Consider the following 227,215-nt stretch of genomic DNA (forward strand, 5'->3'; position numbering starts at 1 on the left):
CGATGACCCCTAAATGACGAAAAAATATCCATATTATTAATTTCAATAAAATCAATCAGTTACAAACCTTTCCTTCACAAATCAAGCGGTTACGGGTGCTTGCTAAAAGTGAAATGAGCAATCGCCGTCCGCTGTGCAAAACTCCCAGCCACGGAATGCCCTTTCACGGCGCTGTCACAGGCTGCTGGCGCCGTTTTGGTGCGAAATCGCTGACGGGCCGTGCGTCGCTCACGGACGCACCAGACGGGCGTTAACCACCCCTTCCAGGGCACGGATTCTGGCCATCGCCGCCTCGGTGGGTTCTTCCTCCAGGTCCAGCAGGTTATAGGCCAGCTCGTCGCGGCTTTTATTGAGCATGTCGATCACGTTGATGTCGGCGTCCGCCAGCACCGACAGCACCTGGCCGAGCATCTTGGGGATGTTGCGGTTGGTCACCGCCAGACGTACGCCCGGGCCCGGCTCCAGAATCAGGTCGGGGAAGTTCACCGAGTGGCGGATGTTGCCGTTTTCCAGGAAGTCGGTGAGTGCCTCGGCGGCCATCACCGCGCAGTTCTCCTCGGATTCGCCGGTGCTGGCGCCCAAATGGGGCAGCGCCAGCACGCCGGGAACGCCGGTCAGCGCCAGGCTGGGGAAATCGGTGACGAAGCCGCGCAGCTTGCCGGCGCGCAGCGCCTCGGCCACCGCCGCGTCGTCGACGATGCCCTGGCGGGCGAAGTTGAGCAGCACCGCGTCTTCCTTCATGGGCGCCAGCTGGGCGGCGCCGATCAGATTCCGGGTGGCGTCCAGCAGCGGCAGATGCAGGGTGACGTAATCCGCCCGCGCGAGCAGCGCTTCCAGGCTGGCCATGGGGGCGACCTGGCTGGGCAGCCGCCAGGCGGCGTCCACGCTCAGCGCCGGGTCATAGCCGATCACGTTCATGTCCAGGGACAGGGCGGTGTGCGCCACCCGCGAACCGATCGCGCCCAGCCCCACCACGCCCAGGGTGCGGCCGCGCAGCTCGCGGCCCTGGAAGTGCTTCTTGCCCTCTTCCACCTGGCGGTGCAGGTCCGCTTCGCTGTCCGCGCGCAGCCCGGCCACCCAGTCCAGCCCCTCGCGCAGGTGGCGCGAGGCCAGCAGCAGGCCGGCCACCACCAGCTCCTTGACCGCGTTGGCGTTGGCGCCGGGAGTGTTGAACACCGGAATGCCCCGCGCACTGCAGTGGGCCACGTCGATGTTATTGACGCCGGCGCCGGCGCGGGCCACGGCTTTCACCGTCGGAGGGATGTCGGCGCCGCCGAGGGGGTGGCTGCGCAGTAACAGGGCGTCCGGTTCGGACAATTCGCTGGCGACCTCGAAACGGTCGCGGGGGAAACGCTCCAGGCCGCGCAGGGCGATCTGGTTGTAGGTGCGAATGCGGAACATGGCGGTCCTCCGAAGGGCTGCTGGATCACCACAGCCTCTCCGTAAACCGCCCTGATTTCCAGAGTTATTGCTGGAAGGTCATGCCCAGGCGGCGCCCTACTTCCTCGTAGGCTTCGATCACGTTGCCCAGGTCCTGGCGGAAGCGGTCCTTGTCCATCTTCTCGCGGGTGTCCTTGTCCCACAGCCGGCAACCGTCCGGGGAGAACTCGTCACCGAGCACCACCTCGCCGTGGAACAGGCCGAATTCCAACTTGTAGTCCACCAGCAGCATGTTGGCGTCCAGGAAGCGTTTCTTGAGCACGTCGTTGACCTTGAAGGTCAGCTCTTTCATTTTTTCGATGTGCTCGGGCTCGGCCCAGCCGAAGCTGCGCACATGGTATTCGTTGATCATCGGATCGCCCAGGGCGTCGTCCTTGAGGAACAGCTCGAAGGTGGGCGGATTCAGCTCCTTGCCCTCCTCGACGCCCAGGCGGCGCACGATGGAGCCGGCGGCGATGTTGCGCACCACGCACTCCACCGGAATCATGTCCAGCTTCTTGACCAGCGACTCGTTGGCGCTGAGCAGTTTTTCGAAGTGGGTGGGAATGCCCGCCTCGTGGAGCATCTCCATGATCGCCGCGTTGAACTGGTTGTTCACCGCGCCCTTGCGATCCAGCGCTTCTTTCTTCTTGCCGTCGAAGGCGGAAGTGTCGTTGCGGAACACGATCACCAGCCGCTCCGGATCGTCGGTGGTGAATACGGACTTGGCTTTACCCGCGTAGAGTTCGTCGCGCTTTTCCATGACCTACCTGCGTTAAGTTTGAGAACCCCGCGCGCTCGCCGCCGGGGCGTCTTAGTGAATGTCGAGCCAGCCGAAGCCCTGCTCCTGGCTGGCCACGCGGATACGCTCCCGGCCCGCCTCCACCGCCTGGTGGATCCAGCCCAGGGCGTGGTCCGGCGTATTGTTCTGCTCACTCAGGTGCGACAGCACCAGGTGCTGCAGCCGGTCCACGTTGCAGTGGCCCAGCAGCGTGGCCGCCTGCTGATTGCTCAGGTGGCCCAGATTACCACCCACCCGCCGTTTCAGGGACGCCGGATAGGGGCCCGCGGCGAGCAGCTCCGGCTCGTGGTTGCACTCCAACACCAGGGCGTCGCATTCGCGATAGGCGTCCACCACATGGGGGGTCAGCGAGCCCAGGTCGGTGAGCACACCCAGCTCCCGTTGCCGCCAGCTGAAGCGGTACTGGCAGGGCTCCAGGGCGTCGTGGGGCACGGTCACCGGCGTCACCGTCATGTCCGCCAGCTCGAAGGTCCGGCCAGGGCGCACTTCGCGCCAGTCGGCGCCGTGGAAACCGGCGGCCTTGCCGGTTACCGCGCGAGCGGTGCCGAAGGTGCTGTAAAGAGGGGTCTTGTACTTGCGCGCCAGGGCGCCGGCGCCGCGCACGTGATCGCCGTGCTCGTGGGTCACCAGCAACGCGGCCAGATCCGTGGCGCTCAGCCCCAGCGCCGCCAGCCGGCGTTCCGTTTCACGCAGGGAAAAACCGCAATCCACCAGCACCAGCAGATCGCCGGCGCACACCAGGGTGCCATTGCCTTTACTGCCACTGCCCAGGGACGCCAGCCGCAAGAATGCTCTCCCCCTAAACGGCCCGGCCGGCGGCCGGAGCCCGGTTCACAATTCGCCGTGGATGCTTTCCAGGATAGCCAGGCCGGAGGTCTTTCCGGCCAGCGCCGTGCCTTCCTCGTTGAGCACCGCCACCTGGATACCATTGGTGGTGTGGCTCAATTTGAGGCGCGCCTGGGGCGGCTGCAGCTGGTAACGCTCGGGCACGGTCAGGAAGAACACCCCCTGGTCCCGGTTGCGGTCGGTGACGCGCAGATCGGTCTGGGTCAGCGCCTCGCTGACCTTCTCCCAGGCCCAGGCGAAGCTGGTGGGCATCATGATGATCGGATAGCCGCTGCCGTCTTTCGCCAGCACCGCCTGGCCGGTGTTGTCGGCCGGCGCCGCCGGGGTCTCCTCTTCCTCGTCATCGGCTTCGCCGGGCGCCGCCACCAGCTGCGGCGGACGGGGCGCTTCGAATTTGTCCTCGCCCTCGCCCTTGCCCTGCAGGCGGCGCTCCATCTGCGGCACCGCGTAGAGCGGGTCCGCGCCGATGAACACCATATCCCCGGGTACCGTGATCGGCTCCAGCACTTGCGCTTCGCGGTAGCGCAGGCTGTTATCCGGAATCAGGCCGCAACCGGCCACGCTCAGCGCCACGGCGCCGGCAACAATCAAACTACGATGCATTATCCCTCCAGGAGACCGCAGCTACGCAGCGTTTCGCGCAAGCGTGGCTGGGCGGCCTCCGACAAATGAACCAGCGGCAAACGAATGCCGCTGTCGATCAGACCCATTTCGTACAGGGCCCATTTCACCGGAATCGGGTTGGCTTCCAGGAATAGATCACGGTGGAGGGGTTCCAGTTCCGCGTTCAGGGCGCGGGCACGGTCCACGTCGCCGTCCACCGCCGCCTGACACATGGCGGCCATCTTCGCCGGCGCCACATTGGCGGTCACCGAGATGTCGCCGTCGCCGCCGGCCAGAATCAGCTCCAGGGCGGTGGCGTCGTCGCCGGAATAGATCAGAAAATCGTCGCCGCAGCGCTCACGGATTTCCCGCGCGCGCTCCAGGTTGCCGGTGGCTTCCTTGATGCCGACGATGTTCGGCACCTTGGCAAGACGCTCCACGGTTTCCGGCAGCAGGTCGCAGGCGGTGCGGCCGGGCACGTTGTAGAGAATCTGCGGGATGTCCACCGCCCGGGCCACGGCCAGGAAATGCTGATAGAGGCCTTCCTGGGGCGGCTTGTTGTAGTACGGCGTCACCAGCAGGCAGGCGTCGGCGCCGTCGCGCTTGGCGTCACGGGTAAGGCGAATGGCTTCCTCGGTGCTGTTGGCGCCGGTACCGGCGATCACCGGAATCCGTTTGTCGGCCACCGCCACGATCTCGCGGACCACGCTGTCGTGTTCCTCGAAGCCCAGGGTGGCGGATTCACCGGTGGTGCCCACCGCCACGATCCCATGGGTGCCCTGCTCCACATGCCAGTTGACCAGACCGCGCAGACGTTCCCAGTCCACCGATCCGTCTTCGCGCATGGGGGTTACCATTGCCACGATGCTGCCGCGAATCATGCCGCTTCCTCTTAAACGCTTTCGACGCCTTGATTAATGGAGCGCTATGGTAAACCCCGCCTGAAGGGCGGACAAGCGTTGCCCGGCCCGGTAAGCTGTGCCGCTGGCGGCCCCGAGGCCGCGATCAGGCAGTAGCAGGAGACAACCATGACGATCAAAGAAGGACAGCCGGCGCCGGACTTCACCGCCCCGGCCACCAGCGACACCACCATCACCCTGTCGGCCCTGAAGGGCAAGAAAGTGGTGCTCTATTTCTACCCCAAGGACAGCACCCCGGGCTGCACCACGGAAGGCCAGAACTTCCGCGACCTGTACCCCAACTTCCAGGAAGCCAACTGCGAAATCCTCGGTGTGTCCAAGGACTCCCTGCGCCGCCACGAGAACTTCAAGGCGAAGCAAGAGTTCCCGTTCGAGCTGATCAGCGACGAGGACGAAACCGTCTGCCGCCTGTTCGACGTGATCAAGCTGAAGAAGATGTACGGCAAGGAATTCGAGGGCATCGAGCGCAGCACCTTCCTGATCGACGAAGAAGGCGTGGTGCGTGACATCTGGCGCAAGGTCAAGGTCAAAGGCCACGCCGAGGACGTCCTCGACGCCGTCCACGGCCTCTAAACGTTGTGCGAGCGGGCCCAGCCCGCGAAAGGGCGGCCCCAAAGGCCGCCCGGCAGGATCCCAGAGCCCCCTCTTATTCCCCGGCCGGCAACCGCCAGTCCTCCCCCCGCCTCGGCCACGCATTGATCACCGCCTTCAGCAAGGTCGCCAGCGGAATCGCGAAGAAAATCCCCCAGAAGCCCCACACGCCGCCGAAGAACAGAATCGCGGTGATGATTGCCACCGGGTGCAGATTGACCGCCTCGGAGAACAGCAGCGGCACCAGGATGTTGCCGTCGATGAACTGAATCACCCCGTAGATCACCATCACCAGCGCGAAGTCGCCGCCCCAGCCGAACTGCAGGTAGGCCACCGCCGCCACCGGCACGGTGACGATGGTGGCGCCGATATAGGGAATCAGCACCGACAGCCCCACCAGCACCGCCAGCAGCACCGCGTAGTTCAGGCCCAGCAGCAGGAACGCCAGGAAGGTCACCGACCCCACCAGCAGGATTTCCACCGCCTTGCCGCGCACATAGTTGGCGATCTGCTGGTCCATTTCCTGCCACACGTGGGACAGAATACGCCGCCGCTCCGGCAGAAAGCCCAGCACCCAGCCCACCAGCTTCTCGCGGTCCTTGAGGAAGAAGAACACCAGCAGCGGCAGCAGCACCAGGAACACCAGGATTTCCAGCATGTTGGGAATCGAGGACAGCGACAGGGTGAGCACCGACTGACCCAGCTGGGCCAGCTCCCGCTGGGCGATGGTGACCAGGGTGTTCACCTGCTCCATGGAGATCATTTCCGGATAGCGCTCCGGCAGGCTGCGCAGCCAGGTCTCGGTGGTGCGCAGAATATCCGGCAGCTGGTCGCGCACCAGCAGCACGGTCTGGCGCCACAGCAGCGGCATCAGCACCACCAGCACCGCCACCAGGGCGGTCAGGAACACCAGGAACACCAGATTCACGGAAAGCACCGGCGGCACCCGGTAACGGTTCAGGGCGGTGACCAGCCCCTGCATCAGGTAGGCCACCACCAGCGCCGCCAGCACCGGCGCCAGAATGCCGCCGAACAACAGCACCACGGCGAAGCCCGCCAGCAACAGAAACAGCAGGTACACCGCCTCCTCGTCGGAGAACCAGGCATTGAACCAGCCTTTAAGCACATTCAGCATCGGAGAACCTCGGGCCTAGTCGCCACAACGAATGAGAAAGCGGAATTCCCGCCCGTCCTGCTCGTGGCGAACCAGCTCATGGGAAGACTGTCGAAGATATTCAGGGATGTCCCGGGCCGACCCGGCGTCGGTGGCCGTCACTTCCAGCAAGGCACCGGCCTGCAGGGCGCGCAACGCCTGCCGGGTCTTGAGCAGCGGCAGCGGGCAATTCAGACCGCGGGCATCCAGATATTTGATATCCATGGTGTGATCCGTTCGCAGGGGCGGTCATTATAGGGCACATGACGGCATTATCAGAGACACCTCGTCGCGACAGAATCATGGTGACACGAAAAATGCGGATCGCTAAGGAGAGTCCATTTTGATCGCTGCCGCGCGCTTCGCTCTTGTGGCCTTGCTGTGCCTGGGCGCGGGCCTGGGCCAGGCCCAACAACAGGATCTGCCGGAACTGGGCGACCCCACCGTGGCGATCATTTCCGCCGAGCAGGAATACCGGCTCGGGCGCGGCTGGCTGCGCGACCTGCGGGGCCAGACGTCGATCATGGAAGACCCGCTGGTCCAGGAATACGCGGAACATCTGGTCTACCGGCTGGCGTCCTTCAGCGAGCTGAACGAACCGGACCTGGCGATCGTGGTGATCAACAGCGCCGCCATCAACGCCTTCGCCGTGCCCGGCGGGGTGATCGGCCTAAACGCCGGCCTGTTTCTGAACGCCGCCAGCGAGGACGAGGTGGCCAGCGTGGTCGCCCACGAAATCGCCCACGTCAGCCAGCGGCACTTCACACGCCGCTACATGGACTCGAAACGGCGCGGCCCGGCGGTGCTGGCCGCCATGCTGGCGAGCATCGCCCTGGCCATCGCCGGCAGCGGCGACGCCGGCATGGCGGGCATCGCCGCCACCCAGGCGGCGTCGATCCAGGCGCAACTGGCCTACTCCCGCCACAACGAATACGAGGCGGACCGGGTGGGCATGCAGATTCTCGCCGCCGCCGGCATGGACCCCAGCGCCATGCCGCGCTTCTTTGAGCGCATGCTGGAGCAGCAGCGCTATTCCGGCGACCCGCCGGAGTTCCTGCTCACCCACCCGCTCACCGCCGAGCGGGTCGCCGACTCCCGCGCCCGGGCGCGCTCGCTGAGCGCGCCGCCGGCCAATCCGTCAGCGTCCTTCGAGCTGGTGCGCGCGCGCATCCAGGCCCGTTACTTCGACGGCCAGGAACGGGCCCGGGATTACTTCGGGCGGCGCCTGGAGAGCAACGACCGCGTTCAGAAGCAGGCGGCGCGCTACGGGCTCGCCCTCACCGACCTGAAAGAGGACCGCTACGACGCGGCGCGCCGCGCGCTCACCGAGCTGGTGGAGGCGCACCCGGACCAGATCTGGTTCCAGCTGGGTCTGATGGAAGTGGATATGGATCAGGGCCGCTACGCCGACGTGATCGAGCGCGGCAAGGAGGTGCTCACCATCAATCCCAAGGACTACGCCGCCTCGGTGATGACCGCCCGCGCCTACCTGCTGAGCAAAAAGCCGGAACAGGCGGCGCCGCTGCTGGAGCCGCTGCTGCTGCAGCGCCCCAACGATCCGATGCTGTGGTCGCTGGCCGCCGACGCCTGGGGCAACAGCGACCAGAACGCCCGCGCCCACCGGGCCCGGGCGGAAGTGCTGTTTCTTCGCGGTCAGGATCAGGCCGCCCTGCGGCAGATGCGTTTCGCCCTGGACGAGGCCGACGGCCAGTTCGCCCTGCGCAGCAAACTGAGCGCACGCATGAGCGAAATGGAGCGGCTGTCCTCGGAGGAATTCTAGGGGCGCCCGGAACGGCGCCCCGATGGATCAGGGTTTAAGGCGGGCGCCGAACTCGAGCATGCGGTCCAGCGGCTTCATGGCCTTGGCCGCCAGGGCCGGGTCGACGAAGATTTCCTGGCCGCAGCCGTTGTCGTCTTCCAGCACCGCCAGGGTGTTTTCCAGGCCGTTCATGGCCATCCACGGGCAGTGGGCGCAGCTGCGGCACGCCGCGCCGCTGCCGGCGGTGGGCGCTTCCACGAAGGTTTTGTGCGGCGCCAGCTGCTGCATCTTGTAGAAGATGCCCTTGTCGGTGGCGACGATAAAGGTCTGGTTGTCCATCTCCTGGGCGGCCTTGATCAGCTGCGACGTGGAGCCGACCACATCCGCCATTTCCACCACCGACGACGGGGACTCCGGGTGCACCAGCACCGCCGAGCCCGGATAAGCCGCCTTCAGATCTTCCAGCCCCTGGGCCTTGAACTCTTCGTGGACGATGCAGGCACCGTCCCAGCACAGCACGTCGGCGCCGGTTTTACTGCGCACATAGTTGCCCAGGTGCTTGTCCGGCGCCCACAGAATTTTCTCGTTGCGCTGATCCAGGTATTCGATCAGTTCCACCGCGATGGAGGACGTCACCACCCAGTCGGCGCGCGCCTTCACCGCCGCCGAGGTGTTGGCGTACACCACCACGGTGCGGTCCGGATGCTGGTCGCAGAACGCCGCGAACTCGTCTTCCGGGCAGCCGATGTCCAGGGAACAGGTGGCTTCCAGGGTCGGCATGAAGACCCGCTTTTCCGGGCTCAGAATCTTGGCGGTCTCGCCCATGAAGCGCACGCCGGCCACGATCAGGGTGCTGGCCGGGTGGTCGCGGCCGAAACGCGCCATTTCCAGGGAATCGGCCACGCAACCGCCGGTCTCCTCGGCCAGGGCCTGGATCTCGGGGTCGGTGTAATAGTGGGCCACCATCACGGCGTCACGGGCCTGTAACCGTTCTTTAATGCGCTGACGGTACAGTGAACGCTGATCGTCGGTGAGTTCGGTCTGCTCGTTAACGCCCGCCAAATGGGCGCGCACGATCTCTTGGGCCTGTGCTGTCATACGGCATCACCACCCCAGGGTAAGGGGACTATCAATCGCTTGAGGCACCTGCTGTCCAGGATACCACTTTGGTCTCGGTGTCGGGATCATACCATATTGGTCTTAGCAGGACGCTGACCATGACCAAAAGCGACAGCCTCATCGTCTTATATGGACGCCGCGCCGCCCGGATTCAAGCCCTCGCCACCCCGGTAATCCGGGCCGGCGGCGAGCAGATGCACGGTGCTGATGGCCCGCTCCATGAAGGCGCCCTGGCAGTAACACAGGTAGTAATCCCACATTCTGCAGAAGCGTTCGTCGAAGCCCAGTTCACGGATGCGCGGCAGCGCGCTGATAAATCGGGCCCGCCAGTCCTCGATGGTTTTGCCGTAATGGGCGCCGATGTCTTCCAGCCCCACCGGCATCAGCCTGGTGTTCTTGCGCAGCGCCTGGCACATCACCGTCACTGACGGCAAAAAGCCGCCGGGGAAGATGTAGCGCTTGATGAAGTCCACGTTGTCGCGGGCGTATTCGTAGCGCTGGTCCGGCACCGTGATCGCCTGCAGCAGCAGCAGCCCTTCCGGCTTGAGGCGCTGGTTGAGCACGCGGAAGTATTCGTCCAGGAACTGGTGGCCCACCGCCTCGATCATTTCCACGGAAACGATGCGGTCGTAGCGGCCCTGCAGCTCCCGGTAATCCTGCTCGAGCACCTGGATACGGTCGGACAGGCCGGCTTCGCGGACCTGTTCGCGGGCGAACCTGGCCTGCTCCCGGGAGATGGTGGTGGTGGTCACGCGCACCCCGTAGTGGCGGGCGGCGTGCAGCGCCAGACCGCCCCAGCCGGTGCCGATTTCCAGCACTTCCATGCCCGGGGCCAGGCGCAGGCGCTGGCAGATCAGATCCAGCTTGTGGGTGGCGGCGGTTTCCAGGTCCGCTTCCGGGCTCGGATAGATGGCGCTGGAATACATCATGTGCCGGTCCAGGAACAGGGCAAAGAAATCATTACCCAGGTCGTAGTGGGCGGCGATGTTGCGGCGCGATCCGTTCAGGGAGTTGCGGTTCATGGCGTGCAGGGCCTTGAGCGCCGGCTTGGCCAGCCAGGCGGCGGCGCCTTCCAGCGCCCGCATGGCGTCCACGTTGGCGGCGAAGAAGCGCACCACCGCGACCAGATCCGGGCTGTCCCAGGCACCGTCCATGTAGGCTTCGGCGGCGCCCAGGGCGCCCCCGGTCATCATCTGCCGGTAGCTGTCCCAATCATGGATACGGATCTCGGCGGCGCCTTCGGCCGCCGTGTCGCCAATGGACACGGTCTCGCCGTCGGGCTCATGCAACACCACGCCGCCCTTGGGCATCTTCGCCATGTGTCCCTGCACCAGCCGTCGGGCCAGACTTTGCGCCCAGGACGGGCGCTGACCCACCAGCGCCTTATCACCGTCCATCATGAGTGTTCTCCCCATTACCTTGCTTATCTTTACCCGGGTGGGCGTGGAACCGGGCGCCCTTGCGCCAAAGCTTCCAGGCCTGCCAATAGATGCCCGCCACTGTTTTCACGCTCTGCGCGCCGAAGCGGCGTATCACCCGCGCCATGGCGGGTGCGTCGGCCTCCGCCATGTGCATTTTCAGGCCGGCGGCGAAAACCAGCTGGTCGCCGTCCCGGTCCTCCAACGTTAGGCGCAGATCGGGAAATAAGGCGTGAAGATGCCAGTGATAGCGCAGCCCCAGCGGCAGGAAGGGCGACACATGGAAGGTCTTTTCATGCGCCACCGTTTGCGGCCCCGGCCCCTGGCTCAGGGTCAGGGCGTAGATATGGCGTTCATGCCAGGGGGTGTTGCGCACCTCGGCCAGCATCGACGCCGGCCGTTCGGCGCCGTCCGGAAAGTGGAAGTACAGCACCAGGGGGTTGAACAGCATGCCGAAGGTGCGCCACTGGCCGAGCATGAACACCCGGCCGGCGCGCCAGTCCAGACCGGCCTCGGCGGCCCGGTCGCGCACCTTGTCGCCCAGCGGCCGGCGGTCGGCGTCGATGAAGTCCCGGTCGCGGAACGTCACCGGACGCCAGCGGCGGCCCCACAAACGCTGGCGGGCCAGCATCCGGTCCGGCGCGTCCACATCGCACCACACCAGCCACAGCGGATAGCGGAAGGCGTGCCGCATGGGGGTATGGCGCTGATGCCACACCTGGCCGGTGGCGAGCGCGAAGCGGGGAATCACAGCGCCGCTCCCCGGCCGCCGCCCTGGCCGCGGGCGGCGATGCCTTCCACCACATCCAGCGCCGACACCACGCCGTCTTCATGGAAGCCGTTGCGGCACCAGGCGCCGCAGAACCAGGTGCGGTTATCGCCGTTGGCGGCCAGCAGGCGTTCGCGGGCAAGCAGCCCCTCGGTGGTGAACAGCGGGTGGTGGAACACCTCCCGGCGGATCACCGTTTCCGGGCGGATCCGGTCACCGGCATTGAGGGTCACGCAGAAGGTCTCCGGCGCTTGAAAGCCCTGCAGAATGTTCATGTTGTAGGTCACCTGTACCGGCTCCGCGTCATCGGTGCGCCCCAGCAGGGCGTTCCAGCTCGACCACACCCGGCGGCGCTTGGGCAGCATGGCGGTGTCGGTGTGCAGCACCACGTCGTTGGGCTGGTAGCGCAGGTCCGCCAGGCAGTCCCGCTCACGCGGGCCCGCGTCGTCCAAAAGCGCCAGGGTCTGGTCGCTGTGGCAGGCCATCACCACCTGATCGAAACGGTGGCTGTCGCCGCCGGCTTGCACCGTGACGCCCTCGCCGTCCCGGCGCACACCGGTGACCGGCGTGGCGGTGTGGAAGCGGGCGCCGCAGGCGGCGCGCAGGGCTTCCACATAGCGGCTGGAACCGCCGGGCACCACGTACCACTGGGGCCGGTTCCGCAACGCCAGCAACCCGTGGTTGATAAAAAACCGCACGAAGAACTTGGCCGGAAACGCTTCCATCTGCGCCAGGGAGCAGGACCAGATGGCGCCGCCCATGGGCAGAATATAATGCCGCCGGAAGCGCTCGCCATAGCCCTGTTCGTTCAGATAAGCGCCCAGGGGCTGCTCGCCGGCGTCGCTGTCCAGCAGCGCCGGCGCCTCCCGGTTGAAGCGCAGAATATCGCGCAGCAACGCCCAGTGACCGGGGTCCAGCAGATTACGGCGCCGCCCGAAAAAGCCGCCCAGGCCGTCACCGCAGTATTCCACGCCGGTTTCCGCGTCGGTGACCGCGAAGCCCATGGCGGTGGGCTGGCGGCCGATGCCGAGCTCCGCCAGCAGCGCCTCGAAGCGCGGATAGGTGCGGTCGTTGAACACGATAAAGCCCATGTCCACGGCGTAGTCGCCGTGCTCGCGCTGCACGTCCACGGTGAAGGTGTGGCCGCCCAGGCGGGGCTCGGCTTCGAACAGCGTCACCTGGTGGTCGCGGCTCAGATACCAGGCGGCGGTCAGGCCGGCGATGCCGCCGCCGACAATGGCGATGCGCTGGCTCAAGAGGCGTCTCCGTTCTGCTGGTTCCAGGCGTCGCGGGCGGCGCGGAAGGCGCTCTCCACCCGCTGCTTGACGCCCTGGTGGGCGACGATCGTGGTGGGGTAATCCGGGGTCATCAAAGGCTGCTTCCAGGGTTCATGGATGGTCTTGTCGTCGGCGGTGGCCAGCTCCGGCACATAGCGGGCGATAAAGCGGCCCTGCGGATCGAAGCGGTGGCTCTGGCGCACCGGACTGAATACACGGAAATACGGCGCGGCGTCGGTGCCGGTGGAGGCGCTCCACTGCCAGCCGCCGTTGTTGGCGGCGAAATCACCGTCCACCAAGTGCGCCATGAAAAAGCGCTCCCCTTTGCGCCAGTCGATAAACAGATGCTTGGTCAGGAACATGGCGGTGAGCATGCGCAGGCGGTTGTGCATCCAGCCGGTCTGCACCAGCTGGCGCATGGCGGCGTCCACCAGCGGGTAGCCGGTGCGGCCTTCGCACCAGGCCTGGAAGTGCTCTTCGTTATCGCTCCATTGCAGCAGCGCGGTCTCCGGCCGGAACGGCGCGCCGGTGGCCAGCGACGGAAAGCGGTGCATGATCTGCCGGTAGAAATCCCGCCAGGCCAGCTCACCGATCCAGGTGGCCGCGCCCTCCCGGGCCTTGGCGTCCTGCAGCGCCGGCCGCGCCGCCAGGTAGGCGTCCAGCGGCGCCAGCGTGCCCGCCGACAGCGCCGCGGACAGGCCGCTGGTGCCCGGCTCGGCGGGAAAGTCCCGCCGCGCTTTGTAGTCGCCCAGATGCTGCTCGACGAAATCCTTCAGCTGGCCGCGCGCGGCGTCCTCGCCGGGGTGCCACAAGGCGGTCACCGAGTCCGGCACGGACAGCGCCTCCAGCGCCCGCTCCACCCGCTCGCGACCGACAAAGCGGCCCTGCCCGCCGGGCCAGTCCGGCGCCGGCACCGCCTCGGGCTGAAGGTCGTCCATCCAAACGTCCCAGCGCTTCTTATAGGCGGTAAAGACGGTATAGGGCGTGCCCTTGCCGGTGTGCAGCGCCCTCGGCGGCACCAGCACGCCGTCGTCGAAACCGTGGATGCGCACGCCCTGCGCTTCCAGGTGGCGCGCCACCGCCCGGTCCCGGTTCAGTTCGTTGAGCGGGTACTCCCGGTTGCAGAACACCTCGGTGACGCCCTGCTCGGCCACGAAGTTTTCCAGGGCGGTGACGCTGCCGTCGAAATCGCCGCCGTCGAGCACATGCAGATCCACGCCCCGCGCCGCCAGGGACTCGCCCAGCTCCAGCAGGCTGTGCAGCACGAACCAGCGGCGCGCCGGCGCCACGCCGTGGGCGTCCCACTGGTCCGGGCACAGAATGTGCAGCGCCGTGACCGCGTCGCCGCCGGCCAGCGCTTGCGTCAGCGGGGTGTGCCCGTGACAGCGCAGATCATTTCGAAACCAGACCAGTCGCACCCTGTTCTCCTTGCTGTTGAGTGATTGATTCGGCGTCGTCCATTCGCTTCGCCACCGCCTGATAGTCGCCCGGCTCACACGGCAGCCAGGCCGGCGTCGGCGGGTCCCCGGCCAGGGCCGGGCCCGCGCAAAGAAAGGCGCCTTCGGGCTGTTGCTCCGGCCACAGCTGACCGATCTGCCGGCGGGCCGGGCGCTCGCCGAGCATCCACACCACGCCGGTCAGACGCGGCTCCGCCAGCCAGGGGGTCAGCGCCGGCCAGGCCACCGGCGTTTCCAGACACCACACCGGCCGGTCCGCCACCGCCGCCTGGATCAGCGCCGGCAGCGGGTCGCCCACCGCCATCACCAGCCAGGCCCGCTCGCGTCGGCCCGGCGCCCGGGCCAGCAACCGCCCGGCCAGCTTTTGCCGCAGAAAACTGTCCAGCAGCGCCTGCGACGCGCCGTGGCCCGGCAGCGCGCGCAGATGATCGCGCAACGGGTCGCAAAATCCCGTGACCACCCGGCCCAGCGGATAGTCCGCGGTGAGCCGCTGGAACAACTGCTCCAGCCGGCGCAGGTTGTGCCCTTCCAGCGCCTGCAGGGCGTCTTCCATGGCGTCCCGCCAGGGGCCGGCCACCGCGGTCACCGGGCTGCCGCCCTGCTCCAGCACCGGGCGCACCTGGCTGATCGGCAGACCCCGGTCCAGCCAGGAAAGAATCTGCTCGATCACCGCCAGATCCTGGTCGCTGTAGCGGCGGTGGCCGCGCTCGGTGCGCGCCGGGCGGATCAGCCCGTAACGGCGTTCCCAGGCGCGCAGCGTCACCGGGTGCACGCCGCTTTGCCGGCTCACCGCCTGGATGCTGTAACCGTCGTCGAAAGCTTTCATGGCTGTCTCATACCCGGTTGCGCAGCCCCAGCGCGTCCGGGTAGGGACGCAGGTACTGCTGGGTGGCCAGGTAGGGCTGCTCCACCTTGCTCTGGGCGGCGCGCAGCATGGTCATCGGCACCACCAGCGGCACCTCGCCGCGCAAGTAGGCGTCGATCTGTTCGTGGATCGCGGCGCGGTCCTGCTCGCCCAGCTCGTCGCGCAGAAAGCCCATCAAATGCAGCATGGTGTTGACGTGGGCGCCCGGCGAGATGCGCTTGGCCATGGCCGGCATAAAGGCGTGGATATAGTCGTCGGCGATGTCCGCCAACGGTCGCTTCTTAAGGTCGGCGAGCAGCGGCCCCAGGCGCCGATAGGTGGCCTGGCAATGGGCCAGAAGCTGGAATTTATGGCGGCTGTGGAAGTCGATCAATCCCTTGGCGGTCAGGCCGCCCTCGCGCTCGTTCAACCGGCGCCAGTCGTCGTAGACGAACACCCGCTCGACGAAGTTTTCGCGCAGGCGGTCGTCGTTGAGACGGCCCTCCTCTTCCACCGGCATCAACGGGAAACGGGCCATCAGCGCGGCCGCGAACAGGCCGCTGGCATCACGCCGGGCCACCTCGCCGTCCTCGCGGTAAACGCGGATGCGCTCCATGCTGCAGCTCGGCGACTTGGCCATCAGCACGAAGCCGCGCAGATCCCCCAGCCGCTCCACGGTGTCGGTGACGAAGCCGTCCATCAGGGCGGTAAAATCCCGGTCGCCACGAGTCGCCTTGAGACGCACGCCGTCGTCGGTATCCACCAAGTGCATGGCCGGCCGCGGCGTGGACAGCCCGGCGCCCATTTCCGGGCACAGGGAGCGGAACCGGAAATAGCGCGCCAGCACCCCGGTGCAATAGCGGGAATGCTTATGGCCGCCGTCGTGGCGCACCTCGCGGCCCATCAGGCAGGCACTGATGCCCACCGGAATCCGCTGATCGTCGCTGTCTGAATGCCGCCCCATGGTTGCCTCCGTCCGGTGCGCTTGAAGCTGTACAAACCGTTATAGTTGTACAAGTCTCGGGCGTCACCCATGAAGGCTTTGTGAAGCAGGTCTCAAGGTGAAACGATGAAGGCGGGAAAGCAGGGACATTTAAAGCTGTTTTACACACGGCGGCGCGGGATCGTGGCACAGTGAATTCGCGTTGCTGGCCACGGACGGTCAACGTCTCCCCCAGGACGTCACGCAACGCGCATCCCCCCTTCCTTCAGGCATTTGAAGGAACCCCAGGCCGCCTCCCCCCAGGCGGCCTTTTTTATGCCCGCAAGAAAGTGGTTCTCATGGTGTTTGGTGCTCCGTATCCGAGACGCGGGGCAATGGTGGTGCCTTCCGCGATCGCTCAAGCCTTCCCTGGGCGCTCTCATTTGGCCATCCATGGCCAAATAGGTCCCTCCAGGCACCACCATTGCCCCGCTTACTTAGCAGCGGAACCGCCACGGGACATAACACCGCCTGGACCTTTCTACGAAGCTGGGTTTGTGGGAGCGGGCCTAGCCCGCGAAAGGGAGCGAAGCTCCCGGCAGGATGCCAGAGAGATTTCTAACGGCAGCAACATCAGCGTCTCTGGGATCCTGCCGGCCGGCACAGCCGGCCTTTCGCTTGCAAGGCAAGCTCCCACAAACCCAACTCTTCGTAGAAAGGTTCGGCGCCAGCGATAACCCGGGGGCGGTGACGCTAGCTAAGGAGCGGGTCTGTGTTATGCCCTTCCGGGACCCTGGAGGACAGGACGTCCGACAGGGAGCCCCCAGGGACGGGTTCACGGCGTTCCCGGAAGGGCATAACACAGACCCGCGCCCCCAGCTGGAGGGTTCCAGCCCCCAGAAGACACCACCGTCGCACCGCGTCCCGAATACTGAGCACCAATCTCTAAAACTCCGTAAGCAACGACACCGCCGACGCTTTGAAGAGCAGCACCACCCGGCTGCCTGCCCGCAATCCGAGGCGGGCCTGGCTGCGCGCGGTAATGCGCGCCTGGATCGACTGCCGCTCGCAGAGGCACTCCACCAGCACCCCGGAGTCCTGCGCCGTGAGAGCGGTGATGCGCGCGGGAAGTTGATTCATAAGGCTGACGCCGTCGAGTTCGGCGGCGCCCAGGGCCACGTCGTCGGCGTGCACCAGCAGACGTACCGGCGTGCCCGCCGGCGGCAAACGCGGGGTGCGCACCCAGAGGGTGCGCTCGCCGAGGGCCACCGGCAGCAGGCCGGCTTCCGCCTCGGCGGGCAGCGCCTCGCCCAGCAACACCGAGCACGGCGACGCCTGCCCCTGGTAGCGGCGCAGGCCCGGCTGCAGCGCGCCGCAGTAGGTGACGCCGCCGGGCTCGAGAATCGCCACCTGATCGCAGAGCCGGACGATGTCCTCGATCTGGTGGGCTACCAGCACCACGTCGCAGCCCAGGCGCCGGGTGAGGGCCTGCAGCTTGGGATAGAGGCGGTGCCGGCTGTCGTCGTCGAGCGCGGAAAACGGCTCATCCAGCAGCAGCAGGCGTGGCCGGCGCAGTAACGCCAGCGCCAGCGACACCCGGCGGCGCTGGCCGCCGCTTAACTGCGGGGGACAGAGAGGGCGCAAACCGTCGATGTCGAGATCCCGGATCAGCTCGCCGGTCAGGTCACCGGTTTGATGGTGGCGCGCCACCCGCCGCAGGTGCCGGGCCACGGTCCAGTGATCAATCAGCGCCGGGGTTTGCGACACCAGCGACACCCGGCGGGCCAGCGCCGCCGGCGTCACCGCCCGGTCTTCGACACGCAAACGGTGAGCCGCCGGGTTGAGGCCGGCCAGCGCCCGCAGCAGCGTGCTCTTGCCCACCCCGGAGTGCCCCAGCAGGCCGAGCCATCCGCTTTGCGCCCGCACCCGGGCGCGCAGGGCCACCGGCGCCGCGAGGGCGACATCAAAATCGATCATGGCGGCGGCCGCTCCATTGCGACAGCAACACCGTGGCCACGGCGATCGCCATCATGGTCAGCGCCAGCCGGTTGGCGGCCTGGTAGTTCATTTGCTCGACATGCTCAAACAAGGCCACCGACAGCACCCGGGTTTCGCCGGGAATATTGCCGCCGATCATCAGCACCACACCGAACTCACCCAGGGTGTGGGCGAAGCAGAGCAAGGCGGCGCTCACCAGCGCCGGCCGGATACCGGGGATAACGATAAACAGAAACCGGTACCCGCCCGGGAAGCCGAGCACCCTGCCCGCTTCATCCAGGGCCGGGCCGCTTTGCTGCAAGGCCGCTTCCAGGGGACGAAACGCGAACGGCAGGCTGTAGATCAGAGAGCCGATCAGAATGCCGGTAAAGCTGAACGCCAGTTGCTGGTCGAACAGGCGCGCCAGCAAGGAGCCGGGCGGATGCGCCGGGGAAAACGCCACCAACAGGTAGTAGCCGAGCACGGTAGGCGGCAACACCAGCGGCAGCATCACCAGGGATTGGATCAGGCTCCGCCCGCGCGAGTCGCGGCGCACCAGCAACCAGGCCAGCGGCAGGCACACAGCCACCAGAATAACGGTAGTGGTGGCGGCCAGTTTGACCGTCAGCAACAGGGCCTGGGCGTCACCGCTAGCGAGCCAGGGCATCGGTGCCTCCTGGTAAGGCGTAGCCGGCGGCGCGAATCAGCCGGCCCGCCCGCTCGGAGAACAGAAACGCCATAAAGGCTTCGGCCAGCGGATCGCCGGGGTTCACCACCACGCCCTGCTGCACCAGCGGCCGGTGCCAGTCGGCGGGCAGCACACGGTATTCACCCCGCCGCGCTTGAATCAGGCTCAGCGCCACCAGCCCCAGGTCGGCGTTGCCGCCGTCCACCAACTGGGTGGCTTGGCTGACATTGGCGGCGACCACGATTCGCCAGCGCGGCGCCGGCCGCGCATCGCGGTAGCGGGCGATGGCCGCTTCGGCGGCGCGGCCGTAGGGCGCGGTGGCCGGGTTGGCGATGGCCAGGGTGTATTGGCGCTCGCCGTTCAAACCCAGACCACGTGGGTCCCAGATCGCCAGCCGCCCCAGCGCGTAGGTGCGCGGCACGCTACTGCCGTTGTTCCGGTGCAGCGCCGCCGGGTAGGCGCTGTCGGCGGACAGGAACAGCTGGTATGGGGCGCCGTGGCGAATCTGCTGGTAAAGGTGGCCGGACGCGCCGCTGATCAAATCCAGCGCCACCTGGGGATGATCTTCGTTGAACAGAACGGCCAGCTTTTTCAGGGTGGGATAGAAATTGCTGGCGCAGGCAATGCGTAATTCGCCCTCTTCCCGCGCCTCAACCGGGGGCGCGAGACAGAACGCCACCAACATTAGCAGCCCGACTGCTTGCCGGCCGATTCGCTTCCCGGCGCGGCTCATCTCACAGCGCCACGGCGTCAGCGTACCAGCGCCCGGCGGCGCGGACGTCGTTGGCAGCGGCATCAAGCCAGCGGGCGCCGTCGGGGCAATGCTCTTTTTTCCAGAACGGGGCCCGGGTTTTGAGCTGGTCGATCAGGAAATGGGCCGCCTGAAACGCCTCGGCGCGGTGGCGGGTGGCCACCGCCACGAACACGATCTGCTCGCCGGCGGCGAGCCGGCCGACCCGGTGCACCAGACGCACCGCGCGGCAATCCCAGCGGCGGCGGGCTTCGTCCACGAAGCCCTGCAACTGGCGCTCGCACATGCCGGGGTAATGCTCCAGCTCCAGCGCCTGCACGGCGCCGTCGCCGCCGCGCACCCGGCCGACGAAGAACACCACCGCGCCGGCCTCCCCGGCCTGCTCGCAAAGCCGCCGGTACTGGTCACCCACATCGAAGTCGTGTTGCTGCACCGAGATCATCTAGCCTCCGGTCACCGGGGGAAAGAACGCCACTTCGTCGCCGTCGCGCACCGGCGTCTGGCCGTTGGCCATTTCCTGATTCACCGCGCTCAGCAAGCGGCCGTCCAGGTGCACCGCCCAGTGCGGGTATTCGTGAATCAGATGCCGGCGCAGCGCCGCCACCGACAGCGGCGACGGCGGGCACAGGTCGAGGAAGTCGCAGTCCAGCGCTTCCCGCAGGCGGGCGAAAAAGCGTATCCGGATCATGCCTGCGCCCCCCGGTGCCAGTCGCCGCCGGCGCCGCCGCTCTTGGTCTCCAGGCGGACCGTGTCGATCGACATGCCCCGATCCACCGCCTTGCACATGTCGTAGAGCGTCAGGCCCGCCACCGACACGGCGGTGAGCGCTTCCATCTCCACCCCGGTGGGCGCGGTGGTTTTGCACTGGGCCTGGATATGGATGATGCCGTTGTCGTGGTCCAACTCGAACTCAACCGTGACACCGCTGAGCGGAATCTGGTGGCAGAGCGGGATCAGCTCCCAGCACTTCTTCGCCGCCTGGATCGCGGCGATACGCGCCACCGCCAGCACATCGCCTTTTTTCAGACCGTTATCGCGGATCAGGGCCAGGGTGGCCGGCGCCGCCCGCACCCGGCCGCTGGCTCGGGCCACCCGGGCGCTGTCGGTCTTGGCGGACACATCCACCATGTGCGCGTGGCCGTTCTGGTCAGTGTGCGTCAGCGACATGGGCCGGCCCTCCGTTGTCGGTTTCGCGGCTGTCGCAGGCGCGGTCCGCGCCCTTCAGATGCGACACGAAATTGCACGGCCGGTGGGCGGCGTCCAGCTGCTCCACCAGGATGCGGTCCCAGGCCAGCCGACAGGCGTTGGTGCTGCCCGGCAGGCACACCACCAGGGTGCCGTTGGCCAGCCCGGCCACGCAGCGGGACTGCAGGGTGGAGGTGCCGATCTCCTCCAGTGAGAGCGCCCGGAACAGTTCGCCGAAGCCGTCCACGGTTTTGTCGAACAGCACGCTGACCGCTTCCGGGGTGCTGTCGCGCCCACTGAAACCGGTGCCGCCGGTGATCAGCACCACCTGCACAGCGGGATCGGCGATCCAGCGGGACACCTCGGCGCGGATCAGATAGATGTCATCCACCACCAGCCGCCGGTCGGCGTTGCGGTGGCCCTGCTCAAGCAGCCGGGAACGCAACAGATCGCCGGAGCTGTCCTCGGCCAGGGAGCGGCTGTCCGACACGGTCAGCACGGCAATGTCCAGCGGCCGGGCGCAACGCGGTGCGGCCCGGGTCACGGGGGAAAGGGTCATGATCCGATCTCCTTGCAGAGGGTGTGCGGGGCAGCGTCCAGGGCGGTCGCCCGGCGCCAGGCCTCCGGCGTATTGGTATTGAGAAAGGCGGCGGCGTCACCGCCGTCCAGTGCCCGGGCACGGAGCGCGCGCAGAAAGCCGCCCAGCGCCAGATCACCGCGCCGCAGGCGTTGCGCCAGCCGGTCCGGCAGGGCCGGATCGCCGCTCAGATAGCAGGGCAAGAACGAGTGCCGGTAATAGCAGTGGCCATGATCGCGGCCGGCGTCGATCAGCCGGCGCAGCAACGCCACCGACAGCAGCGGCATGTCCACCGGCACCACCAGGTAACCGGCCGCCGGACGGCTTCGCAGCACCGCATGAATGCCGCCCAGCGGCCCACGGTCCGGATAAAGGTCGGCGATGCAGCCGGGGGCGGCACGGCTGGTCACCACCGCCTGGCAACCGGCCGCCCAGAGCCGCGCCCGCAGGTGGTCGAGCAGCGGCTGCCCGCGCCATTCCAGCAACGCCTTGTCACGGCCCATGCGCCGCGAGCCGCCGCCGGCCAGTACCACGCCGATCACACCGGGAGTGTCCTGCATGTCAGCCTCCGATCATGGCCAGGTGGCGGGTGGCGCCCGGGTCATGCCGATGCAGCCCGTGGCTGGCTTTCTTGCCCAGCACCAGGCGGTGCAAACGCCGCGATAACTGTTCCGGGGTGTCGTGTCGCAGAGCGTCGCGGAGCGAAATACCGCCCTGGGAGAACAGACACAGCTGCAGGTCGCCCAGGGACGACACGCGCAGCCGGTTGCAGTCGTCGCAGAAACCTTGTTTATAGGGGCGGATCAGCCCCACCCGGCCGGCATGGCCGGGGTGGTCGAATTCCCGCGCCGGGCCGTCGTCCTCGCCACGGGCCCGGGGGCGCCAGCCGTTCGTGGCCAGCCAGTTTTCGAGAAGGTGGGCGGGGCGGTGCTGCTGGCGGAAAAACTCGCGGTTGTCGCCGGTTTCCATCAGTTCGATAAAGCGGGCGGTCACCGGACGGCGGCGCAGGTAGTCGGTGAACCGCGCCAGTTCGTCGCCGTTGTAGTGGCGCATCAACACCGCGTTGAGTTTCACCGGCATACCCAGTGCCAGGGCTTCATCCACCGCGTCGAGCACATCGCCCAGCCGGTCATGGCCGGTGATCATTTCGAACACCGCCGGCGTCAGGCTGTCGACGCTGAGGTTGATGCGGTCCAGGCCGGCTTTTTTCAGCGTCGCCAGCTTTGGCGCCAGCCGGTAGCCGTTGCTGGTCATCACCACCTCGCGGATCCCCGGCGTCTGTTTGCACAGTGCGATGATCTCCGGCAGGTCCTTGCGCAGGGTCGGCTCGCCGCCGGTGATGCGAATCTTGCGGGTGCCGCTGAGCGCGAAGGCGCGCACCAGGGTGCCGATCTCCTCCAGGCTGAGGGGCGCCGGCACGTTGTCGCCGCGTTGATAGCCGCGCGGCAGGCAATACTCGCAGCGGTAGTTGCAGACCTCGGTAATGGAGAGGCGCAAATAGGTGAAGCGTCGGTTGAACTGATCGGTGAGCATGGTTTCTCTCCTGCCTTGGGGCCCGGTCAACCGGCCAGAATGTGTTTCAACTCGGGGATGCAGGAACCGCAGTTGGTCCCGCACCGAAGCGACTTACCCAACGCCTCGACGCTGCGGTCGCCGGCTTCGATGCGCGCGCGAATGGCCGGCTCGCCGACCTGGAAGCAGGCGCACACCACCGGCCCGCTTTCGGCGGCGCCGTCCGGCGCTTCGCCGCTGAGCAGCGCCCGCCGCTCCCTGTCTTCCAGCGCGTCCCGTTGCAGCATCTCGATCAGCCAGTCGCGGCCGGGCAAATCGCCTTTCGGGTGGATAAACAACGCGCCCATCAGCCGGCCGTCGCGTACCGCTGCCTGGCGGAAATGGCCGATGTACGGGTCCTGCATGTCCAGCCAGTGCAGGTCGTCGGCGTCGCCGGGGCCGCTGATCAGGGCGGCCAGACGCCGGCGGGCGCGGTCCGGATCGTCGCGGCCGGCCAGTTCGAACAGGTGCCCCCGGGGTAAGGGGCTGTAGCTCCAGTAAAAGCAGCGCGGATCGCCGCGCCGCTGGCGGGTGATCAAAAAGCCCTGCCAGCGCACCGCGCAAAGCGCCACCCGGACCCGGGAAACTTTTGATTCCGGCTGACCGGACAGCGGATCGGTGGTGGCCTGCACCAGGGCGCCCATGCGCGCGCGGGCGCTGAACGGGCTGCTCCAGTGCATCGGCACGAACAGCTCGCCGGGACGCTGGTCGGCAGTGACACGCGCACGCATCACGATGGCGCCGTGGCGGTTTTCCACGCTGGCCAGTTGGCCGTCGCCGATACGATGGCGGCGCGCGTCCTCGGGGTGCAGGGCGACAAAGGGTTCGCCGATATGCTGAAGCAGCCGCCGCGCCTTACCGGTGCGCGTCATGGTGTGCCACTGGTCGCGGATACGGCCGGTGTTCATGATCATCTCACCGGGACCGGGCCGGCCTTCCGGTAGCCTGGCGGTGACCGCCACGAAGCGGGCGCGGCCGTCGTCGGTGGTGAAACGGCCGTCGCCGAACAGCCGCCGGCGCCCTTGCGGCCATTGCCGGTTCACCGGCCAGCGCACCGGCGCCATGGCGTCGTAGCCGGCCTGATCCAGCGTCGCCAGCCCGCTGATATCGAACGCCCGGCGACCGTCGTTTTCGAACCCGGACAGGGCCGCGTGTTCGGCGAACACCTGGGCCGGATGCCGCCAGCCGAACGCCTCGGCGTAACCGAGCCGCCGGCCCACCTGGGCCAGCGCCCACCAGTCCGAGCGCGCCTCGCCGGGCGCTTCCAGGAAGGGCCGCTGGCGGGAAATGCAGCGTTCGGAGTTGGTCACGGTGCCGTTCTTCTCGCCCCAGGTACGCGCCGGCAGTTTGATGTCGGCGAGCCGCACCGTGTCGGTGTCGGCCATGCACTCCGACACCACCACGGTGGGGCAGCGGCGCAGGGCGTCGCGCACCCGATCCGCCTCGGGCAGGCTGACCACCGGATTGGTGGAAAGAATCCAGATAAATTTGATCCGCCCGGAGGCCACCGCCTGGAACAGCTCCACCGCCTTGAGGCCGGGCTCGCTGACCATGTTGGCGGCGTTCCAGAAGCGCTTTACCCGGTCCACGTCATCCGGCGCGAAATCCATGTGCGCGGCCAGCTGATTGGCCAGCCCGCCCACTTCGCGGCCGCCCATGGCGTTGGGCTGGCCGGTGATGGAAAACGGCGAGGCGCCGGGCTTGCCGACGCGGCCGGTGGCCAGATGGCAGTTGATAATGGCGTTGCACTTGTCGGTGCCGGTGGCGCTCTGGTTGATGCCCTGGGAGTAGAACGTCACCGTGCGCGGGCGGCTGGCGAACCAGCGGAAGAAGGTCTCAATATCTTCCTCGGGCAGATCACAGCGCTGCGCCAGGTCCGACAGCGAACCGCCATCCGCTTCGGCCCGGGCCAGGGCGTCATCAAAGCCGCGGGTGTGTTCGCGAATATAGTCCCGGTCCAGATGGCCGTGCCGGTCCAGCCAGGCCAGCAGGCCGTTGAACAGCAGGCCATCGGCGCCGGGCCGTAACGGCAGATGCAGATCGGCCAGATCACAGGTGGCGGTGCGGCGGGGATCGATGACCACCACTCTGGTGTCCGGGCGCGCTTTTTTCGCGGCGACCATGCGCTGGTACAGCACCGGATGGGTCCAGGCGGCGTTGGAGCCCACCAGCACCAGCAGCTCGGCGCTGTCCAGATCCTCATAGCAGCCGGGCACGCTGTCGCCGCCGAAAGCGCGCTTGTAGCCGGCCACCGCCGACGCCATGCAGAGCCGGCTGTTGGTATCCATGTGGGCGCTGCCGACAAAGCCTTTCATCAGCTTATTGGCGACGTAATAGTCCTCGGTGAGCAGTTGCCCGGAGCCGTAGCAGGCCACGCTGTCGGGGCCGTATTCGGCCACGGTGTCGCGCAGCCGACGCGTCACTTCATCCAGCGCGCTGTCCCAATCCACCACCGCGCCGTCCACTTCCGGGTACAGCAGCCGGTTGCGGTGATCGAGGGTTTCGTGGAGCGCCGCGCCCTTGACGCAAAGACGCCCCTGGTTGGCCGGGTGGTTCGCCATTCCGGTAACGCTGTCGCCGGCGCCGTTCACGGACACACCGCAACCCACGCCGCAGTACGGGCAGGTGGTGTCGGTGGTGTGAATGCGCTCGGCCATGGCTCAGGTACCGGTCCGGTTTAGCGCCGCCGGCAGCGGACGCAGCAGCACCTTGTCACCGTCCAGCTTCACCTCCCAGACCGGCACCGAAACGTGGTCCTGCTCCAGGCAGGCACCGGTGAGCAGGCTGAAGTGCTGCTTATACAGCGGCGAGGCCACCACCAGCTCGCCGTTGACGTCGCCGACGATGCCCCGCGACAGCACGTTGGCGCCGCCGATCGGGTCGTGGTTGCCGATCGCGTAAAGCGGCGGCGACTGATCCGGCAGGTAGAACAACGCCACCTGCTCGCCGTTGATCAGCGCGGCCACGCCGCTGCCGGCCACCAGATCCTCCCGGGTACAAATATGTTGCCATTGCATGGTTGCTCTCCTTCCCTTCGCCGGTTGTTTCAGACGCTGACGGTTTCAATCAGATCGCTGCGCTCTTCCTCGGTGGCGGGCCGGGGCTGGCCCCGCTCGCGCACGAAGCGGATGTCCTGGTCGGGCGTCTCCGCATTGACGAAGCTGCGAAAGCGTTTGAGCTTTTGCGGGTCGTCGATGGTGGTGCGCCACTCGCACTGATAGCGCTCGCGGACCACTTCCATCTGCGCTTCCAGTTCGGCGGCGATGCCCAGGGTGTCGTCGATCACCACCTGGCGCAGGTAGTCCAGACCGCCTTCCAGGTTTTCCAGCCACACCGAAGTGCGTTGCAGGCGGTCCGCGGTGCGCACGTAGAACATCAGCACCCGGTCCACCAGTTGCACCAGTTGCTGATCCGAGAGATCGGTGGCAAACAGATCCGCGTGGCGCGGCCGCATGCCGCCGTTGCCGCACACATACAGGTTCCAGCCGTTCTCGGTGGCGATCACGCCGATGTCCTTGCTTTGCGCTTCGGCGCATTCGCGGGTGCAGCCGGACACCGCGAACTTGAGCTTGTGCGGCGAGCGCAGGCCCTTGTAGCGATGCTCCAGGAAGATCGCCATGCCGACGCTGTCCTGCACGCCGTACCGGCACCAGGTGGAGCCGACGCAGGATTTCACCGTGCGCACCGACTTGCCGTAGGCGTGGCCGGTCTCGAAGCCGGCGTCGATCAGTTCTTCCCAGATCAGCGGCAGCTGTTCCAGACGGGCGCCGAACAGATCGATGCGCTGGCCGCCGGTGATCTTGGTGTAGAGATCGTATTTGCTCGCCACCCGGCCCAGGGTCATCAGCTTTTCCGGGGTGATTTCACCGGCGGGCACACGCGGCACCACGGAGTAGGTGCCGTCCTTCTGCATGTTGGCGAGGAACACGTCGTTGGTGTCCTGCAGGCCCACGTGCTCGGGTTCGAGGATGTAGTCGTTATGGATGCTGGCGAGAATCGAGGCCACCGCCGGCTTGCAGATTTCGCAGCCGAGCCCTTTGCCGTGGGTGTCGCGCACTTCGCGGAAACTCTTCAGGCCGCCCACCAGAATCAGGTGGTAGAGCTCCTGGCGAGAATATTCGAAGTGCTCGCAGAGGTGGTTGTTCACTTCCACGCCGCGCGCTTCCAGCCCGGCGTCGACCACGCTTTTCAACAGCGCGGCGCAACCGCCGCAGCCGGTGGACGCCTTGGTGGCGTCCTTGATATCGCCCAGCGAGCAGCAGCCGCCGTCCAGCGCGTCGTTGATGGCGCCCTTGGAAACGTTGTGGCAGGAGCAGATGGTGGCGCCGTCCGGCAGCGCGTCGGCGCCCAGCGCCGGCGCCGCGTCACCGGCGGGCAGAATCAACGACGCCGGGTTGTCCGGCAGCGGAATGCCGTTAAGCATGTACTGCAGCAGGGTGTCGTAGGCGTCGCAGTCGCCCACCAGCATGGCGCCGAGCACGTACTTCTGGTCTTCGCTGACCACCAGCTTGCGGTAGACGCCGGCCACTTCGTCCTGGAAACGGTAACAGCGGGCGCCGGCGGTGCGCGCCTGGGCATCGCCCACCGAGCCCACGTCCACGCCCATCAGTTTCAGCTTGGTGCTCATGTCGGCGCCGGTGAAATCGCCGGCTTGGTTGTTGAGCACCGCGGCCACGGTGCGCGCCATGGTGTAGCCCGGCGCCACCAGCCCGAAGATCTGATTGTTCCAGAGCGCGCATTCACCGATCGCGAAGATCGCCGGGTCCGAGGTGCGGCACTGGTTGTCCACCACGATGCCGCCGCGCTCGCCCAGCTCCAGACCGCTCTGGCGGCCCAGGCTGTCCTGCGGGCGGATGCCGGCGGAGAACACGATCATGTCGGTTTCCAGCGGCGCCTGGCCTTCGAAGTTCATGCGCAGGGTGTGCTGTTCGCCGGCGTCGATCAGCTCGGTTTTCATGCCGGTATGGATGTGCACGCCGAGCGCTTCCACTTCCTTGCGCAGCAGGGCGCCGCCGGTTTCGTCCAGTTGCACCGGCATCAGTTGCGGCGCGAATTCCACCACATGGGTTTCCAGCCCCAGCAGCCGCAGCGCGTTGGCGGCTTCCAGCCCGAGCAGGCCGCCGCCCACCACCACGCCGCGTTTGGCGTTGCCGGCGCAGCGTTTGATCGCGTCCAGGTCGTCCACGGTGCGGTACACCAGGCAGTTCTCGTGGTCGTGGCCGGGGATCGGCGGCACGAACGGATAGGAACCGGTGGCCAGCACCAGGGCGTCGTAGTCTTGCCGGACACCGCCGGCGGTGATCACGGTTTTATGGTCCCGGTCGATCTCCACCACCTCGTCGTTCAGGTGCAGCGTCACCCGGTTGTCCCGGTACCACTGCGCCGGGGACAGACAGAGATCCTCCGGGGTCTGGTCGTCGAACAGCGCGGACAGATGCACCCGGTCGTAGGCGGGCCGGTTCTCGCCGGCGAACACATGGATGGTCCAGGGGCTGGCGTCGCCCTGCTCGACCAGGGTCTTCACCAGGTGGTGACCGACCATGCCGTTGCCGATGATTACCAGGTTGCCCGAGGTGGGAAGTACGGTGTTGTCGTCCGTCATAGCCTTGCCTCCTGTTAAGCCACATCGACCGAAACATCGGCCGGGGTTGATTCGTCGTCGTCACGGCTGGGGTCCGTGAGCAGCACGTCGCGCAACGCACTGACGTCGCGGTCGCTTTGATGGGTTTGGAAATACCACTGGCTGTGGCGCACATCGCCGACCAGCAGCACGCCGCTCAGGCGGCCGTCTTCGATAATCAGTTTTTTATAGACCCCGGCTTGCGGGTCGCTGAGCCACAGGGTCTGCTGGCCGGCCACCGCCTCCACCTGCCCCATGCTGTGGATATCCAGGCCGCTGACCTTGAGGCGGGTGACCAGGGAAGGATCGCGATAGCGGGCGCGTTGGCCCTTGAGCACCCGGGCCAGCACGTCGGCCTGTTCCTGCACCGGCGCCACCAGGCCGTAGGTGTTGCCCTGGAATTCGCAGCATTCGCCCAGCGCGTGCACGTGCGGGTCGGAAGTACGCAGGGCGCTGTCGACGCGCACGCCGGCGCCACACTCCAGGCCGGCGTTTTGCGCCAGTTCCCGGTTGGGGGTGATGCCGGTGGCGAACACCACCAGATCGGCGGGCAGCGTTCGCGGCGCCCCGCCCTCTTCCACTGCCACAGCGCTCACCGAGGTGTCGCCGAGAAGACGCTTGGGGTCGCAGCCGGTGCGCACCCGGATACCACGGTCGGCCAGAGCCGCTTCCAACAGGGACGACGCGCTGGCGTCGAGCTGCCGGTTCATCAGTACCGGGCGGCGGTGCACCAGGGTCACGTCGGCGCCCAGACGGCGCAGGCCGACGGCGGCTTCCACGCCCAGCAGGCCGGCGCCGACCACCACCGCGCGGACGCCGAGGCGCGCCCGGCTCCAGCCGCGCAGACGCTCCACGTCGTGCAGGGAACGGAAGCCGCTGACACCGTCCAGCTCCGCGACACCGGGCAGCGGCGGCATGGAAGAACGGGCGCCGGTGGCGATCACCAGGGTGTCGTAGTCGACCCGTTCACCGTCGTCGCAGTACAGGCAGCGGCGCTGCCGGTCGAGGCGCGCCACCCGTTTGCCCAGGCTCACCGTCACCCGGCGCGCCCGGTACCAGGCGTCATCACGCGGCGTGATGGCATCCAGGTCGGTCTCCTCGCCGAGCAACGGAGAGAGCATGATGCGGTTGTAGTGACGCACCGGTTCCTCGCCGAGCACCCGCACCGACCAGCCATGGTCGGTGCCCAACCGGCTGATCAGGCTTTCCGTGGCCATGCCGTTGCCGACGATCACCAGCCGGCGCCGTGCCTCGGTGCGTTTCATGCGGGTGGCCCGAATCATCGCTGGCTCCCCTCAGGCCCGACGGCCGAGCCGGTCCACCAGGCCGGCCACCTTGCCCCGTGCCGGCGCCGCCTCGTGTTCGTCGACGGCCGGTTCGCGGGGGATCTCCACCACCTTGCGCTGCTTCTCGTAGAGGAAGCTGAGCACCTGCTGACGGAAGTGGTTGTAGTCGCTGTTCTCGGCCAGCGTGACGCGGTTGCGGGGGCGCGGCAGATCGATATTGAGCACCTCGCCGATGGTGGCGGCGGGGCCGTTGGTCATCATCACGATGCGGTCGGACAGCAATACCGCCTCGTCCACATCGTGGGTGATCATCACCACGGTGTTGTTCAGATCACGCTGAATCTCCATCAGCGAGTCCTGCATGTGCGCCCGGGTGAGCGCGTCCAGGGCGCCGAACGGCTCGTCCATCAGCAGCACCTTGGGGCGCATGGCCAGGGCGCGGGCGATACCGACACGCTGCTTCATGCCGCCGGACAGTTCGTCCGGGCGTTTGTGCATGGCGTGCTCCATGTGCACCAGTTTCAGGTTCTGCTGAATCCAGTCGCGCATTTCCGCTTTGCCCATGCTGTCGCGAAACACCTGGCGCACCGCCAGCTGCACGTTCTCGAAGGCGGTCAGCCAGGGCAGCAGCGAATGGTTCTGGAACACCACCGCCCGGTCCGGGCCCGGTTCGTTGACCTCCTTGCCGTCGAGGGCGACACCGCCTTCGGTGGCCTGAAGCAAACCGGCGAGAATGTTCAGCACCGTGGATTTGCCGCAGCCGGAGTGGCCGATCAGCGACACGAACTCGCCTTTTTTGATGCGCAGCGACAGCTCATCCAGGGCCCGGAACGGGCCTTCCGGAGTCGGGAAATCGATGCTGATCTTGGAGATGTCGAGATAATTGCTCATCACAGAATTCCTCTCTTAAAACCTGCCCGCAACGCGTTCAGCGCAGGTCCGCGGATTTGTCCCAGGACACCAGGCTCTGCACGGCCAGCATCAGACGGTCGAGCAGAAAGCCGATGGCACCGATGGTGATCACCGCCACCATGATGCGGCTCAGCGAATCGGAGCTGCCGTTCTGAAACTGGTCCCAGACGAACTTGCCCAGGCCCGGGCTCTGCGCCAGCATTTCCGCCGCGATCAGCACCATCCAGGCGATCCCCAGGGAGGTGCGCAGGCCGGCGAACATCATCGGCATCGCCGACGGCAACACGATGGTGCGCACATGGGTGAGCCAGCCCAGCCGCAGCACCCGGCTCACGTTGTTGAGGTCGCTGTCGACGCCGGCCACGCCCACGGCGGTGTTGATCACCGTCGGCCACAGACAGCACAGCATCACGGTGACCATGGAGGTGATGAACGACTTGGGGACCAGCGGGTCCTGGCTGACATAGACGGCGCTCACCACCATGGTGACCAACGGCAACCAGGCCAGCGGCGACACCGGCTTGAGCAGCTGAATCACCGGATTGAAGGCGCGGTACAGGGTGTGGCTGAGGCCGATCAGAATGCCCAGCGGAATCGCCAGCAGGGACGCCAGCACGAAGCCCGCCGTCACCGTCATCAGGCTGGTGAGGATCTGGTCGATAAAGGTGGCGCTGCCGGTGTAGGGAAAGATCCGCGGCTGATAGGACGGATCCACCGCCTGCCGCTGGGCGTTGCGCTCACGCTGACGCTCATAGAAGGCCTCCTCTTCGCGGCGCTCCGCGGCGTGCTCCTCGAGCAGCGCCCCACCCTGCTGCCACACGTCCAGGGGCCCGGGGAAGGCACCCAATGAGGTATTGATCTGCCCCGCCGCCACGGCCCACAACAGCAGGAAGGCGGCGATGCCGGCCAGCGGCACCAGCAGGGTTTTAGCCAGGGCGCGCAACTGCTCCGACGGCCGTTCGCCGCGCGCTAGCTTGATCCACGGTTGTAACCAGGTTTGCTGGCTGATCGAAATCATTTCATCACCCTCTTTTACCGGTGCGTTAAAGGCGCTGGTCGCCTTTCAGGCCGATGTCGAACTGCTTCAGGTAGGCGTTGGGCTCGCGGCCGTCGTAGGTCACGCCGTCGATGAACTCGGACTGCGGCGGTTTGAAGCCGTCCTCGCTGTCGAAGTCCGGGAAGTCCGAGGCTTTCATCTTTCCTTCCTGGATCAGCGCCCTGGCCGCCAGTGCGTAGACATCCGGGCGGTACACGTCGCGGGCGGTCTCCATGTACCAGTCGTCGCTCTTCTGCTCGGCGATCTGGCCCCAGCGGCGCATCTGGGTGAGGTACCAGATGGCGTCGGAGTAGTAGGGATAGGTGGCGTTGTGGCGGAAGAAAACGTTGAAATCCGGGATCGGCCTTTCGTCGCCCTTCTCGTATTCGAAGGTGCCGGTCATGGAGTTGGCGATGACCGCTTCGTCGGCGCCCACGTATTCGCTTTTGGCGAGAATCTTCACCGCCTCGGGGCGGTTGGCGTTGTCGTTCTCGTCCAGCCACTTGGCCGCGCGGATCAACGCCTTGACCACACGGACGTGGGTGTTGGGGTATTTCTCCGCCCAGGCTTCGCTGACGCCGAACACTTTTTCCGGATTGTTTTTCCAGATTTCGTAATCGGTGATCACCGGCACGCCCACGCCTTTGAACACCGCCTGCTGGTTCCAGGGTTCGCCGACGCAGTAGCCGTGGATGGTGCCGGCCTCCAGGGTGGCGGGCATCTGTGGCGGCGGCGTCACCGACAGCAGCGCTTCGGCCTGGAGCTGGCCGGAGGTATCGCCTCTATGGGGCGCGTAGTAGCCGGGGTGGATGCCGCCGGCGGCGAGCCAGTAGCGCAGCTCGTAGTTGTGCGTGGAGACCGGGAACACCATGCCCATCTTGAAACGCTCACCGCGATCCCGGTACGCCTTCACCACCGGTTTCAGGGCGCTGGCGCTGATCGGATGCACCGGCTTGCCGTCGCGGTGCTCGATGTTTTTCTTCATCTCCTCCCATACCGAATTGGCGACGGTGATGCCGTTGCCGTTCAGGTCCATGCTGAAAGCGGTGATGATGTGCGCCTTGGTGCCGAAGCCGATGGTGGCGGCCAGCGGCTGACCGGCCAGCATGTGGGCGCCGTCGAGCTGGCCGTCGACCACGCCGTCGAGCAGCACCTTCCAGTTGGCCTGGGCCTCCAGCGACACATACAGCCCTTCGTCCTCGAAGTAGCCTTTTTCGTAGGCGATCGCCAACGGCGCCATATCGGTGAGCTTGATAAAGCCGAACGTCAGCTCCGGCTTTTCCGGCCAGCCGACCAGCGGCTTGTCCGCCGCCTTCGCGACACCCGCGAACACGGTCAGCACGAAGGCCGCCAGCACGGCCAGCCGCCGTGCAGCGCCGGGGCCCGGGCGGGAAGAGATCGAATCGGCGTTGTTCATGGTGCTGCTCCTTTACTATCAACGACGGCGTTCGGGGTCGGCGACGCAAAAAAAAGCGCCCACCACTTTCCGTGGTGAGCGCCTTCGCTCAGATCAGTCGCATATTGTCCGGAGGGTCGGCACCGCCATTGGTTTCCGACCTGTTACCACCTGCTCTCAACTTTATACATTCAACTTCCATGCCACATCGGCATCGGCGCCCAAAGGCCGCCATCGCGGGCCCCGGGCGGCGGCGGCGACGCCGCGCCGTGCGCCAATCCGGTGATCAGGCACGGATCATGGCGCGGATTGGTGCAGAAAATTCATGGAACGCAGCTGCCACTCCTCACCGTCGATAAAGGTATCCGCGCCCATGCCGATTTCCCCCTGGCTGGTCTCCAGGCGCCAGGGCCCGGCGTGGATGCCCTCGCCTTTCCAGTCCTGGCCCGGCAACGGGGTGTCGGCCAGCGCCCGGCGGTAAAGATCCGGGCGGTAGCACGCCGCCGCCACGGCGGACAAGTCCTGGTCGCCGGGCAGCCAGCCCCAGCGGGCCATCTGGTTGAGAAACCAGTAGCCGTGGGAGACCCAGGGAAAATTGGCCAGATAGCGATGAAACACCAGCAGGTCCGGCTCCGGGGCGTCGCCACTGTCCGGCCGGTAACCGGTGTGGCCCAGTAACGCCGGCGCCAGCGCCCGGCGGTCCACCGGCAGGTATTCCGCCAACAACGACACCGCCTGCGCCCGGTTACCGTCCAGCCAGGCGCCCGCGCGGTACAAAGCGCGCAACAGCGCATCCAGGGTGTCCGGGTTGGTCCGCGCCCAGTGCTCGGTCACCCCCAGCACCTTGTTAGGTGCGTTCTGCCAGATGTCCCGGCCGGTGGCCACGCAGCAGCCGATGCCGCCCGCCGTGGCCACCGCGTTCCAGGGTTCGCCGGCGAAGAAACCATGGATGTGCCCGAGCCGCAGATGATCGACCATCTGTGACGGCGGCAGCACCACGGTGGTGACGTCACGGTCCGGGTCGATGCCGGCGCTGGCCAGCCAGTAGCGCAGCAACAGATTGTGGCTGGAATACGGAAACACCACCGCCAGAACCAGCGGCGGCTGCTTTTCCAGTTTCCGCTGCTCGATCAGTTGTTTCAGACTGGCGGGGCCCGGGCGGCCGCGCGTGGTGCTCTCAAGCTCCCGGTACAGGGACGCGGACAAGGTCATGCCGTTGCCGCCCAGGTTCAGCGAATACGGCGCGATCAAGGGTTTATTCAGGCCGCCCAGCCCCAGCGTCGAGGCCATCACCATGGGCGCCAACATGTGCGCGCCGTCGAACTGACCGACGATCACCTTGTCGCGGATATTGGCCCAGGACACCTCTTCCTGCAGGGTCACGTCCAGGCCCTGGTCCCGGAAAAAGCCCAGCTGAGCGGCGGCCAGCAGCGGCAGGCTGTCGGTGAGCGGCATATAGCCCAGGGTGAGATCGGTCTTCATTGATCACGGGTCCTCTGCGATTTCGGCGCCAGCAGCCCCAGCACAGACACAATGTCGTTGGCCACGTCCACCAGCTTCTGGCTGCGGTCCATGGCCAGCTTGCGCATGGCGTGGTAGGCCTCGTCCTCGTCCATCTGGCGGTGCTGGATCAGCAGCGCCTTGGCTTTGTCGATCACCTGCCGGTCGGCGAGCCGGGTGCGGGTTTGTTGCAGCTCATTGCGCAGCGCCTGGAATTCACGGAAGCGGGCCACCGCCACGTCGACGATGGAACGCACCCGCTCCGGATTAAGGCCGTCCACCACGTAAGCGCTGACCCCGGCGCGGATGGCGCGGTCGATGGTATTGCTGTCGCCCTGCTCGGCGAACATGATCACCGGCTTGGGAAGATGCTGGTTGAGCACCGTCATGTGCTCGAGCATGTCCCGGTCCGGCGACTCGATATCCACGATCACCACATCCGGCTGATGCTCGGCCACCTGTTTCATCAGGCCCTGGGCACTGGCCATGCGGCAGATCACCTGGAAACCGCAGTCGGTGAGCGCCTGCTCGAGCATGGCCGCCCGGGCCGGGGTATCGTCGACCAGCATCACGCGGGTGTGTTGCGGCTGCTCACTCACGGCTACATCAACCAGCGGTCGAAAGGCAGAACGGACACGGTATCGCCGGCGGCCACATCGCCGCGCTCCGCCTCCAGGCGGATAAAGGCGTTGGCCCGGGTCACCGACGACAACACCCCGGACCCCTGCGAGCCGGTGGTCGCCACCCGGTGTCCGCCGTCGCCGTCGGCGAACAGCACGGCGCGCTGGAAGTCGGCGCGCCCGGGCTTCTTGCGCAACGGCGCGTCGGCCCGCGCAGGCACCAGCAACGGCGACTCCTCGGAGCGCTCGCCGGCCAGATGGCGCAGGGCCGGCAGCGCCAGCTGATGAAAGGTCACGGTGGCGGACACCGGATTGCCCGGCAGGCCCAGGAACAGCGCTTCGCCCAGGGTCCCGAAAGTGAACGGCTTGCCCGGCTTCATGGCCACCTTATAGGCGTCCACCCGGCCGATGCGGTCCAGCACCCGGCGGGTGTGATCCGCCTCGCCCACCGACACGCCGCCGCTGGCGATCACCACATCATGACCACGCGCGGCGCTCTCCAGCACGGCCTGCAAGCGCTCCGGCGTATCCGCGCAAATCCCCAGGTCGGTGATCGCCACATCCAGCCGGCGCAGCATGGCGGTGAGCAGGTAACGGTTACTGTCGTAGATCTGGCCCTCGGCGAGCGGTTCGCCGGGCTCGCGCAATTCCGAACCGGTGGACAGCAACGCCACCCGGGGCCGGCGCAGCACCTCGACGGCGCTCAGCCCCAACGACGCCAGCAACCCCAGGTCCGCCGGCCGCAGCCGCCGCCCGGCGTCCAGCAGCCCGTCTCCCACGGCGATGTCCTCACCGGCGCGGCGGATGTTCTCGCCGGGGCGCGGCGCACGCCTGAGGTGCACCCTGGCAGTGCAGCCCTGCCCGCTCAGGTCACACTCCTCCTGCATGATCACCGCGTCGCACCCGTCGGGTACCAGGGCACCGGTCATGATGCGCACGCAGTGCCCCGCCGGCAGCGCCCCCTTGAAGGGCGCCCCCGCCGTGGCGGTGCCCGCCAGCGCCAGGCCGCCTTCCGCCGGCCAGTCGGCGCAGCGCAGCGCGTAGCCGTCCATGGCGGAATTGTCCGCCGGCGGCACCGCGCGGGCGGCGAGCAGGTCCTCAGCGAGAATCCGGTCCAGCCCGTCCCGCAGCGGCACCGTCTCGCGCTCCGTCACGGAGCGAACGGCGGCAAGCAGACGGTCGCGGGCCTCTTCAAGACTGAGCATAGGGTCGCCGGTTGATTGGGGAGATAACCGGACTTATGCATCAAGCATGCCACCGATTGGTGCGCGGACAGCGGCGGCACCACGGCGGGGCAGCGGGCAGGTGATGGCGGGCTTGTGAGAGCGGTGAAAAAGCGACAAAAAAAAGGGGCTGCCTTTTGGCAGCCCCTTTTCGGAATAGTGGTGGGTCGTGCTGGATTCGAACCAGCGACCAATTGGTTAAAAGCCAACTGCTCTACCAACTGAGCTAACGACCCGCCGAATGAGGCGCAAATAATACGGATTTATTTCGCCGTGACAAGGCCTGAGGGCCATTTTTTTCGTTAAGACTGGTAGATCGTGGGATCTTTGATCAAAGCCTGTTCAAAGCCCTCGCGGCGCAGCCGGCAGCTGTCGCAGCGGCCGCAGGCACGGCCTTCGGCGTCGGCCTGGTAGCAGGACACGGTGAGGCTGTAATCCAGGCCCAGCTCGGTGCCCCGGCGGATGATCTCCGCCTTGGAGAGCGCCATCAGGGGCGTGCTGATGCGCACCGGGTGCCCTTCCACGCCCGCCTTGGTGGCGAGCCCGGCGAGGTGCTGGAAGGCGTCGATGAATTCCGGGCGGCAGTCCGGGTAGCCGGAGTAGTCCACGGCGTTGACGCCGATAAAGATGGCGTCGGCGCCGACCACTTCCGCCAGGCCCAGGGCCAGGGACAGGAAGACGGTGTTGCGGGCCGGCACATAGGTGACCGGGATGCCCTCGCCGCCGTTCTCCGGCACGTCGATGGCGTGGTCGGTGAGCGCGGAGCCGCCGATGCCGCCCATGCCGAGCTCTATCACCCGGTGTGATTCGGCGCCCAGGGCGGCGGAGACGCGCTCCGCCGCTTGCAGCTCGGAGCGGGTGCGCTGGCCGTAATCGAAGGCGATGGTGTGGCACCGGAACCCTTCGGCGCGGGCCATCGCCAGGCAGGTGGCGGAATCGAGTCCGCCGGAGAGCAGTACCACCGCGGTTTCCATGGTGTCTCCTGTTTACCTCGGGTTGATGGGGGCCGGATCAACGCCCGCGGGCGTCGTTCCAGAGCAGTTTGTGCAGTTGCAGCTGGAAGCGCACCGGCAGGCGGTCGGCGAGGATCCAGTCGGCCAGTTCGCCGGGGGGCAGCTGCCCGTGCACCGGTGAGAACAGCACCTCGGAGACCCGCCCCGTCAGGTTGTGCTGGTCCAGCATAAAGCGGGCCCAGTCGTAGTCGCGGCGGTCGGCGAGCACGAACTTCACCTGGTGGTGCGGACGCAGGTGCGGGATGTTTTCCAGGCGGTTGTTGTGCTGTTCGCCGGAGCCCGGTGCCTTGAGGTCCATGACCACCGAGACGCGCTCGTCCACATCGGCGATATCCATGGCGCCGCCGGTTTCCAGGCTCACCTGGTAGCCCCGGTCGCACAGTTCGGTGAGCAGCGGCAGGCAGTTGGGCTGGGCCAGCGGTTCCCCGCCGGTCACCGTGACGTAGCGCGCGGAGAAGCCGTCCACCTGCTCGAGAATCGCGTCCAGGGACCGTTTTTCGCCGCCCTGGAAGGCGTACTCGGTGTCGCACCAGACACAGCGCTGCGGGCAGCCGGTGAGGCGCACGAATACGGTGGGCACGCCCACGCTGCGGGATTCCCCCTGCAGGGAATGGAAGATTTCGGTAATGCGCAGTTCCACGGTGGACGCTCTAAACGCTGAGGGGCTCAAGATGGCGCGGATTCTAACACCTTGACGGCGTCGGGTGGGAGCGGACCCGTGGGCCCGCCTGCAATCAGTCGCCGTTGAGCTGCTTGAGCATGCTCTTGGCCATTTCCGCCTCGGAGGCGTCGGGGAACTGCTTGATCAGCTTGTGCAGGGAGACTTCCGCTTCGCCGGTGTTGCCGGCCTGGGCCTGGAGGCTGGCCAGTTTGTACAGGCTGGTGGGGGCGCGGCTGTGGTTCGGGTAGTCGTCCACCACGGTCTGGAACTGCTTGCGGGCCTTGTCCAGCTGCGGAGTTTTCTGATTGCTGTAGACCTCGCCCAGCCAGAAGTGGGCGTGGGCCCGGAACTGCCCCTGCGGGAAGTCCTTCAGGTAGGCTTCGAAGGCGGTGGCCGCGGCGTCGAAATCACGCTCGAGCAGCTTGCCGCGGGCGGCGGAATAGGCCTCGCGGTCCGCTTCCGGGTCGGCGGGCGTGTCACTGTTGCCGCCGTCGTCGCCGGCTTCGGCGTCGGTCTTGGGGGCGCTGTTCACTTGTTCGACCAGCGCGTTAATCCGGGTGTCCAGGTCCAGGTAGCGTTCGCGCTCCGCGCCTTTAAGCTGCGTCAGCTCATGGCGAAGCTCTTCCACCTGACCCTGTAAATTCTGAACTTGCTTCTGGTACTGCTCCATTTCCTGCATCAGCAGGTAGATGCCCTCTTCGCCGCCACCGTTGCCGGTGGCGGACGACGAGGCCCGGCCGCCGCCGGAGCCACGCTCCTCGACGGCCAGGGGGCCGGTGCTCTGTGCCTGGGCACCGAGCACCGGCCCGCCAAGCAGGATAGCCAGTAAAAAGCGCTTAATTACCTGCTTGGACCGCATGGCTTACGGACGGCCGGCGGTGTAGTTCAGGACCACGCGACGGTTCTTCGCCCAGTCCATTTCGCTGTGGCCGAAAGCAGCCGGCTTCTCTTCACCGTAGGCGACCACTTCCACCTGGGAAGAGCTCACGCCCTGCACGCGCAGGAACTTCTGGACCGCTTCGGAACGACGCTCGGACAGAGCAACGTTGTACTCACGGGTGCCACGCTCGTCGGCGTGACCTTCCAGACGCACCTTGGCATTCGGGTTGTCTTTCAGGTAGCTGGCGTGGGCGCGCAGGGTTTCGAAGGCGGCCGCCGGCACGGTGTTGCTGTCGAAAGCGAAGTAAATCACTTTGGTGTCGGTGGTGCCGTCGTAGTTGGACGGGTGGTTGTGGAAGTTGTCCGCGGTCACCGGAATGCTGCTGGTGTCCGGCTTGGACGGCGCGGGACGCTCGACGGGCTCAGCCGGGCTGCTCTGGCTGTCGGTCGGTTGAGTATCGGTCGCGGAGGTGTCCTCCTCGGTGGGAGTACTGGAACACGCAGCCAGCAAGCCGGCCAGAAGCACGGCGAAAAGCGGGTTAATGAATGAACGCATACTAAAAACTCCTATTGATGTCCTGGATTGGAACTCTGAGATCCGTTCAGAGGAACGGCGACCAGGCCGGTTCCCTGACTTCCCCTTCCTTCGACGGGAGCTCTACTTTCACTCTCCCATCGATGGAGACGGCTTGCAGGACCCCTGTACCCCGGTGTTGCGTCCCGTAAATTATCATACTTCCATTGGGCGCAACACTGGGCGATTCATCCATATTGGTCTGTGTCACAATATCGAATGTCCCGCGCTGGAGGTCCTGCACACCGACGTTGAAACTGCCGTTACGCCGGTGTACGTAAACCAGATACCGACCGTCCGGGGTAACCTCCGGGCGGGCGTTGTAAGCCCCTTCGAACGACACCCGGCGCACCGATTTGTCGTCCACGTTCAGCTGGTAGATCTGCGGCCCACCGGAGCGGCTGGAGGTGAACACCAGATGGTCGCCATCGGGCATCCAGCGCGGCTCGGTGTCGATGCCGTAATGATCGGTCAGCTGCTCCAGATCCCCATTGTTGAGGTCCAGGCTGTAAATGTCCGGGTTGCCGCCCTTGGACAGGGTCAGCGCCAGCTTCTGGCCGTCCGGTGACCAGGAGGGGGCGCCGTTGATGCCCTTGAACTGGGCCACCACCCGCCGCTCGGCGCTGCTCAGATTGTGCACATAGATCTTGGGCAGCCCGTTCTTCTCGAAGGAAACATAAGCAATCTTAGTGCCATCCGGCGACCAGGACGGGCTCATGATCGGCTCGCGGCTGCGCAGGATGGTCTTCACCCGGGCGCCGTCGGCGTCCGCGTACTGCAGCTGGTAGGGCCGCTCGGCGCCCCGGTTGTGGGTGACGTAGAGAATCTTGGTGGAGAACGCCCCGGGGATGCCGGTGAGCTGCTCGTAGATGCGGTCGGAAATGGCGTGCGCCACGTCGCGCAATTGCGACTCCGGCGGCCGGTAGGTTTCGGAGATCAGTTCCTTGCCGCGGGCCACGTCGTGCAGCGCATAGCTCACCTCATAGGAGCCGGTACCGGTGGCCTTGAGCTTGCCGATCACCACGTACTCCTGATTGAGCACCCGGAAGTCCCGGTAGGACAGGCCTTCCTTGCTGGTGGGCCGGCTCAGCATGTCCTTGGGCGACAGGGTTTTGAACTGACCGCTTCGGTGCAGGTCGGCACGCACGATGTCGGACACGTTCTCCGGTGCGTCGCCGGCGCCGGCGAACGGCACCACCGAGATCGGCACCGCGTCCGTGCGGCCTTCGGTGATCTGAATCAGCAGCTCGGCGCGGGCGTTGACCGCCAGCAGCGAGAGCATCGCGACGATGAAGGGAAAGGCTAAAACTCGCATCATTTAACATCCGTGGGGCTGAATACGATTACAAAGGTCCGGAATTGCTCGAACAGCTTGCCGTCCGGCACCGGTAGCGGGCTGGCCAGTTCGACCGCGTTGACCAGCGACTCATCGAAATTCGGGTAGCCACTGGACTTGTCCACCTCGACACTGACCACTTCACCTCCCGGAATCACCCGGAGACGCACGCGCACGCTCAGATCGTTGCGGTTCCGGTAGTTGCCCGGAATACGCCAGCGCTGCGAAATAGCGTTGCGGATGGCGTCCGAGTAACTGGCCGTCTCTTCCTCAACGTCACTGTCGGAGGCGCCGCTGCCGGGCTTCTCGGCGACTTTTTCGCGCTCCTTGCGCGCCATCTCCAGCTCTTCCTCGGCCATCAACTCTTCCAGGCTCTGCTGCTCGAATTCCGGGGCCGGCGCCTTTTTCGGTTCCGGCTTGGGCTCGGGCTTAGGTTCCGGTTCGGGCTCGGGTTTCGGCTCGGGTTTGGGTTCGGGTTTCGGCTCAGGCTTGGGCTTCGGCTCGGGTTTGGGTTCCGGCTTCGGCTCAGGCTTGGGCTTCGGTTCCGGTTTGGGTTCCGGCTTCGGCTCAGGCTTGGGCTTCGGTTCCGGTTTGGGTTCCGGCTTCGGCTCAGGCTTGGGTTCCGGCTCGGGCTTGGGCTCCGGCTTCGGCGCCTCCTCCTGGGCCTGCTTTTGATCCTTTTCCTCGCGGGCCGGCGCGGTGTTGGCCTCCGGCGCGCGCCGTGTCTCTTCCATCACCGTGGCCATCACGTGGGGCGGGATTTCCGGCGGCCGCCGCAGCTCCGGCTCCGAGGACCAGGTAAACACCATCAGCCCCAGCACCAGCAGATGCAGAAACGCGGAAAACCCGACCGCAACGCCACGATCGCTCATGAACGCCCCGGCGGCTCCGTGACCAGCCCCAGGTTGGTGACGCCGGCCTGCTGCAGTTCGGACATCAGGACCACCACTTTGCCGTAGGGCACGTTCTGGTCACCTTCCACCAGGAACAGGGTCTCCGGTTTTTGTTTCCGGATCGTGAGCACATGGCCTTTCACCGTTTCCAGGCTCGCCGACGACTGGCCGTCGCCGCCCACGTTAATGTAGTAGCTGCCGTCCGGGCGCACCGTGATCATCACCGGCTCGTCGTTGTTGGTGATCGCCGCGCTGTCGGTCTGCGGCAGGTCCACGGACACGCCCTGGGTCATCATCGGCGCGGTGGCCATGAAGATCACCAGCAGCACCAGCATGACGTCGATGTAGGGCACTACGTTGATGTCGGCCATCGGCTTCTTGCGCAAACGGCGGCCGCGGATCGCACTCATGGACGCACTCCCTCGGCTCATGCGTCGCGTCCGTGGGCCTGGCGGTGCAGCACCGAGGAGAACTCCTCGGCGAACAGTTCACAATCGCCCACCAGGGATTCGGACAAGGACGCGTAGCGGTTGTAGGCCATCACCGCGGGGATCGCCGCGAACAGGCCCATGGCGGTGGCCACCAGCGCTTCGGCGATACCCGGCGCCACCACGCTCAGCGTCGCCTGGGTCACGTTGGCCAGGGCGCGGAACGAATTCATGATGCCCCAGACGGTACCGAACAGGCCGATATAGGGGCTGGTGGAGCCCACCGTGGCCAGGAACGGCAGATGCTTGGTGAGGCGGGATTCCTCGCGCTGCAGGGCCACGCGCATGGCGCGCTGGGCGCCTTCCATGATCGCTTCGGAGCCGCGCGTGCTCTTGGACAGCCGCACGAACTCCTGGAAACCGGCGCGAAAAATCGCCTCGCTGGCGGAATCCGGGTTGGGCTTCTTGCGCACCTGGTTATAGAGACTGGAGAGGTCCTCGCCGGACCAGAATTTCTCCTCGAAGGCATGATCGGCGCGCCGCGCACGGCCCAGTACCCGAAAGCGGGACACGATCATGTACCAGGAAATCATCGATGCCAGCAGCAGAACCAGCATCACCAGCTGGACCACCGGCCCGGCGTTGGTGACCAGCGAGAGGATCGACATGCTGGACGAAGCGTCTTCCATTTACCCCAACTCCTCGAATTCAGCCTTGAACTTGTCGTGGAGCGGCCCGGGCAAAGCCACCGGCTTGATGCCGTCGGCGCTGACACAGGCCACCTTGATAGTAGCTTCGCACAACACTTCCTGGTCACGGGTGACACGCTGCGCGAACACCAGGGTGGCACGTTTAAGCGCCACCAGTCGGGCACTGACCCGCAAATCGTCGTCGATCCGGCCGGGTTTGCGGTAGTTAATCTGGGCGGAATGCACCACGAACTGGAAGTTTTCCTCGGCCAGCGCATAGTGCTGGTAGCCCAGCGACCGCATGTACTCAGTGCGCGCCCGCTCCATGAACTTCAGGTAGTTCACGTAGTAGACGATGCCACCGGCGTCAGTGTCTTCGATGTAGACGCGAACCGGTAGGACAAATTCCGAACCTTGAGAAAATTTTTCACTCATTAAACAAATCCCCGTCCCGCGCGGGCTTGACCAGGCCGAAATGGCGCCAGGCGTGGTTGGTCACCTGGCGTCCCCGGGGGGTGCGCTGAATGAAGCCCTGCTGAATCAGGTAGGGCTCGACCACCTCTTCCAGGGTGCCGGCGTCCTCGTTGAGGGCGGCCGCCAGGGAATCCAGCCCCACCGGCCCGCCGTCGAATTTGTGCATCATCATGTTGAGCAGACGGCGGTCGGTGCCGTCCAGGCCCAGGCTGTCCACCTCCAGCATGTCCAGGGCGCTCTGCGCCACCGCGCCGGTGAGCCGGCCGTCGCCTTTCACCTGGGCGTAATCGCGCACGCGGCGCAGCAGCCGGTTGGCGATGCGCGGCGTGCCGCGGGCGCGGCGGGCCACTTCCCGGGCCCCCTCTTCATCGCCCGGGATCGCGAGGATCTCGCAGGATCGCGCTACGATACGCGCCAAATCGTCGACGTTATAAAACTCCAGCCGCTGCACGATACCGAAGCGGTCACGCAGGGGCGCGGTGAGCAGGCCGGCGCGGGTGGTGGCGCCGACCAGGGTGAAGGGCGGCAGGTCCAGCTTGATGGAGCGCGCCGCCGGCCCCTCGCCGATCATGATGTCGAGCTGGTAGTCCTCCATGGCCGGATAGAGGATCTCCTCGACCACCGGGGAAAGCCGGTGGATCTCGTCCACGAACAGCACATCGCCCTCCTCCAGGTTGGTGAGGATGGCGGCCAGATCGCCGGCCTTTTCCAGCACCGGCCCGGAAGTGGATTTCAGCTGTGAGCCCATTTCCCGGGCGATGATGTGCGCCAGGGTGGTCTTACCGAGCCCCGGCGGGCCGAAAATCAGGGTGTGATCGAGCGCCTCGTCGCGGCCACGGGCGGCGTCGATGAAGATTTCCAGCCGCTCGCGCACTTTCGGCTGGCCGTTGTAGTCGGCCAGGCTGGCCGGGCGGATGGCCCGGTCCTGCTGCACTTCGCCGGCGTCGGAAGGAAGCGGGGTGATCAAACGATCATTGTCCATGGCGTTTTACCTTGCCAGAGTTCGCAGGGCACGGCGAATCAGCTCTTCACTGCTGGGGTCGGCGCCGGCCTCTTCGGCGGCGCGGCCCACGGCGGCGGCGGCTTCCTTATTACGGTAGCCGAGCGATTCCAGCGCGGCGATGGCGTCGGCGCGGCCGTCCGGCGGGCCGTCCAGGGGCCGCGGCCCGGGCCGCGCGGCCGGCGCGCCTTCCAGCTTGTCGAGCCGGTCGGACATCTCGATCACCAGCCGCTCGGCGGTTTTCTTGCCGATGCCCGGCACCTTCACCAGCGAAGTGGTGTCCTGGTCGCGGATGCAGGCGGCCAGCCGGTCGGCCTCGATGCCGGAGAGGATCGCCAGCGCCATTTTCGGCCCCACGCCGTTCACCTTGATCAGGCTGCGGAACAGCTCGCGCTCGTAGCGGCCGGTGAAGCCGTACAGCAGCTGGGCGTCCTCGCGGACCACGAAATGGGTATAGAGCGTCAGCTCGGCGCCGCTTTCCGGCAGGTCGTAGAACACCGTCATCGGCGCTTCCACTTCATAGCCGACGCCGGCCACGTCCACCAGCAGCCGCGGCGGCTGCTTTTCCAACAGGGTGCCTCGTAATTGTCCGATCATCGTATCCGTCTTCTTCGTACCGAGGTGGCGCCGCCCATGCGCGCCAGGGAAACACGGGTGTGAGCATGACAGAGGGCGATCGCCAGCGCATCGGCGGCGTCTTCCTGGGGCCGCTTTTCCAGCCCCAGCAGGTGTTTGACCATCTCCGCCACCTGCACTTTTTCGGCGCCGCCGCGCCCCACCACCGCCTGCTTGACCTGACGGGCGGAATACTCGAACACCGGCACGCCGCTCTGCACCACGGCGGTGAGCGCGGCGCCGCGCGCCTGGCCGAGTTTGAGGGCGGAATCCGGGTTGCGGGCCATGAACACCTTCTCGATGCTCACTTCCTCCGGCCTGTGGGCGCTCATCACCTCACAGAGGCCGGCAAAAATGGTGCCCAGCCGGGGCGCCATCTCGGCGCCGCTGGTGCTGATGGTGCCGAACGCCAGGGCCCGGCTGCGGTTACCGACCTGCTCGATCACCCCATAACCGGTGTGGCGGGAGCCCGGATCGATCCCCAAAAGAATGGTCATAGTGTGCTTCCAGGGCCAGAGTCGCGCCCATATAAAAAAGGCAGGTTATATCTAACCTGCCTGCTGTTCATATGTCCAGTATAAGAGAGACCGTTCTTATTCTTCTGGCCACCGGGCGTTGGTGTAGACGTTCTGCACGTCGTCGAGATCTTCCAGCAGGTCGATCATCTTGCCCACCGTCTCGGCGGTCTCGGCGTCGATCTCCGCCTCCGTGGAGGGGCTCATGGTCACTTCCGCGTCGGCCGGTTCCAGCCCGGCTTCCTTGAGCCCGTCGACCACTTCGCCGAAGCTCTTGTCCGGGCGGGTGATCACCAGGAAGCTGCCGTCCTCGTTCTCTTCCACATCCTCGGCGCCGGCCTCCAGGGCCGCTTCCATCAGCTTCTCTTCTTCCACGCCCGGCTCGAAGAAGATCTCGCCGCGCTTGGTGAACAGAAACGCCACCGAGCCGCTGGTGCCCAGGTTGCCGCCGAACTTGGAGAAGGCATGGCGCACCTCGGACACGGTGCGGTTGACGTTGTCGGTCATGGTTTCCACCAGCACCGCCACGCCGTTCTTGCCGTAGCCCTCGTAGGTGATCTCCTCCATGTTGGCGCCGTCGTCATCGCCGGCGCCGCGCTTGATCGCCCGGTCGATGGTGTCCTTGGTCATGTTGTTGCTGAGCGCCTTGTCGACGGCGGCGCGCAGGCGCGGGTTGTCGGCGATCTCCGGGCCGCCCATGCGGGCCGCCACGGTGATTTCACGAATCAGCTTGGTGAAGATCTTGCCCCGCTTGGCATCCTGGGCCGCCTTGCGGTGCTTAATATTGGCCCATTTACTGTGACCCGCCATGGTGTCTCCTAACCTGTCCGCGTTATCTCATTGCTCTTCTTTGCGTACCGCCACGCCCACTTCGCGCAGCTGCTGATTATCCACCGGCGACGGCGCGTTGGTCATCAGGCAGGCGGCGGTCTGGGTTTTCGGGAAGGCGATCACATCGCGGATGGAATCGCCGCCGGTCATCAGCATCACCATCCGGTCGAGACCGAACGCCAGGCCGCCGTGCGGCGGCGCGCCGTACTTGAGGCCGTCCAGCAGGAAGCCGAATTTCTCGTCCGCTTCCTGGTCGCTGATCCCGAGCGCCTCGAACACGCTGCGCTGCATGTCCGGGCGGTGAATACGGATCGAGCCGCCGCCCAGTTCGGTGCCGTTGAGCACCATGTCGTAGGCCCGGGACAGGGCGCCTTCCGGGTTGCTCTTGAGCTCCTCGGGATTGCACTTGGGCATGGTGAACGGATGGTGCAGCGCGTAGTAACGGCCGTCCTCTTCCTCGAACATGGGGAAGTCCACCACCCACAGCGGTGCCCAGTCGCCCTGCGCCAGGCCGCGCTCGTGGCCCACCTTGACGCGCAGCGCGCCGATCGCCTCGTTGACCACCTTGGCCTTGTCGGCGCCGAAGAAGATCAGGTCGCCGGTGGCCGCCTCGGTGCGCTTGAGGATGCCCTGGATGGCGTCCTCGGTGAGGAACTTGAGGATCGGTGACTGCAGCCCCTCGGCGCCGGCGTCCAGGTCATTGACCTTGATATAGGCCAGGCCCTTGGCGCCGTAGATGCCCACGAACTTGGTGTACTCGTCGATTTCCTTGCGCGACAGATCGCCGCCGCCAGGCACCTTCATGGCCACCACGCGGCCTTTCGGGTCCTTGGCCGGGCCGGCGAACACCTTGAACTCCACGCCGTCCATCAGATCGGCGATGTCGATCAGCTCCAGCGGCACGCGCAGGTCCGGCTTGTCGGAGCCGTAGCGGCGCATGGCCTCTTCATAGGTCATGCGCGGGAAGGCGGGCAGGTCCACGTCGAGCATGTCCTTGAACACGCTTTTCACCATCGACTCGGTGATCGCCATGATGTCGTCCTCCTCCACGAAGGACGCCTCCAGGTCGATCTGGGTGAACTCCGGCTGACGGTCGGCGCGCAGGTCCTCGTCGCGGAAACACTTGGCAATCTGATAGTAGCGGTCGAAGCCGGCCACCATCAGCAGCTGCTTGAACAGCTGCGGCGACTGCGGCAGCGCGAAGAAGCTGCCCGGGTGGGTGCGGCTGGGCACCAGATAGTCGCGGGCGCCCTCCGGGGTGGCGCGGGTCAGGATCGGCGTTTCCACGTCCATGAACCCCTGGCCTTCCAGGTGGGCGCGCACCGCGTGGGTGAGCCGCGAGCGGAACTGGAAGCGCTTCAGGGCTTCCGGGCGGCGCAGGTCCAGGTAGCGGTACTTGAGCCGCACTTCCTCGCCGGCGGCGGAGTACTCGTCCAGCTCGAACGGCGGCGTCTGGGCTTCGTTGAGGATGGTCAGCGACAGGCCCAGCACCTCGATGTCGCCGGTGTCCATGCGCGGGTTGCGCACCGACTCGTCGCGCAGGCGCACCCGGCCCTCAAGCTGCAGCACGTATTCGCCGCGTACCTTGTCGGCCAGGGCAAAGGCCTCCTCGGTGTCCGGGTCGAACACCACCTGCACCAGGCCGGTGCGGTCGCGCAGGTCGAGGAAGATCACCCCGCCGTGGTCGCGGCGGCGGTGAACCCAACCGCACAACCGCACTGTTTCCCCGTCGTGGGAGGCTCGCAAATCACCGCAATAATGGCTTCGCATGTGTTCTGTCCGTTCCTGAATCCGATGAAGCCGCCGTCGGGACGGCCTGGGTGGCTGAAAAGGCGGCCTAGTATAGCGATTCGGGGTTGGGCCTGCTAACCCTTGCCGGCCTGACCGCCGAGAACGTCGATTCGGTGCCGAAACACACAAAAAATAGGGGCTGCACGCCTTGTACCGCGCATATCCATGGCATATAACTGGATGCGCACTGTATCAGTCGTGCCTCTGAGGCCGCAGTACAGGGGTGCCCTGACAGGGACACGCAGTTTCTTTATTCCAGGAAGTCACCAACAAAAGGGGTAAGCAATCCTATGGCTGCAAAGAAAAAAGCGGCAAAGAAGGCCGCCACGGCAACCACCACGCGTCGGGTGAAGGCCATCGCCGATCCGATGACCAAATCCCAAATCATCGCTCAGATCAGCGATTCCACCGGCCTCACCAAGAAAGACGTGAACAGCGTTTTCGATGAGCTGACCGATATCATGGAAGGTCATCTGAAGAAGCGCGGCGCCGGCCAGTTCACCCTTCCCGGTCTGTTCAAGGCAGTGACCCAGAAGAAGCCGGCCACCAAGGCTCGCAAGGGCATCAACCCGTTCACCGGCCAGGAAACCACCTTCGCCGCCAAACCCGCTCGCACCGTGGTCAAAGTACGGCCACTGAAAAAGCTCAAGGACATGGCTCAGTAAGTCCGCGTCCCGCCCTCCGGGCCGGCGCGGTCGCCGGTCCGGAGCGTCCCCGCCCCCCTGTTCACGCCCCTCCTCGCCCCCCGGAGCTTTAGACCCTATAATCCCCGCCCCTGGAAACCCGGCCGGTGACGCCGAGCCGCGCGCGCCGCGCAAGCAGACAACGTCAGAGGTGGTGAATGGCAGAGCGCAAAGACAAAAAGAAGGTAGTCGGCGAGCCGATGACCGACGAACAGATCAAGGTGTTCCTGGACTTCCCGCCGGAAGAAGGCGAGAACCCGGACTTCCACGTCCTGCTCAAGGCCTACCGCGCCCTGCGCGCGGAGGATTTCGAACGCTTCGTGGCGTTCTTCCAGGCGCAGAACCGCGATATCCGCGCCACCGACGACCGGGGGCGCACGCTGCTGGATATCGTCCGCGGCCACGGTAAAAGCGAACCCTTCGTCGCCATCCTGGAAAAAGCCGGCGGCTGACTGACCGTAGAGCCGCCCACCCCCGGCTGGTGAATTCTTGTTCGACCCGCTCTTCCCATGGCAAGGTTCGGCTTCCTTTTTGGTTTGCCCGAGCCATGCCGGCCCTGCCGGCGACGTCCAGATAAAAAAGAAGAGCATCGTCATGAAAGTGGAGTTTCACCGAGGCCGCGCGGGATGGCGCTGGCCCCTGCTGATCGTATTGTGCCTGACCAGCCTGGGACTGCAGGCACAGAAAACCCCGGATATCGACCCGGCCCTGCTGATCGACGAGGAAGAGCAGGTCACCCAGGAAGAGCTGGAGATGGAGAACATCCCGGTCGATGAGCGCATCTTCATCGAGCCCTGGAACGAGGTCCCCTACAACCGCGCCTACTTCACCTACACCGACGCCGAAATCCGCGAAAAATGGGACTACCTGATGCGCGGCTTGCGCATGCCCTACCCGTCCGCGGACTACCTGCGCCGGCAATTTGAAAAGTACCCCTTCCTGCGCGACGGCCTGGAGGATTTCGACGGCGACTTCCAGAGCCTGGAGGGCCGCTACGTCAACGTCTGGCGCCACTTCTTCGCCGGTAACTTCCAGACCGCCCGCCGCCTGGGCCTGGAACTGGGCCCCATCGGCGAGATCCCGGCGCTGTTCTCGCAGCTGCTTTACGCCATCTATCTGGCCGACCGGCAAAGCGTCAAATACATGATGCTGCAGGACATGGCCAACCGCACCGAGCGCTACTTCGACCTGATGGAGCCCGCCGAGGACGACCCGGAAATGGAGCCGGTGGTGGCCGTGGTGCGCCTCGGTTACGCCTACGCCATCGCCCGCATCGCCGAGGAATCGCCGGTGCCGATCATTGTCGCCCGCCGCTATATCAGCAAGATCAAGAACAACGCGGAACGGGTCCTGGAGATCATGCCCGACCACCCGCTCGGCCACGCCTTCCTGGCCGGCGTGGACGCCGGCATCATGCGCCGGGTGGGCAAGTTCACCGGCCGCATGACCTACGGCGCGCGCACCACCACGGTCCAGGACTCCTTCGACGAGGCGCTGACGCTGGCCCCGGACATTCCCATCGTCCACTACGAGTACGCCAACGCGCTGATCTACATGAACCGCAAGCGGGACCTCAACGAGGCGATCAGCCACCTGGAGACCGCCATGCAGCTCAAGCCGCAGTTCTCCATGGACGCGCTGGATGTGATGTACTCTTACCAGCGGCTGCGCGAAGTGCGCCTGTACGCGCTCAACTTCCGCAGCTTCCGGCTGTTCGAGAAGGCCCGGCGCACCTTCAGCAAGCACACCGACCGCAACCTGACCAGCGTGATCTCCGGGCCCCTGACCACCGACATGCTGGAAAACCCGGACGACTACGTACTGCCCGAGCGGCAATAGCCGCCACAACAAGGAGCCCCATGCGCTGGTACCAGGACCGTCTGTTCCCGAAGCTGCTGGACTGGGCCACCCGCCCGCTCTACCGCGACCGCCAGCGCCTCCTGCATGGCGCCCGCGGCCGCGTGCTGGAGCTGGGCATCGGCACCGGCGCCAATCTCGCCCTCTACGGCGACGCCGTCAGCGAGATCCACGGCCTGGAGCCGGAGGCGGCGATGCTGGCGCTGGCCCGCCGCCGCGCGCGGGAAGCCGGCATCCGCCAACCGCTGCACCTGCTACAGGGTGACGCCCGCCGGCTGCCCTACCCGGACGGCCACTTCGACACCGTGGTCGCCTGCCTGGTGTTCTGCACCATTCCAGAGCCCGAGCTGGCCGCCCGCGAGATGCACCGGGTGCTGGCCCCGGGCGGGCGTCTTCTGTTGCTGGAACACATCGCCAGCGGTCGCCCACGCACCTTGCGCTGGCAACGGCGGGTGGACCCGCTCTGGCATCATCTGGCCTGCGGCTGTCATCTCACCCGCCCCACCCCGGATACCCTGCGCGACGCCGGCTTCGACCTCAGCGACACGCGGGTTTTCCGCCACCGCAAACTGCCCGGGCTGATGGCCGAGCTGCTGCAAGGCAGCGCCCGGCGCGCCGACTGACCGGCGCGGCAAAACGCCACCTGCCGTTCCCCGCCCACCGGGGGTACAATCCGCGCCCATGAACTCAACCCTGCAACGCGTCTGGCGCCGCCGGCTGATCGGCCTGCGCAGCCTGCTGGTACTGTGCCTGGCGCTGGCCCTGCTGGTGCTGCAGCAAATCGCGCGCGCCCCCGCCAGCCTGGAGCCGCTGCTGTGGCTGGCGGCGCTGCTGCTGCCCAACCTGATCGCCCTGGCCAGCCTCAATACCCGCCGGCAGCAGCGCCTGCTGGCCCTGGAACTGACCCTGGACGTGGTGATCTTCGTCGGCCTGCTGCAGCAACTGGGCGGCGCCGGTAACCCGTTGTCGTTCTATCTGCTGGTGCCGCTGCTGCTCGGCGCCCTGACCCTGGGGCGCGGCGCCGCGCTCTGGCTGCTGGTGGTGACGCTGGGTGGATACCTGCTGGCCACCCTGTGGCACAGCGCCCCGCCGGCGCATTCCACCCTGCACGCCCTGACCCGGGAGCTGAGCCACACCCACGGTCTCGGCATGGGCGTGGTCTTCGTCGCCCTGGCGCTGTTGCTGACCGCCCTGGGCCAGGTGATCCAGAGCCTGGCCCGCCAGCAACAGCGTCAGCACGACCGGCTGCTGGAACTGGCCGGCCGCCGTGAACGGCTCTACCAGGTGGCGGCGACCCTGGCCCATCAGGCCCACGAACTGAACACCCCGCTCAGCAGCCTGGTGATGCTGGCCGACAACGCCGCCCGGGAACCGGGGCTTCCGCAAAGCACCCGCGACGATCTGGCGCAGATCGAGGCCCTGGCCCGGCGCGTCGCCGCCCGGCTGCGCAACGCGGACGCGGACAGCCTGCCGGAGCGGCCCGCCTACCGGACGCTGATGGAACGGGTGCGGGATCATCTGCGCCACCTGCACCCGACGCTGGCCCTGTCGGTGAGCGGCCCCGAAGGGCAGTGTTTCAATGACGGCGCGGCCTGGTTCCGGGTGCTGGCCAATCTCGGTTACAACGCCATCGACGCCGGCGCGGAACGCCTCGACGTGCGGCTGGCGGCGCTGCCCGGCGGCGGCTGGCTGCTGCAGGTGAGCGACGACGGCCCCGACCACCCGGAACGCCGCGAGGAAGAGGGCCTGGGCGTGGGCCTGGCGCTGGTGGAAAGCACCCTGGCGGCACTGGGCGCGACTCTGACCCTGCGTTTCGAGCGCCAGTGGAGCCAGGCGCGCATCGAATGGAGCGAGCATGACGCCTGAATTCCTGCTGCTGCTTGAAGACGACGCCCTGCTCGCCGAGCAGACCCGGCGCGCGTTCGCCCGCCACGGCATCGAGGTGCACCATGCCGCCGATCTGCAACAGGCGCACGCGCTGCTGGCCAGGCTCGCCACCCTGGACGCGGCGGTGCTCGACCAGAATCTCGGCAACGACAACGGCCTGGATCTGATCCAGCCGCTGCTGGCGCGCTTCCCGCACTGCCGGGTGCTGGTGCTGACCGGCTACGGCAGCATCCCGGCGGCGGTGGCCGCCACCCGGCGCGGCGCCCACAATTACCTCACCAAACCGGCCAGCGCCGGCGAAATCCTCGACGCCCTGGGCCGCGACCCCGCCGACACCGGCGATCTCCCCGAAGTGCCGCCGTCCCTGCAGCGTCTGGAATGGGAGCACATCCAACGGGTTCTTGACGCCCACGACGGCAATATATCCAGAGCGGCGGAGGCCCTCGGCATCCACCGCCGCACCCTGCAGCGCCGGTTGAAAAAGCGCCCCAGCCCGAGCCACTTCCAGCGCGATCGTTAACACCGTTATTACGCGAAACACTTCCCCCGGTGCACCAGGTTGACCACAATGCGGTGTCTTATTCCAGGAATCACAAGGGCGCCGATGAGCAGCCGTTACAGCCTCGCAACCCTGGCGGTCCTGGCCATCCTCACGGCCTCGGCGATGCCTGGCCGGGTCAGCGCCGACCCGGCCCCGGAACTGACCCTGAAGACCGCCGGCGACCGGGAATGGCCGGAAGGCGTCGAGGCCAACCTTCGCACCCTGATCGACCTGAGCCGTTACCCCTGCCGCCCCGGCCCCGGCCAGAAAGCCCTGATCCAGCGCCAGGTACGCGACAACAGCCGCGCCGCCCTGCAGGCACTGGGCTTTTACCAGCCGGTGTTAACGCCGCAATGGCGCGACGCCGATGATGAGCGCTGCTTCGCCCTCACCCTCACGGTCGACCCCGGCGAGCCCACCCGCATCAGCGCCCTGGACATCACCCTCAACGGCGACGCCGCCGGCGACCCGGCGTTCCAGCGCACCATCGACAACGCCGGCCTGGAACAGGGGCAGCGGCTGCGCCACGACCGCTACAGCCGCCTCAAGCAGTCGCTCCAGCAGTTATTGATCAACCGGGGTTACGCCGAGGGCAGCGTCACCCGCCACCGTCTGGAGGTGGACCGGGACCGCCGTGAAGCGCGGGTGGTGCTGCACGTGGACAGCGGCCCGCGCTATCGCTTCGGCGAGATCACCCTGACCGGCGACGACCAGATCAACGAACGGCTGCGCCGCGCCTATCTGCAGTTCGACAGCGGCGAGCCGTTCAGCAACGACAAGCTGCTCGCCACCCAGCAGGCCTACCTGGGCGCCGGCTATTTCAGCGCGGTGCGGCTGGACCGCGGCGAGCCGGACGCGGACAGCCGGACCATCGATGTGAGCATCCACTTCAACCCGCGCAACGAATGGGCGCTGCTGGCCGGCGTCGGTGTCAGCACCGACACCGGCCCGCGCCTGCGGCTGGGCGTGGAGAACCGCCGCGTCAACGCCGCCGGCCACACCGCGCGGGTGGAAACCGAGCTCTCCAGCGTGCGTCAGGGCGTGGGCGCCGGCTACACCATCCCGCTGCGCGACCCGATCAACGAAAAAATCGAGCTGCGCACCCGCTATGTGAATGAAGAGACCGACACCAGCGACAGCGAGATTTTCAGTACCAGCGCCGACTACATCATCAAACTCGACTCCGACTGGGTGGCCACCACCTCGCTGGAATACCTGCGCGAGACCTACACCGTGGCCGACCAGCTCGACCAGGTGGAGCTGGTGATCCCCGGCTTCCAGCTCAGCCGGGTGGAATACGACGACCCGATCTATCCGCGCTTCGGCTGGCGGCTGGGCGGCAAGGTCAGCGGCGCCCACAAGGCGCTGGCCTCGTCGGCGTCGTTCACCCAGTTCGACGGCTGGAGCAAGCTGATCTTTCCGCTGTTCGGCGGCCGGGTCATCACCCGCGGCGAAGTGGGCTACACCGAGGTTTCCGACGTCACCGAACTGCCCGCCTCGATCCGCTTCTTCGCCGGCGGCGACGCCAGCGTGCGCGGCTTCGCCTACGAATCCCTGGGCCCGGTGGACAACGACGGCGAAGTGATCGGCGGCCGCCACCTGCTGGTCGGCAGCCTGGAGTACGACCACCCGATCAGCGAACAGTGGAGCCTGGCGGTGTTCACCGACGCCGGTAACGCCTTCAACAATTTCGACGACTACGAAATCCGCCGCAGCGCCGGCTTCGGGGTGCGCTGGCGCTCGCCGCTGGGCCCGATCCGCGTGGACTTCGCGCGCGGCATCGAAGAAGGCCGGCAATGGCGGCTGCACCTGAGCATGGGGCCGGACCTGTGAAGCGCGCCCTGCTGATCGGCCTGCTGCTGATCCCGTTGCTGCTGATCGGCGCCCTGCTGGCGCTGCTCGGCACCCGGGCCGGCAATCTCTGGCTGCTGGACCGGGCCGGACCCTATCTGCCCGGCGAACTGAGCGTGGAGGAGTGGCGCGGCAACCTGCTCTCCGGTGTCGACGTGGGCGCACTCAACTACCGTCAGGGCGACGCCGAGCAAACCCTGGCCGTGGCGTTGAACGACCTGCACCTGGAACTGGCCCCCGGCGAGCTGCTCGGCGGCTGGCTGGTGATCCAGGCTGTGCGCGCCGAACAGGTGACCCTGACGCTGCCGGCGGGGGTGCCGGAGGAACCGGACGCGCCGCCCTTCGAGCTGCCGGACAACCTGACACTGCCCCTGGGCGTGCGCATCGAAACCCTGTCGGTGGGCCGCTTCACCCTGGCCGGCGAAGCACCGCTGCACATCGACCGCATCGAGGCCCGCGAGCTGGCCGCCTGGCGCAAGCTCAACCTGCCCCGCGTCGCCCTGAGCGTGGCCGACACCCGCCTGCACGCCAATCTCAGCGGCCCGTTAAGCGCCCCCTATGATCTGCGCGGCGAGCTGGACTGGCGGCGCCCGGCGGCGCCGGACGCGGTGCCGCAAACCGCCGGTCGGCTGCGGATCGAGGGCACACCGGAAAACCTCCGGGTGGAACACACACTCTCGGCGCCGGCGCAACTGATCACCGAGGGCGAGCTGGGCTACCGGGACGGTCAGGTGCACCTGGACCTGCGCCATCATTGGCCGGCGCAACCCCTGCCGGTGGAGACCCCGGTGCCGGCGCGCCTGGGCGAAGGCGAGCTCACCACCAAGGGCACCCTGGACCGCGTCCGTCTGCAGGGGCAAACCACCCTCACCGCTGACGGCCGGCCGCTGGCCGTGACCCTGCTCGGCGACGCCGGCCTCGACGGCCTGACCCTGGACACCCTGAGCCTGAAGAACGACGGCCAGAGCCTGACACTGAGCGGCCGCCTGGATTACCAGGACGGCCTGGCCTGGGACCTGGACGCCCAAGGGCAACACCTGAACCCGGCGACCCTGGCGCCGGCCTGGCCCGGCGATCTGACCCTGAAGGCGCGCACCCGGGGCCATTGGCGTGGCGCCGACGACTGGGCCCTGAACGCCGACCCGCTGTCGCTCACCGGCACCCTGCAGGGCGACCCGGTGGCCCTGAACGGCCAGGCCCGCCAGGACACCGGCGGCGATCTGACGGTCACCCTGGACGGCCGCTGGGGCGCGGACCGCCTCAGCGCCCGCGGGCAAGTGGGCGACAGCCTGAACCTGGACGGCACCCTCAACATCGAACGGCTGACACGCTGGTACGGCCCGGCGCGGGGCCGCCTGCGGGCGGACTGGCGCCTGCGCGGCCCGCTCGACGCGCCCCGGCTGAGCGGCACCGCCAACGGTGACGCCCTGGGCTACCAGGACTGGCGGCTGGACACCCTGAGCGCCCGCTTCCAGGACCTCAACGCCGGCGACACGCCCATGAGCCTGGCGCTGGAGGGGCGGGCGCTGAGCCAGAACGGCGAGACCCGGGTGGCGCGCCTGGACGCCGATGTGGAAGGCCGGCGCGGCGACCACCGCCTGCAGGTGGCGGTGGAGAACGACGGCGCCGCCACCGCGCTCACCGCCCAGGCCGGCCTCAACGGTGACCTGGTCTGGTCCGGGCGCCTGCTCGACTGGCGACTGCAGGAGCGACAACTGGGCGTCTGGACCCTGTCGGAGCCGGTGCCCTTTACCCTGGGCGCCGACCGCCAATCCCTGGACAACCTCTGCCTGCAGAGCCGCGACGACCCGGGCCGCTTATGCCTGGCGGGCGACCACGCCGCCAACGGCAGCATCGACGCTAATCTGGAAGTCCGCGACCTGCCCCTGGCGCTGGCCAACCCCTGGCTCGGCGACGGCGTCAAACTGGACGGCCGCCTGCGCGCCGACGCCACCTTCGGCGGCCGCGTCGACCGGCCCCGGGGCCAGTGGTCGCTGAGCCTGGAAGACGCCTCCACCCGCTTCGTCGGCGCCGAGCCGCCGCTGACCCTGGTGTTCCAGCAAGCGGCGCTCACCGGCAACCTGGACAACGACCGTCTCGATCAGCAGCTGGATCTGGTGGTGGCCGACCAGGGCGAAGTGCACGCCCGGGTGGAAAGCGGCCTGAGCCTGGACGCGCCGATGAGCGGCCGGCTGCGCCTGGACATCCCGCGCCTGGACGACCTGGCGCCGTTGCTGCCCCGGGTCGGTGAGCTGCAAGGCCGGGTGCAGGGCGATCTGAACCTGGGCGGTACTCCGGCCGGCCCCAGGCTGGACGGGGAGATCGCGCTGCTCGACGGCCGCGCCACGGTGCCCGACCTGGGCATCAGCGCGGAAAGCGTTCGCCTGGCGGTGACCGGCGACGCCTCCGGCACCCTCAATCTGGACGGCAGCGCCCGGCTGGGCGACGGCACCCTGGAACTGGGCGGCACCTGGACCCCCACCCGCTCACCGCTGGCGATGGACCTGTGGGCGCGCGGCGAGCGCCTGCGGGTCGCCGACCGCGCCGACGCCAAGGTCTACGTTTCGCCGGATCTCGCCCTCAAAGGCGACGGTGACGGCCTGAATCTGAGCGGCACCCTGAACGTGCCGGAGGCCGACCTGAAACCCCGCGAACTGCCCGAGAGCGCGGTCACCGTCAGCGAGGACCAGGTGCTGGTGGACGCCCGCGCCGAGGAGACCACGCCGCTGCCGTTCGCCATGGGCGTCACCGTCACCCTGGGCGACCAGGTGCGCTTCGAAGGGTTCGGGCTGCGCGCCACCCTCACCGGCGAGCTGCGTGTCAGCCAGCAGCCCGGCCAGCCGGCCCAGCTCAACGGCGAGCTGATCATCACCGAGGGCCGCTACCGCGCCTACGGCCAGAACCTGCTGATCGAAAACGGCCGCTTGCTGTTCCAGGGCCAGCCCGACAACCCGGGGCTGGATATCCGCGCGGTGCGCAAGATACCCAGCGAAAACCTGGTGGTGGGGGTGCAGCTGTCCGGCACCCTGCAGGAACCGGACGCGCGCGTCTTCTCCGACCCCAGCCTGGAAGAAAGCGAGGCCATGTCCTATCTGGTTACCGGCCGCTCCTTGAGCCGGGGCTCGCAAAGCGATTCCGCCCAGGTGGCCCAGGCGCTGGCGCTCTACGGTCTGCAAAAAGGCAGCGGCGTCACCGACAAGATCGGCGACACCCTGGGGCTGGACGAAATCTCCATCGGCAGCGACTGGGAAACCTCCGACGCCGCCCTGATGCTCGGCAAACAGATCTCCGACCGCCTCTACCTGACCTACGCGGTGGGCCTGTTCGACGCCATCTCCACCGTCATGCTGCGCTACACCCTGACCCGCCAGCTGCACCTGGAAGCGCAATCCAGCAGCAAATCCCAAGCCATCGACCTGATCTGGGAAAAAGAACTGGAATGAGCAGTTAATAGTGAATAGTTAACAGTTAATAGTTCGCGGGTTGGGGTGGGTGGGTCGTGTGGCGCCGAGGCCGCGCTCAAAGCCTAGTCGCGGCTTCCTGGCTTGAAGCTGCGCGAGCCTCCGCTCGCGCAGCTGTTCACTGTTCACTGTTCACTGTTAACTCTTAACTGTTAACTGCGCGGGATCGCGTACGTGCCGGTGACGTGCGCGACCATCACGTCGTTGCCGTCGCTGTAGAGGCGCACTTCGAGCATGGCGGAGCGGCGGCCCAGGCGGAGGATTTCGGCGTCGCCGATCAGGTCGGCCTGGCCGGGCTTGCTGAGGAAGTTGATGTTGAGGTTCTGGGTCACGGCCATTTCCTGGCCGTCCAGGTTGGCGAGAATGGCGGCGTACATGGCGGCGTCCGCCAGGCTCATCAGGGTGGGGCCGGACACGGTGCCGCCGGGGCGGATCATCGACTCCGTGAACCGGTAGCGCACCCGCGCCCGGTTCTCGCCCACGGACTCCACCACCACGCCCTGCTCCGCCGCCGCCGGCAGGCCGCCGCGGATCAGCGCTTCCACTTGTTTTGCTGTCAGCATGCATCTCTCCCCAAACGAAAGCGGAACATAAAGCGGCACGGCGCGGGCTGCAAGCCACCGGATCATGACACCGCCGCGCCCGGTAGCCCGTCCGCCCCAGTTTGACTAGAATGCCCGATTCGGCTTCCCTCCACTGACACGGAATAAGAAACGCCTCATGCGCACCTCCCAGTACCTGCTCGGCACCGTTAAACAAACCCCCGCGGACGCGGTGGTGGTCAGCCATCAGCTCATGCTGCGCGCCGGCATGGTCCGCAAGCTGGCCTCCGGCCTGTACACCTGGCTGCCATCCGGTCTGCGCGTGCTGCGCAAGGTGGAGCGTATTATCCGCGAGGAAATGGACCGCGCCGGCGCCCAGGAAGTGCTGATGCCGGTGGTGCAGCCCATGGAGCTGTGGGAAGAGTCCGGCCGGGCGCCCGCCTACGGCCCCGAGCTGCTGCGCTTCACCGATCGCCACGACAACCCTTTCTGCCTGGGCCCCACCCACGAGGAAGTGATCACCGATCTGGTGCGCAACGAGATCCACAGCTACAAGCAGCTGCCGGCCAATTTCTATCAGATCCAGACCAAGTTCCGTGATGAGATCCGGCCGCGCTTCGGCATCATGCGTGCCCGCGAATTCACCATGAAGGACGCCTACTCCTTCCACACCGACATGGACTCGCTGGCTCAAACCTACCAGGTGATGCACAACGCCTACTGCGCGATCTTCGACCGGCTGGGCCTGGATTACCGCCCGGTGGAAGCGGACACCGGCGCCATCGGCGGCGCCGCCAGCCATGAATTCCATGTGCTGGCCGAGTCCGGCGAGGACGACATCGCCTTCTCCGACCAGTCCGGCTACGCCGCCAACTTGGAGCTGGCGGAAGCCGTGGCCCCCGCCGGCGAGCGTGCCGCCCCCGGCGCGGACATGGCGCTCACCGACACGCCGGACGCCAGGACCATCGAGCAGTTGGTGCAGCAGTTCGATCTGCCCATCGAGAAGACCGTGAAAACCCTGGTGGTGAAAGGCAGCGAAGGCGGCCTGGTGGCGCTGCTGGTGCGCGGCGACCACGAGCTCAACGACATCAAGGCGGAGAAACTGGACGCCGTGGCCACGCCGATGGCGTTCGCCGAGGAAGAGGAAATCCGCGCCGCCATCGGCGCCGGCCCCGGCTCCCTCGGCCCGGTGAACCTGCCAATTCCCTGCGTGGTGGACCGCAGCGTGGCGCTGATGAGCGACTTCGCCGCCGGCGCCAACCAGGACGGCAAGCACTACTTCAACATCAACTGGGAGCGCGACGTGGCGCTGCCGGAAGTGGCCGACCTGCGCAACGTGGTGGAGGGCGACCCGAGCCCGGACGGCAAAGGCACCCTGACCATCAAGCGCGGCATCGAGGTGGGCCACATCTTCCAGCTCGGCACCAAGTACTCCGAGGCGCTCAACGCCACCGTGCTGGACGACAACGGCCGCTCCGTGGTGATGCCCATGGGCTGCTACGGCATCGGCGTCAGCCGGGTGGTGGCCGCCGCCATCGAACAGAACCACGACGACAACGGCATCGTCTGGCCGGAGGCCATCGCCCCCTTCCAGGTGTCGCTGATTCCGCTCAACATCAAGAAGAGCCCGCGCGAAAAAGAAGTGGCGGAAAAACTCTACGCGGACCTTACCGCCGCCGGCATTGAGGTGCTGTTCGACGACCGCGAAAAAGAGCGCGTGGGCGTGAAGTTCAGCGACGCGGAACTGATCGGCATCCCGCACCGTGTGCTGGTGGCCGAGCGCGGCCTGGACAACGGCGTGCTGGAATACAAGAGCCGGCGCGGCGGTGAAGCCGAAGAGGTTCCCGCGGACTCCATCGTCGACTTCCTCAAGAAGAAGCTGGGACTTTAGCCCTGTGGGAGCGGGCCCCGCCCGCGAAAGGGCGCGCAGCGCCCGGCAGGATTCCAGAGACGTCTTTAACTACCGCCGGCGGGCCATCACCTGGCTCATGGCGGTATCCCCTTGCGCGGTGAGCCGCCACAGCGGCATGCCGCGGCTGTCGTTGTCGGAGGTCTTGTTGATCAGCCCCAGCGCGCGCAGGTGCACCTTGATCTGGTTGAAGGCGTGGCCGGCCAGCACCACGTTGCGCACCGCATGGGCCTTGGGGAAATCCGCCAGCACGTCGTCCAGGGCCTTGCGGGCGATATAGTCTTCCAGCGCTTTCTGCATCACCGGTTCCGAGACCGGGTTCAGCATCAGCGGCGCCACACAGGCGAACACCCGGTTCCAGTCCAGCTCACAGGAAGCCATCGCCACCTTGCAGTCGCCGCCTTCGTACACGTTGCATGAGTAGTCCAGCGTCACCCGGTCCGAGCCCCGCGCCAGATGCCGCGCCGGCGTGCGCTGGCCGCTCAGCCATTCCTCGCGCTCCTTCTCCAGCTCGGCGACCCGGCGGCGCAGGCGTTCCGTTTCACCGCCGGCGCTTTTCTCGACGCTGCCCGACTTCACCCAGCCGGCGGCGGGATGCTGGCGCATCACATCGGGCATCACCTTGGCCACCTGCTCGCTCAGCTCGCGCTCGTCGCGCCAGCGGAACGCCAGGGTTTTGTTCTCCAGCAGCCGGGCGAAATCATCGCGCCGCACCTGCCCTTCACGGCTGTCCTCGCGGGCCTCGGCGGGCAGGCTGAACGGCTGGTCGTGAATAAAGGTGACGATCGGTTTGCGCTTGGTGGCGGCGAAAATGTATTCACGGTGGGTATAGCTGAGCCCCAGCGGTGACAGGGTGCCGTAGCGGCCGCCGAGCAGGATCACGAAATAGTCGCAATCGTCGATCATGCGCTGCACCACCGGCATCAGATTGTTGGTTTCGGCGCTGTGCAAATCCATGCTCATGGGTGCCATGCCGAGATCCAGCAACGGCAGCATCAAGGCCTGGCGCGCGGACTGCATGTCCGGGTAGGTGGTGCTGATGAACACCTGATAGCGTTTCTCGACTGTCACCCTGGTCGATCTCCGCGTTAAGAAGGTTGAAGGCCCGGCTATTAAAGCCGCTGGGCGCGCCGATCACAAGCCGGCGCCGGCCCCCCGGTGAGGATCCGCGCGTTTCATGCTAGCCTCCAAGTCCGACCGCTGAAACCGGAACCTGGATGCCATGAAGACCATCGCCTTTTACAACCTGAAAGGAGGGGTGGGTAAAACAGCCACGGCCGTGAACATGGCCTGGCACGCGGCCCGCTGGAAACACCGCACCCTGCTCTGGGATCTCGACCCGCAAGGCGCCGCCAGTTTTTACCTGGGCGTGGACCAGGACAACCCGGGCTATAAAGCCGGCAGCCTGTTGAAGGGCAAGCAACCGGTGGGCCGCCTCAAGCGCGAGACCCGCTGGCCGCACCTGGACGTGGTGCCCGCCGACATCAGCATGCGCAACGCGGACGTCAAACTGGCGGAAAGCGGCGGCGGCAAGAACCGCCTCAAGGAACTGATCGCGCCGTTCGGCGAATCCTACGAACTGACGCTGCTGGACTGCCCACCGACACTCAGCCCGCTGGCGGAAAGCGTGTTCGCCGCCGCCGACTACCTGTTCGTGCCGGTGATCCCCACCCACCTGTCCCTGCGCGCCTTCGAGCAAGTGCTCGACTGGATCGACGGCAAGAAGATCAAGAACCTGCAGGTGGTGCCGTTTTTCAACATGGTGGACCGCCGCCGGGACCTGCACGTGCAGATGCTGGTCAAGCGCCCGGCACTGATGAAAAACGGCCTCAAGACCTGGATTCCCTACTCCACCCATGTGGAGCAGATGGGCGACCACCGCGCCCCGGTGGGCGAGTTCGCCCCCTACACGCCGGCCGCCCAGGCGTTCCGCGCGCTCTGGTTCGAGGTGCTCGGCCGCCTCAAGCTGTAAGCGTCAGCTCTCCAGCGGATTGGCGCGCCGGATCAGCGTGTCGATGTCCAGGCCGCGCGGCAGGCTGCCGTAGTTGCGGGTGTGCCCGCCGCCCAGCCGCGCGGCGATAAACGCCTCGCTCACCGAGTCGTTACCCGCCTTCACCAGCAGCGCGCTCTGCATGGTCAACGCCATGCGGTCCACCAGATCGCGGGCGCGGAACTCAATCTGCTCCGGGTCGGCCAGCTCTTTCTTGAGGTCGTTGATAGCGTTGTCCAGGGTGGCGTTCCGGCCCTGGGCGCCGGCCAGCTCCTCGAACCAGGTGTCCACCACCGCCGGGCTCTTGTTCATGGCGCGCAGCACATCCAGCGCCTGCACATTGCCGGAGCCTTCCCAGATCGCGTTGATCGGCGCGTCCCGGTACAGCCGGGCGAGAATGAAATTCTCGGTGACGCCGTTGCCGCCCAGGCACTCCATCGCCTCGTAGGCGTGGTGTGGGGTGCGCTTGCAGATCCAGTATTTGCCCACGGCGGCGCCCAGCCGGGTGAACAGTTTCTCGTGCTCGTCGTCCAGGTTATCCAGGGCCCGCGCCATGCGCAGGGTCATCGCCACCGAGCCTTCCACCTCCAGCTGCAGGTCGGCGATCACATTGCGCATCAGCGGCTGGTCGAGCAGCGTCTCGCCGAAGGCGGCGCGGTTGGCGGCGTGGTGCACCGCCTGGGCCACCACCTGGCGCTGGCCGCCGGACGAGCCGATCATGCAATCGAAGCGGGTCATCGCCACCATCTCGATGATCGCCGGCACGCCGCGGCCCTCTTCGCCGACCATCCAGCCGTGGGCGCCGCGCAACTCCACCTCGGAGGAGGCGTTGGAGACATTGCCCATCTTGTTCTTGAGGCGCTGCACCTGCAGCGGGTTCTTGCTACCGTCCTCGCGCCAGCGCGGCACCAGGAAACAGCTCAGACCGCCCGGCGACTGGGCCAGCATCAGGAAGGCGTCGCACATCGGCGCGGACATGAACCACTTGTGGCCCACCAGTTCGTAGAGCTCACCGGAACCGCCGGCACCGACAGGATGGGCGCGGGTGGTGTTGGCGCGCACGTCCGAGCCGCCCTGCTTCTCGGTCATGCCCATGCCGATGGTCAGCGCCTGTTTGTCGTGATGGCTGACATTACGGCCATCGTAGCCGCGGGCGGTGACCTTGGGCAGCCAGCGCTCGGCGAGGGACGGCGTCAGCCGCAGGCTCGGCACCGACGCGAAGGTCATGGTGATCGGACAGCCGTGGCCGCCTTCCACCTGGGCGTGCATGTAGTACTTGGCGGCGCGCAGCACCTGGGCACCCGGCCCCGGATCGGTCCAGGGCGAGGAATGCAGGCCTTCCCGCGTCGCCATGTCCATCAGCTTGTGATAGGCCGGGTGGTAATTGACCTGGTCCACCCGGTGGCCGTAGCGGTCGTGGGTCTCGAACTCCGGCTTGTTGGCGTTGGCCTGGTAGCCCCACTCGATCACCTCCGGGCGGGTGGTCTCGAAACCGTAGCGGTCCAGCTCCTCGACGCCGCGCTCGCCGCCTTCGCGCAGCACCGCGTCGTAGAGCGCGGTGTCGCCCCGGAAGGCGTTGTAATCCTGCAGCGGCGTGGCCTGGTTGAACACCTCATGGGTGTTGGCCAACGCGTCCAATTGGGACGTGGTTTGTTCCGCGTTCATGGCTTTCTCTTGAGCGTTCATGACTTTCTCTTGAGCGTTCATGACTGTTTCTCCCCGGCTTTGCGCCGCACATAGAGGACTTTCTCCACCCGGGCCACGGCCTCGCCGGCGCCGTCGCGCACGGTGACCTCCCAGGTGGGCAGATACTTTTCGCCACCGGCGGTGGCGGCCTTTACCTCATCGATCATCGCCTGGGTCAGTTCGAACTCGGCGAACACCCGGCCCTTGCCCGGGCGCAGAAAATCGATCGTCGCGCTCTTATCCCAGACGATGTAATCGCGCCCCAGGTTGTTCATCAGCATCAGCATGTAGAACGGGTCCGTCATGCTGTACAGGCTGCCGCCGAAGTGGGTGCCCACATAGTTGCGGTTGTACCAGTGCATGCCCATGGACACGCGCACCCGGCGGAAATCCGCGCTCAGTTCCTCGACCCGCACGCCGGCGCCCAGGAAAGGCCCGTACAGCAACAGCCCCCGGCGCAGGCCGGCGGCCCCGGAAAACAGCTTTTTCAGTGGATTGCTCATGGCGCGCTCTCCGTATCGCCGGACCCGGGCACGGACGCGGCACCGGCCACGCCCACCGCCCGCAAACAAAACGCCGCCAGGTGATCGGCCAGGCCGGCATCATTCAGGGGCGCCGCCAGCGGCCCCACCAGCGCCTCGGCAATGGCGCCCACCAGGGCCGCCGCCGCCAGCGCCGTGGACTGCGGCGGCAGCTCACCGGCCGCCACGCCCTGGTCCAGCACCCGCTGGTACAGGGCCGCGTAGGCGGCGCGATAGCGCAACCGCTCGGCGTCCACCTCCGGCTCCACCGGCTCGGCGATCAGCGCCCAGGCCAGCCGCGGCGCCGCCAGCGCCCGGCGGGCGAACAGCCGCAACGCCCGCTCCAGCCGCGCCGAGGCATTGCCGCCGCCGGCCAGCGCCCGGTCCACCGCGTCCACTTCCCGCTGGGTGGCCACCGCGAACACCGCCGCCGCCAGGGTCGCCTTATTATCGAAATAGCGGTAAAGCGTGCCGACGCCCACGCCGGCGCGGTCCGCCACCGTCTGCATGGTCATGGCGGCGAAGCCACCGTCGCGCACCAGGGTCTCGGCGGTGCGCAGCAACGCCTCGCGCTGCGCCGCCTTGCGCGCCTTGACCTGCGCCGTCTCTCTATACGCCATTCGCGTTCGCCATGATCGGAATCCTGATTCCAGCCTTTCAAGGATTGAATCACGGTTCCGATCTTCAGGCAAGGGCGCTATCGGTGCTCCGTATCCGAGACGCGGTGCAGCGGAACCGCCACGGGGCATAACACCGCCGGGCCCTCCAGGTAGGGGGAGCTTGGAATCTTCCAAGGAGCGCCGGGATCGGGTGTGCCCGTCCAGGACCGTGTTTGGCCAGGGATGGCCAAACGCCGAGCCTACAGGGATGTACTCGTGGCGTGTCCTGGACGGGCACACCCTATCCCGGTGCGGGCTTTCTGGAGGGAGAAGCCTCTGGAATCCTGCCGGGTGGCTAAAGCCACCCTTTCGCGGGCAGGGCCCGCTCCCACAAGCCCGCTCCCACAAGGGTCAGCCTAGTGCAACACCAACCCGAGGGCGGCCATCGCCACCACCAGGACCAGCAACGGCACCCGCCCCGACCGCAAGGCCAGGAACCCGAGCACCACCAGGGCCAGGTCGCGGGGGCCGGCCACCGCCGACAGGAACACCGGCTGATACAGGGCCGCCAGCAGCAGACCGACCACCGCCGCGTTGATGCCGGCCACCGCGCCGGCCATGGCGGGCCGGGCCGCCAGGGCGCGCCAGGCGTCGCTGAGCGCCAGCACCAGCAGGAAGCCGGGCAGGAAGATGGCCAGGGTGGCCACGCCGGCCCCCAGCCACGGGCTGGCCGGCGCCAGCTGCGCGCCCAGATAGGCGGCCAGTGAGAACATCGGCCCGGGCACCGCCTGGGCGGTGGCGTAGCCGGTGAGGAACTGGTCCTGGCTCATGGCGTCGCCGACAAAGCCTTCCAGCAGCGGCAACACCACATGGCCGCCGCCGAACACCAGCGCCCCGGCGCTGTAGAAGTCCCGGGCCAGCCCGCCCAGGGTGCCGCCGCCGATCAGCCACAGCAGCAGCCAGACGGCGGCGAACAGGCCGAACGGCAGCCAGGCCACCCGGCTTTCGCCGGCGCCCGCGTCCTCCGGCGCCGCCGAGGGCTTCAGCCAGTGGCGGCCGATCAGCGCCGCCACCAGCAACGCCAGCAACTGCACACCGACGCCGGGGAACAGCCACAGCATCACCGCCGTGGCCAGGGCCACGCCACGGGTGAAGCGGTCGCGGCAGAATTTGCCGCCCAGGTTCAGCACCGCATCGGCCACCACCACCACCGCCAGCCATTTCAGGCCGCTGACCAGGCCGTTCAGCCAGGCCTCGGGCAGCCGGGTGGCGTACAGGGCCACCATCACCATGATCAGGAAAGACGGCAGGGTGAATCCCAGGAAAGCCGCAACGCCGCCGGCCAGCCCGCCCCGGTGACGGCCGATGGCGAAACCGAGCTGGCTGGACGCCGGCCCGGGCAGAAACTGTGTCAGGGCCAGCAGACGGGCGTAGGTGGCCTCGTCCAGCCAGCCCAGCCGCACCACGAAGCGGCGGTGGAAATAGCCCACATGGGCGGCGGGACCACCGAAGCTGATACAGCCCAGCCACAGGAATTCCCAGAATACCTTCCCGAATCTCATAGCCATTCTCTTAAACCGACGAAAGCCCGATCTTAAAACAGGGGGCGACAATAACGGAAAAGGGTGTCAGCCGGATGTCAGTGTGGCGGCGGGCGGGTATACTCGCCGCCATGCAACGCGACGCCCTCTCCGTTTTACAGCACGTCTTCGGTTATCACGACTTCCGTGGCGAACAACGCGCCATCATCGACAACCTGATCGACGGCGACGACGCCCTGGTGCTGATGCCCACCGGCGGCGGTAAATCCCTGTGCTACCAGATCCCGTCGCTGGTGCGCGACGGCGTGGGCGTGGTGGTGAGCCCGCTGATCGCGCTGATGCAGGATCAGGTCAGCGCGCTCAATGCGCTGGGGGTGCGCGCCGCCTTCCTGAATTCCACGCTCAGCGCCGAGCAGAGCCAGTCCCTGCAGCAGCAGGTACGCAACGGCGAGCTGGACCTTCTCTATGTGGCGCCGGAACGGCTGATCCAGCCGCGCACCCTGGAGCTGCTGCATCAGTCGCCGCTGGCGCTGTTCGCCATCGACGAGGCCCACTGCGTGTCGCAATGGGGCCACGACTTCCGCAGCGACTATCTGCAGCTCTCCCTGTTGCACCGTGAATTCCCCAAGGTGCCGCGCATCGCGCTCACCGCCACCGCGGACCCGCGCACCCGCACGGAAATCGCCGAGCGCCTGGACCTCACCGGCGCGCGCCACTATGTGTCCAGCTTCGACCGGCCCAATATCCAGTACCGCATCGAACGCAAGGACGGCGCCCGCAAACAACTGCTGCGCCTGCTGCGCGCCGAACACGCCGGCGAGGCGGGCATCGTCTACTGCCTGTCGCGCAACAAGGTGGACCAGACCGCCCAGTGGCTCACCGACCAGGGCATCCCCGCCCTGCCCTACCACGCCGGCCTGAGCGGCGCGATGCGCGCCGACCACCAACAGCGCTTTTTGCGCGAGGACGGCCTGGTGATGGTGGCCACGGTGGCGTTCGGCATGGGCATCGACAAACCGGACGTGCGCTTCGTCGCCCACCTGGATCTGCCGAAAAGCATCGAAGCCTACTACCAGGAGACCGGCCGCGCCGGCCGTGACGGCGAGCCCGCCACCGCCTGGATGGCCTACGGCCTGGAAGACGCCATCCGCCACAAGCAGATGCTGGCGCAGTCGGAAGGCAACGAGCAGTTCAAACGCCACGAACACCAGCGCCTGGAAGCGATGCTGGGGCTCTGCGAAGTCACCCACTGCCGCCGTCAGGCGCTGCTGCACTACTTCGGCGAAAACCTGGAGCAGCCGTGCGGCAACTGCGACACCTGCCTGAACCCGCCGCAGACCTTCGACGCCACCGAAGCGTCGCAAAAGGCGCTCAGCTGTGTGTTCCGCACCGGCCAGCGTTTCGGCGTCAACCATCTGGTGGACGTGCTCACCGGCAACCGCAGCGACAAAGTGGCCGCCGCCGGCCACGACCACGTCTCCACCTGGAACATCGGCGGCGAGTTCTCCGCCAGCCAGTGGCGCGCCATCTACCGGCAACTGGTGGCGCGCGGCCTGCTCGCCGTGGACGCGGACGGCTACGGCGCCCTCAAGCTCACCGAAACCTGCCGCCCCTACCTGCGCGGTGAAGTGCCGCTGCATCTGCGCAAGGACGCGGCCAAATCCGCCGAGCGCACCCGCCGCAGCAAGCCGCAGGTGGCGGAAGCGGACCGCCAGCTCTGGGAGGCGCTGCGCGCCCGCCGCAAGCAGCTGGCGGAGGAGGAAGGCGTGCCGCCCTATGTGATCTTCCACGACGCCACCCTGATGGACATGCTCGCCCTGCGTCCCCGCGACCGCTATGAGATGGCCGCCGTCAGCGGCGTCGGCGACCGCAAGCTGGAAGCCTACGGCGACGCCTTCCTGGCCGTCCTCGAAGAGCACACCGACGCCGCCTCCTGACCCGCTGGAAGAAAGGGTCATTGCGCCATCGAAAGTCCGGACTTACGGTAAATGCCTCCTTTTTCGACGCGAGCGGCACCATGGACTATCTGCGCACCCCGGACACCTGTTTCGAGAACCTGCCCGGCTATCCCTGGGCGCCCCACTACGCCCAGGTCGACGACGGCGAAGGCCACGAGATGCGCATGCATTACCTGGACGAAGGCGAGCGCGACGCTCCGGTGGTGTTGATGCTGCACGGCGAGCCGTCCTGGAGTTACCTTTACCGGCACATGATCGAGCCGGTGGTGGCCGCCGGCTACCGTGTGATCGCGCCGGACCTGATCGGCTTCGGCCGCTCGGACAAGCCGGTGAACCGCGAGGACTACACCTACAACCGGCACGTGGGCTGGGTGCGCAGCCTGCTGCTGGATCACCTGGACCTGCGCGACATCACCCTGATCTGCCAGGACTGGGGCGGCCTGATCGGGCTGCGCCTGGTGGGCAATCACCCCGAGCGCTTTGCCCGGGTGATCGCCGCCAATACCTTCCTGCCGGACGGCGAGCACGATCCCGGCGAGGCGTTCCGCAAGTGGCGGGACTTCTCGCAGACGGTGCCCGAGTTTCCGGTCAGCATGATCATCCAGGGCGCCACCACCACGGAGCTGCCGGCGGCGGTGCTGGCCGCCTACGACGCCCCCTTCCCGGAGGAGCGCTACAAGGCCGGTGCCCGCCAGTTCCCGGCGCTGGTGCCGGACCGCCCGGACGCGCCGGGCGCCGCCGAGAACCGTGAAGCCTGGCAATCGCTGATGGCGTTCGACAAGCCGTTCATCACCGCCTTCAGCGACAAGGACCCGATCACCGCCGGCGCCGACGCGGTGCTGCGCAAGCTGATTCCCGGTTGCCAGGGCCAGCCGCACACCACCATCGAGAACGGCGGCCACTTCCTGCAGGAAGACCAGGGCGAAGCCCTGGCCCGGGTGCTTACTGACCTCGCACGCGACGCTTGATCGGCGAGGCGAACTGCAGGATCAAAAAGTTGATCAGCGACAGCACGATGGCGATCTCGTAACGGTTGAACGCCACTGACACGCCAATGGCCCCGGTATTCCACATGCTGGCGGCCGTGGCGGTACCGGTGACATTGGCGCCTTCCTTGAGAATGGCGCCGCCGCCGATAAAGCCCATGCCGGTGATAATGCCGTACATCACCCGCGCCTGGGCGCCGTCGTCACCGCCGAACATCTGCAGCCCCACCAGCATGTAGCCGCAAGCGGCCACCGCCACCAGCGGGAAGGTGCGCAGCCCGGCCCCTTCGGCCCGGTGCTCCCGGTTCCAGGCCACCGGCAGCGCGATCAGGAACGCCATGCCGAGCTGTATCAGGTGAGTCAGTATCTGATGCCAATCGAGGGTGTCCATAGCCGTCCTTCAAAGTCGCCCTTCAAATAAAATTCACTATACCGTTATAAGCTTGACGCTTTCGTCACGCATGGTTTCCCCGGGTTTTATTTATTATTTATGGGGAAAAAACATGAAAAAAATGCCTTTCTCGCTGGCCACCGGCCTGCTGGCGGCGACGCTGGCCGGCTGTGGCGGCGATTCGTCCAGTTCCGACGGCACCTCCGGCGGCGGTAACGGCAACACCACGCCGCCCGCCACCGCCTCGACCCTGAAAATCGGCCTGCTGCCGGACACCCAGGGCGGCGGCGACAACGTCTCCATGCACCCGATGAAAGCGGTGCTCGACAAAGAGCAGGAGCTGGGCGTGGACATCGTGATCCCGGTGGGCGACCTCACCGACCACGGCACCACCCGGGAATTCGAGCAGTGGACCTCCGTGGCGGAGAGCTACCGCGACGCCGGCATCGAGTTCCTGCCGCTGATGGGCAACCACGAAGACAGCTACGCCTACTCGGTGGAGTGGATCGAGAACATGAAGCACTACATCCCCGAGGATGCGGTGCACATGGCCGGCGCCCAGTACCTGAACTACTACGTGATCCGCGACAACGTGATGATCATCCTGCTCAAGTACTACAACCTGCCGATCGCCTTCGAGTGGATCAAGCAGGAAGTGGCCGCCAATGAAGACAAATTCGACCACCTGGTGATCGCCAGCCACGACGGCCTGATCGGCGCCAAATACGGCGAAACCCGGGAAATGATCGTCGAGGGCACCAAGGGCGACAACGCCCTGATGGACATGTGGGACGACATCCGCGCCTTCTTCGCCCGTTACGACGTGCTCTGGGTGCAGGGCCACGAGCACATGTACCAGCGCTCCGTGGTGACCGCGCCGATCTGGGTCGATCCGTCGTCCTGGACCACCGCCGACGGCAACTACCGCCTGCCGCAGTACACCCAGATCATGTCCGGTAACGCCTCTTATAAAGGCTACGAGTTCCGCTACGGCGAACGGGAACTGGTGCAGCGCATCGTGCAGCAGAAGATGAACACCCGCAGCAACGGCTCACCGGCCTATGACGCCAATGCCTCGGTGCTCACCTTCCACGGCGACCGGGTGGATTACGAGTCCTGGTTCGTGGAGCACACCATCGGCAGCAACGAGGACGGCGTCAAGGAACTGGCCGACCCGCAATGGAAGCTGCTGGACCGCTTCACCCGCACCAAGAACCGCTGCGAGCGGCTGGTCTACCCCAACTCCATCCCCGAGGGCACCCGCCCGGTGATGTACCTGGACGCCAGCTACGTCAGCAACGACTGCACCGGCGACGACGGCAGCGTGGCGCGCATGGTGGCCGGCACCAACGACACCTTCAACCGGGTGGAAAGCCGCACCCGCGACATGGGCGTGACCCCCGGCTTCAGCCGCGCCGAGACGGTTACCGACCTGATGCGCCTGGGCTACCAGTTCCTGTTCCAGTACCACCAGCCCTGGACCCCCAACCTGAACGGTGAAAACCGTCTGGTACCGCTGAACGAAACGGAAGTGGAAATCCCGGAAACCACCATCGACCTGAAAGAGCTGGTCACCATGAGCTGGCAGCAGAGCGACGGGGAAACCGCTTCCGACATCCTCATCATCAGCGGCACCCAGAACCAGACCGGCACCTACTCGAGCGCCTATGGCGCGGTGAAGGACATCGAAACCATGGTCGGCCTGCCCGGCAGCCAGCCCGACGGCACCGCCAAGCAGCCGCACACCCTGCCCGCCGGCGCCAGCAAGGACTGGGACCTGGCCACCGCCGTCGCCGACGCCTACGCGCTCACCTTTGACGCCCCGGAAGGCAGCAACGTGGACAGCCTGAACCTGGGCGTGCGCACCGCCGAGGGCTGGCAGCCCCTGGCCAGCGCCGACTGTCTGGTGGAAGGCCCATTCGACGGCGGCTACCTGAGCACCCCGCCGACGCGTCCCGACGCCTGCGCGGACCAGCCCCTGGTCGGCATCGACCCGGACCACGGCCGCCGCTTCTGGGCCGTCCTGCAACAGGACGCCGAACTCGCCCTGCTGCGCCGCTAACCACCCCCCGCCCGCCCCGTTTCAGGGGCGGGCTTCCCCGGCCGCCCACAAATAACACTCGTACCCAGCCCCACAATCCGTTAGGCTTGCCCGCCCTTCGGGCTACGCCCTCCTTGTTTTCTGAAAGACTCTTCATATGGATTTTGCTTCCCTCGGATTGATCGATCCTCTGCTGCGTGCTGTTGCCGAGCAGGGTTACACCACCCCGTCGCCGATTCAGGCTCAGGCGATACCCGCCGTCCTGGAAGGCCGCGACGCCATGGCCGCCGCCCAGACCGGCACCGGCAAGACCGCCGGCTTTACCCTGCCGCTGCTGCAGCGCCTCAGTGAAGGCACACCCGCGCCGGCCCGCCAGGTGCGCGCCCTGGTGCTCACCCCCACCCGCGAGCTGGCCGCCCAGGTGGCGGAAAGCGTCGCCCTGTACGGCAAATATCTGCCGGCGATGCGCTCGGCGGTGGTGTTCGGCGGGGTCAAGATCAACCCGCAGATCGACAAGCTCAGCCGTGGCGTGGACGTCCTGGTGGCGACCCCCGGCCGGCTGCTGGATCTTTACCAGCAAAAGGCGGTGCGCTTCGACAACCTGGAAATCCTGGTGCTTGACGAGGCGGACCGGATGCTGGACATGGGCTTCATCCATGACATCCGCCGTATCCTCAAGGTGCTGCCGCAGAAGCGTCAGACCCTGATGTTCTCGGCCACCTTCTCCAACGAGATTCGCGGCCTCGCCAAGACCCTGGTCAACGACCCGGTGCAGATTGACGTCAGCCCGCGCAACAGCACCGCCGAGCGCGTGCGCCAGTGGGCGGTATCGGTGGACAAGAGCCACAAGGCCGCCCTGCTCACCCACCTGATCGACGACGAGCAGTGGTTCCAGGTGCTGGTGTTCACGCGCACCAAGCACGGCGCCAACCGCCTCGCCAAACAGCTGGAAAGCGCCGGCATCCAGGCCGCCGCCATCCACGGCAACAAGAGCCAGGGCGCCCGCACCCGGGCCCTGGCCGGCTTCAAGAACGGCGACGTGCGCGCCCTGGTGGCCACCGACATCGCCGCCCGCGGCCTGGACATCGACCAGCTGCCCCAGGTGGTCAACTTCGACCTGCCCAACGTGGCCGAAGACTACGTGCACCGCATCGGCCGCACCGGCCGCGCCGGCGCCAGCGGCCAGGCGGTCTCCCTGGTCAGCGGCGAAGACCGCAAACTGCTCAAGGACATCGAGCGGCTGATCAAAAAGCCCCTGGAACGCAAGGAAGTGACCGGCTTCGACGCCAGCAAAGCGGCCCCCGAACCGGCCGACGACCGCCCGCCCCGGCCGCCCCAGCGCCCCCGTGGCGGTGGCGGCGGCCGCCCCGGCGGCAACAAGCCCGGCGGCGGTCGCCGCTCCGGCGGTGGCCAGCGCTCCGGCGGTGGCGGCCGCCCGGCCGGCGCCGGCAACGGCTCCGGCCGCCCCAACCAGGGCGGCCGCGCCCGCCGCTCCGGCGGCGGCAACCGCAGCGCCTGACCTGCAGGAGCGGCCTTGTGGGAGCTTGCTTGCAAGCGAAAGGCCGGCTTTGCCGGCCGGCAGGGTTCCAGAGACGCTGTTAATGCTGCCGTTAGATAGCTCTCTGGCATCCTGCCGGGAGCTTCGCTCCCTTTCGCGGGCAGGGCCCGCTCCCACAAAGCCCGCTCCCACCAAACAAGCTTCGTAGAAAGGTGAGGCGTCAGCGATAACCCGGAGCCGTGGAATCTTCCACTGGAGCGTGTCTGTGTTCTGCCCTTCCGGGACCCTGGAGAACAGGACGTTCGACAGGGAGCCTACAGGGACGTATTCACGGCGTTCCCGGAAGGGCAGAACACAGACACGCGCCCCCCGCTGGAGAGAAACCCCGCCTCAAGGCCAACGCCCCCTACCTCCTTCGTCGAATAGCCTCCCCGCCCGCTTCGTGGTTGTATGAGCCTGAGCGTCCCTTTGGGCGCGGCGAATAACAACAAGCAGCGACGACGGCGAGGAGCGGAGCATGAGTTACGCGGAAGCCTACCAGCGGGCGCGGCAGGACGCCGACGGCTTCTGGGCCGAGCAGGCCCGGGCCGTGGCCTGGTACCAGGCCCCCACCCGCATTCTGGACACCCTGCAGGACGGCACCCACCGCTGGTTCGGCGACGGCGTGCTCAACACCAGCTACCTGGCGCTGGACCATCAGATCGAACAGGGCCGCGGCGAGCAGCTGGCGCTGATCCACGATTCCCCGGTCACCGCCAGCCAGCAGCGCTTCACCTTCAACCAGCTAAGGGACCGGGTGGCGGAACTGGCCGGCGCCCTGGCGCGGCTGGGCGTGGGCAAGGGCGACGGCGTGGTGATCTATCTGCCCATGGTGCCGGAAGCGGCCATCGCCATGCTCGCCTGTGCGCGGCTGGGCGCGGTGCATTCGGTGGTGTTCGGCGGTTTCGCCGCCCACGAGCTGGCGATCCGCGTGGACGATGCCAAGCCCAAGGTGGTGCTGACCGCCTCCTGCGGCATCGAAATCGACCGGGTGATTCCCTATATGCCGCTGGTCAGCGGCGCCCTGGAGCAGGCGGCGCACCGGGTCGAGGCGGTGCTGGTACTGCAGCGGGACGCCGGCCCGGCGGACCTGACCGGCACCGGCTTCAAGGACTGGCGGGCGGAGGTCACCGGCAGCGAGCCGGCGGCACCGGTGCCGGTGAACGCCGCCGACCCGCTGTACATCATGTACACCTCCGGCACCACCGGGAAACCCAAGGGTATCGTGCGCGACAACGGCGGCCACGCGGTGGCGCTGCTGTACGCGCTGCGCCAGGTGTACGGCATGCGCGCCGGGGAAGTCTGGTGGGGCTGCTCGGACGTGGGCTGGGTGGTGGGCCACTCGTTCATCGTCTACGCGCCGCTGCTGGGCGGCTGCACCACGGTGATGTTCGAGGGCAAGCCGGTGAAGACACCGGACGCCGGCGCCTACTGGCGGGTGGTGCAGGAACACGGCGTGCAGGGCCTGTTCGCGGCGCCCACCGCGTTCCGGGCGATCCGCAAGGAAGACCCGGACGGCGAGGCGTTCAAGCGCTACGACGTGAGCAGCCTGCGGCATCTGTTCGTGGCCGGCGAAAAGCTCGACACGCCCACCTATCAGTGGCTCAGCGAGCTAACCGGCCGGCCGGTCTACGACCACTGGTGGCAGACCGAGACCGGCTGGCCGGTGACCGCGCCCTGCACCGGCCTGGGCCAGACCGAGGTGCGCGGCGGCTCCACCAACCGGCCGGTGCCCGGCTACCAGGTGGAGGTGCTGGACGCCAACAGCCGGCCGCTGGGGCCCGACGAGGAAGGCGCCATCGTGCTGCGCCTGCCGCTGCCGCCGGGCTGCGCCCAGACCCTGTGGAACGACCACCCGCGCTACCTGGACGCCTATCTCAACACCCACCCCGGCTACTACCATACCGGCGACGGCGGCTATCTGGACGCCGACGGCTTCGTCTACATCATGGGCCGCACCGACGACGTGATTAACGTCTCCGGCCACCGGCTCTCCACCGGGGTGATGGAGGAGCACATCGCCACCCACCCGGCGGTGGCGGAGTCCGCCGTGGTGGGCATGCACGACGAACTGTGCGGCGAGGTGCCGGTAGGCCTGGTGGTGCTCAAGGACGGCGCCGACATCGACGAGCCGCGCCTGGAACAGGAACTGGTGGCGCTGATCCGCGACCAGGTGGGCGCGGTGGCCCGCTTCCGCCGCGCCCTGGTGGTGCCGCGCCTGCCCAAGACCCGCTCCGGCAAGACCCTGCGCGCCGCCCTGCGCAAGATGGCCAACGGCCGCGACTTCCCGCTACCCTCCACCATCGACGACCCGGCGATTCTCGATGAGATCGCCGTGGTACTCAGCCGCGACGGCCTGGTGCCCGCGCCGGGCAAACCGCAATAACGGAGGACGCCGTCATGGCCCTGAAGAAAAGTGTCTCGGAACTGGTGGCCGCCGCCGAAGCGCGCATTGAGCGCCTTACGCCGGAGCAAGCGCGGCAACTACTGGAAGACCCGGACGTGCGCTTCGTGGACATCCGCGACGTGCGCGAACTGAAACGGGAAGGCACCGTGCCCGGCGCCCTGCACGCGCCCCGCGGCATGCTGGAATTCTGGGTCGACCCGGATTCGCCCTACCACAAAGCCGACTTCGCCAGCGGCCAGCGCTTCGTCCTGTTCTGCGCCCTCGGCCACCGCTCCGCCCTCGCCACCGCCCAGCTCATGGATATGGGGTTTGGGCCGGTCTGCGATATCGAAGGAGGCTTTGAAGCGTGGCGTGGCGCGGGCGGGAAGATCGAGAGGAAGAGTTAATAGTTAACAGTGAATAGTTAATAGCGAAAACACCGTTTCAGAGAGGCCTGGCGCGAGAAGCTGGCATCCACCTCTCGGCTACGCTTTGTGTTCGCTGTTAACTGTTAACTATTCACTGTTAACTGCCTCTTCTGCGGCAGTCGGCGCGGACCTCTTCAAGGCCGCGCCGCGCGATCAGGCCGTTTTGGAAGGCGTGCTGGGCCATCTCCAGGCTGTCCTTGGCGAGGATCATCTGGCAGCCGCTTTGCGCCACGCGGTCGGCGAGCGCCTGGATCGCCTGATCGCGGTCCTCGCCTTGATGCACGTGGCGGATATAGATGGTGTGGATGCGGCCCGGGTAGCGGGCCACCAGGTCGGCGTACACTTCCGGGTCGTGCTGGCCGCTGTCGCCGATCAGGACGAACGGCAGCTGCTGGTAGAGCGACAGCATGCGCTCGATCAGCATCGCCTTGTGGTCCTTGGCGCGGATCGGCAGCGGCCGCTGCAAGGTCACGCCCCATTCGCGCAGGAACAGCACCGGCCCGTGGGGAATGTGGTTGAGACGGAAGAACTCCACCAGCACGTCGTAGATGCTCCAGGGGCCCCGGGACACGTACAGCATGGGGCGGCGGCGCTCGCCGCTTTCGCCGTGGAACAGCGCCCGGTAGAACGCGGACACGCCCGGAAAGGCGGTGCGGTGGCGGGCCTTGGCGATAAACAGCTGGTACATCATGGTCAGCTTGCTGGCGACGCCGGTGTAGATCACCGTGTCGTCGATGTCGCTGACCACCGCCAGGTCCACCTCACGGGGTGGAATATAGATCTCGGCGGTGGCGGCCACGCTGCGTTCGCCGGACGGCGCGTCGCTCTTCTCCGACGCGGGCAGCAGCTCCAGCCGCGCCTGCTGCCAGAAAGCGCCGTCGGGCAGCGGCTCCTCGATCGGCAGTTGCACGCTGAAATAACCGTCCCGGTCGGTGGTGACGCTGGCGCGCGCGTCGCCCACGGTGACCGCCACCCGGGCGTCGCGGATGCCCCAGCGGGCGGTGCGGCGGGCGATGTTGACCAGATCGTCGAGCGGCCCCTCGCCCAGCTTGAGCCCCAGGCCCGGCTGCCGGAACACCCGCCCCATCAGGAACACTTCGTCCCGGGAACCGTAGCCCCGATAGGTCTGGATCACCGGGCCGCCACGGCTGCCGGCGCGCCGCGCCGGGCGCGCCAGAAAACGCAGCATTTTGCGCAGACCGCGATACACGGCCCGCGGCGACGGCAAGATCATCATCCGGTCCTTATCAGGCGATCGGCGGTTCGCCGGTGAGCCCCGGCCCGCGTTCGATATCCGAGGTGAAGACTTCCAGATTCTGCGCCACTTCGCGCACTTCCTCGAAGCGGGCGATGTGGTACAGGGCTTCGCCCTCGTTGACCAACGGCAGGTTGTTGCGGCCCACCAGGATACCCGCGCAGGGCGATTCGATGGTCACGTCCTCGCCGCCGAACGGGCTGGAAATGCGGCCGATCAGCTGGCCCTTGCGCAGCCAGGCGCCCAGCGCCACCAGCGGCAGAAAGACGCCGTCGCGCTCGGCGCGCACCCAGCTCGAGGAGCGGGCGATGTGCGGCTCCATGGGCGCGCGGGTGCGGCGCGGGCCGGTCATGCGCAGGTGGTGCATGATGTTGAGCACGCCTTTCACGCCGGCGCGGATCGAGCTCTCGTCGAAGCGCAGCGCTTCACCGGCTTCGTAGGTGATCACCGGAATGCCCTGGGCCTCGGCCACTTCGCGCAGGGTGCCCTCGCCGAGCACCGAATTGATCACCACCGGCACGCCGAACGCGGCGGCCATGGCGGCGGTGTCCTCGTTGGAGAGGTCGGCGCGGATCTGCGGCAGGTTGGCGCGGTGGATGGCGCCGGTGTGCAGGTCCACCGCGTGGGTGGCGCGGTCCAGCACCTGGGTCTTGAACTGCCAGGCCATGCGCGCGCCCAGGCTGCCGGTTTCCGAGCCGGGGAACGAGCGGTTGAGATCACGGCGGTCGGGCAAGTACCGGGTCTTGTGAATAAAGCCGAACACATTGACCACCGGCACCGCCAGCAGGGTGCCGTTAAGCCGGTTGAGCGACGAATGACGCAGCAGCCGGCGGATGATTTCCACGCCGTTCAGCTCATCACCGTGGATCGCCGCGCTCACCAGCAGCACCGGCCCCGGCCGCCGCCCGTGGATCACATGAATCGGCACGTTCAACGGCGTCTGCGTATAAAGCTGCGCCAGCGGCAACTCCACCTTGACCCGGGTACCCGGCATCACCCGCGTGCCGTTCAACTCAAACGGCGCCGCCTTCTCTTCCTGTTTGTTCTTGCGGTTACTGCTCGTCATCACTCACCGGATTCTTGTTTTAGCTGTTAACTATTCACTATTAACCGTTAACTCTTAACTACCCCTTCGCCCCTTTCGTCTGGGTACGATGCGGCCGAGCATGACTCTCAATAAACTTCACCACCATCCCGGCCACGTCTTTGTTGGTGGCCGCTTCGATGCCTTCCAGCCCCGGCGAGGAGTTCACTTCCATCACCAGCGCGCCGTGGTGGGAACGCAGAATGTCCACGCCGGCCACGTTCAAGCCCATGATGCGCGCCGCGCGCACCGCGGTGGCGCGCTCTTCCGGGGTGATGCGGATCAGGCTGGCGGTGCCGCCCCGGTGCAGGTTGGAGCGGAACTCGCCGGGCAGCGCCTGGCGCTTCATGGCGGCGATCACCTTGCCGCCCACCACGAAACAGCGAATGTCGGCGCCGCCGGCTTCCTTGATGTACTCCTGCACCATCACCGAGACGTTCAGGCCCATGAAGGCCTCGATCACCGATTCCGCCGCCTTGCGGGTTTCCGCCAGCACCACGCCGATGCCCTGGGTGCCTTCCAGCATTTTGATCACCAGCGGCGCGCCGCCGACCATGTTGATCAGGTCGGGGATGTCGTCCGGTGAGTGGGCGAAGCCGGTCACCGGCAGGCCCACGCCCTTGCGGGACAGCAGCTGCAGGGAGCGCAGCTTGTCCCGGGAGCGGGAAATCGCCACCGATTCGTTGACCGGGAACACGCCCATCATTTCAAACTGGCGCAGCACCGCGGTGCCGTACTGGGTCACGGACGCACCGATACGCGGGATCACCGCATCGAAGCCTTCCAGCACCTGGCCTTTGAAATGAATCTCCGGCTTGTGGGAGACCATGCTCATATAGCAGCGCAGGGTGTCGATCACGTGCATTTCGTGACCGGCGTCCTCGCCCGCCTGAACCAGACGGCGCGTGGAATAGAGGTGCTTGTTCCGGGACAGAATCGCTATCTTCATGGTTGATGCTCGTTGCCACCGAGTAAAAATGAAGCCTGGGGATGCACCACCAACTGATCCATGGCGGTACGCCCGAGCAACATGCGAAATTTCATGGTGTCACGGTCGGTGAGGGTCATCTCCACCGGCCAGCGGCGCCCGCCCACGGCGAGCAGGGTCTTGATCACCGGGCGTTCTTCCCGGTGACCGCCGGAATCCGTCACCACACGACGGTCCAGCAGGGGCGCTTCGCATTCCCGGGACTGGTCGGAATCCTGAAACGGATGAATACAGAACCGGATCCACTCGCGCCCGTCACGCTGGAAACTGGTCACTTTGAAGGCGTGCAGCGCGGAGGTGCGCGCGCCGGTATCCACCTTCATCTTGATCGCCTTGATCCCCAGATCGGGCAGGCTGGCCCATTCCCGCCAGCCCACGGTGGTTTTATTCATGCGCTTGCTCTTTTGCCAGGAAGCCTTTGGATAATAAAAAACCCCGCCGCGCCCCCGGCACGCCGACTTTTCGGCAGAGTACACAGGGACGCCCGGCGGGGCCAGACAATAGCGTAAATTTTACCGGCGGGCCGCGCCCGCCGGGCGCTTCAGGGCGTCAGCCAGTTTTCCAGTATACGCCCCTCGCGGACCCGTTGCGGGTGGTCCCCCACGTCCAGCCGGGCCACTTCCTGGCCGCTTTCGTAGGAGAATACGGACATCTGGTCGGTGCCGCTCCAGGAGATATAGCAGTGCTCGCCGTCCCCGCTGGTGGTCACCCAGTAGGGCTTCTCGCCGATGCCGGTGAAGATGGTGTATTCGAAGGTCTCCCGGGAGACGATCGCCACATAGTCGCTCATGGTGCCGGCCACGCACAGGGTGCTCTGGTCGCCGCTCAGGGCGATGCCGTGGTGGGCGGAGTCGTTGACGTACTTCTCGCGGGGCAGATTGGGCACCAGGTTGGGCAGGTGCGCCAGACGGGTGACGCGATCCTCCTCCATGTCGTACTCCAGGAAGCCGTGGAAGAACGACACCTGGAAGTAGAAATAGCGCTCATCGTCGGTGTGCGCCATCGGCCGGATCGCCGGGCTCAGGTGGGTGTAGCCCGCTTCGTCCAGCTTTTCACGCAGGTCGAAGCGCTTGATGATCTCGAAGGTCTCTGCGTCGACGATCTGGAACAGGCGCTCGCCCTTGGTCAGCTGCTTGACCACCCGGCCCCGGTCCAGCGGCGTGAACACCTGGCCGATGGCGGCGTGGAAGATGCGCTCGCCGTCCTCGGAGTAGATGTTCTCATGGGGGGAATCCCCGGACGGGAAATTGCCCACCTCTTCGCCTGTGGCCACGTCCAGCACATGCACCACGCCGCCGGTGGAGGCGGACACCGCCACATGCTTGCCGTCCGGCGAGATCGCCATATGGTCGGAGCGGTAGCCGTCCACCTGGAAGCGCCACACCACTTCGCCGGTGATCACGTCCAGCGCCACCACATCCGCGAAGCTGGGCCGCGACACCACCAGCAGGCGGCCGTCGTTGGAGCTGTACATGTCGTCCACGTACTGGTGGTTGCCCTCGCCGATCAGCAGGCGCACGCCCTGGAAGAACAGCAGCCGCACCGGGTTCAGGTAGATCTCGGTGATGCGCTGGCTCTTATCGGGGATCGCGTTGATGGTGCCGAGCGGCTCATAGGTCTCCGCGTCGATCACGTTGACCGTGCCTTCCCAGTTATTGCCGACGAAGATCACGTCGCGGGTCTGGTCGGAGAACTCGGGCGGCGAGAACAGATTGAACGGCCAGCCGGCCGCCACCGGCGCGGCCACCAGCATCAGCGCCAGGCAGAGCCCGGCCCGTGCGGCTGAAAACGAAGGAACAGGGAGCGTCGCCATGGTCCACCTTTCTGTTGTTGTGATTCGAAGGAATGCCTTAATCGGTACCTTCGTACAAGAACGGAAAGGTTTCCATTGACGATGTGTAACAGCGGACCCCGGCCGGGGCCCGCCGATCGGGGACGATCAGGACAGTTTGCGGCCGTTTTTGGCGGCGATGCGCAGGCGCAGGGCGTTGAGCTTGATAAAGCCTTCCGCGTCTTTCTGGTCGTAGGCGCCGGCATCGTCCTCGAAGGTGGCGATGGAGGCGTCGAACAGGCTGTCGTTCTCGGAGCGGCGGCCGACCACGGTGGCGGCGCCTTTATACAGTTTCATGCGCACTTCGCCGTTGACGTTCTCCTGGGTGGCGTCGATCAGCTTCTGCAGCGCCAGGCGCTCCGGGGACCACCAGTAGCCGTTGTAGAGCAGCTCGGCGTACTTGGGCATCACCGAGTCCTTCAGGTGGGCGGATTCGCGGTCCAGGGTCAGCGACTCGATGGCGCGGTGCGCGGGCAGCATGATGGTGCCGCCGGGGGTTTCGTAGCAGCCCCGCGACTTCATGCCCACGTAACGGTTCTCGACGATGTCGAGACGGCCGATGCCGTTGTCGCCGCCCAGCTTGTTGAGCTTGCTGAGGATCTCGGCGGCGCTCAGGCGTTCGCCGTCGATGGCGACGATGTCGCCCTTCTCATAGGTCAGGGTCACGTAGGTGGGCTTGTCCGGCGCCGCTTCCGGGCTGACGCTCCAGCGCCACATGTCTTCCTCCGCTTCCCACCACGGGTCTTCCAGGTTGCCGCCCTCGTAGGAGATGTGCAGCAGGTTGGCGTCCATGGAGTACGGGGATTTCTTCTTCTTGCTGGTGAAGTCCACCGGGATCTCGTGGTCTTCGCAGAACTGCATCAGCTTCTCGCGGGAGTTCAGGTCCCACTCGCGCCAGGGCGCGATCACCTGGATGCCCGGGGCCAGCGCGTAGGCGCCCAGCTCGAAGCGCACCTGGTCGTTGCCCTTGCCGGTGGCGCCGTGGGAGATGGCGTCGGCGCCGGTCTCGGCGGCGATCTCCACCAGGCGCTTGGCGATCAGCGGCCGGGCGATGGAGGTGCCGAGCAGGTACTCGCCCTCGTAGATGGCGTTGGCGCGGAACATCGGGAACACATAGTCGCGCACGAACTCTTCGCGCAGGTCCTCGATGTAGATTTCCTTCACGCCCATCGCCTTGGCCTTGGCGCGGGCCGGTTCCACTTCCTCGCCCTGACCGATATCAGCGGTGAAGGTGACCACTTCGCAGTTGTAGGTTTCCTGCAACCACTTGACGATCACGGAGGTATCCAGGCCACCGGAATAGGCCAGCACCACCTTGTTGATATCAGACATGCGTCACTCCAAGAACTCGCGATTAGAAAGGCGCGTATTGTACCCGCGCCCGTCCGCCGCCGTCACCTGTCCCAAGGTGCGGTTATCGGGTAGCATGTCGACCGCTGACTGGAGAGAGCATGACTAATCAACACCCGTCCCTGGCCCTGCGCTTCCGCGGCTTCCTGCCGGTGGTGGTGGACGTTGAAACCGGGGGCTTCGACGCCCGCAACGACGCCCTGCTGGAAATCGCCGCGGTACTGCTGGACATGGACGCCCGCGGCCACCTGCGCCCGTCGACCCGTGTGCACTTTCACGTCGACCCCTTTCCCGGCGCCAATATCGAGCAGGCGGCGCTGGATTTCACCGGCATCGACCCCAACAATCCGCTGCGCGGCGCGGTGGGCGAGCTGACCGCCCTCAAGGGCGTGTTCGAGCCGGTGCGCAAGGCGGTCAAAGCGCACGGCTGCAACCGGGCGGTGCTGGTCGGGCACAACAGCTTCTTCGACCAGGGCTTTCTCAACGCCGCCAGCGAGCGCGCCGACATCAAGCGCAACCCGTTTCATCCGTTTTCCAGCTTCGATACCGCCACCCTGGCCGGCCTGGTGTACGGGCAGACCGTGCTGGCCAAGGCCTGCGAAGCGGCCGGCATCCCCTTCAATCAGCGCGACGCCCACTCCGCGCTGTACGACGCCACCCGCACCGCCGAGCTGTTCTGCTCCATGGTCAACCGCTTCCGCGACCTGGGCGGCTGGCCGCCGCCGCCCGCCGGCGAGATGCCGCCGACCCTGGCGCGCGCGCTGGATTAGGGGTCTCTCGGATCCTGCCGGGAGCTTCGCTCCCTTTCGCGGGCGGGGCCCGCTCCCACAAGCCTCCGCTCAAGCACACACAAAAAAAGGGCGCCGAGAAGGCGCCCTTTTTTTCGTCGCTGAGAGCTGAGAGTTACAGCTTCTCGGCGTTCTCGGACAGGTAGGAAGCAACGCCGGCCGGGTTGTCCTGCATGCCCTGGTCGCCTTTCTGCCAGCCCGCGGGGCACACTTCACCGTGCTCTTCGTGGAACTGCAGGGCGTCAACCAGACGTACCAGCTCGTCGATGTTACGACCCAGGGGCAGGTCGTTGATCAGCTGGCTGCGTACCACGCCTTTGTTGTCGATCAGGAAGGCACCGCGGAACGCCATGCCGCCTTCGGATTCGACATCGTAGGCCTGGGAGATCTGGTGGTTCATGTCCGCGGCCATGGTGTATTTCACCGGACCGATACCGCCGTCGTTGATGGCGGTGTTGCGCCAGGCGTTGTGGGTGAAGTGGCTGTCGATGGACACGCTGATCACTTCCACGCCGCGCTCTTTGAATGCGTCCATGCGGTGATCCAGGGCGATCAGTTCGGACGGGCACACAAAGGTGAAGTCCAGCGGATAGAAGAACACCAGGCCGTATTTGCCCTTGATGGCCTCGGAAAGGGTGAATTCATCCACAATGCTGCCGTCACCCAGGACGGCGGGAACCGTAAAATCAGGTGCGGGTTTACCTACCAGTACGCCCATGTTTTTCCTCTCTGCGTTGAATCAATGTTGAAGACATCTTCGCACATCCGGCGGCGGCGTCTTGACGCCACCTTTGCACGCCTATCATGGGAATCCCGTGCCAGGATTCAACAGGCCGGCCCATTGGCAATGATTGGCAAAACCAATGGGCCGTCGGCGTCGGTTCAGGCGTCGCCTTCCACGGCGGCGCTTTCCACCAGCTCCTTGAGCTGACCGGAGCGGTACATTTCCATAATGATGTCGCACCCGCCGACCAGCTCACCGCTCACCCACAGCTGCGGGTAAGTGGGCCAGTTGGCGTATTCCTTCAGGCTCTGCCGGATTTCCGGCGCTTCCAGAATGTTCACGTAGGCAAAGGGTTTGCCGACGCTGGTCATGGCTTCCACCACCTGGGCGGAGAAGCCGCATTGGGGAAACTGAGGTGTGCCCTTGATGTAGACGAGCACCGGATTTTTCGCGATCTGGTCCTTGATGACCTGAATCACATCATCCATAGAAACCACCTGCCTGCTGATAGTGAAAGGCGCCAGTATAACACCGACGCCCGGTTTTCTGCTGTATCCGCAGACAGTGGGGGCAACGCCGGCCGGTTTCAACCGGTGCGGCGCGCCAGCCGCATCAGAAACCCACCCGCACGCCCATGTAGGCGGTACGCGGGCTGTTGGGACGGGCGCCGTCCGGGGAACGGGCGACGATTTCCTGGTCGTCGAACAGGTTGTCCACCTTGGCGTACACCTCCACGTTGCTGCGCAGATAGTAGGACGCCGCCAGATCCACCACCAGATAGTCGTCGGTGCTGCGGAAAGCGGGCCCGTTGGAACGGTCGCAGGTGTTGTCCACGCACACCTCGTCCACATAGGTGGTGGTCAGGTAGGCGCCCCACTGGGCGGGACGCTCCAGGCCCAGGGTCAGGCTGAGCTGGTTTTCCGGCAGGTACGGCAGCACGTCGCCGTCCTGCACGCTCAGGTCGTCGGCGGTCTCGGTGATTTCACCGTCGGTGTAGGTGTAGGCCAGGCGCACCGGCGCGGTGAGGCCGTTGCCCTGCCACAGGCGGCTGTTGAGGCCCAGCTCCAGCCCCTGCACCTGGGACTCACCGAAACTCTGCGAGCCGATGGTGTCGCCGTTGGGGCACGGCGCCGCCACCGAGCAGTTGTTGACGGTGTTCTCGTAGTCACTGAAGAAGGCGATGGCGTCGGCGCTGAACGGGCCGCTCCAGTAGCGCACGCCGGCCTCGTAGTTGACGCTTTTCTCCGGATCGGTGCCCTCGGCGGAAGACGCGCCGGGGGGCGCGAAACCCTGGTGCACGCCGGCCAGCAGCGCCCAGTGGTCGTCCAGCAGCCAGGTGGCGCCCAGGCCGGCCATCAGCTCGTCGACCTGATTGTCGACCCGCTGGCTGACCACGCTGCGGCCCGGGTCGGCATAGCGCTTGGCTTCGCTTTCCACGTCCTCGTAGCGCAGCGAGGCGGTCAGCAGCAGCTGGTCGAGGCGGATGTGATCCACCATCCAGGCGGAGAAGGCGTCCGCTTCCTCGATGCGGTTATCGCCGCCGGTGGGCTCGATGTAGCCGCTGCGCACCAGGCTGCCGTTCTGCTGCTCGAACACCTCGATCGGCTGGTAGCGGTCCACTTCGTCCTGATGGAAGCGCACGCCGGCGACCAGATCGTGGCGCACCGAGCCCCATTCAAAGCCGTGGGACAGCTCGGTCTGTATGCCTTCGGAGGTGTACTCGCGGTTGTTGTTCTTGAGACGCACGTCGGCCACGTCCTGGTCGCCGTCGAGGATCGCCTGGGCGTTGGCGTCGCCGTTGTTGGCGTCCTCGATCAGGTCACCGATGCTCTGGCCGCCGGCGCTGGCCACCTTGAACCAGTTGCGCTGGAACTTGTTGCGGTAGAGGGCGGTTTCCAGGCTGGTGTCGCTGCCCAGCACCAGGTGATGCCGCAGGGCCACGCCGTCATGGTCGTTGTCCATCTGGTCAAAGGCGCTGAGCCCGTAACGGCGGTTGGCGTCATCACTGAAATCACGGTCGGTGAGGCCCAGGTAGCTGTGGTTGGACACCTCGCTGGAATGCGACAGCTTGAGTTCCAGGGCCTGCTTCACATCGGCGGTGTCGGGGCTGGTCCAGCGCAGCTTGGCCACGTAGTCCTGCTTGTCAAAGCCGGTGTCCCGGTTGGAGCGGTCCACATCCTTGAAGCCGTCGCTGCTCTGCTGGTGGGTCTCCAGCAGGAAGCCCCACTGCCCTTCGCTGGCGCCGTACCAGACGTGGCCGCGCTGATGGCGGTCCTCGCCGGCCTCCAGCTGCACCATGCCGGCCTCATCGGTGGGGATCGGCGTGGACAGCACATTAAGCGCACCGCCCACGGTAAAGGGCCCGTAACGCAGGGTGTCCGGGCCCTTCAGCACCTCCACGCCGTGGAAACGGCCGGCGCTGGGGAAGTAATACGCCGCCGGTGCCGCGTAGGGCGCGGGGGCGATGGGAATGCCGTCTTCCATCACGGTGATGCGGTCACTGCGGTTGGTGCCGGTGCCGCGAATACCGATATTCGGCCGCAGGCCGTAGCCCTCTTCTTCCTGCACATAGACACCGGGCACATCGCGCAGCATGCGGTGCACGTCGGTGTATTCCTTCTTCTCCAGGTCTTCGCTGGACAGCACATGGGCCGAGCCGGACAGGCTGAAGGTGTCCTCGTTGGAGCCGATGATGTCCACGGAGGGCAACCGGTTGGTGTCGGCGGCCAGGGTTTCGGCAAACAACAGGGCGGAGGCACCGCCAAGGGCGCAGAGCGCCAGGGGGGCATTGCGTCGTTTCATCATTATGGTTCCTGCGACGTGTATGTTTTGTAAGTCGCGGAGAACAATAATGAAAACGATTCTCACTAACAGCTAAGTGACTTTACCTATCTCACGTTTTTTTTGTTCGTTTTCGGTAAGGCCGTAGCCGCCACCGCCCGGCGACGCCAGTAGCAGGCGGTCGCCGGGGCGGGCGTGGCCGGTGAATTTGGGCGGCAGGGCCTCGCCGTTCAGGCGGTTCTCGCCGGCGGCGCCGGGCCCGCCCCCTGCCAGCCCCCAGGGCCGGTGGCGGCGTCGCTCGGTGAGCAGGGTAAAGCTGGCGGGGGCGAGAAATTCCAGCTCCCGCTCGATGCCGTCGCCGCCCCGGTGGGCGCCCTCGCCGCCGCTGCCCCGGCGCAGCGCATAGCGGCGCACCCGCAGCGGGTAGTGCTCTTCCAAGCTTTCGATGGGTGTGTTCAGGGTGTTGGTCATATGGCTGTGCACCGCCGCCAGGCCGTCGCCGTGGCGGTGGGCGCCCATGCCGCCGGCCATGGTTTCGTAGTAATCCCAGGGCCGCGCGCCGTTCTCGCCGCTCTCCCCCATCGCCAGGTTGTTCATGGTGCCCTGGCTGGCGGCGGGAATTTCGCCCGGCAACGCCTGGGCCAGGGCCCCCAGCACCACGTCGACGATCCGCGAGCTGGTCTCCACGTTGCCGGCGGCCACCGCGCCCGGGCGGCGCGCGTTGACCAGGCTGCCCACCGGCGCCGACAACGCGATCGGCCGGAACAGGCCGGCGCAGGACGGCGCGTCGTCCGGCAGCAGGCAGCGGAAACAGTAGTAGGCGGCGGCCGCCGCCACCGACAGCGGGCAGTTGATATTGCCGCTCACCTGGTCGGCGGTGCCGGTGAAGTCCAGCTCGGCGCCGTCCCCCTGTACCCGCAGGGTGACCACCAGCGGGATGTCGAACCGCCCCTGGCCGTCGTCGTCCATCACGTCGCTGAAGCGGTACTCGCCGTCGGCCAGGTCCGCCAGTCGCTGGCGCATGCGCCGCTCGCCATAGGTGTTGAGGGCGTCCAGGGACGCGCGCAGCGTCTCCAGGCCGCGCTCGCCGATCAGCGCCGCCAGCCGCCGGGCGCCCGCCTCGCAGGCACTGGCCTGGGCGGCGAAATCGGCGAACCGGGGCACGTCCAGGGGCAGCTCGTCGCCCTCGCCGAGCCCCGCCAGCCGGCGGCTCAACGGCAGCTGCCAATCGCCTTCGCGCTTGAGCCACTGCGGGGCGATCACCAGCCCCTCCTCGTCCAGGGTCCTGGACACCGGCATGGAGCCGGGGCTGTGCGCGCCGATATTGGCGTGGTGGGCCCGGGTCACGGTGAAGGCGGCCAGCCGCTCGCCGGCGAACACCGGCGCTACCACCGTCACGTCGGGCAAATGGGTGCCGCCCAGGTAGGGGTCGTTGACCACCAGCAGGTCGCCGGGGCGCCAGTCGCGGCCTTCCACCAGGTCCGCCATGGCGTAGGCCATCGAGCCCAGGTGCACGGGAATGTGCGCGGCCTGGGCGCAGAGGCCGCCGGCGGCGTCGAAGATGGCGCAGGAAAAATCCAGCCGGTCCTTGATGTTGGGCGACAGCGCGCTGGCGCGCAGCAAGGCGCCCATCTCGTCACAAATACCCGCCAGGCGGTTGGCGAAAATACTCAGCTGTACCGGGTCCATGACTTCCCCCTGAAAATGCGGTTCACCGATCAGGATACAGGATACCGGCGCGGGAATTGCGTCCCCGCGCCGGCCTCAGTATTATTCAGGGTCCACGCGGCAGCCTCGGCTGCCGTTTTTTGTTTGTAAGCGTTCTTCATCGACCTACAGCGCCAAAGACCATGAGCGAGCAGTATCTGATCCCCACCTACGCCCGTCAGCCGGTGAGCTTCGAACGCGGCGAAGGGGTATGGCTATACGATGCCGACGGCAACCGTTTTATGGACGCCGTGTCCGGCGTCGCCGTGTGCAACCTCGGCCACGCCCATCCGGCGGTGACCCGCACCCTGGCGGATCAGGCCGCGCGACTGGTGCACACCTCCAACCTGTACCGGATACCGGCCCAGGAAAGACTAGCCGCGCGCCTGTGCGCGCTGAGCGATATGGAGAAGGTGTTTTTCTCCAATTCCGGCGCCGAAGCCAACGAGGCGGCGATCAAGCTGGCGCGTCTGCACGGCCACAACCGGGGCAGCGACACGCCGCGCATTCTGGTCATGGAGAACAGCTTCCACGGCCGTACCCTGGCGACCCTGTCCGCCACCGGCAACCGCAAGGTGCAGAAAGGGTTCGAGCCGCTGGTGGAAGGCTTCCAGCATCTGCCCTACAACGACCTGGCGGCGGTGGAAGCCGCCGCGGCCGACGACCAGGCCGGCCACATCGCCGCCGTGCTGGTGGAACCGGTGCAGGGCGAAGGCGGGGTCAACGTGCCCGACGACGGCTACCTGCGCGGCTTGCGTGAGCTGTGCGACCGCCACGGCTGGTTGTTGATGTTCGATGAAATCCAGACCGGCAACGGCCGCACCGGCACCTATTTCGCGTGCCAGGGCGACGGCGTGCAGCCCGACGTGCTGACCACCGCCAAGGGCCTGGGCAACGGCTTCCCGATCGGCGCCTGCCTGGTGAGCGGTGCCGCCTCGGCATTGTTCGGGCCGGGCAGCCACGGCAGCACCTTCGGCGGCAACCCGCTGGGCTGCGCCACCGCGCTGACCGTGGTGGAAACGCTCAGCGACCAGGTGATCCCGGCGGTCGGCGCCAAGGGTGAGACGCTGCGCGCGGCCCTGCGCGACCGGCTGGCCGACGTGCCGCTGGTCACCGGGGTGCGCGGCCGCGGGCTGATGATCGGCGTGCAGCTCGACCGCGACTGCGGCGAACTGGTGGGCCGGGCCCGCGAGGCGGGCCTGCTGATCAACGTCACCGCCGGCTCGGTGGTGCGGCTGTTGCCGCCCCTGGTGATCAACGACGACGAACTCCGTTTCTTGGTGGACACCCTGGCCCAGGTGATCCGCGACTTTGCCCGTGATCAGGAGAACCCATGAGCAGCCCGCGTCACTTTCTCACTCTGATGGACCTTACGCCCAAGGAGCTGGGGTATCTGATACAGCGCGCCGTGGAGCTGAAAACCATGCTGCACACCGGGCAGTTCCACGAGCCCCTGCGCGGCAAGACCCTGGGCATGATTTTCGAGAAATCCTCCACCCGCACCCGGGTGTCGTTCGAAGTGGCGATGACCCAGTTCGGCGGCGCCAGTGTGTTCCTGTCACCGCGCGACACCCAACTGGGGCGCGGTGAACCGGTGGAGGATTCCGCCCGGGTGCTGTCGCGGATGGTGGACGCGGTGATGATCCGTACCTTCGACCACGACACCGTGGAGGCTTTCGCCGCCCACTCGCGGGTACCGGTGATCAACGCCCTCACCGACCAGTTCCACCCCTGCCAGCTGCTCGCCGACATGCAGACGTTCGTCGAGCACCGGGGCAGCATCGCCGGTAAAACCGTGGCCTGGGTGGGCGACGGCAACAACATGTGCGCCAGCTACATCAACGCCGCCGAGCAGTTCGATTTCCAGCTGGTGGTGTGCTGCCCGGAGGGCTTCGAGCCGCCGGCGGACCTGGTGGCGGCGTTCGCCCACCGGGTCACCCTGCAGCGCGACCCCGCCGAGGCGGTGAAAGGCGCGCATCTGGTGGTCACCGATGTGTGGGCCTCCATGGGCCAGGAAGACGAGCAGGCCGACCGCATCAAGCGGTTCTCAGAGTATCAGGTGAACCCGGCGCTGATGGACCGGGCCGACCCGGAGGCGCTGTTCATGCACTGCCTGCCCGCCCACCGGGGCGAGGAAGTCAGCCACAACATGCTCGACGATCCGCGCGCGGTGGTCTGGGACGAGGCGGAAAACCGGCTGCACGCGCAGAAGGCGCTGCTGGAGTTCCTGCTCACCGGGACGCATTAAGGGTTATTGGTCCTCGCGGCAGACCCGGTTGCGGCCGCCGGTCTTGGCCCGGTAGAGGGCGCGGTCGGCGCGGCCCAGCAGCTGGTCCACGGTTTCCTTGCCCCGGTAGCTGGCCACCCCCGCCGACAGGCTCACCGCCGGCGGTCCGCGGCGATCGTCGAAGCTGCGCGCCGCCCAGCTTTCGCGCAGCCGCTCGGCCACCAGTTCGGCGCCGGCCAGGTCGCTCTGCGGCAGCACCAGAATGAATTCCTCACCGCCCAGCCGGGCCAGGTAGTCCCCCTCGCGCAGATTATCCAGGGTGTGCTCGGCGAACTGGCGCAGCACCCGGTCGCCCATGTCGTGGCCGTACTCGTCGTTGATGCGCTTGAAATGGTCCAGGTCCACGTAGCACACCGAGAACGGGTAAATCTGGTTGTCCGCCAACGCTTTCTGGTGCTCCAGCACTTCCAGAATATGGCGGCGGTTGAACAGGCCGGTGAGATCATCGCGGATCGCCAGGTCGCGGACCTGTTCCAGGGCGTCCGCCAGCGCCTGGTTCTTTACCGCCAGGCTGCGCCGCAGGCCGTTCACGCCGCTGCCGGTCACCGCGAAGCTCAGCGCCACCAGAGTAAAGATCAGCCACTGCAGCAGCTCCAGGCTCAGGCTCAGCCGCAGGCCCCGCGTCGCCAGCGCCAGGGCCAGCATCAGCGCGTAGCCGACGCTGGCGAGCAGCGCCAGCGACAGCAGCGAGCGGGCGCCGAGCCGGAACGACACCAGCAGCAACAGCGGGAAGAACAGAATCATGGCGCTGATGCGCGCCTCGTTCATGGGAAACGCGGCGATCAGAAAGGCGATCACCAGGCCCAGGGCCATCGGCACGGAGAGGCTGGATTCCCGCCATTCCAGGGTGGCGCCGGTTTCGATCAGCAGCAGATACACCACCGTGATCACCGCCAGCGCGCCGAGCAGCAGGCTCACGTAGAGCCCGCCGGCGTCCAGCGTGCCCCACAGCCACAGCGCCACCACCAGCAGCGCGTGAAACAGCGCCACCGCCGCCAGGGACCGACCGTGGCGAAGCAGCAGACGCCGCTCACTGACCGTCAGCCGGCGCGCCCGGCGCCAATAACGGCTGTTCACGGTGGACCCGCCGTGATGATCCGATCGCGGCCGGCGGCCTTGGCCTGATAAAGAAGACGGTCGGCGCGCACCAGCACCTCGTCCGGGCTTTCGCCGTGCCCGACCACGGTGAGCCCCACCGAGGCGGTCACTTCCAGCGCCGGCGCGGCCATGAAACGCTGGGCTCGCAACGCGCTCATCAGGCGCTCCACGCTGGTGAGCGCCTGCTCCATGTCCATCACCGGCAGCATGATCAGAAACTCCTCGCCGCCCAGCCGCGCGGCCATGTCCTTGTCGCCCAGGTAGCGGCGGGTGAGCTCGGCGAACCGCACCAGCACCTGGTCACCGAACAGATGCCCGTGGCGGTCGTTGATGCGCTTGAAGTGGTCCAGGTCGACGAACCCCACCGCCAGCAGAAACGCCCCGCGGCGGGCCTGGCCGCAGGCCTTGGCGAGCAGCTCCATGGCGTGGCGGCGGCTGTACAGGCCGGTGAGCTCGTCCTTCACCGCCAGGTCCTGGATCCGCTCGAGCAGCTCGGCGAGCTGGCCGTTACGCTCGCGCAGCCGCAAACGAATGGTGGTGATCTCGCTGGCCAGCAGCACCATGGCCAGGGTGACCAGGGAAAACAACAGCCACTGGCCCGCCTCCAGCAACGGCTGCGCCAGGTCGCCACGGGCGTTCAGGTAGAGCAATACCAGGGCGTAGCCGGCCACCGCCAGGGCGGCGGCCCGCGCCACCTGCCGGCGGCGCACGCGGAACACGCCCTGGTGCAGGATGGCGAAGAAGAACGCCATCACCGCCAGGCGGCCCTGATCCAGGTAGAGCGCGGACGCCAGTAGAGTGAGGATGCACCAGATCATCACCGGCTCGGTCATCGCCGGGTTGTTCAGCCGCCGGTTCAGGCCGGTGCGGGCGAACAGCAGCAGGCCCAGGTGGCCGGCCCAGATGGTGCCGAACAGGGCGTAAAAGACCGTGGCGCCGCCCCGGAAGAACCCCCATTGCAGGATCAGCCAGCACACCAGGGTGTGCGCGGCGCCACCCATCAGCAACGAAAACGCCAGGCGGCGCAAACGCAACGCCTGGCGTCGATCGGTGACTGTGGCAAGCCGTCCGTGCATGCGATCCTTCCCCAAGGTCGTCTTCTTATGGCACGGGGATGATAATCAAAACTGTGCACTGAATCACACTTTCGGTCGGGCTTTCACTGCCGGTTGTCCGAACACACCCGCTGCACGGCTTCACGCCAGCCCCGGTAGCGGCGCTCCCGCTCGCCCTCTTCCAGCGACGGTTCGAAGGCCCGGTCCGGCTGCCAGTGCTCGGCGATTTCATCCAGATCGCGGAACAGACCGCAGCCCAGCCCGGCCAGGTAGGCCGCGCCCAGGGCGGTGGTCTCGGTGACCCGGGGCCGGTCCACCCGCACCCCCAGCACATCGGCCAGGGTCTGGCCCAGCCAGTTGTTGACCACCATGCCGCCGTCCACCCGCAGCGTGGTGGGCCGCTGGGCGCAATCGGCGGCCATCGCCTCGAGCAAGTCGCGGGACTGGTAGCACACCGCCTCCAGACCGGCGGTGACCACCTCGGCGATGCCGGTGTCGCGGGTCAGCCCGAGCAGCGCGCCGCGCGCGTGCGGGTCCCACCAGGGCGCGCCCAGGCCGGTGAAGGCCGGCACCAGATAGACGCCGCCGGCGGAGCCGACACGGCGGGCCAGGGCCTCGGTTTCGCTGGCGTGGGTAATCAGGTTGAGGCCGTCGCGCAGCCACTGGATCGCCGCGCCGGCGACGAAGATCGAGCCCTCCAGCGCGTAGGTGGTCTCGCCGTTCAGCCGGTAGGCCACGGTGGTCAGCAGACGGTTGTCGGAGTGCACCGCCGCGCCGGTGTTCATCACCATGAAACAGCCGGTGCCGTAGGTGCTTTTCACCATGCCCGGCTGGAAGCAGGCCTGGCCCACCAGCGCCGCCTGCTGATCGCCGGCGATGCCGGTCACCGGCACCGCCGCGCCCAGCACCCGGGGGTCGGTGCGGCCGAACTCGCCGGCGCTGTCGCGGACCTCCGGCAGCAGCGACGCGGGAATGTCGAACAGCCGCAGCAGGTCCTCGTCCCAGTGCTGGCCGTGGATATTGAACAGCAGGGTGCGCGACGCGTTGGTGGCGTCGGTGGCGTGCACCCGGCCGTCGGTGAGCTTCCACAGCAGCCAGCAGTCGATGGTGCCGAAGGCCAGTTCGCCGGCCTCGGCCCGGCGGCGGGCGCCGTCCACGTTCTCCAGCAGCCAGGCCAGCTTGGTGGCCGAGAAATACGGGTCCAGCAACAGGCCGCTGCGCTCGCGCACCAGGTCCTCGTGGCCCTCCTGCTTGAGCCGCTGGCAGTAATCCGCGGTGCGCCGGTCCTGCCAGACGATCGCCCGCGCCACCGGTTCGCCGGTGGCCCGGTCCCACAGCACCGTGGTCTCGCGCTGGTTGGTGATGCCGATGGCGGCGAGCTGATCCGCTTCCACCTGGGCGTTGCGCAGCGCCTGCCGGCACAGCGCCAGGCAGTCGTTCCAGATCTCCTGCGCATCGTGCTCGACCCAGCCGTCGCGGGGGAAATGCTGGCGGAATTCCTTCTGCGCCTGCCCCACCGCGACTCCGTCCCGGTCAAAGACGATGGCCCGGGAGCTGGTCGTGCCCTGGTCGATAGCAAGAATGAAAGCGGACATACACACCCCGAAAATAGAAATAGAGTTAACAGTGAACAGTTAATAGTGAACAGCGAAACCCGGCGGACGCCCGGGCCTATCTGAGAGGTGTGTTCGCTATTAACTATTCACTATTAACTCTTCACTGTCTTTTGTCGTCCAAGCACGTGTTGGCGGCGTTGTTCTCGGGGCAGGATAACCCGGAAGCGGGCGCCGCCCCAGTCGCTCTCCGCCACGGCCACGTCGCCGCCGTGCCAGTCGACGATGCGTTTGACGATGGACAGCCCCAGGCCGTAGCCGCCGCTGGCGCGGTGCCGGCTTTTGTCGAGCCGGGCGAACGGCTTGAAGACCCGTTCGCGCTGGTGCTCGGCGATGCCGGCGCCGTCATCGTCCACGTCCAGAATCAGGTTGCCGTCCTGTTCGGTCACCGTCATCCGCACCCGGGTTTTCGCGTACCGCAGGGCGTTGGTGACCAGGTTCTGAAGAATCCGGTGCAAGTAGCGCGGGTCCCCTTCCACGGTCAGGTCCCGGGAGCCGCGCGCGTCGATCAGGATGTCGCCGCGGATGTCCTCCAGCTCACCGATCAGCTGGTCGCACACTTCCAGCAGGAACACCGGCTGGAATTCGATGTTGGGGGTGCCCTCCTCCAGCCGCGCATAGGTGAGGATCTCATCGATCAACTCATCCAGCTGCTCGATGTCCCGGTCCAGGGCGTTGAGCTTTTCGCGGCGCTCGTCGGCGGATTCGCAGTCGGCCAGCATCTCCAGGCCGAAGCGCAGCCGCGCCACCGGGGTGCGCAGTTCGTGGGACACCGCCCGGGTCATCTCCCGCTGCGCCTCGATAAGACGGCGGATGTGCGCGGTCATGCCGTTGAAGGTGGCCGCCACCTGGCCGATCGGGTCGTTGCCGGGGATATCCGCGTAGGCGCCCAGGTCACCGCTGCCCAGCCGCTTCACCGCCCGGTCCAGGCGCCGCAGGCGGGTCTGCAGCGGGCGCACCTGCAGGTAGGTGGACAGCGCCACCAGCAGCAACGCCACCACGCCGGCGATCACCAGCAACTCCCAGGGGAACTGATCGAACAGATGCAGCGGCCCCATCACCAGAATGCGCTCGCCGCCGGGCACCGGCACCAGCACCCGCACGCCGGCGTCGCGCCGGGTGCTGTCGGTGAGGGTGAACACCACCTCGTCGCGCTCCAGGCGCCGCTGCTGCTCCACGTCCAGGTCCAGTTCGGTGCGCGGCAGCAGCGTCAGGGGGTAACCGAAGTGCTGGTTGAGATCGGCCAGGGCCTGGTCCTGCCGGTTGGCCGGACGGGCGCGCAGATAGTCGAGCACCAGCATGGCGGTGGCGCGGGCCTGCTGTTCGGAGAGACGGCTCATCACGGCGCGTATATAGAGCGGGTCATCGGGGACCGCGAACAGCACCTCCACCCGCTCGCTGTCCGGGTTGCCGCGCAACACCACCCGGCCTTCCTGAAGATGCAGGCCGTCGCGGTAGGACAGCCCCAGCTCGCCGGCGTCGCGCAGGGTTACCGGCGCGCCGAACATGCGGCTCAGCGAACGCGACCAGGCCTGGCGTTCGTCGTCGCCGGCGCGTTCCCGGTAGCCTTCCGCCATTAAATAGAAGGTGCCGCGGGCCATGCGCTCGCGGTACAGCTGGGAACGATAGTCGTTGACCAGCTCCACGCCGGCATAGGTGAGCGCGCCGATGATCAGCAGGGCCACCAGGATGCCGCCGTAGATTCGGACGAAGATACTGTTCAAATCACACCTGCTGGCGCGGGCGGGCGAAGGCGCCCGCCCCCGTCATCCGCTGCTCATTTCCTTAACGAACAGATAGCCCTTGGAGCGTACCGTCTTGATTCGCTTGGGGTTTTCCGGATCGTCACCGACCTTGGGCCGGATGCGGGAAATGCGCACGTCGATGGAGCGGTCCTGGCCGTCGTACTGGATACCGCGCAGTTTCTCGAAGATGGTCTCGCGGGACAGCACCGTGCCGGCGTTGGAAGCCAGCAGCCAGAGCAGGTCGTATTCGGCGCTGGTCAGGTCCACCGACTTGCCGCGCAGGCTCACTTCCCGGGCGGAGTTGTCGATCACCAGGGCGCCGAATTCCAGCCGCGACGGCGAGCTGTCGCGCTCACTGTCGGTTTCCACCCGCCGCAGCAGGGCGCGGATGCGGGCCAGCAGAACGCGCGGTTTGACCGGCTTGGCGACATAGTCGTCGGCGCCCATTTCCAGCCCCAGGACCTGATCCATGTCGTCGGTGCGTGCGGTCAACATGAGGATCGGGTTCTTGAAGGTGGCGCGCACCTCCCGGCAGACGGTCAGACCGTCGGCGCCCGGAAGCATCAGATCAAGAACCACCAGGTCCGGTTGCTCGGAACGGATGCGGCGGATGGCTTCCTCGCCGTCGCTCACCACGCTGACGTCGAGGCCGTTGGATTGAAGGTATTCGCAAGTGAGATCGGCGAGACGCTCATCGTCTTCCACGATCATGATGGTCGGCGGGTTATCCTGCACGCTTGTCATTCCCGTCGTTATCCTTATCGATTCGTTGTTGTTGCGGCGCAGCCGCCAATTCTGTTTATACGCATACCCGTGCGGTTGAGCAACCGGAATGAGCCGGCGGGGGCGACACAATATATAGTGGTCGTTCGCCCTCTCTCAAGCACCCCGGTTTTTCGCCCACACCGCTGCACAGCCCGCGCACAGTTTATCCACAGGATTTCCCCAACCGGAATGCTTGCAAAAGCCGGAACCCATCTATAACTTGTACTGTTATCGGTCACCGACCCCAACATATTGGGTTTTGTAAAAGTTTTCCGGTTCAGCAGGCCAACGTCTTTCCGCCCCCCGGAAAATGCCGCCGGATCAGCCGCTTACGAGTTCCGGCCCGAATTATGCAGTCCTGAAGTCGCCGACAGTCCGGCCCCCGGCGCGCGCCGCGAACACAACATATGGTGTTTTCGACGCGCCAGCCCACCATTGGCGCCGGACCGGCGGTTTCCGACCCAGGGTCACAACGGTTTTTACAATCAGAATAGCCAGCACAGAGACAACGGAGAGGGCATCATGCACACGGATATGAATCGCGATCAGTCCCACGCGGGCGCGCCCGGCGGCGAAGTCAGCGCCGAACAGGACGTCACCGCCACCGCCCCCGGCCAGCTGCGCGTCATCAAGCGCAACGGCAAGGTGGTTTCCTACGATGACGACAAGATCACCGTGGCCATCACCAAGGCGTTCCTGGCCGTGGAAGGCGGCACCGCGGCGGCCAGCTCGCGCATCCACGACACCGTGGACCGCCTCACCGAGCAGGTCAGCGCCACCTTCAAGCGCCGCATGCCCTCCGGCGGCACCATCCATATCGAGGAAATCCAGGACCAGGTGGAACTGGCCCTGATGCGTAACGGCGAGCACAAGGTGGCCCGCGATTACGTGCTGTACCGCGACCAGCAGGCGCGCAAACGCGCCGAACGCGCCCGCGACCTGCCCGAGCCCAAGCACAAGGTCGACATGACCGTGACCATGGAAGACGGCAGCCGCGCGCCGCTCGACATGGCCCGCCTGGAATACCTGATCCACGAGGCCTGCAGCGGTCTCGAAGAGGTCTACCCGGACAAGATCATCGCCGAAACCGTCAAGAACCTGTACGACGGCGTGTCCATCAAGGACGTCAACACCTCCATGGTGATGACCGCGCGCACCATGATCGAGATGGAGCCCAACTACTCCCAGGTCACCGCCCGGCTGCTGATGGACAAGATCCGCGCCGAGGCCCTGCAGTACCTGGGCGTGGGCGAACGCGCCAGCCAGCAGGAAATGGAAGACCTCTACGCCAAGGCGCTGAGCGCCTACATCGAGAAAGGCATCGAGTACGAGCTGCTGAGCCCGGAGCTGGCCGAGTTCGACCTGAACAAGCTGGGCGCGGCCATCGACGGCAAGCGCGACCTGCAGTTCTCCTACCTGGGCCTGCAGACCCTCTACGACCGCTACTTTATCCACCACAACGAGACCCGCATCGAGCTGCCGCAGTGCTTCTTCATGCGCGTGGCGATGGGCCTGGCGGTGCGCGAGGACAACCGCGAAGAGCGCGCCATCGAGTTCTACAACCTGCTCTCCAGCTTCGACTACATGAGCTCCACGCCGACCCTGTTCAACGCCGGCACCCTGCGTCCGCAGCTGTCCAGCTGCTACCTGACCACGGTGCCCGATGACCTGTCCGGCATTTACAGCGCCATCCATGACAACGCCATGCTGAGCAAATTCGCCGGCGGCCTGGGCAACGACTGGACCCCGGTGCGCGCGCTGGGCGCCTACATCAAGGGCACCAACGGCAAATCCCAGGGCGTGGTGCCGTTCCTGAAAGTGGTCAACGACACCGCCGTGGCGGTGAACCAGGGCGGCAAGCGCAAGGGCGCGGTCTGTGCCTACCTGGAAACCTGGCACATGGACATCGAAGAGTTCATCGAGCTGCGCAAGAACACCGGCGACGACCGCCGCCGCACCCATGACATGAACTCCGCCAACTGGATCCCCGACCTGTTCATGAAGCGGGTGATCAACGAACAGGACTGGACCCTGTTCAGCCCCAACGACGTGCCCGACCTGCACGATCTGTACGGCGAAGCCTTCGAGAAGCGCTACGAAGAATACGAAGCGATGACCCGCGACGGCCGCATGAAGCTGTACAAGCGCCTGCCGGCGGTGAATCTGTGGAGAAAAATGCTCTCCATGCTGTTCGAAACAGGCCACCCCTGGTTCACCTTCAAGGATCCCTGCAACCTGCGCAGCCCGCAGCAGCACGTGGGCGTGGTGCACTCGTCCAACCTGTGCACCGAGATCACCCTGAACACCAACCAGGAAGAGATCGCGGTGTGCAACCTGGGCTCCGTGAACCTGGCCCAGCACATCGTCGACGGCGCTCTTGACCGCGACAAGCTGGCGAGCACCGTGAAAACCGCCGTGCGCATGCTCGATAACGTAATCGACATCAACTACTACAGCGTGCCCCAGGCGGAGCGCTCCAACATGAAGCACCGCCCGGTGGGCCTGGGCATCATGGGCTTCCAGGACGCGCTCTATAAGCAGGGCTTCAGCTACGCTTCCCAGGAAGCGGTGGCCTTCGCCGACCAGTCCATGGAAGCGGTCAGCTACTACGCCATCCAGGCCTCCGCGGACCTGGCCGAAGAGCGCGGCGCTTACCAGAGCTTCGACGGCTCCCTGTGGAGCCAGGGCGTGCTGCCGATCGATTCCATCGACATCCTGGTCAAGCAGCGCGGCGAGGACTACTGCAAGGTGGACCGCAGCCAGACCCTGGACTGGGACAGCGTGCGCGAACGGGCCCGCAAGGGCATGCGTAACTCCAACGTGATGGCGATCGCGCCGACGGCCACCATCGCCAACATCACCGGCGTGTCGCAGTCCATCGAGCCCACGTATCAGAACCTGTATGTGAAATCGAACCTGTCCGGCGAGTTCACCGTGGTCAACCCGTTCCTGGTCAACGCCCTCAAGGAGCGCGGCCTGTGGGACAACGTCATGGTCAACGATCTCAAGTACTACGACGGCTCCGTGCTGCCCATCGAGCGGGTGCCGGACGATCTCAAGGAAGAGTTCCGCACCGCCTTCGAGATCGAGCCGCGCTGGCTGGTGGAAGCGGCCAGCCGCCGTCAGAAGTGGATCGACCAGGCCCAGTCGCTGAACCTCTACATCGCCGAGGCCAACGGCAAGAAGCTGGACGTGACCTACAAGATGGCCTGGCTGCTGGGTCTCAAGACCACCTATTACCTGCGTGCCATCGGCGCTACCCAGACCGAGAAGTCCACGGTCAACGACAACAAGCTCAACCGGGTCTCTTCCGGTGGCGGTGACGCGGCACCCGCCTCCGCCGCGGCCCCGTACGAGGCCGATTTCAGCCAGCCCGCGGACGTCCCGCAGGCCTGCTCCCTGGACGACCCGGATTGCGAGGCGTGCCAGTAAGCACGCGGAACGGAATGCAACATCGGTGGCGCCCCGGCGCCACCCCGACAGAATTGGAGAAAGATCATGCTGAGCTGGGACGAATTTCATGCGCCAGAAACGCCCAACCACAAGCAGCCCGGCGGGCGGACAGCGCCGCCGCAATCTCAACCGGTATCTGAGGAAGCGGCACCTGCACCTCAAGCACCGGCAGCGGGAAGTGGAACGGATGCGGGAAATGAAACCGGACACCCCGGACACGAAGAACTGCGAGGCGAATCCTCACGGGAGCGAGCGCTGAGCGACGCGGTACTGCGCGCCCAGCAGGCGGTGGCCGAAATGGACACCGCCGAAGGCATCGCCGAGCTGGAAGGCGCCGCCGGCCGGGTCGAGGTGGACGACAAGCGCATGATCAACTGCCGCGCCGACCTCAACCAGCTGGTGCCCTTCAAGTACGACTGGGCCTGGCAAAAATACCTGGACGGCTGCGCCAACCACTGGATGCCCCAGGAAATCAACATGAACGCCGACCTGGCGCTGTGGAAGAAGGAAGGCGGCCTCACCGAGGACGAGCGCCGCATCGTCAAGCGCAACCTGGGCTTCTTCTCCACCGCCGATTCCCTGGTGGCGAACAACCTGGTGCTGGCCATCTACCGGCTGATCACCAACCCGGAGTGCCGCCAGTACATCCTGCGCCAGTCCTTCGAGGAAGCGATCCACACCCACGCCTACCAGTACTGCATCGAGTCACTGGGCATGGACGAAGGCGAGATCTTCAACATGTACCGGGAAATCCCCTCGGTGGCCAAGAAGGCACAGTGGGGTGTCGACTACACCCGTGAAATCTCGGACCCGCAGTTCACCACCGGCACCCCGGAGACCGACAAGGCGCTGCTCAAGAACCTGATCGCGTTCTACTGCGTGCTGGAAGGCATCTTCTTCTACTGCGGCTTCACCCAGATCCTGTCCATGGGCCGCCGCAACAAGATGACCGGCGTCGCCGAGCAGTTCCAGTACATCCTGCGCGACGAATCCATGCACGTGAACTTCGGCGTCGACGTGATCAACCAGATCAAACTGGAAAACCCGCACCTGTGGGACCAGGAGATGCGCGATCAGGCCACGCTGATGATTCTGGAAGGCACCGAGCTGGAAATCCAATACGCCCGCGACACCATGCCGCGCGGCGTGCTCGGCATGAACGCGGCGATGATGGAAGAATACCTGCAGTTCATCGCCAACCGCCGCCTCACCCAGCTGGGCCTGCCCGAGCAGTTCAAGGGCGTCACCAACCCGTTCCCCTGGATGAGCGAGATCATGGACCTGCGCAAGGAGAAGAACTTCTTCGAAACCCGGGTCACCGAGTATCAGGTCGGCGGTGCGCTGAGCTGGGATTAAAGCGTCTTGTAGGAGCGAGCCTGCTCGCGAAAGGCAAGCGGAGCTTGCCGGCGGGATACCAGAGGCCTCTGGAATCCTGCCGGCCGACAAGGCGGCCTTTCGCGGGCGGGGCCCGCTCCCACAAGCGCCGCCCGATTGTCTCCTCCGCCACCCTTTGGCACCATTAGGGCACCCAAGCTGGAGGCGTCCATGAGCGACCACGAAGACTACGACGACTACAAGCAGGAAGCCCAGGAGCTCCTTAGCACCATTGAGCAGGTGGAGGAAACCCTCTCGGTGATGACCACGGTGGTCAGCCAGCTCAAGGAGCAGGTCGCCACCCATATCGACGACGGCGACGACACCGTGGAAATGAGCGCCGAGGAATTCCTCGAGCAGTGCGAGAACGCCGAAGGCACCTGGCACTGACGCCGCATCGACTCTCCCAATCCCAAGCATCAGCATTGACCATACCCCCCTGCCCCGCCTGCGCGTTATAGTGTCGGGCACGATGATGGCGCGTTCCCGGCGCCGGAAGGAGAAGGTTGAATGAAAGCTTCGGATTTGTTCGTTCGCGCCCTGGAAGCCGAGGGCGTGGAATACGTCTTCGCCATCCCCGGCGAGGAAAACCTGGATCTGCTGGAAGCCCTGCGCGGCTCCCGCTCGATCAAGCTGGTGGTGACCCGCCACGAGCAGGGTGCCGGCTTCATGGCCGCCACCTACGGCCGCCTCACCGGCAAGGCCGGCGTCTGCCTGTCGACCCTGGGTCCTGGCGCCACCAACCTGGTGACCGCCGCCGCCTACGCCCAGTTGGGCGCCATGCCGATCGTGATGATCACCGGCCAGAAGCCGATCAAATCCAGCAAGCAGGGCCAGTTCCAGATCATCGACGTGGTCGATATGATGCGGCCGCTCACCAAGTTCACCAAGACCGTGGTCAGCGGCGACACCATCCCGGCGCGCATCCGCGAGGCGTTCCGCCTGGCCCAGGAGGAGCGCCCCGGCGCCACCCACCTGGAGCTGCCCGAGGACATCGCCCGCGAGCACTCCTCCATGCCGGTGCTCGAGCCCAGCCTGACGCGCCGGCCGATCGCCGAGGACAAGGCCATCTGCCGCGGCGTGGAAGCGATCCGGAACGCCCGCAAGCCGCTGATCGTGGTGGGCGCCGGCGCCAACCGCAAACTGACCAGCAAGATGCTGCGCCAGTTCATCGAGAAGCTCGGTATTCCGGCGATCACCACGCAGATGGGCAAGGGCGTGGTGGACGAAACCGGCCCCCACTTCCTGGGCAACACGGCGCTCTCCGACGGCGATTTCGTGCACCGCGCCATCGGCGCCGCCGACCTGATCATCAACGTCGGCCACGATGTGGTGGAAAAGCCGCCCTTCTTCATGCAGCCCGGCGGCGCCACCGTGGTGCACGTGAACTTCAACTCCGCCCAGGTGGACCCGGTCTACTTCCCGCAGATCGAGCTGGTGGGCGACATCGCCAACAGCCTGTGGCAGCTCAAGGAGCGCCTGGAACCCCAGGAACACTGGAGCTTCGCCGACTTCCACCGGGTCCGCGACGCGCTGCAGGCGCACATCGCCGACGGCGAGCGCGACGATCGCTTCCCGATCCTGTCGCCGCGCCTGGTGCGCGAGATCCGCAAGGTGATGCCCGACGACGGCACCATCGCGCTGGATAACGGCATGTACAAGATCTGGTTCGCGCGCAATTACCCGGCCACGCACCCCAACACGGTGCTGCTGGACAACGCCCTGGCCAGCATGGGCGCCGGCCTGCCGTCGGCCATGGCCGCCAAGATGGTGCACCCGGACCGCCGCGTCATGGCGGTGTGCGGCGACGGCGGCTTTATGATGAATTCCCAGGAGTTGGAAACCGCCGTGCGCCTGCGGCTGGATCTGGTGGTGCTGATCCTGCGCGACGACGGCTACGGCATGATCAAGTGGAAGCAGAAGCAAATGGACTTCCACGACTTCGGCCTGGACTTCCAGAACCCGGATTTCGTCGCCTACGCCAAAGCCTACGGCGCCCAGGGCCACCGCGTGGAAAGCACCGAGGGCCTCGGCCCGCTGGTGGAGGAATGCTTCGCCGCCGGCGGCGTGCACGTGATCGATCTGCCGGTGGACTACAGCGACAACGACCGCGTCCTCAACCAGGAAATCCGCGAGCTCAGCCGCAAGGTCTGACACCGCCGAACGTCTTCCCGACGAGCGGTACGCCGCTCGTCGGAAAGCACTCCCGGTGCGCCCGGCGGCGGTGCTAATCTGCCGCTCCCCACCCAATCCGCGCAGGGAGCGCCCGCATGGCAACCATCTCTTTATCCAACCTTCTACCCTCGGTGCTGAGCGCCGTCCTCTCCACCGGCACGGCGGCCACGCCGGCCACCGATCCCGCCGTCACCAGCGGCGACTGGTATCGCCCGGCGGTGGACGTGAACGCCCAGGTCCAGCTTCAAGGCACCCCCAACATCAGCTACGACGTGGAACTCTACGTCCTTGATCTGTTCGACACCGACAGCGCCGTGATCGACGCCTTGCACGCCGACGGACGCAAAATGATCTGCTACTTCTCGGCGGGCACCTTCGAGAACTGGCGCGACGACGCCGGCCGCTTCACCGCCGCCGACAAGGGCCGCCGCCTGGGCAACTGGCCCGGTGAGCGCTGGCTGGACATCCGCTCGCAAAATGTCCGCGCGATCATGGCCGATCGCCTGGACCTGGCCGTGCAGCGGGGGTGCGACGGCGTCGACCCGGATAACGTGGACGGCTACTCCAACCGCACCGGCCTGCCGCTCACCTACCAGGATCAGATCGACTACAATACCTGGCTGGCGGCGCAGGCCCACCAGCGCGGCCTGGCGATCTCGCTGAAGAACGATCTCGGCCAGATCGACGACCTGGTGGCGCACTTCGATTTCGCCATTAACGAATCCTGCCATGAGTGGGACGAGTGCGAACTGCTGATGCCCTTTATCGAGGCCGGCAAGCCGGTGGTGCACATCAATTACCTGTACGCCGACGATCCGATCGGCCGCGCCGAGCTGTGCCTGTACACCCGCGGCCTGGGCTTCAACACCCTGACCCTGCCGCAACTGCTCGACGGCAGCTTCCGCTACAGCTGTAACCCGTAGACATAAAACCGACCCGCCCCGGTAACATCGCTTTCATCGCCCCTTGCTTAGCTGGGGAGTGTCGGCCAAGGCCGCCTCCCCTATCACTGCTAACAAAAGGTCGGACGATGGACACCAGCGCCCTGCGAAAACTCACCACCGCCTGTCTGGCGGCCCTTGCCCTTTCCGCCTGCGGCGGCGACGACGACAACGACCCGGCACCGGCGCCGCCGGCGGAGGCCGGCTTCCAACTGCAACTGCTGCACTTCGCCGACATGGACGGCGCCACCGGCGCGCTGCAGAACGTGGAGCCCTTCTCCGCGGTGCTGGACGCTCTGCGCGCGGAATACCCGGACAACACCCTGGTGCTCAGCTCCGGCGACAACTTTATTCCCGGTCCGCGCTACTTCGCCGCCGCCGACCCGGCCATGGACGGCGTGCCCGGCGTCGCCGTGGCCGGTAACGGCCGCGCCGACATCGCCATGCTCAACGCCATGGGCCTGCAGGGCGCCGCCGTCGGCAACCACGACCTGGACGGCGGCACCGCCGAATTCGCCGGTATCCTGGCCGCCGAGGGCAACTACCCCGGCGCCCGCTTCCCCTACCTGAGCGCCAACCTGGACTTCACCACCGACGCCAACCTGGCCGGCCTGGTGCAAAGCGACGGCCAGAGCCTGGCGGCCATGCCCAACGGCCTGTCCGGCTACGGCACCGTGGAAGTGGGCGGCGAAACCCTGGGTGTGATCGGCGCCTCCACGCCGTCGCTGGGCAACATCACCAGCACCGGCGACATCACCATCAACCCGTCCAGCGGCGGCAACCAGGCGCTGGCCGACGTGCTGCAGCCGAAAATTGACGAGTTGCGCGACCAGGGCGTCGACAAGATCATCATGCTTGCCCATATGCAGACCCTCAGCGTGGAGAAAGAGCTGGCCACCCTGCTGGAAGGCGTCGACATCATCGTCGCCGGCGGCTCCAACACCCTGCTCGCCGACGACAACGACCGCCTGCGCGATGGCGACAGCGCCGCCGACGACTACCCGCTGACCTTCACCTCCGCCGCCGACGAGCCGGTGCTGGTGGTCAACACCGACGGCGACTACAAATACCTGGGCCGCCTGGTGGTGCGTTTCGATGACAACGGCGTGTTGCTCACCGACAGCCTGGACGACACCGTCAACGGCGCCTACGTCACCGACGAGACCATGGCCGAGAACCTGGAAGGCACCCCCAACAGCGACGTCACCACCATCGTCACCGCCCTGGAAGACGTGCTCGCCGCCCGCGACGGCAACATCCTCGGCCGCACCGCCGTTTACCTGGACGGCCGCCGCAACCAGGTGCGCACCCAGGAGACCAACCTGGGCAACCTGACCGCCGACGCCAACCTGTGGCTGTCCCGCCAGTACGACCCCAGCGTGCAGGTGTCGATCAAGAACGGCGGCGGCATCCGTGATGACATCGGCTACTTCGTGATCCCGCCGGGCTCCACCTCCGAGGACGACCTGGAATTCTTCCCGCCGGCGGCCAACGAAAGCGCCGGCAAAGCGGAAGGCGACATCTCCCAGTTCGACCTGGAAGGCTCGCTGCGCTTCAACAACACCCTCACCGTGGGCGACGTCACCGCCGCCGAACTCCACCAGCTGCTCGAGCACGCGGTGGCCAAGGTCGAGGGCGTAGCCGGCCAGTTCCCGCAGGTGGCGGGCCTGCGCTTCAGCTTCGACCCCACCCGCCAGGGTCTGCGCAGCACCGCCAACGGCGACGACGTCGACCAGGCCGGCGAGCGGGTGCGCAGCCTGGCGCTGGTGGATGACAACGGCGCGGTGCTCGACACCCTGGTGCAAAACGGCGCCGTGGTCGGCGACGCCAACCGGGTGATCCGCCTGGTGACCCTGGGCTTCCTGGCCACCGAAGGCGGCAGCGGTCTGGGCGGCGACGGCTACCCGTTCGACTTCCCGCTGGAGAACCGCATCGACCTGGACGCCGAGGCGATCCCCGGCGGCGGCAGCAACCTGGCCACCTTCGCCAACCCGGGCAGCGAACAGGACGCCCTGGCGGAGTACCTGCTCGACCGGATCGGCGAAAGCACGCCCTTCAACCAGGCGGAAACCGACGCCGATCAGGACCTGCGCATTCAGAACCTGAGCCGCCGCACCGACACCGTCCTGCCCTGACCCCATCCCACCCCGGGGCGCCTTTAAGGGCGCCCCGTCTCCTTTCCGCTCCGTGCATGTATTACAGTACCCCCGTGAACAACAGGCAGGGGGGATCCACAGCATGACCGGAGCATTAACCCAGGTAGTGGTCCTGCTCGCCATGGCGGTGCTGGCCGTGGTGGTGTTCCGGCGCCTGCACCTGCCACCGATTCTCGCCTACCTGAGCGCCGGCATTCTCGCCGGCCCCGGCGGCCTGGGCTGGGTCGGCGACACCGAGGGCATGCTGCACCTGGCGGAATTCGGCATCGTCTTTTTGCTGTTTTCCCTGGGCCTGGAATTCTCGATTCCCAAAGTGCTGGCGCTGCGCCGGGTGGTGTTCGGCGCCGGCCCGCTGCAGGTGCTGCTCACCGGGCTGCCGGTGGCGGCGTTGATGTGGCTGCTGGGTTTCACGCCGGCGGTGGCGCTGATCGCCGGCGGCGCTTTCGCGCTCTCCTCCACCGCCATCGTGATCCGCGATCTGATCACACGCGGCGCGGTGAACACCGGCTACGGACGCGCCACCACCGGGGTGCTGCTGTTCCAGGATCTGGCGGCGGTGATCATGCTGGTGCTGCTGCCGGTGCTCGCCAACCCGGACAGCGGGCATCCCGGCATCGCGGCGGCGACCACGCTGGGCAAGGCCCTGGCGCTGTTCATCGGCATCTATGTGATCGGCAAGTGGGTGCTGCCGCGCGCCCTGGAGGAGACCGGCCGGGCGCGCTCCGACGAAGTGTTCGTGATGACCGCCCTGCTGCTCGCCCTGCTGGCCGCCTGGGTGACCCATGCGCTGGGCCTGTCCATGGCGCTGGGCGCGTTTCTGGCCGGCATGATGCTGGGCGAAAGCCACTTCCGCCATCAGATCGAGGCGGACATCCGGCCGTTCCGGGATCTGCTGCTGGGTTTGTTTTTCATGGGTGTGGGCATGCTGGTGTCGCCGGCGCTGTTCGCCACCCACTGGCACTGGATCCTGCTCGGCGCGGCGGTGCTGATGCTGTTCAAGCTGGCGCTGATCAGCCTGCTGCTGCGCTGGCTGGGCGAGCGCACCGAAACCGCCCTGCGCAGCGGCATCCTGCTGGCCCAGGGCGGCGAGTTCGGCTTCGTGCTGGTGGCCCTGGCGGTGAGCCACGGGCTGATGGACAACGAACAGGCCGGCGTGCTGGTGTCGATCACCGTGCTCACCATGGCCGTGACCCCGGCGCTGCTGGACAACAGCGGCGCGCTCACCCGCCGGTTACTGCGCCAGTGGGAGCAGGAGCCGGACACCCCGGCGGTGGACGAGGCCACCACCGGCCATGTGCTGCTGTGCGGCTACGGCCGCGTGGGGCAGAACCTGATGCGCTACCTGACCCGCTTCCACCACCAGGCGGTGGCCATCGACACCGACCTGGTGCGCATCCAGGAAGCCAGCCAGGCCGGTGAGCGGATTATCTTCGGCGACGCCACCCGCAAGGAAATCCTGGAGCGGGCCGGCATCCACCGCGCCAGCCTGCTGGTGATCACCTTCGACGACGCCCGCCAGGCGGAGCGCATCCTGCACACCGTCCACCAGCTCTGCCCGGATCTGCGCGTGCTGGTGCGCACCCGCGACGACACCCATCTGGACGAGCTGATCCAGGCCGGCGCCGCCGAGGTGGTGCCGGAGGTGCTGGAAGCGTCGCTGATGCTGGTGGCCCACGCCCTGATGATGCTCGACACGCCGTTCGGCAAGGTGCTGGCGATGCTGCGCCAGAGCCGCCGCGAGCGCTACAAGCTGCTGCGCGGTTACTACCACGGCGAATCGCTGCCCACGTCCGACAGCGCCGGCAACCCCTACCGGCTGCTGCACGCGGTCACCCTGCACGGCCGCGCCGCCTGCCTCGGCAAGCGCCTCGACGAACTGAAGCTCAACGAGAGCAAGGTGGAAGTGCAGACCCTGCGGCGCGGCGACCGCACCATCGACCGCCCGGCGGACGACGAAGTGCTGCAGGACGGCGACATCCTGATTCTTTACGGTCCGCTGGAGGCGGTGGAAGCCAGCGAGGAGAAGCTGCTGGGCGGCTAAAGAAATCACTGTGGGAGCGGGCCCTGCCCGCGAAAGGCAAGCTTTGCTTGCCGGCAGGATCCCAGAGGCCTCTCAAGCGGCGCCCTGGAAACAGGTCTCTGGAATCCTGCCGGGGGCTCCGCCCCCTTTCGCGGGCAAGGCCCGCTCCCACAAAACCCGCTCCTACAAGCGGCGGCGCCAGCGGGCGGGGCTTTCGCCGCTCCAGTGGCGGAAGGCGCGGGTAAAGGCGCTGTGCTCGGAGTAACCGAGCAGCGCCGCCACGTCGGTGAGCTCCAGGCGCGGGTCGCGCAGGTATTCCTTGGCCAGCCGGTAGCGAGTGCGGGCCAGCAGCGCCTGGAAACTGTCGTCGCGCTCGCTGAGGCGCCGCTGCAGGGTGCGCACGCTGAGGTGGTTGGCCGCCGCCAGCGCCTCCAGGGTCGGGCGCCGTTCACGCATCAGCCGCGCCAGCTGCCCTTCCAGCGGGTCGGCGGCCTCGCCCTGGCGGGCCAGCAGCGCCTCCGCCTGGCGGTCGAGAATGGCCAGCAGGTTGGCGTCCGGCTCGCGCAGCGGCAGCGCCAGGTACTCCAGCGGCACCCGGATCACCGTCTCCGGCTGGTTGAAACGCACCTCACCGCCGAAGAAGCGTTCGTAGGGGCCGGTGTCCGCCGGCGGCGGATTGACGAAACAGACCCGCTCCACCAGCTGCGGCTCGCCGGTGAGATCGCGGGTCATCTGCACCACCGCGGCGATGCCGGTCTCGTCCACCAGCTGCCCGGACAGCCCCCGCTCCACGCCCCAGCGCACCTCCACCCGGTCGCCGTCCACCTCGATGCGCGCCGGGTTCACGTCGTAAATCAGCCGGTGATAGCGCTCCATGCGCGCCAGGGCCTGGCCCAGGTCGGCGCAGTTGAGCACCGCGTAGCCAAGCAGGCCGAAATGCCGCGGCGTGATGGTGCGGCCCACCGCCACCCCCAGGGCCGGATCGCCGAGCAAGGCGCTGGCGGTGGCCAGGCTCTGTTCCCAGAACCCCAAAGCGACCCGCTCCAGCCCCACCGGCGAGCGCTCCACCGGCATCGGCCCGAGCAGCGCCCGGGCGTCCTGGCCGCGCGCCTCCAGGTAGTCGTAAAGCAGCTGCACATAGGTGGCCGCCACGTAATTGCTGGTGGGCGGGGTGTTATGGGCGGCGCGGGAAACGGAAGTCATGGCGCCATTTGTCAAAAAATAGGAGGGCTCTGTCAAGCCCGGCGTGCCCCCACCCGGCTATCTTGATGTTATTGATCTGCATGATAAGCGGAGTGTTGGGACATGAACGATCTTCTTCAGCAGTTGGATTGGCGCACCCTGGTGCTGCCGGCCATGGTGCCGGTGTTCGTCGCCGTGCTGATCGCCGAGGCCTGGCGGTTCCGCGGCCAGGGCCGCCTCACGCTCAAGGACTCCATGGCCAGCATGGGGCTGGGCTCGCTGTACATGGTGTTCGACACCCTGGTGACGGTGACCCTGGTGGCGCTGATTTTTTCCTGGGCCTACCAGCACCGCCTGTTCGACATCACCATGACGCCGCTCACCGGCCTGCTGCTGTTCGTGTCCCTGGAGTTCTGCTACTACTGGTTCCACCGCGCCAGCCACCGCATCCGCTGGTTCTGGAGCGCCCATGTGGCGCACCACTCCAGCACCCTGATGAACTTCTCCACCGCCATGCGGCAAAGCGCCATCTACAGCATCGTCGGCAACTGGCTGTTCTATGTGCCGCTGGCGTTTCTCGGCTTCGAGCCGATCTGGGTGTTCTTCATGCTCACCGTGAACCTGGCCTACCAGTACTTCATCCACACCCAGTGGGTCGGCAAGCTGCACCCGGCGATTGAGTTCGTGTTCAACACGCCCAGCCACCACCGCGCCCACCACGGCCGCAACGCGGAATACATCGACCGCAACTACGGCGGCATTCTGATTCTCTACGACCGCCTGTTCGGCACCTTCGTGGAAGAGAAAGAGGACGTGCCGGTGGAGTACGGCATCACCCGGCCGGTGAACAGCCACAACCCGATCACCCTGACCCTGCACGAGGCCGTGGACATGTTTCGGGATGCGGCCCGGCCGGGGCCGCTCAAGCAGCGCCTGAAGCACTTTTGGGCGCCGCCGGAATGGCGGCGCGAGGACGATTAGCCGGCGGCCTTCTTGCGGTTGGCGCGGATGCGCAGGTTGAGCATTTCCACGCCGAAGCTGAACGCCATGGCGAAGTAGATGTAGCCCTTGGGAATGTGGAACTCCAGACCGTCGGCGATCAAGGCCGTGCCCACCAGCACCAGGAACGACAGCGCCAGCATCTTCAGCGTCGGGTGCTCGGTGATAAAGCGGCCGATGGCGTTGGCGAACACCATCATGAAGCCCACCGCGATCACCACCGCGATCACCATCACTTCAATGTGGTCGGCCATGCCCACCGCGGTGATCACCGAGTCCAGCGAGAACACCATGTCGAGAATCGCGATCTGAATCAGGATGCCCATGAAGGAGCCACCCACCTTGGGCTTGGCCAGTTCGTGGGTCTCGCCGGCGTCCTCAATGGAGTGGTGAATCTCCAGCACCGATTTCACCAGCAGGAACAGGCCGCCCAGTATCAGCACCAGATCGCGCCCGGAAATGCCCTGCCCCAGCACCATGAACAGATCGGCGGTGAGCTTGGTCAGCCAGGCCAGCGACGCCAGCAGGCCCAGGCGCATCACCATGGCCAGTGACAAACCGATCAGGCGCGCCTTGGGGCGCTGCTTCTCCGGCAGCCGGTCCACCAGGATGGACAGAAAGATAATGTTGTCGATGCCCAGCACGATTTCCAGGGCGGTCAGGGTGGCCAGGGCAATCCAGGCCTCCGGCATGGTGATCCATTCGAGCATGGTGAATCCCGGTTAAGTAAAACCGCCATTCGAAACCGGCGGCGGGCATCTTGCAAGCGAATTCAGTGGTACAGCGCCGAACCCAGGCGGGCCGCCACGCGGCGGTCCAGGTACGGCAGCCGCACCCGCCGTTTGCCGAGGCCGCCGCCGGCGGTGTCCACTTCCAGTTCGCTCATGCGGTAGCGCCGGTCGAACGGGCTGCGGGTGAGGCGAATCGCCTGAATGCGGTTGCGCGGCACCACCGCCAGCCGGCGCCACAGCCAGCCCCGGTGAAACAGCAGCAGGTCCGGCGTCAGCGCCCAGCGCGTGTACTTGGCGTACAGGTGACCGTGGATCAGCGCCAGGGGCACGCCGGCCAGCGGAAGCCACAGGCCGTGCACGCCCAGCCACCACAGCCCCGGCGGCAGCGTCAGCGCGGTCCAGCACCACAGCCACAATCGCGCCAGACGGTGGCGGGTACGGCTGGAGAGCGACTGCCACTCCGGCTGGTGGCCGGTCATGCCGGGCAAGGCGCGGGCGATCAGCGCCTCGGCCTGGGCCGGCGTGCAGATCGGCGCCAGCGGCCGGGCGCCGCCGCTTTGCCCGGCCTCCGGGTCGCCGCCGCCACCGGCCTGGTCGACCTGCAGCGCCACGCGCCGGAACAGCCGATGCAACGGCGTGGCCAGCTGGTGCACCACCTGAATGCGCGGCACCCGCAGGGTCACCGACACCCGGGTGAACAGGCCGTGGCGCACACGCAGATCGCTGCCCTGCTCGTCCAGACGGTAGCCGTAATACTTCACCAGCGCGGCCACCACGGACAAGATCTTACCCACCGCCAGCACCGCCACCAGCGTGGCCAGAGCGAGCAGCACCGCCACCGCCAGCCCCAGCTGATCCAGCCAGGCGACGCCGGCGTCGCGCAACACCGGCCCCAACAGGCGCTGCAGCGTCTCCACGTTCACCACCTGCATGAAAGCGCCCAGCACCGCGCCCACCCAGAGCAGATTGCGGTTATCGATCAGACCCAGCATCACCAGTTCGCCCGGCGGCAGGGTCAGCAAGGTGGTGCCTTCGGCGGGCTCGCCGGCGTCGTGATCGTCGGTCGATGTCGCGCCCTTCAGGGCGTCGCGGCGCGCGAACACGGTATCGCTGAGGGTGCGGGCGTCGTCCAGGGACAACACCCGGATGGTCGCTTCCGCGCCGCCGCCGCTGGAGGTCTCCACCTTGACGTCGGCGACGCCCAGCAGGCGGTGCAGCAGGTTGCGCTGGGTGTCGATGTTCTCGATACGGCGATAGTCGATCTGGCGCAGATTGCGGAAAATCAGGCCGTCGCGGATCACCAGGCCGTCGTCGGCGAAATCGTAGCGGTACACACACTGGTGCCAGAGCGCGCCCAGCGGCCCCAGCAACAGCAGCGGCACCACCACCCAGAACAGGCCGCCGCGCTCGGCGCCCAGCGCCACCGCCACGCCGATCGGGATCACCGCGCCCAGGCTGCCCACCAGCTGGAACACCCAGCTGAGCGGGTGCAGGCGTTTTTCCGGAAGCGGCTGGCCACCCTCATACCGCATCGCCGTCGCCTCCGTCGTCCTGGCGCAGCAGGGTGTCGCGCAGTGCCAGCGCGGTGTCGTGGTCGAGGCCGGGCAGCTCGTTGCAGGTGAAGCGGCTGCCGGCGGTGTACAGCTTCAGGGTGCCGACGCCGTAGCGGCGCTGCAGCGGGCCCTGGCTGACGTCGGAGTGCTGGATGCGCACCCGCGGAATGGCAATACGGTGACGCCAGAAAATGCCCTGGCGAATCACCAGGCCGTGCGGGTCGAGGCGGTAGCCCAGGTGCCGGAACCAGGCGCCGGGCAGCCACCAGGCCAGGCCGAACACCAGCAGCGTCCAGCCCAGGCACGCCAGCGCCAGCAGCGGGCCGGGGTCCAGCGGTAACAGCGTCAGGGCGGCGCCCACCGGCGCGCCCGCCAGCACCACGGCGGTGCCCAAGGCACGCAGGCGCCACACCGGCAAGGTGGCCGGGCTCACGGATTCAAGCGACATGCGGTTCCCCCAATGACGATGGCCATCAACGATGGATCAGTCAGGAGGATACCGCATCGATGCGGTGGCCAAGAACACCCGGCGTCAGTTGCGCGCTTCCTCGCGGGCCAGGTCCTGAATCAGCTGCCGCACCTGCTTGCGGTGCCGGCGGCTGGTCAGGCGTTTGCTGTCCCAGGTGGCGGGCACCAGCAGGCGGCCTTCGTCCAGGTCGCGGATCAGGAAGCGCCGTTCCACGCCGATGGGGTAATCGTCGGAGCCGTAGATGGCCACCAGCTGAATGGTCAGCGAGCGCAAACGCACAATGCCTTTTTCGCTTTCCGCCCGGTCGTCGCGGTGCTGATCCAGGCGCAGCCCCTCGCGCTGGGCGATGCGCTCGATGACGCTGTTGAAGGCGCCGATATGCACGAACTCACCGGCCCCGAGCGGCCCCTGGCGGGTGCTGTCGCTGAGCGACGGGGTATCACCGCTACTGTGCCGCTCGCGCTCCTCGTCGCCTTCCTGGTAATTCTGCTCCAGCTCGGTGACATCCTGGAAATAGGTGCCTTGGTCGGTTTCCAGGCGTGCAACGATGTGCTGAATGAAGATCGATTCGGCACTCATGTTGCTGATCAGGCAGAGGGCGTCGACACCCTTGTGGCGGCCCCGGTTGATCACCACCCGCGGGCGGCGCTGACGCTTGTAGCCGTTGTAAAGCAATTGCGCATAGACCACCCACACCATCAGCGTGGCGAAGCCGATCAATACGTTCAGAACGTCCTTATTTTGCGATATCCAGTCAAACATGCGTGAACTGTACCGCGCCGCGCCGGCCCGCTTTGCGAAAAGCTGTAAAACCTGAGCGCGCCGGCCCGGTATCGCCGCGGTCCATGGCGGTGATAGCCGGCGTTAGCCTTAAGGCCTGGTTCATGTGCCCGCAATAAGGGCGTAGTATCAAATCACCCAAGTACAGATACATCGCCAACTAAGGAGGTGCGCAGTGACACGGATTGGCCAGGACACCCTTAACAGCGCCAAGACCCTCGATGTCGGCGGCAAGACCTATCATTATTACGATATCAATGCCGTCGCCGATAAGGGCTGGGGTGATCTCAGCAAGCTTCCCTTTTCACTCAAGGTTCTTCTGGAAAACCTGCTCCGCCACGAAGACGGTGAATCCGTCACCGTGGAGGACATCGAAGGCCTGGTACGCTGGACCGAGAAGCGCGCTTCCGATCGCGAAATCAATTACCGCCCGGCACGGGTCCTGATGCAGGACTTCACCGGCGTGCCCGGGGTGGTCGATCTGGCCGCCATGCGCGACGCCATCGCCAAGGCCGGCGGCGACCCGCAGCGGATCAACCCGCTGGCACCGGTGGATCTGGTCATCGACCACTCGGTGATGGTGGACGAATACGGCACCCCGCAATCGTTCTCGCAAAACGTGGAACGGGAATACGAGCGCAACAAGGAACGCTATCAGTTCCTGCGCTGGGGCCAGAACGCCTTCAATAATTTCCGCGTGGTACCGCCGGGCACCGGCATCTGCCACCAGGTGAACCTGGAATATCTGGGCCGCGGCGTCTGGTACAGCGACACCGAGGACGGCAAGACCTTCGCCTACCCGGACACCCTGGTGGGCACCGATTCCCACACCACCATGATCAACGGCCTGGGCGTGCTCGGCTGGGGCGTGGGCGGCATCGAAGCGGAAGCGGCCATGCTCGGCCAACCGGTGGCGATGCTGATTCCCGAAGTGGTGGGCTTCAAGATCACCGGCAAAATGCGCGAAGGCATGACCGCCACCGACCTGGTGCTCACCGTCACCGAAATGCTCCGTTCGCGCGGCGTGGTCGGCAAATTCGTGGAGTTCTTCGGCGACGGCCTGGCCGATCTGAGCCTGGCGGACCGCGCCACCATCGGCAACATGGCACCGGAATACGGCGCCACCTGCGGCTTCTTCCCGATCGACGAGCGCACCATCGAATACCTGGAGCTGACCAACCGGCCCAAGGACGACATCGCGCTGGTGGAAGCCTACTGCAAGGCCCAGGGCCTGTGGCGCTCCAGCGACGATCCGGACCCGGAATTCAGCGACGTGCTGGAGCTCGACCTGGACGACGTGGTGCCCAGCCTGGCCGGCCCGAAGCGGCCCCAGGACCGCGTGCCGATGACCGAGGTGAAACGCACCATCATCGACGTGATCAGCCAGGAGCTGAAACTCAACGACGAGGAAATCAGCAAGCTCGAGGGCGAAGGCGGCCAGACCGCCATCGGCAACCACGAGCCGGGCAGCGGCGTGGAAGTGACCATGGACGGCAAGACCTTCCACCTGGATCACGGCGACGTGGTGATCGCGGCGATTACCTCCTGCACCAACACCTCCAACCCCAGCGTGATGATGGCCGCCGGCCTGATGGCGCAGAAAGCGGTGGAAAAAGGGCTGACCCGCAAACCCTGGGTGAAAACCTCCCTGGCGCCGGGCTCCAAGGTGGTCACCGACTACCTCAACAAAGCCGGCCTGCAGGACCCGCTGAACCAGATCGGCTTCGACCTGGTGGGTTACGGCTGCACCACCTGTATCGGCAACTCCGGGCCGCTGCCCGACGAGATCGACAAGGCCATCGCCGAGGGCGATCTGGTGGTCGCTTCGGTGCTGTCCGGCAACCGTAACTTCGAAGGCCGGATTCACCAGAGCGTGCGCACCAACTGGCTGGCGTCACCGCCGCTGGTGGTCGCCTACGCGCTGGCCGGCACGGTCAAGATCAACCTGGAAAAAGACCCGCTCGGCAAGGATAAGGACGGCAACGATGTGTTCATGAAGGACATCTGGCCGAGCAGCAAGGAAATCCAGGACGCCGTGGTGATGGTCGACCACGACATGTTCGAGAAACAGTACGCGAGCGTGTTCGAAGGCGACGAAACCTGGAAGAGCCTGCCGATTCCGGATTCCAAAACCTACGAGTGGAACAGCAAATCCACCTACATCCAGAACCCGCCGTTCTTCGACGGCCTGACCGCCGAGCTGGACGATGTGGAGCCGGTCAAGAACGCCCGCATCCTGGCGATGCTCGGCGACTCGGTGACCACCGACCACATCTCCCCGGCCGGCGCCATCAAGGCCGACAGCCCGGCGGGCCATTACCTGCAGGGCCACGACGTGGAGCCGATCGACTTCAACTCCTACGGTTCCCGGCGCGGTAACCACGAGGTGATGATGCGCGGCACCTTCGCCAATATCCGCATCCGTAACGAGATGACCCCGGAGATCGAAGGCGGCTACACCAAGCACTTCCCCGGTGGCGAGGAAATGCCGATCTACGGCGCCGCCATGCGCTACAAGAAGGACAACGTGCCCACCGTGGTGGTGGCCGGCAAAGAGTACGGCACCGGCTCCAGCCGCGACTGGGCGGCCAAGGGCACGCGCCTTCTCGGCGTGCGCGCGGTGATCGCGGAGAGCTACGAGCGCATCCACCGTTCCAACCTGATCGGCATGGGCGTGCTGCCCCTGCAGTTCCCGGAAGGCACCACGCGCAAAACGCTCAATCTCGACGGTACCGAGGAAGTGGACATTCCCAACCTGGGCAATGACCTCAAACCCAGCCAGGAAATCGAAGTGGTGTTCCGCAAGGACAACGGCAAGGAACAGACAGTGAAAGCGATCAGCCGTCTGGATACCGGCGCCGAAGTCACCTACTTCAAGAACGGCGGCATTCTCCACTATGTGCTGCGCCAGATGATGACCGACTGAGCGGTTCTTTTTTAAAAAGAACCCTCCCGATCAGGGGCGCCTCGGCGCCCCTTTTTTCTGCCTCTTTTCTTGTTCAGGCGCAAATATCATGCGCCTTCCGCATTTTAAGCGCCGCCCGTTTCTCAACGTTACTCTGTTATTGTAATAATAGAGCGGTTTCCCCATTGCAGGAACGCAATAAAAACAAAGAAACAGGAAGGAAGCCCACGTTATGGAACAAGCCATAAAACGCAAACCCAATGTGCATGCATTCCTCTATATTTATCGCAATCACGCCGCACAATTCTGGTGGTGCGCGGTGCCCTATGTGGACAGCCAGGGGCGCCGCCGGCAGCGGCGGCGGTCGTTCCGGGACAGCCGCCTGGGCGGCAAGAACGCGGCGCTGACGGCGGCCCGCGCCTGGCGCGACCAGGCGATCACCGACCCGCGGGTGCGCGTCGCCATGGGCGACCGCCGCCCGCTGGTGCTCTACGCCGGCGACGACAGCGGCCGCATCGGTGACGGCGGCAACCCGTTCGGGCTGGTGGGGGTCACCGCCACCTTCCGGGAAAAGCCCCTGGGCGGCAATTTCTCGGTCACCGCCAACCGGGGGCGCAAGAAATGGTTCTCCATGCGCCGTTATGGCGGCTACGGCGCTTTCCGGCGCGCCGTGCTGCAGCGCTGCAAGTGGGTCGGGGCGCCGGTGCCGGACGACGATGAGCTGCGTCACCGCTACCAGCAGTGGGCGCGGGACAACGAGACCCGCCTGCGCCGGCACGGCCTGGAGCCGTGAGCTGTCCGCGCCGGGCGGGCAGGACACCCTCCCGGCGCGCATTTATAATGCAAATCAATTAAACAAACCGCTTATTTTGTCAGGAATGGAAACCCGTTCCGCAACCCTCAAAATTCGCCCCACCGCCCGTCGTTTTTGATCGCCCCCTCACTGATCCCGTCATTTTGGTTAATTATTAGCCGAAAACAGCGCAAATACAGTTGTTTACATCAACAAAGTAGCCCTAAAAACCCTTTAGGGGAATGACTTGACAGTCACAAAAACCGCGTACTAAAGTGAAATTGAAGTTCATTATTTGAACCAATGATAATTTTTTAATGGCGTTCTTCGATAGAGCGCCCAATACCAACAACAATAACGGATGTACCTATGGGTGCTTATGTCCTGCGCCGTTTGCTGGCGTTGATTCCCACTCTCCTGATCGCCAGCGTCATCGTATTCGGAGTGGTGCGGCTGGTACCCGGCGACGTGCTCGACCTGATGCTGAGCGAGAACGCCTACTCCTCCAACGCCCCCGACGACCGTGCCCAACTTGAAAAAGCCCTGGGCATGGATAAGCCGCTCTACATGCAGTACCTGAGCTGGGCCGGCAACGCGCTGCGCGGCGACCTGGGCGAATCCCTGTGGCGCAACACCCCGGTCACCGAGGAGATCGGCGCCCGCCTGGGCGTGACCCTGGAGCTGGGCATCCTGGCGTTGCTGATCGCCCTGATCATCGCCTTGCCGGTGGGCATCTTCTCGGCGATACGCCAGGAGACCCTGGCCGACAACGTGGGCCGCAGTTTCTCGATCCTGGCCCTGGCGATTCCCAACTTCTGGCTGGGCACCCTGGTGGTGATCCTGCCGGCGCTGTGGTGGGGCTGGTCGCCGCCCACCGAGATGACGCCGTTCTTCGAGGACCCGATCGAAAACCTGAAAACCTTCCTGGTGCCCAGCCTGATTCTCGGCACCTCGCTGTCGGCGGTAATCATGCGCATGACCCGCACCATGATGCTGGAAGTGCTGCGCCAGGATTACATCCGCACCGCCTGGGCCAAGGGCCTGCGCGAGCGCAGCGTGGTGCTGGTGCACGCGGTCAAGAACGCCATGATTCCGGTGATCACCCTGGTCGGCATCCTGGTGCCGATCCTGTTCGGCGGCACCGTGATCATCGAACAGATCTTCCGTCTGCCCGGCCTCGGCCAGCTGCTGCTGGAGGCGGTCAGCACCCGCGATTACCCGATCATCACCGGCGTCTTTCTGGTCACCGGCGTGGTGGTAATGCTCGTCAATCTGATTGTGGATCTGTGCTACGGGTACCTCGACCCGAAAGTACGGTTCGACCGGTGAAACAGGAATCTCGAAGTATGAATGCATCCGTTGAACCGGCCGCTGTCACGGCCACCCCGGCGCGGCCCGCCAAACGCCGCAAGACCCTGCCCAAACCCCTGGCGTTCTGCGCCCGCCTGTGCCGGGAACGGCCGCTGGGCGCGGTGGGCGCGCTGATCTGCCTGTTGCTGCTGTTCACCGGCATTTTCGCCGACCTGATCGCGCCGCAGGGCTATAACGCCATCAACCCCATCGACCGGCTGAAAGCGCCGTCGGCGGAATACTGGTTCGGCACCGACCAGCTGGGCCGCGACATCTTCGCCCGCGTGGTGCACGGCGCGCGCCTGTCGGTGATCGTGGCGTTCGCCGCCACCACCCTGTCGATCGTGATCTCCGCGTTGCTGGGCATTCTCAGCGGCTACTTCGGCGGCCGCCTGGACATGTTCATTCAGCGTCTGGTGGACGGCTGGATGTGCTTCCCCGACCTGATTCTGCTGATCGTGGCGGTGGCCGTGCTCGGCCCCGGCACCTGGCAGATCATCGTGATTCTGGGGCTGCTGTTCGGCATCTCCGGCTCGCGGATCGTGCGCGGCGCGGTGCTCAGTGCCCGGCAGAACGTCTATGTGCACGCCGCCCAGTCCATGGGCGCGTCCAGCACCCGCATTCTCTGGCACCACATTCTGCCCAACGTGATGGCGCCGCTAATCGTGCTCTACACCACCCGCTTGGCGGCGGTGATCCTGGCGGAATCCGGCCTCAGCTTCCTGGGCCTGGGCATCCCGCCACCGTCACCGAGCTGGGGCGGCATGCTCAGCCTGGACGGGCGCAGCTATATGTTCCAGGCGCCCTGGCTGGCGATTATTCCCGGCATCGCCCTGACCGTGGTGGTGTTCGGCATCAACATGTTCGGCGACGCCCTGCGCGACATGCTCGACCCGCGCATGCGCGGCGGCAGCGGTCGCTACCTGGCACGCGTGAAAAGGGCCATCGGCGTATGAATATGAAAGCGCAAGACGTTACCCGCCGCACCCTGCTCGATGTGCAGGACCTGCACACCGTGTTCGAGAAAGACGGCAACGAGGTCCATGCGGTCAACCAGGTCAGCTTTGACGTGAAGGAAGGCGAGATCCTCGCCATCGTCGGCGAGAGCGGCTCCGGCAAGAGCATCACCGCCATGTCCCTGCTACGGCTGATCCCCAGCCCGCCGGGTCGCATCGTCGGCGGCCATGTGCTGTTCAACGGCGAGGACCTGCTGGACCTGGACGACGAGCAGATCCGCCGCCTGCGCGGCCGCGATATCGCCATGATCTTCCAGGAGCCGATGACCTCCCTGAACCCGAGCCTGCGCATCGGCCGGCAACTGGCGGAGCCACTGCGCGTGCACGGCTCGGTGCCCAAGGAGAAGGTCCGCGAGCGCTGCCTGGAGCTGCTGCGCCAGGTGCGCCTGGGCGACCCGGAAAAGCGCCTCGACGCCTACCCCCACGAGCTCTCCGGCGGCATGCGCCAGCGGGTGATGATCGCCATGGGGCTGGCCTGCCTGCCCAAGCTGCTGATCGCCGACGAGCCCACCACCGCCCTGGACGTGACGGTGCAGGCGCAAATCCTGGAACTGCTGCGCGACCTGGTGCGCGCCAACAACTCGTCGATGATGCTGATCACCCACGACCTGGGCGTGGTGGCCCGTTACGCCGACCGCATCAATGTGATGTACGCCGGCCGCATCGTGGAAAGGGGCACCGCGGAAGAGATTTTCCACCACCCCAAACACCCCTACACCCTGGGTCTGATGGAATCCATGCCGCGCCTGGACCAGGCCCCCGGCAGCCGGCTGACGCCGATTCCCGGCCAGCCGCCGGATCTCTCCGACCCGCCCCCGGGCTGCCCGTTTCATCCGCGCTGCCGCTTCGCCGAAGCGCGCTGTCGCAGTGAACGGCCGCCCCTGGAACAGATCACCGACAACCACTGGAAAGCCTGCTGGGTGGATACCGATGCCAAACGCTGAACCGCTTCTGCAAGTCTCCGACCTGCGCGTGCACTTCCCGCTGCAGGCCGGCCTGCTGGGCCGCAACGCCGGCACCGTGAAAGCGGTGGACGGGGTCGCCTTCCATATCGACCGCGGCGAAACCCTGGGCCTGGTGGGCGAATCCGGCTGCGGCAAGTCGACCACCGGCCTGGCCATGCTGCGCATGAGCCCGCTCACCGACGGCCGCATCCATTTCGACGGCGAGGACATCACCCACCCGGACAAGCCGGCGCTGAAGCGGCTGCGCCGGCGCATGCAGATGGTCTACCAGGACCCGTTCGGCGCGCTCAACCCGCGCATGAAGGTGCTGGACATCGTCGGCGAGCCGCTGCGCGTGCACCGCCTTACCCAGGGCCGCGCCGCCTACCGGGAAAAAGTCATGGGGCTGCTGGAAAAAGTGGGCCTGAAAGCGGAGATGGCCGACCGCTACCCGCACGAATTTTCCGGCGGCCAACGCCAGCGCATCGGCATCGCCCGGGCGCTGGCCGCCGACCCGGAGCTGATCATCTGCGATGAGCCAGTGTCCGCCCTGGACGTATCGATCCAGGCCCAGGTGATCAACCTGCTGGAAGACCTGCAAAAAGAGCTGGGCCTGACCTATCTGTTCATCGCCCACGATCTGGCGGTGGTGCGCCACCTGTGCCACCGCATCGTGGTGATGTACCTGGGCCGGGTGGTGGAAGTGGCCGACCGCGAAACCCTCTACGACAACCCCCAGCACCCCTACACCCAGGCGTTGCTGGGCGCGATCCCGATCGCCAACCCGGACCCGGAGGTGCAACAGCACTTCAACCCGTCACTGAGCGGCGAAGTGCCCAGCCCCATTGATCCGCCGCCGGGGTGCCCGTTCCACCCGCGCTGCCCCCACGCCACCGAGCTGTGCCGCCGGGAAGCGCCGCGCGCCCTGGAAATCGAAGATCGCCATAGCGTTGCCTGCCATTTGCATGACCCGGACCGGGCCCAGGCCATGGCCGGCAACCTTTAACAAAATAACAAAACGAGGAGAGCATCATGAATTTGCGTACACCGAGAATCGCCCTGTCCCTGGCGGCCACCGCCGCCCTGGCCTGGGCCGGGCCGGCCGCGGCGGAAACCCCGCAAACCGACGGCACCGTCAATGTTTCCACGGTCTACCGCACCCTGGACGCCACCACCTGGGACCTGCAGCGCTGGACCTGGAAGGGCAACCACGACAACCTGCAAATGGAGTCGCTGCTGCGCGGCGATCTTCAATACGGCCCGCGCGGCAGCAACGAAAACAGCTTCGTCGAGCAGGCCTACATTCCCTACGGCCAGCTGGAAGGCAGCCTGGCGGAAAGCTGGGAAGTGAAAGAAGACCCCATGCGCGTGGTGTTCCATCTGCGCGAGGGCGTCTACTGGCAGGAAGTGCCCGGCGTCATGGAAAGCCGCGAACTGGTGGCCAACGACGTGATCACCTCGTTCAAAAGCCGCTGGGACAACCCGCGCGCCATTCCCACCTTCTGGGACTTCGTGGAACGCTGGGAAGCCCCGGACGAGCACACCGTGGTGGCGCACTTCAGCAAATTCCACGGTAACTGGCCGTACCGCCTGGCCTGGGGCTACTACGACGGCATCCTGCCGCCGGAATGGCAAAACCTGAGCGAAGACGAGCGCGCCGACTGGAAAAACGCCGCCGGCACCGGCCCCTACCGCATCGCCGACATCCAGACCGGCCGTCAGCAGGTTTATGAAAAGAACGACAACTACTGGGACACCACCACCATCGACGGCGAGGAATACCAGCTGCCGCTCAATGAAAAAGTGGTCTATCACATCATCAAGGACGAATCGAGTTCGGTGGCGGCGCTCAGCTCCGGCCGCGTGGACATCATGGAAGCGATCCGCTGGCAGCTGGTCGACCAGCTGAAGAAAACCGCCCCGGAGCTGGAATTCCGCAAGCACGTGGCCACCCAGGGCACCTACATCGCCCTGAAGACCGACGAAAAGCCCTTCGACGACGTGCGCGTGCGCCGCGCCATGAACCTGGCCATCGACCAGCGCGCCATTCTCTCCTCGCTGCTCAACGGCGAAGGCGAGCTGCTCAACTACCCGTTTGCGCAGCGCTGGACCGAGTTCTACACCCCGTTGGAGGACCTCTCCCCCGCCGCCAAGGAACTGTTCAGCCATAACCCGGAAAAAGCCAAGAAACTGCTCGCCGACGCCGGCTACCCGAAAGGCTTCAGCTTCGACGTCCAGGTCTGCTCCTGCAGCCCCTATCACATGGACGTGGTCGCCATGCTGCAGGCGTACTACCAGCAGGTGGGCATCAACATGAACGTGAAAACGCTGGAATACGGCGCCTTCCGTTCCAACATGCGCGGCGACAACCAGGCCGGCGGCTACCTGATGAACAACGGCTCCGGCAACCCCATCCAGGTCCTGCGCAAGAGCTTCATGACCGGCCAGACCTGGAACGCCTCACGTTACTCCAACGAGGATTTCGACAAGAAGATCACCGCCGCCATCCATGAGCCGGACAACGAAAAACGCAACGCCAGCATCCGCGAGCTGAACGACTTCATCATCGAGGAAGCGGTACCGCACGTCTGGCTGCCCACCGAAATGGTGTACTCCGCCTGGTGGCCCTGGGTGAAGAACTACCACGGCGAAACCCGCATCGGCGCGGTCAAGCCCAACGCCATCTACGCCCGCATCTGGATCGACCAGGAACTCAAGGACAAGATCCTCAACGACTAAGTCCGCTTCGGACTAAACACTTCTCCATCATGCGGAGCCTCCGGGCTCCGTTTTTTTTGGCTTGTGGGAGCGGACCTTGTGGGAGCGGGCCCTGCCCGCGAAAGGGAGCGAAGCTCCCGGCAGGATGCCAGGGGGCTATCTAAAGGCAGCACAAACAGCGTCTCTGGTATCCTGCCGGGTGGCTGAAGCCACCCTTTCGCGGGCGGGGCCCGCTCCTACAAGCATCTTCCTGCAGGCCTTGATAGACTCGGGAATTTCCGGTCCCACTTAGATCGTATTGTGTATGGCTTCCATTCGTTTCATCGTCATGCTGGCATTGCTGTCGCCTTTTCCAGCCTTGGCCGGTAACGCAGACCGCACCGCCGCCGAGGAAGAGAAAAGCGCCGCCGCCCGCGAGCAGCAGGAACTGCTGGAACGCGCCGACGACCTGCGCCGCCAGCAGGAGACCACCGAAGCCCTGCTGCGCAAGCAGGAACGGTACTTGCAGGTATTAGAACAACAACTAAAACAACTCAAGGAGGCCTCCGATGAAGAGCCTGCCTCATAGCACTCTCCACGGCCCCGGCCATGCTTAAACGACTGCGCCGCTGGCTGTTCGGCGGGCCTCCGGCGCCGGGCGCCTCGTTCGCGCCGGCGCGCCCCGCCGAGCCGCCGCCCCCCGCGCGTGAGCCCGCACCCGCCGTGGCCGCCGACCCGGCGCCGGATTCAGCAACGTCGGGCCTGCCGTTCGAAATCCGCCCCTACCGGGACGGCGACGCGGCGGCGCTGGCCCGGGTGTTCCGCGACGCCATTCTGGTCACCGCCGCCGATCACTACGACGCTGACCAGCGTCGGGCCTGGAGCGCCGCCGCCGACGACCCGGCCTTTCCGGCGGATCTCGCCAAGGGCCTGACCATGGTCGCCGAATGGCAGCAGGAAACCGCCGGCTTCGCGCAGCTGGTGGACGACCGCATCACCCTCATCTACGTCCACCCGGACACCGCCCGCCTGGGCATCGCCACCCTGCTCTACCAGCATCTCGAGGACGAAGCGCGCATCCAGGGCCGCGAGCGCCTGGTCACCGAAGCCAGCCAGGTGGCCCACCACTTCTTCCTGTTCCTCGGTTTCCAACCCGACGCCGAGGAAACCGTGGAACGCGACGGCGTCGCCCTCACCCGCTGGCGCATGCACAAACCCCTGATCTGAAATAAAAAAAGCCGCTTCTGGGGGGAGAAGCGGCAAGGGGGGTAAGAATCAGCGTCTTCGGTTCGGGGATTACAACTTCGCGGTCAGCTTGGCGACCTGCTCACCCTGGTAGCGGGCCAGGCCCAGCTCCTTGTCGCTGGGCTGACGGCTGCCGTCCGGCCCGGCGATGGTGCCCGCGCCGTAGGGGGTGCTGCCGTGCACTTCCTTGATGTCCATCTGCGCCTGCTCGGGGTCGGCGTAGCCCAGCGGCACGATGATGAAGCCGTGGTGCGCCAGCGTGGTCCAGGTGGAGGTGATGGTGGTTTCCTTACCGCCGCCGGTGCCGGTGGAGGTGAACACACTGGCCACCTTGCCGGCGAGTGCGCCCTTGGCCCACAGACCGCCGGTCTGGTCCCAGAAGGTGCGCATCTGGCCGCTCATGTTGCCGAAGCGGGTGGGGGTACCGACGATTACCGCGTCGTAGTCCTTCAGCTCTCCGGGTTCGGCCACCGGTGCCGCCTGGTCGGTCTTGCCGCCGGCCGCCTTGAAGGCGTCCTCGGGCATGGTCTCGGCGACGCGCTTGATGTCGACCTGCACGCCTTCAACGCGGCGGGCCCCTTCGGCCACGGCGTCCGCCATGGCTTCGATATGGCCGTACATGGAATAGTAAAGAACCAGAATGCGTTTCATCGGAACCTCCAGTTTGTTCGCAGTCGTCTGCAAAAGATGATGCAACTGTACGCCTGAAGGTTCGGTGAAAGCACAGGGCTGGGCAGAACGGATTGATCAGATTTTTCTATCTATTAACTCCGCCCCTTACAGCGGCGGCTCGGTGACGGCGCGCTCACCGTCGCCGAACATGGAGGCCAGCGCGCGGTGCTGGGCGTTACGGCCGCGCCGGCGTTGCCGGGCTTCCAGGCCGGGCAGCCAGCGCTGGGCGCTGTAGCCGAGCAGGCGCGGCACCAGGGTGAGCAGCGGGTACCAGGGCGTCACCCCGGCGGGCAGGCCCAGCTGGCCCATCTTCTCCCGGTCCAGGAAGTAGCGGCTCACGCTCAGATGCTGCCGGTACAGCAGCCACCGGCGCGGGCCCTGGAAGCGCTTGAAATGCCGCTCCAGCGGCTCCCGGGCCAGGGCCGCCCCCAGCTCGCGGCTGGTCCAGTCCGGCCGGCTCTGGGTCATCAGGCAGTGGTGCAGCCGCACCGCGCCGTCCTGTTCGTTGAACGCCAGCCATTGCTCGTCCACGCCCATCACCCAGCAGGCGTAGCTCCACAGGTGCATCACAGCGCGTGCCTCGCGGCCGGTGACCGGCACGCCCAGTTTGCGCAGCCCGCCCAGCATCACCACGCTGAACCCCAGGTAGGTGGCCGCCATGTCGGTCTGGCACAGCGGCAGGCCCCAGCGGGCCGCGTCCCACTCCTGGCGGCCGCTGAGGTTGCGGCGCACCAGGCTGTGCACCAGCCGCACCCGCAGGGTGGTCTTGAAGCCCTCGCCGAAACGGTCCAGCCCACCCGGCTCGGTGCAGTCGATCCACCATTTGCCGGTTTCCGCCACGCGCCGGGCGGTGCCCTGGCTGAGCGCGCCGGTGAGCACCAGCGACTGGTTGAAGCCGGACAACAGGTAGCCGCCCATCAACGCCAGATCGCGCAGCACATAGGTGGCGGTGAGCCCGGTGCGGTGGATAAAGCGGGCGCCCTCGTCGATCAACGCCGGATCCACCCAGTCCGGGCGGCGGTCGACACGTTCGAAGAACGACCGCAGCGGTTCCGGCGCCGCCGGCACCGCGTCGATGCCCTGCTCCAGGGCCTGCTCGAACAGCGCCCGCCCCTCGCGGGTGCCGTGGTCGTACATCCAGTCCACCAGGCTGTCCATGGCCGGGTCACCGTGCCACAGGCCCTCGGTTGCCGCCTGGTACTCCGCCTCGCTGGGCGCCAGCGGGCGGCCCAGAAAGCGGCGCAGCAGGTACGGCGTGGGCGCCTGGGTCTTGGCGTAGGGCCGGGCGCGTTCAGGCACGGCGGGCGGCTGGGCGGACGCGTTCATGGCGGGCTCCGGTGGCTCTGGCGGTTATCGAGGTTGTTGCGATGTCCGCACTCTAATGCGAATATGTATTCGCATTCAATTCGCATTCCAGCGTCGCTTACCCCAGGAGTCGCCATGCGCAAACATCCCCGCCAGCGGCGCTCCCGGCAACTGGTGGACAGCCTGATCGAAGCCACCGGCCGGGCGCTGGTGGAATACGGGCTGGACCACACCACCACGGTGCGCATCGCCGAGATCGCCGGGGTCAGCGTGGGCTCGCTGTACCAGTATTTCGAAGGCAAGGAGGCGCTGGTCGAGGCGCTGATGGACAAGCTCGCCGGCGACATCGCCCAGGGCCTGCGCCGCCTGCCCCTGGCGGACAGCGCCGGCCTGCGCGAGACCGTGGAGGGCGCCATCCGCTTCGGCTTCGCGGTGCTGCACTCCCGCGACGGCCTTTACCTGGAGCTGGTGCGCAACTGGCACCGGCTGCCCACCAACCGGGTCGCCGACGCGCTGCAGCAGCACTTCATGGAGCTGTCCCGGCTCTATTTCATCAAACACTACCGCGACTACCCGATCGAGGATCTGCAGGTGCGCGTGTTCATCGTCGCCAACAGCGTGCTGTTCACCATGGTGCGCCACGCCAGCCAGAACGACGCCCTGCTGCGCGAGGACGACATCGCCGCCGGTCTTACTGATATGGTAGTAGGCTATATGACCCATTGAGGTGGAACCCCATGGACGACAAGAACCCCGCTGAAGGACAACGCCACCTGGCGGTGCTGATCGACGCGGACAACGCGCCACCGGCCATCGTCGAAGGCCTGTTCGAAGAGATCGCCAAATACGGCGTCGCCAGCGTGAAACGCATTTACGGCGACTGGACCAAGCCCAACCTGGGCGGCTGGAAGAAGGTGCTGCTGGACTATTCCATCCAGCCGGTGCAGCAGTTCGCCTACACCCAGGGCAAGAACGCCACCGACAGCTCGCTGATCATCGACGCCATGGACCTGCTCTACACCCGGGAGCTGGGCGGCTTCTGTCTGGTCTCCAGCGACAGCGATTTCACCCGCCTGGCGGCGCGCCTGCGCGAGGCCGGCGTCACCGTTTACGGCTTCGGCGAGAAGAAAACGCCAAACCCGTTCGTGGCCGCCTGCGACAAATTCATCTACACCGAGATTCTGCGCGCCGACGCGGAAGAGCCGGCGCCCGCCAAGAGCGGCGGCGCCGACAGCGGCAAGGCGGCGGACAAGCCGGCCCAGGCGCAGGCCGCCAAGGCCCAGAGCGACAAGGAAAAGCCGCCGCTCAACTTTATCGCCCGGGTGATCGAGGACATCTCCGACGACGAGGACTGGGTGCACCTGGGCGCGCTGGGGCAGAACCTCAACAAACGCAGCCCGGCGTTCGACACCCGCCTCTACGGCTTCAAGAAACTCAGCGAGCTGCTCAAAGCCCACCCCAACCGCTTCGAAGTACAGGAAGCCGGCGGCAGCGGCGGCAGCAAAGCCTTACGGGTCCGCAACAAGCGCAAACGCTAGCTAGAGGCACCTTGTGCGAGCGGGCCCCGCCCGCGAAAGGGTGGCGCCAGCCACCCGGCAGGATTCCAGAGACGCTGTTCGTGGTGCCCTTAGACAGACCTCTGGGATCCTGCCGGAAGCTTCGCTTCCTTTCGCGGGCAGGGCCCGCTCCCACAAGAGCCCGCTTCAGCGCACCAACCAGAGGCTCAGCTGCGGGATATAGGTGATCGCCAGCAAGGCGATCACCAGCACCAGCATGAACGGCAGCGTGGCGGCGAACAGCTCGGTGATCGATTTGCGGAACCGGTAGCTGGCGATGAACAGGTTCATGCCCACCGGCGGCGTGATGTAGCCGATCTGCATGTTGGCCACGAAGATAATCCCCAGGTGCACCGGGTCGATGCCGTAGCGCAATGCCACCGGCAGAATCAGCGGCACCATGATCACCAGCGCGGCGAAGATATCCAGGAAGGCGCCCAGCACCAGAAGCAGAATGTTGAGCAGCACCAGGAAGGCGATCTTGCTCTGCACATGGGTCTGGATGAACTGGAACAGCTGCTCGGGAATGCCGGCGTACACCAGGTAATCGGCGAACGCCTGGGCCACCGCCAGAATCAGCAGAATGCCGCCCACCATGACCATCGCCTCGCGGGTGATGCCCGGCAGCCGCCGCAGCGGAATCTCGCGGTACAGGAACACCTCGGCGAACAGCACGTAGAGCGCGGTCACCGCCGCCGCCTCGCTGACCACCAGGAAGCCGGAGAAGATACCGCCCAGCACCACGAACGGCAGCGGCAGCTCCCAGCGGGCTTCCCAGAGCGCGTCGATCAGCTCGCGGGTGCGGAACGCCTGGCGCGGCACCGGCGCCTCGCGGTTGGCCCACAGGCAATAGAAATACAGCAGCACCACCATCAGCAGCGCCGGGCCGATCCCCGCCAGATACAGATCGACGATCTCCACCGCCGGCATCGCCAGTTGCTGCGACAGCTGCTGGGCGATAATGCCGTAGATCAGCAGCGGCACCGAGGGCACCAGCAGCAGGCCCAGGCTGCCCGACGAGGTCACCAGGCCGAGGCTGAAGCGGCGCGGGTAACCGGCCTTCACCAGCGCCGGCAACAGCAAGGCGCCCAGCGCCACGATGGTGACACCGGAACCGCCGGTGAGCGCGGTGAAGAAGGCGCAGGCAATCAACGCCACGAACGCCATGCCGCCGGGCATCCAGCCGAACGCCGCCTGGCTCAGGCGCACCAGCCGGTCGGCGGTGCGCGACTCACTGAGCAGGAAGCCGGCGAAGGTGAACAGCGGCAGCGCCATCAGCACCACCGAATCCGAAAGCTGGTAGATATCGATGTGCAGCACCGCCAGCGGCGAGCCCTGGGTGTAAAAGCCCAGCGCGGCGGCGCCCAGCAGCACCGCGAACAGGGGCGCGCCCAGCAGCGCCAGCAACAGCAGAACCAGCACGGCGATCCAGATCATGCCACCGGCTCCCGCATGCTGGGCCGCCGGCCGCGCAGCCCCAGGCCGAACAGCACCAGGTAACGCAGCGCCATCACCGTGAAGCCGAGCGGGATCACCGCCTGCAACAGCCAGCTCGGCACGCCGGCGAAGGCGGTGGCGCCGAACTGGTACTCCTCGATTACGAACTGAACGCTGTACCAGCCGGTCAGCATGCAAATGCCCGCAGTGAACAGGTCCACCAGCCCGGTGACCCAGGGCAGCAGCCGTTCCGGCAGAAAGTTGGCGGCCAGATCAATGCGGATGTGCTCGTCCTTGCGCGAGGCGATCATCGCGCCCAGCAGGCCGATCCACAGCACCGCGTTGCGCAGCAGCGGCTCCGCCCACACCAGGCTGACGCCGCCGAAGTTGCGCAGGCCGATCTGCGCCACCGCCAGCAGCACCATGCCCAACAGCACGGTGACGATCAGACCGTCCTCGAAGCGGTGCAGCCAGAACAGCAGGCGGCGCATTTATTCGGCCGTGTCGCGGTGGGCCTCAAGGATGCGGTGCAGCCGGTCGAGCATGTCGCGGCTCAGCTCGCCCTCTTCCACCAGTTCATTGGTGGCCTTGTCGGCGTAGCGCTTCCATTCGGCGCGTTGCTCGTCGCTGGGCTTGACCAGCTCCAGGCCCTGGTTGCGCACCGCCTGGAAGGCGTCCTTGTTCTGCTCGCGGCTGTCCCGGTCGATGGTGTCGAAGGCGCTTTCCAGCACCCGGCGCACCACCGCCCGGTCGTCCTCGGCGAGGCGGTCGAAGTGGCGCTTGTGGATCGCCAGCAGGCCGTAGGTGTAGAGCAGCGGCAGGTCGGTGACGTAATCCACCCGCGAGTACCACTGCAAGGTGAGCGCGGCCACCGGCGGCGCCGCGAAGGCGTTGACCGCGCCGGTCTGCAGCGAGGTCAGCACCGAGCCGATGTTGAGCACGATCGGTGACAGCCCCAGGGTGTCGGCGGCGTTGGCGGAGGCGCTGTCGCCGGAGGGCAGCCACAGCTTCTGGTCGCGCAGGTCGTCCAGGCTGCGCACCGGGTTGGCGGACATGATGTAGGCGAAGCCGCCGTCCACCAGCCCGAAGCTGACCCAGCCGTTGTCTTCCAGCCCCTGCTGGATCAGCGGGTCCAGCTCGGCGCGGGCGGCGTCCACCTCGGCGTAGTTATTGAAGGTGAGCGGCACGTTGAGAATCTGGCTGTCCGCGTAGGCGCCGGCGAAGGCCCCGCCCTGAGCCATCTGACCGTGCAGCTGCCCGACGCGAATCTTGCGCTGCACCGCCCGGTCGTCGCCCATCACGCCACCCGGGTAGATCTTCAGGCTGACCCGGCCGTCGGTTTCCTGCTCGATGGTGTCGCCCGCCTGCTTCAGCGCCTTCACCACCGCCGTGCCGTCCGGATACAGCGTGGAAATCTTCAGGGTGGTGGCGAAGGCCAGCACCGGGAACAGGGCCAACACGGCCACGGCGGTTCTCAACATCGTTCTCTCCATCATCAAAAAACGGCTCCTTTGTGGGAGCGGGCCCCGCCCGCGAAAGGCAAGCTTTGCTTGCCGGCAGGATCCCAGAGCGCCCTCTACCCGCAGCATAAGCACCCTCTCTGGTATCCTGCCGGCCGGCGTTGCCGGCCTTTCGCGGGCGGGGCCCGCTCCCACAAGGCCTGCTCCCGCAGGCCTCAGAAATAATCGTCAGCGCCATCCAGAAGCTGCTGCGCCTGCTCCTTGGCGTAGGTGTTCTGCAGCGTCAGGTCGGGCACGTCCGGCTCGGCGTCGAGCACCTGGCGCAGCTGCTCGTCGTGCAGCTCGCGGTCAAACACCAGACGCGCGTAGTGCTCCGCGAACAGCACCCGCGCCAGCAGGTTGCGGCCCTCGGAAAGCGCCACCGCCCGCTCGAAATGGTCGCGCGCCTGCTCCGGGCGGCCGCCCAGGCTGGCCGGCAGGATGCTGTTGAGCACACCCAGGTACATATGCGCCTGACCGTAGCGGTAGTCTTCGTCCAGCGCCACCACCCGTTCCATCAGCAGCCGTACCCGGGACAGCTCCGCCACCGCGTTCCAGTCCTCGGTGTGGGTCTGGATGTAGCCGGCCCAGGCGCCGCCCAGGGAAAACAGCACCGGCACGTCGTCCTGGCCGGCCTCGTCGAGCAGCGCCTCGAACGCCGGCACCTCGATGTCGCGCAGGTCGCAGTAGTCGCCGTCGTGGGCGCAGGCGCCGCGCAGAGCGTAGGCCAGCGCCTTTTCGTTCAGGCGCGCGGCGCGCGCTTCGTCGTCCACGAACACGCCGGCGTAGGCGCCGTACAGGTCGGCGCCGGTCATCAGCAGGCCGCTGCGCTCCGGCCAGTTGACGATCAGCCCGTCCACCATCAACAGATAGGAGGGCAGGCCCGCCTCGACGGTGGCCAGATCGTTGTTCTGCATCACCGCGCGACCCAGGCTGTCGTCCAGACGCGCCACCCCGCAGCCGGTCAAAAGCAGTGCCAGCATTGGCCCCATCAGGTATTTGGCTATTCGCATGTCGGTACCATTACTACTCCGTCTCTGGAATCCTGCCGGAGGCTTCGCCTCCTTTCGCGGGCGGGGCCCGCTCCTACCCGCCTTTGTAATAGCGGGCGCGGCGGTAGAGGCCGATGCCCGCGCCCAACGCCGCGCCGGTGATCAGGCCGGACACATGCGCGGCGTTGGCGACGATGTCCGCCAGCCCTACATAACAGATCACCAGCCAAACCAGCATCAATATCACAATCTCCCGGCGCAGCTGATACCCGGCCGCCGGGTTGGTCTTGCCGTACAGCCATAGATAGCCGAGCAACCCGTAAACCACCCCGGAAAGCCCGCCGAAGCGCGGCCCGGTGTCCATGAACTGGGCCAGGTTGGAGACCGCCGCCACCAGCAGCGTGATCCAGATCAATTGGAAGCTGGACTGGAAGCGCTCGATCAAACGGCCCAGGTCACTCCACCACAGCAAGTTGAAGATGATGTGAAGCACCGAGAAATGCAGCAGCATCGGGCTGAACAGCCGCCACGGCTGGGCCGCCAGGCCGTCCAGGCTTTGCGGGAACATCAGCGCGTAATAGATATCCGGGCCGATCACATAGGGCGAGACGTAGATCAGCGCGGTCACCACCAGCACCGTGCGCGTCACCGGCCCCATGCTGGCGAACCAGCCGCCGGAAAACACCTGCTGGCGCGGCAGGCCGGTGACCGGCTCGCTGGCCTGCCAGGCGTTGTCCTGCCAGCGGCGCGCCCCGGGGTCACGCAGGAACGCCTCGGCAATCCGGCGTGCCTCGTCATGGCGCGCCGGATCCTCAAGGAACAGCACGAACTCGCCGTCGCCGGCTTCCTCGCGGGTGCGGATACCCTCACGGCCCAGCACATGGGCCAGTTGCCGGGCCAGCTTCTCGTTGTTCAGGCGCACCAATTCAAGCATTCCAATCCTCTTTGTCGGCCAGCACTTCCACCGCCTCCCAGAAACAGTCCCAGTGCCCGCCGCAGCTTAGCAGCACCTCCTGAAACGTCCCCACCAGGCCGTAATAGTCATGGACGCCGTTCAGGCGGGCATTGTTCAACCGCCCCTCGAAAAAGCCGGCGTAGGCGCGCAGGGCCGGCAGCTGCTCGGCGCGGGCCCGGTAGTTCTCGCGCAGACCTTCGATCAGCGCCGCTTTGCGCTCGGCCATGGTGGCTTCATCGGCGCCGCTGGCGTACAGCTCGCCCAGTTGCTCGCGGGTCTCCCCCACCAGGGCCAGAAAGGCGTCGCGGGCGCGGTCGCGCTGTTGCCAGCGGTCCAGGTCCACCTGCAGATCGTGGCGCGCCAGATAGCGCAGCGTGCCCTCGCGGGCCACCATGGTGGCCAGGGACTCATTGAAACGGGTGTCGTCGCGGATATACAGCCGCCGGTGGACCAGCTCATGAATCAGCAGCTCCACCAGGGCCGGGCCGGAGCGGTCGATCATCGGCGTGGTGAGCGGGTCCGCGAACCACCCCAGGGTGGAGTAAGCAATGGCGCCGCCCACGTAGGTGTCCTGCCCCTCCGCGTCGAGCTTCTCGGCCAGGGCCTCGGCGTCGGCGCGGTCGAAGTAACCGCGGTAGCTCAGGCACCCCAGCAGCAGGTAGCACCAGGTGCGCGGCTCCAGGGAATACGGCGGCGCGGCGACCACGTTCCAGACCACCGCGTCGTCGCGCAGATGCACGTAGTCCTGGTAGACGTTACGCGCCGGCAGCGCCAGGGACTCATCGGCGAACGTGAGCACATCACCGGCCAGGGCCAGTTGCCGGCGCACCGCCACCGGTGTTTCCGGATCGGCCACCACGTCGGCCACCGGCTGGCGGGCGCCCATCAGGTCCATGTGGCCCTTCACGGCCTGGCCGTAGTAGCCGAGCTGGCAACCCGACAAGGCCAGCCACAAGCCACAAGCTACAAGCCGCAAGCAGGCGGAGGGAAGCGGCCCCCTCCCCGCTTGTCGCTTGGGGCTTGTGGCTTGAAACCGGTTCTCAGGCACGGGACATGAACTTCCGCTCGGAGGTGTTCACCTTCACCTTTTCGCCCTCCTGGATGTACTCCGGCACCTGGACCACCAGGCCGGTCTCCAGGGTGGCGGGCTTGGTGCGGGCACTGGCGGAGGCCGCCTTCATCGCCGGCGTGGTCTCGGTGATGGTGAGCACCACCGACAACGGTAGCTCCAGGCCGATCACCGAATCCCCTACCTTCAGGGCCAGCAGGCCGTCACAGCCCTCGGTGATGAACGGCAGCTCGTCGCGGATATCCTCGGCCTTGAGCGAGTATTGGGAGAAATCCTCGTCGTCCATGAACACATGGTCGTCGCCGTCCACGTAGGAGAAATGCACTGGCCGGCGCAGCAACTCCACGGTGGGCACGTCCTCGTCGCCCTTGTAGCGCTCCTCGAACTTGGGCCCGCCGCCCACCGCGGCGGCGCGCACCCGGTACAGCGTGGCCGCGCCCCGCGCCGAGGGAGAATTCACCTCGATCTGGCGGATCACGAACAGGGAGCCGTTGTGTTCAATAACGTCGGATTTTTTCAGGTCGCTGGCGCGGGTCACGGGCCTTCCTCATGGCAACTCAAAACGGCGCCAATAGTAGCAGGCCCGGCACCGTCGCCGGTAGGCCGGGTCATGCCAAAGACGCCACTCCGGCGTCACCGGCCCGCAAACCTACGCGGCGACGAGCTTCTTGACGTTCAAATCCTTTCGGTGCTGTTCGGCGTGCCAGAGTTCGTACTGCGCCTGCTGGGTGAGCCAACTCTCCGCGGACGTATCAAATGCGATGGAAAGCCTGATCGCCATTTCCGGGCTGATACCCGCCTTTCCGTTCAGGATGGTGCTCAATGTCTTGCGACTGACCCCCAACGCCTCGGCGGCGGCGGTCACCGTCAATCCCAGAGGATCAAGACAGAGTTCCTTTATGACTTCACCGGGGTGGGGAGGGTTGTGCATCAGCATAATGACACCTCAATGGTAATCCTCGTAGTTCACAACCTCGGCGTCCCCATCCTTGAACCGGAACGTCACACGCCAGTTACCACTCACCGTAACGGACCAGATACCGGCGCGGCTGCCCGTCAACTTGTGTAACCGGAGCCCGGGCAAGCTCATATCTTTAGGCTCTGACGCAGCATGCAACCTACCGAGGATAAGCCGAAGTCTCTTAGCGTGGGCAGCCTGAATTCCCGACGTGCTGCCGGACGAAAAGAAATGGGCCAAACCTTTGTGTTTAAAACTTCGTATCATCGCCGAGTGTAACCCGTAACGTATCGCACCTCAATACAGAAACACAGTGAACTGCCTGATGACATAGCCTCACCACAGGCAGGGCCTGGTCTCCCCGTTATGGAGTCAGCGTGGTGGATCAGGATGCGGTCGGAGGTAAGCAGGAAACGGGACGGCGTGTCGGCGAGAGCGGAACTTTCCGTGATCCCTGGCGTACGCTGGGGTTGGAGCGGGTGGAGGGACGTTATCCGACGGCGGCGCCGAGGTCGGCGACGATGCGCTCGCGGGCTTCGCGGGCCAGGGCGCGGGGTTCGTCCGGCGGCAGGGGCGCACCGAAGGTCAGTTCGACGACGATCCGACGGCGCCCCAGCAGCCGCCACAGGTGGTGGTGGAATTCATCGTCGTCGATAAAGGCGATGCCGGTGTCCGGTCGGCCCTGCTCGTCGCGGTAACGCACGGCGACGGTCTGCACCGGTGCGTCGTCACCGGCGGCGGCGAACAACTGCGGGAAGAACCGGCGCACGCCGGTGCCGTCGGTGGTGGTGCCTTCCGGGAACACCAGGATGCCGTGGCCGCGATCCAGCCGGCCACGGATCTCCTCGGTCTTGGCCTTGGACTCACCGCCGCCGCGACGGATAAACAGGGTGCCCACGGCGCGCGCCAGCCAGCCGATCAGCGGCCATTCCGCCACCTCCGCCTTGGACAGGAAATAGCACGGCCGGGCGGCGGCGATCACCGGAATGTCCAGCCAGGACACATGGTTGCTAACCAGCAGCACCGGCCCCGCGCGCAACGGCCCCTGAACGCGCAGCTCCACCCCCAGAATGGTGAGAAACCGCAGGCACCAGCGGCGCTTGGCGTTCAGAATCACCACCCGGTGGGGATCCCGCCCCGCCCTCAGCCAGATGGCCTCCAGCACCCCGCCCAGCAGGTGCATAAGCACCCGCAAGGCGCGCCAGCAGCGCCGCGCGGTCACTCGTACCGAACCCTCCCCCACCGGCGAGTTCAGCGACACATCCCGCACCGTCACACCGCCACCGCCGGCCGGGCATCGCCGGGCTGCAGGAAGTGCTGCACATAGCGCGCCGGCAGCCGCGACACTTCCATCAGAATGAAATAATCCAGGCAGTTGAAGTCCGGGTCCCAGCAGGGTTCGCCGCACACCCGCGCGCCCATGCGCAGGTAGGCTTTAAGCAGCGGCGGCATCTTCACCCCGCCGCGCTCGCCGGCGCCGTCCAGGGCGTCGCCGGGCATGCGGTCGAGCCGGAAACGCGGCGTCACCCGCAGGTGCGGCGGCGTCATATGGGATTCGCGGATGCGCTGATCGATCGCCGCCACGTTAAAGCCTTCGCTCAACGCGATGCTGGCGCAGCCGATCAACGAACCGATGTCGTTCTCCAGCATGTACTGGGCCAGGCGCGCCCACAGCACGGTGATCACCGCCCCACCCCGGTAATCCGGATGAATGCAGGTGCGGCCGATTTCCGCCACACGCCCCTGCAAACCGGCCAGCGGCCCAAGATGAAACTCGTTCGCCGAGTAGAAACCGCCGGTTTTGTGCGTGCGCTCCCCGGCCAGCACCCGGGTGTAGCCGACCAGCTCGCCGCTCTGGTTATCGCGCACCACCAGGTGCAGGCAATGGCGGTCGAAGCGGTCCCGGTCCAGACCGAACGGCGCGTGGAAGCTGGCGCCGTACTCCTGGGAAAAGATCCGGTAACGCAAACGCTGAATCTTCAGGATCTCCCGGCGGGACCGGGTAAAATAAGCGCTGAACCGAGCGCCTGTTTCCGGCCCTTTGAGCGCATCACGGGGCTTGAACACGTCTTTGAATGGCGGTCGCAGGGCTTTGATCTTTCCGGCGGCTTGCGCAAGCATAACGAGCTCCAGATTGGATTTACGCCAGTCTGGAAGCCCCCCATTGCTGTCCCGTGACAGGGTTGTGACCGTTAGGAGACAGAATCTGATGCGTATCGAACGCCGCGCGACACCGCGCTACCCGCAGCCGGTCAAACTGGCGCCCGGTGAAGTCCGGCACTGGTGCGCCTGCGGCCACAGTGACACGGCGCCGTTTTGCAGCGATGAGCGTTGCGGTGCCGGCGAGCGGCTGAGTTATACCGCGCGCAAGGAAGAGATCGTGCTGTTCTGCGGCTGCGGCGCCACCCGCACCCCGCCCCACTGTGACGGCGCCCACATCGGCCTGCGCGACCGCGAGCCCTGGTGGCGGCGGCTCAGGAGCTGGTTCCGGGGTCAGTGAGAACCGCTGTAATCTTTCGTCCCCGGCACGCGTGGCATATTTCTTACACGTTCCGTCATTTTGAGCCTACTTCCGCCGCCTTTGACCTGCGTTACCGTATACGCATACCAATTCGCACGGAGGCGAGACGAAAATGACCATACTGCTCCAACACCGCGGATACTACGGCTACGTCGAGGTCAGCCAGAAAAACAACTGCCTGCACGGCGCCCTGCTCAACATCGAGGTGCCGGTGCACTATCAGGCCGACACCGCGATCGGCCTGATACGGGCCTTTCAAGACGCCGTGGACAATTACCTGGACTACCCCTACCCGACGCCGTCCCGCGATGAAGAATTCGGGGTCAAAGAATTCGGGGTCAGGTCTTGTCTTTTGCCTTTCGGATGATGTGACGCCTCGAAGGCAAAACGGGCTCAGCCGAAAATGTCGTCCAGGCTGTCGGCGTCCAGCACCCGGTCGGCCCACGTTTCCAACTGATGTTGCCTGGCGCTCTGCAGGCGTTTGTGCACGCTGGGCGGAACCTCGCCGAAGCGTCGCTGGATAAGACGCAGGACCAAGGCGCGCTCACCGTCCAGCCGGCCTTGCTCAATGCCTTGCTCCACGCCTTGCCTGACGCCCACCAGACGTTGACGCTCCTTCCATTCCTCGAAGCGGTTGGTAATCATCTCGTACGCCTCCTGCAGGTCGTGCATCTCGGGAAAGGTTTCGCCGGGGAACCATCGGGGTAGACGGCGGCGCAGCCATACCAGATAAGACCTGCGCAGACCGGCCTGTTCTGGCCCTTCAAGCCACTTTAGCAAACGCTGAAGGAGAGCCGCCACCTCCTCGGAGGACCGGTGATGCTCCAGCCGGAACAAGGCAGCCACCAGGTTAGTGAGCGGCTCCTCCGGTCGCGAAGCGTAGACGCCTTCGTCGATCAGTAGAAACGCCTGGTTCGGCTGAAAGCCTTCCAGCCCTTCCGGCGGGGCCTGAATCAGAGGCCTCACTTCGGTGGGCGCCCGCCAACGGCGCTCGCCGTTATAAAGCACCACAGGCAATACCGGCGGCAGCCGACGCTCGGCTCCGAGTTCACCGCGTCGGATCAGGTCCTGATGGAGCAGTCCGGTATATACCATGATGCGAAGCGCCATAAAGCGATCTACAGAAGACTGAAACTCCAATAGTAGATACACGTAAAGCCATTCCTCACCCCAACGAACCCGCCAGATGGCATCGCCGTGGCGACCGCGCAGATCGTCGGTAACGTAACTGCCATTCATTTTCTGCAGGGAACCCAGATCCAGCGCCGCTATCCACTCCCGGGGCAGAAAGCCCGTGAGCAGATCCCGCACCATCCGATCATGGGAAAACAGCAACTTGTAACTGGTGTCGTGCTCGTCCATGGGCACCTCGAAAGCCAATTCAGCCCTAGTCTGCGTGGGAAGAACCGGGGAATCTGTCCTACGGTGCGGAAGGTGCCTGTGCGAGAAAGCGGAAAGACATGTAGGCAGCTTGATCCGGGCGGAGCAAAACGCAAGGCCTGGCCCTCAAGATGCTCAAGAATCCTACAGCCCGATGCCGTTCTATATTACCCAGTCTGTAGTCTTACGCTTCTTCCGACTCCCCCACCTCGTCCTTAATCTTGCTTGATCGCCATTAACACGGATGAAAATCTGTAACTTTTAAGTTACAGTAAGGGCATGGAATGATTGAGCTACGGCGCTACCAACGACCTAACGGCAAAGTGCCTTTAACAGAGTGGCTCGCCGAGCTACGAGATCCACGAGCTAAAGCGAAGCTACAAGTGCGCTTGCGCAGGCTATCGGTGGGAATCACTGGCGACAAAGGTACCCAGCGAGCCGATATTAAGCGTGCCAAACAGTACTGGAATGATTGGAAACGGAGAAATTCATGAGCCGACGCCAACCTCAAGCCTCTATCTCTCACGACGAGGCCATAATTGAAGAACTGCGAGCCGACCGTGAGTTCGCGATCGCTTATCTACAAGCGGCGCTGGAAGAACTGGACGATGCCGACAACCGAGCCGCCGGCCTACTGGCGCTGCGCGACATCGCCGAAGCGTATGGCGGCATGGCAGTCGTTGCCCGGGACGCCGGCATCACCCGGGAAGCGCTTTATAGGGCACTGTCCCCGAAGGGCAACCCTACCCTTAAAACACTGCTGGCGGTTCTCCACGCCATGGACATGCGGCTGTCGGTTACGACAGGCAGAACGCAAGGCCTGACCCCACCCCAAGGAAACACATGTAGGCCAGCTTAATCCGGCCAGAAAAACGCGGGATCCTACCCGCACTTTTTAAAATGTTTTCTGTCCCCTTTTAATATATTAGCGCCCGTTTTCTGTCCCCTTTTTAAAATCGGTAGAACATTCAATTAGGTGTGTATATAAATCCGCCGGACATTACGGGTACACACGTTCACAGACGGCAATTCCAGGCCTGTTTCTCAGTTTTTTGACCGCACAGTCACCCCTACATATCAACTACTTACGCCATGTTTTCATTTTTTTGGCCTACCCTTTTCACAATTTTCGATTAACTACACGACGAACACGGACACAAGCTCTGAGAGCCGTCCGTCCAACGGCAATTCCCTCCCACGGGAGACGCCGCGTTCAGTCGTGGCACCAATAACGGGATGCACAACCACTAAAACAACAATTTGGAAGAAAACAATAAAAGGAGGGTTCACACCCATGCGCGCAAATTTCCTTTCTTGTGCCGGCCTGTGTGCCGGCGCTCTTTTTCTGAGCCCGAGCATCGCCCTGGCGAACATGGGCAACACCGCCACTACTTATGGCCTGTTGCCCACGGACATCGCCTCCGCACAGGCCTTGTCCATGTTCAACACCCAGGTGTCGACCACCTACTACAACCCGGCCTATCTGGCGCACAGCACCAAGAGCGAGCTGACCGCCGGCCTGATGCACGCCGAGCACAACCTCAAGGCGGACAGTGAGCAGTTCGGCACCTACACGGTGCAGGACGACCCCACCCAGCAGGTGCTGCTGGGCCTGAAAGCGGACCTCAGCGACCTCACCGAGCTGGGCCAGCCCATGTACCTGGGCGTGATGATCGGCTCCGAAAAATTCGGTGACGAGCTGCTCGCCTTCGGCTCCCGCACCGATCCGGACGGCCAGTACTTCAACTACGGCCGCCAGCCGCTGTTCCTGAGCATCGGCGTGGGCACCCACGTATGGCGCGGCCTGGACGTCGGCATCGGCACCAAGGTCACTCTCAAATCCGAGGCCTCCCTGGTGGCGCAGACCAACCTGGCCGGCGAGACCGAGTACGAAGAGCTCAACGTCTCCGCCAAGCCGGTGATCCGCCCGGTGATCAGCATGAACTTCGACTGGGAAGAAACCTTCTGCCCGGACGCCAACTGCTGGTACGACGGCCTGGAAACCGCGTTCGCCTTCAAGGGTTACTCCGACTCTTCCGTGGAAGTAAACGCCAACACCATCATCCCCGGCACCATCCCGGATCCCGGCCTGTTCATCGACATCGCCACGGTGGATTCCTACCAGCCCAACATCTACACCCTGGGCATGCAGCTCAAGCGCGACAAATGGCGCCTGGGCCTGGCGGTGGAAATGCAGGAATGGTCCGCCCTGGAAGACGAGCTCAACAACGACACCGTCAAGAACAACCTGGGTCTTGAGTTTGACGACATCGTCATCCCGCGCATCGGCGCCGAGTACTACCTGAACGACACCTTCACCCTCACCGGTGGCGTGGCGTTCGAGGAATCGCCGCTGGCCAACGACGTGAACCCGGAAGTGAACTACCTGGACGCCGACCGCACCGTGATCGGCCTGGGCGTCAGCGCCACCTTCGACCACGTTTACGGCCTGGTACACCCCCTGCGCGTGGACCTGGGCTATCAGCATCACCTGATGGATCAGCGTGAGTTCCAGATCCAGTCCAGCCAGCCGACCGCACTGAACGACGACGTGGTGGAAACCGCGGGCGACGTCAATGTCTTCGCCGGCTCCATCAGCATGCAGTTTTAAGAGGGAGGGACAATAATGAAGACAACAATCCTGAAGCAGTCATTGCTACTGCTTTCCTCCGCCACGCTGCTGGCCGCCTGTGGCGGCGACGGCGGCGATTCACCGGTGGACGACTTCGGTAGCAACCCGGGCGAATCCGGCGCGCAGGCCCTGCTCTACGCCTACCCGGACAACGGCCAGGGCGAAGTGCCCACCAAGGCCCCCATCGCGCTGCGCTTCACCAGTAACGTGGCGCCGGGCAACGTCAACCAGAGCGTCACGCTGTGCTGCGACGACCAGGGCGAAAACCTGGACTTCGAGGTGGAAAGAGTCGGCGGCGAGCCCCGCGGCGTGCTGTTGACCCCCACGGACGGCCTGGCCCCCGGCACCCAGTACACCGTCGAGATCAACGATCTGCGTCTTAGCAAGGGTACCGCCAAGGACCAGACCCTCACCTTCACCACGCGCACGCTGCAGGAAGGCCCGAAGAGCGAGGTGGTACAGGAGGTACCCGCAGGCGAGGACGAATTCCAGCTCACCCGGACCATTCCGAACGGCTCGGAGCTGGAACCGGTGATGGACTTCTCCAGCTTCCGTTTCCAGTTCACCCAGCCCATCGACCGCGCCACCGCCAGCTACGGCGACGGCAACAGCGTGGTGCTGCGTGACAGTGAAGGCGCGGTGGTGGAAGCCGGCCTGCTGGTGGACGGCGCCTACATGACCGTCGACCCCACGGACGACTACCTGAACCCGGGCGAAACCTACACCCTCACTCTCGGCGGCCTGGAAAGCACCTACGGCGAAACCTTCGCCGGCGAGACCCTCGAGTTCACCCCGAAGGACTCCTCACCGCGCGGCGAGCCCGGCTTCCTGGTGCAGCGCATCACCCAGGACGGCACCTCCCGCCTCACCGGCAAGGGCATCAACCAGGTACCGGTGAACGGCACCTTGCTGGGCGAAGACGTCAACGTCACCCAGGCCCAATCCGAACTGGTCATCGCCGAACTGGCGGACGTCACCCAATACACCGACGTCACCCCGATCCGCCTGCCCAAAGGCACCCTGCTGGAAGGCACGCCCATCGAGATGGTGAAAATCGGCGGTGAAGTGGACGCCGGCTTCGGCTCCGGCGACGTCACCATGCGCGTGCTGTCCGACGCCACCGGCTACCTGGTGCCCAACCCTTACACGGAAGATAACCCGGACCAGCTGCGCATCGTCCATCTGTTCATGGACGTAGGCATCGCCACCGCCAACCCGAAAGCCAACGGCGGCTTCACCCAGAACCTGATGCACATCCACCTGGTGGGCGTGGCCGAAGTGGACCCGAACGGCGGCGTGCTGAACATCGACGCCACCAGCATGGTGGAGCCGGATGTGCTTGGTCTGGAATACGGCTACGGCCTGCTGAGCTTCCAGCTGCAGTCTTATAAAGACCAAACCGAGACGCTGCTGGCCGACGCACGGGCCGCACTGGAAGACACCACCCCGCCGACGCTGCAAAGCCGTATGCCGGGGCAGAAGTCACCGGAGATGCCCACGGACGAAAGCGGCGATGAGTTGTCCTGGTTCCAGCAGCCCGGTGCACCGATCGTGCTCAATTTCGATGAGCCTTTGGATCCGGCCAGCCTGAATGAGCCGGGCGCGCTGACCGTCACCCAAGACGGCACCACCCTGGATATCACTCATAAGGTGGACGGCGCCGCCGTGGTAATTGAGCCTGAGGGCGGATTGGAATACTTACCCGCAGACGGCAACCCGGAGTATACGATCCAGCTGGGCAGTCAGATTACCGATCTGGCGGGCAACAACTTTGTACCGGAAACCCTGACCTTCAAGCTGCCGGGCGAAGTTACGACGCGAAGCATTCCTGATAAGGACGGCAATTATTCGCAGGAGGACGTTCAGGTCAATTCGCCGATGTTGTTAAGCGCTTACCCGGGTTACCCCTGTGTGATCGAAGAAGAAGACCTCCTCAATCTGGATCTGGATAGTGGCCTGGTAGGTCGCTGCGCCGGAGGAGCCCAAGAAGGCTGGGGGAACGAGCAGTACCCGCTGGTTGACTATCAAGCTGACGACGACCTGCCGCTGATGTCGCTACCGGCAAACCGGCCGATCGTGTTGCAGTTTACCAAGGCGATCAATCCAGACAGTGTCGAGCTGGGCGGCAGCTTCAACATCTTCCGGGTTGATGCGTCCGGACAGCCGGTTGACGGAGAAACGATTCAAGGTTCTCTAACCGTTGATGGCCAGCGTATTACCTTCGTGCCGGAAGCCCCCTGGGCTAATGGTCAATACTATAGCTATACCCTCGGCTCCAATAACGACACCAGCTCCGCCGACATCAGCGACGACAGAATAATCGGCAGCGAGGATGCCGTTTGTGACGGCACGGAGTCCATCTGTGGTGAAGACGGCCACCCGCTCCGCACTCAGCCGCTTGGCGTAAGCTACCGGGAGCCTATTACACCCAACAATGCCGGTGGCACCTTCAGGACGGTGGCCGATTATTTGATAAGGAACGACTACTTTATGCCAGGCGCGGGCGGTCCGGATCTGGCCATCTTCTTTAAAGGGGAACCGGCCAGCGGCGATGTGTTGCAGACGCTACGGACCAGTCCTGATGTGGACACCAATGGGAACCTGATGCACGATGCGGAAAACATAATTGGTAGTGTCCCCGTCGATGTATCCCTGGTCTGGCCTTTTTACAATTCAGACCCTGCGGCCGCCAGCGGGGCGCCTCTCCCCGACGGTACCTTGCCGACCGCTGAGTATCCCTTCGAGGAAGCAGGACCGAGCGTGCCGGATCCCGACGCCGACCAAGTCTATGATCCAGAAGGCGTTCAAGGGCTGCCCAACAGCGCCAAGATCCTTTCCATGAACACAAGGGGCAGCGATCTTCCTTGGTATGCGGAAGAAACCGACTTCGCCGGCGACCCCTTTAACGCGATTGCAATCTCTGCACTCGGGTCCTTCGATGGCGGCAATGTCGGCTGTGGCTACACTGCGAGTTATGACCCCAACACCGGTGAACCAGGGTATCACAACGCTGATTTCATGTTGATAATGGGTAATGTTGCTGCATATCAGTTCCCGAAAAGCGAGCCGGTGGTCTGCCCTGAACGAAAGTTCACCTATCTGAAGATGGGCTTGAACGCCAGCGTGGGCCAGTTTGATCCTGAAGAAGAATCGATCAAGGTCGAGATATACCCCTCGCAATCCATATCCACCTCCTTTGTCACTTATGTGCGGAACCCAGCAACGGGCGCTGCGACAACGGCGGTAAGCTCGGGTGAACAGATAATGAGAATGCGGTACGCCAAAGACGACCCGCACTGTGACGACGATGCTCAGGCTGCCCCCTGCCGTCGAACCCAACCGATCACCGGTTGGATTAAACAGGGAGATGACGGCAAGCCGATACTCACAGCAGAGGTGGATCTGTACATTGACGCGCCGTTTCCCGATTCCGTGATAGGCGGGCCTGTTCTCAACGGTATCCGCCACAACCTTCGGAGTTATCAAGTCACCATGTCTCTAACCGGGCCCGTTTCTTTCCTGGATGACGGCAGAATGCTGGTCCAGCAACGTAACGAGAACCCAATCGATATCGATATGAAAGCGTATACCGCTAGTACCAGTGCTAGCGCAACGGCAAAGGGCAGCGCCGTGGGCCGTATGCCCTATCGCATTCCGCAGGATGGAATCTTCCTGCAAATGGTTTCCGAGCCGATCAAGTCGATAAAGTAGATCCATCGTGATTATGGGCTACCTGGTTACCGGCCCACTGACAATACTGTTCAAACCAAGAACAGATTGGTATTGATTTTATTCTAAAAAGCCCAATGCACTGCATTGGGCTTTTTTTTCATCGCTGATTACCGGGAAAATCGGCTTGATCTTCAGGAAGAAGTAGCCACTGTCCCGGTAGCCATAGGCCATACGCTTGATGACCTTGATGCGGTTGTTCATGCCCTCCAGCACGCTGGTGTTGAGCCGATAGGTGGCGCTGGCGATGATGCCCTCGGCGTAGGGCTTCAGACGCCGGGCGAAGCGGATTAGCGGCGCGAGGCCGCTCGCCTGAGCCATGTTGAACCACGTGTCCAACGCCACCGGGCCGCTCGCTCGGTGCGGGCGTACCAGAGCTCCTTGAGCTGGCTCTTCATCAGGTACACCACTATCAGGGACTGATTCAGATCCAGTAACGTCCTCAGCTCGTCCGCCTGATCGGCCTTCAGGTTCTCAGCATTGCGCAGCAGCAACCACCGTGATCGCTTCACGGCCCGCCGGGCGGGCTTGTCCTGGCGCAGTTGGTTGGCCTGATCTACCCGGACCCGGTCGATTACCTCCCGACCGAACTTGGCGATCACATGAAACAGGTCGTAGACCACCCGGCCCTTGGGCCACGAGGCCTGGACCTCCATGTCCATGTCAGTGTTCATATCCATGGCCACCGCCTCGATATGCTCACAATGAGGTCTCAGCCACTCGAAGCAGAACCGAATCGCGTCCCGAGATCGCCCTTCGCCCACCCACATCACCTGCCGGTTCCCGGTTTCGATCACCACGCTGGCGTATTGGTGGCCCTTGAACAGAGCGAACTCGTCCATCACCAGATAGCGGACCAGACTGAGGGCCGACTCGGAAGTGAATCAGGCACTCAAAATCGCAGATCGGAACGAACCGGGTCGCTATAAAGCCTTCCCGGCCCGAGCCGGGGAACGTGGTATTGTAATCCCCCCATTTTTAATCGCCAATTTGAGTAGAGGGTTAACCGGTTTGTAACAGCCGGGCCGGCGGCACGCCGCCGATAGCCGAGTTCGGTCGCTCGTGATTGTAATGCCAGAGCCATTGAGTCGCTAATAGCTGGGCGTGAGCAACGCTGGTGAACTCATGTAGATCCAACCATTCGTGCCGTGCGGTTCGGTTGAACCGCTCAATGTACGCGTTCTGGGTCGGTTTGCCTGGCTGGATGTAGATCAGTGTAATCCGCTGCCTGTTGGCCCACTCCACCAGCGCCTGCGAAATATATTCCGGGCCGTTATCACAGCGTAGGGCAGCGGGCTTTCCTCGCCATTCGATGATCTGGTCAAGCGCACGTATTACTCGTTGTGCAGGCAGTGACAGGTCAACTTCAATACCGAGCCCTTCGCGATTGTAGTCGTCGAGCACATTGAATGTTCTCAACGATTTGCCGCTGACCAGTTGGTCGCCCATGAAATCCATCGACCAGACCTGATTCGGCGCCGTCGGCACCGCCAATTCGCCCGGATAACCCCGCTTGATCCTCCGCCGGGGCTTGATCCGCAAGTTGAGTTCCAGCTCCCGATAGATCCGATACACCCGCTTGTGGTTCCAGGCATAGCCTTTCACGTTACGTAAATACAGGAAACATAACCCGAATCCCCAGCGCTTGTGGGCCTGCGTGAGCTTAAGCAGCCAGTCCGCAATCAGGGCGTTTTCGCCGCTAAGCTTTGCCTGGTAGCGGTAGCAGGTTTCACTAATGCCGTACACGACACAGGCGAGCCGGACACTGATACCGTGCTTGGCAACGCCCTTCATGGCCATCTCCCGGCGTTGAGACGGCCTTACAACTTTCCCTCCAGTGCTTCCTGGCGCAGTTCGGCTTTGAGGCGCTCCTCAGCATACATCTTCTTCAGACGGGCGTTCTCGGCCTCCAGTTCTTTCAGACGCTTCATCAGCGAGGCGTCCATGCCGCCAAACTTCGAACGCCACTGGTAGATCAGCGCTGTACTCACGTTGTGTTCGCGGGACAGTTCCGCCACCGGAACTCCGGCTTCGTGCTGCTTCAGAATCGCCAGGATCTGGCTGTCGGAAAATCGAGACTTCTTCATGTGTCGCTCCTCAATGCCATCAGTGTAAAAGTCTCTACTCAAAACCTCGATTACTTTTCGGGGGGATTACAGTATCGCCAATGGCGGCAGTGTCCTTGTGTGGTTGCTTTATCGCACAAACAACTTAACTCGGTTCACTGTCCGCCCCGAACTCTTAGTTCCGATGTTTACCGATCCCTGAAGTGGCGCGTGACGCCGCGGTTACTGCGGGGCAGGTCTGGGTGACGCCCTTCCGGGACCCTGGAGAACGGAACGTTCGACAGGGGGCCCCCAGGGACGCGTTCATGGCGCTCGCGAAAGGGCGTCACCCAGACCTGTCCACCAAATGGAGGGGAAGCGCCCCCGCTAAAGCGCGATGAACATTTTTTACGGGTACGAATCGCTGGAAGTCCCGGTGGAACCGGGGCGGGAATGGGAAGCGTAAAATTTTAACGAAAATCCGCTGCTTTTTATCAGTAGATATCAAACGATATGGCGTTATCAAGAGAGAGGACACCGTCGACGGAACAACCCCCTTCTGTCTCTTCACAGTCGAAGAATGCATTATTACTAAAGTCGAGAGCTGCGCCAATGCCTGGAGTAAACACCGCCCGATGCAGGTGTGAGCCAATGATGAAAGTACCTAAAGAACTGCTAACATCGACGCTTCCAAAATTGGAGGTATAGCTGGATGCGCTCGGGTCATACTGGATAAAGCTGTCGCAGTAGTCCTCGAAAGGGCAGTGGCTCGCCATAGCCGGATCTTTCGAGTACCAAGGGAAGCCGCCCAAAGTGACGAAGTTACACAAAAAAATCACCTGCTGAGAGATCGACGGCATTTACCCTCACGCCTACGCGCCAGACACCGTTTGAGTCCTGACATTTCTTCACTTCGCCACTCGAGATAAAGGCACAATCAACACTTACCGCAGGGCAGTCGACTTCTACGTTGTCGCCTGAGAACTGGAAGTCCCCACCACCCTCGGCTGCGGGCATTCCGTGCCAGTCATCTGCATGCCCACCGCTCCCGTTAAAGTGATAAATGTCGCCATTAATCTGGGTTTCGAAGCAAGGAGCGGCACCCGCATGAGCCTGGGGACAAGCACCGCTATCCCAGTTGGCACCTGCAAAGCAGGAAAATGATCAAGCGGCCACGCCCAAAAGGCTTGAAGGCCGAATTCTCTTATTCATGATTATCGACTCTTTGATTATTCAGGCTGATCCATGAAGAAAAAGCCCCGACCAGAGCCGGGGCAAGATTGTGCGTCGTTCAGCGACTAGTCAGCCGTGACGGCAGCCGCACTGAACGCAATACCGATTTTTCTTAGTAGATGTCCAACGATGTGGCGTTATCGATAGTCAGGACGCCTTCGATATGGCAGTCTTCTGACTCACTGCAGTCGTAGAAGAAACTATCGAAAGCAAAGTTGGCGCCGACACCCGGGTTGAAGTCCACGCCATGCACGTGCTCGGCGTTGACCAAGTTACCAATAATGCTAGCGTCTACAGTGATTGCACCAAAGTTGGCGGTATAAGTAGTCGCTGCGGGATCATAAAGAACGAAATTGTCACAATCGTCCACGAAGGAGCAATGATCCTGATCCTCCTCGGGTTTTGTATTTGAGTACCACGGGAATCCACTTACTGAAATGAAGTTACAGAGAAAATCACCAGCCTGCACGTCAGAGTCAGTAACTTTCACACCAACGCGCCAATCCCCGTTGGAATCCTCGCACTTCTTCACTTGACCGCTCAAAGTCAGGATACAGTCAGGGTTCCCCTCATCGCATTCCAAGAGTACATTGTCACCTGAAAAATCAAAGTCACCACCACCTTCGACGGCGGGACGACCATGCCATACATTGGCGTGACCGCCACTGCCGTTGAAGTGATAGGTGTTGCCATTGATTTCCGTTTCGATACAGGGTGCCGGGCCTTGGTGAGGCTGAGGACAAGCCCCGGTATCCCAGTTTGCGGCTGCGACGCTGGAGAGGGACCAGGCGGCCATGCCAAAGAGTGTTGAGAGTATCAGTTTTGTTTTCATGATTAAGTCTCCGTGATTGTTTGTCTTCCGTTTGATGCAGCATGTACTGCAACTTCAACGTAGCAAGGATTTCGGAGCGGTTCCGCAGTTTGAAGCGGTTTAATTAGGGTGTTTAATCGACGCCCTTTTTATTCAGACACTTAGCGAATCTCATGTGATGCGTGTTTTCTTTGGGTCGCTATTGAAATGCTCTGGATTGCGTTATTCATACAGGGTTAAGAGCGCCAGATTAGCTTATTTCCTCGTAATATTAATTAGTTAAGAAGATGGCCTACATGCCAGAGCAATCATGCAGGCCGGGAGGACTTCTAGTTTTCTATGCCCGCTGTATTGGCAATAGCAGCGATTACTTCGTCGGGCGTCATATAACCGCCAAGGTTCCTGCCGTCCTCGCTGAACACCGACGGAGTACCGCTAACTCCGAGGCCTTTTGCCAATCTGTATTGATCGGCGACAGGGGGCTGACAAGGCATCACCTTCTGCGAGAAGCTTTTCCCAGAGAACGCGTCGTCGATAGCGACCTGCGGGTCCTCGGCGCACCATATCCTCGCCATGTTGTTCGCTGCTGAGGAGTCAATACCCGAGCGCGGCAAGGCCAGATAATGCACTGTGATGCCGCGAGCGTTCATTTCATCCATATGGTCCTGGAACTTCTTGCAGTAGGGGCACGTTGTGTCGGTAAAGACGAAGATCTCATGCTTTTCGTCGCCGTCGGCGGCGAAGGTGATTGTGGTGCCCAAATCCAGTTCCTGAAGTGCCTGAGCCCTGTCTTGCCTCTCCCGTTCTTCGGTGAGGTCGACCAGCGAACCATCTTTGTAGGCCAAAAGCCGACCCGAGAAGAGGTGGTCGTTGCCCGGTGAAGTATAGAGGAAGCCGCCGTTGCTCAACTTAACCTCCTTGACGCCCTCTACCGGGCTGTCCGTGACGCCCTCCACCTTCAAACTTGGGTTAGTGATCGCCAACGCCTCGGCCACCCGCTCGCGGAGATCCGCCGTGCCCAGGCTGGGGAGTGCCAGCGTGATAAGCAGAACATTCAGAATGTAATGATATTGTTTCATGGGTATGCCCCCTTCCAATGGTGGTTATCAGCTTCTGTCGATGACTTCGACCAGCTCCAGCTCGTAGATCAGCGTTGACTGCGGCGGGACCTTGTCGCGCAGCCCATTTTCGCCATAGGCCAGCTCCGGCGGGACGAAGATGCGCCACTTTTCGCCTTCCTTCATCTGCTTCAGGGCTTGCTGCCAGCCTCTTAGCGCCACGCCCATGTTCACGCGCACGGCTTCGCCCTGGGCCAGGTTGCTCTCGACGAAGGTACCGTCAAGAAGCGTACCGGTGTAGTTCACGAGGACCGCGTCTTTAGGGCCGGGAGTCGCGCCGCTGCCGGATTCTTTCAGTACCTCGTACTGCAGACCGCTCGGCAGGGTCTTCACGCCCGACCGCTGCTTGTTCTCCTTCATAAAGGCTTTACCCTGTGCCGCGTTGCGGGCCATGGCCTGCTGCCTTTCTTCTTCCAGACGTTGTGTGATTTCTTGTCTATAGGCGTCAGAAGCAACGCTAGCTTCCTCCGCTTCGAGAAGTGGATCGTTGCCCTTAAGTTGATCGGTGAGTGCTTTAAGGAATATATCCTCATCAAGGTCGTTCTTAGAAAGAGTCTTTCCGACCTGCTCGCCCAGGGCCATACCGGCGGCGTAAGAGGCCTTCTGTTGGTTGGTTTCAAGCTTAGTGGCTTGCGCTTGCACGGGGGTGTGGCTGCATCCGGCGAGAAACACCAATGACAGCGCCCCCAAGGTTAGGCTTCTCATAGTTTCCTCCTGGTTTTTGTTCGATATCGCTTCGATATCACTTTTAAACTTCCGTGATATTTTTTGACGTTTATTTTCTATGTCGTCCTCTGTAAAGATGGATATATATTATTTAAGTTCCGTTTTAAACACGTTGTGTGTCACACATTTTCGCTGGATCTTTATGAGAAGTCAGAAGACGATTTATAAATGCCTGTTTCTGCTGGCTTTATTTTTTCTATCGCTTATTTTCTTTTTTGCGAGAGAGAGTAATGGCACGGATGATGCGGGCAAGACACAGGCCGAGACACACGTCGTTTCCCAACAACCCGATGCGCCGCGCGCGCCGGCACCCGAAAAGGAAGTGCCTGACGTCCTCTTGCCGCGGGAAACAGTGGATACCGATTCACTGGCGTTGCTGGCCGTCTTCCAGGCCCATAGCCCTCTTGCCGCCGCCGTCATCCATACGGAGGGCCAAGGCGCCCACCGGTACAACGTGGGCGATACGCTGGCGGAGGGCGGCGTACTGGCGGCGATCCGGCCGACGGAGGTGATCATCGAAGACCAGGGCAAGCAGATCACTCTTCGCCTGGCGTTAAGAGGTGGAGGACGTGCCGAGGTCGCTGACGCCGATAACGAAGACGCGCCAGGAGGCGATGGCCCCAAGATGCCGCAGCGCGTGCTGGACCTTCTCGAAAGGCTGGATTTGACGCCGGTCAGCGAGGGCGCCCCGCAGGGCTACCGGGTTGGCGAGGATTTCCCCGAAAGCGGCACCCAGGAGGTCGGCGTCAAGCCGGGGGATACCATTGTCGCCATCAACGGCTATCCCGTTGGCGAGTACCACAGCGACTATCTTGTATGGCTTTCTTTCAAGGACACCCAAAAAGCCAGCGTTCAGGTCCGAAGCGAGGACGGCAAACAATTTTCGTTTCATTACCCCGATGACATCAAAGGCGCCAGCGGCTACGTACCGGACAGCTAAGCCGTCAGCACCACGCTTTGTGGGAGCGAGCCCTGCTCGCGAAAGGCGAGCGGCGCTCGCCGGCAAGTCTAGCGGCCTCTGGGCTGCGGCCCGGCTTCTTACAAATACACACTCGAATGACTGACACATTTTTCCGCCGTTGCCCACAGCCAGACCGCTAACGCCAGTGGCACTCTGCTCCTTCAATACAAGGAGGTGGATTGTGACCAAGAACGGAAGTCAAAAAATGGGTGGCAAACATGGGCGCCTTCATTGTATCCTATTGGATACATGTGCTGCGTGAACGCCGTGATTACCACACAGGTCTTCCGAGAGTGGTTGCACCGACTCAAGGATGAGCGCGGCCGCATGGCGATCCTTAGACGTATCAGCCGCGTCGAACAAGGCAATTTTGGCGACCACAAACCGGTGGGAGAAGGAGTGCAGGAGCTGCGCATTCCCGTGGGCCCAGGCTACCGGGTGTACTACGTGCAGACGGGCTACGCCATTTATGTATTGCTGGTAGGCGGCGATAAAGGCAGCCAAAAGCGCGACATTGACACCGCCAAACAGATGGCAGATGCGATCAGGAGAGAGCAATGAAATCATCAACCTCACAAGAACTTGGTTTACGCCCTTTCGATATCACCGAGTTTTTGGACAGCGATGTAGCCATCACCGAGTACCTGACACAGGTGCTGGCAGAGGGTGATCACGAAGAACTGCTTGCCGCCATTGGCCACGTCGCGCGGGCTCGCGGGATGACCGACCTGGCGCGTCAAACCGGATTGGGTCGCGAAAGCCTTTATAAGGCATTGCGCCCTGGCGCCGATCCGCGCTTTTCGACGCTGATGAAAGTGCTGCATGCGCTCGGTGTACACTTGCAGGCCGTGCCCGACAAGATCGCCTGACCTCACAGCCCGTGCCAAACAACCAACGGGCACATGCAAGCAGAGTTTGGTGGGAGCGAGCCCTGCTCGCGAAAGGCGAGCGCCGCTCGCCGGCAAGTTCTAGCGGTCTCTGGAATCCCGCCGGGCTTGACGCCCTTTCGCGGGCAAGGCCCGCTCCTACGCCAGGCCTGGATGTACCTTTTGCGATCCTCGCAACTTTGTTCGCCGGACACGCAAAAGCCGGCTTTCTCAGCTTTCTGACACTGCTTTGCCGGCTTTTTGCTCGCTTTCGGCCCTGGAATGTACGGTTTTTTCATGATTTTTGTGGAACCGCTGCAGATCTTCCGCCATCGCTTACGACGACTGTCCGCACCGTAGGACAGACAGCCCGGCTCGTCGCCGCCAAGCTCGTCTGTAACCATTAGCGAGGTGCCCATGGACGAGCACGACACCATCTACAAGCTGCTTTTCGCCCACGACCGGATGGTCCAGGACCTGTTGGTTGGCTTCCTGCCTGATAAGTGGGTCGCAGCACTGGACTTGGAATCCCTGGAGAAGATGAACGGCAGCTACGTCACTGACGACCTGCGTGGCCGGCACGGCGATGCCGTTTGGCGAATACGCTGGGGCGAGGAGTGGCTTTATGTGTATCTGCTGCTGGAATTTCAGTCCTCGGTGGACCGCTTCATGGCGTTGCGCATTATGGTCTACACCGGCCTGCTCCATCAGGACTTGATTCGGCGTGGTGAGCTGGGGGCCGACCGTAAGTTGCCGTCGGTACTGCCAGTGGTGCTCTATAACGGCGAGCGCCGCTGGCGGGCGCCCACTGACGTGCGAGCTCTGGTCCAACCACCGCCGGACGGGCTGGAACGCTTTCAGCCCGATCAGGCGTTCCTACTGATCGATGAAGGCGCTTACAGCGCCGACGACCGCCAGCCGATCAATAACCTGGTGGCCGCGCTGTTCCGGCTGGAGCATCACCGCTCCTCCGACGAGGTGGCCGGTCTTCTTCAACTTTTGGTAAAGTGGCTGTCAGGTCCGGAACAGGCCGGCTTACGCCGGGCTTACCTGGAATGGCTGCGCCGCCGGCTCCCCAAATGGTTTCCTGGCGAAACCTTCCCCGAGATGCACGATCTGCAGGAGGCGTACGAGATGATCACCAACCGGTTCGAGGAATGGAAGGAGCGTCAGCGTCTCGCGGGCGTGGCGCAGGGCCGTCTGGACGGCGAACGAACGCTGGTTCTACGCCAGGTACAACACCGCTTCGGCACCGTGCCCCCCACGCTTCGCCTGCGCCTGCAGAACGCCTCTCAGGCCGAGCTGGAACATCTGGCTGACCGCGTTCTGGATGCCACCAGCGTGGACGATCTATTCCAGTAGGCAGTAGCGCCAGGCTTGGCCTGCTTTTTGATCCCTCGCTGCTAGCCCAGCACCCCGTACTTCCGGTACACCTCTCTCACGAAATGCCGTGAGCCGGTAAGCCGGCAACGCTTCACTGCGGTGTCGATCATCTTCTCTTCGTGAGGATCCAGCCCGTTACTCATATACATCCGGTAGGCTTCGGCCCGGTCTTCGATGCTGCCGCCGAGACGGGTGTACTCCTCCGGGTCTTCCAGCCAGTACTGATGGGTCTTGCCCAGCCGCATGCGGTAGCTGCTGCGGTGGTAGTGATACGCCGACGAGGCAAGCCGCTGGGTCACCGGCAGGCGCTCGATGTAGCAGATGCAGGCCAGCATCCACTGCCCGGGCTCCACCGGGCTGGAGCGGTAGCGCACCTCCCATACGGACGTGGCGCCGTGCTGTCTCTTGCGCCGCGACGAGGCGCTGCAGCTGAGCGCCTTCATAAACCGGGACAGGTTCCCCGGGTCGCCCAGCGGCGTGGCCAGGATGTGCAGGCCGTCGGGCAGCAGGCAGAAGGCGTGGATGGCGAGCTCGTACTGCTGGCTCAGCGCGCGTATCTGCCCAAGGCAGTGGGTGTAGTCGGCTTCGTCGAGAAAGACGGGTTTCTGGTCACGGCTTTTGCGCACCAGGTGGTGCGGGTGGCCCGCGAGCAGAAGGCGATCCTTGCCGGGCATAACTCCCCCTATTTCCGTTGTTTTTTGGGTTCGTTTTTATGGAGCCTACCCTCTTACCGCCCGATGTATGAAGAGAATTTCGGCGGCGGGACGGATTAATATTTTTGCCAGGATTTCGCCATTTTAAAAACCACTCTTAATATCAGTCAGTTACGATTTTCTTCTGCGTTATTTTTATAATTGTCCGTCCCTTTTTCGCCTTTATCGCGCTCACTTCGCCTTCACTTGCAATAATTACCGACCCGACAGCCGAGACAACCCGGCTGGACCCGCCGCGCTTCGCCTGCGCCTTCCTGGGGGATCGTTCCTCGCTGCTTTGCACCGGCCGCAAGTTTTTTTGCCAAGCACGCAAAATGGCGCTTTTTCAGCTTCCCGACCCAGTTTTTCCGCCTTTTTGACCTGCTCTGCCGCCTTATTGGCCCCTAACTGACTTTCCGTGCTGGCTGACAATGTTTTCAGCCTTCACGTACAGCCACCCTAGGCCGCAGCCGTTAACCTCGAACCTCCTCAACGGCCTTAGTCCAAGTTCGCCTGGTTGACCGTATCTCATATGAGATACAAAATAGGCTATCTGATAGGAGAAGGACCATGGCCGCTGAAACGACGATGTTGCATGTACGAATTAACGAAAAACTGAAAGGCGAAGCCGCCGAGACCCTGGCCGGACTTGGTTTATCGGTATCAGACGCTGTTCGGATCTTGCTGACTCGCGTGGTCAAGGAGCGCGGCCTGCCACCCGGCTTGACGACTGACCCCGAGTTCTACGACGCCTGGTTCAAGGCCAAGGTGCTTGAGGCAATGGAAGACACCCGCGCGGCCGCCCCTCACGATCAGGTCATGGATGATGCGAGGAAACTCATCGAACGGAAGCGAGTGCGGAAGGATTAAGTGGCGGGCGGCGGCCAGGGAAAGTTTGTTGGAGATCGTGGATTACATCTCCGATGACAATCCGCAAGCCGCTGTGGCGCTGATGGATGAAATCGACGAGAAAGTCGTGCGCCTCCTGCAAAACCCCGCAATACATCGACAGGGGCGAGTGGCTGGAACCCGCGAGCTCGTGGTGCGCCCGAACTACATCGTTGTCTATATGTGCTCGGATGAGAACATTGTGATCATCCAGGTTTTGCATGCGGCTCAGCAATGGCCTCTCTAGCCGTCCGGTTTTTTGCGGCGCTTGCGCGGCCGGCCCGGGCCCCGGTTGATGCCGAGTATGCCGTACTCCCGGTAGACCTCTTTCACGAACCGGATCGAGCCGGTTAGCCGGCAGCGCTGTACCGCGGTATCGATCATCGCCTCCTCGCTGCGATCCAGGCCGTTGCTCATATAGGTGCGGTAGGCTTCGGCCCGCTCCTGGATCGAACTGCCCAGGCGAGCGTATTCCTCCGGGTCTTTGAGCCAGTAGTGGTCGGTCTTGCCGAGCCGCATGCGATAGCTGCTGAGGTGATAGTGGTACGCGGAGGTGGTGAGCTCATGGATGACAGGCAGGCGCTCCACGTAACACATGCAGGCCAGCAGCCACTGCCCCGGTTCCACCGGGCTGGAGCGGTAACGCACTTCCCAGGCGGAGCTGCGGCCGTGCAGGTTCTTGCGGCGTAGAGAGGTGCGGCACGACAGCGCTTTCATGAAGGTGGAGAGATCGGTGGGGTCGCCGTGCGGGGTGGCGATGATGTGGATGCGGTCCGGGAGCAGGCAGTAAGCGTGCACGCTGAGGTTGTAGTCCTGGCTCAGCTTGCGGATCTGTCCCAGGCAATGGTTGTAGTCCGCTTCGTCCAGAAAGATGGGTTCATTCCCTTGGCTCTTGCGCACCAGATGGTGCGGGTGGCCGGCGAGTAGAAGGCGATCCTTGCCAGGCATAAATCCCCCTTTGCTTTTGGTTTTTTTGGCTTGTTTTCTTAACCTTAGCGACCTGGGACTGGCGTCTGAACAAAATTTCGTGAAAACATAGTTTTCAAAAAATGAAACCATGTCAGAAGTTGAGCAATTCCATTTAAAACAGTCAGTTACGAAAAAGGGGACGCACTCCCTTAAAAGTTGTGCGTCCCCTTTTCGGTGATTTACTGACGTTTTCTTCACGCCTTTCCCGAAGGTCCAGCGCCTTAAGAAACAAAATATCTTTTTTTGTATACGGCTATTCGGACTCGCGCGGCTTGCCGGGCGGACGCCCTCTGCCACGCATGCTGACGCGGACGCCGGTGATCTTTTCCACCTCGTCGGTGAACTGCTTGTCGCCGGTGAGCTGGTTGCGCATGGCGGCGCCCAGGATAAGCCCGGCTTCCTGGTCCTGGATTTGTTGTTCCATGAAAAGACGGTAAACCTGCCGGCGCTCCTGGTCGGTGTCGGCCAGCTCGAGGAATTCTTCGGGGTGATCCAGCCAGGCCGGTTCGTCGCGGCCCATGCGCATGCCGAAACTGGTCCAGGGAAAACGTGACGGCGCGGTGGCCATGTCCAGCAGGACCGGCCGCTTTTCCAGATAGCGCAGGCAGGCGAGCGTCCAGGAGCCGCGCTGAACCACACTGGAGCGGTAACGGCTCTCCCAGAGCGTGCCGCTGCGTTTATCCTTGCGGTTGCGGTGGCGCGTGGTGCGTGCCGCCAGCGCTTTCATCAACTCGCTCAACATGTCAGGGTTGGGACCCGGGTCAACCAGCATGTGGACTTGCTCCGGCAACAGGCACCACCCGTATACCTTAACGTGCCACTTCTCTTTTAACTCTCGCAGATCCGTCAGGTATTTAAGGTAGTCTTCTTCATCCTTGAATACCTCTTGTCCGTTATGCCCCCGTTGAAGGATATGATGAGGATAGTCAGGCACCACCGTGCGCCTCATCCTTGGCATTTTTACCCCTCTTTATATATCGCTTTTATTTGTACGGGAGTCTATCTAAACAACGTGAAGAAATAAATTATTCAGAGGTATAAATAAATTACTCTGTCCCCTTTTTTATCAAGGTTTTCCTGCACTTACAAAAGGGGACAGACATTTAGGAAAGAACGTCTGCGCTCTTTATTGAAGGCATCTCATGGCATTTGGCCACCATGCTTATTTCAAATCCGTCATTTGGATTTTCTTTTTATTTCCCGATAAGTTTTCGGAAAAAGTCGATTTTAGCCTGACGCCTGTCAGGATGTGAGCCGGTACGCGCTTTATGCGCTCAGTGTTTTCTCGAAAAACGCCAGCACCCGCCGCCAACTGTCCTCGGCGGTATCGGGGTCGTATTTGGCGCGTAGCGGGCTGTAGTCGGCCATGCGTTTGAACAGAAAAGTCTGGTGGTCGTTCATGTAGGAATGGCCGGCGTTCGGGTAGGTCTGGATGTCGTGCTCGACGCCGAGTTCGGTGAGGTGGCCGGCGAGCCGCTCGCCGTGGTGGCCGTAGATGAGGTCTTTTTTGCCCCAGCCGCCGACCACCGGACAGATGCCGGTGAGCGCGCGGGCCTTGCGGGGCACGCCGCCGTAGAACGGCGCCACCACCTGCAGGGTGCCGCGGGCGGCGTACAGCAGTGCGAAGCGCCCGCCCATGCAGAAGCCCATCATGGCCACCTTGGTGACCGGCTGATCGGTTTGTTCCAGCACCCATTGCCGGCAGGCGTCGAGCTGGTCGAAGGCGTCGCCGTGGCCGGCTTCGTGGTCGCGCAGGGTGCGCACCACGCACAGGCTTTTGGCGCCGGGCCGGTCGTAGAGATCCGGCGCCAGCACCGGGTAGCCGTTGTCGGCGAGGCGCTGCGCGATGCGCGCCTGGTCGTCGCTGAAGCCGAAGATGTCGTGGATGACGACCACGGCCGCGTTCAGGCCGTTGGGCTGCTCGGGCAGGAACCAGCGGGCACGCATGCGGTGGCCGTTGGGTACGGTGACGTGGGTATCCTGGGCGCTCATGGTCACTCCTTGGCGTAACGCCTTTGTTTTCGCCAAGCCTACCCCACTCGCGCCGCCGCGCCAGCCTGTCGGCGAGCTATTGGCCTACCCGGCTCCCTGGGTACTTTCCCGATTTCTCCTACCCTCGTTTCAGCCATGGCTTACAGCACTGGTTCGGCGTGACGAGCTAGATTAGACGGATCAAAAAGGTGCCATTCTTGAAAGGTAGCCGAATAAGGACTAACGTAATTACATCTAAGATTACATATGAGTATACACGACATGGCAACCATCAATCTTCGAATTGACGATGAGCTCAAAGCCCGCGCCTTCGAGGAGCTGAAGAAACTCGGCGTCACGCCTTCCGAATTACTGCGCCAGACTCTGCAGTACGTCGCCGACAGCGGCGAGCTGCCGTTTAAGAATGTACTCCTTACGGAGGAAGACGCGGAACTGCTGGCCATTGCCCGCGAGCGGCTGAGGGAGCCACAACGGGTGAAGGTGTCGTTGGATGACTTATGACCTGGAGTTTGACCGACGGGCGCTAAAGGAATGGCGCAAACTGGGAGATACGGTTCGGCAGCAATTCAAAAAGAAGCTGGCTCTCATACTCGAGGAACCTCACGTCGAGGCCAATCGGCTCCAGGGGCTAAGCAACTGCTACAAAATCAAGCTCAGGGCTTCCGGATACCGGTTGATTTACCAAGTGATTGATCATGAAGTCATCGTTTGGGTGGTAGCGATCGGTAAAAGAGAGCGGAGTGAGGCTTATCAAAAGGTCAGACATCGACTTTGAACTACAAGCCAAAGGGGTCAGGTCTTGCCTTTTGCCTCATCGGAACAAAAGGCAGGACCTGATCTCGAGTTAGCCGGTGTTACGCAGGCCGGCGGCGATGCCGGCGATGGTCACCATGAGCGCGCTTTCCAGCACCGGGTCGCTGTCGCGGTCGCGCAGGCGCGCCATCAGTTCGGCCTGCAGCAGGTGCAGCGGGTCGGTGTAGGGGTCGCGCACGCGGATCGACCAGCGCATCACCGGGTTGTTGTCGAGCAGGTCCTCGCGGCCGGTGAGCCGGTGCAGGGCGTCCACGGTGGACGCCAGCCGCTGGCGCAGGACGTCGCCCAGGCGGGTTTGCTCCGGGTCGTCGGTGAGGCGCTCTTCGTACCAGGCGGCGACGCGCGGGTCGGCCTTGGCGAGCACCATTTCCAGCATGTCCACCACCCCTTGGAAGAACGGCCAGCGCTCGGCCATGTCGCGCACGGTAGCGAGATCCTCGGGGTCGTCGAGGGCGGCTTCCAGGGCCGCGCCGGTGCCCAGCCAGGCGGGCAGCATCAGGCGGATCTGGGTCCAGGCGAATACCCAGGGGATGGCGCGCAAGGATTCAATGCCGCCGCCGGTTTTGCGGCGCGCCGGGCGGCTGCCCAGGGCCAGGCGGCTGAGCTCGGTTTCCGGGGTGACGGTGCGCAGGTAGCTGACCAGCGCCGGGTCTTCGCGGACCACCTGGCGGTAGCCGGCCACGGAGACGTCGGTGAGCTTCTGCATTTGCGCGCGCCACTCGGCGTCCGGTTCGCGGGGCGGCACCAGGGTGGCTTCCAGGGTGGCGGCCACGTACTGCTCCAGGTTGTAGACCGCCACCGAGGGGCGGCCGTATTTGAAGCGGATCACTTCGCCCTGTTCGGTGACGCGGATGCGCCCCGCCACCGAGCCCGGCGGCTGCGACAGCAGCGCCATGCGGGTGGGCGAGCCGCCCCGGGAGATGGAGCCGCCGCGGCCGTGGAACAGGGTCAGCGGCACGCCGTGTTTCTGGAAGGTTTTGGTGAGCGCTTCCTGGGCACTGAACTGGGCCCAGGCGGCGCCCAAAAAGCCGGCGTCCTTGGCGGAATCCGAATAACCGATCATCACTTCCTGACCGTCGATGACCCTTTGCTTGTAGAGCGGAATGTCGAGCAGCGCCGCCATGGTGTCGCCGGCGTTGTTCAGGTCGTCCAGGGTTTCAAACAGCGGCACCACCCGCATCGGCCGGCGCACGCCGGCGATCTTCTGCAGCAGCATCACCGCCAGCACGTCGGAGGAGGTCTTGGCCATGGAGATCACGTAGGCGCCCAGCCCTTCCGGGCCCTGCTCGGCGATCACCTGGCAGGTTTCCAGCACTTCGCGGACGTCGCCGTCGCACAGGTCGCTGCGGTAGAAGGCGTCGTCCACCAGCGGCCGGCGGCTTTCCAGCTCGGCGAGCAGGAAGCGTTGTTTCTGGCCCTCGTCCCATTCGCCGTAACCGCCCAGGCCCAGGTAGCGGGTGATGGCGTCCAGGGCGGCGGTGTGGCGGGTGGATTCCTGGCGGATGTCCAGGCACAGCAGCGTGATGCCGAAACAGTTGAGGCGCCGCAGCGTGTCCTTGAGCTCGCCGTCGGCGATCGCGCCCAGGCCCACCGCGCGCAGGGAGCGGTCCAGCAATAACAGTTCGTCGAGCAGTTGGCGGCCTTCGGTGAAGCCTTCGCCCTCGGGCACCGGGCGCCCTTCCACCAGCGCCTCCATGCGCCGGCGGGTGATTTTCAGGCGGTCGCGCACGCCGCGCAGCACCACCCGGTAGGGTTCGTGGCTGGGGCCGGTGCGCGCCAGCAACTCGTCGCTGGCGCGGTGCATGGACAGGTCGGCGAGCAGGTTCTCCACGTCGCGCAGGTAGAGGTCGGCGGCCATCCAGCGGGCCAGCAGCAAAACTTCGCGGGTGACAGTGGCAGTAACGTTGGGGTTGCCGTCGCGGTCGCCGCCCATCCAGGAGGCGAAGCGGATCGGCACCCAGTCCGCGGGCAGGGCGTCGATGCCGGCCTGGCCCAGTTCCGCTTCGATGTCGCGCATCACCCGCGGCACCGCTTTCCACAGCGATTGCTCGATCACCGCGAAGCCCCACTTGGCTTCGTCCACCGGGGTGGGCCGCTCGCGGCGGATTTCGTCGGTGGCCCAGGCGGATAGAATCAGCTCGCGCAGGCGCTGGCGCAGGCCATGGTGCTCTTCGGCGTTGATGTCCGGGCGGTCCAGCTCGGCGAGCAGATCGGCCATCTGGTCGTACTTGCGGATCAGGGTGCGGCGGGTCACCTCGGTGGGGTGGGCGGTGAGCACCAGCTCCACGGACAGCGGCGTCAACGTCTCGCGAATGCGTTGCGGCTCGATGCCCTTCTGCTTCAATTCCGCCAGCACCTGGCGCAGGCCCTGGTCGGTGTCCGGGTCGCCGGGGTAACGCTCGTGGCGCCGGTGCAGGCGCTCGCGGTGATGCTGCTCGGCGATGTTGGCCAGGTTGAGAAACTGGCTGAACGCGCGGGCCACTTCCAACAGGGTATCGTCGTCCAGCGGGTCGAGCAGACCGCGCAGACGGGTCAGTTCCATTTCCCCTTCCGAACGGCTTTCCACCGCCGCCTGGCGGATGGTTTCCACGGTGTCGTACAATCGCTCGCCGGATTGCTCCCGGAGTACCGCGCCCAGCTCTTCGCCCAGCAGGCGTACATTGTCGCGCAGCGGCGCGTGTTGATCCTGTTCCACCGACATCTTGACTCCCGGTATCGTTTTTACAACTTTACACCCGACGGTATCTTTATTCCGTCGGGGAGGTGACGCAACATAGCCCGCATTGCTTTGAGGAACATCGCCACTCATGGAAACTTCTTCGCGTGTGTCCACGGAACAGGGCGTAATCGTACTTCAGTACCTGGCCAGAGCCTTGTTCGCCATCCTGGCGGTGCTCTACTTCAACCATTCGGAAGGTTTCTTCTTCACGGTGCCGACGGCCACGCCCTGGATTCTGGCCGGCAGTTACCTGGCTCTGCAACTGCTGTTTCTGGTGGCGCGCGTGCCGCACGCGACGATACTGGCGTCCGGCCTGGACCTGGTGATTCTCGGCATCGTGATTCTGCTCGACGGTGGCGAGCCGCCGCCGACCATGGCGCTGCTGTTCCTGGCGGTGCTCAGTAACGGCCTGCTGCACGGGCTGAAGCGTTTTCTGGTGATGCTGGCCGCGGCCGAAGTGGTGCTGGCCATCGTCATGCCGATCCGCATCAGCTACAGCCCCGGCGGCGCCGAGACCGCCGCCTCCGCCAGCCTGTTCCTGCTCGCCGCGCTCACCGTGTGCATGCTCTACTTCGGGCTGATGATCTGGCGCAACCAGGTGCTCTCCCGGCAGGCGGTGGAAACCGCCTGGCGCGACCCGCAGACCGGCTTTATCAGCCGCACCGCCCTGACCAGCACCGCCGGCTGGCTGATCCCGCTGCACGACCGGCTGTCCTCGCCGCTGACCCTGGTACTGGTTCACCACCCGGACATCAACGCCCTGGCCGAAACCGTCAGCCAGCGGCTGCGCCGCAGCGACGTGATCGCCCGTTACGACGAGGATCACCTGGCGCTGCTGCTGCCCAGCACCGCCACCGGCGCCGCCGAACGGGTGCTCGCCGACCTGCGCGAACGCCAGCCCGGCCTGCGCGCCGCCGTGATGACCCTGAACAGCGCCAACGCCGCCCTGGAACAGGTGCTCTACCACCTGCAAACCGCCATGCCCCGCACCCGCGACGACCAGGACCACTGGCTCGCCCACGCCTCGCCGCTCGCCTGAGCGGCACGGCGCCAGTCTTTAAGATAGTATTAGCTCCGAATCAACTTAATAAAAATGCCCCTTAGAGATAACCCCCTGTTTTATTTGGCTTTTCTCGACCCACTTTTCACTTAGTAAAAGTCTCTATTGTACTTCCTTCTGCCCTCTGTCATTGAATAGCCAAACAGCACGGCCGTTTGTTGTATTAACGAAACGGTAACGGTTTGATCACGCATCGCCCGCGCGGAGGCGGTATGCTCGGATAAAAGGGTCGGATCCGAGGAAAAGTCATGGTTCGCTGGTTAATCACCTGCGCGGCGCTGCCCGCGCTTCTCTCGCTGGGCACCGCCGCCGGCGCCCAGGAAGCTTCGCCGCGTATTATTGGTGGTGACGACGCGTCGCAAAACGAATGGCCGTGGATGGCGGAGCTCGACATCGCCTTCACCGCCACCAATCAGTTCGGGCTTTGCGGCGGCGTTCTGCTGACGCCGCGCTGGGTGATGACCGCCGCGCACTGTCTGATCGATGACGACGGCAACTTCGTCGATCCTTCCGATATAACCGTGCGTCTAGGCAGCGTCTTTCTTGGTAACGGTACGCCCTATTCTTCCGATGGTTACGGCGTACCTCAGGGTTATCAGCCGTCGATAGCGCCGGCCTTCGATAACGACATCGCCATGATCCGACTGGCCACGCCGGGTCCGGATCAGGCGAACCGGCCGAGCATCGCCGGCGCCGCTCAACTTAACGCCTTGCAGGCCGCCCCGTTCGCGCAGCGCGACGAGGCGCTGACCGCCATCGGCTGGGGCCTGACCTCCCGTAACGGCACCGAGCCCGCCGATCGTTTGCAGGAAGTGGCACTGGATTACATCCAGACCGGCTCGTGCAAGAACGCCTGGGGCAACGGCTTCAACACCGCCACCATGGTGTGCGCCGCCGAGTTAAATCCGGTTCAAGGCCGTGACCAGGACACCTGCTCCGGCGACAGCGGCGGCCCTTTGTTTATCGGTGACGATATCGATCCCTACGTGATCGGCCTGACCAGCTTCGGGCAACCGCAGTGCGCCGGCAATCTGCCTACGGTTTATACCAGCGTGCTGAGCCAGGTGTCTTTCGTGGAGGAGGTTACCACGGAGGCCGGCCAACCCTTGGTGGACCTGGCCTTGGAGTTACCCGAGGGGCTTCGCTACTACGCGGTGCCCGGCGACACCGCCAGCTTCGATCTGATCTTCGCTAATCGCAGCTTGAGTAACACGGTTAATAACAGCCGACTGACCGTGCAGGACGGCAGTTTGAACATCACAGTAGACGGCAGTAACTGTCTGGTCTCCTGTTATCAAGAAGCCAGCCTTCCCGCACAAACGGCCCGCACCTTACCGGTAACGGCGAGCCGATCGTTCAGCTCAGAGCCCAGCATCGAAAGCTTCACCTTTAACACCGACGCCACGGAAGAAGAGTACCGGGCCAAGAACAACCGTCAGGAGATCAGCGTGATCTTTTCCGACGCCGCCGATCTGGCCGTGGACGCGTCGATTCTCAGCAGCGGCATCAATAGTAACGGTGAAGGCACCGCTGAAGTCGCCGTGACGGTACGCAACCTGACCACCATCGCCGGTGCCGTCGCCGGCAATGTTTCGCTGACCGTGAACCCGCCGGTGGGCACCAGCCTGACCAGCAGCTCCCTACCCTGCGACAGCGCCTGCAACCTGGGCGAGTTGGCCCCTGGGCAGTCCGCCGAGGTTACCCTGGCGTTCACCAGCGGCACGCCGCAGAACGGCAATCTGAGTTTGACGGCGGAAACCACCGACGATGAATTCCCTGACGCGAACAACAGCACCGATGTGGCGCTGAGCTATTCCAATATCGCGGCAACTTCTTCCTCCAGCAACGAAGGCGGTGGCGGCGGTGGGGGCGGCGGCGCCCTCGGCGCTCTGCTGGCGTTGATCGCCCTCGCCGGCCTCCGCCGGCGGCACTAGCCTTGTGGGAGCGGGCCTTGCCCGCGAAAGGCAAGCTTTGCTTGCCGGCGGGATTCCAGGGGGTTCTCTAACGGCAGCACAAACAGCGTTTCTGGGATCCTGCCGGGTGGCTGTAAGCCGCCCTTTCGCGGGCGGGGCCCGCTCCCACATTGGCCCGCTCGCACAAGAGCCGCCGGTTTAGTGGTGGAACAGGCGCTCCAGGTAGGCGAACAGGTAGTCGGCGTCGGTGAGCGGGGCGCGGTAACCCAGGTGGCCGTCGGGGCGCATCAGCCATAGCCGGCTGCCGGTGCCGAAGGCCTGCTCGAATTCGCCGTCGTGGTCGCGCCACAGGTGGGCGCGGCCGGCGCCGGTGTCGGAGCGGTCCAGCTCGAAGCCGTCGCGGCTGATCACGGTGACGCGCAGTTCATTGAGGTATTCGTCCGGCAGCCGCGACAGCAGCGCGTGCAGGATCACGCGGGCGCGGTGGTCCGGCTCGCCGCCCAGCTGCAGCAGCAGATGGTGGACGGGCTGGCGCAGCAGCGCCTGCACCCGGCGCGGGGAGCCGTCCCGTTGTGACTGCAGACGGGCGTCGGGCACCCGGTCGCCGGGCAGCGGCCCCTGGTGGCGCCAGCCGAGGTCGGCGTCGGGCCCGGCGTCGACCAGCGGCGAGTGCCGGTAGTGCACGTCCAGCTGACTGGCGCGGCGCACCAGCCGGCGGCCCAGCTGCGGGCGGTTGCCGGCCAGGCGCAGCAACGAGTCGCGGGCGCCGCGTAGCACCTTAGCGCGCACGAACGACGCCCGTGACAAGGCATCCACACCACGCAGCATGTCCTCGGCCACCGGCCGCCGCTCGCGCTGATAGCTATCCAGCAGCGCGCCGCCGCCGTGCCCGCGGCAGAACAGCACCAGCTTCCAGGCCAGGTTGAAGGCGTCGGCGATGCCGGTGTTCATGCCTTGGGCGCCCAGCGGGCTCTGCACGTGGCAGGCGTCGCCGGCGAGCAGAATGCGGTTACGGCGGTAGTGGCTGACCAGCCGCCGCTGGATGGTGAAGCGGCTCAGCCAGCGGGGCTCGCCGGGCAGCGGCGCCTGGTCGCCCAGGGCCTCGCGGATGCGCTCATGGAACAGCGCCATGTCCGGCTCGGCCTCTTCGGTCTCTTCGCCGGGTTCCTCGGTGACCACCAGGCGCCAGCCGTCGTCGGGCATGGGGATGGCGATCAGGTTGCCGTCGGCGAGAAGAAAGCCGTGGAAGGCGTCGTTCTCCAGGTCCGGGGCCCAGTCCACGTCGGCGAGCAGAAAGCGCTCGTGGTAGTCGTTGCCGACGAACGGCAGGCCCAGCAGTTCGCGCACCCGGGAGTGGGCGCCGTCGGTGCCCACCAGCAAGTCCGCCTGCAACTGGCGTTCTTCGCCATGCCGGCCCTGTCCATCGCGCTGTAGCACTCGCGCCTGAACACCGGAGCCGTCCTGCTGAAAGTCGAGCAGCTCGGTGTCCCACCAGAGCTCGCCGCCGAGGCTGCGGAAGCGCTCTTCCAGCACCGCCTCGATGCGCGGCTGGGGGCAGCACAGCAGCCGCGGGAACGGCGACGGCAGCTCGTCCATGGGCAGGCTCAGCAACGGGCCCTTGTCGCGGCCCTTGTCGCCGTACACGTGGATGGCCTCGAACGCACGCGCCTGGCCGCGCACCGCCTCGAGCACGCCCATGGCGTCGAAAATCTCCTGGCTGCGCGCGTGCAGGCCCAGTGCCCGCGACCAGGGCAGCCGGCCGGGCAGTTTGTCGATCACCCGGCACGGCACGCCGCCGCGCAGCAGGTTGATACCCAGGGTCAGGCCGGTGGGGCCGGCGCCGACAATCAATACTTTGGGGGCGTTGGATCCCGTGATCATGGTCGTGGTGCTACCATAGGTGTTTCATCTCCTGTGCCCTGCCAGTGGAGCCGCGAACCGCCGTGAGCCGCAAAATTATCCATGTGGACTGCGACTGTTTCTACGCCGCCGTGGAAGTGCGTGACGACCCGCGTCTGCGTGGCCGGCCGGTGGCGGTGGGCGGCGACCCGCAGCGGCGCGGCGTTATCGCCACTTGCAATTATCCGGCCCGAGAATTCGGCGTGCGCAGCGCCATGGCCTCGTCCCAGGCGCTGCGGCTGTGTCCCGAGCTGGTGATTCTACCGCCTGACTTCGATAAATACCGGCGCGTGTCCGGACAAATTCAGGACATTTTTCGCACCTTCACCAATATTATCGAGCCCTTGTCCCTGGACGAGGCCTTTCTCGACGTCACCGAGAGCCCGCTGCACGCCAACAGCGCCACGCGCATCGCCGAGGCGATCCGCCGCAAGGTGCGCGAGACCGTCAACATCACCGTGTCCGCCGGGGTGGCGCCGAATAAATTCCTGGCCAAGGTGGCCAGCGACTGGCGCAAGCCGGACGGGCTGTTCGTGATCACCCCGGAGGAGGTCGCCGGCTTCGTCGCCGCGCTGCCGGTGAAGCGCATTTCCGGCGTCGGCCGCGTCACCGAGGACAAGCTGACGGCGTTGGGCATCAAGACCTGCGGCGACCTGCAGACCCTGCCCCGGCTGGAGCTGGCCAACCATTTCGGCAGCTTCGGCGAGCGGCTCTACCATCTGGCCCGGGGCGAGGACGACCGGCCGGTGCAGACCAGCCGCCGCCGCAAGTCGGTGAGCGTGGAGAAAACCTACCACGAGGACAAACAGACCCTGACTCACTGGCTGCAGGAACTGGACGATCTTCTGGAGCGGCTGGAACGGCGCGTGGACCGGCTGGACGCCAACTACGTCGTCCAGGGCCTGACCGTGAAGGTGCGCTATAACGACTTCCGCATCGTCAGCGCCGACCAGAGCGGCGAGCGTCTGGATCGGGAGGTGTTTGAACGGTTGCTCACCCAGCTCTGGGAGCGCCACCCTGCGCCGGCCAGACTGCTGGGCATCGGCCTGCGGCTGCGCGACCTGAAATCACCGCGCCAGCCGGACCTGTTCCCCGAGGAACGCGAGCGCGCTCTACGCGACCGGCGGCAATGATTTGTGCGAGCGGGCCCCGCCCGCGAAAGGCAAGCTTTGCTTGCCGGCAGGATTCCAGAGGCTTCTATTAAGCACTTAGAGAGACCTCTGGAATCCTGCCGGCCGGCTTTGCCGGCCTTTCGCGGGCCGGGCCCGCTCCCACCAGGCGGGCGTACAGCGACGCCGGCACCATTTCGGCCATGATCTCGCGGCCGCGCCGGGCCACCGGTTCCATCTGGGAATCCAGGTACTCTTCCAGTACCCGTACACACTCGGCGCAGTGCGCCAGGGACTCGGGGGCCGGGTGCTGGTCCAGTTCACGCACCGCCTGGTCCAATTCATTCAAGTATTTGAGCAGCATGCCGCACTCCAGGATTGGCTCATACTCGCGGGTAGGCTAGGCGCCGGTCGTGACGGTTCGGTGACAGCGTTCACCGAACGCCGACGCGGGCCTGACCTGATGGCTCTATAGTGGCCTACTCCGGCCCGGCGCGCATCGTCACGCGGGCGGCACGGCGATGAAATGATGTAAAAAATTACAACGCCGGGAACGGCCGCAAACCACCGGCCTCAACCCAGGGGCGGGCCCCGGCCGCCGCCGGCGTATCGCCCGCGGCTTGTGGCCCACGGCCGGCCCGTTACGCTTGGCAGCGGGGTCAGGGCTATACTGCGTCCCTCAACGTTCAACTCGCATTCGCTAATGGATTATCAATGACCGCTACGGTATCGACCATCGTCGCCCCCGAGGGCAGCCTGGAAGTTCTCAGCCAACAGGAAGTGGAGCGCCTGCGCGACACCTCCTCCAAGGGCCTGCACGAGCTGCTGCGCCGCTGCGCCCTGGCGGTGCTGAACGCCGGCACCCCCACCGACGACAGCCGCCAGGTGCTGGAGACCTACAAGGATTTCGACATCCAGGTGATCCAGGAAGACCGCGGCATGATGCTCAAGCTGGATAACGCCCCGGCCGGGGCGTTCGTGGACGGGCGCATGATTCGCGGTATCCGCGAGCACCTGTCGGCGGTGCTGCGCGACATCGTCTACGTGGCCAACGAGATCCAGCACGGCGGCCGCTTCGATCTGGACGACAGCACCGGCATTTCCAACGCGGTGTTCCACATTCTGCGCAACGCCGGGGTGCTGCACGCCGGCGAGCTGCCCAATCTGGTGGTGTGCTGGGGCGGGCACTCGATTTCCCGGGAAGAGTACGACTACGCCAAGAGCGTCGGCTACCAGCTGGGGCTGCGCGAACTGGACATCTGCACCGGCTGCGGGCCCGGCGCCATGAAGGGGCCGATGAAAGGCGCCCACGTGGCGCACGCCAAGCAGCGCCGCCGCCAGGGCCGCTACCTGGGGATTTCCGAGCCGGGCATCATCGCCGCCGAAGCGCCCAACCCGATCGTCAACGAGCTGGTGATCATGCCGGACATCGAGAAGCGCCTGGAGGCGTTCCTGCGCGTGGCCCACGGCATCATCGTGTTCCCCGGCGGCGTCGGCACCACCGAGGAAATCCTTTATCTGCTGGGGGTGCTGCTGCATCCGGCCAACCAGGATATTCCGCTGCCGGTGGTGTTCACCGGCCCGGCGGACAGCGCCGACTACTTCCGCCAGGTGGACACCTTCATCCGCTACGCGCTGGGCGAGGACGCCGCCAAGCGCTACCGGATCATCGTCGACGACCCGGAAGCGGTGGCCCTGGCCATGCGTGACGGGGTGCGCGACCTGACCGAGTTCCGCCGCGAGCACGACGACGCCTTCTACTACAACTGGCGTCTTACCGTGCCGGAGGACTTCCAGCGGCCGTTCGAGCCCACCCACGAGGCCATGGCCGCGCTGGCGCTGCGCACCGATCTACCGGTCTACGATCTGGCCGCCAACCTGCGGCGGGCGTTTTCCGGCATCGTCGCCGGCAACGTCAAGGAGGCGGGCATCCGCGCCATCGAGGAACACGGCCCCTACCGGCTTACCGCCGAAAAGGGCCTGATGGCGCAGATGGATGTGCTGCTGCAGTCGTTCGTGGCGCAGAGCCGCATGAAGCTGCCCGGCAGCCACTACGAGCCCTGCTACAGACTGGAAGGTTAACGCGGCTGCATTCGAATACCGCCGTCGAGGCGAATGGTCTCACCGTTCAGGAAGGTGTTCTCCACCATGTGGCAGACCATGGCCGCGTATTCCGGCGGGTTGCCGAGACGCTTGGGGAACTGGGTCATTTCGATCAGCGGCATTTTCACCTTGTCCGGGGCGGCGTTCATCAACGGCGTGTTGAAGATGCCCGGGGCGATGGTGTTGCAGCGGATGCCCAGCGGCGCCAGATCACGGGCGATGGGCAGGGTCATGCCGACCACGCCGCCCTTGGTGGCGGCGTAGGCCACCTGGCCCACCTGGCCGTCGAACGCGGCCACCGACGCGGTGTTGACGATCAGGCCGCGCTCGTTGTCTTCGCCGGGCTCGTTCTCGGCCATCACCGCCGCCGCCAGGCGCGCCACGTTAAAGGTGCCGATCAGGTTGATCTGCACCACCATGTTGAACACGCCCAGGTCGTGGGGCTTGTTCTCGCGGCCCACGGTCTTCATCGCCGAGCCCACGCCGGCGCAGTTCACGCACACGTGGATGGCGCCGAACTTTTCCTTGGTGGCGTCGATGGCCGCCTGCACGGAGGCTTCATCGGTCACGTCGGTCTGCACGAAGGCGGCGTTCTCGCCCAGTTCGGCGGCCACTTCCGGGCCCTTCTTCTCATCACGGTCGAGGATCATCACCTTGCCGCCCTTGGCGATGATCGCTTCGGCGGTGGCCTGACCGAGGCCCGAGGCCCCACCGGTAATCACGGCGACTTTACCTTGGATGTTCATACTGTCTCCTTGTGTAAAACTTGAGTATAACCACGCAAACCCGGGGCTACATTGTTGCTTCCGCTCAGGGAGATACGCATTCTTGTTAATGAAGAGCGAGAGGGAACCCCCTATGAGCCAGCCAGAAACGCAACCACGGCATGCCGGCCTGGCCCGGCGCCTGGCCGACACCCGCGCGTTCAGCGAGACCCTGTGCGAGCCGCTCACCGCCGAGGACATGGGCCTGCAGGCCTGTCCGGAAGTCAGCCCGCCGCGCTGGCACCTGGCCCACACCACCTGGTTTTTCGAGACCTTTATCCTCAAGCCTTTCGCGCCCGGCTACAAACCCTCCGACGAGCGCTTCGAATATCTGTTCAACAGCTATTACAACGGCGTCGGCGAACAGTACCCGCGCCCGCAGCGGCATCTGTTGTCGCGGCCGGGCAACGAGGCGGTGCGCGCCTGGCGGGCCAGCGTGAACGAGGCGATGCAGGCGCTGCTCAACCGCCCGGACGTGGCCGACGAGGTGATAGACCTGGTGGCGCTGGGCATCGAGCACGAGCAGCAGCACCAGGAGCTCCTGGTCACCGACCTCAAGTTCAGCTTCTCGCACAACCCGCTGGCGCCGGTGTACCGGCCCCGCCAGGACAGCGACGCCCAGGCGCCACCGCTGCGCTGGCACGAATACTCCGGCGGCCTCACCGAGATCGGCGCCGACCCCGCCGAGGGCTTCTGCTTCGACAACGAAACACCCCGCCACCGCCAGTGGCTGGAGCCGTTCGCCCTGGCCAGCCGCCCGGCGACCTGCGGCGAATACCTGGCCTTTATCGAGGACGGCGGCTACCGGCGCCCGGAGCTGTGGCTGTCCGACGGCTGGGCCTGGCTCAAGGAACAGGGCGCGCAAGCCCCGCTCTACTGGGATCTGGACGGCGACACGCCGGCCTATTACACCCTGGCCGGCCGGCGGCCGGTGAACCCGCAGGAGACGGTGGCCCACCTGAATTACTACGAAGCCGACGCCTTCGCGCGCTGGAGCGGCAAGCGCCTGCCCACTGAAGCGGAGTGGGAACACGCCGCCGCCGGGCTGCCGGTGGTCTCCGGATCGTCCTCCGGCTTCGTCGACAACCGGCGTTTCCACCCCGGGGTGGCCGGCGCCGACAGCGAGGGCCCGGCGCAGCTGTTCGGCGATGTCTGGGAATGGACCGCCAGCGCCTACCTGCCCTACCCCGGCTTCGCGGCCGCCGCCGGCGCCGTGGGCGAGTACAACGGCAAGTTCATGTGCAACCAGATGGTGCTGCGCGGCGGCTCCTGCGCCAGCGCGCCGGGCCATTTGCGCGCCACCTACCGCAACTTCTTCTACCCTCATCTGCGCTGGCAGTTCAGCGGCGTACGTCTGGCACACAGCATGGAGGCAGGCCGTGCCCCAACCCCAACAATTATTGCCTAACCTGACTTTCCTGGACCTGCGCCCGCCGGTGGCGGACGCGGCCCGGGAGGTGGCCGCGTCACTGTCGGCGGCGCGCCCCACCCTGGACCCGAAGTACTTTTACGATGAGCGCGGCTCGTCGTTGTTCGACGCCATCACCCGCACGCCGGAGTATTACCCCACCCGCACCGAGGCGGCGCTGCTGCGCGAGCACGCCGCCGGCATGGCGGCGCAACTGGGCGACGACCTGGTGATCGCCGAGCCCGGCGCCGGCGGTTGCGAGAAGGTGCGCATTCTGCTCGACCAATGGCGCCCCTACGGCTACATGCCCCTGGAGATTTCCCGGGAGTGCCTGCTCGACGCCAGCCGCGCGCTGGCCGGTGAATACCCCTCGGTGCGTTTCGACGCGGTGTGCGCGGACTACTCCCAGGCGCTGGATTTCCCGGCCGACCTGCCCGGCTACCCCACCGATGTGCCCCGGCTGGTGTTTTTCCCCGGCTCCACCATCGGCAACTTCGAGCCCGCCGCCCGCGCCGACTTCCTGGCCGGCCTGCGCCGTCTGGCCGGCGACGACGGCTACCTGCTGATCGGCGCCGACCTGCAAAAAGACCCGGCCCGGCTGAACGCCGCCTACAACGACAGCGCCGGCCACACCGCCGCCTTCAACCTTAACGCCCTGGAGCATCTCAACGCCCGGCTTGAATGCGGCTTCGACGTCTCCGCCTTCGAGCATCGGGCGTTCTACAACGAAACGCTGGGGCGCATTGAAATGCACCTGGAGTGCAAAAAAGCGCACTCCATACGCATCGACGGCCACACCATCGAATTGGCGCCGGGCAGTCGCATTCACACCGAAAACTCCTATAAATTCACGGTGGAGACCTTCACCCGGGAACTGAGCGACGCCGGCTTCGCGCCGCTGTCCAGCTGGGTGGACGACGAAGGCCTGTTCAGTATTCATCTGGCGAAGGCGGTCTGAGGGCCGCCGGTACGGGGGCACGGCGCCATGTAGCGGGGCCCGCCGTATCCTGTATCCTGTAGTTTGATTCGCGTTGGCCGCTGGCGAACGCCCTGGGGAAGGAAAACACCAATGCTGGAATTGATCAGCGCCGCCCGGCGCCGCAAACGCACGCCCACCTATTCGTTGTTCGATGTGGTGTCCATGGAATTCCGGGTGGGTCTGCTGGACATCGATCTCAACATGCACCTGAACAACGGCAAGTACACCAAGATCATGGACCGTTGCCGGCTGGAGCACGCGGTGGTCACCGGCCTGCTCAACCGCATGATCGAAGCCCGCGCCAGCGCCGTGGTGGCCAACAGTGAAATCGCCTATGTCCGCGAGCTGCGCCCCTACCAGCGCTTCATGGTGCACACCCGCATCCTCGGCTGGGACGACAAGTACACCTATTACGACCAGCGCTTCGACTCGCAGCGCAAGCTGCACACCCACGCCCTGCTGCGCCTGGCGCACATGTACGGCGGCAAAACCATCAGCCCCCAGGCGTTCCAGGAGATGACCGGCCTGAACAAGGTGTCACCGCCGCTGCCCGCCTATGTGCAGGACTGGAAAACCCTGCTGCAGAGCAAGAAGCGGCTCACCGAAACCGACCCGGAGCCGGCCCGCGATATTCCTTGAGGGTTCACACAACCCGCGGCGCTTGCGTTACAATCCCGGCATGTCCAAACCCCGCATCGGCACCCCCTGCATCGGCGTTTGTTCCACCGTCTTCGGCGACACCGTCTGTCGCGGCTGCCGCCGCTTCAGCCACGAAGTGGTGGACTGGAACGCCTACTCCGACGAGCAGAAACGCATCGTCTGGGAGCGTCTCGACGAGCTTCTCGGCCTGGTGGTGAGCAACTACTTCGAAGTGGTCGACGCCGACGCGCTCGCCGGCCAGCTCGACTATCAGAACCTGCGCTACCAGACCCAGCTCTCCCCCACCGGCTGGGTCCCGGAGCTGCTCAAGGCCGCCGGCCGCCAGCGCATCGACTACCGGGTGTTCGGCCTGGAACCGCTGCCCGCCGCCGAGGGCCTGGCGCCGCGTGAACTCTACGACCTGATCAGCAAGGAGTGCCACGCCCTCAATCAGGCCCACTACGACCGCTCCTTCGCGCGCCCGGTGGGCAGCACCGGCGAGCTGGTGATGCAGGCGGCCCGCGAAAAAGGCCTGTTCTAGGGCGCGCAGCGTTCGCAGCGGCCGTGCATTTCCAACGGCTGGGCGCCGACACGGAAGCCTTCGTTTTTCAGGCTGCGCTGCAACTGCCGCCGCAGCGGGCTGTCCATGGGCGCTTCCCGCACCGCGCCGCACTGGTCGCACACCAGAAACAGGGTGCCGGCCTCATGGCCGTGGTCGCAGGCGAGGTGGCCGCAGGCCATGTAACGGTTGGTGGACGCCAGCCGGTGGGCCAGCCCCGCCGCCACCAGGAAATCCAGCGCCCGGTAAATGGTGGGCGGCTTGGCGCCGGGCTGATGACGGCGCTGCAGCGCGTCCAGCAAATCGTAGGCACTGGCCGGGTCGTCCTGCTCCAGCAACAGCGCCATCACCTGACGGCGCTGGGGGGTCAGTTTCAGGCCCTGTTCCAGACAACGGCGTTCAGCGATTTCCAGTTTGGCTTGCGAACCTGGCGCCATGGGGTCTCCCTGCTGCCGCGGCCGACGCTGGCCGCGGCTCCATTATCCCGGTATCAGGACGCTTCCTCCAGGCCCCAGTCCGGGAACGGGTCCGGCAGGGTGCGCCAGTATTCCAGCCCGGCGCGGGTCTCGTCCTCGCTGAGCAGGCAGGCGTCCAGCGCCCGCCGGGTGTGCGCCGGGTCCATGCCCTGGCCGATGAACACCAGCTCCTGGCGCATGTCGCCGAACGGCTCGTGCCATTTTTCGCGAATGAAGGCGCGGGTCTCGGCATCGTCCGGCCAGTTGTGCTCGGGCACCGCCTTCCAGAAAAAACCGGCCACGCCATGGTGGGCGATGCCGCCCGCCTGGCTCCAGGTGCCCGCCAGACGGGGACGGGTGGCCAGCCAGAAATAGCCCTTGGAACGCAGCAGCTTGCCGTTGTCCCAGTCGCGGTTCAGAAAGGCGTGGAAGCGGGCCGGGTGAAACGGCCGGCGTGCGCTGTAAGTGAAGCTGCTGATGCCGTACTCCTCGGTTTCCGGCACATGCTCACCGCGCATTTCCTTGAGCCAGCCCGGCGCCAGGCTGGCGCGCTCGAAATCAAAGCGCCGGGTATTGAGCACCTGGTCCAGCGGCACCCGGCCCTGGCTAATGGGCACGATCACCGCGTCCGGATTCAGCGCGTGCAGCATGCCGATCACATCCTGGCGCTGGATGTCGTCGAGCAGATCCATCTTGCTGACCAGCAGCACGTCGCAGAACTCAACCTGGTCCACCAGCAGGTCCGCCACGTTGCGCTCGTCATCCTCGCCGAGGTGCTCGCCCTTCTCGCGCAGGTCCGCCGCTTCGCGCAGATCGCGGGGAAAGTTGACCCCGTCCACCACGGTCACCAGGGTATCGAGGCGCGCCACCGACGACAGGCTCTCGCCGCTTCACCTCTTCCAGCAGATCCTCGCGCAGCGTGCAGCAAATGCAGCCGTTGCTCATCTCCACCAGCTTTTCCTCGGCACGGTTCAGGCTCACCTGCTGGTTGACCAGGCTGGCGTCGATGTTGATCTCACTCATGTCGTTGACGATCACCGCCACCCGGCGGCCGTCGCGATTATTGAGTATGTGGTTGAGCACCGTGGTCTTGCCGGCGCCCAGAAACCCGGACAGCACCGTGACCGGCAGACGCTTGTCCACTGCGGTGTCCTGCATGATGGTTCTCCCTGATGGCAACTCGTGAATGGCTCATGCGTGAAGTCGTAATGTTATATTATAACATAACTGATATGGCAAGCCGCATTAGCGGGATGCACCGTCCGCGCCGGCAAGGCACTATGGGTGTTTGTTTGCGATCAGCGAGACGACGTTCGATGAGCTTTCAAGGTATGACCATCGTGCTCACCGGTGCCTCCAGCGGCATCGGCGAGGAAGCGGCCAAACAGCTGGCCGCGCGCGGCGCCCGGCTGTGCCTGGTGGCGCGCCGGGAACAGGAACTGGAACGGGTGCAGGACGACATCCACCGCAAAGGCGGCCGGGCCTGGATCTACCCCACCGACCTGACCAACGCGGACAGCATCACCACCAGCCTGGACGCCATCCTGCATGAGCATCCGAGGGTGGACGCCCTGGTCAACAACGCCGCCCACTCGATCCGCCGCCCCATCCTCGAGGCGCTGGACCGCATCCACGACTACGAGCGCACCATGCAGCTCAACTACATCGGCGCGGTGCGCATGACCATGGGGCTGATACCGCGCTTCCTGGAGCAAGGCCGCGGCCAGGTGGTGAACGCCTCCACCCTGTCCGCCCAGGTGCCGATTCCACTGTTCTCCGCCTACCTGGCCAGCAAGGCGGCGCTGGACTCCTACTCCCGCTCGCTCAACGCGGAGCTCGGCCACAAGGGCATCCAGGCCACCATGGTCTACTTCCCCATGGTGCGCACGCCGATGTCCAACCGCACGGAAATCTACAAGCACATGCGCATGATGAGCGTGGAAGACGCCGCCGGCTGGATTATCAAGGCCCTGCGCGACCGCCCCGCCCGCGTCGGCAAACCCCTGGGCACCCTCGGCAGCCTGGTGCTCGCCGCCGCGCCCGGCCCGGCGGTGAGACTCACCCAGCCGTTCTTCCGCCGCATGGACAAGAACCTGAAGGCCAAACTCAAGAAGAAATAGCAGGGCCTTGTGGGAGCGGCCCCCTGTGGGAGCGGGCCCAGCCCGCGAAAGGGTGGCGCAGCCACCCGGCAGGATCCCAGAGACCCATCAATTACCGATAAAGCCGCCGATCCCGCCCGACCCGATCCATCGCCTCATCGGTTTCCCGCCGCATCCGCAGCAACTTACGCCCCTGCGCCAGCGCCCGCTCGCGGGCCTGGCCGGTCATCTCGTAGGCGTGCTTATAACTGCCGGGCGGACGATGGCACTCGAGCTGCGCCTTGGCACGCTCGTAGTCGTCACAGATTGAAGCATACTTGGCGATGCGCGCGTCCAGCGCGCTGTCGGCGGATGCCGAAGCGGACACCATGGCACCGGAAAAAACGGCCAAAGCCGTGAGGACGAACGCCTTCCTGGCTCGTGTTTGCATGTCTCCCTCCTTGGAAACCGGGCGTGAGCCGCCCTTCATATTGTCGGATGGTGCGCCAGGAGGGACTTGAACCCCCACACCTTGCGGCATCAGGACCTAAACCTGACGTGTCTACCAATTCCACCACTGGCGCAGGCCGCGAAGTATAGCAGCGACCGGTCGGGTTAGCGAAGCGTAACCCGACCCTCGGCGTTACTGCTCCAGCCGGTCCAGCCGGTTGTTGACCTGGATGCGGTACTGGTCGAACGCCTTGATGGCGGCGTCGATGTCGTCCAGCCGTTGCTTGAGCTGATCGGCGCCGCCCGCGCTGTTGCGCAGTTCGGCGATGGCGTCCTTCTGGCTCTGGTTCTGCTGCTCGAGCTGCTTGACGGTATCCACCACCACATCCACCTGGGTTTCCAGCTGGTTGATCTGGGTGCGCCACTGCGAGCTGCTTTCGTTGACGGCTTTGACGGCGCTGTCTATCTGCGTTTTCAGCTCGCCGATCTGGCTCTGGGTGTCCTTGATGCTCTGGTCGTAGCCGCTGACGGTTTTCTTCAGGCCGGCCAGGGCGCTGTCGTTGCTCTTGAGGCTGTCGCGCAGGCTCTGCACGGTTTTCTGGTTTTCCTGGATCCACTCTTTGTTGCGCTTGTTGCTGACGTCCCAGAGTTTGCGGATCTCATCTTCGTTTTTGTCGATGGCCTTGTTCTGGTTGTCCAGGGTCTCGCGCAGTTTGCCGGCGGACTGGTCCAGGGACTCGTCGGTGGCCGACAGGCGTGCCTGCAGGTTCTCGAGCTGCTCGGAGGACATGCCCATGCGGGTTTCCATCTGGCCCTGCAGCGCGGTGATCTCCCGGTAGAAGTAAGCACACGCTACCGCCAGTGCCACCGCCAACAGCAAGGTCAGAAAGATCCAGCCGCCGTTGCCGCCGCCGCTGCGCGGGGGCGCCTGGCGCGGTGGCGGGGTGCGGCCGCCGCCCTTGCCCCGGTCGCCGCCGTTGCCGCCCTGGGGCGGCGGGGCGCTGGCTTTCCGCCGGCGCGGCTCGTCCACGGGTACGTCGTCGATATCACCCAGTTTGACGTCTCGCTCTCGAGTCATGGGGAAACCCTGTCCTGTCCGATGTGGGAAAACACCTATCTTACCCGCCCGCCGTCATCGGCGCACAGCGGTGTGGCTTGGTGTGCGGGGAAACAGAGAAAGTTCCGGGAGGAAGGCGGTTTGCGGGGGGGTAGTAAAAGGGCTTGTGGGAGCGAAATTTGTGGGAGCGGGCCTTGCCCGCGAAAGGGAGCGAAGCTCCCGGCAGGATTCCAGAGGCATGCCTAACGGCAGCACAAACAACGTCTCTGGTATCCTGCCGGCCGGCTTTGCCGGCCTTTCGCTTGCAGGCAAGCTCCCACAATCGCGTCCTACAAGAGCTTCACTTACGCGAAGTTCTTGGCGGCGAAGTCCCAGTTGATCAGGTTCCAGATGGATTCCAGATACTTGGGACGGGCATTGCGGTAGTCGATGTAGTAGGCGTGCTCCCACACGTCCACGGTGAACAGCGGCGTCTGGCCGTTGCCGTGGGCGATCGGGGTGTCGGCGTCGTCGGTGTTGACGATGTCCACGCCACCGTCGGAGGTTTTCACCAGCCAGGTCCAGCCGGAGCCGAAGTTGCCGGCCGCCTTGGCGTTGAACTCTTCCTTGAACTTATCGAAAGAGCCGAACTTCTTGGTGATCGCTTCACCCAGTGCACCGGACGGCTCGCCGCCGCCGTTGGGGCTCAGGCTGTTCCAGTAGAAGGTGTGGTTCCAGACCTGCGCGGCCTGGTTGAACAGACCACCCTTGGCGCTCTGGATGATCTCTTCCAGGGATTTGCCTTCGTCGTCGGTCCCTTTGATCAGATCGTTGAGCTTGGTGACGTACGCGTTGTGGTGCTTACCGTGATGATACTCGAGCGTCTCTTTGGAGATGTGCGGTTCAAGAGCGTCTTTCTCGAAAGGAAGCGGCGGAAGTTCAAAAGCCATAGTCAATTCCCCTGACTGTTGTCGAATTGCTATTCGGACGAAAAAATTACCGGAGCATCATAACAAGCAGCCTTTCGGTGAACCACCGAGCAAACGCCTTTTGCCCTTGCCGACCGCTTGTTGAGAATGATTACTTTTTCGGAAAGTCCGAGTCCGTTGCACTCTCCCACTTGGGGACGACCCGGGTGATCTCAAGTACACTACGCCCGTTTTTTTACAACTGTAGGAGCGGGCCTTGCCCGCGAAAGGGAGCGAAGCTCCCGGCAGGATTCCAGAGACCTCTGAAAGCGGAGCATCAGCATGTCCGAAAACAATATCGTTATCCTCAACGGTGCGCGCACCGCCATGGGCAGTTTCCAGGGTTCGCTGGCGCCGATGAGCGCGCCGCAACTGGGCGGCGCCTGTATCCGCGAAGCGGTGGCCCGCGCCGGCCTGCAGGCGGCCGATGTGGAAGACGTGGTGATGGGCTGCGTGCTGCCCGCCGGCCTCAAGCAGGGCCCGGCCCGCCAGGCCATGCGTCTGGCCGGCCTGCCGGACGGCACCGGCGCCACCACCATCAACAAGCTGTGCGGCTCGGGCATGCGCGCCACCATGTTCTGCCACGACATGATCAAGGCCGGCAGCCACGACATCGTGGTCAGCGGCGGCATGGAATCCATGAGCAACGCGCCCTATATCCTCGACAAGGCGCGCGGCGGCTACCGCATGGGCCACGGCCAGGTGGCGGATCACATGTTCCTGGACGGCCTGGAAGACGCGGAAACCGGCCGCCTGATGGGCGCCTTCGCCCAGGACGTGGCGGACCAGCGCGGCATCAGCCGCGAGCAGATGGATAACTTCGCCATCGAATCCCTCAAGCGCGCCCAGGCCGCCATCGACAACGGCTGGTTCGCCGACGAGATCGTGCCGGTGACGGTGAAAACCCGCAAAGGCGAGACCGTGGTGGACACCGACGAGCAGCCCGGCAACGCCAATATCGACAAGATCCCCGGCCTCAAGCCGGCGTTCAAGAAGGACGGCACGGTCACCGCCGCCAACGCCAGCTCGATCTCCGACGGCGCCTCGGCGCTGGTGCTGGCCCGCGAAAGCGTGGCGCAGCAGCGCGGCCTGCAGCCGCTGGCGCGGATTCTCGGCCACGCCACCAACAGCCGCCACCCCAGCGAGTTCACCGTGGCCCCGATCGGCGCCACCGAGAAGCTGCTCAAGAAAGTGGGCTGGAGCGTGGACGACGTGGATCTGTTCGAGATCAACGAAGCCTTCGCCATGGTGGCGATGATGCCGATGCTGGACCTGGGCATCCCCCACGAGAAGCTCAACATCCACGGCGGCGCCTGCGCCCTGGGCCACCCGATCGGTTCCACCGGCTCGCGCATCATCCTGACGCTGATCCACGCGCTCAAGCGCACCGGCGGCAAGCGCGGCGTGGCCAGCCTGTGCATCGGCGGCGGCGAAGCCACCGCGGTGGCGGTGGAGCTGATCTGACCGCGGTACAAACAGGGTCTCTGGAATCCCGCCGGCCGGCTTTGCCGGCCTTTCGCGGGCAGGGCCCGCTCCCACAAGGTATTGGCGCCGGTAATATCCCGTTGCAACATCAACCCTTCTGACGCATACGCAAAGAAGCCTTAGGCGCCTAGAATTGACCGCTCAGTCACATTCTGGGGAGTCCTATGCCCGCCCTGCCCGTCATCACCGCCGTCGGCGGCATTAACGCCGCCGGCCGCACTTCCATGCACCACGGTTTTCACCGTCTGGTGTTCGATGCTCTGGATGACGCCGGCCGACGGCGAACCCTGGATGCCCTGGGCGCCCTTAACGGGGTGCACAGCGAAACCGCGCTGCTCAACGGCACGTTGATCCGCGGCCTGCCGGAGAGCCAGCGCCTGAACATGGCGGTGAACGGTCACAGCGACAGCCCGCTGACGCTGGAAATGCGCAATATGGACCTGCCCGACCCGCTGCCCACCGGCTGGCGGGTGGAGCCGATCAACCGCCAGCGCAGCCGCGTCACCCTGCCCGCCGGCGCCGATCTGCGCGTGCCCACCGACGTCACCCGCCGGGTGAGCGCCGCCGGCCAACTGCCCGACGGCTTCGACCCGGGCGCCCTGTACGCCTCGCGCAACCACCCGCGCGCCCTGCAGATGGCGGTCTACGGCGTCAGCGATGCGTTCGGCATGCTCGGCATTCCCTGGGACAGCCTGCGCGGGCGGCTGGCCCCGGATGAGGTGGCGGTGTACGCCTCCAACGCCATGGCCCAGCTCGACGACAACGGCCTGGGCGGCATGATGCGCGCCCCGGCCCTGGGCCACCGCACCACCTCCAAGCAGTGCCCGCTGGGCCTGGGCGAAATGACCGCCGACTTCATCAACGCCTATGTGCTGCGCAGCGCCGGCTCCACCGGCGGCATGCTGGGCGCCTGCGCCACCTTCCTCTACAACCTGGAGCGCGGCGTGCACGCCATTCGCCAGGGCCGCGCGCGGCTGGTGGTGGTGGGCACCAGCGAAGCGCCGCTGGTGCCGGAAGTGATGGAGGGCTACCGCGCCATGGGCGCGCTCGCCGAAGACGAGGCCCTGGCCGCCCTGGACGGCGCCGCCAGCGCCGACCTGCGCCGCGCCTGCCGGCCGTTCGGCGACAACTGCGGCTTCACCATGGCGGAGTCCGCCCAGTTCGCGGTGCTGATGGACGACGCCCTGGCGCTGGAACTGGGCGCGGACATCCTCGGCGCGGTGCCGGACGTGTTCGTGCACGCGGACGGCGCCAAGAAGTCAATCTCCTCCCCCGGCATCGGCAACTACCTGACCCTGGCGCGCAGCGCCAACCTGGTGCGCCAGCTGCTTGGCGAGGACGCCCTGCGCGCGCGCAGCTATGTGCACGCCCACGGCACCGGCACGCCGCAGAACCGGGTCACCGAATCCCATGTGCTCAACCAGGTGGCCGAGGCCTTCGGCATCCGCGACTGGCCGGTGGCGGCGATCAAGGCCTATGTGGGCCACTCCCTGGGCAGCGCCGGCGGCGACCAGCTGGCGGCGGCCCTGGGCACCTTCGCCGACGGCGTGCTGCCGGGCATCGCCACGGTGGAGCGCTTCGCCGACGACCTGCACGCCGACCGGCTGTCCCTGAAACAGGCACACCGTGAGCTGCGCCCGGACGCCGCCCTGCTCAACTCCAAGGGCTTCGGCGGCAATAACGCCACCGCCGTGGTGCTCTCCCCCAACGCCACCACCGACCTGCTGGCGCGCCGCCACGGCGCCGCCGCGCTGGACGGCTGGCGGGACAAGGTCGGCGCCACCCGCGCCGCCGCCGGCGAGTACGACCGCCGCGCCCTGGCCGGCCAGGCGCTGCCGGAGTACCACTTCAACGACGGCGTGCTGCACGGCGACGACGTGGCGATCAACGACCGGGAGATTCGGCTGCCGGGTTGGGACCAGCCGCTGACTTTCGGGCATGACAGTGGCTTCGACGATTACCGGTAGGTCGGATTAGAGATCTCTCTGGGATCCTGCGGGGCAACCGTTGCCGGGCGCTTCGCGCCCTTTCGCGGGCTGGGCCCGCTCCCACAGGGCCCGCTCGCACAGTGCCTATGCCCACCTTGTGGGAGCGGGCCCCGCCCGCGAAAGGCAAGCGCAGCTTGCCGGCGGGATGCCAGAAACGTATTTTCGGTGTACTCAAAAAGGCCTCTTAACCACAAAAGCACCGACAATCCATGCCTTCTTCCCGCAAACGCCCTGTTCTTCTGCTGATTCTGGTGCTGGCTGGCGCCTGGCTGCTCACCGCCCTTTACCATGTGTTCAAGCCGCTGCCCGAGGGTGTCGGCGAGGCCTGGCCGACGCGGCCGGCGGAGGACGTGGCGGTATTGATCGACGACACCTGGGTGGAACAGGCGGCGGCGGATAGCCAGGGCGAACCCCGGCGCCATTTCGATCAGGCGATCTTCGAAGAATTCTTCCGCCTGATCGGCCAGGCGGAGACGCTGGCGGTGGTGGACATGTTCCTGTTCAACGACATGGCCGGCGCCACCACCGACACCCTGCGCCCGCTCAGCGAACAACTCACCGACGCTCTGATCGAGCGCAAACAGCAGCGCCCGGACCTGCGCGCGGTGCTGATCACCGACCGCTTCAACACGCTCTACGGCGGCGTCCGCGCGCCCCATCTGGAGCGCTTGGAAGCGGCCGGGGTGCGGGTGGTGTTCACGGATCTGCCGCGCCTGCGCGATTCCAACCCGAGCTGGTCGGCGCTGTGGCGGCTGTGCTGCCAATGGGCCGGCAACAGCACCGAAGGCGGCTGGCTGCCCAACCCCACCGGCGACGGCAAGGTCACCCTGCGCACCTACCTGACGCTGATCAACTTCAAGGCCAACCACCGTAAAACCCTGGTGGTGGACGAAGGCGACACCTGGACCGGGCTGGTCACCTCCGCCAACGCCCACGACGCCAGTAGTGCCCACTCCAATATCGCGGTGCGTTTCAGCGGCCCGGCGGCGCTCGATCTGCTGCAATCGGAACGGGCGGCGGCGGCGTTCTCCGGCGCCGACGACCTGGACGACTGGCCGCTGGCCCGCGCTGGCACGGCGACGCCGCAACAGGACGGCGCCACGCTGTCGGTGCTCAGCGAAGCGGCGATCCGCGACGCCCTGCTGAGCGCCATTGAGGAGGCCCGCGCCGGCGAGCGTCTGGATGTGGGCGTGTTCTATCTCTCCCACCGGCCATTGATCGAGGCGCTGGCCGCCGCCCGCGAGCGCGGCGTGCGGGTGCGCCTGCTGCTGGACCCCAACAAGGACGCCTTCGGCCGCGAAAAGAACGGCGTGCCCAATCGGCAGGTCGCCTGGGAGCTGCACGACGCCGGGGTCGAGGTGCGCTGGTGCGCCACCCATGGCGAGCAGTGCCACACCAAAATGCTGCTGCGCTATGGGGACGACGGCGCGGCACGGCCGGCGGTGTTGATCGCCGGGTCCGCCAACTTCACCCGCCGCAACCTGGACAACCTGAACCTGGAAACCAGCGTCCAGCTCACCGCCGCCGCCGACCACCCGGCCATGACAACGGCCCGTGACGCCTTCCAGCGCCGCTGGAGCAACCCGGACGGCAAGCTGTTCAGCGAACCCTACGAAGCGTATTCCGACGACTCAAGACTGCGCTACGCCCTCTACCGTTTTATGGAATTCACCGGCTGGTCGACCTTCTAACCACACCGCCTTGTGGGGCCGGGCCTTTGTGGGAGCGGGCCTTGCCCGCGAAAGGCAAGCTCTGCTTGCCGGCGGGATACCAGAGACCCTATTACTGCTCTGTTTCCAGAGGTCTCTGGGATCCTGCCGGGCGCTTCGCGCCCTTTCGCGGGCCCGGCCCGCTCGCACAGCGGCCTTCGTCGCTCATCATGCGGCGGATGTGCAGGTCCAGTTGCCGGTACTCGGGGTGTTCGAGCATGGCTTCCCGGTCGCCGCCCAGCGACGCCTTGAAGCCGGGGCGGATGGTCTCGCGCAGCCGGCCCGGGTGGCTGGACAGGAAGAACACCACGTCGCCCAGGTAGAGCGCCTCCTCGATGTCGTGGGACACCAGCAGCACCGTGGTGCGCTCCTTGCGCACGATCTCCAGCAGCAGTGACTGCATCTGCCAGCGGGTCTCCGGGTCCAGCGCCCCGAACGGCTCGTCCATCAGCAGCAGGGCCGGGTGGTTGGCCAGGGTGCGGGCGATCGCCACCCGCTGGCGCATGCCGCCGGACAGTTCGTGCGGGTAGGCATCGGCCACGTCGCCCAGGCGCACCGCGTCGATGAAGTAGTCCACCGCCCCTTCCCGCAGGCTGCTGCTGTCGCCGGTGATGCGCAGCCCGTAGGCCACGTTCTGGCGCACCGTCAGCCAGGGAAAGGAGGTGTAGCTCTGGAACACCATGCCCCGGTCGCGGCCGGGGCCGGTGATCGCCTGGCCGTTGAGGGCCAGGGCGCCGGTGGTGGGCTCTTCCAGGCCCGCCACCATGCGCAGCAGCGTGGATTTGCCGCAGCCGGAGGGGCCCAGCAGCACCCCCACCTGGCCGGGGGCGAGCTGCAGCGAGACATCCTCCAGGGCGGTGCGCGCATGGCGCGTGCCGGCCCGGAAGGTCTTGCCCACGCGGCTCAGGGTCAGCCCGTTGTGGTTCGGATCCATAAGGCGTTCTCTCCTTTCCAGGGACGCGTTTATTCGCTCAGCACGGCTTCCAGCGGCGCGGTGTTCACACCGGCGTCGATGGGGTGGCGCTCGTCGATCAGGCCGAACTTGAGCCACCAGTCGGTGGTGGTTTCCCAGTGCTGCGCCATCTGGCCGTTCTGCGGGCCCAGGGGCAGCTCGCCGGGAATCACGCCCATGAATTTGCCGGCCTGTTCGGCGTCGAACACCCAGATGCCGCCCTTGAGAATCTCGCCGTCCTTGCCGATCACTTTTTCCACGTCGGCGACCGGGAAGTTCAGCCCCTTGGCGATGATCTTGTTGCCCTCTTCCGGGTTCTCTTTCCAGAACGCCACCGCCTTGAAGTAGGCTTCCATGGTCTTGGCGGCCAGCTCCGGCTTGTCGAGGAAGGCGTCGCTCATGTACATGCCGTCGCCGAGCAGCGCGGTTTCAATCCAGTCGCCCTCGGCGGAGGACGCGGCCACGGTGGCGCCGGGCAGGGCCTCCAGCGCTTGCGAGCCGAACGGTTCCCAGAATTCAGCGGCTTTCACATTGCCGCCCACCAGCGCGCCCACGGCGTCGTCCATGATCAGGTTGGTGAACTGCACGTCCTTGATGCTGACGCCGTTCTGCTCCAGCCAGATGCCCATGAAGATCTGCGTGAGGCCGCCTTCCAGCACCGCCACCGATTCGCCCTTCAGGTCCTCGGCGCTGTCCACGCCCGGCGCCAGCACGATCTTGTCGGTGCCGTAGGAGGGGTTGGTGTAGGTGACCAGCTTCACGGGCACCTCCTTGTCGGCGGCGATGGGGCCGTATTCGGCGGTGCTGGAGGTCACGTCCAGGGCGCCGGCGGACATCAGCGAGAAGCTCTCGTAGGGGTCCTCGATGATGGTGATTTCCAGGTCCAGGTCCGGCACCAGGTTTTTCTCCTGGGCGATGAACCAGAAGCCGTAGCCGGGCCAGGAGAACAGCGACACCCGCACGGTGTCGGCGGCGTGGGCCGCCGCGGCGGAGAAGCTCAGGCCCGCCGCCAGCATCAGGGTTTTAACGATACGCATGGTAATGACTCCTCGGGGAACGAAATTCACTGGTGGCCACCGCGCAGATACGGGAACCACCAGCGGTGCAGAACTCGGAACAGGGCGTCCAGGGCCAGGCCCAGCAGCCCGATGGTGACGATGCCGGCCATGATGTCGTCGACGTGCACGAAGCGCTTGGCGCGCATCATCATGGCGCCGATGCCGTCGGTGGCGGCGACGATCTCGGCGATCACCAGGTAGGTCCAGCTCACCGCCAGCATCTGCCGGCAGGTGTCCAGATAGCCCGGCAGCGAATGGCGGAACACCACCGTCCACAGCACCGCGCGGCGGCCGCCGCCCAGGGTTTTGGCGGTTTCCACGAACGCCGCCGGCACCTGCCGGGTGACGTCGGCGAGCATGATGGAAAGGAAGAACACCACGCCGATCAGCAGCAGCGCGATCTTCTGGCTGTCGCCGGTGCCCAGCCACATCAGCAGCAGCGGGATGAACGCCGGCGCCGGCAAGTACCGGCAGGCGCCCAGGAACGGGTTGAGCACGCCGTCGACGCGGGCGAAGGCGCCCATCAGCAGCCCCAGCGGCAGCGCCACGGACACCGCCAGCCCGAAACTCACCAGAATCCGGCGCACACTGGCCAGCACGTCGCCGAGAAAGGCTTTCTCGACGAACAGCTCCTGCAGGGAAGCAAGCACCTGCAGCGGCCCGGGGAACAGGCGGTCCGGCGCCAGGCCGGCGTTGGCGGCCAGGTACCAGCCGGCGAAAAATACCAGCCAGCCGGCGCTACCCAGCAGCAGCCGCTGACGCCAGTCCAGGGTCTGCCCGAAGTCCAGCCAGCGGCGGCGCGGCCGGGCGGCGGCGGGGGCGGCACTCTCAACATGCTCCGCGCGGGCGCCGGTGGCGCCGGTGACGAGGCGGTCCTGCAGGGAAACGGTCATAGGCGGCTCCTCTTTACCGGCCAAAGGGTTCAAAACGCGGTCAGGAAGCTGAGCCCGTAGACCGGCACCGCCCGACCTTCGCGCATCGCCTGGGGCGCCGGCACCTGGCCGTAGGTCTCGGCGTGAATGCCGGCCAGGCGGTGGCGGTGATAGCTGCGCAGCTGGTCGCTGAACGCCAGGGTGCGCTGGTACTCGTCGCCGTACAGTTCCCGGTGCAGGGCCGGCAGCTTGTACCAGGGCAAGGTGGGCTTCACGTGGTGCGCGTTGTGGTAGCAGAAGTTGAGCACCAGCAGGTTGAGCGCCGGCCAGCGGCGCGATATCGGGTTGCTGTAGGTGTTGTCGTTCTCGTAATCGCGGTCGCCTTTGTGGGGCAGCGGCGCGTCCGGATTGTTGAGAATGGCGATAATCTCGTAGTTGTGCTGAAAGGCGTCGAAGAAACGCAGCACGGTGAGCATCAGGGTGTAGGCCAGCGCGTACAGCAGCACTGCTTTGATACTCCACAGCGCCAGCAGCGCCAATACGCCGAAACGCACCGCCAGCACCAGCGCCGCCCGGGGCCGCTGGGCCTTGTCCGCGTAGCCGATGAACGGCGCAAACATCAGAACCGCGTGCATCATGTAATCCACCGCCGGCACATAGGCCCACTCCAGGGCGAACACCAGTTTCTCGGTGCGCGGGTGCGCCTTGAGCCAGGCCCGGTAGTCAAAGGCGATGGTGTCGGCGTTATCCACGTGATGGCGCATGTGCTTGTAACGCAGATCCTCGTAGGTGCCATAGCAGCCCCCGGTGAACCAGTTGAGTGCCCGTCCCAGACGGGTGTTGTGTTCCACCTTCTTGAATAGCGCATTGTGGGCGCAGTCGTGCACCAGGTAGGCGGCGATCACCATGGCGTGGCCACAGGCCAGCACGCCCAGGGCGGGCAGTAACCAGCCCGGCTGGGCCATCAGCAGCCAGCCGCCCACATAGCCAAGCAGGATGTAGGCCAGGACCAGCAGGTTGGGAACCAGAGCGTCCGGATGACGCAGGGTTTGCTGTATCGATTTCATCACCGTTCTCTCCTCTGCTCAGGCCACCTGGTCGCGGCCGGCGGCAGCGGCGCGCCAGCGATGGAAATGGCGTTGTTGGCAATCGCCGATCCAGCGGTTGAGATCCCACAGATCGGCCACCGGGGCGTGGGTGAACGGCAGGGTGTGCAGATAGCCGTCGGGCCCGAATTCCGGTGTCAGGGTGGTTTGCGCCAGGCCGCGGCGGCGCTGGGCCTGCCAGACCGCCTCCCAGCAGCGCTGGTGGGAAGCCAGCGCGGTGGCGTATTCCGGCGCGCCGGGGTGCGGCACCTGGGGGCCCTGGTCGTAGCCGACCCGGGCATGGACGTGCAGGGCCTGTTCGGCGACCCGCTCGATGCAGTCCCATTCGCTGTCGGGCAGGCGTTCGCAGACCACCGCCCAGTGGCTGAAGTCGCAGGTCACCGGCAGAGTCGGCACCCGGTCGAGCACCGCCACCGTGGTCCAGGGGTTGAAGAAGCTGCGCCCGCGATGGGTCTCAAAGCTGGCGGTGACGCCGACCCGCTCGGCGATCTCGTGGGCCTCGGCGAAGAAGCGCACGCTGTCTTCCAGCGGCCAGGCGTCGCAGCCGCCCATCACATTGGCGAACTCGGCGCCCAGGGCGCGGCCGTCACGGAGCTGGGTTTCGAAGTCTTCCAGGTGCTCGGCGACGCTGGCGTCGCGGCGCGGCACATAGCTGCCGGCGGTGCAGATTTCCTGAATCCAGCGCAGGCCGTGCCCGTGCAGGGCCCCGGCCAGATCGTCGCGGGCCGCGCCGGCTTGCGGCAGCGGCGCTTCCAGGCCGTCGAAGCCGGCGGCCACGGCCAGGGCGGCGGCCTGCTCCGGGGTGCCCGGGTGGCCCCACAGGGTTTTGAATCGCAATAACTGCATGGTGCTCCTCGTGGTTCCGGTGAGTGGTTAAAAACCTTGCTTAACCCCTCAGGAGCAACAGCTATGCCAACCCTATAAACCCCTATAAATACATGCAATTCTGCATATTTAAAGACGAAAACGCCCGGAATCGCGCCGACGGCGCGCCCCATTTCGGGGAGAGCGCACCAAAAAGAAGCGCGATTCAGGCGGCGCGGCGGCGCCTCATCCAGACACGGCCGGCCACGGCGCCGTTAATCACCCAGGCGAGCGCCACCAGGGCGCCCGCTACGGGCCAGCGGCGGGCCTCTTCGAGCACCGGCGCGTCCGGCACGGTAAGCAGGAACAACAGGGTCTCCAGAGCCGCCAGCAACAGCGGCGCCAGCAGATCCGCGGGCCAGTGCAGCTGGATGCCGCCGGCGTTGAGCAGTGCGCGCCCGCCACTCAACGCCAGCCAGATAACAATAATACCGCCCGCCAGAACTGCCGCCACGGAGACTCCTTGAAGGTTGCATCGGTGAAACCTGAATGATGGGGCGCCGGGCGGCGGGCTGCAAGCGGCGGGCGCCCCGCACCCCGGGCCGGCCGCTTCTTAAAAGAATGCTAAAGATTCGCCGCTATCCCGGTTTCCTGAGGCATACTCCAGGCTCATGGATCGTTACCGCACGGAGGTAGTAATGAACAGCGATCAGTTGAAAGGCAATTGGAAACAGCTCATGGGCGATGCCAAGAAGCAGTGGGGCAAGCTCACCGATGACGACCTGAAGCAGGTCGAAGGCCGCAAGGACAAGCTGGTCGGCAAGATTCAGGAGCGCTATGGCTCCAGCCGCGAGGAAGCGGAGAAGCAAGCCGATGACTGGCTCGGCAAGCACGGCTGATCTCAAAGCCTGATCTGCCTGAGTACCCAGCGGGCCGGCGTCACAGCCGGCCCGTTTTTGGTCCGGCCCGGTACTTTTATGAACACCCTATAAAAGCGCGTACAACTCCTGCCACGGCATCGGTTTGCCGAACAAATAGCCCTGCCCTTCCCGGCACCCCAGTTGCCGCAGCACCTCCGCCTGTTGCTCGGTTTCTATGCCTTCGGCGGTGATCGAGAACCCGAACGTTTCCGCCAGCTGAATCATCGCCTGCACCACGGCATGGTCCTCGCCGGACTCGTGAATCGCATCGACGAAGCTTTTGTCCACCTTGAGCCGGGTGATCGGGAATTCCTTGAGCATGCTGAGCGAGGCGTAGCCGGTGCCGAAGTCATCGAAGGCCAGCTGGCAGCCCAGGGACCGCAGGTCGTTGAGGGTGTTCTTGAGGCGGTTGTCGCTGTTGATGATCACCCGTTCGGTGATCTCGATCTCCAGCCCTTCGCCGGGCAGACCGGTCTCGCGCAGGGTATCGGCGACCATGCGCGCCAGCCCGCCCAATTTGAACTGGGCGGAGAACAGGTTCACCGCCATGCACAGCGGGCGGCCCTGCCGGTGCAGCAGCGCGCCCTTGGCGCAGGCCTGGCGGATCACCCAGTCGCCGAGAATCCGCGCCATCGGGCTGCCCTTGAGCAGCGGCAGGAATTCCCCGGGCGCCAGCAGGCCGCGGTGCGGATGGTGCCAGCGCAGCAGGGCCTCGGCGCCGACGATCTTGCCGTCGCTGAGCCGTACCTGGGGCTGGTAATACAGTTCGAACTGCTCACCGAGCACGGCGGTGCGCAGGTCCGCGCTCATGTCCTGGCGTGCCCGCAGCGCCTTGCGCAGCGCCGGCTGGTAGACCCGGCTGGCGCCGTAGCCGGCGGCCTTGGCGTCGGCCAGCGCCAGGTGGGCGTCACTGAGCAGGGTTCTGGCGCAGCCTTGCGGGGCCGCGAAGGCAATGCCCACATGCCCGCTGATCGCCACCGGGCGGTCCTTGATCATGAAGGTTTCCAGCAAGACGCCGTGGACCGCTTCCGCCAGCTGGATCAGCGCCCGGGCCTGGTCCTGGTCGGGCAGCATCACGGCGAATTCCTCGCCGGTGGTGCGCGACAGCAGGGCCCCCTCCGGCAACAGCCGGGTGAGACGCGCGGCGGTCAGCTGCAGCAGCCGGTTGCCGGCCTCCTGGCCCAGGGTATCGCTGACTTCCTGGAAGCCGTCCAGCTCCAGCAGCAGGCAGCCGGCGGGCCGCTCCTGATCAAGCACGGACTGGGTCTGTTCGGTGAGCAGTTTCTGGTTGGCGAGGCCGGTGAGTTCGTCGTAGTGCGCCTCGTAGAACAGCTTGACCTGTTCCTCCTGCTGGTCGGACACATCGCGGAACACACCCAGCATGCGGGCCGGCCGGTTGTCCTGGTCGAACACCAGCTGTGCCGAGCAACGCACCAGGGCGAGCCGCCCCAGGTCCCGGCGGTGGGCCCGGAAAGTCACTTCGAAATGGCCGCTGACCGCCGCCGCCAGGGCGCCGCGCACCACCTGGCGCACGCCGTCGCGGTCGTCCGGGTGAACGAACTCCCAGAACAAACGGGTACTGGCGGGGCCGCCCTCGGGGATGCCCACCATGCGGATGATGTTTGGTGACGCCCAGAAGGTGTTCTCACGCAGGTCGTGATCCCAGATACCCAGGTCGTCGGAATCCAACGCCGCCTGCAGCCGTTCCTCCACCACCGAGGCGGGGCTGTCGGTCCGCGCCACAATGTTCTTTTTCGCGGTAGCGGCCTCCCCGCGCGAATCCTTCATGTGATCCCCAGACAGCGTTTTCGAGCAAGGGGAGCGAACCCGAACTCGCTCCCCGCGCCTCCCCCTGGCGCCCATCTTCATGCTGTCCCTGCACGTCCCCGATGTATGCACTGGGTTTTATACCATCACGGGGCGGTGAATAGGTGCAAATATGAAAAACTGGCGTTTTAACGGTGAATTTTTGACCGCCTGGCAGGTACGGGGGCCACGGTGTGCCCCCGGTTTCAGACGCGCGGCGGGTTCATTCGATAGGCCAGCGTGTAAAGCACCGGCACCACGATCAGGGTGAGTATCGTGGCGAAGCCCAGGCCGAACATGATTACCGCCGCCATGGATTTGAAGAAGGCGTCGAACAACAACGGCACCATGCCCAGGATGGTGGTCACGGCGGTCATGCAGACCGGGCGCACCCTGGTCACGGAAGCATGGATCACCGCGTCCAGGGCGTCCGCTCCGGCTTTCAGCTCCAGCTTGATCTGCTCCACCAGAACGATGCCGTTCTTCACCAGCATGCCGGACAGGCTCAAAAAGCCCAGCAACGCCATAAAGCTGAACGGTGCGTTAAAAACCAACAACCCCACGGTCACGCCGATGATCGCCAGCGGCACCGTAGCCCAGATCACCAGCGGCTGACGCAGGCTGTCGAACAGCAGGATGGTGATAATGAACATGAAAAGGTATCCCAGCGGCACGCTGGCGAACACCGCCTTCTGGGCGTCCTGGGTGAGTTCGTATTCGCCGCCCCAGGTGAGTTCGTAGCCGGCCGGCAACGGCAGCGCTTCGATCTCCGGGCGCACGCGCCGCAGTACCTGATCGCCGGTTTCATCGCCGAGCACGTCCGGCTCCGCCTGAACGGTGAGGGTGCGTTTGCGGTCACGGCGCAGGATCAAACCGTTTTCCAGATCGGTTTCAAAGCTGGAGACGATCTGCCGGATGGCGATGTAATCCTCAAGCACCGGCGACCAAACACGTACCTGATCCAGGTTGTCCGCGCCCAGGCGCTCCTGGTCCGGGGGCCGGGCGAGGATCGGCAGCAGGTCGGCGCCATCGCGGAACAGGCCGACCTCGAGACCGGAGAAATTCATTTCCAGAGCGTCCTCGAGGTCGGCCCGGGTAACGCCGGCGCGCCGGGCCTGGGCTTGCTCGAATTGCGGCCGGATCACTTTTTCCTTCTGCCGCCAATCGTGGCGAATGCTTTCCAGGCCCGGGTCGGCTTCCATGATGGCTTCGACCTCCACGGCCAGGGCGCGCAGCACCGCCGGGTCAGGGCCGGAAAGCCGTGCCTCGATGGTGGCGTTAGCGGTGGGGCCGATCATCAAACGCTTGAGCTTGGCGAAGGCGGACGGGTGATGGTTGTCGATCCAGTCCCGGGTTTGCGCGATCACCCCATCAATGTTTTCCCGCTGGTCGACCCTGACGATCAGCTGCGCGTAGGAGGGATAGGTCTTTTGCGGGAAGTACGGCAGCATGAAACGTTGCGCGCCCTGGCCGATGGTGCTTGTCACCCCGGTAACATGCTCGGTGTCGCCCAGGGCGCCCTCCAGATGCTGCACGCGCTCGCTGGTGGCACGGATATCGCTGCCCTGGGGCAGCCAGTAATCGACCAGAAAGATGGGCGTATTGGACGGCGGGAAGAACGATTGCTTCACCAATCCGAAACCGCCCACCGCGGCCAGCAACAACACCACCATGGACAGCAGCGTCACCACCCGGTGCCGGATGGCCTTGCCCAGCAGGCGCCGGTAGAGCTGAAAGAAGCGGCCTTTATAGGGGTCCTCCCCCTGGTCCCCGTCGTCGTTTTCAGAGCCGTCCCGGTCGCGGGAAAAGATCAGGTGGCCGAAGAACGGGGTCAGCGTGATGGCCACCACCCAACTCAACATCAGGGAGATCAGCAGTACCCAGAACAGGCTGTTGGTGAATTCCCCGGAGGCATCGCTGGACAGGCCGATGGGCGCGAACGCGGTAATCGCGATCACCGTGGCGCCGAGTAGCGGCCAGGCGGTCTGCCGTACGATTTCCGCGGCGGCCGCCACCTTGGACAGCCCCCGTTTTATGCCCACCAGAATGCCTTCGGTAATGACGATGGCGTTGTCCACCAGCATCCCCAGGGCAATGATCAGCGCGCCCAGGGAAATACGCTGCAGCTCAATGCCGAGCACCGCCATGACGATAAAGGTGCCAAGAATGGTGAGCATCAGAATGCCGCCCATCAGTACACCGGAGCGCAGTCCCATGAACAGCAACAGCACGCCGATCACGATCATCACCGCCTGGGCCAGGTTCCAGAGGAAGGCGTTAACGGAACGTTCCACTTCCCGAGGCTGGTCGTAGACCGTGGACAGCTCCATGCCGGCGGGCTGACGGTAGTCCAGCTGTTCCAGCCGCTGGCGGACCCGTTCGCCCACTTCCACCACGTTAACGCCCGGCGCGAAGGAAATCCCCAGGGTCAGAGCCGGCGCGCCCTGATGGCGATAGAGATGACGCGGCACCTCACGATAGTCCCGCTCGATGTTGGCCACGTCCCCCAGGTAAACCAATTGCTCGGCGCCCGGGTCCGAGATCAACAAATCCCGCATCGCCTCCACCGAGTCGAAGTCACCGGTGGGCGCGATGCGCAGATATTCATCACCCACGCGCACCCGCCCGGCCGGGTTCACCGCGTTCTGGGTATCCAGCAGCGAGAAAATCCGGTCCTGGCTGATGCCGAGATTGGCAAGACGTTCCCGGGACAACTCGACGAACACCTGTTCCTGGCGCTGGCCGCCCACCTGGACCTTGCCGACGCCTTCCACCAATACCAGCTCACGGACCAGGACGTCGGCGTAATCCTTGAGGTCCTGATACTCATAGCCGTCGCCGGTGAGCGCCAGCAGGATGCCGTACACGTCGCCGAAGTCGTCGATCACCTGGATGCCGTTGGTGCCCGGCGGCAATCGCGGCTGCAGGTCGCGGATCTTGCGGCGCAGCTCGTCCCAGATCTGCTTCAGATCGTCTTCACGGTAGATGGGCTTCATCTCCACGGTGATCTGGGACAGACCGGCGCTGGAGATCGACGTGACGTAATCGACATAGGAGAGGCTCTGAATCGCCTTTTCCACTGGCAGGGTCACTTCCTCTTCCACTTCGCGAGAGGACGCCCCGGGGTACTCCGTGATCACCATGGCGGTTTTCAGGGTGAACTCCGGATCTTCCAGCTGCCCCAACCGCAGAAAGCCCACGACGCCGCCGATCAGCAGCACCAGCGTGAACAGCCAGCTGACCACCCGGTGCCGGACGGCGTACTCGGCAATGTTCATTACAGCCCCCGTTCGCGCGTCAGTTCCCGCACCGCCTGGCCTTCCTCCAGGCGGTGCACGCCGGCGACCACGATGCGATCGCCCGCCGACAAGCCCTCGAGAATAGCCACGCCGTCGCCGGAAACCGCCCCCAGCGTTACCGGCTGGGCCTCCACGGTGTCGTTTTCCGTGTCCAGGCGCCACACCCGGGCACCGGTTGCTTCATCGCCGTTGAACACCGCTTCCACCGGCACGATGGGCGCGGTCTTGTCGCCTTGTCGCTCGGCGGCTCGATCGACGCGTACCGTCACGCTCATCCCTGGTAACAGCACCAGATCATCGGGCACCGGCAACGTGACCACGATGGTGTAGGCCTGGGTGGCGCCGGGGCGCGACTCATGCTCGCGGTAGACGGCGCGGAAACGCTGCTCTGGCAGGCCGGGGAACACCACCTCCGGGCGGAACGATGGCCCCAGGGGCAAAACCCGGCGGATAAAGCCCTCGGAGACCGAGAAATGCACGTCGATGGTATCCGCGCTTTGCAGGTAGAGCACCGGCTCCCGGGCTTGAACGAACTGGTGGTTTTCCTGCTCGGTGCTCGCCACCACACCATCGTAGGGCGCGGTAAGACGGGTATAGGAAAGGTTGTCCCTGGCCTGGCTCAATGCCGCCTGGGCCTGCTGATGGCGGGCGGTGAGCTCATCCAGTTCGGAATCGGCGATCATCCCCCGCTTGGACAGGGTCTGGCCACGCCGATACTGGTTCCCGGCAAGCTTGGCATCGGCCAGGCGCTGATCCAGGTCATTACGGAAGTCGCGGGCGTCCAACTCGGCAAGAAGCTCGCCCTGCTCCACCTTCTGTCCATCCCGCACGGGCAGCGCCACCAGTTGCCCGGACACCCGGAAAGCCAGTTCCGCGCGCTCCGTGGCCACCACGCGGCCCGGGTAACGGCGCACTCGATCACTGGTGTGCCCAACGGTCATGAGTTTCACGGAGACCGGTCGCGGCTGCGCGGCGGGCTCCGGCTCACCACATCCGGCAAGCCCGATAACGGCCATGCCGCCCATCAACAGCATCCATGCCCCCACAGGCATTCCTTTCAACCGCTTCATCGACACCTCTTAACAGTACTGGACGGTACAATAATGACAGAAAAAGCAACGGTGGTCACGACGGGGCGGGGCCAGGCAAAAAAAAACGGCGCCCGAAGGCGCCGTTTCTTGTTACACCGGAGAACCTGTTTTAGAACTGGTTCATGGTGTTGTCTTTACCGCCGGCTTTCAGCGCGGCTTCACCGGAGAAGTACTCTTTGTGGTCATCACCGATGTTGGAACCGGCCATGTCCTGGTGCTTCACGGTGGCGATGCCACGGCGGATTTCCTCACGCTGAACGCCTTTCGCGTAGGCCAGCATGCCCTGGTCACCGAAGTAGCCTTCCACCAGCTGATCGGTGGACAGCGCCGCGGTGTGGTAGGTCGGCAGCGTGATCAGGTGGTGGAACACACCGGCTTCGCGGGAAGCCTTGGCCTGGAACTCCTTGGCCCACTCGTCGGCCACATCGGCCAGCTCGGAGCTGTCGTACTTCTCGTTCATCAGGTCGGCGCGATCGTAGTCGCTCAGATCCTTGCCTTCTTCCTTCCAGGCATCGAACACCTGCTGACGGAAGTTCAGGGTCCAGTTGAACGACGGGCTGTTGTTGTAAACCAGCTTGGCATTCGGCTCCTGCTCGCGGATACGGTCGACCATGTGCTTGATGTGAGCCACGTTCGGGGTCGGGGTCTCGATCCACAGCAGGTCGGCGCCGTTGCGCAGGCTGGTGACACAGTCCAGTACCACGCGGTCGATGTTGGTGTCGCGGCGGAACTGGAACAGACCGGAGGCCAGACGGGTGGGCTTGAGCAGCTTGCCGTCGGACTTGATCACGATGTCGCCGTTGTTGATCTGGTCGGCGGAATCGATGTATTCGCCTTCCAGGAAGCTGTTGTACTGGTCGCCCAGGTCGCCCGGCTCGTTGGTCACGGCGATCTTCTGGGTCAGGCCGGCGCCTTCGGAGTCGGTACGGGCAACGATCACGCCGTCGTCCACGCCCAGCTCTAGGAACGCGTAGCGCACCGCGTTGATCTTGGCGATGAAGTCGGCGTGGGGAACGGTCACTTTACCGTCCTGGTGGCCACACTGCTTCTCGTCGGACACCTGGTTCTCGATCTGGATGCAGCACGCGCCCGCTTCGATCAGCTTCTTGGCCAGCAGGTAGGTGGCTTCCGGGTTACCGAAACCGGCGTCGATGTCGGCGATGATCGGCACAACGTGGGTCTGGAAGTTGTCGATCTTGTCGACGATCTCGGCCTGCTTGGCCTGGTCACCGGCGGCCTTGGCTTCGTCCAGGTCACGGAACAGGTGGTTCAGTTCCCAGGCGTCCGCCTGCTTCAGGAAGGTGTAGAGTTCGCGGATCAGGTCGGCGACCGCGGTTTTCTCGTGCATGGACTGGTCGGGCAGCGGACCGAACTCGGAGCGCAGCGCGGCGACCATCCAGCCGGACAGGTACAGGTAGCGGCCTTTGGTATCCCCGAAGTGCTTCTTGATGGAAATCATCTTCTGCTGACCAATGAAGCCGTGCCAGCAACCCAGAGACTGGGTGTACTTGCTGTTATCGGCGTCGTAGGCCGCCATGTCCTCGCGCATGATCTTCGCGTTGTACTTGGCGATGTCCAGATGCGTTTTGAAACGGTTCTGCAGACGCATGCGAACAGCAGCTTCCGGGTCGATGTCGTGCCAGGTTTTGTTGGCACCAACCACGGAATTCAATGCTTCGATGTCTTTGGAGTATGACATGGTCAATCCTTTCGATATGGAAATGGATACCGAAGCCGGCTCACCAGCTACCGATGGCGCGCATTCTAGGAGCGCCTATCTCATAAAAGAAATCAATATTTATGATACCCGGTATTTCTTTCGTGAATGGTGGTCCTACCTCAAGATCAAATGGGGCACCCGGGCGTTGCGGAGCATTCGGTCGGTGGTGCTGCCGATCAGCAACTCGCGGATCCTGGAGTGACCGTAAGCCCCCATCACGATCAGGTCGATACCCTGCTCTTCCTGATACTGGTGCAGGGCGGCTTCCACCTCCCCTTCCAGGCGCGCGGTGACCACGGTATGGCCGCTGTTCTCCAGGCACTGGGTGGCCCAGTCGAGACCCTCGTCGTCGCCGTTGACCTTGACCAGGTGCAGCTGGCAGGGGGTGCCCTTGAACAGCGGGCTGTCGGCCAACAACCGCACGCCGGTGCGGGTGCTGGCGCTGTTATCGAACGCCAGCATGATGCTTTTCGGCTCGCGGAATTCGCCCACGGTGATCAGCACCGGCTTGTGGATGGTGCGCACCACCCGCTCCACGTTGTCGCCGACCTCGCCGCCGGACGGCCCGGCGCCGCCGTGCTTGACGCCCTGCTTGCCGATCACCAGCAGGCGGGTGTCGTCGTCCAGGCTTTTCAGGGCCTCCACCAGGTTGCCGTGGCGCTGGCGCAGCACCGGGTCCGGCACGCCGTCGGCGGCCACCCGGGCACGCGCCGCTTCCAAGGTGGCCTTGCCCTGTTCCAGGGCCAGCCGGTTGCGCTTGGCGTCCAGGTCCGCCAGTTCGGTCAGCAGGGTCTCCCGGGCACCCAGGCCCAGGTTACCGCTGAGGTTGGTCTCGCTGGGGCTTTTTGTTCCAGGGTATCGGGCCTCGTCCAGAACGTGCAGCAGCATCAGCGGTGCGTTGAGGCGGCCGGCGGCCCAGGCAGCGTGGTCGCAAATCGAGTCCGCGGCGGTGGAGCCGTCGATACAGGCAATCACATGACTCATTAAGTGCTTCCTTTTATCAGGCGTATTAAGGGCTTCAGTGACCGCCCATCAGTTTTTCCACGGCGTCGGGCTTGTCGTGCACGGCGTACTTGTCCACCAGGGTGGCGCTGGCCTCGTCCAGGCCGATAACCTCCACCTCGGTGCCTTCACGGCGGAATTTGATCACCGCCTTGTCGAGCGCGCCGATGGCGGTGATGTCCCAGAAGCGGGCCCGGTGCACGTCGATGGTCACCTTGTCCACGCCTTCCTTATAGTCGAACGACTCACCGAACTGGTCGGCGGAGGTGAAGAACACCTGGCCCACCACCTTGTAGTCACGGCGGTAGCTGCCCTCTTCGGACTCGCTGGTGACGTAGAACACCCGGCCCACCTTGTTAGCGTAGAACAGCGCGCTAAGCAACACGCCGATACCCACGCCGATCGCCAGGTTGTGGGTGAACACGGTCACCACCACGGTGGCCAGCATCACCACGCTGCTGCTGGCCGGGTGGGTGCCCAGATTGCGGATCGATTCCCAGCTGAAGGTACCGATCGACACCATGATCATTACCGCCACCAGCGCGGCCATGGGAATCCGTGACACCCAGTCGCCCAGGAACACCACCAGCACCAGCAAAAAGGCACCGGCCACCAGCGTGGACAACCGGGTGCGGCCGCCGGACTTAATGTTGATCACCGACTGGCCGATCATGGCGCAGCCGGCCATGCCGCCGAGGAAACCGGAGGCGATGTTGGCCACGCCCTGGCCCCGGCATTCGCGGTGTTTGTCGCTTTCGGTGTCGGTGAGGTCGTCGACAATGGTGGCGGTCATCATGGACTCCAGCAGGCCCACCACCGCCATGGTCAGCGACACCGGAAAGATGATCTGGAGCGTTTCCAGGGACAACGGGATATCCGGCAGCAGGAACACCGGCAGGCTGTCCGGCAGATCCCCCTTGTCGCCCACGGTGGGCATTTCCACGCCGAAGTAGAGCGCCACCCCGGTGAGCACCACGATACACACCAGCGGCGAGGGCACCGCCGTGGTCAGGAGCGGCAACAGATAAATGATCGCCAACCCGGCCGCCACCATCGCGTAGACGTGCCAGGTGACCCCCAGCAGCTCCGGAATTTGCGCCATGAAGATCAGAATCGCCAACGCATTAACAAACCCGGTGACCACCGACCGGGACACGAACCGCATCACCGTGGCCAGCTTGAACACCCCGAACACGATCTGCAGCACCCCGGTGAGCACCGTGGCCGCCAGCAAATACTGCAGGCCGTGGTCCCGCACCAGAGTCACCATCAACAGCGCCATGGCGCCGGTGGCGGCGGAGATCATCCCCGGGCGGCCGCCGGTGAACGCGGTCACCACGGCAATACAGAAGGAGGCGTAAAGCCCCACCTTGGGGTCCACCTCGGCGATGATCGAGAACGCGATCGCTTCCGGAATCAGGGCAAGAGCGACCACGATCCCGGCGAGCACATCACCGCGTACATTGGAAAACCAGTTTTGCTTAATATCGGGCAACATAGGATCCCTTAACCTGAACAACAGACGGACAACCGCGGCAATGCCACGGCGGCAAACAAAAAAGAATCAGCTTGAAAATCAAGACGGGGATGGACCGCCAGAAGGTTTCTGGGATCCTGCCGGCAAGCTTCGCTTGCCTTTCGCGGGCTGGGCCCGCTCCCACAGGTACAAATAAAGAAGTGGGCGCTAGGGCGGACTGCAGATCAAACGCATGAATCGGGGCCGGTCGAATCGGAGGGCGCGGAGTCTAGCACACAAGACCCGCCTGTGGGAGCGGGCCTTGTGGGAACCGGCTAGATCTCGCGGGTCTCGCGGAAGCGGATGTCCGGGTGGCGCTCCTGGGCGAGCTGCAGGTTGACCCGGGTCGGGGCCAGGTAGGTCAGGTGGCCGGCGCCGTCGCGGGCCAGGTTGTCGTAGGCCTTGCGCTCGAACGCTTCCAGTTCGCGCTCGCTGTTCGCCTCCACCCAGCGGGCGGTGCTCACGCTGATCGGCTCGTAGCGGCAGTCGACGCCGTACTCGCCCTTGAGCCGGGCGGCCACCACGTCGAACTGCAGCGTGCCCACCGCGCCCAGGATCACATCGTTGTTGCGCAGCGGGAAGAACACCTGGGTGGCGCCCTCCTCCGCCAGCTGCTTGAGCCCCTTGTGCAGCTGCTTGCTCTTGAGCGGGTCGTTGAGCACCACGCGCTGGAACAGTTCCGGCGCGAAATGGGGGATGCCGGTGAAGCGCAGGTCCTCGCCCTCGGTGAAGGTATCACCGATCTGGATGGTGCCGTGGTTGTGCAGTCCGATGATGTCGCCGGCGTAGGCTTCTTCCACGTTGTCGCGCTCGCCGGCCAGGAAGGTCAGCGCGTCGGCGATGCGCAGGTCCTTGCCGGTGCGGCACTGCTTGAGCTTGATGCCCTTCTTGTACTTGCCGGAACAGATGCGCAGGAAGGCGATACGGTCGCGGTGGCGCGGGTCCATATTGGCCTGGATCTTGAACACGAAGCCGGTCATCTTGTCCTCGGTGGCGGCCACCTGCCGCTCGCCGCCGTCGCGGGGCAGCGGCGGCGGTGCCCACTCCACCAGGCCGTCGAGCATATGGTCGACGCCGAAGTTGCCCAGGGCGGTGCCGAAGAACACCGGCGACAGCTTGCCCTCCTGGAAGCGCTGCAGGTCGAACTCGTGGCTGGCGCCCTGCACCAGCTCCAGGGTGTCGCGCAGCTCCTGGGCGTAGTCCGACCCCACCGCCTGGTCCAGCTCCGGGTTATCCAGGCCTTTCACTTCACGGCGCTCCTGGATGGTGTGGCCCTGGCCGCTCTTATAAAGGACGGCGGTGTCGGTGAGCAGGTTGTAGACGCCCTTGAAGTTCTTGCCCATGCCGATCGGCCAGGTCACCGGGGCGCACTCGATCTTGAGCACGTCCTCGATTTCGTCGAGCACCTCGATGGGATCGCGCACTTCCCGGTCCAGCTTGTTGATGAACGTCAGGATCGGCGTGTCGCGCAGCCGGCACACCTCCATCAGCTTCACGGTACGCTCTTCCACGCCCTTGGCCGCGTCGATCACCATCAGGGCGGAGTCCACCGCGGTCAGGGTGCGGTAGGTGTCCTCGGAGAAGTCGGCGTGGCCGGGGGTGTCCAGCAGGTTGACCATGGCGTCCCGGTAGGGGAACTGCATCACCGAGGTGGTCACCGAGATGCCCCGTTCCTTTTCCATCTCCATCCAGTCCGAGGTGGCGTGCACGCCGGACTTCTTGCCCTTCACGGTGCCCGCCATGCGGATCAGGTTGCCGTACAACAGCACCTTCTCGGTGATGGTGGTTTTACCGGCGTCCGGGTGGGAGATGATGGCGAAGGTACGCCGTTTATTGATCTCGTCGGTGGGGCTCATAGATTCCTCGGTCTGCGTCGGCGCGCATTGTACTCCTGACCGAAGGAATCTTGTAGGAGCGGGCCCTGCCCGCGAAAGGCAAGCACAGCTTGCCGGCAGGATACCAGAGAGCCAAGAAAGCGGGGCTCCAATGGGGCCTCTGGGATCCTGCGGGGCACCCTTTGCCGGGCGCTTTGCGCCCTTTCGCGGGCGGGGCCCGCTCGCACAAGTCGCTACCGGCAGCCTTAGGCGTCAGGCGCCAGGCGCGCCCGCAGCCGGCTCACCGCCTGACTGTGCAGCTGGCAGACGCGGGATTCGGTGACGCCGAGCACGGCGCCGATTTCCTTGAGGTTGAGCTCTTCCTGATAATAAAGAGCCAGCAGCAGCTTTTCGCGCTCGGGCAGCGTTTCGATGGCGGCGGTGAGCTGCTCGCGTTGTTCACTGTCCACCAGGGCGGCGAACGGCGACGGCGGTGAGCCGCTGCCGGCTTCCGGTTCGCCGCGCTCGGCGACCATTTCCTCGTAGGGCAGCAGCAGGCCGTTGTTGGTGTCGGTGAGCAGTTGACGGTACTGCTCCAGGTCCATGCCCATTTCGTTGGCGATTTCGCGCTCTTCGGCGGGCCGCCCCAGCTTTTGCTCCAGCCGGTGCACGCACTGGTCCACGGCGCGGGCGTTGCGGCGCACGCTGCGCGGCAACCAGTCGCGGGTGCGCAGTTCATCAATCATGGCGCCGCGAATGCGCTGGCTGGCGAAGGTGGAGAAGCTGGCGCCGGCGTTGGCGTCAAAGCGCTGCAACGCGTCCAGCAACCCCACGGTGCCGGCCTGGATCAAATCGTCCAGGTCGATGCCGGAAGGCAGCTTCACCTGCAGCGCCAGCGCCTGCCGGCGGACGGCCGGAAGATGCTCTTCCAGCAGTGCGTCGTGGTTGATTTTTCCCTGTGCCGTATACATGGTTTTCCCCGAACCGGGCCCGGATGCCATTCTGAGACTTCCATTATTAGCGGTCGGCGCGATTTGGAAGCGGCAAATAACGGCCTTTATTGGGTTCTTTTCTAGCGGTATTCCACCGTCAACCGGGGCGCGCCCACGGTGACCGCGCGGCGCTCGCCGGCGGGCAGGCGGAAACGCAGCCGCAGCGGCCGCGTCACCCGCCAGGCCGGCGGCGCCAGAAAGTGGCCGCGCCGGGCGCTGCCCAGGGGCACGCACTGCTCGCCCTGGCACAGCCACGCCTGAACGCGGCGCCCGGCGGGCAGCCGGTAGCGCCAGCCGACCCGCACGATGTTTTCCCCCGCCGCGATCGGCGGCGGCGTGGCCGGCTCGCTGTGATAGAAACGCCCGGCCACCGCCAGACGCAGTTCCGCCAGCGGCGATTGCCAGCTGCCCGGGGCCGCCGGGAGCGGCGACCACAACAAAAGCAGCAGCACCCCGGCGACCTTGTTCATGGCGACAGCACCACCAGCTCGATATCGAGAAAATGCCGGGCGCCGTGTTGCAGGTTGCTGAGCAGCCCGGCCCGGGGCAGCCCGGGGGCGTGCAGCGCCAGCAGGCGGCTGGGCCCGGGGTGGCGGCGCAGTATCTTGAGGGTGCGGTAGGCGCGGCGGAAGGCGTCCGCGTCGCTGTCCACCCACAGCGCCCAGCGCCGCTGCTGGCTGGCCAGCAGCGGCAGGTGCGGGCTGGCCGGGTCCAGCGCCACGATGCGCCAGGCGGACGGGTCGCCGACCCAGCGCCGGCCGCGCCGGGCCCAGCCGGCGAGCCGCTCGGTGACGGTTTCAGCGGCGGCGTTGGGCGGCAGGCCGACGACCATCAGGGTGGGCCCTGGCTCGGGGGGGTCGGGGCGCGCCCGCGCCCGCAATCCGGCGGCCTGATCAGGCATCGCCGGTGCCCCCGGCCACCGCGCCGATGCGCTGCAGTTCACGGCGGGCGCTGAACAGCTCGATCAGGGCGGTCAGCAAGGTGGCGGCACTGCGCCGCCGGGAGCCGGTCAGGCTCAGCAGTTGGGCACGCAGGTCCAGGGCCCAGTCACCGTTGTCCTGGTCCAGCCGCACCGCCAGCGCCGCCAGGGCGCCGGCCAGCGCCCAGCAGTCCTCGCCGCCGCCGGCGGCATTCAGGTCGGCGGCGGCGCGCTCGCGCAGCGCCGGCCACTCTTCGCAGCGCAGCATGTGCACCAGCAGGTCGCTGTCCTGCCGGCGGCTCTGCCCCGCCGGCGCCAGCCAGTAGCGGCGCCCGAGCAGACGGCCGCTGTCCAGGTCGCGTATTTCGCCGAACCAGGCGCACAGCAAGGCGGTGAACGGCGCGCCGTCGCCGCGCCCGATGGGCGAAGCGGCCACATCCAGGCGCCGCAGGCGCAGCTGGGCGGCGCGGCCGCGGTGGCGCACCATCAAGCTGTCCCAGGGCGCCGCCAACGGATAGCACTCGTTCAACGGCAGGCGCTGGCCGAGACGCCAGACCCGGCTGTTGCCCCGCGCCGCCGCCAGCCACGGCTGGCCGCTGCGCTGCAAGGCGCGCCAGAGCGCGGTGTCCGGGGTCGCCGGCAACAACTGAGCGGCGAGGGAAAAGCGCGTATCGGGCGCGCTCGGCACGCCGATGGGCAGCCCGTGGCCATCCAAACCGAGCACCGGCGCCGGTCGCGTGCCGCCATGCCGCAAATGCATCGGTGCCTGGTCGGCGGCGGCGCGGTCCGCCGCCGGCCGGCCCTGCCACAGCGCCTCCGTGGCGTCGAAATCCGGGGCGCCCTCGCGCAACAGTGATACCGCGGCGTCCAGGGCACGCCCCTGGGCCAGCACCTGACGGGCCCAGCCCGGGGCGCCGGGGCGGCCGTCGTCGTCGCTGTCGCCGGTGAGCGCCAGGGCGTCGTCCACCAGGCCGGCGGCGTCGGCGGCCACCATGTCCTCGGGCACCCGCTGGCCACGGCAAACGTAATGCAGCCGCAGGTCATGGCGGATGGCGGCGTCGAGCACCGGGCCCAGGCGGCTGGCCTCGTCCTGCTTGCTGACGATGGCGTCGTCCAGGGCCAGCCCGGCGGTGCGGGCGGTGCCCCGGTACACGGCCACCACTTCCTCCAGGGTTTCACCCTGGCTGGCGGCGTTGAGCAGCAACACCGGCCGCACCCGCAAGGCGCCGCTGAGCTGGCGCAACTGCTCGCCCAAGCGGGCGTCGCGCTGGCTCATGCCGATGGTGTCGACCACCACCCAGGGGCGGTCCGCCAATGACCGGGCCAGCCGGTCCAGCGGTTCGTCCTCTTCCAGGTTGAACAGGGCGACACCGAGCAGATCCGCGTAGATGCGCAATTGATCGCGGGCACCGATGCGGTAGCTGTCGGCGCTCACCAGGGCCACCCGTTCGGGGCCGTGGCGCCGGGCCAGCCGCGCCGCCAGTTTGGCGGCGGTGGTGGTTTTGCCCACCCCGGTGGGGCCGATCAGAGCGATCACACCGGGCTGTTCCAGATCGCCGGGGGCCGCCACGGACAGACGGCGCTGCAATTGGCGCTGCAGCCAGCGGTCGGCCTGTTCATCGCGCTGCGCCTCCGGCGGCAGGCCGGCCAGCAGGGTGTCACTGAAGACCGCACTGAACCCGGCGCCGCGCAGACGCCGGCGCAAGGCCTGACGCGGCCCGTCGTCGTCGCCGGCCGGCGCACGGCGGGCCAGCTGTTCGCGCATGTCGCGCACTTCGCGCAGCAACTGCTCGGTGAGATCGGGGCCGGCGGGGGCGTGATGGGGGACGCGCTGCTGGGCCGGCGCCACGGCCGCTTGACCGGCGCGGTCCGGCACCGCCTGTTCCGACGGTGCATAGCCGGACGAGTCGTCCTCGGCCAGGGCGAGGATCTCCACACCCTGGTCGGTGGCGCGGTTGGCCAGGATCAGGGCGTCGTCGCCCAGCGCCGCGCGCACCCGGCCCATGGCTTCCCGGTTGTTGCTGCCGACAAAGCGTTGCACGCCCATGACGGTATCCTCTGTTTTTTGCGGTTCTGGTTAGGGCCTGTTCAGGCGGTGCCGCCGATCATGCTGGTCACGCGCAGGGTGCGGTCGTCCGGAATCTCCGCCTGCGACATCACCACCAGGTGGCGCAGACGGCGGCGCAGGAAGTGCGCCAGCAGCGGCCGCAGGCCGTGCTGCACCACCAGCACCGGCGGTTCGCCGGCGGCCTCCTGGCGCTCCAGGGCGGCGGCCGCCTGTTCCATCAAGGTGTCGGCGAGGCCGGGCTCCAGCGCCCCGCCACCGTTCAGCGCCTGGCCGAGCACCTGCTCGAGGTTGCTGTCCAGGCCGATCACATGCAGCTCGTCCTGGCCCGGGAACCACTGATGGGTAATGGCGCGGCCCAGCGCCACGCGCACCTGAGCGGTGAGTTCGTGGGCGTCGGCGTTCTGGCCGGCGTGCTCCGCCAGGGTGTCGAGGATGGTGCGCATATCGCGGATCGAGACGTCCTCTTCCAAGAGGTTCTGCAGCAGGCGCTGCAGCACGGTGAGCGACACCGCCTTGGGCACCACGTCTTCCACCAGCGCCTTGCTGTCCTCGCCCAGTTTGTCGAGCAGCTGCTGCACTTCCTGGCGGCCGAGCATTTCCGCGGAGTGGTGGTGCAGCAGATGGTTGAGGTGGGTGGCCACCACGGTGCTGGCGTCGACCACGGTATAGCCGTACACCTGGGCCTGCTCGCGCTGGTCCGCGTCGATCCACACCGCCGGCAGGCCGAAGGCCGGGTCCTGGGTGGCGGTGCCCTTCACTTCGCCGGTGACCTGGCCCGGGTTGATCGCCAGCCACTTGCCGGGAAAGGCTTCGCCGCGCCCCACTTCCGCGCCCTTGAGAGTGACCACATAGCTGTTGGCGCCCAGGTCCAGGTTGTCGCGGATGTGCACCACAGGCGGCAGGAAGCCCACCTCCTGGGCGAATTTCTTGCGCACGCTCTTGATGCGGCCGAGCAGCTCGCCCTGCTGGCGGTAGTCCACCAGGGGAATCATGCGGTGGCCCACTTCCAGGCCCAGCACGTCGATCAGTTGAACGTCGTCCCAGCTTGCCTCCGGCGCTTCCGGCTCCGGCGGCGGCGCCGCGTCGATCTGCTCTTCGGCGAGGCGGTTTTCCTTGGCCCGGCTCAGGTACCAGGCGGCGCCGGCCAGACCGGCGGTGAACAGCAGGAACACAAAGTTGGGCATGCCGGGCACCAGGCCCAGCAGGCCCATCACCCCGGCGGCCAGGATCATCACCCGCGGGTTCATCAGCAGTTGGCTGATCATCTGCTGGCCGACGTCCTGGTCGGTGGTCACCCGGGACACGGTGACGCCGGCGGCGGTGGAGATCACCAGCGCCGGAATCTGCGCCACCAGGCCGTCGCCGATGGTCAGCAGCGTGTAGGTGCGGCCGGCGTCGGCGAACGACATATCGTGCTGCAGCATGCCGATCAGCAGGCCGCCGATGATGTTCACCGCCATAATCACCAGGCCGGCCACGGCGTCGCCCCGGACGAACTTGCTGGCGCCGTCCATGGAGCCGTAGAAATCCGCTTCCTGGGCCACTTCGGCGCGGCGTTTCTTGGCGTCTTCCTCGCCGATCAGTCCGGCGTTGAGGTCGGCGTCGATGGCCATCTGCTTGCCGGGCATGGCATCGAGCATGAAGCGCGCGCCCACCTCGGCGATGCGCCCGGCGCCTTTGGTGATCACCATGAAGTTGATCACCACCAGAATCAGGAACACCACCAGACCGACGGCGAAGTTGCCGCCCACCAGGAACTGGCCGAACGCCTCGATCACCTTACCGGCGGCAGCGCCGCCTTCGTGGCCTTCCATCAGCACCACCCGGGTGGAGGCCACGTTCAAGGCCAGCCGCAGCAGGGTGGTGAACAGCAGCACCGCCGGGAAGGCGGCGAACTCCAGCGCGCTCAGGGTGAACATGCTGACCAGCAGCACCATCAGCGCCAGGGCGATGTTGAAGGTGAAGAACATATCCAGCGCGAACGGCGGCAGCGGCAGGATCAGCATGGACATGATCAGCAGGATCAGGATCGGCCCGGCGAGCACCTTGGCGCCGCCGTCGCCGAGCAGCTCGCGCCCGCCCAGGTAGTGGCTCATCGCTTTCACGGCGCCACCTCCAGTTCCGCCGGGATCGGCAGATCCGCCGGGGTCAGCGGCTGGTCGCCGCCCTCTTCCCGGGCCCGTTTAAGGCGGAACGCCCACACCAGCACTTCCGCCACGGCGGTATAGAGCGGCCCGGGAATCTCCCGGTCGATGTCCACATGGCGGTACAGCGCCCGCGCCAGCGGCGGTGCTTCCAGCAGGGGCACCCGGTGTTCGCCGCCCAGCTCGCGGATGCGCGCGGCCACTTCGTCGGCGCCCTTGGCGATCACCCGGGGGGCGCTCATGTTGCTTTCGTCGTAGCGCAGGGCCACCGCGTAGTGGGTCGGGTTGGTGACGATCACGTCGGCGTCCGGCACCTGGCTCATCATCCGGTTGCGGGCCATGGCCTGCTGCTGGGAGCGGATCTTGGCCTTCAGCTGCGGGTCGCCTTCGGTCTCCTTGTGCTCGCGCTTGATCTCTTCCTTGCTCATGCGCAGCTTCTTGGCGTGGCTCCACAGCTGGTAGGGCACGTCGATCAGAATCACCACCACCAGCGACAGCACCATCAGCCCGCAGGCCATGGCGGCGAGGCGCAGGGCATTGGCCAGCGCCTGCTGGGTGGGCTGGTCCATCAGCGCCATGAACTCGCCGCGCTTGGCGCTCAGAAACGCCACCGCCACCGACCCCACCAGGATCGACTTGGCGATCGCCTTGGCCAGCTCGGCCAGCGCCTGGGAGGAAAACTGCCGCTTGAGACCCTTGATGGGGTTGAGTTTGGAAGGCTGGGGTTTGAGGGACTTGGCGGAAATCAGGAAGCCGCCCAGCAGGTTGGGCGATATCAGCGCGATCACCGCCAGCATCAGGAACAGCGGAATCAGTGCGAACAGGGTGCGCGCGCCCAGGTCCACGGCGTGGGTGAGCATCACCGTGCTGTCGAAGCCCTGGCGGCGGTCGAACAGGAACGACTGCTCCATCACCATGCCGACCTGGTCGAACAGCGTCGGGCCCATGGACCACAGGCCGCCGACGCCGCCGAACAGCAGCATTACCGTGGTCAGCTCCCGGGAGCGGGCCACCTGGCCGTCTTCCCGGGCCTTTTCCAGGCGCCGGGGCGTGGCCTCTTCGGTCTTTTCCTGATCTTCGGTCTCTTCGGCCATGGCGGCGGCATTCCGGGCATCATTACTTCAATGCCCGGGATTGTCGCCGATGGCCCAACAAGCCAATCCAAGGATAAGAGGGGTTTGCCCGCCGCTATTCCGGCGACTCCTGGCTGACCTTGTGGGAGCTTGCCTTGCAAGCGAAAGGGTGGCGTTAGCCACCCGGCGGGATACCAGAGACTTTGTTGAACGGCAATAGAAGGCTCTCTGGGATCCTGCCGGCCGGCTTTGCCGGCCTTTCGCGGGCTGGGCCCGCTCCCACAAGCCGCCTAGAAGCCGAGTTCATCGAGCAGGCTATCGACCTGATCCTGGTTGCTGACAATATCCTCGCCCTCGGCGTTGATCTGCGGGCCGTTGACCAACCCCGCCTCCTGACGGGTGGCACCGCCAGCGCTCTCCATGCGGCGCTTCATGGCGTCGCGCTCTTCACCGTCGGGGACGCTTTCCAGCAACACTTGAAGCAGTTGGTTCTCCACTTCCAGGATCACCGCCATCATCTTCTTGATGACCTGCCCGGTGAGGTCCTGGAAATCCTGGGCCATCATGATTTCCAGCAGCTCCTTGCTGGTTTCGCGGGCCATCTCCGGCACCGCCGCCAGATAGCCGCGGGTGTCGGTGACCAGTTGCCGGGCCTGGTCCAGCTCCATGGGGTTTTCGAACCAGGTTTGCCACTGTTGGTCGAGGCTCTCCGCCCGGCTCTCGATCTCATTCTGCAGCGGCTGGGCGCGGTCCACCGCGTTGAGCGCGCGGTCGGCGGCCTGTTCGGTCATCGACGCCACATAGTTGAGACGGGCGCGGGCGTCGGGAATCGCCTCCGCCGCTTTCTCCACTTCCTTGTCCAGCCCCAGTTCCCGCATGCTTTCACGCAACATGCGGGTGAGCTGTCCGATACGGACTACCAGGTCGTCGCCGTGCGCGCCCTCGTGTGCCGCCACTTGCCGGGCCTCACCACTCATATTCGGTTCTCCTCACCAGGGAAGCTGGACCCCGCGTCGCTTATTTGCCCAGCTTCTCGAAAATCTTGTTGAGTTTTTCTTCCAGGGTGGCGGCGGTGAACGGCTTGACGATATAGCCGTTGGCGCCGGCCTGGGCAGCGGCCACGATGTTCTCTTTCTTCGCTTCGGCGGTGACCATCAGCACCGGCAGCGCTTTCATGGCCTCGTCGGCGCGGATCTGCTTGAGCATCTCCAGACCGTCGAGATTGGGCATGTTCCAATCCGACACGACGAATTCGAAATCGCCGCCTTTCAGCTTGCCCAATGCTTCCTGGCCGTCCTCGGCCTCTTCCACGTTGGTGAAACCCAACTCCTTGAGCAGACTGCGAACGATGCGTCGCATGGTGGGAAAGTCGTCCACCACCAGAATACTCATGCCCTTATCCATCGGATCCTCTCACTGCGTCATGGCGCCGGGTGGCGGGAGCGCGTCCCCGGCGCGGTTCAGGGTCGTTAAAACTCTTCCCAGTCGTCCTCGGTGGTGACCGGTTCACGGCGCGGTGCCGGGCGGCTTTCGCGCGGCGCCTGCTCGGAACGTTGCCGGGGCGTTTCCTGCTCGGCGTGCGGCTTGGGCTCGGACGGGCCGTCGTCGTGTTCCTCCGCTTCGTCGTGCTCGTGGGTGATCATCGGCACCACGGCGGCGTCCATCGTCGGCTCGCCGGCTTCACTGTCGAGCCGGAAGATCGACACCGCTTGTTCCAGACGGCGGGCCTGCTCTTCCAGGGACGCGGCCGCGGAGCTGGCCTCTTCCACCAGGGAGGCGTTCTGCTGGGTCACTTCATCCATCTGGCTGACCGCCTGGCTGACCTGCTCGATGCCGCCGCTCTGTTCCTGCGAGGCGGCGGAAATCTCATCCATGATGTCGGTGACGCGTTTCACCGCGGCGACCACTTCCTTGACGGTCTCGGAGGCCTGCTCGACCAGGGTGGAGCCTTCCTGCACTTCCACCGCCGAGGTTTCGATCAACTGCTTGATCTGGCGGGCGGCGTCGGCACTGTTGCCGGCCAGGTTGCGCACTTCCCCGGCGACCACCGCGAAACCGCGGCCCTGCTCGCCGGCCCGGGCCGCTTCCACCGAAGCGTTAAGCGCCAGAATGTTGGTCTGGAAAGCGATGGAATCGATCATGCCGGTGATGTCGGCGACCTGTTTAGAGCTCTCTGTGATGCCCTGCATCTTGGCGGTCACCTGACGCATCACATCGCCGCCACGGGTGGCGGTGCCGGAAGCGTCGTTCGCCAGGCTGCTGGCCTGACGGGCGTTGTCCGCGTTCTGCTTCACGGTGGCGGTGAGCTGCTCCATGCTGGTGGCGGTCTCTTCCAACGAGGCGGCCTGCTGCTCGGTGCGCGAGGACAGGTCGGTGTTGCCACGGGCGATCTCGGAGCTGCCGACAAAAATGGAGTTACTGCTGCTGCGCACATTGGAGACGATGCCCGACAGGCTCTCCTGCATGTCCCGCATGGCGGCGAACAGCTTGCCGATCTCGTTGCGGCCGGGCACATGAATGCGCTGAGACAGATCGGCGCGGGCGATGCGCTGCAGGTTCTCCACCGCGTCATGCAGCGGCGCCACCACGGCTTTGCGCAGTACCCAGTAAATCAACAGGAGTACCACCGCGGTGGCGGCCAGCGCGGCCATGCCGATCAGGCCGAACAGGGCGGTCTTTTCCTGGTAGTTGGCCATGATGTCATCGCCGCGCTCATTGGCGTAGCGGGTGAAATCCGTGAGGCTGCCGTCGAGACTGTCACCGGGGGTAAGCAATTCCTGGCGCAGGTTTTTGTACTCGCTCAGTTCACCGGCCTTGAGCGCGGCGTACTGGTCGCGCACCAGGCCCATCACCGTGTTGAAGCCGGTGGCCAGCTCGCTGGCGCGGGCCTGGCCCATCTCGGTTTTCGGTGTTTCGTCGAAATTATCGAAGCGGTTCTGAGCGCGCTCCAATAAGCCTTCCACGCCGTCGATCTGGTTTTCCGCCACCAGGCGCATGCCCTGATCGAGATAATCGGCGGCCAGGTCCATCTGGATGCGGGCCCGGTTGAGCAGCACCGCCGCGCGGCTCACTTCGTTGAGCTGCTGAACGTTGATCTGGTTCAGGGTGGAGATCGAATCGTCCACCATTTCGTTGGTGGTGAAACGCAACACCGCCAGCACACTGACCAGCAGCGCGCAGCACACCAGCGCGCCGGCCACCATGGTGTTGATATTGAGGTTGCGTAGTACTTTCATCATAGCCGCCGTTCCTCTCTCAGGAGCTTGCTCAGAAAATTCATTTTGTTATTCAAACCCGTTGCGCACGGCCGGAAGCCGCCGCCAGCGCCAGCATGCGCGGCGCCATCTCCTCCAGTGCCAGTGTCTCCGTGGCCGCACCGATGGCGATCGCCTCGCGGGGCATGCCGAACACCAGCGACGTGTCTTCGTCCTGGGCCAGGGTGGTGGCCCCGGCGCGGCGCATGGCCAGCAGGCCCGCCGCGCCGTCCTTGCCCATGCCGGTGAGCAGCACGCCGATGGCGTTGCGGCCGGCCTGCGTCGCCGCCGAGTGGAACAGCACATCCACCGACGGCCGGTGACGGTTCACCGGCGGGCCTTCGTCCAGGCGCACCACATAGTTGGCGCCGCTACGCACCAGCTTGAGGTGCCGGTCGCCGGGGGCGATGTAGGCGTGCCCGGGCAGCACCCGCTCACCGTCCTCCGCTTCCTTGACGGTGATGCGGCACAGCTTGTCCAGCCGCAGCGCGAAAGAGTGCGTAAAGCCGCCGGGCATATGCTGGGCGATCAGAATCGCCGGGCAGTTGGCGGGCAACGGCTCCAGCACTTGCCGTATCGCCTCCGGGCCGCCGGTGGAAGCGCCCAGAATCACCAGTTTTTCGCTCGACACCATCACCGACTTAAGCGGCTTGGGCGCGCTCCGTTCGCCGGCCTGGATACGCCGGGGCCGCGAGCGGGCGGCGGCGCGGATTTTTTCCGCGATCAGCTCGCTGTACTCGATCATGCCGCTGCGAATACCCAGCGCCGGCTTCTGCAGAAAATCCACCGCGCCCAGTTCCAGCGCCCGCAGGGTCACCTCGGATCCGGCCTGGGTGAGCGACGACACCATCAGCACCGGCATCGGCCGCAGCCGCATCAACCGCTCGAGAAAATCGAGGCCGTCCATGCGCGGCATTTCCACGTCCAGGGTGAGCACATCCGGGTCGTGGCGTTTGATCAGATCACGGGCCACCAGGGGATCCGGCGCCACCGCCACCACTTCCATATCGTCGTGGCTGTTGATGATTTCGCTCATCAGATCGCGGATCAGGGCCGAGTCGTCGACGCACAGCACCCTTATTTTTTTCCCGGCCAAGATCGGTCTCCCCTCTCCATGAGGCAACGCCGTAACCGGCATGACTTGCCTTTGTTATTCACGCTATCGGCGGGTAGCGGCGCTTCTTTAGGATTTTTGAGTGTTACCGGTCGGCGAGGGTGTAGACGGTCTGGCCGCGCAGGCGGAAGCGGTCGCTGATGTAGGAAAAACTTTCCGAGTGGCCGGCGAACAGCAGGCCGTCGTGCTTCAACAGAGGCGCGAAGCGGTCGAGGATGCGGGCCTGGGTGCCCTTGTCGAAATAGATCATCACGTTGCGGCAGAAAATGGCGTCGAAGCGATCGTCCATCGGCCATTTCGGCGCCACCAGGTTGAGCGTCTGGAAACGCACCCGCGCCGCCACTTCCGGGCGCACCCGGGCAAACCCGGAGCGCGCGCCGCTGCCCTTCTGGAAGAAACGCTTGCGCCGCCGCTCGTCGAGCTTGCCGACCTGGTCCATGGGATAGATGCCGCGCCGGGCCCGGTCCAGGGCCTCGGTGTCGATATCGGTGGCGAGAACCTGGAAATCGGCCTTGTCACCCAGCACTTCGGTGAGCGCCATGGCGATGGAGTACGGCTCCTCGCCGGTGGAGGCGCCGGCGCTCCACACCCGCACCGGCCCGCGCCGCTCGCGCACCAGATCGGCGAGCAGCGGGAAGTGATGGCTCTCGCGGAAGAAGGCGGTGAGGTTGGTGGTCAGGGCGTTGGTGAACGCTTCCCACTCCGGGCCGCCGCTGTCCTGCTCCAGTTTCGCCAGATAATCCTGGAAGCGGACCAGGCCGTGCTTGCGTACGCGCCGGCCGATACGGCTGTAGACCATATCCTTTTTGTGTTCCGCCAGAACGATACCGGCGCGGCGGTAGATCAACTCACGGATACGCGCGAAATCCGCGTCGCTGAGCATCAGGTCGCGGTCCGGCGAAAAACGCCCCGCGTCGCCGGTGGCGGCGGTGGGGCTGATAGGCACTCGACTGCTCAAAGGGGTCATCCGGCTAGGGTCTGGGTGGTGGACGCGGAGCGCGGCCGGGGCGGCGACGCGGGCAGGCGACGAACGTCGGCGCCCTTGGCCGGCGCCTGCTCGGCACCGTCGCGCAGACGGAATACCGCGATCGAATGGGTCAGGCTGTCGACCTGCGCTTCCAGGGAGGCGGCCGCGCGGGCGGAGGCCTGCACCCGTTCCGCGTTCTGGCGGGTGACGCCGTCCATCTGCGCCACCGCCTGGTTGATCTGGTTGATGCCGGTGCTCTGTTCTTCGGACGCGGCGCTGATGTCGCCCATGATGTCGTTGACCCGGGTCACCGAGGTGACCACGGATTCGATCGCCGCTTCCGCGCGCCGCACCAGTTCCGCGCCGCTTTCAATCTCGCGGCCGGAACCGGCGATCAGGTCGCGGATCTCCCTGGCGGCGTCCGCGGAGCGGCCGGCCAAGTTACGCACCTCCTGGGCCACCACCGCGAAGCCGCGGCCGTGCTCGCCGGCGCGGGCCGCTTCCACGGAGGCGTTGAGGGCCAGAATGTTGGTCTGGAAGGCGATGCTGTCGATGGTGCCGATGATCACCGCCATCTTTTCGGAGCTGGCGGTGATGCGGCCCATGGTGTCCACCACCTGCCCCATCACTTCGCCGCTCTCGGACACCGCCCGCGACGCCTCGCCGCTGAGCCGGCTGGCCTGGCGGGCGTTCTCCGCGTTCTGACCCACGGTCGCGGTGATCTCTTCCATGCTGGAGGCGGTCTGCTGCAGCGAGGCGGCCTGCTGCTCCGAACGCGAGGACAGATCTTCGTTGCCCTGGGCGATATCGCGGGCCGCCGGGGTGACCACTTCGATGCCCCGGTTCACGTCGCCGACGATGCTGCCCAGGCTGCGGCGCATCAGTTTCAGGCCCATCACCAGCAGCCCCATTTCACCACTGAGGCGGCGCGGCGGTTTGGCCGCCAGATTGCCGGCGGCGATCTGCAGCGTGAACATGCCGGCCTCGCGCACCGGGCCCAGCACCGAACGGGCGGTGGCCCAGAACAGCAGCGCCACCAGCGGCAGGCCCACCGCCGCCAAGGCCATCAAGGCGGTGGACAATGGCGCCGCCTCACCACGGCCGAGGAAGCCGATCACTCCGGCGCCCAGCAGCGGCGCGGCGCTGGCCAGGTAGAGCAGCGTCATACGGCTGCTCACCGAACGCGGGTTCCAGCGTCGCAGCGCCGCCACTACCCCACGACGGCGAATCTCGCCACGGTGCAGGTAAAGGTGGCCGCCGCGCCCTTCCCGCAGTGCGATGTAGGCCTGTTCGGCGGCGTCGATGGAGCCTTTGTCCGCCTTGAGGCGCACGGATACGAAGCCGGCGATTTCACCGTCCTCGATGATCGGGGTGACGTGGGCGCGTACCCAGTAATAGCCCCCGTCCTTACGCCGGTTCTTGACCAGACCGATCCAGGTGCCACCCTCTTTCAGGGTGCGCCACAGGTTCTCGAACGCCTGCTCCGGCATGTCCGGGTGGCGCACGATGTTGTGCGGGGCGCCGATCAGCTCTTCGCGGGTGAAGCCGCTGACTTCGATAAACGCCGGGTTGGCGTAGGTGATACGCCCCCTGCGGTTGGTCCTCGAAATCAGAAAGTCATCGCCCTTGAGCGCATACTCACGGTTTGTCACCGGCTGATTGTTACGCATTCCCACTCTCCCCGATTGCCCGGACCCGGCGTTGGTCTTCGACCCTGTGCTTGTTATTCGCCGGCTTCTTCCACCAGCGCCATTTCTTCGCTGGTGAGCATTTTTTCGATGTCCACCAGTACCAGCATGCGTTCATCCAGGTTGCCCAGACCGCTGATGTAATCCAGCGGCAGGCTGAGACCGAATTCCGGCGCCGGCTTGCGCTGCTCGGCGGTGAGCGTCATCACGTCGGAAACCCGGTCGACCACGATGCCCACCACCCGGTCGGCGATGTTGACCACGATCACCACGGTCTGGTCGTCGTAGTCGGCACGCTCGAGACGGAATTTGATGCGCAGGTCGACGATCGGCACGATCACGCCGCGCAGGTTGGCCACGCCCTTGATGAAGTCGGGGGCGTTGGCGATGCGCGTGACGTTTTCGTAGCCACGGATTTCCTGGACCTTGAGGATATCGATGGCGTATTCCTCGTCGCCCAGGGAGAACACCAGGAATTCCTGGCTGCCCGCTTCCACGGCGGCGGCGGTTTGCAAAGCAGTGGCTTGACTCATGACGGTTCTACCTCCTCAACAGGGCGGGCCCGGGTCGGGACGCCAAAGACAGGGTTTTCTTTTTTGCTCTGGCCGAGGCGGTGCATGTCCGCCACGTCCAGGATCAGTGCCACGCTGCCGTCGCCCAGAATGGTGGCGGCGGACACGCCCGGCACTTTGCGGTAGTTGGTTTCCAGGTTCTTGACCACCACCTGCTGCTGGCCCACCAACTGGTCCACCAGCAGAGCGTAGCGGCGGCCCTCGCCCTGTACGATCACCGCGATGGCGCGGGTCGGATCGGTGATGGCGTCGGCCACGTCCAGGGCGTGATGGACCGCCACCACCGGCAGGTAGTCCTCACGCACCTTGAGCAGCACGTCGCCGCCGGCCATGGAATAGAGATCGTCGGCGCGCGGCTGCAGGGATTCGATCACCGCGCTCACCGGCAGGATGAACATCTCCTCGCCCACCTTGATGGACATGCCGTCGAGGATCGCCAGGGTGAGCGGCAGCACGATGCGGGTGGTGGTGCCCTGGCCGGGCGTGGAGAGAATTTCCACATGCCCGCCCATGGCCTGGATGTTGCGCTTGACCACGTCCATGCCGACGCCGCGCCCGGACACGTCGCTGACCGCGTCGGCGGTGGAAAAGCCCGGCGCGAAAATCAGCTGCCAGACTTCGTCGTCGCTCATTGAATCGGACACGGAGAGGCCGCTGGAGCGCGCCTTTTCAAGAATCTTGTCGCGGTTGAGACCGCCGCCGTCGTCGATCACCTCGATCAGGATATTGCCGCCCTGGTGCTGGGCGGACAGGGTCAGACGGCCGGTGCGCGGCTTGCCCGCCGCCTCGCGGCGGTCCGGCGTTTCGATACCGTGGTCGAGGCTGTTGCGCACCAGGTGGGTGAGCGGGTCGATGATCCGTTCGGTGAGGCCCTTGTCCAGTTCGGTGGATTTGCCCTCGGTGACCAGCTCCACGTCCTTGTCGAGCTTGCCGGCCAGGTCGCGGACCAGGCGCGGGAAGCGGCTGAACACATAGTCCATCGGCACCATGCGCACGGACATCACCGCTTCCTGGAGATCCCGGGCGGTGCGCTGCAGCAGGTTGAGCCCGGTGACCAGGGCGCCGTCGTTGATGGTTTCGGAGTCCTCGGCCACCTGGTTGAGCATCGACTGGGTGATAATCAGCTCGCCGACCAGGTTGATGATCTGATCGACCTTGGACACCGGCACCCGGATGGAAGTGGATTCACCGCCTTTCTTGGCGCCGTCACCGCTCTTGGCGGCGGATTCGGCTTTCGCCGGGGCCGCCGGCTTGGCCGGGGCCGGGGCCGGGGCCGCTTCGGTTTCCGCTTTCACTTCCGGTTTGCTTTCGGTGGCGGCGGCCGGCGCGGCGGCATCCAGAGCACGCACTTCCAACTGCTCCGGCTCGGCGATAAAGCACATCACCGCTTCGATATCGTCGCCGCTGAGTGACGACGTGAGCACCACCCGGTGGCGTTCGCCGTCAACCTGCTGGTCCTCGATATCACCCAGCTGCGCCAGTTCCTCGATCAACAGATCCCGGTCCTTGTCGGCGACACCGATCAGGGTCACCTGGAAGCGGGCACCGCCGTCCGGCGTGCCTTCGCCGGCGGAAGGCGCGGCCTCCGCGGGCGCCGGATCGGCGGCCGGCTCGGGGCTGGCGGACGCGGCCGGCGCGGCGCCGGCCACCTCGGCGCCGGCGTCTTCGCCCAGCTCTTCCAGAGCGAGACGGCGCAAGGTCTCGCAGATACGTTCCAGGGCTTCCGGGTCCGGTTCACCACCCTGACGATACGCGTCCAGTTGATCGTTTAGCATGTCTTTGGCTTCCAGAAAGGTGTCGACGATATCCCTTCGCAGCGCCAGCTCGCCGCGTCGTGTGTAGTCGAGCAGGTTTTCCAGCAGATGCGTGGTGCGCTGCAGGGCCTCGAAACCGAAGGTCCCGGCCCCGCCCTTGATCGAATGCGCGGCCCGGAAGATGGCGTTGAGCCGCTCCACGTCCGGGTTGTCCACATCCAGCTCCAGAAGATGGGATTCCATCTCCGCCAGGAGCTCGTCCGCCTCTTCGAAAAACGTGTCGTAGAATTCGGTGATATCCATGTTCACTCCCGCACGGGTTGAGGGGCGTCGCTCAGATCGCCGGGGCGGCTGGCGGCGCGCAGCCGTTCCACCGCCTGACGGGTCAGCACCACCAGGGTGATGCGGCGGTTGACCGGGTCACCGGGGTTGCTGTCGGGCACCGGCACACGGTCGCCCATGCCCATGACCCGCAGTAGCTTTTCGCTGTCCAGGCCGCCGGCCACCAGCTCGCGGCGCGAGGCGTTGGCGCGGTCGCTGGACAGTTCCCAATTGCTGTACCCGCTGTCGCCGCTGGAATAGCGAAGACTGTCGGTATGCCCGCTGATGCTGAGCGGGTTGGGCATATCGTTGAGCAACGGCGCCATGGTGCGCAGCAAGTGCCGCATGTACGGCGCGACACGATCGCTGCCGAGCCGGAACATGGGCCGCTGGTCGGTATCCACCAGCTGGATGCGCAGGCCTTCCGGGGTCATCTGGAAGCGCATCTGGTCGCGCAGTTCACGCAGCTGCGGGTCGGCCTGGATTGCCTGTTCAATACGACGGCGCAGATTGATGAAGCGCTGGCGCTCCTCCGCCGGCAGCGTCTGGCGGCGCAGATCAATACGCGCCTGCTCGCCGTCGGAGTGGGCCGGATCAGCGCCGCCGCCGGGAATCGCGCTGGTGCTCGATGAGTTACGGTCGCCGTCCGCCAACGCCACTTTCAGCGGCGTGCGGAAATATTCGGCCAGGCCCTGCAGCTCGGCCGGCGACGCGGTGGAGATAATCCAGAGCACCAGAAACAACGCCATCAGGGCGGTCATGAAATCCGCCAGCGCGATTTTCCAGGCGCCGCCGTGGTGCGCCACATGGGCACGGCGGCGTCGCCGGATGACGATGGGCCGGTGCTGCTCGCTCATGTCTGCTTGGCACCCGCGGGCCGCGCGGCACGCACGTGCTCTTCCAGTTCGGTGAAGCTGGGCCGCTCGGCGGTGTGCAGGGCTTTACGCCCGAATTCCACCGCCAGCTGCGGCGCATAACCGTTGAGGTTGGCAAGCAGCGTGACGCGGATGCACTGCAGCATCTTCACCGCCTCGGCCACCTGCCGGTCGATGCGGCTGGCCACCGGGTTGACGAAGCCGTAGGCGAGCAGGATGCCGAGGAAAGTCCCCACCAGGGCGTGGGCGATCATCAAACCCATCTCCTCGGCGCCGGCGTCGGCGGACGCCAGGGCCTTCACCACCCCGAGCACGGCCGCCACGATACCGAACGCGGGCAGGCCGTCGCCGACCTTGGCGAGGGCGTCGGCGGGAATATGCGCTTCGTGTTCGAACGCCTCGATTTCATGGCTCATCAGCTCATCGAGTTCCATGGGATCGACGCTGCCGCTGATCATCAGCCGCAGGTAGTCGGTGATGAAGCCCATGATCATCGGATCGTTGGCGATTCTCGGGTATTCACTGAACAGCGCGCTTTCGGTGGGGTTTTCAATGTCCTTTTCCACACCCAGCACGCCCTCGCGGCGCATCTTGGAGAGCAGGTTGTACTGCAGCGACATCAGCTGCATGTAGATCTCTTTGTCGTACTTCTTGGTGCGCTTGAGGCTGCTGGCGGTACGCAGGGTGGCTTTGATCGCCTTGCCGTTATTGGCGGCCACGAACGACCCCACCGCGGCCCCGACGATCATCAGGATTTCGGTGGGCTGGTAGAGCGGGCCCAGGTGTCCGCCGGCCATGGTGAAGCCGCCGAACACGGAAAGGGTGACGATAATGAAGCCAAGAGGTATCAGCACAACCGGTATCCTTCAGAACAGCGTGGATAGCATTACCATCTGTATCGGCAGGAGCAGGTCGGGCTTGAGGGAAAAATTACGAAATTAAGCGCCCACCGCCTGTCGGCGACCGCCGCTCCGCCGGCCCTCTTCACTCACCGCGCTCTGACGTTTGCGGGTCTTGCCGGCCCGGGACGGCGGCTGGCAGATACCGCACACAAAGCGCTGGCTCGGCGTATGCGCGTGGTTGACGAAATGGCCGTGGCAGCTGGTGCATTCCGACAGCTCGAACATTTCACTTTCAAAGAAACGCACCAGGGTCCAGGCCCGTGTCAGGCCGAGCACCGGTTCGGCGCCGTCCAGAGCAATCTGCTCCAGATAAAGGCGGTAGGACTTCACGAAGCCTTCCATGCGGCTGCAACCGTGCTCGCCGGTCAGCTGCCGGTAGAAACTGTAAAACAGGGAGGAGTGAATGTTCGGCAGCCAGGTGATGAACCAGTCGGTGGAAAACGGCAGCATCCCCTTCGGCGGCGACATGCCGCGGACTTCCTTGTAAAGCCGGATCAGCCGGCCACGGCTGAGTTCGGTTTCCGATTCCAGCACCTGCAGCCGGGCCCCCAGCTCAATCAATTCGATCGCCAACTGCACTTGGTGCATTTCGCCGACCAGACTCTTCTCGGACATTGGATCCCTCCCCCGATCAGTTCGCGCAGGACGCCATCAACAACGCCGCGTGGGTTTGCCCCAGCCCCTGCTCCCGCTTGTTATTGGTCAGCTTGGTGACCTGGTCCGCGTCGTCGAAATGCAGACGGAACAGCAACTGGTTGGTGCGCGCCATCTGGCTGAGCTGCTTGGCGGACAGCGAAATCAACACTTCCGCCATCGCCTGGTCGATCTTCAGCCGGAACATGGCGGTGGCGTAATCTTCCTTGAGAAGACGCTGCGCCAGCAGCAGGTAGGTCAGATTGATATCCTGGATTTCATCTAAGACGCTATCGATCTTCATTGTTCTTCACTCCTGCGGTACCCCATGACCGAGGTCTCCCCCGGCGCTAACCCTCGCCGGATCACTAAGATCCCCAAAGCTCATACTTTATACTTAGATACATTGCATTTATAAGTCATTAAGTATGTGCGTTTTGTAGTGGCAACGTATCACAAGAATCACGATATGCTCACACTTTTATGTGAACAAACTCACATCAAGGGAAAATTTTGTGATGCCATTCACAAATGTGCAGGCAGTCTGAAACGAGCGTTTCAATAGCGGGAAAAAGGGCCGTCACAAGCCCTCTGAATTGGAGTGCGGCGTCTAAGTCGAAAATTATTTTGATTAAAATCAAGGAGTTATAATTAACACCCCGGTGAACAAAATTTAGAACCGTGTTTCATTTGGGCAAATTGGAAGGGGCCATGGCGCGCTTCAAAGGACAAAAAATTGCAAAGGGCGAAGAGACAAGGAACCGGGTCACAAAATCCATACACTACAAATACTTGCGTATAATGCTAATACTTTAGTCCTAGCTTCTTACGCTCTCGTCCTTGGCGTTCATCGCTTGCAACCAGACCAGCAACTCAGCGATCACCTGATACAGCCGAACCGGTATCCGCTGGTCCAGATCCAGTTGCATCAGTAACCCCACCAGCTCCGGCGCGTCATGCACGAACACGTCCTGGCGGCGGGCCTCGGCGATGATCCGTTCGGCCAGATCGCCATAGCCGCGCGCCAATATCCGCGGGGCGTCGCCCTCCTGATAGGCCAGTGCCACCGCCTGGCGGCGGCTGTTGGATTCAGAGTCTTTCATCGCTGGCCACTCGCAGTCGGACCTGTTCGAAGCCGCAAGCCTCGAGGCTGGACTTCAGACGCGGGCTGTCGGCGCGCAGTTGCTCGGCCACCTGTTCGGAGCCGGCATTCAGATCAATGCTCAGATCGTCGCCACGCAGGTCCAGGCGTACCCGCACCGGGCCCAGCGCCGCCAGCTCCACGGTCAGTTCGGAGCGCCAGGTGCCCTCTTCCCCCGGGTCCTCACCGTCCTCGCCCTGGTCGCCGCCGGAACGGCCCTGACGGGGCGCTTCGGCGGGCACCTGGATCACCAGAGCCATGAAAATGCCGGACCAGACGTCCCCTTCCCAGCGCAGCACCGGCGTCGCCAGGGTCTCCAGCTGATGGCGGAGAATCCCCTGCAGGGCCTGGTTGGCGTCGTCGGACAGGGGACGCGGCGCGGGCCTGGGGGCCTCTTCGCCGTCCGTGACCGGGCGGCCCTCGGCGGTAACCGGCGCCGCTGCCGGCCGCTCGGCGACCGGCGTCGCGGTTGCGCGGGACTGGGACGGCGCCTCCGCGGCGGCCGGGGCCGGGGCCTTGCCGCCCTCGGCACGGGCGGCGGCAGCCGGGGGTTCAGGCGCCCGGGACAAACGCATCTGCGGTTCCTGCGCCAGCCGCGCGCCACTCATTTCGCCCCGGTACCAGCTTTGCAGATGGGATTCATAGAACAGCCCGCTCTGGCCGACGCTGGCCTGCAGTCGGTTGGCCAGGGTCGGGGCCTCGGCGTCGGCGGCGGTCATCAGGGGCGCCGCCGGCCGTACCGCCGAAGGCGGCGCCGGGTAGCGGGCGAGGATATCGGCGATGGTGCGGGCGGCGGCGCTGAAGTGGGTTTGCGTGGACCCGGTTGCCGGGTCCGCCGGCGGCGCCAGGGTTTGCGGGGCGCGGGCGCGCTGGTGCGTGGCCGGCAGATCCGGCAAGGGCGCGGTGCGCGGGTCAAGGCGCGAGTCGCTGCGCACCGCCGGCGGCGCTTCAGCGGGGCTGAGCGGACGCACCGGCTCGGGGGTCTGCCGGGCCACGGGCACGTCGACCCGTTTGCCCAGCACTTGATGCAGCAGGGTATCCAGAATCGGCGTGATGCCGCTCACGGCGTGTCTTCGTCCAGGTGGAACGCGGAATCCATGGAGGTGGCTTCCTGGGGCCCGTAGGAACGGCGCAAATCCCGCTTACGCCTGGACGTGCCGATCAGCCCGGCCAGTTCGTCCCGGCGCGCCACCAGGCAGCGGCGTATTTCCAGGTCGCGCTCGAGTATCCGCTCCAGCAGTTCCGCTTTGCGGGCCCGCTGCGAGGGGTCGAGCGCGGTGTCCTGCTCGCGGCTGGAGAGCTGTTCCACGTCCACCAGATAGTGCGCCTCTTCGTCCATCAGGGCGTCCCAGTCCTGGCGGCGCACGCAGTCCAGCATACGCCCGGAGCGCGCCAGCAGGGCCTCATAGGCGAGCAGTACCTGTTCCGCCGACAATGCCCGGCGCGGGGATTCGATTTCGGTCATTCAGCCCCCTGATGCGCGGCGGGTTTGATCTGGTTCCAGGCTTCACCCAGGTCCGCCAGCAAGCGGCCGGCCTCGTCCAGGCTGGCCGGGTCGTTACGCAGATTGGCGTTAAGCAGCAAACGGGCGATGTAGTCGTACAGCGATGCCATGCGGTCGGCGAGCTCGCCGCCCTTTTCCCGGTCCAGGGCCGCCAGCAAGCCGTTGTTGACGATGTCCAGCGCTTTCGAAATGGCCTTGCCCTTCTCCGCCACCTGCCCTTCGCGCATGTGCAGCGCGGCCGC

Annotated in this window: 206 protein-coding genes, 2 tRNA genes and 2 pseudogenes (1 of these 210 only partly in view); 66 read left to right on the top strand and 144 right to left on the bottom strand. The window is 65.4% G+C overall.

Going from position 1 to position 227,215, the window contains the following annotated elements:
• Positions 1–228: 228 nt before the first annotated feature.
• The 5 genes from ACMG4O_RS13210 to dapA form a co-directional block, all read right to left on the bottom strand.
• Complete coding sequence (locus ACMG4O_RS13210; protein ID WP_142948655.1) at positions 229–1,401, bottom strand: phosphoglycerate dehydrogenase; 1,173 nt, start codon at positions 1,399–1,401, stop codon at positions 229–231.
• A 64-nt stretch (positions 1,402–1,465) separates the two neighbouring features.
• Positions 1,466–2,182, bottom strand: a complete 717-nt coding sequence (gene purC, locus ACMG4O_RS13215) for a phosphoribosylaminoimidazolesuccinocarboxamide synthase (protein ID WP_142948656.1) — start codon at positions 2,180–2,182, stop codon at positions 1,466–1,468.
• A gap of 51 nt (positions 2,183–2,233) precedes the next feature.
• Positions 2,234–3,007, bottom strand: coding sequence for an MBL fold metallo-hydrolase (locus ACMG4O_RS13220; RefSeq protein ID WP_142948657.1), 774 nt, complete (start codon positions 3,005–3,007; stop codon positions 2,234–2,236).
• Positions 3,008–3,052: 45 nt separating this feature from the next.
• Positions 3,053–3,670 (bottom strand): outer membrane protein assembly factor BamC, encoded by a 618-nt coding sequence (gene bamC / locus ACMG4O_RS13225; protein ID WP_142948658.1) that lies wholly within the window; start codon positions 3,668–3,670, stop codon positions 3,053–3,055.
• Complete coding sequence (gene dapA, locus ACMG4O_RS13230) at positions 3,670–4,551, bottom strand: 4-hydroxy-tetrahydrodipicolinate synthase (protein ID WP_142948659.1); 882 nt, start codon at positions 4,549–4,551, stop codon at positions 3,670–3,672. Before dapA ends, bamC begins: the two co-directional genes overlap by 1 nt.
• Positions 4,552–4,698: 147 nt before the next feature.
• Here dapA and bcp point away from each other — a divergent pair, with 147 nt between their 5' ends.
• Entirely contained in the window at positions 4,699–5,163 is a 465-nt protein-coding gene (gene bcp / locus ACMG4O_RS13235) for a thioredoxin-dependent thiol peroxidase (protein WP_142948660.1), read from the top strand.
• A 73-nt stretch (positions 5,164–5,236) separates the two neighbouring features.
• Here the strand turns inward: bcp and ACMG4O_RS13240 are convergent, their stop codons facing one another.
• Together ACMG4O_RS13240 and ACMG4O_RS13245 are read right to left on the bottom strand one after the other, a co-directional pair.
• The gene (locus tag ACMG4O_RS13240; protein ID WP_414433925.1) at positions 5,237–6,316 is read right to left on the bottom strand and encodes an AI-2E family transporter; all 1,080 of its coding nucleotides are present in this window, start codon (positions 6,314–6,316) and stop codon (positions 5,237–5,239) included.
• A 15-nt stretch (positions 6,317–6,331) separates the two neighbouring features.
• The gene (locus ACMG4O_RS13245) at positions 6,332–6,559 is read right to left on the bottom strand and encodes a sulfurtransferase TusA family protein (RefSeq protein WP_414433926.1); all 228 of its coding nucleotides are present in this window, start codon (positions 6,557–6,559) and stop codon (positions 6,332–6,334) included.
• A 118-nt stretch (positions 6,560–6,677) separates the two neighbouring features.
• Between ACMG4O_RS13245 and ACMG4O_RS13250 the strand changes: the two genes are divergently transcribed.
• Positions 6,678–8,114: a M48 family metalloprotease gene (locus ACMG4O_RS13250; RefSeq protein ID WP_255442411.1), complete on the top strand. Its 1,437-nt coding sequence runs from the start codon at positions 6,678–6,680 to the stop codon at positions 8,112–8,114.
• A gap of 27 nt (positions 8,115–8,141) precedes the next feature.
• On the opposite strand, the gene nadA is transcribed toward ACMG4O_RS13250, so the two are convergent.
• The 41 genes from nadA to aspS all read right to left on the bottom strand — a co-directional run bounded on the left by nadA (position 8,142) and on the right by aspS (position 47,899).
• Positions 8,142–9,191, bottom strand: a complete 1,050-nt coding sequence (gene nadA / locus ACMG4O_RS13255; RefSeq protein WP_414433927.1) for a quinolinate synthase NadA — start codon at positions 9,189–9,191, stop codon at positions 8,142–8,144.
• 146 nt (positions 9,192–9,337) lie between these two features.
• Positions 9,338–10,612 (bottom strand): class I SAM-dependent methyltransferase, encoded by a 1,275-nt coding sequence (locus ACMG4O_RS13260; protein WP_414433928.1) that lies wholly within the window; start codon positions 10,610–10,612, stop codon positions 9,338–9,340.
• A complete protein-coding gene (locus ACMG4O_RS13265) occupies positions 10,599–11,381 on the bottom strand; it encodes a DUF1365 domain-containing protein (protein ID WP_194855423.1) in 783 nt (260 codons plus the stop codon). Before ACMG4O_RS13265 ends, ACMG4O_RS13260 begins: the two co-directional genes overlap by 14 nt.
• On the bottom strand, positions 11,378–12,655 hold the full coding sequence (locus tag ACMG4O_RS13270; protein WP_414433929.1) for an NAD(P)/FAD-dependent oxidoreductase: 1,278 nt from the start codon (positions 12,653–12,655) through the stop codon (positions 11,378–11,380). Before ACMG4O_RS13270 ends, ACMG4O_RS13265 begins: the two co-directional genes overlap by 4 nt.
• Entirely contained in the window at positions 12,652–14,094 is a 1,443-nt protein-coding gene (locus tag ACMG4O_RS13275) for a cryptochrome/photolyase family protein (protein ID WP_414433930.1), read from the bottom strand. The genes ACMG4O_RS13270 and ACMG4O_RS13275 overlap by 4 nt, the downstream gene beginning before the upstream one ends.
• Positions 14,069–14,959: a MerR family transcriptional regulator gene (locus tag ACMG4O_RS13280; protein WP_414433931.1), complete on the bottom strand. Its 891-nt coding sequence runs from the start codon at positions 14,957–14,959 to the stop codon at positions 14,069–14,071. The genes ACMG4O_RS13275 and ACMG4O_RS13280 overlap by 26 nt, the downstream gene beginning before the upstream one ends.
• Positions 14,960–14,966: 7 nt before the next feature.
• On the bottom strand, positions 14,967–15,941 hold the full coding sequence (locus tag ACMG4O_RS13285) for a YbgA family protein (protein ID WP_414433932.1): 975 nt from the start codon (positions 15,939–15,941) through the stop codon (positions 14,967–14,969).
• A gap of 903 nt (positions 15,942–16,844) precedes the next feature.
• Positions 16,845–17,876 carry an ATP-binding cassette domain-containing protein gene (locus ACMG4O_RS13290; protein WP_414433933.1) on the bottom strand — a complete coding sequence of 344 codons (1,032 nt, stop codon included), beginning with the start codon at positions 17,874–17,876 and terminating at the stop codon, positions 16,845–16,847.
• Entirely contained in the window at positions 17,863–18,543 is a 681-nt protein-coding gene (gene modB, locus ACMG4O_RS13295) for a molybdate ABC transporter permease subunit (protein ID WP_370184913.1), read from the bottom strand. The genes ACMG4O_RS13290 and modB overlap by 14 nt, the downstream gene beginning before the upstream one ends.
• Entirely contained in the window at positions 18,527–19,249 is a 723-nt protein-coding gene (modA, locus tag ACMG4O_RS13300; RefSeq protein WP_185956906.1) for a molybdate ABC transporter substrate-binding protein, read from the bottom strand. The genes modB and modA overlap by 17 nt, the downstream gene beginning before the upstream one ends.
• A 49-nt stretch (positions 19,250–19,298) precedes the next feature.
• Entirely contained in the window at positions 19,299–19,757 is a 459-nt protein-coding gene (locus ACMG4O_RS13305) for a molybdenum cofactor biosynthesis protein MoaE (RefSeq protein WP_142948673.1), read from the bottom strand.
• Positions 19,758–20,003 carry a MoaD/ThiS family protein gene (locus ACMG4O_RS13310; protein ID WP_142948674.1) on the bottom strand — a complete coding sequence of 82 codons (246 nt, stop codon included), beginning with the start codon at positions 20,001–20,003 and terminating at the stop codon, positions 19,758–19,760.
• The gene (gene moaC, locus ACMG4O_RS13315; protein ID WP_414433934.1) at positions 20,000–20,482 is read right to left on the bottom strand and encodes a cyclic pyranopterin monophosphate synthase MoaC; all 483 of its coding nucleotides are present in this window, start codon (positions 20,480–20,482) and stop codon (positions 20,000–20,002) included. Before moaC ends, ACMG4O_RS13310 begins: the two co-directional genes overlap by 4 nt.
• Positions 20,463–21,059 carry a molybdenum cofactor biosynthesis protein B gene (gene moaB, locus ACMG4O_RS13320; protein WP_142948676.1) on the bottom strand — a complete coding sequence of 199 codons (597 nt, stop codon included), beginning with the start codon at positions 21,057–21,059 and terminating at the stop codon, positions 20,463–20,465. Before moaB ends, moaC begins: the two co-directional genes overlap by 20 nt.
• Positions 21,056–21,637 (bottom strand): molybdenum cofactor guanylyltransferase, encoded by a 582-nt coding sequence (locus ACMG4O_RS13325; RefSeq protein WP_414433935.1) that lies wholly within the window; start codon positions 21,635–21,637, stop codon positions 21,056–21,058. Before ACMG4O_RS13325 ends, moaB begins: the two co-directional genes overlap by 4 nt.
• Before the next feature lies 1 nt (position 21,638).
• Positions 21,639–22,610, bottom strand: coding sequence for a GTP 3',8-cyclase MoaA (gene moaA / locus ACMG4O_RS13330; protein ID WP_414433936.1), 972 nt, complete (start codon positions 22,608–22,610; stop codon positions 21,639–21,641).
• A 26-nt stretch (positions 22,611–22,636) separates the two neighbouring features.
• Positions 22,637–25,285 (bottom strand): molybdopterin-dependent oxidoreductase, encoded by a 2,649-nt coding sequence (locus ACMG4O_RS13335; protein ID WP_414433937.1) that lies wholly within the window; start codon positions 25,283–25,285, stop codon positions 22,637–22,639.
• Between the two features lie 3 nt (positions 25,286–25,288).
• Positions 25,289–25,645 carry a nitrite reductase small subunit NirD gene (gene nirD, locus ACMG4O_RS13340; protein ID WP_142948680.1) on the bottom strand — a complete coding sequence of 119 codons (357 nt, stop codon included), beginning with the start codon at positions 25,643–25,645 and terminating at the stop codon, positions 25,289–25,291.
• A 29-nt stretch (positions 25,646–25,674) separates the two neighbouring features.
• On the bottom strand, positions 25,675–28,230 hold the full coding sequence (nirB, locus tag ACMG4O_RS13345) for a nitrite reductase large subunit NirB (RefSeq protein ID WP_414433938.1): 2,556 nt from the start codon (positions 28,228–28,230) through the stop codon (positions 25,675–25,677).
• A gap of 14 nt (positions 28,231–28,244) precedes the next feature.
• Positions 28,245–29,531, bottom strand: coding sequence for an NAD(P)/FAD-dependent oxidoreductase (locus ACMG4O_RS13350; protein WP_414433939.1), 1,287 nt, complete (start codon positions 29,529–29,531; stop codon positions 28,245–28,247).
• A 12-nt stretch (positions 29,532–29,543) separates the two neighbouring features.
• Positions 29,544–30,425 carry an ABC transporter ATP-binding protein gene (locus ACMG4O_RS13355; protein ID WP_214011958.1) on the bottom strand — a complete coding sequence of 294 codons (882 nt, stop codon included), beginning with the start codon at positions 30,423–30,425 and terminating at the stop codon, positions 29,544–29,546.
• A 37-nt stretch (positions 30,426–30,462) separates the two neighbouring features.
• Entirely contained in the window at positions 30,463–31,464 is a 1,002-nt protein-coding gene (locus ACMG4O_RS13360; protein ID WP_414433940.1) for an ABC transporter permease, read from the bottom strand.
• Positions 31,465–31,489: 25 nt separating this feature from the next.
• Positions 31,490–32,899: a CmpA/NrtA family ABC transporter substrate-binding protein gene (locus ACMG4O_RS13365; RefSeq protein ID WP_414433941.1), complete on the bottom strand. Its 1,410-nt coding sequence runs from the start codon at positions 32,897–32,899 to the stop codon at positions 31,490–31,492.
• A 276-nt stretch (positions 32,900–33,175) separates the two neighbouring features.
• Complete coding sequence (locus tag ACMG4O_RS13370) at positions 33,176–34,360, bottom strand: CmpA/NrtA family ABC transporter substrate-binding protein (protein WP_414433942.1); 1,185 nt, start codon at positions 34,358–34,360, stop codon at positions 33,176–33,178.
• Positions 34,357–34,977, bottom strand: coding sequence for an ANTAR domain-containing response regulator (locus ACMG4O_RS13375; RefSeq protein ID WP_323745338.1), 621 nt, complete (start codon positions 34,975–34,977; stop codon positions 34,357–34,359). The genes ACMG4O_RS13370 and ACMG4O_RS13375 overlap by 4 nt, the downstream gene beginning before the upstream one ends.
• 2 nt (positions 34,978–34,979) lie before the next feature.
• Positions 34,980–36,203 (bottom strand): gephyrin-like molybdotransferase Glp, encoded by a 1,224-nt coding sequence (gene glp / locus ACMG4O_RS13380; RefSeq protein ID WP_414433943.1) that lies wholly within the window; start codon positions 36,201–36,203, stop codon positions 34,980–34,982.
• A gap of 178 nt (positions 36,204–36,381) precedes the next feature.
• Positions 36,382–36,457, bottom strand: a tRNA-Lys gene (locus tag ACMG4O_RS13385).
• 66 nt (positions 36,458–36,523) lie between these two features.
• Positions 36,524–37,195, bottom strand: a complete 672-nt coding sequence (queC, locus tag ACMG4O_RS13390; RefSeq protein WP_142948688.1) for a 7-cyano-7-deazaguanine synthase QueC — start codon at positions 37,193–37,195, stop codon at positions 36,524–36,526.
• Positions 37,196–37,232: 37 nt separating this feature from the next.
• Positions 37,233–37,874 (bottom strand): 7-carboxy-7-deazaguanine synthase QueE, encoded by a 642-nt coding sequence (gene queE / locus ACMG4O_RS13395; RefSeq protein ID WP_142948689.1) that lies wholly within the window; start codon positions 37,872–37,874, stop codon positions 37,233–37,235.
• A gap of 94 nt (positions 37,875–37,968) precedes the next feature.
• Entirely contained in the window at positions 37,969–38,754 is a 786-nt protein-coding gene (gene ybgF / locus ACMG4O_RS13400; protein ID WP_414433944.1) for a tol-pal system protein YbgF, read from the bottom strand.
• 3 nt (positions 38,755–38,757) lie between these two features.
• Complete coding sequence (gene pal / locus ACMG4O_RS13405) at positions 38,758–39,330, bottom strand: peptidoglycan-associated lipoprotein Pal (protein WP_370184945.1); 573 nt, start codon at positions 39,328–39,330, stop codon at positions 38,758–38,760.
• 46 nt (positions 39,331–39,376) lie between these two features.
• Entirely contained in the window at positions 39,377–40,666 is a 1,290-nt protein-coding gene (tolB, locus tag ACMG4O_RS13410; protein WP_194855446.1) for a Tol-Pal system beta propeller repeat protein TolB, read from the bottom strand.
• On the bottom strand, positions 40,663–41,556 hold the full coding sequence (gene tolA, locus ACMG4O_RS13415) for a cell envelope integrity protein TolA (protein WP_414433945.1): 894 nt from the start codon (positions 41,554–41,556) through the stop codon (positions 40,663–40,665). The genes tolB and tolA overlap by 4 nt, the downstream gene beginning before the upstream one ends.
• Complete coding sequence (gene tolR / locus ACMG4O_RS13420) at positions 41,553–41,987, bottom strand: protein TolR (protein WP_142948693.1); 435 nt, start codon at positions 41,985–41,987, stop codon at positions 41,553–41,555. The genes tolA and tolR overlap by 4 nt, the downstream gene beginning before the upstream one ends.
• 17 nt (positions 41,988–42,004) lie before the next feature.
• Entirely contained in the window at positions 42,005–42,694 is a 690-nt protein-coding gene (tolQ, locus tag ACMG4O_RS13425) for a protein TolQ (protein WP_142948694.1), read from the bottom strand.
• Positions 42,695–43,129, bottom strand: a complete 435-nt coding sequence (ybgC, locus tag ACMG4O_RS13430; protein WP_142948695.1) for a tol-pal system-associated acyl-CoA thioesterase — start codon at positions 43,127–43,129, stop codon at positions 42,695–42,697. It abuts the gene before it with no gap.
• Positions 43,122–44,150: a Holliday junction branch migration DNA helicase RuvB gene (gene ruvB / locus ACMG4O_RS13435; protein WP_414433946.1), complete on the bottom strand. Its 1,029-nt coding sequence runs from the start codon at positions 44,148–44,150 to the stop codon at positions 43,122–43,124. Before ruvB ends, ybgC begins: the two co-directional genes overlap by 8 nt.
• Before the next feature lie 6 nt (positions 44,151–44,156).
• Positions 44,157–44,765 carry a Holliday junction branch migration protein RuvA gene (gene ruvA, locus ACMG4O_RS13440; RefSeq protein WP_142948697.1) on the bottom strand — a complete coding sequence of 203 codons (609 nt, stop codon included), beginning with the start codon at positions 44,763–44,765 and terminating at the stop codon, positions 44,157–44,159.
• A complete protein-coding gene (gene ruvC, locus ACMG4O_RS13445) occupies positions 44,762–45,280 on the bottom strand; it encodes a crossover junction endodeoxyribonuclease RuvC (protein ID WP_067609030.1) in 519 nt (172 codons plus the stop codon). Before ruvC ends, ruvA begins: the two co-directional genes overlap by 4 nt.
• Positions 45,281–45,376: 96 nt before the next feature.
• Positions 45,377–46,108: a YebC/PmpR family DNA-binding transcriptional regulator gene (locus tag ACMG4O_RS13450; protein ID WP_142948698.1), complete on the bottom strand. Its 732-nt coding sequence runs from the start codon at positions 46,106–46,108 to the stop codon at positions 45,377–45,379.
• A gap of 27 nt (positions 46,109–46,135) precedes the next feature.
• Entirely contained in the window at positions 46,136–47,899 is a 1,764-nt protein-coding gene (gene aspS, locus ACMG4O_RS13455; RefSeq protein ID WP_142948699.1) for an aspartate--tRNA ligase, read from the bottom strand.
• Between the two features lie 389 nt (positions 47,900–48,288).
• On the opposite strand from aspS, the gene ACMG4O_RS13460 reads away from it, so the two are divergent.
• The 8 genes from ACMG4O_RS13460 (at position 48,289) to ACMG4O_RS13495 (ending at position 58,182) form a co-directional block, all read left to right on the top strand.
• The gene (locus ACMG4O_RS13460) at positions 48,289–48,585 is read left to right on the top strand and encodes an HU family DNA-binding protein (protein ID WP_370184957.1); all 297 of its coding nucleotides are present in this window, start codon (positions 48,289–48,291) and stop codon (positions 48,583–48,585) included.
• Positions 48,586–48,761: 176 nt separating this feature from the next.
• The gene (locus ACMG4O_RS13465; protein ID WP_194855452.1) at positions 48,762–49,055 is read left to right on the top strand and encodes a PA4642 family protein; all 294 of its coding nucleotides are present in this window, start codon (positions 48,762–48,764) and stop codon (positions 49,053–49,055) included.
• A gap of 142 nt (positions 49,056–49,197) precedes the next feature.
• Entirely contained in the window at positions 49,198–50,442 is a 1,245-nt protein-coding gene (locus tag ACMG4O_RS13470) for a hypothetical protein (RefSeq protein ID WP_194855453.1), read from the top strand.
• 20 nt (positions 50,443–50,462) lie between these two features.
• Entirely contained in the window at positions 50,463–51,083 is a 621-nt protein-coding gene (locus tag ACMG4O_RS13475; protein WP_414433947.1) for a class I SAM-dependent methyltransferase, read from the top strand.
• Between the two features lie 58 nt (positions 51,084–51,141).
• Positions 51,142–52,326 carry a sensor histidine kinase gene (locus tag ACMG4O_RS13480; RefSeq protein ID WP_414433948.1) on the top strand — a complete coding sequence of 395 codons (1,185 nt, stop codon included), beginning with the start codon at positions 51,142–51,144 and terminating at the stop codon, positions 52,324–52,326.
• Positions 52,316–52,867, top strand: a complete 552-nt coding sequence (locus ACMG4O_RS13485) for a response regulator transcription factor (protein WP_414433949.1) — start codon at positions 52,316–52,318, stop codon at positions 52,865–52,867. Before ACMG4O_RS13480 ends, ACMG4O_RS13485 begins: the two co-directional genes overlap by 11 nt.
• Before the next feature lie 84 nt (positions 52,868–52,951).
• Positions 52,952–54,721 (top strand): autotransporter assembly complex protein TamA, encoded by a 1,770-nt coding sequence (locus ACMG4O_RS13490; RefSeq protein WP_370183345.1) that lies wholly within the window; start codon positions 52,952–52,954, stop codon positions 54,719–54,721.
• The gene (locus tag ACMG4O_RS13495) at positions 54,718–58,182 is read left to right on the top strand and encodes a translocation/assembly module TamB domain-containing protein (protein WP_414433950.1); all 3,465 of its coding nucleotides are present in this window, start codon (positions 54,718–54,720) and stop codon (positions 58,180–58,182) included. Before ACMG4O_RS13490 ends, ACMG4O_RS13495 begins: the two co-directional genes overlap by 4 nt.
• Before the next feature lie 170 nt (positions 58,183–58,352).
• Here ACMG4O_RS13495 and ACMG4O_RS13500 read toward each other — a convergent pair whose 3' ends face one another.
• Entirely contained in the window at positions 58,353–58,763 is a 411-nt protein-coding gene (locus tag ACMG4O_RS13500) for a PaaI family thioesterase (protein WP_335629280.1), read from the bottom strand.
• Positions 58,764–58,920: 157 nt separating this feature from the next.
• On the opposite strand from ACMG4O_RS13500, the gene ACMG4O_RS13505 reads away from it, so the two are divergent.
• Positions 58,921–60,633, top strand: coding sequence for a proline--tRNA ligase (locus ACMG4O_RS13505; RefSeq protein WP_414433951.1), 1,713 nt, complete (start codon positions 58,921–58,923; stop codon positions 60,631–60,633).
• Positions 60,634–60,702: 69 nt separating this feature from the next.
• On the opposite strand, the gene ACMG4O_RS13510 is transcribed toward ACMG4O_RS13505, so the two are convergent.
• The gene (locus ACMG4O_RS13510) at positions 60,703–61,722 is read right to left on the bottom strand and encodes a DUF4062 domain-containing protein (protein ID WP_255442422.1); all 1,020 of its coding nucleotides are present in this window, start codon (positions 61,720–61,722) and stop codon (positions 60,703–60,705) included.
• Between the two features lie 151 nt (positions 61,723–61,873).
• Here ACMG4O_RS13510 and ACMG4O_RS13515 point away from each other — a divergent pair, with 151 nt between their 5' ends.
• A complete protein-coding gene (locus tag ACMG4O_RS13515; RefSeq protein ID WP_142948709.1) occupies positions 61,874–62,623 on the top strand; it encodes a ParA family protein in 750 nt (249 codons plus the stop codon).
• A gap of 3 nt (positions 62,624–62,626) precedes the next feature.
• Here the strand turns inward: ACMG4O_RS13515 and ACMG4O_RS13520 are convergent, their stop codons facing one another.
• The 4 genes from ACMG4O_RS13520 to chrA form a co-directional block, all read right to left on the bottom strand.
• Entirely contained in the window at positions 62,627–64,306 is a 1,680-nt protein-coding gene (locus tag ACMG4O_RS13520; RefSeq protein WP_335629277.1) for an acyl-CoA dehydrogenase family protein, read from the bottom strand.
• A 38-nt stretch (positions 64,307–64,344) separates the two neighbouring features.
• Positions 64,345–64,830 (bottom strand): DUF4442 domain-containing protein, encoded by a 486-nt coding sequence (locus ACMG4O_RS13525; protein ID WP_194855459.1) that lies wholly within the window; start codon positions 64,828–64,830, stop codon positions 64,345–64,347.
• Complete coding sequence (locus ACMG4O_RS13530; protein ID WP_414433952.1) at positions 64,827–65,468, bottom strand: TetR/AcrR family transcriptional regulator; 642 nt, start codon at positions 65,466–65,468, stop codon at positions 64,827–64,829. Before ACMG4O_RS13530 ends, ACMG4O_RS13525 begins: the two co-directional genes overlap by 4 nt.
• 395 nt (positions 65,469–65,863) lie before the next feature.
• Positions 65,864–67,009, bottom strand: a complete 1,146-nt coding sequence (gene chrA, locus ACMG4O_RS13535) for a chromate efflux transporter (protein ID WP_414433953.1) — start codon at positions 67,007–67,009, stop codon at positions 65,864–65,866.
• A 110-nt stretch (positions 67,010–67,119) separates the two neighbouring features.
• On the opposite strand from chrA, the gene recQ reads away from it, so the two are divergent.
• Together recQ and ACMG4O_RS13545 are read left to right on the top strand one after the other, a co-directional pair.
• Positions 67,120–68,925, top strand: coding sequence for a DNA helicase RecQ (gene recQ, locus ACMG4O_RS13540; RefSeq protein ID WP_414433954.1), 1,806 nt, complete (start codon positions 67,120–67,122; stop codon positions 68,923–68,925).
• Positions 68,926–69,005: 80 nt separating this feature from the next.
• The gene (locus ACMG4O_RS13545; protein ID WP_370203619.1) at positions 69,006–69,914 is read left to right on the top strand and encodes a haloalkane dehalogenase; all 909 of its coding nucleotides are present in this window, start codon (positions 69,006–69,008) and stop codon (positions 69,912–69,914) included.
• Here the strand turns inward: ACMG4O_RS13545 and ACMG4O_RS13550 are convergent.
• Positions 69,889–70,323, bottom strand: a complete 435-nt coding sequence (locus ACMG4O_RS13550) for an MgtC/SapB family protein (RefSeq protein ID WP_194855464.1) — start codon at positions 70,321–70,323, stop codon at positions 69,889–69,891. The genes ACMG4O_RS13545 and ACMG4O_RS13550 overlap by 26 nt on opposite strands.
• Positions 70,324–70,435: 112 nt before the next feature.
• Here ACMG4O_RS13550 and ACMG4O_RS13555 point away from each other — a divergent pair, with 112 nt between their 5' ends.
• The 4 genes from ACMG4O_RS13555 to ACMG4O_RS13570 all read left to right on the top strand — a co-directional run bounded on the left by ACMG4O_RS13555 (position 70,436) and on the right by ACMG4O_RS13570 (position 76,694).
• A complete protein-coding gene (locus tag ACMG4O_RS13555; RefSeq protein ID WP_142948723.1) occupies positions 70,436–72,385 on the top strand; it encodes a metallophosphoesterase family protein in 1,950 nt (649 codons plus the stop codon).
• A 136-nt stretch (positions 72,386–72,521) separates the two neighbouring features.
• Entirely contained in the window at positions 72,522–73,883 is a 1,362-nt protein-coding gene (locus ACMG4O_RS13560; RefSeq protein WP_414433955.1) for a DEAD/DEAH box helicase, read from the top strand.
• A 496-nt stretch (positions 73,884–74,379) separates the two neighbouring features.
• Positions 74,380–76,287, top strand: coding sequence for an AMP-binding protein (locus tag ACMG4O_RS13565; RefSeq protein WP_142948725.1), 1,908 nt, complete (start codon positions 74,380–74,382; stop codon positions 76,285–76,287).
• Positions 76,288–76,301: 14 nt separating this feature from the next.
• The gene (locus ACMG4O_RS13570) at positions 76,302–76,694 is read left to right on the top strand and encodes a rhodanese-like domain-containing protein (RefSeq protein ID WP_414433956.1); all 393 of its coding nucleotides are present in this window, start codon (positions 76,302–76,304) and stop codon (positions 76,692–76,694) included.
• A gap of 118 nt (positions 76,695–76,812) precedes the next feature.
• Here ACMG4O_RS13570 and ACMG4O_RS13575 read toward each other — a convergent pair whose 3' ends face one another.
• The 6 genes from ACMG4O_RS13575 to ACMG4O_RS13600 all read right to left on the bottom strand — a co-directional run bounded on the left by ACMG4O_RS13575 (position 76,813) and on the right by ACMG4O_RS13600 (position 83,205).
• A complete protein-coding gene (locus ACMG4O_RS13575) occupies positions 76,813–77,949 on the bottom strand; it encodes an App1 family protein (RefSeq protein ID WP_414433957.1) in 1,137 nt (378 codons plus the stop codon).
• A gap of 13 nt (positions 77,950–77,962) precedes the next feature.
• Positions 77,963–79,036 carry a succinylglutamate desuccinylase/aspartoacylase family protein gene (locus tag ACMG4O_RS13580; RefSeq protein WP_194856090.1) on the bottom strand — a complete coding sequence of 358 codons (1,074 nt, stop codon included), beginning with the start codon at positions 79,034–79,036 and terminating at the stop codon, positions 77,963–77,965.
• Positions 79,037–79,094: 58 nt separating this feature from the next.
• Positions 79,095–80,003, bottom strand: coding sequence for a 30S ribosomal protein S6--L-glutamate ligase (rimK, locus tag ACMG4O_RS13585; RefSeq protein ID WP_142948729.1), 909 nt, complete (start codon positions 80,001–80,003; stop codon positions 79,095–79,097).
• Entirely contained in the window at positions 80,000–80,434 is a 435-nt protein-coding gene (locus ACMG4O_RS13590) for an ATP-dependent zinc protease (RefSeq protein ID WP_194856089.1), read from the bottom strand. The genes rimK and ACMG4O_RS13590 overlap by 4 nt, the downstream gene beginning before the upstream one ends.
• Positions 80,435–80,583: 149 nt before the next feature.
• A complete protein-coding gene (locus ACMG4O_RS13595; RefSeq protein ID WP_194856088.1) occupies positions 80,584–81,855 on the bottom strand; it encodes a serine/threonine protein kinase in 1,272 nt (423 codons plus the stop codon).
• A 126-nt stretch (positions 81,856–81,981) separates the two neighbouring features.
• On the bottom strand, positions 81,982–83,205 hold the full coding sequence (locus ACMG4O_RS13600; protein ID WP_335629875.1) for an argininosuccinate synthase: 1,224 nt from the start codon (positions 83,203–83,205) through the stop codon (positions 81,982–81,984).
• A gap of 119 nt (positions 83,206–83,324) precedes the next feature.
• Here ACMG4O_RS13600 and rnt point away from each other — a divergent pair, with 119 nt between their 5' ends.
• Complete coding sequence (gene rnt / locus ACMG4O_RS13605; RefSeq protein WP_142948733.1) at positions 83,325–83,993, top strand: ribonuclease T; 669 nt, start codon at positions 83,325–83,327, stop codon at positions 83,991–83,993.
• A 133-nt stretch (positions 83,994–84,126) separates the two neighbouring features.
• Here the strand turns inward: rnt and ACMG4O_RS13610 are convergent, their stop codons facing one another.
• From ACMG4O_RS13610 to ACMG4O_RS13625, 4 genes are all read right to left on the bottom strand, one after another.
• Positions 84,127–84,729 carry a peroxiredoxin gene (locus tag ACMG4O_RS13610; protein WP_067604846.1) on the bottom strand — a complete coding sequence of 201 codons (603 nt, stop codon included), beginning with the start codon at positions 84,727–84,729 and terminating at the stop codon, positions 84,127–84,129.
• A gap of 164 nt (positions 84,730–84,893) precedes the next feature.
• A complete protein-coding gene (gene grxD, locus ACMG4O_RS13615) occupies positions 84,894–85,223 on the bottom strand; it encodes a Grx4 family monothiol glutaredoxin (RefSeq protein ID WP_067604848.1) in 330 nt (109 codons plus the stop codon).
• A gap of 124 nt (positions 85,224–85,347) precedes the next feature.
• Complete coding sequence (locus tag ACMG4O_RS13620; protein WP_370233525.1) at positions 85,348–87,537, bottom strand: TonB-dependent receptor family protein; 2,190 nt, start codon at positions 87,535–87,537, stop codon at positions 85,348–85,350.
• A 72-nt stretch (positions 87,538–87,609) separates the two neighbouring features.
• A complete protein-coding gene (locus ACMG4O_RS13625) occupies positions 87,610–89,205 on the bottom strand; it encodes a hydantoinase B/oxoprolinase family protein (protein WP_414433958.1) in 1,596 nt (531 codons plus the stop codon).
• Positions 89,206–89,366: 161 nt separating this feature from the next.
• On the opposite strand from ACMG4O_RS13625, the gene ACMG4O_RS13630 reads away from it, so the two are divergent.
• Both ACMG4O_RS13630 and argF read left to right on the top strand, forming a co-directional pair.
• A complete protein-coding gene (locus ACMG4O_RS13630) occupies positions 89,367–90,560 on the top strand; it encodes an aspartate aminotransferase family protein (RefSeq protein WP_414433959.1) in 1,194 nt (397 codons plus the stop codon).
• On the top strand, positions 90,557–91,471 hold the full coding sequence (gene argF, locus ACMG4O_RS13635) for an ornithine carbamoyltransferase (RefSeq protein WP_414433960.1): 915 nt from the start codon (positions 90,557–90,559) through the stop codon (positions 91,469–91,471). The genes ACMG4O_RS13630 and argF overlap by 4 nt, the downstream gene beginning before the upstream one ends.
• Positions 91,472–91,474: 3 nt before the next feature.
• On the opposite strand, the gene ACMG4O_RS13640 is transcribed toward argF, so the two are convergent.
• The 5 genes from ACMG4O_RS13640 to ACMG4O_RS13660 form a co-directional block, all read right to left on the bottom strand.
• Positions 91,475–92,587 carry a diguanylate cyclase gene (locus ACMG4O_RS13640; protein WP_414433961.1) on the bottom strand — a complete coding sequence of 371 codons (1,113 nt, stop codon included), beginning with the start codon at positions 92,585–92,587 and terminating at the stop codon, positions 91,475–91,477.
• A complete protein-coding gene (locus ACMG4O_RS13645) occupies positions 92,584–93,684 on the bottom strand; it encodes a sensor domain-containing diguanylate cyclase (protein ID WP_142948739.1) in 1,101 nt (366 codons plus the stop codon). Before ACMG4O_RS13645 ends, ACMG4O_RS13640 begins: the two co-directional genes overlap by 4 nt.
• A gap of 83 nt (positions 93,685–93,767) precedes the next feature.
• The gene (glpK, locus tag ACMG4O_RS13650) at positions 93,768–95,258 is read right to left on the bottom strand and encodes a glycerol kinase GlpK (protein WP_370212043.1); all 1,491 of its coding nucleotides are present in this window, start codon (positions 95,256–95,258) and stop codon (positions 93,768–93,770) included.
• A 113-nt stretch (positions 95,259–95,371) separates the two neighbouring features.
• The gene (locus tag ACMG4O_RS13655; RefSeq protein ID WP_414433962.1) at positions 95,372–97,000 is read right to left on the bottom strand and encodes an ATP-binding protein; all 1,629 of its coding nucleotides are present in this window, start codon (positions 96,998–97,000) and stop codon (positions 95,372–95,374) included.
• 42 nt (positions 97,001–97,042) lie between these two features.
• The gene (locus ACMG4O_RS13660) at positions 97,043–97,765 is read right to left on the bottom strand and encodes a response regulator (RefSeq protein WP_142948742.1); all 723 of its coding nucleotides are present in this window, start codon (positions 97,763–97,765) and stop codon (positions 97,043–97,045) included.
• 543 nt (positions 97,766–98,308) lie between these two features.
• Between ACMG4O_RS13660 and ACMG4O_RS13665 the strand changes: the two genes are divergently transcribed.
• The 7 genes from ACMG4O_RS13665 (at position 98,309) to ACMG4O_RS13695 (ending at position 109,926) form a co-directional block, all read left to right on the top strand.
• Complete coding sequence (locus ACMG4O_RS13665; protein WP_414433963.1) at positions 98,309–101,218, top strand: ribonucleoside-diphosphate reductase subunit alpha; 2,910 nt, start codon at positions 98,309–98,311, stop codon at positions 101,216–101,218.
• Between the two features lie 66 nt (positions 101,219–101,284).
• Positions 101,285–102,595, top strand: coding sequence for a ribonucleotide-diphosphate reductase subunit beta (locus ACMG4O_RS13670; protein ID WP_142948744.1), 1,311 nt, complete (start codon positions 101,285–101,287; stop codon positions 102,593–102,595).
• A gap of 189 nt (positions 102,596–102,784) precedes the next feature.
• Positions 102,785–103,003, top strand: a complete 219-nt coding sequence (locus tag ACMG4O_RS13675) for a hypothetical protein (RefSeq protein ID WP_142948745.1) — start codon at positions 102,785–102,787, stop codon at positions 103,001–103,003.
• A gap of 120 nt (positions 103,004–103,123) precedes the next feature.
• Positions 103,124–104,767, top strand: a complete 1,644-nt coding sequence (locus ACMG4O_RS13680; protein ID WP_414433964.1) for an acetolactate synthase large subunit — start codon at positions 103,124–103,126, stop codon at positions 104,765–104,767.
• Between the two features lie 116 nt (positions 104,768–104,883).
• Complete coding sequence (locus ACMG4O_RS13685; RefSeq protein WP_414433965.1) at positions 104,884–105,711, top strand: endo alpha-1,4 polygalactosaminidase; 828 nt, start codon at positions 104,884–104,886, stop codon at positions 105,709–105,711.
• A 107-nt stretch (positions 105,712–105,818) separates the two neighbouring features.
• Complete coding sequence (locus ACMG4O_RS13690) at positions 105,819–107,864, top strand: bifunctional metallophosphatase/5'-nucleotidase (protein WP_414433966.1); 2,046 nt, start codon at positions 105,819–105,821, stop codon at positions 107,862–107,864.
• A 103-nt stretch (positions 107,865–107,967) separates the two neighbouring features.
• The gene (locus ACMG4O_RS13695) at positions 107,968–109,926 is read left to right on the top strand and encodes a monovalent cation:proton antiporter family protein (RefSeq protein WP_142948749.1); all 1,959 of its coding nucleotides are present in this window, start codon (positions 107,968–107,970) and stop codon (positions 109,924–109,926) included.
• Positions 109,927–110,088: 162 nt separating this feature from the next.
• Here ACMG4O_RS13695 and ACMG4O_RS13700 read toward each other — a convergent pair whose 3' ends face one another.
• Positions 110,089–111,108: an AraC family transcriptional regulator gene (locus ACMG4O_RS13700; protein WP_142949892.1), complete on the bottom strand. Its 1,020-nt coding sequence runs from the start codon at positions 111,106–111,108 to the stop codon at positions 110,089–110,091.
• 102 nt (positions 111,109–111,210) lie between these two features.
• Between ACMG4O_RS13700 and ACMG4O_RS13705 the strand changes: the two genes are divergently transcribed.
• Entirely contained in the window at positions 111,211–112,068 is an 858-nt protein-coding gene (locus tag ACMG4O_RS13705) for a sterol desaturase family protein (RefSeq protein WP_142949893.1), read from the top strand.
• On the opposite strand, the gene ACMG4O_RS13710 is transcribed toward ACMG4O_RS13705, so the two are convergent.
• The 4 genes from ACMG4O_RS13710 to ACMG4O_RS13725 all read right to left on the bottom strand — a co-directional run bounded on the left by ACMG4O_RS13710 (position 112,065) and on the right by ACMG4O_RS13725 (position 115,601).
• A complete protein-coding gene (locus ACMG4O_RS13710) occupies positions 112,065–112,796 on the bottom strand; it encodes a TerC family protein (protein ID WP_142949894.1) in 732 nt (243 codons plus the stop codon). The genes ACMG4O_RS13705 and ACMG4O_RS13710 overlap by 4 nt on opposite strands.
• A gap of 62 nt (positions 112,797–112,858) precedes the next feature.
• Positions 112,859–114,349, bottom strand: coding sequence for a PH domain-containing protein (locus tag ACMG4O_RS13715; protein ID WP_414433967.1), 1,491 nt, complete (start codon positions 114,347–114,349; stop codon positions 112,859–112,861).
• A complete protein-coding gene (locus tag ACMG4O_RS13720) occupies positions 114,339–114,818 on the bottom strand; it encodes a PH domain-containing protein (protein WP_370185212.1) in 480 nt (159 codons plus the stop codon). Before ACMG4O_RS13720 ends, ACMG4O_RS13715 begins: the two co-directional genes overlap by 11 nt.
• 84 nt (positions 114,819–114,902) lie before the next feature.
• Positions 114,903–115,601, bottom strand: a complete 699-nt coding sequence (locus tag ACMG4O_RS13725) for a hypothetical protein (protein WP_142949897.1) — start codon at positions 115,599–115,601, stop codon at positions 114,903–114,905.
• Positions 115,602–115,794: 193 nt separating this feature from the next.
• On the opposite strand from ACMG4O_RS13725, the gene acnA reads away from it, so the two are divergent.
• From acnA to ACMG4O_RS13770, 9 genes are all read left to right on the top strand, one after another.
• Entirely contained in the window at positions 115,795–118,545 is a 2,751-nt protein-coding gene (gene acnA, locus ACMG4O_RS13730) for an aconitate hydratase AcnA (protein WP_370202689.1), read from the top strand.
• A 211-nt stretch (positions 118,546–118,756) separates the two neighbouring features.
• Positions 118,757–119,317, top strand: a complete 561-nt coding sequence (locus ACMG4O_RS13735; RefSeq protein ID WP_335629830.1) for a hypothetical protein — start codon at positions 118,757–118,759, stop codon at positions 119,315–119,317.
• A gap of 369 nt (positions 119,318–119,686) precedes the next feature.
• Entirely contained in the window at positions 119,687–120,646 is a 960-nt protein-coding gene (locus ACMG4O_RS13740; protein WP_142949900.1) for an ABC transporter permease, read from the top strand.
• 17 nt (positions 120,647–120,663) lie between these two features.
• The gene (locus ACMG4O_RS13745; RefSeq protein ID WP_414433968.1) at positions 120,664–121,623 is read left to right on the top strand and encodes an ABC transporter permease; all 960 of its coding nucleotides are present in this window, start codon (positions 120,664–120,666) and stop codon (positions 121,621–121,623) included.
• Positions 121,624–121,625: 2 nt separating this feature from the next.
• Complete coding sequence (locus ACMG4O_RS13750; protein ID WP_414433969.1) at positions 121,626–122,627, top strand: ABC transporter ATP-binding protein; 1,002 nt, start codon at positions 121,626–121,628, stop codon at positions 122,625–122,627.
• The gene (locus tag ACMG4O_RS13755) at positions 122,614–123,633 is read left to right on the top strand and encodes an ABC transporter ATP-binding protein (RefSeq protein WP_194856071.1); all 1,020 of its coding nucleotides are present in this window, start codon (positions 122,614–122,616) and stop codon (positions 123,631–123,633) included. Before ACMG4O_RS13750 ends, ACMG4O_RS13755 begins: the two co-directional genes overlap by 14 nt.
• Before the next feature lie 26 nt (positions 123,634–123,659).
• The gene (locus ACMG4O_RS13760) at positions 123,660–125,366 is read left to right on the top strand and encodes an ABC transporter substrate-binding protein (RefSeq protein ID WP_142949904.1); all 1,707 of its coding nucleotides are present in this window, start codon (positions 123,660–123,662) and stop codon (positions 125,364–125,366) included.
• A gap of 283 nt (positions 125,367–125,649) precedes the next feature.
• Positions 125,650–125,913: a hypothetical protein gene (locus ACMG4O_RS13765; RefSeq protein WP_194856069.1), complete on the top strand. Its 264-nt coding sequence runs from the start codon at positions 125,650–125,652 to the stop codon at positions 125,911–125,913.
• A gap of 20 nt (positions 125,914–125,933) precedes the next feature.
• On the top strand, positions 125,934–126,551 hold the full coding sequence (locus ACMG4O_RS13770; RefSeq protein WP_370212408.1) for a GNAT family N-acetyltransferase: 618 nt from the start codon (positions 125,934–125,936) through the stop codon (positions 126,549–126,551).
• Positions 126,552–126,620: 69 nt separating this feature from the next.
• On the opposite strand, the gene wrbA is transcribed toward ACMG4O_RS13770, so the two are convergent.
• Complete coding sequence (wrbA, locus tag ACMG4O_RS13775; protein ID WP_142949907.1) at positions 126,621–127,220, bottom strand: NAD(P)H:quinone oxidoreductase; 600 nt, start codon at positions 127,218–127,220, stop codon at positions 126,621–126,623.
• A gap of 126 nt (positions 127,221–127,346) precedes the next feature.
• Positions 127,347–128,567 (bottom strand): oxygenase MpaB family protein, encoded by a 1,221-nt coding sequence (locus ACMG4O_RS13780; protein WP_142949908.1) that lies wholly within the window; start codon positions 128,565–128,567, stop codon positions 127,347–127,349.
• Between the two features lie 114 nt (positions 128,568–128,681).
• Here ACMG4O_RS13780 and ACMG4O_RS13785 point away from each other — a divergent pair, with 114 nt between their 5' ends.
• Together ACMG4O_RS13785 and ACMG4O_RS13790 are read left to right on the top strand one after the other, a co-directional pair.
• Positions 128,682–129,272: a TetR/AcrR family transcriptional regulator gene (locus ACMG4O_RS13785; protein WP_414433970.1), complete on the top strand. Its 591-nt coding sequence runs from the start codon at positions 128,682–128,684 to the stop codon at positions 129,270–129,272.
• A gap of 11 nt (positions 129,273–129,283) precedes the next feature.
• Positions 129,284–130,084: an NYN domain-containing protein gene (locus ACMG4O_RS13790; RefSeq protein WP_414433971.1), complete on the top strand. Its 801-nt coding sequence runs from the start codon at positions 129,284–129,286 to the stop codon at positions 130,082–130,084.
• A gap of 165 nt (positions 130,085–130,249) precedes the next feature.
• Here the strand turns inward: ACMG4O_RS13790 and ACMG4O_RS13795 are convergent, their stop codons facing one another.
• The 11 genes from ACMG4O_RS13795 to ACMG4O_RS13845 all read right to left on the bottom strand — a co-directional run bounded on the left by ACMG4O_RS13795 (position 130,250) and on the right by ACMG4O_RS13845 (position 139,133).
• A complete protein-coding gene (locus ACMG4O_RS13795; RefSeq protein ID WP_142949911.1) occupies positions 130,250–131,539 on the bottom strand; it encodes a TRAP transporter large permease in 1,290 nt (429 codons plus the stop codon).
• On the bottom strand, positions 131,536–132,030 hold the full coding sequence (locus ACMG4O_RS13800; RefSeq protein WP_335629835.1) for a TRAP transporter small permease: 495 nt from the start codon (positions 132,028–132,030) through the stop codon (positions 131,536–131,538). The genes ACMG4O_RS13795 and ACMG4O_RS13800 overlap by 4 nt, the downstream gene beginning before the upstream one ends.
• On the bottom strand, positions 132,031–133,020 hold the full coding sequence (gene dctP / locus ACMG4O_RS13805; protein WP_142949913.1) for a TRAP transporter substrate-binding protein DctP: 990 nt from the start codon (positions 133,018–133,020) through the stop codon (positions 132,031–132,033). It lies immediately after the preceding gene.
• A 194-nt stretch (positions 133,021–133,214) separates the two neighbouring features.
• Positions 133,215–134,051: a TRAP transporter TatT component family protein gene (locus ACMG4O_RS13810; RefSeq protein WP_335629837.1), complete on the bottom strand. Its 837-nt coding sequence runs from the start codon at positions 134,049–134,051 to the stop codon at positions 133,215–133,217.
• A 73-nt stretch (positions 134,052–134,124) separates the two neighbouring features.
• Positions 134,125–134,964 (bottom strand): rhomboid family intramembrane serine protease, encoded by an 840-nt coding sequence (locus ACMG4O_RS13815; RefSeq protein WP_335629838.1) that lies wholly within the window; start codon positions 134,962–134,964, stop codon positions 134,125–134,127.
• Positions 134,957–135,940 carry an aminopeptidase gene (locus tag ACMG4O_RS13820; RefSeq protein ID WP_414433972.1) on the bottom strand — a complete coding sequence of 328 codons (984 nt, stop codon included), beginning with the start codon at positions 135,938–135,940 and terminating at the stop codon, positions 134,957–134,959. The genes ACMG4O_RS13815 and ACMG4O_RS13820 overlap by 8 nt, the downstream gene beginning before the upstream one ends.
• An 85-nt stretch (positions 135,941–136,025) precedes the next feature.
• A complete protein-coding gene (yeiP, locus tag ACMG4O_RS13825) occupies positions 136,026–136,592 on the bottom strand; it encodes an elongation factor P-like protein YeiP (RefSeq protein ID WP_414433973.1) in 567 nt (188 codons plus the stop codon).
• 111 nt (positions 136,593–136,703) lie between these two features.
• Positions 136,704–136,991 carry a HigA family addiction module antitoxin gene (locus tag ACMG4O_RS13830; RefSeq protein ID WP_414433974.1) on the bottom strand — a complete coding sequence of 96 codons (288 nt, stop codon included), beginning with the start codon at positions 136,989–136,991 and terminating at the stop codon, positions 136,704–136,706.
• 9 nt (positions 136,992–137,000) lie between these two features.
• On the bottom strand, positions 137,001–137,279 hold the full coding sequence (locus tag ACMG4O_RS13835; RefSeq protein WP_414433975.1) for a type II toxin-antitoxin system RelE/ParE family toxin: 279 nt from the start codon (positions 137,277–137,279) through the stop codon (positions 137,001–137,003).
• A gap of 223 nt (positions 137,280–137,502) precedes the next feature.
• Complete coding sequence (locus ACMG4O_RS13840) at positions 137,503–138,288, bottom strand: lysophospholipid acyltransferase family protein (RefSeq protein ID WP_414433976.1); 786 nt, start codon at positions 138,286–138,288, stop codon at positions 137,503–137,505.
• Positions 138,285–139,133: a GNAT family N-acetyltransferase gene (locus ACMG4O_RS13845; protein WP_142949920.1), complete on the bottom strand. Its 849-nt coding sequence runs from the start codon at positions 139,131–139,133 to the stop codon at positions 138,285–138,287. The genes ACMG4O_RS13840 and ACMG4O_RS13845 overlap by 4 nt, the downstream gene beginning before the upstream one ends.
• 88 nt (positions 139,134–139,221) lie before the next feature.
• On the opposite strand from ACMG4O_RS13845, the gene ACMG4O_RS13850 reads away from it, so the two are divergent.
• Both ACMG4O_RS13850 and ACMG4O_RS13855 read left to right on the top strand, forming a co-directional pair.
• Positions 139,222–139,512 (top strand): CDGSH iron-sulfur domain-containing protein, encoded by a 291-nt coding sequence (locus ACMG4O_RS13850; protein ID WP_142949921.1) that lies wholly within the window; start codon positions 139,222–139,224, stop codon positions 139,510–139,512.
• 133 nt (positions 139,513–139,645) lie between these two features.
• Positions 139,646–139,900 carry a hypothetical protein gene (locus tag ACMG4O_RS13855; RefSeq protein ID WP_414433977.1) on the top strand — a complete coding sequence of 85 codons (255 nt, stop codon included), beginning with the start codon at positions 139,646–139,648 and terminating at the stop codon, positions 139,898–139,900.
• A gap of 26 nt (positions 139,901–139,926) precedes the next feature.
• On the opposite strand, the gene ACMG4O_RS13860 is transcribed toward ACMG4O_RS13855, so the two are convergent.
• The gene (locus tag ACMG4O_RS13860) at positions 139,927–140,895 is read right to left on the bottom strand and encodes an Rpn family recombination-promoting nuclease/putative transposase (protein WP_414433978.1); all 969 of its coding nucleotides are present in this window, start codon (positions 140,893–140,895) and stop codon (positions 139,927–139,929) included.
• A gap of 508 nt (positions 140,896–141,403) precedes the next feature.
• Between ACMG4O_RS13860 and ACMG4O_RS13865 the strand changes: the two genes are divergently transcribed.
• The 3 genes from ACMG4O_RS13865 (at position 141,404) to ACMG4O_RS13875 (ending at position 147,256) form a co-directional block, all read left to right on the top strand.
• The gene (locus tag ACMG4O_RS13865) at positions 141,404–141,772 is read left to right on the top strand and encodes an addiction module antidote protein (protein WP_414433979.1); all 369 of its coding nucleotides are present in this window, start codon (positions 141,404–141,406) and stop codon (positions 141,770–141,772) included.
• 435 nt (positions 141,773–142,207) lie between these two features.
• Positions 142,208–143,524, top strand: a complete 1,317-nt coding sequence (locus ACMG4O_RS13870; protein ID WP_414433980.1) for an outer membrane protein transport protein — start codon at positions 142,208–142,210, stop codon at positions 143,522–143,524.
• 15 nt (positions 143,525–143,539) lie between these two features.
• Positions 143,540–147,256 (top strand): Ig-like domain-containing protein, encoded by a 3,717-nt coding sequence (locus ACMG4O_RS13875; protein ID WP_414433981.1) that lies wholly within the window; start codon positions 143,540–143,542, stop codon positions 147,254–147,256.
• A 78-nt stretch (positions 147,257–147,334) separates the two neighbouring features.
• Here the strand turns inward: ACMG4O_RS13875 and ACMG4O_RS13880 are convergent.
• From ACMG4O_RS13880 to ACMG4O_RS13905, 6 genes and pseudogenes are all read right to left on the bottom strand, one after another.
• Positions 147,335–148,116: pseudogene (locus ACMG4O_RS13880) on the bottom strand (ISL3 family transposase).
• Between the two features lie 160 nt (positions 148,117–148,276).
• A protein-coding gene (locus ACMG4O_RS13885) for an IS3 family transposase (protein WP_145912252.1) occupies positions 148,277–149,361 on the bottom strand; the annotation gives its coding sequence in 2 pieces (ribosomal slippage) (positions 148,277–149,112 and positions 149,112–149,361; 1,086 coding nt in all).
• 452 nt (positions 149,362–149,813) lie between these two features.
• On the bottom strand, positions 149,814–150,179 hold the full coding sequence (locus tag ACMG4O_RS13890; protein WP_414433982.1) for a hypothetical protein: 366 nt from the start codon (positions 150,177–150,179) through the stop codon (positions 149,814–149,816).
• A gap of 485 nt (positions 150,180–150,664) precedes the next feature.
• Entirely contained in the window at positions 150,665–151,384 is a 720-nt protein-coding gene (locus ACMG4O_RS13895) for a hypothetical protein (protein WP_414433983.1), read from the bottom strand.
• 308 nt (positions 151,385–151,692) lie between these two features.
• A complete protein-coding gene (locus ACMG4O_RS13900; RefSeq protein WP_414433984.1) occupies positions 151,693–152,442 on the bottom strand; it encodes a DsbC family protein in 750 nt (249 codons plus the stop codon).
• Between the two features lie 27 nt (positions 152,443–152,469).
• Positions 152,470–153,186, bottom strand: a complete 717-nt coding sequence (locus ACMG4O_RS13905; RefSeq protein ID WP_414433985.1) for an FKBP-type peptidyl-prolyl cis-trans isomerase — start codon at positions 153,184–153,186, stop codon at positions 152,470–152,472.
• Between the two features lie 163 nt (positions 153,187–153,349).
• On the opposite strand from ACMG4O_RS13905, the gene ACMG4O_RS13910 reads away from it, so the two are divergent.
• The 4 genes from ACMG4O_RS13910 (at position 153,350) to ACMG4O_RS13925 (ending at position 156,396) form a co-directional block, all read left to right on the top strand.
• Positions 153,350–154,147 (top strand): type II secretion system protein N, encoded by a 798-nt coding sequence (locus tag ACMG4O_RS13910; protein WP_414433986.1) that lies wholly within the window; start codon positions 153,350–153,352, stop codon positions 154,145–154,147.
• Between the two features lie 279 nt (positions 154,148–154,426).
• Positions 154,427–154,729, top strand: a complete 303-nt coding sequence (locus ACMG4O_RS13915) for a type II toxin-antitoxin system RelE/ParE family toxin (protein WP_414433987.1) — start codon at positions 154,427–154,429, stop codon at positions 154,727–154,729.
• The gene (locus ACMG4O_RS13920; RefSeq protein WP_414433988.1) at positions 154,726–155,037 is read left to right on the top strand and encodes an addiction module antidote protein; all 312 of its coding nucleotides are present in this window, start codon (positions 154,726–154,728) and stop codon (positions 155,035–155,037) included. The genes ACMG4O_RS13915 and ACMG4O_RS13920 overlap by 4 nt, the downstream gene beginning before the upstream one ends.
• A 414-nt stretch (positions 155,038–155,451) precedes the next feature.
• On the top strand, positions 155,452–156,396 hold the full coding sequence (locus ACMG4O_RS13925) for an Rpn family recombination-promoting nuclease/putative transposase (RefSeq protein ID WP_414433989.1): 945 nt from the start codon (positions 155,452–155,454) through the stop codon (positions 156,394–156,396).
• A 41-nt stretch (positions 156,397–156,437) separates the two neighbouring features.
• Here ACMG4O_RS13925 and ACMG4O_RS13930 read toward each other — a convergent pair whose 3' ends face one another.
• Entirely contained in the window at positions 156,438–157,091 is a 654-nt protein-coding gene (locus ACMG4O_RS13930) for a transposase (RefSeq protein WP_414433990.1), read from the bottom strand.
• A gap of 588 nt (positions 157,092–157,679) precedes the next feature.
• Between ACMG4O_RS13930 and ACMG4O_RS13935 the strand changes: the two genes are divergently transcribed.
• Positions 157,680–157,979 carry a type II toxin-antitoxin system RelB/DinJ family antitoxin gene (locus tag ACMG4O_RS13935; protein WP_414433991.1) on the top strand — a complete coding sequence of 100 codons (300 nt, stop codon included), beginning with the start codon at positions 157,680–157,682 and terminating at the stop codon, positions 157,977–157,979.
• A 37-nt stretch (positions 157,980–158,016) separates the two neighbouring features.
• On the top strand, positions 158,017–158,244 hold the full coding sequence (locus ACMG4O_RS13940; RefSeq protein ID WP_414434865.1) for a type II toxin-antitoxin system RelE/ParE family toxin: 228 nt from the start codon (positions 158,017–158,019) through the stop codon (positions 158,242–158,244).
• On the opposite strand, the gene ACMG4O_RS13945 is transcribed toward ACMG4O_RS13940, so the two are convergent.
• From ACMG4O_RS13945 to ACMG4O_RS13955, 3 genes are all read right to left on the bottom strand, one after another.
• Positions 158,241–158,945 (bottom strand): transposase, encoded by a 705-nt coding sequence (locus tag ACMG4O_RS13945; protein WP_142948172.1) that lies wholly within the window; start codon positions 158,943–158,945, stop codon positions 158,241–158,243. The two genes, ACMG4O_RS13940 and ACMG4O_RS13945, sit on opposite strands and share 4 nt — an antisense overlap.
• Before the next feature lie 274 nt (positions 158,946–159,219).
• On the bottom strand, positions 159,220–159,924 hold the full coding sequence (locus ACMG4O_RS13950) for a transposase (RefSeq protein ID WP_414433992.1): 705 nt from the start codon (positions 159,922–159,924) through the stop codon (positions 159,220–159,222).
• Positions 159,925–160,232: 308 nt separating this feature from the next.
• Positions 160,233–160,958 carry a dienelactone hydrolase family protein gene (locus ACMG4O_RS13955; protein ID WP_414433993.1) on the bottom strand — a complete coding sequence of 242 codons (726 nt, stop codon included), beginning with the start codon at positions 160,956–160,958 and terminating at the stop codon, positions 160,233–160,235.
• A 261-nt stretch (positions 160,959–161,219) separates the two neighbouring features.
• Here ACMG4O_RS13955 and ACMG4O_RS13960 point away from each other — a divergent pair, with 261 nt between their 5' ends.
• Together ACMG4O_RS13960 and ACMG4O_RS13965 are read left to right on the top strand one after the other, a co-directional pair.
• Positions 161,220–161,459: a type II toxin-antitoxin system RelB/DinJ family antitoxin gene (locus ACMG4O_RS13960; protein ID WP_142948169.1), complete on the top strand. Its 240-nt coding sequence runs from the start codon at positions 161,220–161,222 to the stop codon at positions 161,457–161,459.
• The gene (locus ACMG4O_RS13965; RefSeq protein WP_142948168.1) at positions 161,449–161,733 is read left to right on the top strand and encodes a type II toxin-antitoxin system RelE family toxin; all 285 of its coding nucleotides are present in this window, start codon (positions 161,449–161,451) and stop codon (positions 161,731–161,733) included. The genes ACMG4O_RS13960 and ACMG4O_RS13965 overlap by 11 nt, the downstream gene beginning before the upstream one ends.
• Before the next feature lie 69 nt (positions 161,734–161,802).
• Here ACMG4O_RS13965 and ppc read toward each other — a convergent pair whose 3' ends face one another.
• On the bottom strand, positions 161,803–164,472 hold the full coding sequence (gene ppc / locus ACMG4O_RS13970; RefSeq protein WP_414433994.1) for a phosphoenolpyruvate carboxylase: 2,670 nt from the start codon (positions 164,470–164,472) through the stop codon (positions 161,803–161,805).
• A 106-nt stretch (positions 164,473–164,578) separates the two neighbouring features.
• On the opposite strand from ppc, the gene ACMG4O_RS13975 reads away from it, so the two are divergent.
• The gene (locus ACMG4O_RS13975) at positions 164,579–165,529 is read left to right on the top strand and encodes a GGDEF domain-containing protein (RefSeq protein WP_194856651.1); all 951 of its coding nucleotides are present in this window, start codon (positions 164,579–164,581) and stop codon (positions 165,527–165,529) included.
• 269 nt (positions 165,530–165,798) lie between these two features.
• A complete protein-coding gene (locus tag ACMG4O_RS13980; RefSeq protein WP_414433995.1) occupies positions 165,799–167,484 on the top strand; it encodes a trypsin-like serine protease in 1,686 nt (561 codons plus the stop codon).
• Between the two features lie 177 nt (positions 167,485–167,661).
• Here the strand turns inward: ACMG4O_RS13980 and ACMG4O_RS13985 are convergent, their stop codons facing one another.
• Complete coding sequence (locus ACMG4O_RS13985; RefSeq protein WP_414433996.1) at positions 167,662–169,344, bottom strand: FAD-dependent monooxygenase; 1,683 nt, start codon at positions 169,342–169,344, stop codon at positions 167,662–167,664.
• A 62-nt stretch (positions 169,345–169,406) separates the two neighbouring features.
• Here ACMG4O_RS13985 and dinB point away from each other — a divergent pair, with 62 nt between their 5' ends.
• Positions 169,407–170,495 (top strand): DNA polymerase IV, encoded by a 1,089-nt coding sequence (gene dinB / locus ACMG4O_RS13990; RefSeq protein WP_414433997.1) that lies wholly within the window; start codon positions 169,407–169,409, stop codon positions 170,493–170,495.
• 67 nt (positions 170,496–170,562) lie between these two features.
• Here dinB and ACMG4O_RS13995 read toward each other — a convergent pair whose 3' ends face one another.
• Positions 170,563–170,835 carry a hypothetical protein gene (locus ACMG4O_RS13995; protein ID WP_185956878.1) on the bottom strand — a complete coding sequence of 91 codons (273 nt, stop codon included), beginning with the start codon at positions 170,833–170,835 and terminating at the stop codon, positions 170,563–170,565.
• Between the two features lie 350 nt (positions 170,836–171,185).
• On the opposite strand from ACMG4O_RS13995, the gene ppnN reads away from it, so the two are divergent.
• Positions 171,186–172,553, top strand: coding sequence for a nucleotide 5'-monophosphate nucleosidase PpnN (gene ppnN, locus ACMG4O_RS14000; protein ID WP_142948162.1), 1,368 nt, complete (start codon positions 171,186–171,188; stop codon positions 172,551–172,553).
• Here ppnN and ACMG4O_RS14005 read toward each other — a convergent pair.
• Positions 172,550–173,320 (bottom strand): 3-hydroxyacyl-CoA dehydrogenase, encoded by a 771-nt coding sequence (locus ACMG4O_RS14005; RefSeq protein ID WP_067606119.1) that lies wholly within the window; start codon positions 173,318–173,320, stop codon positions 172,550–172,552. The genes ppnN and ACMG4O_RS14005 overlap by 4 nt on opposite strands.
• Before the next feature lie 112 nt (positions 173,321–173,432).
• On the opposite strand from ACMG4O_RS14005, the gene egtB reads away from it, so the two are divergent.
• The 4 genes from egtB to ACMG4O_RS14025 all read left to right on the top strand — a co-directional run bounded on the left by egtB (position 173,433) and on the right by ACMG4O_RS14025 (position 176,905).
• On the top strand, positions 173,433–174,746 hold the full coding sequence (gene egtB, locus ACMG4O_RS14010; RefSeq protein ID WP_414433998.1) for an ergothioneine biosynthesis protein EgtB: 1,314 nt from the start codon (positions 173,433–173,435) through the stop codon (positions 174,744–174,746).
• Entirely contained in the window at positions 174,718–175,704 is a 987-nt protein-coding gene (egtD, locus tag ACMG4O_RS14015; RefSeq protein WP_414433999.1) for an L-histidine N(alpha)-methyltransferase, read from the top strand. The genes egtB and egtD overlap by 29 nt, the downstream gene beginning before the upstream one ends.
• Positions 175,705–175,815: 111 nt before the next feature.
• A complete protein-coding gene (locus ACMG4O_RS14020; RefSeq protein WP_142948159.1) occupies positions 175,816–176,364 on the top strand; it encodes an acyl-CoA thioesterase in 549 nt (182 codons plus the stop codon).
• Between the two features lie 40 nt (positions 176,365–176,404).
• Positions 176,405–176,905, top strand: coding sequence for a DUF1289 domain-containing protein (locus tag ACMG4O_RS14025; RefSeq protein ID WP_335629142.1), 501 nt, complete (start codon positions 176,405–176,407; stop codon positions 176,903–176,905).
• Here ACMG4O_RS14025 and ACMG4O_RS14030 read toward each other — a convergent pair.
• Together ACMG4O_RS14030 and ACMG4O_RS14035 are read right to left on the bottom strand one after the other, a co-directional pair.
• Complete coding sequence (locus ACMG4O_RS14030) at positions 176,902–177,360, bottom strand: Fur family transcriptional regulator (RefSeq protein ID WP_142948157.1); 459 nt, start codon at positions 177,358–177,360, stop codon at positions 176,902–176,904. The two genes, ACMG4O_RS14025 and ACMG4O_RS14030, sit on opposite strands and share 4 nt — an antisense overlap.
• Before the next feature lie 53 nt (positions 177,361–177,413).
• Positions 177,414–178,536 (bottom strand): annotated as a pseudogene (locus ACMG4O_RS14035) (GTP-binding protein).
• A gap of 158 nt (positions 178,537–178,694) precedes the next feature.
• On the opposite strand from ACMG4O_RS14035, the gene ACMG4O_RS14040 reads away from it, so the two are divergent.
• Positions 178,695–179,498 carry an SDR family NAD(P)-dependent oxidoreductase gene (locus ACMG4O_RS14040; protein ID WP_335629137.1) on the top strand — a complete coding sequence of 268 codons (804 nt, stop codon included), beginning with the start codon at positions 178,695–178,697 and terminating at the stop codon, positions 179,496–179,498.
• Positions 179,499–179,589: 91 nt separating this feature from the next.
• Here the strand turns inward: ACMG4O_RS14040 and ACMG4O_RS14045 are convergent, their stop codons facing one another.
• The 4 genes from ACMG4O_RS14045 to ACMG4O_RS14060 all read right to left on the bottom strand — a co-directional run bounded on the left by ACMG4O_RS14045 (position 179,590) and on the right by ACMG4O_RS14060 (position 181,892).
• On the bottom strand, positions 179,590–179,907 hold the full coding sequence (locus ACMG4O_RS14045; protein ID WP_414434000.1) for a hypothetical protein: 318 nt from the start codon (positions 179,905–179,907) through the stop codon (positions 179,590–179,592).
• Positions 179,908–179,955: 48 nt separating this feature from the next.
• Positions 179,956–180,040: transfer RNA gene (locus ACMG4O_RS14050), tRNA-Leu, on the bottom strand.
• A gap of 59 nt (positions 180,041–180,099) precedes the next feature.
• Positions 180,100–180,984 (bottom strand): hypothetical protein, encoded by an 885-nt coding sequence (locus tag ACMG4O_RS14055; protein ID WP_335629135.1) that lies wholly within the window; start codon positions 180,982–180,984, stop codon positions 180,100–180,102.
• A gap of 323 nt (positions 180,985–181,307) precedes the next feature.
• Positions 181,308–181,892 (bottom strand): superoxide dismutase, encoded by a 585-nt coding sequence (locus tag ACMG4O_RS14060; protein ID WP_067606139.1) that lies wholly within the window; start codon positions 181,890–181,892, stop codon positions 181,308–181,310.
• A gap of 300 nt (positions 181,893–182,192) precedes the next feature.
• Between ACMG4O_RS14060 and ACMG4O_RS14065 the strand changes: the two genes are divergently transcribed.
• From ACMG4O_RS14065 to ACMG4O_RS14075, 3 genes are all read left to right on the top strand, one after another.
• Entirely contained in the window at positions 182,193–183,374 is a 1,182-nt protein-coding gene (locus ACMG4O_RS14065) for an acetyl-CoA C-acyltransferase (protein WP_414434001.1), read from the top strand.
• 185 nt (positions 183,375–183,559) lie between these two features.
• Positions 183,560–185,362 carry a beta-ketoacyl synthase gene (locus ACMG4O_RS14070; RefSeq protein ID WP_414434002.1) on the top strand — a complete coding sequence of 601 codons (1,803 nt, stop codon included), beginning with the start codon at positions 183,560–183,562 and terminating at the stop codon, positions 185,360–185,362.
• A 230-nt stretch (positions 185,363–185,592) separates the two neighbouring features.
• Complete coding sequence (locus ACMG4O_RS14075; protein ID WP_414434003.1) at positions 185,593–187,074, top strand: phospholipase D family protein; 1,482 nt, start codon at positions 185,593–185,595, stop codon at positions 187,072–187,074.
• A gap of 91 nt (positions 187,075–187,165) precedes the next feature.
• Here ACMG4O_RS14075 and ACMG4O_RS14080 read toward each other — a convergent pair whose 3' ends face one another.
• The 6 genes from ACMG4O_RS14080 to ACMG4O_RS14105 all read right to left on the bottom strand — a co-directional run bounded on the left by ACMG4O_RS14080 (position 187,166) and on the right by ACMG4O_RS14105 (position 192,398).
• Positions 187,166–188,026, bottom strand: a complete 861-nt coding sequence (locus ACMG4O_RS14080; protein WP_414434004.1) for an ABC transporter ATP-binding protein — start codon at positions 188,024–188,026, stop codon at positions 187,166–187,168.
• 29 nt (positions 188,027–188,055) lie between these two features.
• The gene (locus ACMG4O_RS14085) at positions 188,056–189,081 is read right to left on the bottom strand and encodes an ABC transporter substrate-binding protein (RefSeq protein ID WP_414434005.1); all 1,026 of its coding nucleotides are present in this window, start codon (positions 189,079–189,081) and stop codon (positions 188,056–188,058) included.
• A gap of 26 nt (positions 189,082–189,107) precedes the next feature.
• Positions 189,108–189,995, bottom strand: coding sequence for an ABC transporter permease (locus ACMG4O_RS14090; protein ID WP_194856782.1), 888 nt, complete (start codon positions 189,993–189,995; stop codon positions 189,108–189,110).
• Between the two features lie 29 nt (positions 189,996–190,024).
• A complete protein-coding gene (locus tag ACMG4O_RS14095; RefSeq protein WP_194856784.1) occupies positions 190,025–191,041 on the bottom strand; it encodes a fatty acid desaturase family protein in 1,017 nt (338 codons plus the stop codon).
• 18 nt (positions 191,042–191,059) lie between these two features.
• Positions 191,060–191,926 (bottom strand): sugar phosphate isomerase/epimerase family protein, encoded by an 867-nt coding sequence (locus tag ACMG4O_RS14100; RefSeq protein ID WP_194856781.1) that lies wholly within the window; start codon positions 191,924–191,926, stop codon positions 191,060–191,062.
• A 184-nt stretch (positions 191,927–192,110) separates the two neighbouring features.
• Positions 192,111–192,398 (bottom strand): hypothetical protein, encoded by a 288-nt coding sequence (locus ACMG4O_RS14105; protein ID WP_142948147.1) that lies wholly within the window; start codon positions 192,396–192,398, stop codon positions 192,111–192,113.
• A gap of 184 nt (positions 192,399–192,582) precedes the next feature.
• Between ACMG4O_RS14105 and ACMG4O_RS14110 the strand changes: the two genes are divergently transcribed.
• Positions 192,583–192,783, top strand: coding sequence for a CsbD family protein (locus ACMG4O_RS14110; protein WP_142948146.1), 201 nt, complete (start codon positions 192,583–192,585; stop codon positions 192,781–192,783).
• A gap of 87 nt (positions 192,784–192,870) precedes the next feature.
• Here the strand turns inward: ACMG4O_RS14110 and ACMG4O_RS14115 are convergent, their stop codons facing one another.
• The 29 genes from ACMG4O_RS14115 to fliS all read right to left on the bottom strand — a co-directional run.
• Positions 192,871–194,592, bottom strand: a complete 1,722-nt coding sequence (locus tag ACMG4O_RS14115) for a putative bifunctional diguanylate cyclase/phosphodiesterase (RefSeq protein ID WP_414434006.1) — start codon at positions 194,590–194,592, stop codon at positions 192,871–192,873.
• Positions 194,593–194,816: 224 nt separating this feature from the next.
• Complete coding sequence (locus ACMG4O_RS14120; protein ID WP_142948144.1) at positions 194,817–197,888, bottom strand: efflux RND transporter permease subunit; 3,072 nt, start codon at positions 197,886–197,888, stop codon at positions 194,817–194,819.
• Positions 197,888–198,850, bottom strand: a complete 963-nt coding sequence (locus ACMG4O_RS14125; RefSeq protein ID WP_228548189.1) for an efflux RND transporter periplasmic adaptor subunit — start codon at positions 198,848–198,850, stop codon at positions 197,888–197,890. The genes ACMG4O_RS14120 and ACMG4O_RS14125 overlap by 1 nt, the downstream gene beginning before the upstream one ends.
• 259 nt (positions 198,851–199,109) lie before the next feature.
• Positions 199,110–200,699 carry an isocitrate lyase gene (locus tag ACMG4O_RS14130; protein WP_214012096.1) on the bottom strand — a complete coding sequence of 530 codons (1,590 nt, stop codon included), beginning with the start codon at positions 200,697–200,699 and terminating at the stop codon, positions 199,110–199,112.
• 135 nt (positions 200,700–200,834) lie between these two features.
• Positions 200,835–201,704 carry a universal stress protein gene (locus ACMG4O_RS14135; protein ID WP_142948142.1) on the bottom strand — a complete coding sequence of 290 codons (870 nt, stop codon included), beginning with the start codon at positions 201,702–201,704 and terminating at the stop codon, positions 200,835–200,837.
• A 34-nt stretch (positions 201,705–201,738) separates the two neighbouring features.
• A complete protein-coding gene (locus ACMG4O_RS14140; RefSeq protein ID WP_414434007.1) occupies positions 201,739–203,220 on the bottom strand; it encodes a SulP family inorganic anion transporter in 1,482 nt (493 codons plus the stop codon).
• 293 nt (positions 203,221–203,513) lie between these two features.
• Positions 203,514–205,094, bottom strand: coding sequence for a peptide chain release factor 3 (gene prfC / locus ACMG4O_RS14145; RefSeq protein WP_414434008.1), 1,581 nt, complete (start codon positions 205,092–205,094; stop codon positions 203,514–203,516).
• A 224-nt stretch (positions 205,095–205,318) separates the two neighbouring features.
• Entirely contained in the window at positions 205,319–206,023 is a 705-nt protein-coding gene (locus ACMG4O_RS14150) for an RNA polymerase sigma factor FliA (protein WP_414434009.1), read from the bottom strand.
• A 101-nt stretch (positions 206,024–206,124) separates the two neighbouring features.
• Positions 206,125–206,514, bottom strand: coding sequence for a flagellar protein FlhE (locus ACMG4O_RS14155; RefSeq protein ID WP_370201878.1), 390 nt, complete (start codon positions 206,512–206,514; stop codon positions 206,125–206,127).
• A complete protein-coding gene (locus ACMG4O_RS14160) occupies positions 206,511–206,945 on the bottom strand; it encodes a hypothetical protein (RefSeq protein WP_414434010.1) in 435 nt (144 codons plus the stop codon). Before ACMG4O_RS14160 ends, ACMG4O_RS14155 begins: the two co-directional genes overlap by 4 nt.
• Positions 206,938–209,010 carry a flagellar biosynthesis protein FlhF gene (gene flhF / locus ACMG4O_RS14165; RefSeq protein WP_414434011.1) on the bottom strand — a complete coding sequence of 691 codons (2,073 nt, stop codon included), beginning with the start codon at positions 209,008–209,010 and terminating at the stop codon, positions 206,938–206,940. The genes ACMG4O_RS14160 and flhF overlap by 8 nt, the downstream gene beginning before the upstream one ends.
• A gap of 41 nt (positions 209,011–209,051) precedes the next feature.
• Positions 209,052–211,127 carry a flagellar biosynthesis protein FlhA gene (gene flhA, locus ACMG4O_RS14170; protein ID WP_194856841.1) on the bottom strand — a complete coding sequence of 692 codons (2,076 nt, stop codon included), beginning with the start codon at positions 211,125–211,127 and terminating at the stop codon, positions 209,052–209,054.
• A gap of 5 nt (positions 211,128–211,132) precedes the next feature.
• Positions 211,133–212,269 carry a flagellar biosynthesis protein FlhB gene (flhB, locus tag ACMG4O_RS14175; RefSeq protein WP_142948135.1) on the bottom strand — a complete coding sequence of 379 codons (1,137 nt, stop codon included), beginning with the start codon at positions 212,267–212,269 and terminating at the stop codon, positions 211,133–211,135.
• A 269-nt stretch (positions 212,270–212,538) separates the two neighbouring features.
• The gene (cheZ, locus tag ACMG4O_RS14180) at positions 212,539–213,225 is read right to left on the bottom strand and encodes a protein phosphatase CheZ (protein ID WP_414434012.1); all 687 of its coding nucleotides are present in this window, start codon (positions 213,223–213,225) and stop codon (positions 212,539–212,541) included.
• Between the two features lie 40 nt (positions 213,226–213,265).
• Positions 213,266–213,652, bottom strand: coding sequence for a chemotaxis response regulator CheY (gene cheY, locus ACMG4O_RS14185; protein ID WP_142948133.1), 387 nt, complete (start codon positions 213,650–213,652; stop codon positions 213,266–213,268).
• A gap of 65 nt (positions 213,653–213,717) precedes the next feature.
• Positions 213,718–215,487: a methyl-accepting chemotaxis protein gene (locus ACMG4O_RS14190; RefSeq protein ID WP_414434013.1), complete on the bottom strand. Its 1,770-nt coding sequence runs from the start codon at positions 215,485–215,487 to the stop codon at positions 213,718–213,720.
• 49 nt (positions 215,488–215,536) lie between these two features.
• Positions 215,537–216,598 carry a protein-glutamate methylesterase/protein-glutamine glutaminase gene (locus ACMG4O_RS14195; protein WP_414434014.1) on the bottom strand — a complete coding sequence of 354 codons (1,062 nt, stop codon included), beginning with the start codon at positions 216,596–216,598 and terminating at the stop codon, positions 215,537–215,539.
• A 103-nt stretch (positions 216,599–216,701) separates the two neighbouring features.
• Positions 216,702–217,499, bottom strand: coding sequence for a CheR family methyltransferase (locus tag ACMG4O_RS14200; RefSeq protein ID WP_414434866.1), 798 nt, complete (start codon positions 217,497–217,499; stop codon positions 216,702–216,704).
• Between the two features lie 80 nt (positions 217,500–217,579).
• Positions 217,580–219,253, bottom strand: coding sequence for a methyl-accepting chemotaxis protein (locus ACMG4O_RS14205; RefSeq protein WP_414434015.1), 1,674 nt, complete (start codon positions 219,251–219,253; stop codon positions 217,580–217,582).
• A gap of 53 nt (positions 219,254–219,306) precedes the next feature.
• The gene (locus ACMG4O_RS14210) at positions 219,307–219,804 is read right to left on the bottom strand and encodes a chemotaxis protein CheW (RefSeq protein ID WP_194856835.1); all 498 of its coding nucleotides are present in this window, start codon (positions 219,802–219,804) and stop codon (positions 219,307–219,309) included.
• Positions 219,801–221,900, bottom strand: coding sequence for a chemotaxis protein CheA (cheA, locus tag ACMG4O_RS14215; RefSeq protein ID WP_414434016.1), 2,100 nt, complete (start codon positions 221,898–221,900; stop codon positions 219,801–219,803). The genes ACMG4O_RS14210 and cheA overlap by 4 nt, the downstream gene beginning before the upstream one ends.
• 2 nt (positions 221,901–221,902) lie before the next feature.
• Complete coding sequence (motB, locus tag ACMG4O_RS14220; protein ID WP_414434017.1) at positions 221,903–222,775, bottom strand: flagellar motor protein MotB; 873 nt, start codon at positions 222,773–222,775, stop codon at positions 221,903–221,905.
• Positions 222,772–223,647 carry a flagellar motor stator protein MotA gene (motA, locus tag ACMG4O_RS14225; protein ID WP_194856837.1) on the bottom strand — a complete coding sequence of 292 codons (876 nt, stop codon included), beginning with the start codon at positions 223,645–223,647 and terminating at the stop codon, positions 222,772–222,774. Before motA ends, motB begins: the two co-directional genes overlap by 4 nt.
• A gap of 84 nt (positions 223,648–223,731) precedes the next feature.
• On the bottom strand, positions 223,732–224,310 hold the full coding sequence (gene flhC / locus ACMG4O_RS14230) for a flagellar transcriptional regulator FlhC (RefSeq protein WP_194856838.1): 579 nt from the start codon (positions 224,308–224,310) through the stop codon (positions 223,732–223,734).
• Between the two features lie 16 nt (positions 224,311–224,326).
• Positions 224,327–224,632: a flagellar transcriptional regulator FlhD gene (flhD, locus tag ACMG4O_RS14235; protein WP_142948123.1), complete on the bottom strand. Its 306-nt coding sequence runs from the start codon at positions 224,630–224,632 to the stop codon at positions 224,327–224,329.
• 514 nt (positions 224,633–225,146) lie between these two features.
• Positions 225,147–225,431 (bottom strand): EscU/YscU/HrcU family type III secretion system export apparatus switch protein, encoded by a 285-nt coding sequence (locus ACMG4O_RS14240; protein WP_414434018.1) that lies wholly within the window; start codon positions 225,429–225,431, stop codon positions 225,147–225,149.
• Positions 225,418–226,533 (bottom strand): flagellar hook-length control protein FliK, encoded by a 1,116-nt coding sequence (locus ACMG4O_RS14245; protein ID WP_414434019.1) that lies wholly within the window; start codon positions 226,531–226,533, stop codon positions 225,418–225,420. Before ACMG4O_RS14245 ends, ACMG4O_RS14240 begins: the two co-directional genes overlap by 14 nt.
• Entirely contained in the window at positions 226,530–226,934 is a 405-nt protein-coding gene (gene fliT, locus ACMG4O_RS14250; RefSeq protein ID WP_142948120.1) for a flagellar protein FliT, read from the bottom strand. The genes ACMG4O_RS14245 and fliT overlap by 4 nt, the downstream gene beginning before the upstream one ends.
• Positions 226,931–227,215, bottom strand: the 3' portion of a protein-coding gene (fliS, locus tag ACMG4O_RS14255; protein WP_142948119.1) for a flagellar export chaperone FliS. It continues 141 nt past the right edge of the window; 285 of the gene's 426 nt are visible here — the last part of the coding sequence; the start codon falls outside the window, past its right edge; its stop codon occupies positions 226,931–226,933. Before fliS ends, fliT begins: the two co-directional genes overlap by 4 nt.

It is taken from the genome of Alloalcanivorax venustensis (genome assembly GCF_047495515.1).
Classification (GTDB): domain Bacteria; phylum Pseudomonadota; class Gammaproteobacteria; order Pseudomonadales; family Alcanivoracaceae; genus Alloalcanivorax; species Alloalcanivorax venustensis.

What these genes read in the sequence shown, in the direction of transcription:
- ACMG4O_RS13620 (WP_370233525.1), bottom strand. Translation starts at nt 87,537, where the DNA reads ATGAAACGACGCAATGCCCCCCTGGCGCTCTGCGCCCTTGGCGGTGCC.
- ACMG4O_RS13810 (WP_335629837.1), bottom strand. Translation starts at nt 134,051, where the DNA reads ATGCGAATAGCCAAATACCTGATGGGGCCAATGCTGGCACTGCTTTTG.
- ACMG4O_RS13770 (WP_370212408.1), top strand. Translation starts at nt 125,934, where the DNA reads ATGCTTAAACGACTGCGCCGCTGGCTGTTCGGCGGGCCTCCGGCGCCG.
- ACMG4O_RS14125 (WP_228548189.1), bottom strand. Translation starts at nt 198,850, where the DNA reads ATGACCGTTGGGCACACCAGTGATCGAGTGCGCCGTTACCCGGGCCGC.
- ACMG4O_RS13555 (WP_142948723.1), top strand. Translation starts at nt 70,436, where the DNA reads ATGAAAAAAATGCCTTTCTCGCTGGCCACCGGCCTGCTGGCGGCGACG.
- nadA (WP_414433927.1), bottom strand. Translation starts at nt 9,191, where the DNA reads ATGACAGCACAGGCCCAAGAGATCGTGCGCGCCCATTTGGCGGGCGTT.
- ACMG4O_RS13760 (WP_142949904.1), top strand. Translation starts at nt 123,660, where the DNA reads ATGAATTTGCGTACACCGAGAATCGCCCTGTCCCTGGCGGCCACCGCC.
- ACMG4O_RS13305 (WP_142948673.1), bottom strand. Translation starts at nt 19,757, where the DNA reads ATGATCTCGGTGCAGCAACACGACTTCGATGTGGGTGACCAGTACCGG.
- ACMG4O_RS13830 (WP_414433974.1), bottom strand. Translation starts at nt 136,991, where the DNA reads ATGCTGATGCACAACCCTCCCCACCCCGGTGAAGTCATAAAGGAACTC.
- ACMG4O_RS13785 (WP_414433970.1), top strand. Translation starts at nt 128,682, where the DNA reads ATGCGCAAACATCCCCGCCAGCGGCGCTCCCGGCAACTGGTGGACAGC.
- nirD (WP_142948680.1), bottom strand. Translation starts at nt 25,645, where the DNA reads ATGCAATGGCAACATATTTGTACCCGGGAGGATCTGGTGGCCGGCAGC.
- ACMG4O_RS13360 (WP_414433940.1), bottom strand. Translation starts at nt 31,464, where the DNA reads ATGATTTCGATCAGCCAGCAAACCTGGTTACAACCGTGGATCAAGCTA.
- ACMG4O_RS13660 (WP_142948742.1), bottom strand. Translation starts at nt 97,765, where the DNA reads ATGACAAGCGTGCAGGATAACCCGCCGACCATCATGATCGTGGAAGAC.
- ACMG4O_RS13780 (WP_142949908.1), bottom strand. Translation starts at nt 128,567, where the DNA reads ATGAACGCGTCCGCCCAGCCGCCCGCCGTGCCTGAACGCGCCCGGCCC.
- ACMG4O_RS13310 (WP_142948674.1), bottom strand. Translation starts at nt 20,003, where the DNA reads ATGATCCGGATACGCTTTTTCGCCCGCCTGCGGGAAGCGCTGGACTGC.
- ACMG4O_RS13860 (WP_414433978.1), bottom strand. Translation starts at nt 140,895, where the DNA reads ATGGACGAGCACGACACCAGTTACAAGTTGCTGTTTTCCCATGATCGG.
- ACMG4O_RS13695 (WP_142948749.1), top strand. Translation starts at nt 107,968, where the DNA reads ATGACCGGAGCATTAACCCAGGTAGTGGTCCTGCTCGCCATGGCGGTG.
- ACMG4O_RS13575 (WP_414433957.1), bottom strand. Translation starts at nt 77,949, where the DNA reads ATGATCTTGCCGTCGCCGCGGGCCGTGTATCGCGGTCTGCGCAAAATG.
- dapA (WP_142948659.1), bottom strand. Translation starts at nt 4,551, where the DNA reads ATGATTCGCGGCAGCATCGTGGCAATGGTAACCCCCATGCGCGAAGAC.
- rimK (WP_142948729.1), bottom strand. Translation starts at nt 80,003, where the DNA reads ATGAAGATAGCGATTCTGTCCCGGAACAAGCACCTCTATTCCACGCGC.
- purC (WP_142948656.1), bottom strand. Translation starts at nt 2,182, where the DNA reads ATGGAAAAGCGCGACGAACTCTACGCGGGTAAAGCCAAGTCCGTATTC.
- ppnN (WP_142948162.1), top strand. Translation starts at nt 171,186, where the DNA reads ATGACCGCTACGGTATCGACCATCGTCGCCCCCGAGGGCAGCCTGGAA.
- ACMG4O_RS13515 (WP_142948709.1), top strand. Translation starts at nt 61,874, where the DNA reads ATGAAGACCATCGCCTTTTACAACCTGAAAGGAGGGGTGGGTAAAACA.
- ppc (WP_414433994.1), bottom strand. Translation starts at nt 164,472, where the DNA reads ATGTCGGTGGAACAGGATCAACACGCGCCGCTGCGCGACAATGTACGC.
- bcp (WP_142948660.1), top strand. Translation starts at nt 4,699, where the DNA reads ATGACGATCAAAGAAGGACAGCCGGCGCCGGACTTCACCGCCCCGGCC.
- glp (WP_414433943.1), bottom strand. Translation starts at nt 36,203, where the DNA reads ATGCTCAGTCTTGAAGAGGCCCGCGACCGTCTGCTTGCCGCCGTTCGC.
- ACMG4O_RS14025 (WP_335629142.1), top strand. Translation starts at nt 176,405, where the DNA reads ATGTCCAAACCCCGCATCGGCACCCCCTGCATCGGCGTTTGTTCCACC.
- ACMG4O_RS14130 (WP_214012096.1), bottom strand. Translation starts at nt 200,699, where the DNA reads ATGTCATACTCCAAAGACATCGAAGCATTGAATTCCGTGGTTGGTGCC.
- ACMG4O_RS13355 (WP_214011958.1), bottom strand. Translation starts at nt 30,425, where the DNA reads ATGAGCAATTATCTCGACATCTCCAAGATCAGCATCGATTTCCCGACT.
- ybgC (WP_142948695.1), bottom strand. Translation starts at nt 43,129, where the DNA reads ATGAGTGAAAAATTTTCTCAAGGTTCGGAATTTGTCCTACCGGTTCGC.
- ACMG4O_RS13995 (WP_185956878.1), bottom strand. Translation starts at nt 170,835, where the DNA reads ATGCTGCTCAAATACTTGAATGAATTGGACCAGGCGGTGCGTGAACTG.
- ACMG4O_RS13945 (WP_142948172.1), bottom strand. Translation starts at nt 158,945, where the DNA reads ATGCCTGGCAAGGATCGCCTTCTACTCGCCGGCCACCCGCACCATCTG.
- cheZ (WP_414434012.1), bottom strand. Translation starts at nt 213,225, where the DNA reads ATGAGTGGTGAGGCCCGGCAAGTGGCGGCACACGAGGGCGCGCACGGC.
- ACMG4O_RS13720 (WP_370185212.1), bottom strand. Translation starts at nt 114,818, where the DNA reads ATGTCGCTTGAATCCGTGAGCCCGGCCACCTTGCCGGTGTGGCGCCTG.
- ACMG4O_RS14100 (WP_194856781.1), bottom strand. Translation starts at nt 191,926, where the DNA reads ATGCAGTTATTGCGATTCAAAACCCTGTGGGGCCACCCGGGCACCCCG.
- ACMG4O_RS13795 (WP_142949911.1), bottom strand. Translation starts at nt 131,539, where the DNA reads ATGATCTGGATCGCCGTGCTGGTTCTGCTGTTGCTGGCGCTGCTGGGC.
- ACMG4O_RS13545 (WP_370203619.1), top strand. Translation starts at nt 69,006, where the DNA reads ATGGACTATCTGCGCACCCCGGACACCTGTTTCGAGAACCTGCCCGGC.
- ACMG4O_RS13960 (WP_142948169.1), top strand. Translation starts at nt 161,220, where the DNA reads ATGGCAACCATCAATCTTCGAATTGACGATGAGCTCAAAGCCCGCGCC.
- ACMG4O_RS14190 (WP_414434013.1), bottom strand. Translation starts at nt 215,487, where the DNA reads ATGATGAAAGTACTACGCAACCTCAATATCAACACCATGGTGGCCGGC.
- ACMG4O_RS13875 (WP_414433981.1), top strand. Translation starts at nt 143,540, where the DNA reads ATGAAGACAACAATCCTGAAGCAGTCATTGCTACTGCTTTCCTCCGCC.
- ACMG4O_RS13630 (WP_414433959.1), top strand. Translation starts at nt 89,367, where the DNA reads ATGAGCGAGCAGTATCTGATCCCCACCTACGCCCGTCAGCCGGTGAGC.
- tolR (WP_142948693.1), bottom strand. Translation starts at nt 41,987, where the DNA reads ATGAGTGCGATCCGCGGCCGCCGTTTGCGCAAGAAGCCGATGGCCGAC.
- ACMG4O_RS14160 (WP_414434010.1), bottom strand. Translation starts at nt 206,945, where the DNA reads ATGCCTGATCAGGCCGCCGGATTGCGGGCGCGGGCGCGCCCCGACCCC.
- ACMG4O_RS13910 (WP_414433986.1), top strand. Translation starts at nt 153,350, where the DNA reads ATGAGAAGTCAGAAGACGATTTATAAATGCCTGTTTCTGCTGGCTTTA.
- ACMG4O_RS13550 (WP_194855464.1), bottom strand. Translation starts at nt 70,323, where the DNA reads ATGGACACCCTCGATTGGCATCAGATACTGACTCACCTGATACAGCTC.
- ACMG4O_RS13665 (WP_414433963.1), top strand. Translation starts at nt 98,309, where the DNA reads ATGCACACGGATATGAATCGCGATCAGTCCCACGCGGGCGCGCCCGGC.
- ACMG4O_RS13470 (WP_194855453.1), top strand. Translation starts at nt 49,198, where the DNA reads ATGAAAGTGGAGTTTCACCGAGGCCGCGCGGGATGGCGCTGGCCCCTG.
- ACMG4O_RS13450 (WP_142948698.1), bottom strand. Translation starts at nt 46,108, where the DNA reads ATGGCGGGTCACAGTAAATGGGCCAATATTAAGCACCGCAAGGCGGCC.
- ACMG4O_RS14110 (WP_142948146.1), top strand. Translation starts at nt 192,583, where the DNA reads ATGAACAGCGATCAGTTGAAAGGCAATTGGAAACAGCTCATGGGCGAT.
- modA (WP_185956906.1), bottom strand. Translation starts at nt 19,249, where the DNA reads ATGTTGGTGGCGTTCTGTCTCGCGCCCCCGGTTGAGGCGCGGGAAGAG.
- ACMG4O_RS14020 (WP_142948159.1), top strand. Translation starts at nt 175,816, where the DNA reads ATGCTGGAATTGATCAGCGCCGCCCGGCGCCGCAAACGCACGCCCACC.
- moaC (WP_414433934.1), bottom strand. Translation starts at nt 20,482, where the DNA reads ATGTCGCTGACGCACACTGACCAGAACGGCCACGCGCACATGGTGGAT.
- ACMG4O_RS13465 (WP_194855452.1), top strand. Translation starts at nt 48,762, where the DNA reads ATGGCAGAGCGCAAAGACAAAAAGAAGGTAGTCGGCGAGCCGATGACC.
- ACMG4O_RS13835 (WP_414433975.1), bottom strand. Translation starts at nt 137,279, where the DNA reads ATGATACGAAGTTTTAAACACAAAGGTTTGGCCCATTTCTTTTCGTCC.
- ACMG4O_RS13595 (WP_194856088.1), bottom strand. Translation starts at nt 81,855, where the DNA reads ATGGCGACGCTCCCTGTTCCTTCGTTTTCAGCCGCACGGGCCGGGCTC.
- queC (WP_142948688.1), bottom strand. Translation starts at nt 37,195, where the DNA reads ATGGAAACCGCGGTGGTACTGCTCTCCGGCGGACTCGATTCCGCCACC.
- grxD (WP_067604848.1), bottom strand. Translation starts at nt 85,223, where the DNA reads ATGGATGATGTGATTCAGGTCATCAAGGACCAGATCGCGAAAAATCCG.
- ACMG4O_RS13975 (WP_194856651.1), top strand. Translation starts at nt 164,579, where the DNA reads ATGGAAACTTCTTCGCGTGTGTCCACGGAACAGGGCGTAATCGTACTT.
- ACMG4O_RS13485 (WP_414433949.1), top strand. Translation starts at nt 52,316, where the DNA reads ATGACGCCTGAATTCCTGCTGCTGCTTGAAGACGACGCCCTGCTCGCC.
- ruvB (WP_414433946.1), bottom strand. Translation starts at nt 44,150, where the DNA reads ATGGACAATGATCGTTTGATCACCCCGCTTCCTTCCGACGCCGGCGAA.
- wrbA (WP_142949907.1), bottom strand. Translation starts at nt 127,220, where the DNA reads ATGAAACGCATTCTGGTTCTTTACTATTCCATGTACGGCCATATCGAA.
- ACMG4O_RS13715 (WP_414433967.1), bottom strand. Translation starts at nt 114,349, where the DNA reads ATGCGGTATGAGGGTGGCCAGCCGCTTCCGGAAAAACGCCTGCACCCG.
- ACMG4O_RS14120 (WP_142948144.1), bottom strand. Translation starts at nt 197,888, where the DNA reads ATGAACATTGCCGAGTACGCCGTCCGGCACCGGGTGGTCAGCTGGCTG.
- ACMG4O_RS14140 (WP_414434007.1), bottom strand. Translation starts at nt 203,220, where the DNA reads ATGTTGCCCGATATTAAGCAAAACTGGTTTTCCAATGTACGCGGTGAT.
- ACMG4O_RS13800 (WP_335629835.1), bottom strand. Translation starts at nt 132,030, where the DNA reads ATGCGCCGCCTGCTGTTCTGGCTGCACCGCTTCGAGGACGGTCTGATC.
- argF (WP_414433960.1), top strand. Translation starts at nt 90,557, where the DNA reads ATGAGCAGCCCGCGTCACTTTCTCACTCTGATGGACCTTACGCCCAAG.
- dctP (WP_142949913.1), bottom strand. Translation starts at nt 133,020, where the DNA reads ATGTTGAGAACCGCCGTGGCCGTGTTGGCCCTGTTCCCGGTGCTGGCC.
- ACMG4O_RS14045 (WP_414434000.1), bottom strand. Translation starts at nt 179,907, where the DNA reads ATGCAAACACGAGCCAGGAAGGCGTTCGTCCTCACGGCTTTGGCCGTT.
- ACMG4O_RS13740 (WP_142949900.1), top strand. Translation starts at nt 119,687, where the DNA reads ATGGGTGCTTATGTCCTGCGCCGTTTGCTGGCGTTGATTCCCACTCTC.
- ACMG4O_RS13850 (WP_142949921.1), top strand. Translation starts at nt 139,222, where the DNA reads ATGCGTATCGAACGCCGCGCGACACCGCGCTACCCGCAGCCGGTCAAA.
- ACMG4O_RS13260 (WP_414433928.1), bottom strand. Translation starts at nt 10,612, where the DNA reads ATGATGGACGGTGATAAGGCGCTGGTGGGTCAGCGCCCGTCCTGGGCG.
- ACMG4O_RS13580 (WP_194856090.1), bottom strand. Translation starts at nt 79,036, where the DNA reads ATGACGAGCAGTAACCGCAAGAACAAACAGGAAGAGAAGGCGGCGCCG.
- ACMG4O_RS13755 (WP_194856071.1), top strand. Translation starts at nt 122,614, where the DNA reads ATGCCAAACGCTGAACCGCTTCTGCAAGTCTCCGACCTGCGCGTGCAC.
- ACMG4O_RS13560 (WP_414433955.1), top strand. Translation starts at nt 72,522, where the DNA reads ATGGATTTTGCTTCCCTCGGATTGATCGATCCTCTGCTGCGTGCTGTT.
- moaB (WP_142948676.1), bottom strand. Translation starts at nt 21,059, where the DNA reads ATGACCCTTTCCCCCGTGACCCGGGCCGCACCGCGTTGCGCCCGGCCG.
- ruvA (WP_142948697.1), bottom strand. Translation starts at nt 44,765, where the DNA reads ATGATCGGACAATTACGAGGCACCCTGTTGGAAAAGCAGCCGCCGCGG.
- ACMG4O_RS14205 (WP_414434015.1), bottom strand. Translation starts at nt 219,253, where the DNA reads ATGCGTAACAATCAGCCGGTGACAAACCGTGAGTATGCGCTCAAGGGC.
- ACMG4O_RS13645 (WP_142948739.1), bottom strand. Translation starts at nt 93,684, where the DNA reads ATGCACGGACGGCTTGCCACAGTCACCGATCGACGCCAGGCGTTGCGT.
- ACMG4O_RS13790 (WP_414433971.1), top strand. Translation starts at nt 129,284, where the DNA reads ATGGACGACAAGAACCCCGCTGAAGGACAACGCCACCTGGCGGTGCTG.
- tolQ (WP_142948694.1), bottom strand. Translation starts at nt 42,694, where the DNA reads ATGGAAGACGCTTCGTCCAGCATGTCGATCCTCTCGCTGGTCACCAAC.
- moaA (WP_414433936.1), bottom strand. Translation starts at nt 22,610, where the DNA reads ATGCTCACCGATCAGTTCAACCGACGCTTCACCTATTTGCGCCTCTCC.
- ACMG4O_RS13490 (WP_370183345.1), top strand. Translation starts at nt 52,952, where the DNA reads ATGAGCAGCCGTTACAGCCTCGCAACCCTGGCGGTCCTGGCCATCCTC.
- ACMG4O_RS13285 (WP_414433932.1), bottom strand. Translation starts at nt 15,941, where the DNA reads ATGGGGCGGCATTCAGACAGCGACGATCAGCGGATTCCGGTGGGCATC.
- flhA (WP_194856841.1), bottom strand. Translation starts at nt 211,127, where the DNA reads ATGAGCCACTACCTGGGCGGGCGCGAGCTGCTCGGCGACGGCGGCGCC.
- ACMG4O_RS13520 (WP_335629277.1), bottom strand. Translation starts at nt 64,306, where the DNA reads ATGAACGCGGAACAAACCACGTCCCAATTGGACGCGTTGGCCAACACC.
- ACMG4O_RS13240 (WP_414433925.1), bottom strand. Translation starts at nt 6,316, where the DNA reads ATGCTGAATGTGCTTAAAGGCTGGTTCAATGCCTGGTTCTCCGACGAG.
- fliT (WP_142948120.1), bottom strand. Translation starts at nt 226,934, where the DNA reads ATGACCGAAATCGAATCCCCGCGCCGGGCATTGTCGGCGGAACAGGTA.
- ACMG4O_RS13900 (WP_414433984.1), bottom strand. Translation starts at nt 152,442, where the DNA reads ATGAAACAATATCATTACATTCTGAATGTTCTGCTTATCACGCTGGCA.
- motB (WP_414434017.1), bottom strand. Translation starts at nt 222,775, where the DNA reads ATGAGCGAGCAGCACCGGCCCATCGTCATCCGGCGACGCCGCCGTGCC.
- ACMG4O_RS14060 (WP_067606139.1), bottom strand. Translation starts at nt 181,892, where the DNA reads ATGGCTTTTGAACTTCCGCCGCTTCCTTTCGAGAAAGACGCTCTTGAA.
- ACMG4O_RS13710 (WP_142949894.1), bottom strand. Translation starts at nt 112,796, where the DNA reads ATGCTCGAATGGATCACCATGCCGGAGGCCTGGATTGCCCTGGCCACC.
- ACMG4O_RS13815 (WP_335629838.1), bottom strand. Translation starts at nt 134,964, where the DNA reads ATGCTTGAATTGGTGCGCCTGAACAACGAGAAGCTGGCCCGGCAACTG.
- rnt (WP_142948733.1), top strand. Translation starts at nt 83,325, where the DNA reads ATGACTAATCAACACCCGTCCCTGGCCCTGCGCTTCCGCGGCTTCCTG.
- ACMG4O_RS13670 (WP_142948744.1), top strand. Translation starts at nt 101,285, where the DNA reads ATGCTGAGCTGGGACGAATTTCATGCGCCAGAAACGCCCAACCACAAG.
- ACMG4O_RS13675 (WP_142948745.1), top strand. Translation starts at nt 102,785, where the DNA reads ATGAGCGACCACGAAGACTACGACGACTACAAGCAGGAAGCCCAGGAG.
- ACMG4O_RS14090 (WP_194856782.1), bottom strand. Translation starts at nt 189,995, where the DNA reads ATGACCGTTTCCCTGCAGGACCGCCTCGTCACCGGCGCCACCGGCGCC.
- ACMG4O_RS13930 (WP_414433990.1), bottom strand. Translation starts at nt 157,091, where the DNA reads ATGCCCGGCAAGGATCGCCTTCTGCTCGCGGGCCACCCGCACCACCTG.
- tolB (WP_194855446.1), bottom strand. Translation starts at nt 40,666, where the DNA reads ATGATGCGAGTTTTAGCCTTTCCCTTCATCGTCGCGATGCTCTCGCTG.
- ACMG4O_RS14065 (WP_414434001.1), top strand. Translation starts at nt 182,193, where the DNA reads ATGTCCGAAAACAATATCGTTATCCTCAACGGTGCGCGCACCGCCATG.
- ACMG4O_RS14095 (WP_194856784.1), bottom strand. Translation starts at nt 191,041, where the DNA reads ATGAAATCGATACAGCAAACCCTGCGTCATCCGGACGCTCTGGTTCCC.
- ACMG4O_RS13925 (WP_414433989.1), top strand. Translation starts at nt 155,452, where the DNA reads ATGGACGAGCACGACACCATCTACAAGCTGCTTTTCGCCCACGACCGG.
- ACMG4O_RS13845 (WP_142949920.1), bottom strand. Translation starts at nt 139,133, where the DNA reads ATGCTTGCGCAAGCCGCCGGAAAGATCAAAGCCCTGCGACCGCCATTC.
- ACMG4O_RS13325 (WP_414433935.1), bottom strand. Translation starts at nt 21,637, where the DNA reads ATGCAGGACACTCCCGGTGTGATCGGCGTGGTACTGGCCGGCGGCGGC.
- ACMG4O_RS13570 (WP_414433956.1), top strand. Translation starts at nt 76,302, where the DNA reads ATGGCCCTGAAGAAAAGTGTCTCGGAACTGGTGGCCGCCGCCGAAGCG.
- ACMG4O_RS13625 (WP_414433958.1), bottom strand. Translation starts at nt 89,205, where the DNA reads ATGGACCCGGTACAGCTGAGTATTTTCGCCAACCGCCTGGCGGGTATT.
- ACMG4O_RS14085 (WP_414434005.1), bottom strand. Translation starts at nt 189,081, where the DNA reads ATGCGTATCGTTAAAACCCTGATGCTGGCGGCGGGCCTGAGCTTCTCC.
- nirB (WP_414433938.1), bottom strand. Translation starts at nt 28,230, where the DNA reads ATGACGGACGACAACACCGTACTTCCCACCTCGGGCAACCTGGTAATC.
- ACMG4O_RS14115 (WP_414434006.1), bottom strand. Translation starts at nt 194,592, where the DNA reads ATGAAGGATTCGCGCGGGGAGGCCGCTACCGCGAAAAAGAACATTGTG.
- ybgF (WP_414433944.1), bottom strand. Translation starts at nt 38,754, where the DNA reads ATGCGGTCCAAGCAGGTAATTAAGCGCTTTTTACTGGCTATCCTGCTT.
- bamC (WP_142948658.1), bottom strand. Translation starts at nt 3,670, where the DNA reads ATGCATCGTAGTTTGATTGTTGCCGGCGCCGTGGCGCTGAGCGTGGCC.
- ACMG4O_RS13700 (WP_142949892.1), bottom strand. Translation starts at nt 111,108, where the DNA reads ATGACTTCCGTTTCCCGCGCCGCCCATAACACCCCGCCCACCAGCAAT.
- ACMG4O_RS13565 (WP_142948725.1), top strand. Translation starts at nt 74,380, where the DNA reads ATGAGTTACGCGGAAGCCTACCAGCGGGCGCGGCAGGACGCCGACGGC.
- flhD (WP_142948123.1), bottom strand. Translation starts at nt 224,632, where the DNA reads ATGAAGATCGATAGCGTCTTAGATGAAATCCAGGATATCAATCTGACC.
- ACMG4O_RS13950 (WP_414433992.1), bottom strand. Translation starts at nt 159,924, where the DNA reads ATGCCAAGGATGAGGCGCACGGTGGTGCCTGACTATCCTCATCATATC.
- cheA (WP_414434016.1), bottom strand. Translation starts at nt 221,900, where the DNA reads ATGGATATCACCGAATTCTACGACACGTTTTTCGAAGAGGCGGACGAG.
- ACMG4O_RS13765 (WP_194856069.1), top strand. Translation starts at nt 125,650, where the DNA reads ATGGCTTCCATTCGTTTCATCGTCATGCTGGCATTGCTGTCGCCTTTT.
- ACMG4O_RS13480 (WP_414433948.1), top strand. Translation starts at nt 51,142, where the DNA reads ATGAACTCAACCCTGCAACGCGTCTGGCGCCGCCGGCTGATCGGCCTG.
- ACMG4O_RS13210 (WP_142948655.1), bottom strand. Translation starts at nt 1,401, where the DNA reads ATGTTCCGCATTCGCACCTACAACCAGATCGCCCTGCGCGGCCTGGAG.
- pal (WP_370184945.1), bottom strand. Translation starts at nt 39,330, where the DNA reads ATGCGTTCATTCATTAACCCGCTTTTCGCCGTGCTTCTGGCCGGCTTG.
- ACMG4O_RS13735 (WP_335629830.1), top strand. Translation starts at nt 118,757, where the DNA reads ATGGAACAAGCCATAAAACGCAAACCCAATGTGCATGCATTCCTCTAT.
- ACMG4O_RS13870 (WP_414433980.1), top strand. Translation starts at nt 142,208, where the DNA reads ATGCGCGCAAATTTCCTTTCTTGTGCCGGCCTGTGTGCCGGCGCTCTT.
- ACMG4O_RS14080 (WP_414434004.1), bottom strand. Translation starts at nt 188,026, where the DNA reads ATGGATCCGAACCACAACGGGCTGACCCTGAGCCGCGTGGGCAAGACC.
- ACMG4O_RS14150 (WP_414434009.1), bottom strand. Translation starts at nt 206,023, where the DNA reads ATGTATACGGCACAGGGAAAAATCAACCACGACGCACTGCTGGAAGAG.
- ACMG4O_RS13610 (WP_067604846.1), bottom strand. Translation starts at nt 84,729, where the DNA reads ATGGGCGTACTGGTAGGTAAACCCGCACCTGATTTTACGGTTCCCGCC.
- ACMG4O_RS13965 (WP_142948168.1), top strand. Translation starts at nt 161,449, where the DNA reads ATGACTTATGACCTGGAGTTTGACCGACGGGCGCTAAAGGAATGGCGC.
- modB (WP_370184913.1), bottom strand. Translation starts at nt 18,543, where the DNA reads ATGCCCTGGCTCGCTAGCGGTGACGCCCAGGCCCTGTTGCTGACGGTC.
- ACMG4O_RS13280 (WP_414433931.1), bottom strand. Translation starts at nt 14,959, where the DNA reads ATGAAAGCTTTCGACGACGGTTACAGCATCCAGGCGGTGAGCCGGCAA.
- ACMG4O_RS13680 (WP_414433964.1), top strand. Translation starts at nt 103,124, where the DNA reads ATGAAAGCTTCGGATTTGTTCGTTCGCGCCCTGGAAGCCGAGGGCGTG.
- glpK (WP_370212043.1), bottom strand. Translation starts at nt 95,258, where the DNA reads ATGTCCGCTTTCATTCTTGCTATCGACCAGGGCACGACCAGCTCCCGG.
- ACMG4O_RS13600 (WP_335629875.1), bottom strand. Translation starts at nt 83,205, where the DNA reads ATGTCTGATATCAACAAGGTGGTGCTGGCCTATTCCGGTGGCCTGGAT.
- ACMG4O_RS13685 (WP_414433965.1), top strand. Translation starts at nt 104,884, where the DNA reads ATGGCAACCATCTCTTTATCCAACCTTCTACCCTCGGTGCTGAGCGCC.
- ACMG4O_RS13745 (WP_414433968.1), top strand. Translation starts at nt 120,664, where the DNA reads ATGAATGCATCCGTTGAACCGGCCGCTGTCACGGCCACCCCGGCGCGG.
- ACMG4O_RS13890 (WP_414433982.1), bottom strand. Translation starts at nt 150,179, where the DNA reads ATGCCGTCGATCTCTCAGCAGGTGATTTTTTTGTGTAACTTCGTCACT.
- tolA (WP_414433945.1), bottom strand. Translation starts at nt 41,556, where the DNA reads ATGAGCGATCGTGGCGTTGCGGTCGGGTTTTCCGCGTTTCTGCATCTG.
- ACMG4O_RS13290 (WP_414433933.1), bottom strand. Translation starts at nt 17,876, where the DNA reads ATGATCGATTTTGATGTCGCCCTCGCGGCGCCGGTGGCCCTGCGCGCC.
- ACMG4O_RS14005 (WP_067606119.1), bottom strand. Translation starts at nt 173,320, where the DNA reads ATGAACATCCAAGGTAAAGTCGCCGTGATTACCGGTGGGGCCTCGGGC.
- ACMG4O_RS13725 (WP_142949897.1), bottom strand. Translation starts at nt 115,601, where the DNA reads ATGTTTGACTGGATATCGCAAAATAAGGACGTTCTGAACGTATTGATC.
- ACMG4O_RS13905 (WP_414433985.1), bottom strand. Translation starts at nt 153,186, where the DNA reads ATGAGAAGCCTAACCTTGGGGGCGCTGTCATTGGTGTTTCTCGCCGGA.
- ACMG4O_RS14200 (WP_414434866.1), bottom strand. Translation starts at nt 217,499, where the DNA reads ATGCTCAGCGACGCGGATTTCGCGCGTATCCGTGAGTTGATCTACCGC.
- ACMG4O_RS13505 (WP_414433951.1), top strand. Translation starts at nt 58,921, where the DNA reads ATGCGCACCTCCCAGTACCTGCTCGGCACCGTTAAACAAACCCCCGCG.
- aspS (WP_142948699.1), bottom strand. Translation starts at nt 47,899, where the DNA reads ATGCGAAGCCATTATTGCGGTGATTTGCGAGCCTCCCACGACGGGGAA.
- prfC (WP_414434008.1), bottom strand. Translation starts at nt 205,094, where the DNA reads ATGAGCCCCACCGACGAGATCAATAAACGGCGTACCTTCGCCATCATC.
- ACMG4O_RS13935 (WP_414433991.1), top strand. Translation starts at nt 157,680, where the DNA reads ATGGCCGCTGAAACGACGATGTTGCATGTACGAATTAACGAAAAACTG.
- ACMG4O_RS13335 (WP_414433937.1), bottom strand. Translation starts at nt 25,285, where the DNA reads ATGGCCGAGCGCATTCACACCACCGACACCACCTGCCCGTACTGCGGC.
- flhF (WP_414434011.1), bottom strand. Translation starts at nt 209,010, where the DNA reads ATGGGCGTGCAACGCTTTGTCGGCAGCAACAACCGGGAAGCCATGGGC.
- ACMG4O_RS13920 (WP_414433988.1), top strand. Translation starts at nt 154,726, where the DNA reads ATGAAATCATCAACCTCACAAGAACTTGGTTTACGCCCTTTCGATATC.
- ACMG4O_RS13460 (WP_370184957.1), top strand. Translation starts at nt 48,289, where the DNA reads ATGACCAAATCCCAAATCATCGCTCAGATCAGCGATTCCACCGGCCTC.
- ACMG4O_RS13705 (WP_142949893.1), top strand. Translation starts at nt 111,211, where the DNA reads ATGAACGATCTTCTTCAGCAGTTGGATTGGCGCACCCTGGTGCTGCCG.
- ACMG4O_RS14155 (WP_370201878.1), bottom strand. Translation starts at nt 206,514, where the DNA reads ATGAACAAGGTCGCCGGGGTGCTGCTGCTTTTGTTGTGGTCGCCGCTC.
- ACMG4O_RS13245 (WP_414433926.1), bottom strand. Translation starts at nt 6,559, where the DNA reads ATGGATATCAAATATCTGGATGCCCGCGGTCTGAATTGCCCGCTGCCG.
- ACMG4O_RS13855 (WP_414433977.1), top strand. Translation starts at nt 139,646, where the DNA reads ATGACCATACTGCTCCAACACCGCGGATACTACGGCTACGTCGAGGTC.
- ACMG4O_RS13365 (WP_414433941.1), bottom strand. Translation starts at nt 32,899, where the DNA reads ATGAACAACGCCGATTCGATCTCTTCCCGCCCGGGCCCCGGCGCTGCA.
- ACMG4O_RS13985 (WP_414433996.1), bottom strand. Translation starts at nt 169,344, where the DNA reads ATGATCACGGGATCCAACGCCCCCAAAGTATTGATTGTCGGCGCCGGC.
- recQ (WP_414433954.1), top strand. Translation starts at nt 67,120, where the DNA reads ATGCAACGCGACGCCCTCTCCGTTTTACAGCACGTCTTCGGTTATCAC.
- chrA (WP_414433953.1), bottom strand. Translation starts at nt 67,009, where the DNA reads ATGAGATTCGGGAAGGTATTCTGGGAATTCCTGTGGCTGGGCTGTATC.
- ACMG4O_RS13955 (WP_414433993.1), bottom strand. Translation starts at nt 160,958, where the DNA reads ATGAGCGCCCAGGATACCCACGTCACCGTACCCAACGGCCACCGCATG.
- cheY (WP_142948133.1), bottom strand. Translation starts at nt 213,652, where the DNA reads ATGGATAAGGGCATGAGTATTCTGGTGGTGGACGACTTTCCCACCATG.
- flhC (WP_194856838.1), bottom strand. Translation starts at nt 224,310, where the DNA reads ATGTCCGAGAAGAGTCTGGTCGGCGAAATGCACCAAGTGCAGTTGGCG.
- ACMG4O_RS13590 (WP_194856089.1), bottom strand. Translation starts at nt 80,434, where the DNA reads ATGAATAAAACCACCGTGGGCTGGCGGGAATGGGCCAGCCTGCCCGAT.
- ACMG4O_RS14070 (WP_414434002.1), top strand. Translation starts at nt 183,560, where the DNA reads ATGCCCGCCCTGCCCGTCATCACCGCCGTCGGCGGCATTAACGCCGCC.
- ACMG4O_RS14030 (WP_142948157.1), bottom strand. Translation starts at nt 177,360, where the DNA reads ATGGCGCCAGGTTCGCAAGCCAAACTGGAAATCGCTGAACGCCGTTGT.
- ACMG4O_RS13865 (WP_414433979.1), top strand. Translation starts at nt 141,404, where the DNA reads ATGAGCCGACGCCAACCTCAAGCCTCTATCTCTCACGACGAGGCCATA.
- ACMG4O_RS14055 (WP_335629135.1), bottom strand. Translation starts at nt 180,984, where the DNA reads ATGACTCGAGAGCGAGACGTCAAACTGGGTGATATCGACGACGTACCC.
- ACMG4O_RS14240 (WP_414434018.1), bottom strand. Translation starts at nt 225,431, where the DNA reads ATGAAAGACTCTGAATCCAACAGCCGCCGCCAGGCGGTGGCACTGGCC.
- ACMG4O_RS14210 (WP_194856835.1), bottom strand. Translation starts at nt 219,804, where the DNA reads ATGAGTCAAGCCACTGCTTTGCAAACCGCCGCCGCCGTGGAAGCGGGC.
- ACMG4O_RS13350 (WP_414433939.1), bottom strand. Translation starts at nt 29,531, where the DNA reads ATGATTCGGGCCACCCGCATGAAACGCACCGAGGCACGGCGCCGGCTG.
- ACMG4O_RS13525 (WP_194855459.1), bottom strand. Translation starts at nt 64,830, where the DNA reads ATGAGCAATCCACTGAAAAAGCTGTTTTCCGGGGCCGCCGGCCTGCGC.
- ACMG4O_RS14135 (WP_142948142.1), bottom strand. Translation starts at nt 201,704, where the DNA reads ATGAGTCATGTGATTGCCTGTATCGACGGCTCCACCGCCGCGGACTCG.
- ACMG4O_RS13475 (WP_414433947.1), top strand. Translation starts at nt 50,463, where the DNA reads ATGCGCTGGTACCAGGACCGTCTGTTCCCGAAGCTGCTGGACTGGGCC.
- ACMG4O_RS14040 (WP_335629137.1), top strand. Translation starts at nt 178,695, where the DNA reads ATGAGCTTTCAAGGTATGACCATCGTGCTCACCGGTGCCTCCAGCGGC.
- ACMG4O_RS13750 (WP_414433969.1), top strand. Translation starts at nt 121,626, where the DNA reads ATGAAAGCGCAAGACGTTACCCGCCGCACCCTGCTCGATGTGCAGGAC.
- ruvC (WP_067609030.1), bottom strand. Translation starts at nt 45,280, where the DNA reads ATGACCATTCTTTTGGGGATCGATCCGGGCTCCCGCCACACCGGTTAT.
- ACMG4O_RS13530 (WP_414433952.1), bottom strand. Translation starts at nt 65,468, where the DNA reads ATGGCGTATAGAGAGACGGCGCAGGTCAAGGCGCGCAAGGCGGCGCAG.
- egtB (WP_414433998.1), top strand. Translation starts at nt 173,433, where the DNA reads ATGAGCCAGCCAGAAACGCAACCACGGCATGCCGGCCTGGCCCGGCGC.
- ACMG4O_RS13500 (WP_335629280.1), bottom strand. Translation starts at nt 58,763, where the DNA reads ATGCTGACAGCAAAACAAGTGGAAGCGCTGATCCGCGGCGGCCTGCCG.
- ACMG4O_RS13690 (WP_414433966.1), top strand. Translation starts at nt 105,819, where the DNA reads ATGGACACCAGCGCCCTGCGAAAACTCACCACCGCCTGTCTGGCGGCC.
- ACMG4O_RS13980 (WP_414433995.1), top strand. Translation starts at nt 165,799, where the DNA reads ATGGTTCGCTGGTTAATCACCTGCGCGGCGCTGCCCGCGCTTCTCTCG.
- flhB (WP_142948135.1), bottom strand. Translation starts at nt 212,269, where the DNA reads ATGGCCGAAGAGACCGAAGATCAGGAAAAGACCGAAGAGGCCACGCCC.
- ACMG4O_RS13370 (WP_414433942.1), bottom strand. Translation starts at nt 34,360, where the DNA reads ATGAAGACCGATCTCACCCTGGGCTATATGCCGCTCACCGACAGCCTG.
- ACMG4O_RS14075 (WP_414434003.1), top strand. Translation starts at nt 185,593, where the DNA reads ATGCCTTCTTCCCGCAAACGCCCTGTTCTTCTGCTGATTCTGGTGCTG.
- ACMG4O_RS13895 (WP_414433983.1), bottom strand. Translation starts at nt 151,384, where the DNA reads ATGAAAACAAAACTGATACTCTCAACACTCTTTGGCATGGCCGCCTGG.